This is a genomic window from Rhizobium sp. ZPR4 (assembly GCF_040215725.1).
Taxonomy (GTDB): Bacteria; Pseudomonadota; Alphaproteobacteria; order Rhizobiales; family Rhizobiaceae; genus Rhizobium; species Rhizobium rhizogenes_D.
This window is the reverse complement of record NZ_CP157968.1, coordinates 1,426,596-1,657,281: the sequence shown is the minus strand read 5'-3', so window position 1 is coordinate 1,657,281 and position 230,686 is coordinate 1,426,596. Positions and strand designations below refer to the sequence as shown.

207 protein-coding genes, 1 pseudogene and 1 riboswitch (2 of these 209 only partly in view) are annotated in these 230,686 nt (G+C 59.4%); of the genes and pseudogenes, 107 read left to right on the top strand and 101 right to left on the bottom strand.

Features of this window, described 5'->3' with window-relative positions; all coding sequences use genetic code 11:
* The 10 genes from tssK to tssA all read right to left on the bottom strand — a co-directional run.
* Positions 1-10, bottom strand: the 5' end (the start) of a protein-coding gene (gene tssK / locus ABOK31_RS27195; protein ID WP_174171781.1) for a type VI secretion system baseplate subunit TssK. 1,331 nt of this gene lie to the left of the window's left edge; 10 of the gene's 1,341 nt are visible here — the first part of the coding sequence; its start codon is at positions 8-10; the stop codon falls past the left edge of the window.
* A complete protein-coding gene (locus ABOK31_RS27190) occupies positions 7-1,200 on the bottom strand; it encodes an FHA domain-containing protein (protein WP_349959892.1) in 1,194 nt (397 codons plus the stop codon). Before ABOK31_RS27190 ends, tssK begins: the two co-directional genes overlap by 4 nt.
* On the bottom strand, positions 1,190-2,215 hold the full coding sequence (gene tssG / locus ABOK31_RS27185) for a type VI secretion system baseplate subunit TssG (RefSeq protein WP_349959891.1): 1,026 nt from the start codon (positions 2,213-2,215) through the stop codon (positions 1,190-1,192). Before tssG ends, ABOK31_RS27190 begins: the two co-directional genes overlap by 11 nt.
* A 20-nt stretch (positions 2,216-2,235) precedes the next feature.
* The gene (tssF, locus tag ABOK31_RS27180) at positions 2,236-4,017 is read right to left on the bottom strand and encodes a type VI secretion system baseplate subunit TssF (protein ID WP_174171778.1); all 1,782 of its coding nucleotides are present in this window, start codon (positions 4,015-4,017) and stop codon (positions 2,236-2,238) included.
* A complete protein-coding gene (gene tssE, locus ABOK31_RS27175) occupies positions 4,010-4,519 on the bottom strand; it encodes a type VI secretion system baseplate subunit TssE (protein ID WP_174171777.1) in 510 nt (169 codons plus the stop codon). The genes tssF and tssE overlap by 8 nt, the downstream gene beginning before the upstream one ends.
* Positions 4,512-5,336: a type VI secretion system accessory protein TagJ gene (locus ABOK31_RS27170; RefSeq protein WP_349959888.1), complete on the bottom strand. Its 825-nt coding sequence runs from the start codon at positions 5,334-5,336 to the stop codon at positions 4,512-4,514. Before ABOK31_RS27170 ends, tssE begins: the two co-directional genes overlap by 8 nt.
* The gene (gene tssC / locus ABOK31_RS27165) at positions 5,333-6,721 is read right to left on the bottom strand and encodes a type VI secretion system contractile sheath large subunit (protein WP_349959887.1); all 1,389 of its coding nucleotides are present in this window, start codon (positions 6,719-6,721) and stop codon (positions 5,333-5,335) included. Before tssC (ABOK31_RS27165) ends, ABOK31_RS27170 begins: the two co-directional genes overlap by 4 nt.
* Positions 6,722-6,783: 62 nt before the next feature.
* Complete coding sequence (gene tssC, locus ABOK31_RS27160; protein WP_349959885.1) at positions 6,784-8,262, bottom strand: type VI secretion system contractile sheath large subunit; 1,479 nt, start codon at positions 8,260-8,262, stop codon at positions 6,784-6,786.
* Positions 8,263-8,373: 111 nt separating this feature from the next.
* A complete protein-coding gene (gene tssB, locus ABOK31_RS27155; protein WP_174171773.1) occupies positions 8,374-8,886 on the bottom strand; it encodes a type VI secretion system contractile sheath small subunit in 513 nt (170 codons plus the stop codon).
* 105 nt (positions 8,887-8,991) lie between these two features.
* Positions 8,992-10,038, bottom strand: a complete 1,047-nt coding sequence (tssA, locus tag ABOK31_RS27150) for a type VI secretion system protein TssA (protein WP_349961327.1) — start codon at positions 10,036-10,038, stop codon at positions 8,992-8,994.
* Positions 10,039-10,268: 230 nt separating this feature from the next.
* Between tssA and tssH the strand changes: the two genes are divergently transcribed.
* The 13 genes from tssH to ABOK31_RS27085 all read left to right on the top strand — a co-directional run bounded on the left by tssH (position 10,269) and on the right by ABOK31_RS27085 (position 26,029).
* Positions 10,269-13,016 carry a type VI secretion system ATPase TssH gene (tssH, locus tag ABOK31_RS27145; RefSeq protein WP_349959883.1) on the top strand — a complete coding sequence of 916 codons (2,748 nt, stop codon included), beginning with the start codon at positions 10,269-10,271 and terminating at the stop codon, positions 13,014-13,016.
* 65 nt (positions 13,017-13,081) lie between these two features.
* Positions 13,082-13,558: a type VI secretion system tube protein Hcp gene (locus ABOK31_RS27140; protein WP_069613675.1), complete on the top strand. Its 477-nt coding sequence runs from the start codon at positions 13,082-13,084 to the stop codon at positions 13,556-13,558.
* A 117-nt stretch (positions 13,559-13,675) separates the two neighbouring features.
* Positions 13,676-14,224, top strand: a complete 549-nt coding sequence (locus ABOK31_RS27135) for a hypothetical protein (RefSeq protein ID WP_349959880.1) — start codon at positions 13,676-13,678, stop codon at positions 14,222-14,224.
* 6 nt (positions 14,225-14,230) lie between these two features.
* Positions 14,231-16,495: a type VI secretion system tip protein TssI/VgrG gene (gene tssI / locus ABOK31_RS27130; protein ID WP_349959879.1), complete on the top strand. Its 2,265-nt coding sequence runs from the start codon at positions 14,231-14,233 to the stop codon at positions 16,493-16,495.
* Between the two features lie 14 nt (positions 16,496-16,509).
* Positions 16,510-17,622, top strand: coding sequence for a DUF2169 domain-containing protein (locus ABOK31_RS27125; protein WP_349959876.1), 1,113 nt, complete (start codon positions 16,510-16,512; stop codon positions 17,620-17,622).
* Between the two features lie 80 nt (positions 17,623-17,702).
* The gene (locus ABOK31_RS27120) at positions 17,703-19,178 is read left to right on the top strand and encodes a PAAR-like domain-containing protein (protein ID WP_234910100.1); all 1,476 of its coding nucleotides are present in this window, start codon (positions 17,703-17,705) and stop codon (positions 19,176-19,178) included.
* A 12-nt stretch (positions 19,179-19,190) separates the two neighbouring features.
* A complete protein-coding gene (locus ABOK31_RS27115; RefSeq protein ID WP_174171767.1) occupies positions 19,191-20,189 on the top strand; it encodes a type VI immunity family protein in 999 nt (332 codons plus the stop codon).
* A gap of 46 nt (positions 20,190-20,235) precedes the next feature.
* Complete coding sequence (locus ABOK31_RS27110) at positions 20,236-20,589, top strand: sulfurtransferase TusA family protein (RefSeq protein ID WP_174171766.1); 354 nt, start codon at positions 20,236-20,238, stop codon at positions 20,587-20,589.
* A gap of 167 nt (positions 20,590-20,756) precedes the next feature.
* Positions 20,757-21,254 (top strand): hypothetical protein, encoded by a 498-nt coding sequence (locus ABOK31_RS27105; protein ID WP_349959874.1) that lies wholly within the window; start codon positions 20,757-20,759, stop codon positions 21,252-21,254.
* A 452-nt stretch (positions 21,255-21,706) separates the two neighbouring features.
* On the top strand, positions 21,707-22,771 hold the full coding sequence (locus ABOK31_RS27100) for a hypothetical protein (protein WP_349959872.1): 1,065 nt from the start codon (positions 21,707-21,709) through the stop codon (positions 22,769-22,771).
* Positions 22,772-22,861: 90 nt separating this feature from the next.
* Complete coding sequence (locus ABOK31_RS27095) at positions 22,862-23,605, top strand: GAD-like domain-containing protein (protein WP_349959870.1); 744 nt, start codon at positions 22,862-22,864, stop codon at positions 23,603-23,605.
* 95 nt (positions 23,606-23,700) lie between these two features.
* On the top strand, positions 23,701-24,867 hold the full coding sequence (locus tag ABOK31_RS27090; protein ID WP_349959868.1) for a hypothetical protein: 1,167 nt from the start codon (positions 23,701-23,703) through the stop codon (positions 24,865-24,867).
* 97 nt (positions 24,868-24,964) lie between these two features.
* Positions 24,965-26,029 carry a hypothetical protein gene (locus tag ABOK31_RS27085; protein WP_349959866.1) on the top strand — a complete coding sequence of 355 codons (1,065 nt, stop codon included), beginning with the start codon at positions 24,965-24,967 and terminating at the stop codon, positions 26,027-26,029.
* 114 nt (positions 26,030-26,143) lie between these two features.
* Here ABOK31_RS27085 and dhaL (ABOK31_RS27080) read toward each other — a convergent pair whose 3' ends face one another.
* From dhaL (ABOK31_RS27080) to ABOK31_RS27045, 8 genes are all read right to left on the bottom strand, one after another.
* A complete protein-coding gene (gene dhaL / locus ABOK31_RS27080; protein WP_174171763.1) occupies positions 26,144-26,800 on the bottom strand; it encodes a dihydroxyacetone kinase subunit DhaL in 657 nt (218 codons plus the stop codon).
* A 55-nt stretch (positions 26,801-26,855) separates the two neighbouring features.
* The gene (locus tag ABOK31_RS27075; protein WP_349959865.1) at positions 26,856-28,952 is read right to left on the bottom strand and encodes a bifunctional sugar-binding transcriptional regulator/dihydroxyacetone kinase subunit DhaK; all 2,097 of its coding nucleotides are present in this window, start codon (positions 28,950-28,952) and stop codon (positions 26,856-26,858) included.
* A 135-nt stretch (positions 28,953-29,087) separates the two neighbouring features.
* The gene (gene dhaL / locus ABOK31_RS27070; protein ID WP_349959864.1) at positions 29,088-29,729 is read right to left on the bottom strand and encodes a dihydroxyacetone kinase subunit DhaL; all 642 of its coding nucleotides are present in this window, start codon (positions 29,727-29,729) and stop codon (positions 29,088-29,090) included.
* A 13-nt stretch (positions 29,730-29,742) separates the two neighbouring features.
* Entirely contained in the window at positions 29,743-30,735 is a 993-nt protein-coding gene (locus ABOK31_RS27065; RefSeq protein WP_349959861.1) for a dihydroxyacetone kinase subunit DhaK, read from the bottom strand.
* A 33-nt stretch (positions 30,736-30,768) separates the two neighbouring features.
* Positions 30,769-31,542 (bottom strand): SDR family oxidoreductase, encoded by a 774-nt coding sequence (locus ABOK31_RS27060; RefSeq protein ID WP_349959859.1) that lies wholly within the window; start codon positions 31,540-31,542, stop codon positions 30,769-30,771.
* A gap of 60 nt (positions 31,543-31,602) precedes the next feature.
* Entirely contained in the window at positions 31,603-32,592 is a 990-nt protein-coding gene (locus ABOK31_RS27055; protein ID WP_349959857.1) for a substrate-binding domain-containing protein, read from the bottom strand.
* An 85-nt stretch (positions 32,593-32,677) separates the two neighbouring features.
* Positions 32,678-33,682 carry an ABC transporter permease gene (locus tag ABOK31_RS27050; protein WP_349959855.1) on the bottom strand — a complete coding sequence of 335 codons (1,005 nt, stop codon included), beginning with the start codon at positions 33,680-33,682 and terminating at the stop codon, positions 32,678-32,680.
* A gap of 56 nt (positions 33,683-33,738) precedes the next feature.
* Positions 33,739-35,217, bottom strand: a complete 1,479-nt coding sequence (locus ABOK31_RS27045; protein WP_349959853.1) for a sugar ABC transporter ATP-binding protein — start codon at positions 35,215-35,217, stop codon at positions 33,739-33,741.
* 466 nt (positions 35,218-35,683) lie between these two features.
* On the opposite strand from ABOK31_RS27045, the gene ABOK31_RS27040 reads away from it, so the two are divergent.
* The 3 genes from ABOK31_RS27040 to ABOK31_RS27030 all read left to right on the top strand — a co-directional run bounded on the left by ABOK31_RS27040 (position 35,684) and on the right by ABOK31_RS27030 (position 38,368).
* Positions 35,684-36,205 (top strand): NAD(P)H-dependent oxidoreductase, encoded by a 522-nt coding sequence (locus ABOK31_RS27040; RefSeq protein ID WP_349959852.1) that lies wholly within the window; start codon positions 35,684-35,686, stop codon positions 36,203-36,205.
* Positions 36,206-36,327: 122 nt separating this feature from the next.
* Entirely contained in the window at positions 36,328-37,044 is a 717-nt protein-coding gene (locus ABOK31_RS27035; RefSeq protein WP_349959850.1) for a FadR/GntR family transcriptional regulator, read from the top strand.
* Between the two features lie 205 nt (positions 37,045-37,249).
* Positions 37,250-38,368 (top strand): lactonase family protein, encoded by a 1,119-nt coding sequence (locus ABOK31_RS27030; RefSeq protein WP_349959849.1) that lies wholly within the window; start codon positions 37,250-37,252, stop codon positions 38,366-38,368.
* 46 nt (positions 38,369-38,414) lie between these two features.
* Here the strand turns inward: ABOK31_RS27030 and ABOK31_RS27025 are convergent, their stop codons facing one another.
* Positions 38,415-39,785 carry an EAL domain-containing protein gene (locus tag ABOK31_RS27025; RefSeq protein WP_234910105.1) on the bottom strand — a complete coding sequence of 457 codons (1,371 nt, stop codon included), beginning with the start codon at positions 39,783-39,785 and terminating at the stop codon, positions 38,415-38,417.
* Between the two features lie 306 nt (positions 39,786-40,091).
* Positions 40,092-40,373, bottom strand: a pseudogene (locus ABOK31_RS27020) (PAS domain-containing protein); the annotation flags it as partial.
* Positions 40,374-40,833: 460 nt separating this feature from the next.
* Between ABOK31_RS27020 and ABOK31_RS27015 the strand changes: the two are divergent.
* Positions 40,834-41,748, top strand: a complete 915-nt coding sequence (locus ABOK31_RS27015; protein WP_349959847.1) for a DMT family transporter — start codon at positions 40,834-40,836, stop codon at positions 41,746-41,748.
* Between the two features lie 371 nt (positions 41,749-42,119).
* Here the strand turns inward: ABOK31_RS27015 and ABOK31_RS27010 are convergent, their stop codons facing one another.
* The 6 genes from ABOK31_RS27010 to ABOK31_RS26985 all read right to left on the bottom strand — a co-directional run bounded on the left by ABOK31_RS27010 (position 42,120) and on the right by ABOK31_RS26985 (position 47,541).
* A complete protein-coding gene (locus ABOK31_RS27010) occupies positions 42,120-42,563 on the bottom strand; it encodes a hypothetical protein (RefSeq protein ID WP_349959845.1) in 444 nt (147 codons plus the stop codon).
* Entirely contained in the window at positions 42,535-43,839 is a 1,305-nt protein-coding gene (locus ABOK31_RS27005) for a hemolysin family protein (protein WP_349959843.1), read from the bottom strand. The genes ABOK31_RS27010 and ABOK31_RS27005 overlap by 29 nt, the downstream gene beginning before the upstream one ends.
* A gap of 109 nt (positions 43,840-43,948) precedes the next feature.
* The gene (locus tag ABOK31_RS27000) at positions 43,949-44,857 is read right to left on the bottom strand and encodes a TIGR03571 family LLM class oxidoreductase (protein ID WP_349959841.1); all 909 of its coding nucleotides are present in this window, start codon (positions 44,855-44,857) and stop codon (positions 43,949-43,951) included.
* A 168-nt stretch (positions 44,858-45,025) separates the two neighbouring features.
* The gene (locus tag ABOK31_RS26995) at positions 45,026-45,388 is read right to left on the bottom strand and encodes a PsiF family protein (protein WP_349959839.1); all 363 of its coding nucleotides are present in this window, start codon (positions 45,386-45,388) and stop codon (positions 45,026-45,028) included.
* Positions 45,389-45,529: 141 nt separating this feature from the next.
* Entirely contained in the window at positions 45,530-46,657 is a 1,128-nt protein-coding gene (locus ABOK31_RS26990; protein ID WP_349959838.1) for an S-(hydroxymethyl)glutathione dehydrogenase/class III alcohol dehydrogenase, read from the bottom strand.
* Positions 46,658-46,707: 50 nt separating this feature from the next.
* Positions 46,708-47,541 (bottom strand): TIM barrel protein, encoded by an 834-nt coding sequence (locus ABOK31_RS26985; RefSeq protein WP_349959837.1) that lies wholly within the window; start codon positions 47,539-47,541, stop codon positions 46,708-46,710.
* Positions 47,542-47,771: 230 nt separating this feature from the next.
* Between ABOK31_RS26985 and ABOK31_RS26980 the strand changes: the two genes are divergently transcribed.
* Together ABOK31_RS26980 and ABOK31_RS26975 are read left to right on the top strand one after the other, a co-directional pair.
* Positions 47,772-48,701: a sugar ABC transporter substrate-binding protein gene (locus tag ABOK31_RS26980; protein WP_174172943.1), complete on the top strand. Its 930-nt coding sequence runs from the start codon at positions 47,772-47,774 to the stop codon at positions 48,699-48,701.
* A gap of 196 nt (positions 48,702-48,897) precedes the next feature.
* Complete coding sequence (locus ABOK31_RS26975; protein WP_349959835.1) at positions 48,898-49,932, top strand: sterol desaturase family protein; 1,035 nt, start codon at positions 48,898-48,900, stop codon at positions 49,930-49,932.
* 178 nt (positions 49,933-50,110) lie between these two features.
* Here ABOK31_RS26975 and ABOK31_RS26970 read toward each other — a convergent pair whose 3' ends face one another.
* Entirely contained in the window at positions 50,111-51,151 is a 1,041-nt protein-coding gene (locus ABOK31_RS26970; protein WP_349959833.1) for a LacI family DNA-binding transcriptional regulator, read from the bottom strand.
* Positions 51,152-51,330: 179 nt separating this feature from the next.
* Between ABOK31_RS26970 and ABOK31_RS26965 the strand changes: the two genes are divergently transcribed.
* From ABOK31_RS26965 to ABOK31_RS26950, 4 genes are all read left to right on the top strand, one after another.
* Positions 51,331-51,648, top strand: a complete 318-nt coding sequence (locus ABOK31_RS26965; protein WP_174172946.1) for a MocE family 2Fe-2S type ferredoxin — start codon at positions 51,331-51,333, stop codon at positions 51,646-51,648.
* Positions 51,645-52,886 carry an FAD-dependent oxidoreductase gene (locus tag ABOK31_RS26960; protein WP_174172947.1) on the top strand — a complete coding sequence of 414 codons (1,242 nt, stop codon included), beginning with the start codon at positions 51,645-51,647 and terminating at the stop codon, positions 52,884-52,886. Before ABOK31_RS26965 ends, ABOK31_RS26960 begins: the two co-directional genes overlap by 4 nt.
* A 314-nt stretch (positions 52,887-53,200) precedes the next feature.
* Complete coding sequence (locus ABOK31_RS26955) at positions 53,201-53,665, top strand: cupin domain-containing protein (protein WP_350019289.1); 465 nt, start codon at positions 53,201-53,203, stop codon at positions 53,663-53,665.
* A 137-nt stretch (positions 53,666-53,802) separates the two neighbouring features.
* Positions 53,803-53,991, top strand: coding sequence for a tautomerase family protein (locus ABOK31_RS26950; protein ID WP_350019288.1), 189 nt, complete (start codon positions 53,803-53,805; stop codon positions 53,989-53,991).
* Positions 53,992-53,999: 8 nt separating this feature from the next.
* Here the strand turns inward: ABOK31_RS26950 and ABOK31_RS26945 are convergent, their stop codons facing one another.
* Both ABOK31_RS26945 and ABOK31_RS26940 read right to left on the bottom strand, forming a co-directional pair.
* The gene (locus ABOK31_RS26945; protein ID WP_349959830.1) at positions 54,000-54,662 is read right to left on the bottom strand and encodes an HAD-IA family hydrolase; all 663 of its coding nucleotides are present in this window, start codon (positions 54,660-54,662) and stop codon (positions 54,000-54,002) included.
* The gene (locus ABOK31_RS26940; protein WP_349959829.1) at positions 54,662-55,582 is read right to left on the bottom strand and encodes a sugar-binding domain-containing protein; all 921 of its coding nucleotides are present in this window, start codon (positions 55,580-55,582) and stop codon (positions 54,662-54,664) included. Before ABOK31_RS26940 ends, ABOK31_RS26945 begins: the two co-directional genes overlap by 1 nt.
* 227 nt (positions 55,583-55,809) lie before the next feature.
* Between ABOK31_RS26940 and ABOK31_RS26935 the strand changes: the two genes are divergently transcribed.
* The 8 genes from ABOK31_RS26935 (at position 55,810) to ABOK31_RS26900 (ending at position 65,010) form a co-directional block, all read left to right on the top strand.
* Complete coding sequence (locus ABOK31_RS26935) at positions 55,810-56,751, top strand: tagatose-bisphosphate aldolase (protein WP_349959828.1); 942 nt, start codon at positions 55,810-55,812, stop codon at positions 56,749-56,751.
* Positions 56,744-58,156, top strand: a complete 1,413-nt coding sequence (locus ABOK31_RS26930) for an ROK family protein (protein WP_349959827.1) — start codon at positions 56,744-56,746, stop codon at positions 58,154-58,156. Before ABOK31_RS26935 ends, ABOK31_RS26930 begins: the two co-directional genes overlap by 8 nt.
* Before the next feature lie 228 nt (positions 58,157-58,384).
* Positions 58,385-59,374 carry a substrate-binding domain-containing protein gene (locus tag ABOK31_RS26925; protein WP_174172954.1) on the top strand — a complete coding sequence of 330 codons (990 nt, stop codon included), beginning with the start codon at positions 58,385-58,387 and terminating at the stop codon, positions 59,372-59,374.
* 107 nt (positions 59,375-59,481) lie between these two features.
* Complete coding sequence (locus tag ABOK31_RS26920; protein WP_174172955.1) at positions 59,482-60,546, top strand: ribose ABC transporter; 1,065 nt, start codon at positions 59,482-59,484, stop codon at positions 60,544-60,546.
* A complete protein-coding gene (locus ABOK31_RS26915; protein WP_174172956.1) occupies positions 60,539-61,285 on the top strand; it encodes an ATP-binding cassette domain-containing protein in 747 nt (248 codons plus the stop codon). Before ABOK31_RS26920 ends, ABOK31_RS26915 begins: the two co-directional genes overlap by 8 nt.
* A 276-nt stretch (positions 61,286-61,561) precedes the next feature.
* Complete coding sequence (hutH, locus tag ABOK31_RS26910) at positions 61,562-63,076, top strand: histidine ammonia-lyase (protein ID WP_349959826.1); 1,515 nt, start codon at positions 61,562-61,564, stop codon at positions 63,074-63,076.
* Between the two features lie 113 nt (positions 63,077-63,189).
* Entirely contained in the window at positions 63,190-64,194 is a 1,005-nt protein-coding gene (locus ABOK31_RS26905; RefSeq protein WP_174172958.1) for an ornithine cyclodeaminase family protein, read from the top strand.
* 39 nt (positions 64,195-64,233) lie between these two features.
* Complete coding sequence (locus ABOK31_RS26900) at positions 64,234-65,010, top strand: PhnD/SsuA/transferrin family substrate-binding protein (protein ID WP_349961325.1); 777 nt, start codon at positions 64,234-64,236, stop codon at positions 65,008-65,010.
* Positions 65,011-65,041: 31 nt separating this feature from the next.
* Here ABOK31_RS26900 and ABOK31_RS26895 read toward each other — a convergent pair whose 3' ends face one another.
* Positions 65,042-65,623, bottom strand: a complete 582-nt coding sequence (locus tag ABOK31_RS26895; protein WP_349959825.1) for a nucleoside 2-deoxyribosyltransferase — start codon at positions 65,621-65,623, stop codon at positions 65,042-65,044.
* Between the two features lie 216 nt (positions 65,624-65,839).
* Here ABOK31_RS26895 and ABOK31_RS26890 point away from each other — a divergent pair, with 216 nt between their 5' ends.
* The 4 genes from ABOK31_RS26890 to ABOK31_RS26875 all read left to right on the top strand — a co-directional run bounded on the left by ABOK31_RS26890 (position 65,840) and on the right by ABOK31_RS26875 (position 70,341).
* Entirely contained in the window at positions 65,840-67,087 is a 1,248-nt protein-coding gene (locus tag ABOK31_RS26890) for an adenylate/guanylate cyclase domain-containing protein (protein WP_349959823.1), read from the top strand.
* 251 nt (positions 67,088-67,338) lie between these two features.
* Complete coding sequence (locus tag ABOK31_RS26885; RefSeq protein WP_174172961.1) at positions 67,339-67,863, top strand: DUF992 domain-containing protein; 525 nt, start codon at positions 67,339-67,341, stop codon at positions 67,861-67,863.
* A gap of 187 nt (positions 67,864-68,050) precedes the next feature.
* On the top strand, positions 68,051-69,283 hold the full coding sequence (gene pepT / locus ABOK31_RS26880) for a peptidase T (protein WP_349959822.1): 1,233 nt from the start codon (positions 68,051-68,053) through the stop codon (positions 69,281-69,283).
* A 272-nt stretch (positions 69,284-69,555) separates the two neighbouring features.
* Positions 69,556-70,341: a hypothetical protein gene (locus ABOK31_RS26875; protein WP_349959821.1), complete on the top strand. Its 786-nt coding sequence runs from the start codon at positions 69,556-69,558 to the stop codon at positions 70,339-70,341.
* A gap of 83 nt (positions 70,342-70,424) precedes the next feature.
* On the opposite strand, the gene ABOK31_RS26870 is transcribed toward ABOK31_RS26875, so the two are convergent.
* Both ABOK31_RS26870 and ABOK31_RS26865 read right to left on the bottom strand, forming a co-directional pair.
* A complete protein-coding gene (locus ABOK31_RS26870; RefSeq protein ID WP_349959820.1) occupies positions 70,425-71,045 on the bottom strand; it encodes a hypothetical protein in 621 nt (206 codons plus the stop codon).
* Positions 71,046-71,194: 149 nt separating this feature from the next.
* Positions 71,195-71,818, bottom strand: coding sequence for a glutathione S-transferase (locus ABOK31_RS26865; protein ID WP_174172965.1), 624 nt, complete (start codon positions 71,816-71,818; stop codon positions 71,195-71,197).
* A 741-nt stretch (positions 71,819-72,559) separates the two neighbouring features.
* Between ABOK31_RS26865 and ABOK31_RS26860 the strand changes: the two genes are divergently transcribed.
* From ABOK31_RS26860 to ABOK31_RS26845, 4 genes are read left to right on the top strand one after another with little or no spacing between them, the layout of a single operon-like run.
* Positions 72,560-73,057 (top strand): spore coat U domain-containing protein, encoded by a 498-nt coding sequence (locus tag ABOK31_RS26860; RefSeq protein WP_174172966.1) that lies wholly within the window; start codon positions 72,560-72,562, stop codon positions 73,055-73,057.
* 25 nt (positions 73,058-73,082) lie between these two features.
* Entirely contained in the window at positions 73,083-73,802 is a 720-nt protein-coding gene (locus ABOK31_RS26855) for a molecular chaperone (RefSeq protein ID WP_174172967.1), read from the top strand.
* A 22-nt stretch (positions 73,803-73,824) separates the two neighbouring features.
* Positions 73,825-76,176, top strand: a complete 2,352-nt coding sequence (locus ABOK31_RS26850; protein ID WP_349959819.1) for a fimbria/pilus outer membrane usher protein — start codon at positions 73,825-73,827, stop codon at positions 76,174-76,176.
* Between the two features lie 15 nt (positions 76,177-76,191).
* Positions 76,192-77,154, top strand: a complete 963-nt coding sequence (locus ABOK31_RS26845) for a spore coat U domain-containing protein (RefSeq protein ID WP_349959818.1) — start codon at positions 76,192-76,194, stop codon at positions 77,152-77,154.
* Between the two features lie 51 nt (positions 77,155-77,205).
* Here the strand turns inward: ABOK31_RS26845 and ABOK31_RS26840 are convergent, their stop codons facing one another.
* Positions 77,206-78,996 (bottom strand): GGDEF domain-containing protein, encoded by a 1,791-nt coding sequence (locus ABOK31_RS26840; RefSeq protein WP_349959817.1) that lies wholly within the window; start codon positions 78,994-78,996, stop codon positions 77,206-77,208.
* A 373-nt stretch (positions 78,997-79,369) separates the two neighbouring features.
* Positions 79,370-79,675, bottom strand: a complete 306-nt coding sequence (locus ABOK31_RS26835; protein WP_174172971.1) for a hypothetical protein — start codon at positions 79,673-79,675, stop codon at positions 79,370-79,372.
* A 441-nt stretch (positions 79,676-80,116) separates the two neighbouring features.
* Between ABOK31_RS26835 and ABOK31_RS26830 the strand changes: the two genes are divergently transcribed.
* From ABOK31_RS26830 to ABOK31_RS26820, 3 genes are all read left to right on the top strand, one after another.
* Positions 80,117-80,776, top strand: a complete 660-nt coding sequence (locus ABOK31_RS26830; RefSeq protein ID WP_349959816.1) for a GNAT family N-acetyltransferase — start codon at positions 80,117-80,119, stop codon at positions 80,774-80,776.
* An 83-nt stretch (positions 80,777-80,859) separates the two neighbouring features.
* On the top strand, positions 80,860-81,819 hold the full coding sequence (locus ABOK31_RS26825) for an acetylxylan esterase (RefSeq protein ID WP_349959815.1): 960 nt from the start codon (positions 80,860-80,862) through the stop codon (positions 81,817-81,819).
* On the top strand, positions 81,816-82,544 hold the full coding sequence (locus ABOK31_RS26820) for an alpha/beta hydrolase-fold protein (protein WP_349959814.1): 729 nt from the start codon (positions 81,816-81,818) through the stop codon (positions 82,542-82,544). The genes ABOK31_RS26825 and ABOK31_RS26820 overlap by 4 nt, the downstream gene beginning before the upstream one ends.
* 23 nt (positions 82,545-82,567) lie before the next feature.
* Here ABOK31_RS26820 and ABOK31_RS26815 read toward each other — a convergent pair whose 3' ends face one another.
* Positions 82,568-82,756, bottom strand: coding sequence for a hypothetical protein (locus ABOK31_RS26815; protein ID WP_092705974.1), 189 nt, complete (start codon positions 82,754-82,756; stop codon positions 82,568-82,570).
* Between the two features lie 125 nt (positions 82,757-82,881).
* Between ABOK31_RS26815 and ABOK31_RS26810 the strand changes: the two genes are divergently transcribed.
* The gene (locus tag ABOK31_RS26810; RefSeq protein ID WP_349959813.1) at positions 82,882-83,100 is read left to right on the top strand and encodes a hypothetical protein; all 219 of its coding nucleotides are present in this window, start codon (positions 82,882-82,884) and stop codon (positions 83,098-83,100) included.
* 13 nt (positions 83,101-83,113) lie between these two features.
* A complete protein-coding gene (locus ABOK31_RS26805; RefSeq protein ID WP_349959812.1) occupies positions 83,114-85,450 on the top strand; it encodes a glucose/quinate/shikimate family membrane-bound PQQ-dependent dehydrogenase in 2,337 nt (778 codons plus the stop codon).
* A gap of 51 nt (positions 85,451-85,501) precedes the next feature.
* Here ABOK31_RS26805 and ABOK31_RS26800 read toward each other — a convergent pair whose 3' ends face one another.
* The 6 genes from ABOK31_RS26800 to ABOK31_RS26775 form a co-directional block, all read right to left on the bottom strand.
* The gene (locus ABOK31_RS26800) at positions 85,502-86,788 is read right to left on the bottom strand and encodes a DUF763 domain-containing protein (RefSeq protein WP_349959811.1); all 1,287 of its coding nucleotides are present in this window, start codon (positions 86,786-86,788) and stop codon (positions 85,502-85,504) included.
* 108 nt (positions 86,789-86,896) lie between these two features.
* On the bottom strand, positions 86,897-87,640 hold the full coding sequence (locus ABOK31_RS26795) for an aspartate/glutamate racemase family protein (RefSeq protein WP_174172977.1): 744 nt from the start codon (positions 87,638-87,640) through the stop codon (positions 86,897-86,899).
* Between the two features lie 4 nt (positions 87,641-87,644).
* A complete protein-coding gene (locus ABOK31_RS26790) occupies positions 87,645-88,466 on the bottom strand; it encodes an ABC transporter permease (RefSeq protein ID WP_349959810.1) in 822 nt (273 codons plus the stop codon).
* A gap of 1 nt (position 88,467) precedes the next feature.
* The gene (locus ABOK31_RS26785) at positions 88,468-89,379 is read right to left on the bottom strand and encodes an ABC transporter permease (RefSeq protein ID WP_349959809.1); all 912 of its coding nucleotides are present in this window, start codon (positions 89,377-89,379) and stop codon (positions 88,468-88,470) included.
* Positions 89,380-89,445: 66 nt separating this feature from the next.
* Positions 89,446-90,744, bottom strand: coding sequence for a PotD/PotF family extracellular solute-binding protein (locus ABOK31_RS26780; RefSeq protein WP_174172980.1), 1,299 nt, complete (start codon positions 90,742-90,744; stop codon positions 89,446-89,448).
* Positions 90,745-90,776: 32 nt separating this feature from the next.
* Complete coding sequence (locus ABOK31_RS26775) at positions 90,777-91,865, bottom strand: ABC transporter ATP-binding protein (RefSeq protein WP_349961323.1); 1,089 nt, start codon at positions 91,863-91,865, stop codon at positions 90,777-90,779.
* A 267-nt stretch (positions 91,866-92,132) separates the two neighbouring features.
* Between ABOK31_RS26775 and ABOK31_RS26770 the strand changes: the two genes are divergently transcribed.
* Positions 92,133-92,846 carry a GntR family transcriptional regulator gene (locus ABOK31_RS26770; RefSeq protein WP_349959808.1) on the top strand — a complete coding sequence of 238 codons (714 nt, stop codon included), beginning with the start codon at positions 92,133-92,135 and terminating at the stop codon, positions 92,844-92,846.
* Positions 92,847-92,907: 61 nt separating this feature from the next.
* The gene (locus tag ABOK31_RS26765) at positions 92,908-94,110 is read left to right on the top strand and encodes an amidohydrolase family protein (RefSeq protein ID WP_349959806.1); all 1,203 of its coding nucleotides are present in this window, start codon (positions 92,908-92,910) and stop codon (positions 94,108-94,110) included.
* 33 nt (positions 94,111-94,143) lie between these two features.
* Here ABOK31_RS26765 and ABOK31_RS26760 read toward each other — a convergent pair whose 3' ends face one another.
* Complete coding sequence (locus ABOK31_RS26760; RefSeq protein WP_349959804.1) at positions 94,144-94,278, bottom strand: hypothetical protein; 135 nt, start codon at positions 94,276-94,278, stop codon at positions 94,144-94,146.
* A gap of 372 nt (positions 94,279-94,650) precedes the next feature.
* On the bottom strand, positions 94,651-94,905 hold the full coding sequence (locus tag ABOK31_RS26755) for a hypothetical protein (protein WP_234910495.1): 255 nt from the start codon (positions 94,903-94,905) through the stop codon (positions 94,651-94,653).
* Positions 94,906-95,100: 195 nt separating this feature from the next.
* Here ABOK31_RS26755 and ABOK31_RS26750 point away from each other — a divergent pair, with 195 nt between their 5' ends.
* From ABOK31_RS26750 to ugpC (ABOK31_RS26725), 6 genes are all read left to right on the top strand, one after another.
* Positions 95,101-95,796 carry a FadR/GntR family transcriptional regulator gene (locus ABOK31_RS26750; protein WP_174172984.1) on the top strand — a complete coding sequence of 232 codons (696 nt, stop codon included), beginning with the start codon at positions 95,101-95,103 and terminating at the stop codon, positions 95,794-95,796.
* Entirely contained in the window at positions 95,793-96,959 is a 1,167-nt protein-coding gene (locus ABOK31_RS26745) for a PLP-dependent transferase (RefSeq protein WP_349959802.1), read from the top strand. The genes ABOK31_RS26750 and ABOK31_RS26745 overlap by 4 nt, the downstream gene beginning before the upstream one ends.
* Positions 96,960-96,999: 40 nt before the next feature.
* Entirely contained in the window at positions 97,000-98,259 is a 1,260-nt protein-coding gene (locus tag ABOK31_RS26740; protein WP_349959801.1) for a sugar ABC transporter substrate-binding protein, read from the top strand.
* A gap of 90 nt (positions 98,260-98,349) precedes the next feature.
* Complete coding sequence (locus ABOK31_RS26735) at positions 98,350-99,285, top strand: sugar ABC transporter permease (RefSeq protein ID WP_349959799.1); 936 nt, start codon at positions 98,350-98,352, stop codon at positions 99,283-99,285.
* Between the two features lie 3 nt (positions 99,286-99,288).
* On the top strand, positions 99,289-100,119 hold the full coding sequence (locus ABOK31_RS26730) for a carbohydrate ABC transporter permease (RefSeq protein WP_174172988.1): 831 nt from the start codon (positions 99,289-99,291) through the stop codon (positions 100,117-100,119).
* Positions 100,120-100,123: 4 nt separating this feature from the next.
* Positions 100,124-101,182: a sn-glycerol-3-phosphate ABC transporter ATP-binding protein UgpC gene (ugpC, locus tag ABOK31_RS26725; RefSeq protein ID WP_174172989.1), complete on the top strand. Its 1,059-nt coding sequence runs from the start codon at positions 100,124-100,126 to the stop codon at positions 101,180-101,182.
* A 22-nt stretch (positions 101,183-101,204) separates the two neighbouring features.
* On the opposite strand, the gene ABOK31_RS26720 is transcribed toward ugpC (ABOK31_RS26725), so the two are convergent.
* Positions 101,205-102,350, bottom strand: coding sequence for a Xaa-Pro peptidase family protein (locus ABOK31_RS26720; RefSeq protein ID WP_349959796.1), 1,146 nt, complete (start codon positions 102,348-102,350; stop codon positions 101,205-101,207).
* A 229-nt stretch (positions 102,351-102,579) separates the two neighbouring features.
* Here ABOK31_RS26720 and ABOK31_RS26715 point away from each other — a divergent pair, with 229 nt between their 5' ends.
* The 7 genes from ABOK31_RS26715 (at position 102,580) to ABOK31_RS26685 (ending at position 109,922) form a co-directional block, all read left to right on the top strand.
* Positions 102,580-102,807: a DUF1127 domain-containing protein gene (locus tag ABOK31_RS26715; RefSeq protein ID WP_349959794.1), complete on the top strand. Its 228-nt coding sequence runs from the start codon at positions 102,580-102,582 to the stop codon at positions 102,805-102,807.
* Positions 102,808-102,876: 69 nt separating this feature from the next.
* Positions 102,877-103,728 carry an AraC family transcriptional regulator gene (locus ABOK31_RS26710; protein WP_349959793.1) on the top strand — a complete coding sequence of 284 codons (852 nt, stop codon included), beginning with the start codon at positions 102,877-102,879 and terminating at the stop codon, positions 103,726-103,728.
* Positions 103,729-103,811: 83 nt separating this feature from the next.
* Positions 103,812-103,973, top strand: coding sequence for a hypothetical protein (locus tag ABOK31_RS26705; protein WP_168192587.1), 162 nt, complete (start codon positions 103,812-103,814; stop codon positions 103,971-103,973).
* Between the two features lie 265 nt (positions 103,974-104,238).
* Positions 104,239-104,853, top strand: coding sequence for a hypothetical protein (locus tag ABOK31_RS26700; protein ID WP_349959792.1), 615 nt, complete (start codon positions 104,239-104,241; stop codon positions 104,851-104,853).
* Positions 104,854-105,181: 328 nt separating this feature from the next.
* Positions 105,182-106,639: an efflux transporter outer membrane subunit gene (locus ABOK31_RS26695; protein ID WP_349959791.1), complete on the top strand. Its 1,458-nt coding sequence runs from the start codon at positions 105,182-105,184 to the stop codon at positions 106,637-106,639.
* A 4-nt stretch (positions 106,640-106,643) separates the two neighbouring features.
* Positions 106,644-107,963 carry an efflux RND transporter periplasmic adaptor subunit gene (locus ABOK31_RS26690; RefSeq protein ID WP_349959790.1) on the top strand — a complete coding sequence of 440 codons (1,320 nt, stop codon included), beginning with the start codon at positions 106,644-106,646 and terminating at the stop codon, positions 107,961-107,963.
* Positions 107,964-107,966: 3 nt separating this feature from the next.
* The gene (locus tag ABOK31_RS26685) at positions 107,967-109,922 is read left to right on the top strand and encodes a MacB family efflux pump subunit (RefSeq protein WP_349959789.1); all 1,956 of its coding nucleotides are present in this window, start codon (positions 107,967-107,969) and stop codon (positions 109,920-109,922) included.
* Between the two features lie 396 nt (positions 109,923-110,318).
* Here the strand turns inward: ABOK31_RS26685 and ABOK31_RS26680 are convergent, their stop codons facing one another.
* The 10 genes from ABOK31_RS26680 to ABOK31_RS26635 all read right to left on the bottom strand — a co-directional run bounded on the left by ABOK31_RS26680 (position 110,319) and on the right by ABOK31_RS26635 (position 121,311).
* Complete coding sequence (locus ABOK31_RS26680; RefSeq protein ID WP_174172995.1) at positions 110,319-111,584, bottom strand: ATP-binding protein; 1,266 nt, start codon at positions 111,582-111,584, stop codon at positions 110,319-110,321.
* A complete protein-coding gene (locus tag ABOK31_RS26675; RefSeq protein WP_174173264.1) occupies positions 111,581-112,312 on the bottom strand; it encodes a response regulator transcription factor in 732 nt (243 codons plus the stop codon). Before ABOK31_RS26675 ends, ABOK31_RS26680 begins: the two co-directional genes overlap by 4 nt.
* 237 nt (positions 112,313-112,549) lie before the next feature.
* A complete protein-coding gene (locus tag ABOK31_RS26670; protein ID WP_349959787.1) occupies positions 112,550-113,605 on the bottom strand; it encodes a hypothetical protein in 1,056 nt (351 codons plus the stop codon).
* An 18-nt stretch (positions 113,606-113,623) separates the two neighbouring features.
* Positions 113,624-114,949, bottom strand: a complete 1,326-nt coding sequence (locus tag ABOK31_RS26665) for a glycosyltransferase family 1 protein (RefSeq protein WP_349959785.1) — start codon at positions 114,947-114,949, stop codon at positions 113,624-113,626.
* 40 nt (positions 114,950-114,989) lie between these two features.
* Positions 114,990-115,853: an FkbM family methyltransferase gene (locus tag ABOK31_RS26660; RefSeq protein ID WP_349959783.1), complete on the bottom strand. Its 864-nt coding sequence runs from the start codon at positions 115,851-115,853 to the stop codon at positions 114,990-114,992.
* A gap of 107 nt (positions 115,854-115,960) precedes the next feature.
* Entirely contained in the window at positions 115,961-117,133 is a 1,173-nt protein-coding gene (locus ABOK31_RS26655; protein WP_349959781.1) for a polysaccharide biosynthesis/export family protein, read from the bottom strand.
* 57 nt (positions 117,134-117,190) lie between these two features.
* Positions 117,191-118,204, bottom strand: coding sequence for a helix-turn-helix transcriptional regulator (locus ABOK31_RS26650; protein ID WP_174172999.1), 1,014 nt, complete (start codon positions 118,202-118,204; stop codon positions 117,191-117,193).
* Positions 118,205-118,855: 651 nt separating this feature from the next.
* Positions 118,856-119,590, bottom strand: coding sequence for an ATP-binding cassette domain-containing protein (locus ABOK31_RS26645; protein ID WP_202034525.1), 735 nt, complete (start codon positions 119,588-119,590; stop codon positions 118,856-118,858).
* On the bottom strand, positions 119,587-120,792 hold the full coding sequence (locus ABOK31_RS26640; protein WP_349959779.1) for a capsule biosynthesis protein: 1,206 nt from the start codon (positions 120,790-120,792) through the stop codon (positions 119,587-119,589). The genes ABOK31_RS26645 and ABOK31_RS26640 overlap by 4 nt, the downstream gene beginning before the upstream one ends.
* Before the next feature lie 375 nt (positions 120,793-121,167).
* Positions 121,168-121,311 carry a hypothetical protein gene (locus ABOK31_RS26635; protein ID WP_349959778.1) on the bottom strand — a complete coding sequence of 48 codons (144 nt, stop codon included), beginning with the start codon at positions 121,309-121,311 and terminating at the stop codon, positions 121,168-121,170.
* 119 nt (positions 121,312-121,430) lie between these two features.
* Between ABOK31_RS26635 and ABOK31_RS26630 the strand changes: the two genes are divergently transcribed.
* The 4 genes from ABOK31_RS26630 (at position 121,431) to ABOK31_RS26615 (ending at position 127,218) form a co-directional block, all read left to right on the top strand.
* Positions 121,431-123,548, top strand: coding sequence for a capsular polysaccharide biosynthesis protein (locus tag ABOK31_RS26630; RefSeq protein ID WP_349959776.1), 2,118 nt, complete (start codon positions 121,431-121,433; stop codon positions 123,546-123,548).
* Entirely contained in the window at positions 123,545-124,912 is a 1,368-nt protein-coding gene (locus ABOK31_RS26625) for a glycosyltransferase family 1 protein (protein ID WP_349959775.1), read from the top strand. The genes ABOK31_RS26630 and ABOK31_RS26625 overlap by 4 nt, the downstream gene beginning before the upstream one ends.
* A gap of 71 nt (positions 124,913-124,983) precedes the next feature.
* Positions 124,984-126,036: an FkbM family methyltransferase gene (locus ABOK31_RS26620; protein WP_349959773.1), complete on the top strand. Its 1,053-nt coding sequence runs from the start codon at positions 124,984-124,986 to the stop codon at positions 126,034-126,036.
* Between the two features lie 63 nt (positions 126,037-126,099).
* A complete protein-coding gene (locus ABOK31_RS26615; RefSeq protein ID WP_349959771.1) occupies positions 126,100-127,218 on the top strand; it encodes a hypothetical protein in 1,119 nt (372 codons plus the stop codon).
* 28 nt (positions 127,219-127,246) lie between these two features.
* On the opposite strand, the gene ABOK31_RS26610 is transcribed toward ABOK31_RS26615, so the two are convergent.
* Positions 127,247-128,056 carry an ABC transporter permease gene (locus ABOK31_RS26610; protein WP_174173005.1) on the bottom strand — a complete coding sequence of 270 codons (810 nt, stop codon included), beginning with the start codon at positions 128,054-128,056 and terminating at the stop codon, positions 127,247-127,249.
* Between the two features lie 164 nt (positions 128,057-128,220).
* Between ABOK31_RS26610 and ABOK31_RS26605 the strand changes: the two genes are divergently transcribed.
* The gene (locus tag ABOK31_RS26605) at positions 128,221-129,432 is read left to right on the top strand and encodes a capsule biosynthesis protein (RefSeq protein WP_349959769.1); all 1,212 of its coding nucleotides are present in this window, start codon (positions 128,221-128,223) and stop codon (positions 129,430-129,432) included.
* Between the two features lie 43 nt (positions 129,433-129,475).
* Here the strand turns inward: ABOK31_RS26605 and ABOK31_RS26600 are convergent, their stop codons facing one another.
* The 9 genes from ABOK31_RS26600 to ABOK31_RS26560 form a co-directional block, all read right to left on the bottom strand.
* Entirely contained in the window at positions 129,476-130,246 is a 771-nt protein-coding gene (locus tag ABOK31_RS26600; protein WP_234910501.1) for a tetratricopeptide repeat protein, read from the bottom strand.
* 71 nt (positions 130,247-130,317) lie between these two features.
* Positions 130,318-131,295: a hypothetical protein gene (locus ABOK31_RS26595; protein ID WP_349959767.1), complete on the bottom strand. Its 978-nt coding sequence runs from the start codon at positions 131,293-131,295 to the stop codon at positions 130,318-130,320.
* A complete protein-coding gene (locus ABOK31_RS26590) occupies positions 131,273-133,591 on the bottom strand; it encodes a glycosyltransferase (protein ID WP_349959765.1) in 2,319 nt (772 codons plus the stop codon). The genes ABOK31_RS26595 and ABOK31_RS26590 overlap by 23 nt, the downstream gene beginning before the upstream one ends.
* A 162-nt stretch (positions 133,592-133,753) precedes the next feature.
* Positions 133,754-134,944: a Hint domain-containing protein gene (locus ABOK31_RS26585; protein ID WP_349959764.1), complete on the bottom strand. Its 1,191-nt coding sequence runs from the start codon at positions 134,942-134,944 to the stop codon at positions 133,754-133,756.
* Between the two features lie 54 nt (positions 134,945-134,998).
* Positions 134,999-135,691 (bottom strand): outer membrane protein, encoded by a 693-nt coding sequence (locus ABOK31_RS26580; protein WP_174173011.1) that lies wholly within the window; start codon positions 135,689-135,691, stop codon positions 134,999-135,001.
* Positions 135,692-136,569: 878 nt separating this feature from the next.
* A complete protein-coding gene (locus tag ABOK31_RS26575) occupies positions 136,570-137,124 on the bottom strand; it encodes a DUF982 domain-containing protein (RefSeq protein WP_349959762.1) in 555 nt (184 codons plus the stop codon).
* 533 nt (positions 137,125-137,657) lie between these two features.
* Positions 137,658-137,903: a helix-turn-helix transcriptional regulator gene (locus tag ABOK31_RS26570; RefSeq protein WP_092706051.1), complete on the bottom strand. Its 246-nt coding sequence runs from the start codon at positions 137,901-137,903 to the stop codon at positions 137,658-137,660.
* 304 nt (positions 137,904-138,207) lie between these two features.
* Positions 138,208-138,741 (bottom strand): NUDIX hydrolase, encoded by a 534-nt coding sequence (locus tag ABOK31_RS26565; protein WP_349959759.1) that lies wholly within the window; start codon positions 138,739-138,741, stop codon positions 138,208-138,210.
* 297 nt (positions 138,742-139,038) lie between these two features.
* Positions 139,039-140,367: a dicarboxylate/amino acid:cation symporter gene (locus ABOK31_RS26560; protein ID WP_174173013.1), complete on the bottom strand. Its 1,329-nt coding sequence runs from the start codon at positions 140,365-140,367 to the stop codon at positions 139,039-139,041.
* Between the two features lie 218 nt (positions 140,368-140,585).
* Between ABOK31_RS26560 and ABOK31_RS26555 the strand changes: the two genes are divergently transcribed.
* Together ABOK31_RS26555 and ABOK31_RS26550 are read left to right on the top strand one after the other, a co-directional pair.
* On the top strand, positions 140,586-142,463 hold the full coding sequence (locus tag ABOK31_RS26555; RefSeq protein WP_349959755.1) for a sensor histidine kinase: 1,878 nt from the start codon (positions 140,586-140,588) through the stop codon (positions 142,461-142,463).
* On the top strand, positions 142,460-143,836 hold the full coding sequence (locus tag ABOK31_RS26550; protein WP_349959753.1) for a sigma-54 dependent transcriptional regulator: 1,377 nt from the start codon (positions 142,460-142,462) through the stop codon (positions 143,834-143,836). The genes ABOK31_RS26555 and ABOK31_RS26550 overlap by 4 nt, the downstream gene beginning before the upstream one ends.
* Positions 143,837-143,889: 53 nt before the next feature.
* Here the strand turns inward: ABOK31_RS26550 and ABOK31_RS26545 are convergent, their stop codons facing one another.
* From ABOK31_RS26545 to ABOK31_RS26535, 3 genes are all read right to left on the bottom strand, one after another.
* The gene (locus ABOK31_RS26545; protein WP_174173016.1) at positions 143,890-145,500 is read right to left on the bottom strand and encodes a hypothetical protein; all 1,611 of its coding nucleotides are present in this window, start codon (positions 145,498-145,500) and stop codon (positions 143,890-143,892) included.
* Between the two features lie 213 nt (positions 145,501-145,713).
* A complete protein-coding gene (gene yghU / locus ABOK31_RS26540; RefSeq protein WP_349959750.1) occupies positions 145,714-146,589 on the bottom strand; it encodes a glutathione-dependent disulfide-bond oxidoreductase in 876 nt (291 codons plus the stop codon).
* 572 nt (positions 146,590-147,161) lie between these two features.
* Positions 147,162-147,308, bottom strand: coding sequence for a DUF1127 domain-containing protein (locus tag ABOK31_RS26535; protein ID WP_015342994.1), 147 nt, complete (start codon positions 147,306-147,308; stop codon positions 147,162-147,164).
* 228 nt (positions 147,309-147,536) lie between these two features.
* A riboswitch (TPP riboswitch) is annotated at positions 147,537-147,633 on the top strand.
* A gap of 51 nt (positions 147,634-147,684) precedes the next feature.
* Between ABOK31_RS26535 and thiM the strand changes: the two genes are divergently transcribed.
* From thiM to ABOK31_RS26515, 4 genes are read left to right on the top strand one after another with little or no spacing between them, the layout of a single operon-like run.
* On the top strand, positions 147,685-148,488 hold the full coding sequence (gene thiM, locus ABOK31_RS26530; protein ID WP_349959747.1) for a hydroxyethylthiazole kinase: 804 nt from the start codon (positions 147,685-147,687) through the stop codon (positions 148,486-148,488).
* On the top strand, positions 148,485-149,120 hold the full coding sequence (gene thiE / locus ABOK31_RS26525) for a thiamine phosphate synthase (RefSeq protein WP_349959745.1): 636 nt from the start codon (positions 148,485-148,487) through the stop codon (positions 149,118-149,120). Before thiM ends, thiE begins: the two co-directional genes overlap by 4 nt.
* Positions 149,117-149,923 (top strand): bifunctional hydroxymethylpyrimidine kinase/phosphomethylpyrimidine kinase, encoded by an 807-nt coding sequence (gene thiD / locus ABOK31_RS26520; protein ID WP_349959743.1) that lies wholly within the window; start codon positions 149,117-149,119, stop codon positions 149,921-149,923. Before thiE ends, thiD begins: the two co-directional genes overlap by 4 nt.
* An 11-nt stretch (positions 149,924-149,934) precedes the next feature.
* Positions 149,935-150,699 carry a 3-oxoacyl-ACP reductase gene (locus tag ABOK31_RS26515; protein WP_349959741.1) on the top strand — a complete coding sequence of 255 codons (765 nt, stop codon included), beginning with the start codon at positions 149,935-149,937 and terminating at the stop codon, positions 150,697-150,699.
* Positions 150,700-150,776: 77 nt separating this feature from the next.
* On the opposite strand, the gene ABOK31_RS26510 is transcribed toward ABOK31_RS26515, so the two are convergent.
* Positions 150,777-151,649: an undecaprenyl-diphosphate phosphatase gene (locus ABOK31_RS26510; protein ID WP_349959739.1), complete on the bottom strand. Its 873-nt coding sequence runs from the start codon at positions 151,647-151,649 to the stop codon at positions 150,777-150,779.
* A gap of 60 nt (positions 151,650-151,709) precedes the next feature.
* Here ABOK31_RS26510 and ABOK31_RS26505 point away from each other — a divergent pair, with 60 nt between their 5' ends.
* On the top strand, positions 151,710-152,180 hold the full coding sequence (locus tag ABOK31_RS26505; protein WP_174173023.1) for a hypothetical protein: 471 nt from the start codon (positions 151,710-151,712) through the stop codon (positions 152,178-152,180).
* Here the strand turns inward: ABOK31_RS26505 and ABOK31_RS26500 are convergent.
* Positions 152,168-152,872 carry a transcriptional regulator NanR gene (locus ABOK31_RS26500; RefSeq protein WP_075854214.1) on the bottom strand — a complete coding sequence of 235 codons (705 nt, stop codon included), beginning with the start codon at positions 152,870-152,872 and terminating at the stop codon, positions 152,168-152,170. The genes ABOK31_RS26505 and ABOK31_RS26500 overlap by 13 nt on opposite strands.
* Positions 152,873-153,058: 186 nt before the next feature.
* Between ABOK31_RS26500 and oiaX the strand changes: the two genes are divergently transcribed.
* The 16 genes from oiaX (at position 153,059) to ugpC (ABOK31_RS26420) (ending at position 171,531) form a co-directional block, all read left to right on the top strand.
* Entirely contained in the window at positions 153,059-154,318 is a 1,260-nt protein-coding gene (gene oiaX / locus ABOK31_RS26495) for a 3-oxo-isoapionate-4-phosphate decarboxylase OiaX (RefSeq protein ID WP_349959737.1), read from the top strand.
* A gap of 5 nt (positions 154,319-154,323) precedes the next feature.
* Positions 154,324-155,658, top strand: coding sequence for a four-carbon acid sugar kinase family protein (locus ABOK31_RS26490; protein WP_349959735.1), 1,335 nt, complete (start codon positions 154,324-154,326; stop codon positions 155,656-155,658).
* A gap of 90 nt (positions 155,659-155,748) precedes the next feature.
* Positions 155,749-156,576, top strand: a complete 828-nt coding sequence (locus tag ABOK31_RS26485) for a phosphogluconate dehydrogenase C-terminal domain-containing protein (protein WP_349959734.1) — start codon at positions 155,749-155,751, stop codon at positions 156,574-156,576.
* Between the two features lie 78 nt (positions 156,577-156,654).
* Positions 156,655-157,596, top strand: coding sequence for a D-ribose ABC transporter substrate-binding protein (locus tag ABOK31_RS26480; protein WP_174173027.1), 942 nt, complete (start codon positions 156,655-156,657; stop codon positions 157,594-157,596).
* Positions 157,597-157,786: 190 nt separating this feature from the next.
* Positions 157,787-158,431 (top strand): DUF2291 domain-containing protein, encoded by a 645-nt coding sequence (locus ABOK31_RS26475; RefSeq protein WP_075854209.1) that lies wholly within the window; start codon positions 157,787-157,789, stop codon positions 158,429-158,431.
* On the top strand, positions 158,428-159,981 hold the full coding sequence (locus tag ABOK31_RS26470) for a sugar ABC transporter ATP-binding protein (protein WP_349959731.1): 1,554 nt from the start codon (positions 158,428-158,430) through the stop codon (positions 159,979-159,981). The genes ABOK31_RS26475 and ABOK31_RS26470 overlap by 4 nt, the downstream gene beginning before the upstream one ends.
* Positions 159,978-161,042 carry an ABC transporter permease gene (locus tag ABOK31_RS26465; protein ID WP_075854207.1) on the top strand — a complete coding sequence of 355 codons (1,065 nt, stop codon included), beginning with the start codon at positions 159,978-159,980 and terminating at the stop codon, positions 161,040-161,042. The genes ABOK31_RS26470 and ABOK31_RS26465 overlap by 4 nt, the downstream gene beginning before the upstream one ends.
* 1 nt (position 161,043) lies before the next feature.
* Complete coding sequence (locus ABOK31_RS26460; protein WP_349959729.1) at positions 161,044-162,078, top strand: Gfo/Idh/MocA family oxidoreductase; 1,035 nt, start codon at positions 161,044-161,046, stop codon at positions 162,076-162,078.
* Complete coding sequence (locus ABOK31_RS26455) at positions 162,075-163,955, top strand: hypothetical protein (RefSeq protein ID WP_174173030.1); 1,881 nt, start codon at positions 162,075-162,077, stop codon at positions 163,953-163,955. The genes ABOK31_RS26460 and ABOK31_RS26455 overlap by 4 nt, the downstream gene beginning before the upstream one ends.
* 59 nt (positions 163,956-164,014) lie before the next feature.
* The gene (locus tag ABOK31_RS26450) at positions 164,015-165,034 is read left to right on the top strand and encodes a dihydroxyacetone kinase subunit DhaK (RefSeq protein WP_174173031.1); all 1,020 of its coding nucleotides are present in this window, start codon (positions 164,015-164,017) and stop codon (positions 165,032-165,034) included.
* Entirely contained in the window at positions 165,031-165,669 is a 639-nt protein-coding gene (gene dhaL, locus ABOK31_RS26445) for a dihydroxyacetone kinase subunit DhaL (RefSeq protein ID WP_174173032.1), read from the top strand. Before ABOK31_RS26450 ends, dhaL (ABOK31_RS26445) begins: the two co-directional genes overlap by 4 nt.
* An 87-nt stretch (positions 165,670-165,756) precedes the next feature.
* Positions 165,757-167,010 carry an extracellular solute-binding protein gene (locus ABOK31_RS26440; protein WP_349959727.1) on the top strand — a complete coding sequence of 418 codons (1,254 nt, stop codon included), beginning with the start codon at positions 165,757-165,759 and terminating at the stop codon, positions 167,008-167,010.
* 96 nt (positions 167,011-167,106) lie between these two features.
* Entirely contained in the window at positions 167,107-168,006 is a 900-nt protein-coding gene (locus ABOK31_RS26435) for a sugar ABC transporter permease (protein WP_174173034.1), read from the top strand.
* A gap of 20 nt (positions 168,007-168,026) precedes the next feature.
* Positions 168,027-168,890 carry a carbohydrate ABC transporter permease gene (locus tag ABOK31_RS26430; protein ID WP_349961321.1) on the top strand — a complete coding sequence of 288 codons (864 nt, stop codon included), beginning with the start codon at positions 168,027-168,029 and terminating at the stop codon, positions 168,888-168,890.
* A 38-nt stretch (positions 168,891-168,928) separates the two neighbouring features.
* A complete protein-coding gene (locus tag ABOK31_RS26425) occupies positions 168,929-170,443 on the top strand; it encodes a DUF5060 domain-containing protein (RefSeq protein ID WP_349959725.1) in 1,515 nt (504 codons plus the stop codon).
* 23 nt (positions 170,444-170,466) lie between these two features.
* Positions 170,467-171,531, top strand: a complete 1,065-nt coding sequence (gene ugpC / locus ABOK31_RS26420) for a sn-glycerol-3-phosphate ABC transporter ATP-binding protein UgpC (RefSeq protein WP_349959723.1) — start codon at positions 170,467-170,469, stop codon at positions 171,529-171,531.
* Between the two features lie 28 nt (positions 171,532-171,559).
* Here the strand turns inward: ugpC (ABOK31_RS26420) and ABOK31_RS26415 are convergent, their stop codons facing one another.
* Both ABOK31_RS26415 and ABOK31_RS26410 read right to left on the bottom strand, forming a co-directional pair.
* A complete protein-coding gene (locus tag ABOK31_RS26415) occupies positions 171,560-171,922 on the bottom strand; it encodes a hypothetical protein (RefSeq protein WP_349959721.1) in 363 nt (120 codons plus the stop codon).
* Positions 171,923-172,255: 333 nt separating this feature from the next.
* Positions 172,256-173,164, bottom strand: a complete 909-nt coding sequence (locus tag ABOK31_RS26410) for a DMT family transporter (RefSeq protein ID WP_174173038.1) — start codon at positions 173,162-173,164, stop codon at positions 172,256-172,258.
* Between the two features lie 104 nt (positions 173,165-173,268).
* Here ABOK31_RS26410 and ABOK31_RS26405 point away from each other — a divergent pair, with 104 nt between their 5' ends.
* Positions 173,269-174,144, top strand: coding sequence for a LysR substrate-binding domain-containing protein (locus tag ABOK31_RS26405; RefSeq protein WP_349959719.1), 876 nt, complete (start codon positions 173,269-173,271; stop codon positions 174,142-174,144).
* Here the strand turns inward: ABOK31_RS26405 and ABOK31_RS26400 are convergent.
* Positions 174,119-175,111: a GlxA family transcriptional regulator gene (locus ABOK31_RS26400; protein WP_349959718.1), complete on the bottom strand. Its 993-nt coding sequence runs from the start codon at positions 175,109-175,111 to the stop codon at positions 174,119-174,121. The genes ABOK31_RS26405 and ABOK31_RS26400 overlap by 26 nt on opposite strands.
* Positions 175,112-175,217: 106 nt before the next feature.
* Between ABOK31_RS26400 and ABOK31_RS26395 the strand changes: the two genes are divergently transcribed.
* The 9 genes from ABOK31_RS26395 to ABOK31_RS26355 all read left to right on the top strand — a co-directional run bounded on the left by ABOK31_RS26395 (position 175,218) and on the right by ABOK31_RS26355 (position 187,013).
* The gene (locus ABOK31_RS26395; protein ID WP_349959716.1) at positions 175,218-176,120 is read left to right on the top strand and encodes a 3-keto-5-aminohexanoate cleavage protein; all 903 of its coding nucleotides are present in this window, start codon (positions 175,218-175,220) and stop codon (positions 176,118-176,120) included.
* 7 nt (positions 176,121-176,127) lie between these two features.
* Positions 176,128-177,618 (top strand): carnitine 3-dehydrogenase, encoded by a 1,491-nt coding sequence (locus ABOK31_RS26390; protein ID WP_349959714.1) that lies wholly within the window; start codon positions 176,128-176,130, stop codon positions 177,616-177,618.
* 12 nt (positions 177,619-177,630) lie between these two features.
* Positions 177,631-178,791, top strand: a complete 1,161-nt coding sequence (locus ABOK31_RS26385; RefSeq protein WP_349959712.1) for an acyl-CoA dehydrogenase family protein — start codon at positions 177,631-177,633, stop codon at positions 178,789-178,791.
* A gap of 4 nt (positions 178,792-178,795) precedes the next feature.
* On the top strand, positions 178,796-180,853 hold the full coding sequence (locus ABOK31_RS26380; protein ID WP_349959710.1) for an acetate--CoA ligase family protein: 2,058 nt from the start codon (positions 178,796-178,798) through the stop codon (positions 180,851-180,853).
* 6 nt (positions 180,854-180,859) lie between these two features.
* Entirely contained in the window at positions 180,860-181,642 is a 783-nt protein-coding gene (locus ABOK31_RS26375; protein WP_349959708.1) for a carnitinyl-CoA dehydratase, read from the top strand.
* Between the two features lie 126 nt (positions 181,643-181,768).
* The gene (locus ABOK31_RS26370) at positions 181,769-183,358 is read left to right on the top strand and encodes an ABC transporter substrate-binding protein (protein WP_174173046.1); all 1,590 of its coding nucleotides are present in this window, start codon (positions 181,769-181,771) and stop codon (positions 183,356-183,358) included.
* A 199-nt stretch (positions 183,359-183,557) separates the two neighbouring features.
* On the top strand, positions 183,558-184,565 hold the full coding sequence (locus tag ABOK31_RS26365) for an ABC transporter permease (RefSeq protein ID WP_349959706.1): 1,008 nt from the start codon (positions 183,558-183,560) through the stop codon (positions 184,563-184,565).
* Positions 184,562-185,389, top strand: a complete 828-nt coding sequence (locus ABOK31_RS26360) for an ABC transporter permease (RefSeq protein ID WP_349959705.1) — start codon at positions 184,562-184,564, stop codon at positions 185,387-185,389. The genes ABOK31_RS26365 and ABOK31_RS26360 overlap by 4 nt, the downstream gene beginning before the upstream one ends.
* The gene (locus ABOK31_RS26355; RefSeq protein ID WP_349959703.1) at positions 185,382-187,013 is read left to right on the top strand and encodes an ABC transporter ATP-binding protein; all 1,632 of its coding nucleotides are present in this window, start codon (positions 185,382-185,384) and stop codon (positions 187,011-187,013) included. The genes ABOK31_RS26360 and ABOK31_RS26355 overlap by 8 nt, the downstream gene beginning before the upstream one ends.
* A 60-nt stretch (positions 187,014-187,073) precedes the next feature.
* Here the strand turns inward: ABOK31_RS26355 and ABOK31_RS26350 are convergent, their stop codons facing one another.
* Both ABOK31_RS26350 and ABOK31_RS26345 read right to left on the bottom strand, forming a co-directional pair.
* Complete coding sequence (locus ABOK31_RS26350) at positions 187,074-188,183, bottom strand: thioesterase domain-containing protein (RefSeq protein WP_349959701.1); 1,110 nt, start codon at positions 188,181-188,183, stop codon at positions 187,074-187,076.
* Between the two features lie 227 nt (positions 188,184-188,410).
* On the bottom strand, positions 188,411-189,196 hold the full coding sequence (locus tag ABOK31_RS26345; RefSeq protein WP_349959700.1) for a helix-turn-helix transcriptional regulator: 786 nt from the start codon (positions 189,194-189,196) through the stop codon (positions 188,411-188,413).
* 123 nt (positions 189,197-189,319) lie between these two features.
* Here ABOK31_RS26345 and ABOK31_RS26340 point away from each other — a divergent pair, with 123 nt between their 5' ends.
* Together ABOK31_RS26340 and ABOK31_RS26335 are read left to right on the top strand one after the other, a co-directional pair.
* On the top strand, positions 189,320-190,900 hold the full coding sequence (locus ABOK31_RS26340) for an ABC transporter substrate-binding protein (RefSeq protein ID WP_349959699.1): 1,581 nt from the start codon (positions 189,320-189,322) through the stop codon (positions 190,898-190,900).
* 21 nt (positions 190,901-190,921) lie between these two features.
* On the top strand, positions 190,922-192,925 hold the full coding sequence (locus ABOK31_RS26335; protein ID WP_349959697.1) for a CocE/NonD family hydrolase: 2,004 nt from the start codon (positions 190,922-190,924) through the stop codon (positions 192,923-192,925).
* A 1-nt stretch (position 192,926) separates the two neighbouring features.
* On the opposite strand, the gene ABOK31_RS26330 is transcribed toward ABOK31_RS26335, so the two are convergent.
* The 4 genes from ABOK31_RS26330 to ABOK31_RS26315 all read right to left on the bottom strand — a co-directional run bounded on the left by ABOK31_RS26330 (position 192,927) and on the right by ABOK31_RS26315 (position 195,304).
* Positions 192,927-193,847, bottom strand: coding sequence for an alpha/beta hydrolase (locus ABOK31_RS26330; RefSeq protein WP_349959695.1), 921 nt, complete (start codon positions 193,845-193,847; stop codon positions 192,927-192,929).
* Positions 193,848-193,963: 116 nt separating this feature from the next.
* Positions 193,964-194,086 carry a hypothetical protein gene (locus tag ABOK31_RS26325; protein WP_281024160.1) on the bottom strand — a complete coding sequence of 41 codons (123 nt, stop codon included), beginning with the start codon at positions 194,084-194,086 and terminating at the stop codon, positions 193,964-193,966.
* Between the two features lie 70 nt (positions 194,087-194,156).
* Positions 194,157-194,894 carry an SDR family oxidoreductase gene (locus ABOK31_RS26320; RefSeq protein ID WP_349959693.1) on the bottom strand — a complete coding sequence of 246 codons (738 nt, stop codon included), beginning with the start codon at positions 194,892-194,894 and terminating at the stop codon, positions 194,157-194,159.
* 11 nt (positions 194,895-194,905) lie between these two features.
* A complete protein-coding gene (locus ABOK31_RS26315) occupies positions 194,906-195,304 on the bottom strand; it encodes a cupin domain-containing protein (RefSeq protein ID WP_349959691.1) in 399 nt (132 codons plus the stop codon).
* 259 nt (positions 195,305-195,563) lie between these two features.
* On the opposite strand from ABOK31_RS26315, the gene ABOK31_RS26310 reads away from it, so the two are divergent.
* Complete coding sequence (locus tag ABOK31_RS26310) at positions 195,564-196,457, top strand: LysR family transcriptional regulator (RefSeq protein WP_349959690.1); 894 nt, start codon at positions 195,564-195,566, stop codon at positions 196,455-196,457.
* A gap of 8 nt (positions 196,458-196,465) precedes the next feature.
* Here the strand turns inward: ABOK31_RS26310 and ABOK31_RS26305 are convergent, their stop codons facing one another.
* The 20 genes from ABOK31_RS26305 to cydD form a co-directional block, all read right to left on the bottom strand.
* On the bottom strand, positions 196,466-198,097 hold the full coding sequence (locus ABOK31_RS26305; RefSeq protein WP_349959688.1) for an FGGY-family carbohydrate kinase: 1,632 nt from the start codon (positions 198,095-198,097) through the stop codon (positions 196,466-196,468).
* The gene (locus tag ABOK31_RS26300) at positions 198,097-198,825 is read right to left on the bottom strand and encodes an SDR family oxidoreductase (RefSeq protein ID WP_349959687.1); all 729 of its coding nucleotides are present in this window, start codon (positions 198,823-198,825) and stop codon (positions 198,097-198,099) included. The genes ABOK31_RS26305 and ABOK31_RS26300 overlap by 1 nt, the downstream gene beginning before the upstream one ends.
* Positions 198,826-198,850: 25 nt before the next feature.
* Positions 198,851-200,101, bottom strand: a complete 1,251-nt coding sequence (locus tag ABOK31_RS26295; protein ID WP_349959685.1) for a sugar ABC transporter permease — start codon at positions 200,099-200,101, stop codon at positions 198,851-198,853.
* A complete protein-coding gene (locus ABOK31_RS26290) occupies positions 200,098-200,919 on the bottom strand; it encodes an ATP-binding cassette domain-containing protein (RefSeq protein WP_349959683.1) in 822 nt (273 codons plus the stop codon). Before ABOK31_RS26290 ends, ABOK31_RS26295 begins: the two co-directional genes overlap by 4 nt.
* 75 nt (positions 200,920-200,994) lie before the next feature.
* Positions 200,995-202,080 carry a sugar ABC transporter substrate-binding protein gene (locus ABOK31_RS26285; protein ID WP_174173062.1) on the bottom strand — a complete coding sequence of 362 codons (1,086 nt, stop codon included), beginning with the start codon at positions 202,078-202,080 and terminating at the stop codon, positions 200,995-200,997.
* Between the two features lie 204 nt (positions 202,081-202,284).
* Complete coding sequence (locus ABOK31_RS26280; protein WP_349959681.1) at positions 202,285-203,169, bottom strand: AraC family transcriptional regulator; 885 nt, start codon at positions 203,167-203,169, stop codon at positions 202,285-202,287.
* Between the two features lie 229 nt (positions 203,170-203,398).
* Positions 203,399-204,352, bottom strand: coding sequence for an ABC transporter ATP-binding protein (locus ABOK31_RS26275; protein ID WP_349959680.1), 954 nt, complete (start codon positions 204,350-204,352; stop codon positions 203,399-203,401).
* Positions 204,353-205,369, bottom strand: a complete 1,017-nt coding sequence (locus tag ABOK31_RS26270; RefSeq protein WP_349961320.1) for an ABC transporter ATP-binding protein — start codon at positions 205,367-205,369, stop codon at positions 204,353-204,355.
* Between the two features lie 5 nt (positions 205,370-205,374).
* A complete protein-coding gene (locus tag ABOK31_RS26265) occupies positions 205,375-206,289 on the bottom strand; it encodes a dihydrodipicolinate synthase family protein (RefSeq protein WP_349959678.1) in 915 nt (304 codons plus the stop codon).
* A 20-nt stretch (positions 206,290-206,309) separates the two neighbouring features.
* A complete protein-coding gene (locus ABOK31_RS26260; protein WP_349959676.1) occupies positions 206,310-207,185 on the bottom strand; it encodes an ABC transporter permease in 876 nt (291 codons plus the stop codon).
* A 1-nt stretch (position 207,186) separates the two neighbouring features.
* Positions 207,187-208,146, bottom strand: coding sequence for an ABC transporter permease (locus ABOK31_RS26255; RefSeq protein ID WP_349959674.1), 960 nt, complete (start codon positions 208,144-208,146; stop codon positions 207,187-207,189).
* A 52-nt stretch (positions 208,147-208,198) separates the two neighbouring features.
* Positions 208,199-209,791: an ABC transporter substrate-binding protein gene (locus tag ABOK31_RS26250; protein WP_349959673.1), complete on the bottom strand. Its 1,593-nt coding sequence runs from the start codon at positions 209,789-209,791 to the stop codon at positions 208,199-208,201.
* Between the two features lie 28 nt (positions 209,792-209,819).
* Entirely contained in the window at positions 209,820-210,530 is a 711-nt protein-coding gene (locus tag ABOK31_RS26245; protein WP_349959671.1) for a FadR/GntR family transcriptional regulator, read from the bottom strand.
* 217 nt (positions 210,531-210,747) lie between these two features.
* On the bottom strand, positions 210,748-211,152 hold the full coding sequence (locus ABOK31_RS26240) for a DUF983 domain-containing protein (RefSeq protein ID WP_174173070.1): 405 nt from the start codon (positions 211,150-211,152) through the stop codon (positions 210,748-210,750).
* A gap of 197 nt (positions 211,153-211,349) precedes the next feature.
* Complete coding sequence (locus ABOK31_RS26235) at positions 211,350-212,753, bottom strand: PLP-dependent aminotransferase family protein (protein ID WP_349959669.1); 1,404 nt, start codon at positions 212,751-212,753, stop codon at positions 211,350-211,352.
* Between the two features lie 331 nt (positions 212,754-213,084).
* Entirely contained in the window at positions 213,085-213,210 is a 126-nt protein-coding gene (gene cydX, locus ABOK31_RS26230) for a cytochrome bd-I oxidase subunit CydX (protein ID WP_349959667.1), read from the bottom strand.
* Between the two features lie 18 nt (positions 213,211-213,228).
* Complete coding sequence (cydB, locus tag ABOK31_RS26225; protein ID WP_349959665.1) at positions 213,229-214,383, bottom strand: cytochrome d ubiquinol oxidase subunit II; 1,155 nt, start codon at positions 214,381-214,383, stop codon at positions 213,229-213,231.
* Between the two features lie 6 nt (positions 214,384-214,389).
* Positions 214,390-215,985 (bottom strand): cytochrome ubiquinol oxidase subunit I, encoded by a 1,596-nt coding sequence (locus ABOK31_RS26220; protein WP_349959663.1) that lies wholly within the window; start codon positions 215,983-215,985, stop codon positions 214,390-214,392.
* A gap of 79 nt (positions 215,986-216,064) precedes the next feature.
* Positions 216,065-217,756 (bottom strand): thiol reductant ABC exporter subunit CydC, encoded by a 1,692-nt coding sequence (gene cydC, locus ABOK31_RS26215; RefSeq protein ID WP_349959661.1) that lies wholly within the window; start codon positions 217,754-217,756, stop codon positions 216,065-216,067.
* Positions 217,753-219,477: a thiol reductant ABC exporter subunit CydD gene (gene cydD / locus ABOK31_RS26210; RefSeq protein WP_174173271.1), complete on the bottom strand. Its 1,725-nt coding sequence runs from the start codon at positions 219,475-219,477 to the stop codon at positions 217,753-217,755. The genes cydC and cydD overlap by 4 nt, the downstream gene beginning before the upstream one ends.
* Positions 219,478-220,108: 631 nt before the next feature.
* Between cydD and ABOK31_RS26205 the strand changes: the two genes are divergently transcribed.
* The 5 genes from ABOK31_RS26205 to ABOK31_RS26185 all read left to right on the top strand — a co-directional run bounded on the left by ABOK31_RS26205 (position 220,109) and on the right by ABOK31_RS26185 (position 226,269).
* Positions 220,109-220,690 (top strand): universal stress protein, encoded by a 582-nt coding sequence (locus ABOK31_RS26205; protein ID WP_349959660.1) that lies wholly within the window; start codon positions 220,109-220,111, stop codon positions 220,688-220,690.
* A 118-nt stretch (positions 220,691-220,808) separates the two neighbouring features.
* Positions 220,809-222,065, top strand: coding sequence for an arsenic transporter (locus ABOK31_RS26200; RefSeq protein ID WP_174173075.1), 1,257 nt, complete (start codon positions 220,809-220,811; stop codon positions 222,063-222,065).
* A gap of 56 nt (positions 222,066-222,121) precedes the next feature.
* Positions 222,122-222,724 (top strand): TetR/AcrR family transcriptional regulator, encoded by a 603-nt coding sequence (locus tag ABOK31_RS26195; protein WP_349959658.1) that lies wholly within the window; start codon positions 222,122-222,124, stop codon positions 222,722-222,724.
* Positions 222,725-222,765: 41 nt separating this feature from the next.
* Positions 222,766-223,743, top strand: a complete 978-nt coding sequence (locus ABOK31_RS26190; RefSeq protein ID WP_349959657.1) for a zinc-binding dehydrogenase — start codon at positions 222,766-222,768, stop codon at positions 223,741-223,743.
* Between the two features lie 177 nt (positions 223,744-223,920).
* Positions 223,921-226,269, top strand: a complete 2,349-nt coding sequence (locus tag ABOK31_RS26185; protein ID WP_349959655.1) for a heavy metal translocating P-type ATPase — start codon at positions 223,921-223,923, stop codon at positions 226,267-226,269.
* Between the two features lie 61 nt (positions 226,270-226,330).
* Here the strand turns inward: ABOK31_RS26185 and ABOK31_RS26180 are convergent, their stop codons facing one another.
* Positions 226,331-227,125, bottom strand: coding sequence for a helix-turn-helix transcriptional regulator (locus ABOK31_RS26180; protein ID WP_174173079.1), 795 nt, complete (start codon positions 227,123-227,125; stop codon positions 226,331-226,333).
* 119 nt (positions 227,126-227,244) lie between these two features.
* Here ABOK31_RS26180 and ABOK31_RS26175 point away from each other — a divergent pair, with 119 nt between their 5' ends.
* Together ABOK31_RS26175 and ABOK31_RS26170 are read left to right on the top strand one after the other, a co-directional pair.
* A complete protein-coding gene (locus ABOK31_RS26175) occupies positions 227,245-228,435 on the top strand; it encodes an NAD(P)/FAD-dependent oxidoreductase (protein ID WP_349959654.1) in 1,191 nt (396 codons plus the stop codon).
* Positions 228,436-228,445: 10 nt separating this feature from the next.
* Positions 228,446-228,871 carry a hypothetical protein gene (locus ABOK31_RS26170; protein WP_349959652.1) on the top strand — a complete coding sequence of 142 codons (426 nt, stop codon included), beginning with the start codon at positions 228,446-228,448 and terminating at the stop codon, positions 228,869-228,871.
* Between the two features lie 84 nt (positions 228,872-228,955).
* Here ABOK31_RS26170 and ABOK31_RS26165 read toward each other — a convergent pair whose 3' ends face one another.
* A complete protein-coding gene (locus tag ABOK31_RS26165) occupies positions 228,956-229,996 on the bottom strand; it encodes an LLM class flavin-dependent oxidoreductase (protein ID WP_349959650.1) in 1,041 nt (346 codons plus the stop codon).
* Positions 229,997-230,008: 12 nt separating this feature from the next.
* Positions 230,009-230,686, bottom strand: the 3' portion of a protein-coding gene (locus tag ABOK31_RS26160; protein WP_349961318.1) for an ABC transporter substrate-binding protein. 222 nt of this gene lie beyond the right edge of the window; 678 of the gene's 900 nt are visible here — the last part of the coding sequence; the start codon falls outside the window, past its right edge; it ends in the stop codon at positions 230,009-230,011.

The window sequence follows — 230,686 nt, the reverse complement described above, 5'->3', positions numbered from 1 at the left end:
CGTTCTTCATCGGGTGTTGCCCGTCCTCTCTGCCAAACTGGTGGTATCGTCGTCGTCGCGGCCGTCGGTGGAGGCGCTGAATGCCTCGGCCAGCAGATCGCGGACCGAAATGCTTTTGCCGTCCCTTTCGAACTGCGCGCGGTAGGCCTTCCAGTAGTCGCCGCTGCCGCGCCAAAGCGCCTTGCGTTGGGAAGCATCGACATGCGCCTCGACCATGCGGGGTTCGAACATCCGGTTGGCCTCGCGAACAAGGTTTTCAAGGCCGGCATTAAGCGTGGATTGCCTCGAAATCAGCGATCGAAGACGGTCGGCGAGTTGCTCCGTCCGTTCGCGGCTGAACAGCGAAGCGGATGAGTGAGCCCGGTTGTCTTCAATTCCGAAAACGGACGCTTCGTCGTCGAGTGTCTGCTCCAGCGTCGAGACGAGTGCTTCAAGCTGTCGCAGCGGATCGAATTGCAGCGCAAAACTCATATCGTCCGCGTCTTGATCCGCATCATCGGCAGCACGCATATCATTGGCCGGGATGATCGCTTTGGCAATCTCGGTGGCCTCCGATCCGGAACTGCGGGCAACGGCCACGGAAACATGTGTCGCTGCGCCGTGTTCCAGCTGGCTGCCCAGCTCGAATTCTGAGTTCCAATCGTCCGGAAGTACCGGCTTGATGCCGTTGACATCGGGCGGGCCGTTCCAGCCGATATCGACGTTCCTGCTTGGCGACTTGCGCTTTTTTGACGATTGCGGCAGCGCTCCAATCCAGTCGTCGCCGTTGCGCTGGCCGAGCACGCCAGTTGCGGCGCTGCCGCCGGGCGCGACGTCGGCCAGGATCGACGAGATCGTCATGGTTTCATCGCTGAGACGCAGGTCATCCGCCGGGTCATCGATATCGCGATCGGCCTCCCCGGTGATGACGACGTTGAAGGCGATGGTGCCGAATGCGATCTTGGATTTATCCGCAAGCCTTGCCGTCTCGCCTTCCAGAATGGTTATGCCGTCTACACGGGTCCCATTGGCGCTCTGGTCGCGCAGGAGGAAGCCGGCACGATCGCGTTCGATCACGCAATGAACCTTTGAGATCGACCGCTGTTGATCGGTAACCTGCCAGTCGCAATCCGGCGAGCGCCCAAGCGTGCGCTTGCCACGCTCGAAGAACCATCCCTTGCTGGAGCCTTCTCCGGATGTTTGCCGCAGTTCAAGCCGCATCGAGGCCTCCCTGGTCGGATTGGCCTTGCACCTTGCGTGGCTCGGCGATGATGGCATCGCCGCTGTCGCGATCCGCCGCGGCAACGCGTGCCCAGCTGTTCCATCCAAGCCTTGGCGGATCACCGTTTTCGCCGAGCTGGCAGAAGGGGATATGCTCTTTCTTCAGGACCACTTGGATGTCGAAATCGAGCGACGGATCGACATAAAGTCGCGTTAAGGCAAGCAGCGCATCGATATTGGCGCTGCCGGGGGAAAGAGACCGGTAATCCTCATAGTCGACTGGCCCGACAACGACGCGGAAGCTGCCGCCGAAATCATGGACTGCGGCACCCGCCGTTGAATTGATGCCGAGCTGCACGCCTTGCGGCTGCCCCATGCGGCTGCGCTCGCTCTCGGGAATAGCAAGCCATCTGCCCTTGAACAGTTCGATCGCAACCGGCAGACCGCTGAACTCCTGCAGCATGGCCTGGAGGTTGACCGCATTGCGGGTCCGCGCCGCGAAGAAACCGGAAAATCTGAGGATCAGCTCGTCGTCGGGGCGAACCTTTTCCTTCAGCCGCGCCGTACCGAAGCCGGCCAGCGAGAACAGCGTCTTGATGAAGGTATTGCCGTTCCTGTCCGGGCTCCATCGCAGCCGTCGGGCAATACGATATTTCTCGCTTGCATCGACGAAGAGCTCGGCGAGGCGGCTTGTGAAGAGATCGAAGAAGCTGGAGAGGCCATGAGCCCGATTGCGCTGTTCGCGGATGACCAGCTCGTTGTAGCTCGGGGGCATTGCGCCGAGCGGGCCGAGCAGGCCAGCCATGCTGGCCTTGACCGATCCTGCCGCGCCCTTCCTCTTGAAGTCGCTGACGGCGAGCGGAGCCGGCGAAACGCCGATGGGTGAGGACACCGTCAAATGATCGTCGGCTGCGTGCTGAGCAACGCGAAAGGCGGTCGACGGTTCGAAACGACCGGGGTCGCGTTCGAGCAGCGCAGCAAGCATTTCGCTATCACTTGGCCGGAACTGGTCCATCGCTTCCGATCGCCCCTTCGTCACAACAAGGGCCGCTCGGCGGCACGGGCCGGCCAGACGGCGATTGGTTTCGATTGCCCCTTCATCGAGATGGAAAGGCGGGTGAAGCTATTGATCGAGGTGTAAAGCCCGAAGAACCGGTCGAGAACGCTGCCGAAAAGATAGGCCGAGGGCCTGTCGATGGCAGCCGGGTCGAACTCCAACCGGATATCCGTGCCCGTCACCATTCCGCCACCGCCAAGCCGGGTCATCGAGCTCTTGGTTTCGACCCGGACGAGAGCGTCGGCAAGCAGCCTGGTTTCGCGGCTGTCCCGGAAGGCATAGAGCGCCAGAATATCCTTCAGCGCAGCACCATCATTGTCAAAAATGGAGAGGTGATTGAGCTGAAGGTGCGACATGAGCCGCCAGTTGCGGCCTTGCTGCTCGTTCATCCGCACCGAAGGGGTAGGTGCCATCAAGGCTTCAACCGAGCCGACCGCCTCGCTGCCGGTGGCCAGCTGCAGATAGGGATGGCCACCGCCAAAGGGCAGTTGCTCAGGCAGCTCGCGGTTAAGGCACAGTGCGTCGATACTGGCGATCTTGTCGAGGGGACCGCTTGCCCGGCGAGCGCGGTCCACGAAAGTGATTTCCATATCCGAGGTGTGGTCGTCGGCATCGAAACGGCGCGCGCTCTGCCAGAAGAGCGAGGAGGCTCCGCCCTTCAAGCTGCGGCCGAAAAAGGGTTGGCACTGTTCCTCGTCTCCGGTGCGTGCGGACACCACCACCTTCTCGATCGCATAAATCTCGCGCGTCTTCTGTCGCCGGGCATCCGGCAGTAGGCGATATTCGGTACGGGTACCGTCGAGCGCGATCGGTTCGCAGTTCTGGCGAAACAGGTTGACGATCGGAGTGGCATTCAGGACGAAATCGCGGGCGGAAATCGCTCGTTCCAGCTTGGCACTGGTTTCATCGAGATAGACGAAGATTTCCAGCGTTTCGCCACGCCAGGCCTTCAGGCCGACGATATCGACGAAGAGGAATTTCTGCGGCAGGGCGAAGAATTCCGTCAGCAACCGATAGCCGGTAAAGCTTGAGCTGGGGTAGGGCAGAATTGCTTCGTCTGGCTCCAAACCGACAGCCTGCAGTGCCTTGGCGGGCAGCATTACCGGGGAACGATCGTCGGCATGGTGGGCAAGTGCGATGCCGAGCGTATGGTTGACCAGAAGTTCGTGAATGGCGACCGCCTGCTGCCAGGACGAGCCGATGTGAAGCCGCAACCTGTCCAAGCCGATCTCGCTGAACGGCTTGTTGGTGTCTCGCGCCCGGATCGATAGACGCAGGCAACCGGCGGCGCCGCCGTGAGGAGATGGCGGCGCACTGATTGGATGACCGGTCAGGGAAGCCGAAACGATCTCGATCGGCGCAACCTGCGTATCCTGCGTCGTGCGGAAACGGCAGCTCTCGCCGCCGATCGGCTCTGCGAAGATTTCGGTGTGACGCGGCACAGTCTGGACGGATGCCAGCGTGCTGCTCGGCGCAAAGCGCACGATGCTCATCGAAGGCAGCGGCGCCAGATAGTGCGGATAGAGCGTTTCCAGCAACCCGTCCGTCAGCTCCGGAAATTCGTCGTCGAGCTTCTGGCGCACGCGGGCCGCAGAATAAGCAAAGCTCTGGATGAGGCGCTCGACATGCGGATCATCGGCAACCTCGCCGGTGACGCGCAGACGGCCGGCAATTTTCGGGAAGGCATCGGCAAAACGCGCTGCACGCCGGCGGATGGCGGCCAGTTCGTCATTATACCGCTGCAGGAAGCCATCAGCCATTGTTGGCCTCCACCAGGAAGCGCTGGGTCGAGGGATCGATCGTCGATTCAAAACTGATCGGCGGCATGCCCTCATGCACACGGAAGGTCGCGTGGATGCGCAGCCTCAGTGCGCGTTCGCCGCTCCCGCGGCCCCTGAGGATGCTCACCTGCACGTCAGAAAGCCGTGTTTCGAACAGCGCGATGCGCCGCTCGATCAAACGAGCGAGACGGCTCTTGGCTTCATCGGTGACCAGGTTTGCCGAGACCATGCCATCGACGCCGAAAGATACCAACGCATCGCCCAGTTCATCGTAGATCGAGGGCGGCGCAGTCGGGCGGCGGCGCGTATTGAGCAGCGCCTCAAGGTCGCGGCGAATGCATTCGCGCAGTTCGCGCAGTTGTTCGGCCTGTGTCAGCGGCGGATCCTGCAGGCGATCGGGGTTCTCGTCGATCAGTCGATCGATGATCGACCTTGCGACGATCCTTTCCCTCGGCCTGTAGCGCTCCAGCGGATCAACCATGGGCGGTGCGCCTCGTCTCGCCGGCGCCCGAAGCGGCTGCGAGGGATTGCAAGTCATGGAAGGAAACCAGATCGTCGCCCGCAAGGAAGCACTTCTGGCCGCGGCCGGTCGTAATGCCCGTCGCTTCGTCGACCCATTCGGTCTCGCGGCCAAGCAACAGCTTGGCACCTGTCGAGCCGTGATAGATCGCAGGCAGGAGTACGGGCGCGCTTGCGCCATCCACGAGTTCGAGCTCGGCCCTGCGGAAGGCGAGATCGCGCGGGCGGGCGATCGGCTCAACGCGAAGCGCTGCAATCCTGGAAAAGTCGACCCACAAATAGGAGCCGCCGCTCATGATGACCTCGAGAGCGTGCGGAATGCGATCATCGAGATCGCGAAGATCTGAAACGAGCTTGCCATTCCAGCTCATCGACCGCTCGCCCCTGATCTCGTCCAGAGACTGTAATGCCGCGGCCGTATCCGAGGAATGGTCGCGGTGAGCGATTGCCAGCTTCAGGGCCGCTTGATCGAGGGTTGTCGGTCCGTTCGGGAAATCCGGTGCGGCGGCCTCGTCAAACCAAGCCGAACGCGCTGCCATCGCGCGCAGCTGATTGCGCAGCACGGCGAAGCCCATCATATCTTCAGGCGCAAACGTCGTCGCAAGGTTGCACTGCGCGTCGGCACGAGCGTAGTCGCCGGCAAGGATCAAGAGATCGATCAGGATATGCCTGCCGTCCTTGTCCGTCGGTGCCGCCTTGACATGAGCCTTCGCCTGCTCGATCGCATCATCGAGCGCGTTTTCGCTAAGAGCTTCGGCGATCTTGGCGGAGAGCGTCATGCAGACATCCTTTGCGGTGTGCTGGCGGAGCCGGAGAACGCGTAAGTCGCATTCGCCGTCTCCGCGATGAGATGAAAACTTGTCGAGACGTCGTCGAGTTGAAAATGCGGCTGCAGCCGCACCGTGCAGGCGAACATGCCGGGCTTGCCGGGAATCTCATCGACGCTAATGCCGGCCGAGCGCAGCGGGAAGCGTGTACGCAGCGACAGGTCGGCGTCGTCATTGCCAAGCGTGTAAGTCGACAGCCAATCATTCAATTTGCGTTCGATCGACGTTCGATCGGCCAATTTGCCGATGTCATCGCGCATGATGACCTTGAGGTAGTGCGAGAAGCGCGAGGCGCAGAGCACATACTGCAGCATTGCCGCGATGCGGGCATTCTGTCGTGCGTGCTCGCTCGAATAATGCGGCGGTGCATGCAGCGACTGATTGGAATTGAAGATCGCCGAGGAAGAAAGGTAGGTGGTCGCCACGGGCACGATGCCGAGCTCGCATAGCTGCTGCTCCTGCCCGCTGGTCAGCCGTATTTCGACGGGAGCCTGCTGCGACAACCCGTTGCTTTCAATACCGAGATCATAGGGAGCGAGCTCCTCCGTGCTCAGCATGCCGCCGTCGACGGCGTCCTGCGTCACGCCGCGAATATCGGCGAACCAGCCGGATTCGATGAAATTGCGAATGACGATCATCGCAAAGGCGAATGCACCATTGCCCCAAACCAAGGTGCTACCATCGGCCGCGATGCTTTCGCGGAACGGGAACCGATCGTCGCGCTCACGCGAAAACGCCTCATAGGGCGCGCGCATCAGGATCCGCGGGGCGACCAGGCCCAAAAAACGGGAGTCCTCTCGGGCTCGAAGTCCGTTCCAGCGAATGCGGGTAGGATCATAGGAGAGCCAGGAGAAATCCTGGACGCGATTGAGCTCGTCAAAGTCCTGCAGGCCGATTGCTTGCGGGGCGGCGGCAGCTATGAAGGGGCAGAAGGCGGCGGCCGCCGCCATGCCGATCTGAGTGAGCGCCCCGACCGTATCGCCGCCGGCCGGACCCTGCGGAGAAAGCTCGTAATCGCCGACCAGCAGACCGAAGGGCTCTCCACCGGGCATGCCGAATTCGCGGCTGTAGATCAGCTCGAAGAGATGGCTCTGGTCGAATTCCGTCGTCCGCTCGAGATGCCGTGTTAATTGGGCCCAGCTGACGCTGAGGATCTTGACCTTCACTTCTTCCGATCGGCCGGTGTGACGCATGAGCATGGCAAGCCCGCGCCACCGCGCTTCCATTGCCTGGAACTCAGGGTGATGCAGGATGGCGTTGACCTGCCTGTTGAGCGCATCGTCGATCATGGCGATCACGCGATGCACCTGACGCGGCCAGGCTGCTCTCGGTTCCATCGTTGTCGCGGTCATGGCGCTGACTGAAGGTGCGCGGCGAGACGATCGCCGCGCTACCTCTCCTAGTTCTTGCTCGGAATGCGGGCGACCATGCGGAGCGAAGTGGTCAGCTCTTCCATCTGCAGCCAGGGGCGCATCCAGGCGACGGCATTGTAGGAGCCCGGCTTGCCCGGAACTTCCTGAACCGTCACCTTCGCGTCGCGCAGCGGATATTTGGCGCGGGATTCCTCACCGGCATCGTCATTGGCGTTGACGTAGTTGGCAATCCAGCGGTTGAGCCAGTTTTCGCAATCCTGCGCTTCCATGAAGGAGCCGATCTTGTCCCGGCCCATGACCTTCAGATAATGGGCAAAGCGCGAGGTCGCCATCATGTAGGGCAGGCGCGCGGATACCGCAGCGTTGGCCGTTGCTTCGGGCTTGTCGTAAAGCTTCGGCTTATGCGTCGTCTGGGCGCCGAAGAACACGGCATAGTCGGTGTTCTTGTAGTGGCAGAGCGGCAGGAAGCCGAGTTTGCCGAGCTCGGCGTCGCGACGATCGGTGATGCCGACTTCGGTCGGGCATTTGAGGTCGAGGTCGCCATCGTCGCTCGAGAAGATGTGCATTGGCAGGTTTTCGACCTTGCCGCCGTTTTCTGCGCCGCGGATCGCCGTGCACCAGCCGCTCTGGGCGAAGGCGTCTGTCAGGCGCGTTCCCATCACATAGGATGCATTCATCCAGCAGTAGGAATTGTGATCGAGCTCGCCGGTCTTCGAATGATCGGTTTCATCGAAAGCGAAGTCGTCGATCGGGTTGGTCTTCGGGCCGTAAGGCATGCGTGCCAACACGCGGGGAAGGGCGAGTGTCACGAAGCGCGAATCCTCGCTATCGCGCAGGCTGCGCCATTTCGCGTATTCGACCGTTTCGAAGATCTTTTCGAGGTCGCGCGGACGGGCAAGTTCGCGGTAATCGTCGAAGCCGAACATGCGCGGGCTGGCGGCCGAAATGAACGGTGCGAAGGCTGCGGCTGCAATCGAAGAGATCGCCTGCAGCGTCTGCACGTCGTCGAAGGAATTGTCGAATTCGTAGTCGCCGATCAGGGCGCCCATGGGCTCGCCGCCCGGCGTGCCGAACTCGTCTTCGTAGATCGACTTGAAGAGCCGCGACTGGTCGAACTCCACAGCCTTTGCGAGATCCTTGGAAACGTCGCGCTTGGAGGCGTTCAACACGCGAATCTTCAGATTGACGCTGGTCTCGCTGTTCTTGACGAGATATTGCAGGCCGCGCCAGCTGCCTTCCAGCTTAGCGAATTCAGGCGACTGCATGATCGCGGCGAGCTGATGTGAGATTTTCCGGTCAAGCTCGGCAATCGCCTTGTTGAGCGTGACGGTCAAATTGCGATCATAGGTAACCGTGCCCTTGAGCGCCTGGTCGGTCAGCGTTCGGAGCAGATCCTGGGCACGATCAGGTTCGGTTTGCCGGGTTGCGGCCACGATCTGCGAGAGCAGGTTTTCCTCAGGCGCAAGCTCGGCCTCTTTGGTCTTCAGTTGGCTTTCAGCGCTCATTTTTCGATCCTTGCGGAAAATGCAGGCGATAGTGGTAAAGCTTGAAGCCGGCCGCTATCGATTGCTTGAAACGGGATTGGGCGACCGGCTTGCGCAGATCGCCGACGACGATCAGCTTGCGGCGGGCTTTTCGGCCAATCCGAGCTCGGACATCAGCTTCGACAGATCGGCCTTGTTCTGCAGAACGTCTTCGAGCAGTCGCTCCAGTTCTTCCGAGCGGTCCGCCTTGCTCATAAGGTCGCGAAGCTGGTTGCGCGCATCGAGAAGCGCCTTGAGCGCCGGGACCTGGCTGACCACGGAGCCAGGCTCGAAATCCTGCATGCTTTCGAATTTCAGTGAGACGGGAAGCTGCGAGCCATTGCCCTCGAGCGTGTTTTCGACCGAGATATTCAGGCCCGGCGTCATGCGGCGCATCACGTCATCGAAATTGTCGCGATCGATCTGAACGAACTTGCGTTCGCCGAACGGTTTCAGCGGCTGCGTCGGGTTGCCCGAGAAATCGCCGAGAACGCCAACGACGAAAGGCAATTCCTTGACGACCATGGCGCCTTCCGTTTCCACTTCGTACTTGATGTGGACCCTGGGCTTGCGCACTCGCTCCAGCTTTTCGTGAACACTCGCCATAAAACTTCTCCTTCAATGCCAGCGGCAAATTCGCTCTTCAAATGTGGCGCAACTCGACTTTGGAAAGGGCCGGTTGCAAAAAGTTCAGAAGATCGGTTGTACTTCTCACCCGTTCTTGTTCGATTTCAGCTGAATGCCGGCCGCTGTCAGCACGGCGTTGCGTGCCTGCTGTTCCGGCAGCAATTCGGCCAGTAGTTCTGAAAAATCCATGCGACCGCGCCTCACCATCGTCTCGATCGACATCGAGATCGGGGAGTGCGGCTCAGTGCGACGGAAATAGCGCGCAACGGCAAGCAACAGCTCAAAGGCTTCCTCGCGCGAACCGATCTGCTCAGCGCTCAACGGGCGGGGGCGGCCTTGTGTCTGTTCGCCGGTGCCTTCCTGCTGCTGTGGTTCCGCCACGGTCTCGATTGCCTGTGATTCGATGCCGGCAAGAGCGCGTAGTGCCAAAGCAGCCTCCTGCAGGACATTGTGCGTATTGGAGCTCGGCGGCGCCATCTGCCCGCAGCGCTCGTTCAGAATGGACACGAGCCGGTCGAAGGCGGCAAGGCAGCCATTGACCATGTCGAGATGCGAGCTCATTGCAGCCGTACCGGCTTCAATGGTCGCCTGACTGAGCTCATCACGTCGTTTCACTTCATTGGGGCGTTGCGACAGCTGGAAATCCCAGAGGGAAAACTGACCGAATTTTGCGCCGGGAATGAGCGGCGATAGCCTGATCGCCTGAATGATCGTTCCTTCGCCACCGATGCCATTGAGACCCGAAAGTGGCGCAAGGCGCTCTTCGATATCGTCAGCACCGACAGAATGAAATTTCTCCCAATGCTTGTCTAAAAGCGACGCGATTGCCTGGTAGACGTCCCTTAACCCTTCGAAACCACGCAAACGTAATTCCGCCTCTGCCAACCATGCTAATACTTCGAGATCCTTACTTTTTGAAGAAATAATCTGCAATCCGAGATTGCTAACATCTGTCCAAAGGGAGGAAAGGCTAATATTTTCGCCTGGTGATATACCTCGTTCTGCAGCGCGAGCCTGGTTTCTTGCATCCTTTATTCTATAGTATATTTCGCGCATAGAAGTATTGTTGCGAATATTTTCTCCGCATGGCGCGTTTTCTTCAAATGGATTTTCTATGTCTCGGACGTTCAGCAGGGAATTAACTCCGTATCATGAACTACTTCATTTGAGGGCATGATAGTTAGGTCGATATATTCCTTTGTCAACCATGTCTATTCTGCAACAGATTTGTGACGATTCCATTTTTTGACCACATGAAAAAATTTTTGTAGTCCATCTGGACGTGTGGGAATAACCGCCCTAGTTGTTGCCGCGATTTGGAGGGTGTAGTTGAAATGAAACCACAAGGAGGAAACTTCTAGGTGTCGAACATCGATCTCAATCGTCTGATCAGAACGCTTGAGCCCGCATTGCGCGTCGGTCTCGAGGCTGCAGCGTCACTTGCAGCACGTGATCGCCATGCAAATGTCGATGTCGCACATTGGATACTATCATTGCTGGATATATCTGAAGTTTGCTCTTTGTTTGAAGAACTTAGCGTTCCTTCTGCAACGCTCCGCACTGAGCTTGATAGCGCCATCGCCGACTTGCCGAGGGGCGATGGTGCCGCGTTGGTGCTCTCTCAAAATCTGCTTGCTCTGATGCGCGAGGCGTGGCTTGTCTCGTCGCTTCAATGTGGGCGGAACAGCATCACCCTCGCTGATCTTCTGACCGCGCTGAGCGATGACCAGTCGCTGCGAATCATGGCGCGAGGCATGGCACCTTCGCTGCGCAGCATTGATCGCACCGCGCTCGAAAAAAAGTTGAACGCGGTTTCCACTCCCAGCGGCACATCTTCGCCGTCACAGAATTCCGAGGCTGTTGCCGCTGCCGGCGAAAATGAATTCCTGCGCCTGTACACGCGCGATATGACAGCCGATGCAAGGGGTGGTCGTGTTGATCCGGTCATCGGTCGCGATCGTGAGCTGCGCCAGGTCATCGATATCCTGATGCGCCGCCGTCAGAACAATCCGATGCTGGTCGGCGAGGCAGGTGTCGGCAAGACCGCCGTTGCAGAGGCGCTGGCGCTGGAGATCGCCGCCGGCAACGTGCCGGATATGCTGAAGCCGGTACGGATTCTCCTTCTCGATCTCAGCCTGCTGCAGGCTGGCGCCGGCGTGAAAGGCGAATTCGAGCGCCGCTTGCACGGCGTTGTCGCGGCCGTACGTGCCTCGGTGGAGCCGATCATCCTGTTCATCGACGAGGCGCATGGCTTGATCGGTGCCGGCGGACAGGCCGGGCAGGGCGATGCCGCCAATATTCTGAAGCCGGCGCTGGCACGCGGCGAGCTCAGGACGATCGCAGCGACGACTTGGAGCGAATACAAGCGCTACATCGAGAAGGATGCGGCGCTGACCCGACGCTTCCAGGTCGTTCAGGTGCTTGAGCCCGACGAGGAAACAGCAATCCGCATGTTGCGCGGCGTGGTCGGCAGCTTCAAAGCCCATCACAAGGTGCGCATTCGAGATGAGGCGCTGGCGGCGGCTGTTCGCCTTTCGGCCCGCTATATTCCGGCGCGGCAATTGCCCGACAAGGCGATCAGCCTTATCGATACCGCAGCCGCCGCTGTCTCTCTGGCGCGTCAGACCGTTCCCGAAGCGCTGAAGGGATTGCGCAACGAGCAGGAAATGCTCGAGGTTGAGGCCACCGCACTTTCCGCCGAGCCGCCGACATCGGATATTGTCGAGCGCCTTGCCGTCATCGAGAGCGAAAAGCACGAAGTGGCAAGCGAGATCGAGCGGCTGCAGGCCAAGCTCGATGCTGAAATCAGGCTGTCGGGTGAGGCGGATCGCATCGAAGCCGCGCTTGCCGATCCCAATGCTCAGCAGGCCGAAGATGGTGTTCGTTCGCACGGCGACAATGTCGCCCTCTTCCCGCCCAACGGTTCATCCGTTGACGTTGCTCGCGCAGCCCTTGTACAGGCGGAACGCAGCCTTGCCGACGTTGCCGGCGAAACGCCGCTGGTTCCCCGCGTGGTCGACAAGGAAGTGATCGCCGGGATCGTCGCGCGCTGGACCGGCATTCCCGTCGGCAAACTGCTGTCCGACCAGGTTGAAACCGTCAAGACGCTCGATGCAAGGCTGAAGGAGCGTGTGCTCGGACAGGATAACGCAATTGCGCGGATTTCGGCTGCGATGCGGTCCGCACGTGCCGGCCTTTCCGATCCACGCCGCCCGCCCGCCGTCTTCCTGCTTGTTGGCATGTCAGGAACCGGCAAGACCGAGACAGCGCTTTCGCTGGCCGATCTTCTTTATGGCGGCAGCCAGTATCTGACGACCATCAACATGTCCGAGTTCAAGGAGGAGCATAAGGTTTCGCTGCTGCTCGGATCGCCGCCCGGCTACGTCGGCTACGGTGAAGGTGGCGTGCTGACCGAGGCCGTGCGCCGTCGGCCTTATGGCGTCCTGCTGCTGGATGAGATCGACAAGGCGCATCCGGGCGTCCAGGAAGTGTTCTACCAGGTCTTCGACAAGGGAACGCTGCGCGACGGTGAAGGCCGCGACATCGATTTCAAGAACACCACTATCGTGATGACGGCCAATACCGGCTCGGAACTGCTCGCAGCCTTGGCTGCTGATCCGGAAACCATGCCCGAGGGCGAGGCGCTGGAAGCGCTGCTGCTTCCCGAATTGCAGAAGTACTTCAAGCCGGCCTTTGTCGGCCGTACGACCGTTCTGCCCTTCATGCCGTTGAATGGCGAGACGCTGAGCGGGATCGTCGACATCCAGATCGGCCGCATCCGTGATCGCGTCGCTGCGTCGTATGGCACCAGCGTTTCGCTTGCCCCCGAAGCCCGCAAGGCGCTGGTCGGCCGCGCCAAGGCGAGCGAAATGGGCGCGCGCGCCATCGAAACCATGATTGGCCGCGATCTTTTGCCAGAGCTTTCGACCTTTTTCCTCGATGCTGTTGCGACGGGGCGCAAGGTTGGCGGCATCACCATAGGCTTTCACGACCATCGCTTTCTCATCGAGGAGAATACGGTGGGCGACAATGAATTCGCTGGCCCCGAGGAAGGCGGCACGGCGAATAAAGCAGCCCCGGACGAACACAGCGCCCGGATGCGGCATTAGACGGAAGGGTAACCCCGCCCTGCAGCGACAGGGCGAATTCAAATCTCAACAGGAGAGTTCAGAGCATGCCGATTTATCTGCAGATCGACGGAATTCAGGGCGATGCAACCCACGAGCAGCACAAGAAGTGGATGGACATCGAAGTCATCCACTGGAATGTTTCGCGTAACATGAAGACGTCAGCCGGTTCGGCTGCGAACCGCGAAGCTTCCGAGCCGACCGTTTCGGAAGTTATCCTGACCAAGGTCAGCGATTCCTCGTCGACGAAGCTGTTCCAGGAAGCATGCTCGGGCCGTACCGGCAAGCAGGCCGTGATCCATCTGGTAACGACCGGCAACCCGGGAGATACCTACATCGAGTACACGCTCACCAACACGCTGATCGCCAGCTACTCGGTCGATTCCAACGGCGACCGCCCGGTCGAAACGATCAAGCTCAACTTCACCAAGATGGAAGTGAAGTACACGCCTTACGACGACTCGCAGACGCCGCAGTCGCCGATGATCGCGTCTTACGACCTGGCAACGACCAAGGCTGCCTAACATTAACATCGCATTCCGGCGCGCTGGCATCAGCGCGCCGGAATCATGTCTGATGCCAAATCGCCGCGGTGGCTGCGATTGTCATGTTCCGGCAAACGTTTCTTAGTCGAGGTCGCCATGGTAGATTTTTTCGTTTCGTCACCGGCGCTGCAGATGGAGCCGGTGAAGCAAACCGATCTTCCGCCCGTCCGGCGTGCCGGCCGCGGCCCATCCTACGATTATTTTTCCTATCAGAACGGCCCGCGAGAATTCGCGGCACGGGGCCAGGCTATGGGTGCCGCCGCATCGCTTTTCCGGATGTTCTCCGAAAAAGCCAACGAGATGTCGCTGACGCATTGGCTCCAGAGATGGCTGCGCAACAATGAAGCGCACATCATTCGCGAAATGGATACCAACCACCATTCGGTGTTCGTTGCGCAATTCAATTATTCCGTCAGCGACGGCGAAACACGGGTCTTGATGGCGCGCGGCGCCTATTTGCTTGGCACGGTGCCGAAACGTGCCGATATCGGCAAGATCCTGACACCGCAGGTACTTTACGGTCCCGGCATGCACGAGACGCTGCCGAACGGCACCCTGTTCCAGATGGTCTATCTCGTCGGTGGCCGCAAGCAGCAGATCGGCAGCGCCGGCAATATAGGCTCGGCAAACTCACTGTTAGGATAAGCGCAGATGAACGATCAGCCCTCGGCCAACGATTTCATCCAGGCGACCCGAAATCTTCGGGTCTCATCGCCGCTTGGTACGGACCAGCTCCTGCCCGAGCGGGTGATGATAACGGAAGGTGTATCGTCGCTCTTCGACATTAAGCTCTTCGTGCGCGCCAAGCGCGAGGTCATTCAGCCGGAGGAATTGATCGGTCGCCTGATCGACATCTCGCTGGAGGTTCAGCAGGTCGAAGATGGCGGCGACGGTGTTCGCCGTCCCTTCAACGGTCTCGTGACGGCCCTTCAGGAAGGGCCTCCAATCACACGTGGCTTGCGCTCCTATTCGATGGTGCTGAAGCCGCAGATGTGGCTTTTGTCGCAGCGTTCCGACTGCCGCATATGGATGGACAAGACCAGCATCGATATCGTCGAGACGCTCTTTTCCGAACACGGTATTCCCGCCCCGGATGTTTCCGGCGTCGTGACACCGCCTCCGCCGCAGCATTACTCCGTGCAGTGGAATGAGACGGATCTGGATTATCTGACGCGCCGCTTCGAGGAAGACGGTCTCTTCTACTGGTTTTCGCATGAGGAAGGCAGCCACCGGCTGCATGTTGCCGATGGCGCCAACTCCTGGGCGGGGCCGTCCCCCTCTGCGCAGGGTGAAGCCAGAGTGCGTCTTGCCCAAGGCTCGACGGACCGCAACCACATCAACGATTGGATGAAGCATTACGCTTACGTCCCCGGACAGCGCGCCGGCGCTGACTGGAATTTCGAGACGCCGCAGATGGTGCCAGGCACCACGACACCTTCACTGGTGCAGATGCCGGGCGCAATGAAGAGCGAGCTTTACGAATACCCGGCCCGCATTTCATCGGTCGCTGAGGCCGAGCGGGCACAGAAGCTGCGCATGCAGGCGAGCGAGGCCGATCACAATCGGGTCGTGGGGCGATCGTCATCACGCATATTGGAGGCCGGCCGGCGGTTTACGCCCTATGAGGTGGCGCATCCCGAGCATGTTTATGAAGAACATGTCATCGTGCGCGCGACGCATTTCGCCGTCGATCCGTCCTATGAAACCAACATGGATCAGCCAGAATATACCAACGAATTCGAAGCCGTGCCGTCGCGCGTCGCGGTGACGCCGCATCGCAAGACCGAGCGGCCACGGATCCGCGGCACGCAGGTCGCGATCGTCGCCGGCCCTTCCGGAGAGGAAATCCATCCCGATCAGTATGGCCGCATCAAGCTCTGGTATCCCTGGGATCGCCGCGCCAAGAAGGATGGATCGGATACCTGCTGGGTGCGCGTCGCCCAGAGCTGGGCTGGCGGCACATGGGGCGGCCAGGTCATCCCCCGCATAGGCATGGAAGTCATGGTCGCCTTCATCGACGGCGATCCGGACCGGCCGTTGGTGACCGGCGTGGTGCCGAACCCGAGCAATGGCGTGCCCTACGATCTGCCTGGGAATAAGACCCGCATGGTCATGCGCTCCAATACCCATAAGGGCACCGGCTTCAACGAGATGACTTTCGAGGACGATGCCGGCCGCGAAAACATGTTCTTCCACGCCCAGAAGGACCAGACGACGCGCATCCGCAACGACCGCACCAAACGCGTCGACCGCCACGAAGTCGCCTCCATCGGCGGCAACCGCGCCGTCGAAGTGAGCGGCAACCAGAAGCACGAGATCGGCGGATCGGTGAATACAGTGGTCGGCGGTACGGGGCCGATGGCCATGGCGTTGATGGGGGCGGTGCAGGGATTGTCCGGTCATACGGCCGGATTGCTGGCACAGGCAGGCCAGATTGCCGGTGGCGGCGGCGCAGGTCTCACCGCCTTCGCGGGGACAGTTGCTTCCTCGGCACTGGGTTTCTTAGGGGCTGGTGGTCTTGGCAGCCGGGAAGGCGTTGTTTCAGGGCTTAATCCAAGGGCGGATGCCGGCACGGATCTTGCCGGATCAGGCACGGGAGTGGGGGATGCCGCAGGCGGCCTATTCCCGCTTCCGGGCATCATGAACACCGTTGTCGGCGCCTTTAAGTCCGACACGATCGGTATCGCACGCGCCGAGCAGATCGGTATGAGCAAGGTCACGAATGTCGGTCAGACCTCGCTGGAGAGCGTGGGCAAATTCAAGAAAATCGCAGTTGGTGAGGAGTTCGTTATCGAATGCGGCGACTCCAAGTTCATCATGAAATCCAATGGTGAAGTGATCATTCTCGGTAAGAATTTCAATTTCGTCGCCTCCGAGCATTTTCAGATGCGCGGCAAGCCCATCGATCATAACTGAGGTCAGTTTCGTCCATGGAACTGATTAACCGTACTCCGCTGCGTGCCTTCGCTTTTCGTCAGTTCGATCGGAATGGTGATCTCGATTGTGTCGTTGCCGTTCGAGGCACCTTCCTCCATCGACAGGGGCGGCCAGTCGCGCTGGCCGCAAGTCAGGAGGATTTCCAATGGACCGACAGCTATGCTGGCGATCCTCATGAGGGGATCATGCTTCGCCAGACCGACCTGACGCCGGAAAAGCCGGGCACGGACATTACGTTCTTGGGCAAAGCCTATGCGCCGGGCGGCAGGGACGCACCAAGCTGGACTTGTTCACTACGAGTTGGCGTAAAGGAAAAGGCCCTGCGGGTATATGGCAGGCGCCATTGGCGGCCCGTATTTCGAGATGGATGGGCGGGGTTTTCTGCTGATCGACCGAAACACGTCCTGCAACATTGGAAGCTTGATGAGCCCATCCCGACAACCCAGGTCGCCATCGATTGGCATCACGCCTATGGAGGCATGGTGCCGGGAACGGGCAATGCTGAGCAGGGCATTCCTTCCGATGTCGAGCCGGCCAATCCGCTCGGTTGTGGCATCGTAGATCCTTATTGCAGCGATGAAGCCATGATAGTGGAGGCCCCTTCGGTCACGGCTATCGATGAGGCGAGCCTCGATTGGCGGACACCTTATCGACCCGAGGGTTTCGGTCCCATTCCTCCATGGTGGCGTCCCCGGCAGCAATATACCGGCACTTATGATGATGACTGGTTGGCTAGTCGCCATCCACTATTACCCTCCGACTTCGATCCGCGTTTCTGGCAATGTGCGCATCCCGACCTCATCGCTCAGCCTTGGCTTAAAGGCGATGAAGATTATGCCCTGAATAACCTTCACCCCAATTTGCCAGAAGCGTATGGACGCCTGCCTGCCGTCACACTCGGCGTTCGATGCCAGCAGGAGGGCGAGGATAAATGGTTTCTCTTTAACCTCGACGGCGTGCAGTTCGACTGGCGAGACAGTGAAACAATCTTCTTGACTTGGCGGGCTCGTTTTCCGTTACCAGAAGCGGACGGCGCACGCTTGACGGTCAACCGTGTGGTGTTCTCCCAAGAGCAGAGACAGCAAGCGGAGGCCAGTGACGCATGAGTCTCACCCCGCCCAAGGACAATTATGCCGGCGAACCACAGTATCCATCTCCGTGGACGACAAGCCGACCGCGAGAGGGATTGCGTGACAACGATGCCGCACGCATCGTCTCGCTGTCGCCGGATGTCTGCAAGACACCGATCGGCTCCTCGACGCCACCCATTCCATATCCCGTGGTCGATTTTTGCGGTCACGATGAGAACTATACGGAGTCCGTGCGCTTTACCAGTCAGAAGGTCATGGTGCTGCGTTCCAATACTTGCCACGTTCACGGTGATGAGCCGGGCCAAGCGAAGGGCGTGAAATCAGGAACGGTGGAAGGCATTTGTCAACCCATCGAAGGCGCTGACTTGGTGCGTGCCGAGGGGTCCCCGATCATCACGCATCTGCACCGTTTCGACATGAACAACAGGAACACGGTGGGTGAGGCGTATTTTGTCCGCGACACAGCGACCTATCCGACACTCACGGACAATGATCCTGTGCCGGGATCATTGCGATCGGCTGGTTTTGGCGATCTTAACGAGGCTTTCGGTCCGGCGACGTCCTTGCCTCCCGGCTCTTACCAGATTGCACAAGCTGCGACAGGAACGATGACGGATGCAGGCGGAGGGTTAGGAGCAGGCGGCTCATCGAGAAACACTACGACTGTCCCACAATCCGGTGGTGCGACAACCACCGTGCCAGGGTCATGGACGTCGAGGTTGCTTCGCTGGAGCATCTTCGGGCGAGCTGAATCCACGGCCAACATGCTGAACGAGCTAACTGGTGGAGCCGTTAATCGGCAACGCATCGAGAATCAACTTCATGAATTCGACTACTACGCTACCACGCCGAACCAGGGGCTAACTACCGAACAGATGGCCATTTGGGCAAAAGGCGCGGCCGAAGTGCGTGCGACGGCGCTGCCAGCTGGCGATATGGACGCCTTTGACGCAATTAGGAAGAAGACCGTCGAGGCTGTCGTCTCGTCCGCAGCGCGGGATAAAGCAAAGGCAGCAGCCACAACCGCCACCAACGTTCGAGTGTCCGCCCAGCGGGAGGCCTGCGACGATATCTGTAAAATGGCCTGCGAATGCATGAAGGACAGGCAGGGCGCGCAGACCTACACCGAATGTGTGGCGCAAAAAATACGAGAAAATAATTACGATCCGAAGAACGGCACCTATCCGGACGGGACTCCACGTTATCCGAAAAGCCCGACGGCGGATGGTCCTCGTCCCGAAGTAAGTTATGATCCTAACAACGGTTACGAGGCTGCGGAAAGTCAGGGGCCTGACACCAAGGGCATGCCATCCAGCCAATATCCTAAGCGCGGGATGCCGCGACCGGATATCTCCTGGTGGAAAGACGGCAAGCTGTGGAAGATATTCGAACTCAAATTTCCAAAGGCCGGCGGTGGTGTAGATGGGCAGACTCCTATGCAGGCCGATGGTGCATATGAAGAGATTGCGCGGAAGAATAAGCTGAACCCAAGAAAAGACCTGATCAATCTCGATATCGAAGAGGACTGCGACTGCGAGTCCGGCAAAGCAAAGCCTGAAGCTCCCTGTTAAAAGGAATGGCGCATGGAATATCCGCAAGACCTGAAACTGGACCCAAAAGATATCGAGGAGCGTGGTGTTCTACGGTCAGGGAGTAAGCACAACATTCGTTCTCGCGTCGGTATCTTGCTGTCGATCTATTTTCTCGATGGATGGAAGAAGGAGAAACGACAGGCTTTGCTTGATAGCCTGCAAGACTATTTGGCCGTGTTCACCGATAAGATCACACACTTTCAGCCTTATGGCGACGGTAACAGTAAGCGAATGCAGCGATACAAAGGGGTAGGAATTCCTGAAGATTTTACAAGTATCGGCGATCTGGGCAGCTCCGAAACCGCCTATCTGTTCTTTAAACATGTGGATATGGCGGAAACTGACGATCCCTCGTTCTATTTGTTCATGGCGTTTGGGCATGAGAAAGGGACGAGAAGGCCTCTTTCGGGACTGAAGGTGTACTTCCCCCCCAGCTTCGTTTTCGAAGATCCAGATCGTTATGTCGCATTCGTGACGCGGTGGTGCGATCGGCTTGGTGCAATCCATGGCTCCTCCGGTTTGGGAGCCTTGTCCCGACCCGGTGTCGAGCTGATGGAGGATGCCTACTACTACCCATGGTTGATGCAGTATCCAGGTCTGGAGTATGATGCGATGGGAACATATTGGTCAGAGTGCAGTGAAGGTGGCTATGAGCGGCCTCGCTCTTCAAACTGGTTGACCATCCTCGGATCGGCTAGCGTTGACGCTCTTGGCGGCGAAGACACGATGATCCGTGAAAGGCTGACACCTGATATTGACGTGAAGCGATATTCGGATGGGGTCGTTCTACGAGCTGGAAAGCTTCCCATACTCGGAACAGCCGAGACAGGCGGTATTCCCAAAACCTATCAAACGGTTGCCCGCTTCATCCAGCCGATCCGATTTGAAGATTATCAATACGGCATTTTGAAACTCCCGAGAGCCATGCAGGATTTGGATGACGAGGCATATCTTGCCTACACATTGAACTGGCTCAGGCGTTTCGACTAGTGAGCCGAAATAAATCGCCTGGAAGTTGCTTGAGCGAGGGAATCCGATGTCCGACATTCGTCCTGTCGAATTTGACTGGTCTGATGAATGTATCGATGAAGCCGATCTGCAGGCTATTGTCGATGCCTATCTTCGCTCAGATCGGGAGAGGAAAGACGCTCTCTGTGCTGCGGCTGGCATAGCGTATATAGCGGATACGCGCGGTCTGCGTTGTCCCTTTCCAGTACGAGAGATGCGGAGCGTTCTGATATCGATGTCCTACGGAGATAAAATTGTCCTTCTGACCGATGATCCCGTGGCAAAAATCGACATACCCCATGCGGTGATGGAGGATAGCAACTACTTGAGGGTCAGGATCGGCATAGAGACAGCAGAAGTATTTCTTATCGAGAAATCCTGATCATCGAGAAAAAGCTCCCTCGAAAGCAGGGAAATATCCGTGATGAAGCCCTTCGATCCATATCGCCTCTATGCCGCCGTGATTCCGATGGACGTCCCGTCATCCACGCGCTCAGCGTCGAGGGCGAGGTCTACACCCTACCGGCAGACGACCGGAAGCCTTCGAAGATGAAAATCGGCGGCGCAGGAGTCTATTCCGACGATGCTACCGATCTCGGATATGTCAATGCGATCACGCGGATCTGCGAGGCCTTTTTCGTTACCGGTCATCACTCACAACTCTACCGCATCGCCGATGGCAGCTGGGACTGGTTCCATAAGGGAAAACTACCGCAAGCGCCGGAAACCTACGACTATCTCATCTATGGCGATCTGGTTGGTGGTTCGGAAGATGATATTTACATGGGCGTCATTTTGTCTCCCACGAGTATGAACAGACCGTTGACCGAAGAGGAAGAGGCGGAAATGAGGAGGCATATGCCATCAGAGAGGCGGACGAAGGTCCCAGTCGCGTCAACGAAGGCCGACTTTATCATTGGAACGGTCAAGAATGGCGGGTTGTTGCCACGCCACGATCCGGAAAGTTCTATCCCGAACCGGCGACGCTCGCCGATATCTTCATCGAGACGAAAGGCAAGGTCTGGGCCGTCGGCGGCAATGGCGTGATCCTGGTAGGGAACGCCGAAAGCGGGTTTCAGGACGTTTCTTTCAAAGGAGATAGCGAAAAACTGATTTCCATCACCACGTTCAATGACCGGATGGTCGTCGCCTCAGACTATGCCTTGCACTGGTTCGACGGGCATCTTTTGTCTCCTCTCAAGCCCGTTCTTGATCCGATAATCAACCGAAATATCCCCACGCCGATCAAAGTTCAGGCCGTCGACGACATCCTTTATACTTCGATGCAAAACACGGCGTGCATAGCTTTGACGGCGAAGACTGGGCCGAGATCGCAATCCCTTCGGAATTGCTGCAGCGTGATTTCAAGGGCTTGCCGCCGAAGTGGTGAGAAAGCTTTAGGCTGCTCCATACATAGCGCAGCGCGGATTATTCAGCTTATACCAACCGACACTTGATGCGCTGTCTTCTGGTGCCATTTCAGGAGCGAATTTAAAATAATGAGCGAGAAGCTAAAGATCGAATTTACCCGCGCCTGCGCTTTCTCCGAGAATGTCTTGATCATCAATGCCGTGTTGGAAACATCGGACACGTATGATCCTGACTGCCGGATCTATCGTTTTGAGCATGACGGTAAAGTTGGCGAACAATGGTACTATGACAACTTTAATTTCCACATGCAGGACATAACGTTGTTCCGCAATTCGGATATCGATGCTGCGATTGATTATCTGACCTACATGTCTTCGGAGGGCGACGTATACCACGCGTGGCGAGAGGGTAATTTTCGCGAGAAAATAAAAGGGGCTGGGACTTGGGTCGATGACGCTAAGGGCTACGGTCGCATGTTTGCTATCTCACAGATAGGAAATAGGCTTTATGCTGCGGGTGATGGCGGGCAATTCTACATGCGCCATGGACGAGATGACTGGCGTTTTGTGACAGACAGCTTGCTCTTTGATCCGGTGAAGTATCGAGAGCAACGCAAAAATCGTCCCAAGACAGATGATCCGGATTATTTATCCTGGTTGATGGAATCTAAGAAAAGCAAGCCGCGCAACGTTTTATTTAATGGTGTCAAAGGTATCGATGAAGACGCGATCTATTTATGTGGAGAAGAGGGTAGCAAACCAATCCTCTGCTTCTGGGATGGCGATACGCTTCATGAACTGAATACGCACCTTCCGGAGGCGGCTCTCACCGGAATATACATAGAGAACTCCGACAGTATCTGGGTGTGCGGCCGAGAAGGCGTGTTGTTGCACGGCAGCTATGCACGCGGCTTTACGCCGGTTTCGTTGCGACCGCAGCATAATCTTTTTCATATGATTACACCCTATCGGGGCAAATTGGTCTTGCCATCGAGCACGCGTCCAGGTGGCCTCTTCGAGTTCGATCCGAAAACCTCCGATCTGAAGAGATTTTCACCCGCACTGCCGAAACTGCGCGGTGACTACATTTTTTATGCAGGCTGTATTGGTGATATTCTCTGGGTTGTCGGCCAGAAGGATATATTTCGCTTCGATGGAAGCGAATGGGAGCGGATCGAGCATCCGGATATCTAATTATCGCCTTGGTAAGCCTGTAAGTCGCAAAGACGAGAATGGGCTAACCAACCCGAATAGACATTGGCGAGAGCAATTTAGCGAGCTCATATGTCAGCCGACGAATTTCTTGCAGCGCGAGGTAAGCCGCGACAGGCAATGCAGGTTTCAGAGGCGGAAGCCGAGAGAGCCCGTGGTAGGGTTCCTGCGGATTTGATAGCCTTCTGGATGGAACACGGTGTCGGATATTACGCAGATCGTAACTATCATCTATGCATGCCATTCATCTTCGATGAGTATCTCGCAAACATACTGGACAATGCGCCGAACCTGCGAAGCGAGGATTTTGCTGCCATTGGATATTCAAGCTTGGGAGCAATCGATCTGTGGCACAGAAAGGGACGTCATTTCACCCTTTCGTTAGACGTTGCTCTTTTGATGGATTTGACAAGCCGCAAGGAAACTGATCCTCCGCCGCATGATTTACATGAGCTATACAGTCTTGCAGGGATTGATATGCCAGAGAATGCGATAGAATTATTCCTGGAGGCTCGGAAGGCGCCAGAGGATATATGGAATATTATGATGAGCGCAACTTCACTCGACGCTTATAAATTTGTCGAGGACGAAAATGGTCGCCAGCTCTTACCGCAGCTGCGCAAGGTTCATGGTCCCTTGTCGGAAAGGGAAGTGTATCTTCGCGAAAATCCCGAGCTAGCGAATGTGACGACGTCCTATCGGCGAATGAAGCTGGCGGAACTGCTTGGCCGACGTCCTGGCTCGGTGCATTATTCATTTGCAGTTGAGATTGATGGACACCAGGATATCGTCGACGAGATCATCCCGGTTGTCTAACCGAGCCGATAGGCACTCATGTAGACGCGGATGCGATGAAATGGAGTTCTACGAACATCCGGCCGGCATTTCCTTAGGCAAGGGAAATCTGAACCATGACCGATATATTGGATGATGAGGAGAACTTCGAAGAGCTTTATGGTGAATGGAATCCGAAGCTCTATGGTGCGGCCATGGCCGATAATGGTCGCTATTTCGCGGCTCTGGTTGGCGGTCCGCGTTGGGACGATCCCTATACGATTATCCTCATGCGTGACGTTATCGGACAAACCTTCTCTCGCTCAGACGTTCGGCGGGAGCTCCGTGATATCCAAGTGCTGCCTGCGAAGGATAAGGATGCCGCGCCGTCCTATGTGGCGATCAGCCTCAACGGCGACATATATGTTGTGGGTCCTCGGGGGTCAGAACATTCGGTCATTCCAGGTACCCGGGCCGAATCTGAGGCTGCGCCGGACATTGAATTTAACTCGATCCTTCCATTTGATGACCGCTGGCTAGTCGCGGGAAGCGATGGCTTCCTGAAACTCGGCAAGGGTGAAATCTGGGAAGAGGCGGCTCCGCCCTTGAAATCAGAATATCCCTACCGCGAGCCAAAATGGTCGATTCTTGGCGCCAACGGCGAAGGCAATATCTTTGTGGTTGCAACTCAGGCCGTGGATACACGGCACTTTAATCTCTATCCGGGCCATCCCCTGTATCGCAAGGACATGAGCGGAGACGAAGTGCTCACGCTTCAGAGAAAGCTGTCGGCGGAACGAAATGCCTTTCCTCAGCTGACGACGCTTTTCACTGGCAGGCCTGACGCTTGGAAAAAGCACGAATTGCCACCGCGCATAGCCAGCGCAATATCCGACTACCCCTATGTCGCGAGTTTTGTAAGCGGAGTGAACGGTAGCGACTACGTCATAGGTTCGGACGGACTTGTAATGGAGGGTGTCCCTCCAAGAGGTCTTTCGGAGATTTCGTCAGTTCCCGATCGAGAAAAAAACTTCTTTGGCGGGGCGTTGTGGCAACGCAACCTAGTTCTTATCGCTGATTCAGAATTGTTCCGTTTTGATGGTCATCTCGCGAAGACCTTTACACCGAAGGTAAAGATTAAGCTCGGGTCTCGGAGAGTTCAGCCGTCTGCTATTTTTGCCCGCAACGAAAAGCTCTATGTCTTCGACTACGGCCTTCGCTATTTCATTTTTGACGGCCAAGAATGGGTTCAGCGAGATATACCGGCGGGCCTCTCAGAACGGCCATTTAAAGGGAGTAGATAGAGGCCTTGGTGTTGGCGCGCGGACAGACATTTCTTCAGATTCTGGTCTTTGATACAGCCATTTATGCTGGGGCCATTTCGGGAGCGAACTCAAAATAGTGATCGAGAAACTTAAGTTAGAATTTACACGTGCCTGCGCTCGATCCGACAATGTCGTGATTATTAATGCGGTGCAGGAGATATCAGACACTTATGATCCTGATTGCCGAATTTACCGCTTTGAGCATGACGGGGAGCCCGGCAAGCAATGGTACTATGACAACTTCAATTTCCACATGCAGGACATCACGTTGTTCCGCAATCCGGATGTTGATCCGACGACCGATTATCTAACTTACATGTCCTCTGAAGGCGACGTCTATCATGCATGGTGGAAGGGCAATTTTCGCGAGAAAATTCATGGCGCCGGAAGTTGGGCCGATGACGCTAAGAGCTATGGCCGACTACTGTCGATCGCGTCTATAGAAGACGTATTATATGCTACCGGAGCGGGCGGCCAAATTTACATACGCGACGGGCGCGATGATTGGCGTCTTTTGACGGATAAGCTTCTATATGATCCCGAAGCTCATCGTAAAGTCACTGCAGAAGCTCCCGATACAACTGATCCCAAATTTCTCGATTGGTTGATGAATTCTGAAAAGGATGAGCCGCGAAATGTCTATTTCAATTGCATAAGAGGTGTAAGTGCTGACGCAATATACATTTGCGGAGAGGAAGGCACGAAGCCAATTCTATGCTTTTGGGACGGCGCCGAACTGCATGAGCTGAATACCCACCTTCCGGAGGCAGCTCTCACTGGAATATACATAGAAAACTCCGACAGTATCTGGATCTGTGGTCGAGAAGGCGTGTTGCTGCACGGTAGCTATGCTCGCGGCTTTACGCCGGTTTCGTTGCGACCGCAGCATAATCTTTTTCATATGATTACACCCTATCGAGGCAAATTGGTCTTGCCATCGAGCACGCGTCCGGGTGGGCTCTTCGAGCTTGATCCGAAAACCTCCGATCTGAAGAGATTTTCACCCGCATTGCCGAAATTGCGCGGCGACTACATTTTTTATGCGGGCTGCATTGGCGATATTCTCTGGGTTGTCGGTCAGAAGGATATTTTCCGTTTCGATGGAGCCGAGTGGGAGCGGATTGAGCATCCTGATCTTTAGTTATTGTCTCCATAAACCTTGAAAGTCAGAAGGACGGGAGCTGGTTAACCAATATCGGGCAGGCATTGACGAGCGCATTTTAGCCAGGTCATCTGTCAGTAGGCTGCTAGTCGCTCAACCATCCACATTACCCCCCACAAACGTATCCCGCATCGCTCGCAGAATAATCACCGCCGAAGCCGCTCCCGGATCGATATGCCCAAGCGACCGTTCTCCCAGCCGCGCCGCGCGGCCGCGGGCGGCAATCATGGAGCTCGTGGAGTTTGCTCCGGTTTCGGCCGCTTCGAGGATGGCGTTCCACATGGCGGTGACATCGTTTGAATGCGCCCTTGCGTTGATTGCTGCCTCGGCGGCGGGAACCCATGCGTCGAGCATGGTCTTGTCGCCGCGCTGACCCTTGCCGCGTTGCTGGATGCCAGCCCTCATTTCGTCGACGATCATCGCCTGGCAGGCCGGAGAGAGAGATTGATCCGTTGTCAGCGCCTGCGAAGCGCGGCGAAAGGCCGTGGCATAAAGCGGACCGGTCGAGGCGCCGACCGCATCGAGGAAGGCTGACGCTGCGACGGAGAAGATTTCCGAGGGCAATGCCTGGGCAAGATCGAGCTTTGCCAGCTCGGCATTCACCGCCATGAAGCCGAGCGCCATGGTGATGCCGTGATCGGCGTCGCCGATTGCACCATCCAGCTCGGAGAGCCGGTCCTTTTCGGCATTGATGGCGATCGATATGCGCTGGAACATCGTGCCCAGGCATCGCGCGGCTTTTTCCGACATCGTCTTCCTCCCGGTCCCAGCCATTTTGATTGTCGCTGGGCACATTCTTGTAGGTTCATCCGATCTTCAAAGCGAAGGTGTCGCATGGATGGCGCAGCATATCAGTCAGCTCCTGATCGAGATGCAGGATGGATATGGATGCGCCGGTCATGTCGAGCGACGTGCAATAATGCCCAACCCAGTTCGCCTCGATCTTGATGTCTTTTGCGCTCAAGCGCTGCTCGACGCGGCGGAACAGGATGTAGAGTTCCATCAACGGCGTCGCGCCGAAGGAGTTTATGAGGACGGCGACGCGATCGCCCGCTGCGGGCTTCATTTCGGAGAATATCCGGTCCATCACGCGGTCGGTGATCTCGTCGGCCGTCATCATCCTTTCGCGGGTGACGCCGCGTTCGCCGTGAATGCCCATGCCGAATTCGATATCGTCGGGGCCGATCTCGAAATTGTGGCGGCGTGTCTGCGGCAGCGAGCAGGGCTCCAGCGCGACACCCATGGTAAAGGTGCGGTCATTCGCCTTGCGCGTCACTGCCTCACAAGCATCGAGCGACAGGCCCTTGTCGCAGGCAGCACCCGCAATCTTGAAGATGAAGAAGTTGCCGGCAACACCGCGCCGCCCCTCGCGATCTTCGATCGGCGAGGAGGAGATATCGTCCGTCGTCAAGACGGTGCGCACATCGATCTGCTGCTCCTGCGCCATTTCGGCGGCCATCTCGAAGTTCATGACGTCGCCGGCATAATTGCCATAGACGAAGAGCACGCCTTGCCCGCCGGAAGAGGCCTTGGCGCATTCGAGGATAGGTGTCGGCGGTGGCGAGGAAAAGATGTTGCCGATGGCGACGGCATCGGCAAGGCCCTTGCCGACATAGCCGAGGAAGCAGGGCTCATGCCCCGTGCCGCCGCCGATCACCAGGCCAACCTTACCAGCTCTTGGACCATTGCGTGCCACCAGCGCGCGGTTCGATCCCTTGATCGGCGCGATATGCGACGCGTGTGCCTTGACGATACCCTCGAGCATTTCGTCGACGACATCGTCAGGGTTGTTGAGGAACTTCTTGATGTGCGTTCGGTAGCTGCAGGGCAGGGCAACGCTGTTGTCCGTTCGCGGGCGCTGCTGGGCTTTCTGGTCGAATTCGGTGACACCGTCTGCATTGAGGATGCCTCGACCCGTGGCAGCATCGGTAATCAGGACGTTGATGTATCCGCCGCGCAAGGCGGCAAGGATTGCCGGCACCTTGTCGAAGCCGCCGGCAACGGCGATCCGCAGGCCGATGGATTTCAGCATGTCGAGGGATATGCCGATGGTGCGATCGTCAAGCGGCCCGGCAACCGGCTGGCCTTTCGCATCGATGAAGCGCCCGGCGAGAACGCCGACGGCATTCTTCGCGAGATAGTCCTGCAGCGAGACAGACTCGAAGAAGCCGCTGCTATGAATCGTGGAATTCGGCCGCAGAGACGCTACGCCGAAAATTGCCTTGTTGGCTTTGGAGAGCGTGGCAAACTGATCCTCGACCAGCGGCTCGCGCAGCAGGATCTCGCGAACCTCCGGGGTCGAGACGATGGCGGGCGCCGTGATGTTGATGAGCTTGCCATCGGTTGCGTTAGCGAAGGCGGCCGCGCAAAGTTCCGGCGTATAGGCGAAGCGCGCACGCGTGCCGCCGGTCGCCTGGACGATGGTGACGTCCTGCAGGTTCGGCACGTTGGCCTGCTCAGCGACGGCCAAAACAGTCCGACCCCAGGCGACGGCAAGCGTGTCGCCGGATTTCAGGAGCCTGGCAATCGCCTGTGCACCGGCGGTTCCGAGGCGGTCGATCAGCGGCCGGGAGCCGTCATCGCTCGGCACGACGAGACAGTCATGCAGGCCGAAATGCCGCTTGAGTTCCTGGGCGATGGAGAGCGAGCTCAGCCGCGACGGCTCGAGCGAGATATTGACGATGCCCCGGCTGCGGGCATCGGCGAGATAGCTGTTCACGGTCGCTCGCGAAATGCCCATGATCTCGGCGATATCGCCCTGGGTCTTGCCATCTTCATAATAGAGCCAGCAGGCCCAGACGTAAGGGTCGTCGCCATAGCGCAGCGGCATGCTGTCGGACGCATCAGGCACGCCCGCTTTGCTTGCACTATGTTTGCCGACCGAAGATGCCTTGCCCGTCATGACGATTCACTGTCCCCATTTTCCGCCAGAGGATGGAAGCATTGGCGCAGGTTTGCAAATGCTTCTTCTTCGAAGGGAGCGGCGCGCGCGACCCCGTGGTGGAGCACGAGATCGCGCAGCCTTGGGAGAGCCTTGTTACTGAAGGCGCGCGCGTGCGCCCTCGGAAAGCTCCTTCAGGATGATTGCGCAAGAGGTCGCGCCCGCGTCCAGCACGCCAAGCGAGCGCTCGCCCAGCCGGCTGGCGCGGCCAATCTTGGCAACGAGATTGAGCGTCGAGTCACGACCGGCCTCGGCTGCTGCGACCAATGCGTCGAGTGCATCGGCGAAAGATTTGCCGGCTGCATTGGCGGCGTCGAACGCTTCGATCGCCGGAACCAGCGTATCGAGCAGCGTCTTGTCGCCGACCTTGGCCGATCCGATCGACTGAATGCCTTCAAGCCCGGCATGCAATGCCTTGCTGTAGGCTGCGCTATCGATGGCCTCTATGCCTTCGAGCTTTTCGGCAATCTCGGTGAACATGACGCCGTAGAGCGGACCCATGGAGCCGCCGATTTCGGTCATCAGCACCGTGCCCAGCGTGTCGAGCGACGCTGACAGCGATTGGTTCTTGCCCTTCAGGCGCTCGGCGGCCATGCCGAAGCCCTTGGCCATGTTGACGCCGTGGTCGCCATCGCCGATCTTGCCGTCGATCTCGCTGAGATAGGCACGATTCTCGACGATGCGCTCGGCCATCGTCAAGACGATATCGCCAGCCGTCGCGTTGTTGAATGTCTGCATGCGTACGTCCCCCTCAGAGCAGCGTCGTGCACTTGACCTCGACGTTGAGAAGCTCTTTCAGCTCGTCGTCGAGCGCCATCACGGTCAGCGTCGCGCCGACCATTTCGAGCGATGTGAAGTAGTTGCCGATATAGGTCTTGTAGATCTTCAGGCCCCGTTCCGAGATCTTTGCCTCGATCGTATCGTTCAAGATGTAGAGCTCGTTGACCGGTGTCGCACCGAGACCCGATACGAGGACCGCCACCTCCGTTCCGGCGGCCAGATTATGATCGTCGAGCACGATCTGGCACATGTCCTCGGCAATCTCTGCAGCCGTCTTCAGCGGCTCGACGCGAACGCCGGGTTCGCCATGATGGCCGATACCGACTTCCATCGTGCCAGGCTCGATCTGGAAATTCGGATGACCGACGGCGGGCAGGGTACAGGGACCGAGACCGATGCCGACGGAACGGCAACTGTCGATGGCCTTCTGCGCGGCCACACGGACTTCCTCAAGGCTTGCTCCCTTGGAGGCTTTGGCGCCGCCAACCTTCCACATGAAGATTTCGCCGGCGACACCGCGGCGCTTCTCGCGCTCCTCAGGCGGTGCCGAGCAGACATCGTCGTTGGCGACCACGGTTGCGACTTCGATGCCGTCTTTTGCTGCGAGTTTCGTCGCCATCTTCACGTTCATGTTGTCGCCGGCATAGTTGCCATAAAGGCAGATAACGCCGCGGCCGCCATTGGCTTCACGAATGGCATCGTGGAAGCTCTTGGCCGTCGGAGACGAAAAAAGCTCGCCGACTGCGACCGCATCCAGCAAGTTTTTGCCGGTATAGCCGATGAAAGCCGGCTCATGGCCCGAACCGCCGCCGGTGATCACGCCGACCTTACCGGCATGTGGGGCAGCCTTGGCAACGACGACGCGCGGATTTTCGGCGACACGAACGATATCCGAGTGTGCCTTGATGAAGCCTTTTACAGTATCTTCAACGACTTCATCGGGATTGTTGATGAACCGCTGCATGGTCTCTCCTGTCGAATTGTCGAGCGTTTGCGCTCAAAGAATGGTGTAGCCGCCGTCGATCAGCAGATCGGCGCCGTTGATCATCTCCGCGCCGGACGACGAGAGGAAAACAGCCGCGGCTGCGATCTCCTCCGGAAAAGCGAAGCGGCCAGTGGGGATGCGCTTCTTGGCGGCCTCGCCCTTTTCACCGGCCCAGGCCTTCTTGCCGAGCTCGGTCAGCACGATGGTCGGCGAAATGGTGTTGACGTTGATGCCATGCTTGCCCCATTCGGCGGCAAAGGTCTTGGACATGCCGATCACGCCGAACTTGGAGGCGCAGTAGGCAACATGCTCTTCGATAGCGACCGTGCCGGCCTGCGACGCGAGATTGACGATCTTACCGCCCTTGCCGGCGGCGATCATGGCGCGGCCCACGGCCTGCGTGACGAGGAACGTACCCTTGAGATTGATGTTGATCGTCTTGTCCCAATAGTCGAGCGGCAGATCCTCGGCAGGGGCAAGGAAGACGACACCGGCGCTGTTTACGGCGATATCGATGCCGCCGAATTGTGCGACGACGTCGCTGACAGCCTTGTTGACCGAAGCCGGATCGGACACGTCACAGACGAATGCCTCAGCGCCACCGCCGATTTCGGATGCCTTGGCTTTCGCCATGTCGACATTGATATCGAGGACGGCGACCTTTGCACCCTTGGAAGCGAATGCTGCCGCGATTGCAGCGCCGATGCCGGAGCCGCCGCCCGTAATAAGCGCTGTCTTGCCTGAGAGCGGGAAGTTCAAATCAATGTCTGGGGATGTCTCGGTCATCTTCTTCAAGCCTCTGTCTTGGGGGTGAGACGGGGCGAAGTTCGCCCCGTCGCATTGATCTTACTTGCGGGTTTCAAGCAGCTTGTCGACGTTTTCTGCCGTTACCGGGGTCCACGGAACATTATAGTTCTTCTCCTTGCCGTCGTTAAACGGCATGGCCGGATACTGTTCCCAGATCTTGGATTCCGGCTTGTAGTTACCCTTCTTGGCGGCAAAGATCGCGAGGTCGAGGGCGCCCTGGGCTTGCGCGCTGGCGTCCTGCAGGATGGAGGTCATCGTGCCGTCCTTGACGGCGTGGAGCGCATCGGTGATGCCGTCGATGCCAGCGATCGCGAAGTCCTTGACGTTGAGCTTGGCAGCCTTGATCGCCTCGATCGCGCCGAGGGCCATCTCGTCGTTCTGGCCGATAACACCATTGATCTGGCCGGGGTGCGAGGTCAGCCAGTTTTCCATCAGCGTCTGGGCTTCAGCACGCGACCAGTTTGCGGTCTGGTCTTCCAGCACCTTGACATTCGGGCACTCGGCAAGCGCCTTCTTGTTGCCTTCGAGGCGCGAGATCTGCGCCGACTGGCCGATCGGGCCTTCGAGGATGACCACGTTGCCCTTGCAGCCGATCTTGTCGAGAACTGTCTTGGCTTCCATGTAGCCGGAGATGGTGTCATCGGAGCCGACATAGGAGGTCAGGAGATCGGAGTTGACGCGCGTGTTCGAGCCGACGACGGGGATGCCGGCGTCGTGAGCGGCCTGTACGGCTGTCGCTGCAGCTTCGATATCGATCGGCACGAAGATGATCGCGTCGAACTTCTGCGTGATCATCGTGTTGACCTGTTCCTGCTGCACGAGCGCATCGTAGCGGCCGTCGAAGATGGTCAGGTCGACATCCCCGTTCTTGACGGCGGGATGTTCCTTCAGCGCTGCCGACCAGATCTGCATGAACTCGGCATTGAGGCCATAGGGCGCCGCGCCGATCTTTAGTTTCTTATCCTGGGCGAGGGCGGGTGACGCCAGAAGTGCGGTTGCAGCAGCAAGTGCAATCAATAATTTTTTCATTATAAGTCTCCTCCGTTGAAAGTCCGGCCGTCGCCTTGACGCGCCGTTTGGTTTTCCGAGTGCGGACACTGGAATTTCATTGGGCTCAGCCGCCCAAATTTCTCTTCTGGTCGAGCATGACGGCGCCGACGATGAGCGCGCCCTTGAGAACCTGCTGGTAGTAGGACTGGATCCCCATGAGATCGAGGCCGTTGTTCATGACCCCGATGATCAATGCGCCGATCAGCGTGCCGGTGATGCGGCCGACACCGCCGGACAGGCTGGTGCCGCCGATGACGACAGCTGCGATCGCGTCGAGTTCATAGGCAATGCCGGCCTGCGGCAGGGCGGAGCCGGTGCGGGCAGCAAGGATCATGCCTGCAAGCCCGGAGAGGCCACCCGAAATCACATAGACGAGGAAGCGCAGCTTGCTGACATTGATGCCTGAGGTGATGGCCGCATGCGGATTGCCGCCGACGGCATAGATGTACCGGCCAAAGCGAGTGCGGTTCAAAACCCACCATGCGACGATGAAGACGATGGCAAGCAGGATGACCGGCATCGGGATCGACAATACGCTGCCTGTGCCGATCCAGCGGAAATCAGGTGTCAGCGCCGGAACCGGCTTGCCGCCGCCATAGATCAGCGTCAGGCCGCGGGCGGCGGAAAGCATGCCGAGCGTTGCGACGAAGGCGGGAACGGCAAAGCGCGAGACGATGAGGCCAACCACAGCGCCGCAGGCGACACCGACGAGCAGGCCGACGGCGAGCGCGACATAAGGCGGATAGGGTGCGCCGAGGATGCCGGCTGTCGCCGAGGTCGTTGCGAAGCTTGCGCTGACGATGCCGGTAAGGGCGACCACGGAGCCGACGGAAAGATCGATGCCGCGCGTCAGGATGACGAATGTCATGCCGATCGCCAGCACGCCGTTGATCGAGGTCTGCAGCAAGACGTTGGAAATGTTGCCGGCCGTCAGGAAATACTCATTCGAGAATGACAGGACGATAGCGAGCAACAGGAAGGCGAGAAAAATCCCGTATTCCTGAATAATCAACCTGCGCCGGTCCGAGCCGAACCACGAGTTGGATTGATTGTTGTCAGTGGCGGACATTGCAAATACCTCTTGTTGCCGGGCGCTTCATCTTTGGCTTCTTGCTTTTGTCGCCTTCAGGTCGACAGATGCACGAGCGACTGCGCGTCGGCCTCCTCCCTCTTGAGAATTCCGGCGGACCGTCCCTGCCGCATCACCAGGATGCGGTCGGACATGCCGAGAACCTCGTCTATTTCGGACGAGATCATGATGACGGTGCCGCCTTCGGCGGCGAAGTCGCAGATGATGCGATAGATCTCGCGCTTGGCGCCGACATCGACGCCGCGCGTCGGCTCATCCAGCAGCAGGACTTTCGGCTTGCGCAGGAACCATTTGCCGAGCACGACTTTCTGCTGATTGCCACCAGAAAGACCGGAGACCGGCATGCTGTCGCGCGCCGCCTTGATGCCAAAGTGCTTGATCATGTCCTGGCTGGCATCGGCTTCCGCTCGCCGATCCATCGAGAAGCGCGGGCTCATCTCGGGCAGGCTCGCCAGGCAGATGTTGTTGCGCACACTGTCGATCAGGTTGAGGCCGGTCAGTTTGCGATCTTCCGTGACGAAGGCGATGCCATGCTGCATGGCTTCGGCCGGCTTGCGCACGGTGATGGGCGCTCCTGCAAGCTTGATCTGGCCGCTGCTGACGGTATCGACACCGAAGATGCAGTTGAAGATTTCGGTGCGGCCGGAGCCCATCAGGCCGTAAATGCCGAAAATCTCGCCCTTGTGTGCGGTAAACGAGATGTCGTTGACTTTGCCTTCTGCGCTGAGGCCGCTGACTTCAAGCCCAGGCGTTGCCGTTGGCACATTGGTCTTGATGTATTCCTCGCCAAGCTCGCGGCCAACGATCATGCGGATGAGGCCGGGCCGATCGATATCGGCAAGCGCGCCGCTGCCGACATAGGACCCGTCGCGAAAGGCGGTGTAGGAATCGGCGATCTGGAAGATTTCCGACAGGCGATGCGAGACGTAGACGACGCCTTTGCCTTCCGCTTTCAACCTCTCGATAGTCGCAAAGAGCTGCTGCGCTTCTTTTTCACCGATCGCTGAGGTGGGCTCGTCCATGAAGATCACTTCGGCATCGTGGCTGAGCGCCTTGGCGATCTCGACCAGTTGAACCTGGGCGACCGAGAGGTTCATCATGAATTGCGTGGCGCGGATATTGAACTGCAGTCGGTCGAGGAGCGCCTGGGCATTGCGGTTCATCGTCTTGAAATCGATGCCGCCGAAGCGAGCAGACGGCTCGCGGCCGAGATAGATGTTCTCGGCGACGGTCATATGCGGGATCGGGCTGAGTTCCTGCTCGATGATGGCGATGCCGGCGGCAAGCGCTTCGGCCGGGCTTGCATAATCGACGTCCCTGCCGCGACGACGAATGGAGCCGGCATCGCGCTTGTGAATGCCCATCAGGATCTTGAGGAAAGTCGACTTGCCGGCGCCGTTGCCGCCACAGAGAGCATGGACGGAGCCGGGCCGCAGCTGAAAGCGGCCATCGCGCAATGCAGCGACGCCGCCAAAGGACTTCTTCAGCCCCTCTACTTCAAGCAGGAATTCCACTTTCCCCTCCGCACTCCGGATGCTGGAACAGGTCCCGACGACATCGTCGATCATCGTTCAGCGCCGATGTTGACAATATTCGAAGTGCTTTCGACAAATGTCAATATGATTGTGCGGAAATCATGTGGTCGCGGTATGGCGCGTTGCCGCCATTGAGAAAATTCTGCTTGAAGATATACAGGTAAGTATCTGTAATTATTACTGATTTTAAAGAATGCAATCTGTGCGGCGGCAGCAAATGAGCTGGCTTGGGAAATGCCGTTTTGACAGTGTGCGATGTAGGTGACATCGATGGAATGCAGCGATTACGCGGAAAAAGTCAGTTGTTGACGTGAAGAATCCGCTTAATCCTAAGGTGTAGTGCGGTTTCACGTAGTGCCACTCGCGACGGAGCAAGGCAGAGATGCAGCAACCGAAGATCACGATTCTGTCCTGCAGCATGGACCCGGAAAGCCGGAGTCGCCGGATGGCTCGTGAGGCAGAAAACCTATTGCGGGAAAAGGGGGCCGAGGTTGAGTTTATCGATCTTCAGGATCTCGAGTTGCCTGTATTCGACAACTTGAACTGCTATGAGCATCCTTCATACGACAGGCTGTATCGTGCAATTCGCGATGTGGATGGCGTGCTGCTCGCCGTGCCCATTTACAATTGGTCGGTGGGCAGTGTTGCCAAGAGCCTGATCGAGCTTACCGGTGCGACAGGTGCCGGCGGACGAAAATCGGCCTGGTTCGACCAGATCGTCACTTTCGTCTGTTCCGGTGGGCTCCCGCATAGCTATATGGCATATGGAAGCCTCGCCATGTCGCTGATGCTCGATTTCAAATGCGTGATCAATCCCTATGTCGTCTATGCCACGGAGAGGGATTGGATCGACGGCGCCATCCTTTCCGACGCTCTTGCGGCAAGGCTGCGGAAAACGATCGAGGTCAAGCTGGAGCTATCATCGGGCTTGAGATCCAGAACATATACCTCCGACTGGGAAATCTAATCGCCCTGTCCGCACCAATTGCATTCGATGCGCCCCATGTTAAGACTATTCGTATTATGACTTAACGTTGACTATAAGAAGTGGCTGCGGTTGAACAGCAGGAATAGAATCGGGGATCGGGAATGACGACAAATGTCCGGGCGAGGCAAAGGCTGGCACAAAGGGTCATCGATGAACTGCGCATGCAGATCGAGACTGGCAAGCTTCAGGCCGGCGACCAGCTTCCGACGGAACCGCAGCTCGAAGCGGCCTTCGATGTCAGCCGGACTGTGGTGCGCGAGGCGATTGCGGACCTTCGTGCTGCCGGCCTTGTCCAGCCCGTTCAAGGCAAGGGGGTATTTGTTTCCCAAACGTCGGCACGATCCGGTCTGCTATTGACGCCCATCGAGGTCAAAAGCATCCCCGAGACGCTGGAATTGCTCGAATTCCGCATGGCTGCGGAAGGCGAAGCGGCGGCAATCGCCGCCTATCGCCGAACGGCCGAACAGGAGGCGGCAATTGCAGCTGCCAACCGCAAGATGGCGCTGCTGATCGAGCAGGGACTATCGACCGTCGAAGCGGATTATGAATTCCACATGGCGATCGCGGCGGCCACGAACAACCGCTTCTATGTCGATGTACTCCGGCATTTCGGCGCCCGAACCATCCCGCGCGGACAGTTTCCGACATTGCCTGAAGCGAATGATCGCGCCTATCTGGAGAAGGTGCATGCCGAGCATGCGGAAATTCTGGCTGCGATCGCGGACCAGGACCCGGAGCGAGCGCGCCAGGCGATGCGGGCACATATGCTGGCGAGCCAGCGCCGTTATCGCCTCCTGGCCGAGCTGCAGGCGCAATAATACTCGACACGCTGTTATGGTCATATTATGTCATATGATATTAAACGCGCTCTCGGAAGAGGCGCTCCGAGTATTTGGCGACGTAAATCGAGGCGCGATGACGACTATCGGGTTTTCGCGCATTCGGTGGCAGCCGCATGATATTTGCTAGAGGATCCGAAGCACTGCCGGTTAAATCGGCGGGGACGTTCGGACGGGGTGATCCGTGGCTCAGACTTCTTCCAGTGTATCTCGCACATTCGTCTATGTCTCGACGGCAGTCGCCGGAACGATCGATGCATACAGGATGGACGGGGCGACAGGCACGCTCACGCCAATATCCAGCGTGGATGTTGGTCAGATGGTCATGCCGATGGCTGTCAGTCCGGACCGGCGGCATCTCTATGCCGTCATCCGCGCGCAGCCTTACCGGGTATTGACGCTGGTGATCGACCCCGAGAGTGGCAGGCTAAGGCAGGAGGCCGTCGCCGCTCTACCCGACAGCATGGCTTACGTCTCCCTCGATCCGACGGGCGGGCTTCTATTTGCTGCTTCCTATGGCGGCAGCAAGATCGCCGTGCTGCTCATCGGCAAGAACGGGCTGGTCACCGCGCAGGCTCAGCAAGTGATCGCAACCGGACGCAATGCCCATTCGATCGTCAGTGACCGGACAGGCAAATATGTCTTTGCCACCAATCTCGGTTCTGATGCTGTGCAGCAATTCACTCTCGACCCCGAGACCGGGATACTGAAGCCGAACGATCCGACACAGGTTACAACCGGTGCTGGTTTTGGTCCGCGGCACATTGCCGTCTCGCCCGACAATAAGGCCGTATATGTCCTGACGGAACTGACCGGCCATGTCATCCACTATGCGCTCGATACCGATAAGGGCACGTTGAGCGAGATCGAAAGTGTTGCTTCCATTCCCGAGGGCGCAGGACTGTCACCAGGCATCGCGCCGGCCGGTCCGGCGATATCCGGTTCGTCTGCGCCGGCCGGGGCGCTAGCAGACGACGGCAAACCGAAGGTCTGGGCCGCGGATATCGGCGTCACGCCGAACGGCAAATTTCTTTATACGACGGAGAGAACCACCAGCCGGATTGCACTTTTCCACGTCGACGCAAGCAGCGGCAGACTGACCCACGTCAAAAGCTATCCAACCGAACAGCAGCCGCGCGGCATTCGCATCGATCCGTCGGGCCAGTTTCTTGTCGCATCCGGCGAGAAATCCGACAGGCTGTCGGTCTATGCTATCGACCAAGCCGATGGTGGTCTCGGCCTGGTCGGCCGATACCCGGTCAACGCCGGCGCGAACTGGATAGAGATCGTGACATTTCCTTGACACGCGTCCGCGTACGGCAAGCGCCAAGCCGCTCTCGGGCAAATATCTACCCAGCTTTCGCAGCCGTTCCAGCAATCAGGCTTTCGATCTCTGACGAGGGAAGGGGGCGGGCGAACAGATAACCTTGAAGCAGTTCGCATCCAGCGCCTTCGAGAAAACGGGCCTGCTCCTCGGTCTCGACGCCTTCCGCTACGACCTCCAGATCGAGTGTTCTGCCAAGCGATACGATGGCGGAGGTAATAGCCATATCGCCGGGCTTTTCCGGAATATCGGCAATGAACGATCTATCGATCTTCAAGCGGGAAAGCGGAAAGCGTCTGAGGGTACTCAGGCTTGAATATCCGGTGCCGAAATCATCAATCGCAAGGCTGACACCCAGCTTCTTCAGCTCATGCATCCGCTCTATGGCGCCCTCGACATCACGCATGATCAAGCTTTCCGTCAATTCGAGTTCAAGCCATTGCGGATCGAGATCCGCAGATTGCAGCGCGGACGCGACCTGGCTTGTCAGCGAACTCTCCAGGAATTGCCGGGCCGATACGTTGACGCCCATACGCAGCGCGGGCAGATCGCGATCTTGCCATAACCGGGCTTGCTGGCAGGCTTTGCGCAAAACGATTTCGCCGAGCGGGACGATGAGCCCCGTTTCCTCGGCGAGCGGAATGAAGGCGCCAGGCAGCAACAAGCCCTGGGTAGGATGCTGCCACCGTACAAGGGCCTCGACACCAATGACCTTACCGCTGCGAACTTCCTTTTGTGGCTGATAATGGAGCACGAATTCGTCCCGCTCCACAGCACGCCGCAATTCCTCGATACGGATCAGCTTGTTGCGGGCGTCCTCCGCCATGGCCGGCGTGAACAGGCGAATGGCGTTGCGCCCGGCTTCCTTGGCACGATAGAGTGCCATGTCGGCATTCGCGAACAGTTCCGAAGCCGTCTTGCCATGCTCCATGGCGCAGGCCACACCAATGCTGCAGCCCACGCGGAATTCGACCCCTTGTACGACCATTGGCTTGGATATGTCTGCCAGAACGGCCGCGAGTCTTTCATATATCGGCTCAGGGGACTCTTCTAGAACGATGATGAATTCATCGCCACCGATCCGCGAGACGATGCCGCGAGCGCCGATATGGGTCGATATGCGCTGTGCAACCACCGTCAGCAATTCGTCGCCAGCCGCATGGCCTAGGGTGTCGTTCACCAGCTTGAAATTGTCCAGGTCGACAAAGGCAACGGCCAGAGACCTTCGCTTCCGTGCTGCTTTTTCGAGCAGGGCGCTGAGCTTGCGGTCGAGCAACATGCGGTTGGGCAGGCCGGTGAGCGCATCATGTTCGGCCAGATAGGCAATATGGGCGATGTCCCGATGGCGATCGATGGCTATTCCAACTGTCTGCGCTATGCCAGCGAAGAATTCCATAAGTCCGGCTTCATCGCCATCGGTTTGCACCGTTACCAAGGCCCCATGCTGGCCACCGTCCCGCGAGAAAATGGGAAATTCCAGGATGTCGCCGGCAAGGGGCTCGGCTTGCTCGCCGTCGAGAGCGAAACTGACCCGTCTGCCATTGAGCAAGCCCTCAAGAAGCATCCGGGCCTCCTTGAGAAACACATCGAGATCGACGCCTCGGGCCACATCCTGCAGAAGTTTCGTTTGAGCGCTCATCAATTTTTCCGCCCGTTTTCGAGCGGAAATATCGCGGGATGCTCCGACGACGCCGATGATATTGCCGTTTCTATCGCGCAGCGGCACTCGCGACATCATGAGCCAGCCTTCACCCTTGAGGCGCCGCTCTTCGACGCCGAGATCGGCTTTGCCGCTTTCCATCACCTGTCGTTCGACTTCCTCGATCTTGTGGGCGTCGGCCATCGGGTGAATTTCGGCGTCGGTAAGGCCGATCAGTTCGTCGACATGCGTGAAACCATTGTTGAGGACGATCGCCATGTTGGCAAAAAGGAACCGGCCGCTCCTGTCCTTGGCATAGATATAGTCCGGCACGTAGTTGATCATCGCCTCGAGCCATTCGTAACGCTCGGCGAGAGACAGATACCGAGCCTGAAGCGATTCAAACGGCTCGCGGACCTGCTCGTCCTCACCGTCTTGATCTCGGTGCTTAGGCTCTGGCGATCCATCCGGCGGCTGCATCATTTATGTTCTCTCACCCGGCAAGCGGACAATATCGGCAGGCAATTCTGCAACAATGAAAGCGTATAGGCATGTCGACCTTCGTCGCAGGCGAGGGTTGGTTTCTCTGTTCACATAAATGTTATCATATAACCGAATTTATAAACATCCGCTCAAGTTTTACAGGAAGATCGTGTTTGCCCACAATGAGTGCGCGGATGCTTGCGTTGTGGAAGTCAATGCATTTTCGGGATGAAACGTTGGCGATGAATGCCATTGCGGGTAGGGGGCAAAACCGGCTAAAGCGCAGGTGGTGGAAACGCTGGATTCGCAAGGACAAAATAGTATGCGCGTGGGCAAAGCCGTAACAAGCGGCAATCTTGTGCTTGCCGGCATGCTGATGATGCTTTTCGGCGACTTCCTGTTTTCTCTGAACGACGCCATGGGCAAGTGGCTCGTTGCGAGTTTCTCCGTCGGCCAAATTCTGGTGATCCGCTCTTTCGGTTCGTTCATTATTCTGGTGCCGATGATCGCGCGGCAGGGCAGCGACGCGCTTTTTCGCCTCGAACGGCCGCCGTTGCAGCTTTTGCGTGTCGTCGTGACGACGCTCGACGTCGCTCTCTTTTACGCCGCTGTCGCCTATCTGCCGCTTGCCGATGTCATGACCTTCTATATGGCTGGTCCCATCTATGTGGCGGCGATCTCACATTTCTTCCTGAATGAGAGGATCGGCTGGCGGCGCTGGCTGGCGGTTTTCGTCGGCTTTATCGGCGTATTGATTGCTCTCAGACCTTCGGCGGCAATGTTTTCCTGGCCATCGCTTTTCGGCCTTGGCGGCAGCCTTGCATTCGCATTGACCCTGGTGCTCGGGCGGCGGTTGCGGCAGACACCCGATGCGACGCTCGTCGCGTGGCAGACGGTCGGTGCGCTCATCGCCGGATTGGTGATCAGCATCGGCGACTGGCGTTCGGCATCGGCGCTCGATCTTGGCGCCATGCTCGCTCTTGGCATCGTTGCCGGCAGCGCCCACATGCTGATAACCCGATCCCTGAAGCTTGCTCCGGCGTCGCTCCTGGCTCCGCTTCAATACAGCCTGCTTGTCTGGGCAATCGTGCTGGGCTTCGTTTTCTTCGGCGATATTCCCGATACCCAGATCATCATCGGCTCCGTCATCATCGTCCTTGCCGGGCTTTTCATCTTCCATCGGAAGAATCTGGTCGACACGGTCCCGAAAGACGCTGTTGCTCGGGATGGGCATTGAGCCCGTCGCTAAATCGCGCGACGATCTGCCGAGACTTACCGACTGACGGACTGATCTCGTTGAATGAAACCTTGCACTCGAAGAGATGCTGAAGGGGCAGCCGATCGGCGAGAGGCAGTTACCAATATCATCCGGCCATGCCAGAATCTCCAAAGCGAAACCATTGTAATCACTGGCATCTCGCACTTGGAAATAGAATGTACCTCCGCTACAGCTGAAATCAGATAATCTATGTTATGGAACTTTCGTACCATCTGGAGAGCACGGTCTTCCGACGCAAAACGTATTTCATCAAACTGCGGCTGTTCGGGATAAAACGCGGCATTGCCCATTGTGTTTGCTTCCAAATATGGGCGCCTTGCATTCCACTATCAGCGAATGGCGTGTTCCATGAGCGGAGTGATTCGGAAATGACAATGCGACTTGATCCGTTTCTGGAAGCCGCTGATGCCCAACGGGTCATTTCTGTGCTCCACAAGCTGAATGCCTGCGGTCTGGATTACGCCGTTACCGGAGGAATAGCATTGGAGCCAGGCCTTGGTTCTGATCTCGGCCGTCAGCGCGCTTTCAACGATATCGATATGGTGCTTGCGCCATTCTCGCCGGAGTATTTTTGCGAGAAGCCCCGCTGGCGGGCTTTTATTCGGATAGCGCGGGCGCGAGGATTCGTTGATCGAGTCGACCATGTTGGAGCGAGCGCACGAGCGCGGGCCAAGCAGGAAAGATAAGGGCGGGTGACTACCGCAAAGCCCGCAGCAAAACGACGAGCCGTCTTTCGGATGAATTTCAGTGATCGGCTTCGCGATCGGCGTCATCCGCACTCACCAGTAGCTTGTCGATCCTACGGCCATCGAGATCTACGACCTCGAAGCGCCAGCCGTTCTTCGAGAAACTTTCGCCCACATCCGGAAGATGGCGCAGCTCCTGCAGTATGAAGCCTGCGACCGTCTGATAGTCGCGATCGTCTTCGATCTGCAGGTTCATGAAATCGGCGAACTCATCGATGGGCATCCAGCCGGACACGAGATAGCTGCCGTCGTGACGGCGGACGAGAGCCTGCTCGCCGCCGGCATCGGTTTCCTCCTGAACGGCTCCCAGAATAGCTTCAAGGATATCGCCTGATGTGATGACGCCTTCGAAGTGGCCGTATTCATCATAGACCAGCACCATATGCGAAGAAGAGCGACGCAGCGCTTTTACCACGTCAAGGGCGCTAGAAAGGTCCGAAACGATCGGCACCTGTTTGGCAAGCTTCAGGATGTCGGCCTGACCGCCAGAAGCCAGCGCATCAAAGAAATCCTTGGTGGTCAGCACGCCGACGATTTCGTCGGAGCTATCCTTACGCAGCGGCAGCCGCGCCTTTTCGGTGCGGCGTAACTGTTCGCGGATCTCCTCGAAACCGTCCTCGATATCGATGACCTCCACGTCGCGGCGCGGTGTCATCAATGCTCTTGCGGTTCGATCAGCCAATCGCATGACGCCCGAGATCATCGCCTGCTCTTCCGTCGCGATGACGCCGGCGCTTTGCGCTTCCGCGAGAACCGTCTTGATTTCCTCGTCGCTGACGCCGTCCGCGGCCTTGCCGGATTGGCCGAGCGCACTCAGAACCAGCCGTCCCGAGATGTCGAGCAACCAGACGAGCGGCGCTGCGGCCCGGGAAAGAAACACCATGGCCGGCGCGACCTTGCTGGCGACTGCTTCCGGCGCCCGCAGAGCGACCTGCTTCGGAACGAGCTCGCCGATGATCAACGATAGATAGGTAATGGCGACCACGACGGAACCGACGCCGATGGCGTCGGCGGCTGCGACCGAAAGACCTTGCGTGGCAAGCCAGCCCGACAGCCGAGCGCCGAGCGTGGCGCCCGAGAACGCGCCGGACAGGACGCCGACGAGCGTGATGCCGATCTGCACCGTTGAAAGGAAGCGGCCCGGTTCCTCGGCCAACTTCATCGCCATGGTCGCACCTCTGCTGCCTTGGTCGGAAAGCACCTTCAGGCGGGCTGGACGGGATGAGACGATCGCCAATTCCGACATGGCAAGCACGCCGTTAAGGAGGGTAAGAATGATGACGATGGAAATTTCGAGAAGCAAAGTCGGCCCTTTTTGGTTTCAGCGGAAAGATAGGTGGCAAGGGCTGCAAAAGCCAGCGTCCCATGGACATGATTTCCATGACGCCACCATCGAGGGCAATTCGCTGAAGCTATCGCATGGCCGGCAGAATATCCGTGGCTATCTCCTCCATGGTTTCCCCGGGCGGGCGCCCCTGCGCGACAAGATTGAAGGCGACGTGATGAATGCCTGCTGCACGCATCGCCGACAAGGCGTCGACCAGCCCTCGCCTGCCGGTTCTGCCGCCGAGATTGATCTCCTCATAGGAGGCCTGAGGCTTATCGAGCAGTTCCAGGACCATGGACTGGCCGAAGCCGCGAAAATCCTTGGTTACCTTAGCCTGAGCATTGTGCCAAAGCGCCAACCGGTCTTTCTGTACGGGTAGCGGGCGGTAGTAGGTCATCCAGGCTGTCGCCTGACGGGCGATCCATTCGAGGGATTGCGACGATGAACCCACCGCCACCATGGGAATGGGTGGTTGTTGCAGCGCGGGCCTAATGGCGAACTCGTTTCGCACGCGATCGCTTGCATCGACGACCTTCTGATCCGGACTGAGCGCAGCGGCGAGGCGTTCCCAATGCGATTGAAAGAGCGCCTTGCGGTTCTCGATATCCTCTCCGAAAACGTCATATTCGCTCGGCCGGTCTCCCGAACCGAGACCGAGGACGAACCGACCTTTCGACACGGAGGCGACGGATAGCGCGGCCTTGGCGATATGGAGCGGATGCCGCAAAGGCAACACGATCGCGCCCGTCGCCAGCGCTATCTTGGATGTGGACGCGGCCAAGGCTCCGAGGAAGACCCACGGATCGGCATGCCCGATCGGATCGGGATAGCTTTCGCTGTTAAGCGGAACATCCCTCACCCACAGCGCATCGAAACCCAATTTGTCGGCTTGGGCTGCGATACCGAGCTGAGTATCGAACTGTATGTCGGCTGCAGTTCTCGTTTGCGCCGGCAGGACAATGCCGAATGAAAGTCTGTCTGGATGGAAAAGCACGTCGCGTCCTGAAATCTATATCCTTGCGAGGGAGATAAGGAGGCTTGCCTTGAAGGAAAAGGGGGACGTGACGGATACAGTGATTGTGCGAGGCAAGTAGTCCGCCCCGTAGAGCGGACTGTCATTGTATAACAGGTCCAGTGAGGATCCGTGAGCGCTGTACGCTGTTCAGCTCGCGGTGATGCACTGCTTGACGTAATCGCGCAGTGCTTTCTTTTCCAGACCCTTGGCGGTGCCTTCGTCATGGCATGTCTTGCGTTTTGCCAGGACCGGATACTTCTGCTGCAGGCAGCTTTTGACAGCGTCTTTGCGTGCCTGGCCCTTGAGGCCCTGCCCCGTTGCATCCTGTCGGCAGGCTTGCCGCGCCGTCTTGATCTCATCCTTCGACGGCATGGTCGACGATGGCGCCGATGTGGAAGGGGTCGTGGCGGGAGCTGGCGTTGCGGGTGTCGTCGTTTGCGCGAAGACCACGGTTGCGGAAGACAGGGCGAAGAGAGCGGCGGCGGTCGCACCTAGCAGCTTGCTGGTCATGGGCATATCCTTTTGCCTGAAGGCCATTCATGTTCAAGCCGCCGACCCCATCACGAGGCCGGCGTACGTCTTGAACGATGATCCTTGGCTTATCCGTCGCTCGGACCGCCAAAAAACTTCCGGCGGGGGTCGTTTACGCCGTCAGTATATCACGACGCCGCGGACGCTTTTTCCGGAGTGCATGAGCTCGAAGCCCTTGTTGATGTCTTCGAGCGGCATGGTGTGGGTTATCATCGGATCGATCTGGATCTTGCCCTCCATGTACCAGTCGACGATCTTCGGAACGTCGGTACGGCCGCGCGCGCCGCCGAAGGCCGTGCCCATCCATGAGCGGCCCGTCACCAGCTGGAACGGACGCGTCGAGATCTCCTGGCCGGCGCCGGCAACGCCGATGACGACGGACTTGCCCCAGCCGCGATGGCTTGCTTCCAGCGCCTGGCGCATGACCTTGGTGTTGCCCGTGCAGTCGAAGGTATAGTCGGCGCCACCGATCTGGTCGGCGCCGCGCTTCGTCATGTTGACGAGATAGGGCACGATATCGTCGCCGACCTCCTTCGGATTGACGAAATGCGTCATGCCGAAGCGTTCGCCCCAGGCCTTCTTGTCATTGTTGAGATCGACGCCGATGATCATGTCGGCGCCGGCAAGCTTCAGCCCCTGGATGACGTTGAGGCCGATGCCGCCGAGACCGAAGACGATCGCGGTTGCGCCCATCTCCACCTTGGCGGTGTTGATGACCGCACCGATGCCTGTGGTCACGCCGCAGCCGATGTAGCAGATCTTGTCGAAGGGGGCGTCGGGGTTGACCTTGGCAACGGCAATCTCCGGCAGCACCGTGTAATTGGCGAAGGTCGAGCAGCCCATATAGTGATGGATCTTGTCCTTGCCGATCGAGAAGCGCGAGGTGCCATCCGGCATCAGCCCCTGGCCCTGCGTCGAGCGGATCGCCGTGCACAGATTGGTCTTGCGGCTGAGGCACGACGGGCATTCGCGGCATTCGGGGGTATAAAGCGGAATGACGTGATCACCCTTCCTGACCGAGGTGACGCCCGGACCGACATCGACGACGATGCCGGCGCCTTCATGGCCGAGAATGGCCGGGAACAGGCCTTCCGGATCGGCGCCCGAGAGTGTGAAGTCATCGGTGTGGCAGAGGCCGGTCGCCTTGACCTCGATCAGCACTTCACCGGCCTTCGGCCCCTCAAGCTGAACCGTCATCACCTCGAGCGGCTTGCCAGCCGCAACCGCTACCGCTGCTCTTACGTCCATGGAAAATCCTCCAAAATCAATAGTCTATTGTTGATGCTTTTCTTAACTTATTAGCTGGCGGTTCTCGCCCACAAATCACGTATTTCCTGCTTCATCAGCAGTGATTCTTCCCAGCGGTCGGTGGTGTCTTCACCGTCCCTTCCGGTGATTGCATAAGGCTTCGGCCCCAGTTCGCAAGTAAAGGCTAGCGTCGCGTCTTTGTCGGCGCGCTTCCGCCAGCTTTTGAAACCATATTCCCACCAGCCGAGGAAAAGATCGACCCAGGGTCTGTGATGTGGGAAGGAAATTTCGATCTGAACCTGTTCGCGGGAGGCAACGCGGCCATGGAAGGCCCAGGAGCTGTCCAATATCCGATGGATAAGTGCATGGTTTTCGTCTGACACCGGCCAGGCGAACTCCCGCCCGACAAGGAAATGGGAGATATCGCCCAGCAACCGCAGGTCCGGCAGCCGGTCGAGCAGGTCGAGCGTGAAGAACAGATCTGTCGTCATGCGGTCGCGATGGGTTTCGATCCAGACATCGATGCCGGCCTCTTCCGCCAGCCGCTGCCAGCCCTCCAGCAGCGGAATGCAATCTTCAAGTCGTCGAAGGCGCACGTCTGGCTGCAGACAGATGTGATGGACGTTGTATTCGGCCGCGATCTCCAGCGCAGGCTTCAGATCGTCGATGGTCTTCGGGAAGCATTGCCCCTCCACCTGCAAGCCATGCTGCTTGAGCAGACCCGCGATGCGGGAGACGACGTTGCGATCGTACCAGTGGGCGCTGATGCCATCGAAGCCGGCCGCTGCGATCTTATCGATGGTTTCCTCCAGGGAAAGCTCCGGATAGTTCGCGCTACGTCGCTCCATGGACCAGAGTGACTGGAATATGAGCAAATTCTGCATAGGTCCTCCCGTACCAGTGGCTTGCTCAGATCATGAATCCTGGGGCTTGGCCAGTCGGCTCGATGATGGGTTTTGATCATGGGCGCGTTTCACTGCAAAGCGGATGTATTCGCTTGGTCGAGAGCCCTCGGCCTGATGGTTTTTCATCAAAATACTCCCGGACGCGGATCGGCTCCATCGGTAACTTTTTCCAGGCGGTCATTTGGGCCGCTGTTTCCTGGGAGGAGAACATGCTGAAGTTTTTGAGTGCAAGCGCGCTCGCGCTCGTGCTGTCGTCGCAAGCCTACGCCGCCGATAGGATCGGCGTTTCGATGGGCTACCTGACGACCAATTTCCAGACCCTGATTGCCAATGGCATGCAGGATTACGCCAAGACCAAGGGCCTCGACCTGCAGGTGGTGGACGCTGCCAACGACGTCAACAAGCAACTCGATCAGGTGCGCAACTTCGCAGCCGGTGGCGTTTCCGCCATCATCGTCGATCCCGTGGATTCGGACGGCACGCCGGCGATCAGCAAGATTGCCGAAGATGCCGGCATTCCCCTGATCTACGTCAATATCCAGCCGACCGATCTCTCCACGCTCGGCAAGAAGCAGGCATTCGTCGGATCGAATGAAACCGAATCCGGCACGCTTCAGACGAAGGAAGTCTGTCGCATGCTCGGCGGCAAGGGCAATGTCGTCGTCATGGTTGGCGACCTTAGCAGCCAGGCAGCCCGCCAGCGGACGCAGGATGTTCACGATGTGCTCAAGGCCGGCGATTGCAGCGGCATCAAGGTGGTCCGCGAGCAGGTCGGCAACTGGAGCCGTGTCGATGGCGCTGATCTGGTATCGAACTGGCTGACGTCAGGCCTTTCGTTCGATGCCGTCATTGCCAACAACGACGAAATGGCGCTCGGCGCGATCTCAGCGATCAAGAATGCCGGCGGTTCGACCGATAAGACTATTGTTGCGGGCATCGATGCAACGCCGGATGCACTGCAGGCGATGAAGTCTGGCGACCTCAAGGTCACCGTGTTCCAGGACGCCAAGGCGCAAGGCCGCGGCGCCGTCGATACGGCGATCAAGGCCATCAAGGGCGAGAAGATCGACCGCGAAGTGTGGATCCCCTTCAAGCTGGTGACGAAGGATAACATGGTTCAATTCGAGAGCCTCAACTAAGCGGACAAGCGCCGGCAACGAGGAGCACGACTGCCGGTGCACGGGAAGGAGGGGCGACCGGCCTCCCCTTCCCGTCCTTAGTTGCGGAACAGCGTCGTTCTCGCCGCCATGAGCAAATTTCATCAAATCAATGCTGTCGTTTCCAGCCGCCGCCGCTGACACTGACCGCATCGTTTCATTCACCGGGAGGCACATCATGGACGACACGCTCTACGGCACGCGCGACAAGCGCGGCGACTGGAAGCCCAACAAGCTCTTGCAATATCCGCCTGTTTTCATCTGGCCGGCAAAACCGGTTGCGTTCCTGAAATGGTTCTTCGGATATCCGGGCTACCTGATGCCCTGGAATGTCGTCTATGCCGTCGTCGCAACGTTGCTCTGGCTCTGCGCGACGCCCTCGATGGAGACCATGAAGACGCTCGCGCCGGGCTGGATCGCTTATCTTCTCGTGCGCAATGCCGTCCTGGTCTTCCTGTTCTTCGGCGCCTTTCACCTGCGTCTCTATATGCAGAAGAAGCAGGGCACGAGCTTCAAATACAACAGCAAATGGCCGTCGAAGGATAATTCCGCCTTCCTCTTCAGCAATCAGACCGTCGACAATGTGATCTGGACTTTTGCAAGCGCCGTGCCTCTATGGACAGCCTTCGAGGTGTTGACGCTGTGGGCCTTTGCGAACGGCATCATTCCCTATGTCGACTTTGCCGAGCACCCGATCTATTGCGCCATCATCATGCTGTTGATCCCGGCGTTCCGCGATCTGCATTTCTATCTCGTGCATCGCCTGATCCACTGGCCGCCGCTCTATCATGCGGTCCACAAGCTGCATCACAACAACGTCAATCCCGGTCCGTGGTCCGGCCTTGCCATGCATCCGGTCGAACATCTCCTGTATTTCTCCGGCGTTCTCATCCATTGGATCGTACCGTCCAATCCGATCCACGCGCTGTTCCATCTGACGCATGCCGCACTTGCGCCGGCTCCGGGCCATGCCGGTTTCGACAAGATCGTGATCGGTGAGGAAGCCGGGATCGATACCCACGCCTATGACCACTACCTCCATCACAAATTCTTCGAGTGCAATTATGCCGATGGCGTGATCCCGCTCGACCAGTGGTTCGGTACCTTCCATGACGGCACGAAAGAGGCCGAGGACCGCATGAACAAGCGCTTCATGGAGCGCGCCAAGAAATACGCCGAAAAGCAGGCTCGCCGCTCCGGCACGCCAAGCTAGCAAAGAGCCGAAGCCTGGCCGGGTTTCTCCGGCCGGGACAATGATCTCAAGGACTTGCCAAAGGTGCTATGTGCTCCATATGCGCGAATTGAGCTCTCCCCCCGCCACCGGTTCAATCGGCCGTTGATGGCGGGAAATGCCGGAGCCTGCGGCCCTCCTTCCGCAGGCTCCGGCCTTGTCACTTATCGGTGAGTGGATGTGGGCCAATATTCTCCGCCGTATAGGTCAGGAACGGTACGGAATCTTGGCTGACTGGCACGTCGATGATCCCCATGCGCGATAATATCGTATCCAGTGCGCGCCTCGCCTGGGTTTCGGGTGCCTGATCGAGAACGAGCGTCATCAGCCCCGAGGCGATGAAGCGGCGCGTTTCGTCGTTGAGTTCGTGCCCTATCCAGACGCAATCCCTTCCCTGTCGTTCCTGAAAGCGCTGAAGCACCGAGCCGACCCCGAGATTGGCACCGCCGGCATTGTAGATACCGACAATATCCGGACAGCGCCGCAGCGCCTGCGTCATTACTTCCGCGGATTTCACGTCGTCATCCCAGCCGAATACGACTTCCGAAAACTGTCGTGCGGAACCACGCTGAGAGCCGAGATAATCGGAGAAGCCGCGAATGCGCTCCCTATGGATTTGATAGGCCCAGCTATGGCAGATAGCGACGATGCTTCCCGTGGCGTGCCGGAGCATGCGCGACATATAGAAGCCAGCGGTTCGGCCCGCGGCATAGTTGTCGATCCCCACGAACACGTCGTCCCTTCCCGTGAGATACGAAACGATCTGGACGACTTCGATGCCGGCGGCACGCGCCTTTCGCAAGCTCTCCCGGATTGCAGGATGGTCAACCGCCGCAACGATCAGGCCATGCCGGCGAATGCTGCTATTGGCCACATGCGCGGCAAACTTCTCCGGCTCGCTCTCTTCGACAAAGGTCCGGTGGACCGTGATCGAGCTATCCAGTGAGGCAGCGATCCGCTCGAAGGCACGGTTGAGCCTGCTGAAGAACGGCGACTCCGGCCTGACCAGGATGACTTCGATGCGGATCGTGCCACGATAGAGACTTGGAATGATCCCCTTGTAGCCTAATCGCTTTGCGGCCAGCACCACCTTCTCCGCCGTTTGCGGCCTGACGCTGCCGCGTTCGTTGAGAACGCGTTCAACGGTCGCAAGGCCGACACCAGCGGCGGCCGCGATGTCCACGAGACGTGCCTTCTTCATTTCGCTCCTCCTTGATGAAAAATGATCATAATCGGCGTGGAATGTGAAGGGTCATTTCGCGCATGCTTGAAACCAGCCGGGAGGAAAAAACGATGCGCGATCAAAGCGCAACGGCAACCTGCTCCCAAGATTGGACGACGCCCTTCGCGCCTTGCGGCGATTGCAATGAGGAGGAAGAAATGACGAACTGGGTTGATGCCTGCGCTGCTGATGAAATCGATCAGGAGGATGTTGTCCGCTTCGATCACGCCGGGCGAACCTTTGCGATCTATCGCAGCCCTAACGATGAGTATTTCGCTACGGATGGGCTTTGCACCCATGAGAAAATCCATCTGGCCGATGGCCTCGTCATGGACGACACGATCGAGTGTCCGAAGCACAATGGCCGCTTCAGCTACAAGACGGGGGAAGCGCGCGGCGCTCCGGTCTGCATCAATCTGAAGACCTATCCGGTTAAAGTGGAAGGCGATCGCGTCATGATCGGGCTCAGCGCATGAGCGGCGATGCGGGCATCATCATCGTCGGTGCCGGCGAATGCGGCGCGCGCGCCGCCTTGAGCCTCAGGGAGAATGGTTATCGGCACGCGATCACCCTTATCGGCGACGAGGTCCATCTCCCCTATGAGCGGCCTCCTCTTTCCAAACAGATTTTGCTTGATGCGACAGAGCCAAAGCTGCCCGCTGTCCTCAGCGATATCGCACTGGCCGAGCATGCAATCCGGCATATCGGCGGCGCCTCGGCCGATGCCATCGACACGTCGGGAAAGCATCTGCTCCTCTCCGATGGCCGGGCGCTGCCTTACGACAAACTGCTGCTGGCGACCGGGGCGGCACCAAGGCGGTTGCCGAACGCGCCCGTCAGTGGCCGGGTAGTCTATCTGCGGACAATCGACGATGCGCTTGCACTTCGTTCCCTTGTCCGAGCCGACATGCATATGGCAGTGCTTGGGGGCGGTTTCATTGGCCTGGAGGTAGCCGCGTCGGCGCGCGGCCGCGGAGCGAAGGTTACGGTCATCGAGTCCCAGGAGCGTATCCTCAAGCGTGGTGTCCCCGAACCGATCGCCGAAACGATCACGGCCCTGCATCGAGACAACGGCGTCGTCGTGAAATGTGGCGTGGCGGTTCTCGGGCTCGAAGCCGATGAGCAACGTGTCGATCTTTCTCTTTCCGATGGAGATACGATTTCGGCTGATGTGCTCGTCGTCGGGATCGGCGCGCAGCCACGTACCGAGCTTGCTGCTCGGGCCGGCATCGCGATCGATAACGGCATTGCGGTCAATGCGCATCTGGAAACATCGGAGCGCGATATCTACGCCGCCGGCGACTGCTGCTCGTTTCCGCATCCCCTGTATGGTGGGCGCCGCCTGCGTCTCGAAGCCTGGCGCAATGCGCAGGATCAAGGCATTCTCGCCGCCGCAAATTTGATGGGGGCGGCTCGCAGCTATCTGGCTGTTCCCTATTTCTGGTCCGACCAGTTCGATTACACATTGCAGATTGCCGGCCTTGTCGATGAGGGGCGCACGGTCGTTAGGCGCGATCTTGGCGACGGTGCGTTCATCCTGTTTCATCTCGACGACGGCCAGCGGCTGGTTGCCGCAAGTGGCATCGGTCCTGGCAATAAGGTCGCGAAAGACTTGAAGCTGAGTGAGATGCTGATCGCCCAGCGCGTTATTCCGCCGATCGAGGTGCTGGCTGGCAACGCAAACCTGAAGTCGCTGCTGCCACGAGCGGCGTGACAGGCTTTAACAAGGTACTCTTTCTTCCAGGTCTCCAAATCATGGTAGACGGCCGGCATCTTCGGCAGGCCGTAGCGGCACATTCATGAGCAGATGCCATAAGTGCTTGCGGCATTCGAGCGCTAATCCAGAATCCCGATCTTCCTACATTCTTTTCGCAGTTTCCGAAGGTTTCGCAGTGGCGGCAACATCATTCGTGTCGCTGCCACAGAGGCCGATCTGGATGTCTGCCTTGCTCCGCAAAGACGTCGAGCCGGAGCCGAAAGCCTCATGAGTGACGTCGCAGGCTAGGTCAGACCGAAGAGAGGATAGCCATGAAACGCACCCTTCCCACAGCATGCTTTATCCTTGCAGCGCTTCTTCCATGCGGACAAGCGCAGAGCATGGAGCTTAGTCCGGCGGGCAGTCGCCCGGCGGTCAAAGGGCCGACGGAGACTTTTTCCGGCTCGGTAACCGTCAGCCCTTTGTTCGTTGCCAATGACAGCCTCCCGGCCGTGGGAGGCGAGGTAACATTCGAGCCCGGAGCCCGTTCGGCCTGGCATACGCATCCGGGCGGCCAGACATTGATCGTTACGTCTGGAGCCGGATGGATACAGGAAGAAGGCGGCGAGAAACGCGTCATAAAACCCGGCGACGTGATCTGGACGCCTCCCGGCGTCAAGCATTGGCACGGTGCCACGGCGACGACCGAGATGCGCCATATCGCCATTACCGGCTTGCGTGATGGCAGGAATGTCGAATGGCTGGAGAAGGTCCCAGACGAGGACTATCTTAACTAATCTCCACAACGACGAGCGTATTTCATCAAACTGGCCGATCCGGTTGTTCTTGCATCCGGGCCGGCATCTCCCACGAGCACAGGAATGAAATGATGCCCCATATAATTTTGAAAATGGCAGCAGGAAGGACCGAAGCGATGAAGCATGCCGTGGCTGAAAATCTGGCCAAGGCTGTCATCGAAACGCTCGGCGTTGACGAGAGTTCGGTTTCCGTCGCGATCGAGGATGTGGCGATGTCCGATTGGGCCGGGAAGGTTTATGCTCCCGACATCCAGGGAAAATCCAACACGATCTATAAGAAGCCGGGCTACGATCCGTTTCAGTAAGGGGCTGGTCAAGCGGGTCTTGCAGAGAGACGTAGACTCCCATCTGCATTGATACTCGCATGTACGCCATCATAGTCCACAATAGTCGGATGCCGAGTGAACAACGGTGTCCGATGGGTCGCGCTGATCACGAGCACGGAAGCACCTGAGGCTTCCGCTGCCTCTATCCCAGCGGGCGCGTCCTCAAAAACAAGGCATTGTTCAATGGGTTGCGCTAACATCCTTGCAGCCAACATGAAGCAGTCCGGCGCCGGCTTGCCATTCTGCACATCCTCGCCGGCGATCAGAACCTCAGGCCAGGGAATACCGGCTGCCGCAATGCGGACCCTGGCGAGTTCGCGCGGGGCAGAGGTGACGATCGCCCAGCGATCCCGCGGCAGGTTTTTCAGAAAGCCGATGGCGCCCGCGATCGGTTCTACGCCGGCAACATCATCGATTTCAGCTTGTGTGAGTACCCTGACCTCTTCGGCAGGGTCGATGCCTGACAGGCCGAGCCGAGTAATTGTCTCGATCGCCTTGCTGCCATGAACGGTCGCCAGCAGGGCTATAGCGTCGACGCCACGTTTTTCCGCCCACGCGGTCCAGACCCGCTCCGCGACGGCAATCGAATTCAGGACGGTTCCATCCATGTCGAACAGGAAAGCGCCGAAGGAGCGGTCGTCAAAAGGCATCAGGATCGATCCTCGGCTTTCTGGTTGGATGAGAGACGATCGAGAATGGCCTGCGCGGTATTGGCATCGGTGACCAATGCGTTGATCATTCCCGATCGTGCCGCGCCGATAATGCCGCTTGCCTTGCTTGGAGTCGCGGCGACAGCGATGCAGAGCGGCACCTTGCGCAATTGCGCGGGAGAGGCTGCAATCATCCCCTCCTCTCCATCCCAGTGCAGGACTTCGCCGGCCTCGGTGACGTAGTGGCGCAGCACATCTCCAGCCGCATGGCTCAACGCCTTTTCGCCCGGCAGCGCCGTTTCCGAGGGGTTTGCGGCATGAGTTAATCCGACGCCGACGATCGCCGCATCCAGCCTGTCCCAGAGGGACGTCACCTGCTGCACGGTGGGGTCCCCGAGAAACGCATCCCGGAGTTCGGTCGAAGAAATATAGGGCGCATGCAGGAAATGCGGCACGCCACCCATCTGGACCGCCGCCTGGCGCACGAATTCATTGATCTGGAAGTGAGGCGCCGCGTGCTGCATGCCGCCGTTCAGTGCGACCGTGACGATTCCGGGCAATTGCGGCAGACCAGCCAATGTCACTTCGCGCACCGCCCGCCCCCAACCGATACCGAGCGTCGAACCGGAGCGCAGGCCCGCCTGCTGCAGAAGCGAGCCGACAGGTGCGGCAAGCGCACTCAGCACATTTGATGACGGCGTATCGATCACTGCAGCGGTGCCCAACTTCAGGCCGTCGATCAGTGCGGCGCTCAGGTCCTCGGCGGGTGAAAGATCGATCACTTCGATCCGGACGATCCCGATCGCCCGGGCTCGCTGCAGCAACCGCGAAACCGTCGCCGTCGACAGACCGAGCTTCCTGGCAATATCCACCTGCGCCATATCGGATTGGTAGTGCAGTTTGGCGACCGTGTGCAGCAACGCGCGATTTGCCGCAGCCTCCTGCGATTGAGACGAATTCAGGTTGAAATTCCTTTCTGCAATGTGTTACACATACAGCACTTGAGGAGTTATCGCTTAAAAAGCCCGGTTTCGCAACGCTTATACCGCGCATGAGAGTCCTCAATTTCAGGAGCAATGCCTTCTTCGGGGAGTGGAGAAGGCGTGCCCGTATGGGTGCCGTTCGCAACGGCTGGAGGAAGGATCAAATGACGAAATTGACGACAGCGGAGATGCGCGGCTACCAGCAGATTTGCGGCAGCGATGGTGCCATGATGGTGATTGCCTGCGACCAGCGCGGTGGCATGCGCAGCCTTCTGGCCAAGGACCCGGCCGAGCAGGCGGCGATCTCCGACAAGGTGCTGGGGGACACGAAGGCCGATATTGCCCGCTTTCTGGCAAGCAAGGCGTCCTGTGTTCTCGTCGATCCGATCTGTGCCGTGCCGGCGCTGGTCGATGATCGGGTTCTTCAGCGCGATACTGCGCTGCTGATCGGTCTCGATGCTTCCGGCTGGGATACATCCGCGGAAGGCTATCGTCTGTCGAAGCTGGTTCCCGGCGTTACCGCGCGCCGCGTGCGCCAGTTGGGAGCGACTGGCGGTAAGATCATGGTCTATCTGCGCTCGGATCGGGATGCGGCGAATGTCCATAATATCCAGATTCTGAAGCAGTGCATCGAAGACTTTGCACATGAAGATCTTCTGCTGGTCGTAGAATTCTTGACCTACAAGTTCGAAGATGAGGACGAGGCCGACTACAAGGCGAAGCTGCCGTCTTTGATCGTCGGCGGCAGCAAGATCTGCCTCGATCTCGGCGCAAAAGTCTTGAAGATTCCTTATCCGGGGTCGTCGGAAGCCTGCGCCGAAGTCACACGCCTTTCGGGCGAGGTGCCATGGGCAGTGCTATCGGCCGGCGTCGACCACGCAACTTTCCTCACCCAGGTCGAGGATGCCATGCGCAACGGCGCTTCAGGCGTCATTGCTGGCCGTTCGCTGTGGAAGGACTGCATCTCGCTCGATCGTTCGGTAACGAAGGATCGGCTGGAAACGGTCGCGGTGCCAAGACTTCGAGAAATCCAGGCCGTCATCGCAACGCACTTCAAGGGCACTGGATCGCACAGCTCCGAACAAAGGCAACGCGCCCATGGCTGACATCGCCATCGGCGTCGATATTGGCGGCACGAATATTCGCGCTGCCCTCGTCTCCGCCCAGGGCGAGCTGCTTGCCAAGCTGTCGGAACGAACGCCGACCGATCCCCTGGTGGCATTGGAGCGCGTCATTGCGATGGCGCGTACGCTCGATACTCCCGAAGTTTTGGGGATTGGTGTCGGCATACCCGGGCGGGTCGATGTCGATAGTCGCGAGATTCTGTCCGGCGGCATCCTCAATCTCTCCGGCCTCGACTTCGTAAAGCGGCTCGAGACGGCCCTCCAAAAGCCTGTTGTCATCGAGAATGATTGCAGCATGGCGCTGATCGCAGAAATGCGGATCGGCGGCGCCAAGGGCTATCAAAACGTTGCGATGTTGACGATCGGGACGGGCATTGGCGGTGCCGTCGCCCATGCCGGGCGCATTTATCACGGGCATAAGGCGGCCGGGCAGCTCGGCCATATTTGTGTATCGCAGGATGGTCCGCCCTGCCCTTGCGGCAGACGCGGCTGCGTCGAAACCTTCAGCTCCGGAACCGCTTTGCGCCGACATATCGCCGAATCCGGATTGGCGGTGACGACAATCCGCGAAATCTTCGACATGGCGGCGGAAGGAAACGACACGGCAGTCCGCGTGCTGCGCCAATGGGCAACACCCTTGCGTGCCGCACTCGACAATATCGCGGCGACCATGGATCCGGAGATCATTCTGCTCGGCGGCGGACTTGGCTGTGATGCCGCGCGGGCTCTTGCCGACTTGCCGGCAGCCGCGCCCTGGTTTTGCCCCGCCATATTGCCGGCGAAGCTGGCAGACGATGCCGGCGTGATCGGCGCAGGGCTTTCGATTTTTGGCGCGGACGCCCTGGCGCAAGGAAAGCGGGTTGTTCTCGTTAACGGCGTGCCGGCTTCCGGCAAAAGCCGTCTGGCCAAGGCTTTATCACGACGAACCGGTTGGCCGATCCTGTCTCTCGACGGCATCAAGAACCCGTTCCTGCAGCATATCGGTTCGGTCGACCGCGACTTCAATCGGACGTTGGGAAAGGCGAGCTACCAGGCAATCTGGTCATTTATCGCGGAGGCGCCTGCCGGTTCGACCTTCATCATCGATGCATGGTTCGGCTTTCAGCCGAGGACCCAACTTGAGAACTATATCAATGCTGCGCAGATAGACCATGTCGCCGAGCTCTGGTGCAAGGTGCCTGGAGCGGTTGCCGGCGAGCGTTACGCCAGCCGGTTGAAGGACCGATTGCCGGGACATCCGGGTGCCGAATATGTGCCGGAACTGATAGCGCTTGCCGATCGAGCCGAGCCAATGGGTTGTAGTGCCGTGATGACGGTCGACCAGACGCAGGAACCGGATATGGGGGCTATCATGGCTTGGCTTTCAAAGGTCTTCGAGCGCGAATGATAGGCGCCGCCGTCCAGGCAGACGGCATAAATGCGAAATAATCCTGAACCGTCGTGCGACGCTATGTCCCCGGCGGATGTCGGCATCGTGTGCGTGGCGGAATTGTATAGCCATATCAACAGGATGAAGGAAATTCATTACAGAAAAAAATTACTTGACGTGCCGGGGTAACCCACTGATTATCGCTTTGCCGGACAGGGGAGGTTCGGCTTCAAGAGGAGGAAAATTATGGAGCGCCGCTCATTTCTCAAGGCTACGGCCGTGGCATCGCTCGCTACCGGTGTTGCGGCAGTTGCCGGCAGCACCAAAGCCGCAGACAAGAAGTTTACGATTGCCCTCATTCCGGGTCTGACGACCGATGCCTTCTACATCACCATGCGCAAGGGTGCCGAAGCGGCAGCCAAGGCTGTCGGTGCCGAGCTCGTTTTTCAGGGCGGCCCCGATTTCAACCCGGTGACCCAGGTTCCGGTTCTTGATGCGGTGATCGCCAAGAAGCCCGATTTCATTCTGATCGCGCCGACCGACAAGGATCAGCTGATTCAGCCTCTGAAAAAGGCCAATGATGCCGGCATCCCGATCATCACTGTCGATACCTTCATCGGCACCGGCGTCTACCAGACTGGTAAAGGCGATGCGGACTTTCCGCTGGCCTACATCGCTTCCGACAACCTGCTCGGCGGCGCGATTGCCGCGCGTGCGCTGGCAAAGGCCGTTGGCGAAAAGGGCAAGGTCTACGTTTCCAACGTCAAGCCCGGCGTTTCCACCACCGACCAGCGCGAGCAGGGTTTCAAGGAGGAGATGAAGAAGTATCCGAACATCACCGTTCTGGAGACGCAGTATAACGACGACGACGCCAACAAGGCAGCATCGCAGCTTCAGGCCGTCTTCGCACGCAACTCCGATCTCGACGGCGTTTTCGGGGCCAATCTGTTCTCCGCTCTCGGTGCCGCCAACGGCGTGCAGCAGGCCGGCCAGACGGGCAAGATCCGCGTGGTCGCTTTCGATGCGCCGACGTCTATCGTCGACAACATCAACTCCGGCCTCGTCGATCTGGCGATTGCGCAACATCCGGCCGAGATCGGCTATTTCGGTGTGATGGCCGCTTATGCGCATCTCACCGGCAATTCGATCCCGACGGCGATCGGCACCGGCTTCACGGTCATCGACAAGTCGAACGTAGCCGACAAGAAGGTCGCGAAGTTCATCTACTCCGACTGATGCGGAGATAGTCTGTGCCTCGCCCATCGGCGAGGCACATTATCCAACGATGATAGAGCGACGGCGCCTAACCTTCGCGCCTCCAACGCTCCAGTTTGGACCGATCCATGACAATCGACAATGCAGAGGTCCGCAAGGCGGATCAGCACGTGGCGCCGCAGGCAGACCACGGCGACCAGGCAAAAACACTTCTTAATCGCATCGCGCAATTGCGTGCATGGCTCTTTCTTGCCGCGCTTATCGTGACTTTCGAGATCTGGGCGCGGATCGACTTCGGCGGCACGTTCGTCGGCTCAAGCTTCAACTGGCAGTCCGTTGCGATCTTCGCGGTGGCGCCGCTGCTGCTGGCGATCGGGCAGACTTTCGTGATCATCTCGGGCGGTATCGATCTGTCGACCGGCTTCATCATGGGGCTTGCGGCCGTCGTCGCCGCGCATATCGCCAATATCGCCGGCCTTTACATGCCTCTGCCCGTGGCAATGGTCTTCGGCATTCTCGTTGCCATGCTGGCGGCCGCAGTCCCTGGCCTCATCAATGGTCTCCTGATCTCTCGTCTCAAGGTTCCGCCTTTCATCGGCACGCTCGGCATGTTCGGCGTTGCGCGCGGCACGGCCTTCCTGCTCGCCGGCGGCACGACTGTGCCGGTCAAGAATTCCTATTTTGCCGAACTCGGCAATGGACGGTTCTATGGCGTGCCCTATCTCGTCATCGTCACGCTCGTCTTCGTGCTGATCATGCATTATTTGCTGAGCCAGACCCGCTTCGGCCAGCATAATTATGCCATCGGAGCCAATGCGCAGGCGGCGCGGCGGGCCGGCATCGATATCAAGTCCCATCTGCTGCGGCTCTATATTCTTTCGGCTGTCTGCGCGGGCCTGGGAGGCGCGCTCTATGCGGCCCGTTTCACCGCGGGTGCGGCCCAGGCCGGCGAACCGCTGCTGCTCGACAGCGTGGCGGCCGTCGTGATCGGTGGCGCCAGCCTCTTTGGCGGTTCCGGTACGATCATCGGCACCGTCGCCGGCGCTCTCGTCATCGCCGTCATCCAATATGGCCTCGTCTTCATGAATGTGGAGCCGTTCTGGCAGTTCATCGCCGTCGGTGTCGTCATCATCATTTCGGTGCTCATCGACCAGGCACAGCGTCGGTTCAGCGGAGCAAAACAGGATGAATAGTGCAACTCCCCTCCTCGAGGTCCGCAATCTCTCGCGTTATTTCGGTGCGGTGCGTGCCCTCGACAATTGCTCCATGGTCGTCCGGCCCGGTGAAGTCGTAGCACTTGCGGGCGATAACGGCGCCGGCAAGACCACGATGATCAAGGCGATCTCCGGTGTCTATCCACCAACGGCGGGCGAAATCCTGATCGAAGGCAAGCCCGTTACCTTCTCCTCGCCGCAGGATGCGCGTGAAAAGGGCATAGAAACGATCTACCAGGATCTGGCGCTCGCCGATAATCTGCCGATTGGCGCCAATATCTTCCTCGGCCGTGAGCCGATGAAGAAGCTCTTCGGCTTTCTGCCGGTGCTTGACCGAAAGGCGATGGCGGAAGCCGCACGCAAGACGATGGCCGAGCTGGACTTTCACGTGAAGAGGCTCGATGCGCCAGTCAGCAACTTCTCCGGCGGCCAGCGCCAAGCGGTTGCGATCGGACGCGCGGTCTACTGGAACGCCCGTATTCTCGTCATGGACGAGCCGACCGCAGCACTCGGCGTGCCGGAACAGCGCAAGGTCGTGGCCCTCATCAAGTCGCTGAAGGCGCAGGGACGCGGTGTTATCTTCATCTCGCACAATCTGCAGGATATTTTCGCGGTTTCCGACCGCATCGTCGTCCTGCGTCGTGGGATTGTCGCCGGCGAACGCAACATCGCCGACACCAATCACGAGGAAGTCGTGAGGCTCATGATCGGCGGCTGACCTACGACCAACCCAACGCGCATTCAGAACGAGGCGGTAGCGATAGAGTGTCATCGCTACCGCCTTGTTTGTTTGCGCCCGGGTCTTTGATGGTCGCCAATTGAACCAGATATTGCCCTGTGATGAGATAACGGTGTTCTTCAATCGATATGGCTGCTGCTGGCCATATGCCATGCTATGAGTGATATCCACCTATTCCAACGACCAATATCGACTGGACGAGCGTTCCGGCGAAGATCGCGGGAAACCGGGCGCACGTCTTGGAGGCAAGCAGGAATGAGCACGACAGACAATATCGTATCCTTCACCGGATCGCCCCCAACGGCGAGCGATATTGCCGCAATCGCGCGACGCAATGCCAGGGTCGAGATCTTACCTGATGTCGAAGACAAGATCACTGCTGCGCGCGCCGTCGTGGAACGCTACCTTGCGGCCGACCAGCCAGTTTATGGTTTGACGACGGCACTGGGTGCCGGTGTCGATACGCGGCTCGCCACGGACGATCTCATCGCTTTCCAATTGCGCGTGCCACAGGCTCGTGCCGTCGGGGTCGGGCCGGCGCTGCCGCGCGAAGCCGTCAGGGCGATGATGGCCGCTCGCATCGCTGGCATGGCGGCTGGCAGCTCCGGCGTATCGCTCCCGGTTTTCGCCGGTCTCGTCGCCGCACTGAATGCGGGCTTCCATCCGGTGGTGCCTTCGCTCGGCTCGATCGGTGCTGCCGACCTTGCACCCTTGGCACATATGGGACGCGCTTTGCTGGGGGATGGCGAGGCGGAACTCGATGGCGCGGTTATGCCAGCGCTGGATGCCCTCTCGAAAGCCGGTCTGAAACCTTTGCCGATCGCTCCGAAGGATGGGCATGTGCTCGTGGTAGCCAACAGCCTGTCGGTCGGCAAGGCCTGCCTCTGCATCGAGGATATCGAGCGGCTGTTCGACTGGTCGCTTGCAGCTATCGCGCTGAACTTCGAGGCATTCCGCGCCAATGTATCGGCTTTTGACGGCCGGGCGCTGGCAGCAAGGCCAGCCTTCGGCCAGCGCGAGGCGGCAGCGAGGCTTCGCGAAATGCTTTCTGGAAGTTCTCTTCTGGCGGATGGTGCGGCGCGGCGTCTCCAGGATCCGTTGAGCTATCGCTGTGCCCCGCAGGTTTGGGGTGCTCTGCTCCACGCGATCGGCGAAGCGCGTGCCGCAACCGAGATCGAGCTTGCTAGCTCCGGCGACAATCCCGTCGTGCTGGCCGAGGAAGGGCTCATCCTGTCGCATGGCAATTTCGACATGACGGCCTTCGTTTTGGCCTGGGAGCGGCTCGGTCAGGCAATCGCCCATTGCGCGGCGGCGACCGCTTATAGAACAATGAAAATCATGTCGCCGGGCATGTCGGAGCTGCCGCGATTCCTGACCCCGCTCGGGCAGAGCAGAACGGGTTTTGCCACCGTGCAGAAAACGGTCTCTGCGCTTGAAGCCGAGATACGCCATCTGGCCATTCCCGTGTCGCTCACGCCGATCCCGGTCGCGGACGGCGTCGAGGATCAGGCCTCGATGGCGCCCAGCGTTCTATCGAAGATCGAAGCGATGATCGAGCGGCTACGTTATCTCGTGGCTATTGAGCTCGTCGCGTCGGCCCAGGCAGTCGAGTTGCGCGGCGTAACGGGCGAGCTTGGCCGCCGGACGCTGGACGCCTATCGACAGGTGCGCCAACTGGTGGCATCACTCGACGAAGATCGCGCCCAAGGTCCTGATTTTCAGCGAGTGTCGGAATTTATCGCAGAGACCGCGGCGAAGGCTGCTCTCTGATCGAAAATGGCGGCAAGTATTTCACATCTGTCGCATCGCTTTCTTGCAGGCCGTCTGGCGGCCTGCATCATCCGATAGACCGGCATAGCCGGTGACATGCCTGGAGAACGGTAATGCAGGAAATCTGGATCGACTATCTCAATGCCATAGACGCCAAGGCCCTGGCGCTTTCCAATGACGAAATCCTCGACGCCGTGACCAAGGCGCTCGATGCGCAGGGGCGCGGCGAGACTGTTATCGAGCCTCGCGTTCATCTCGTACCTGAGAGTTCCGATAAGGGGCATTTCAATGTGCTGCGCGGCTATGTGAAGCCGCTTGACTATGCCGGCGTCAAGGTCGTCGGCGATTTCGTCGACAACTACAAACAGGGCCTGCCTTCGGAATTGGCGGTCCTCAATCTGTTCGATCCGCGAACCGGCGTACCGAAGGCCATCATCGACGCGACGGCGATCACCGACATGCGCACCGGCGCCGTCACGGCTATCGGAGCGCGTCATCTAGCTCGTAAGGACAGCAAGATCCTCGGCCATATCGGCGCGCGCGGCACCTCCTACTGGAACGTGCGCCTGCTCGACCACATTTTCGATTTCGATGAAATCCGCGTGCATTCGCGCCGTCCGGAAAGCCGGGACGCTTTCGCCGCGCGGCTGGAAAAGGATCTCGGCAAGAAAATCATCGTGACGGACAATTGGGAGGATTGCCTGAAGGGCGCCGATATCATGATCGAGGCGAGCCGCCTGCCGGAGCCGACACCGCTTTTCAAGACTGCCTGGGTCAAGAAAGGCGCCTTCGTCGTGCCTTACGGAACGATGAGTGCGCTTGAATTCGACCTGACCGACATCATGGACAAGGTCGTCGTCGATGACTGGGGACAATGCGGACCGGGGCGTCCCTTCGGGGCCCTTCGCCGCCATGTCGACGAAGGCAAGGTGACGGCTGAGACGCTGCATGCCGAAATCGGCCAGATCGTCTGCGGCGCCAGGCCAGGCCGTGAAAGCGATGACGAGACCATCCTCTTCTGGCATCGCGGCCTCAGCACGACCGATGTCGCGCTCGGCGCGGCAATGGTGGAGAAGGCTAGACGTATGAATATCGGCCAGCGGCTCCGGTTTGCGTGACGCGCCATGAGGACTCTCCCTGCCATTGCCTGCTCGCGAATGTACAATCTGAGCCCCAAGATATCGGGGCTTTGGGACAGGTTTTTCCATTGGCTTGCGGATCGATCAGGCGTTGAGCTTGAAGTCATAGCCCATGCCGCGCCAGCGCCTCTGTCCGAATTATGGGCGCGTCCGGACATGGGCGTCGTTTTCATGTGCGGCTTTCCGTTCTCCCGGCTATCGCCGGCGGAGCGCCCGCAGCCAGTGGCAGCGCCCATCTCGCTGGCGGACTGGGCAAACAGGCAGCCAGTCTATGCGAGCCATATCGTCGCCGCTCGGGATAAGCCGCTTATGGAAGCTGATCTTGCAACCGCACGCTGGGGCTGGACGGTGCGAGACTCTCAGTCCGGCTATAATGCGCCGCGAGAATTCTTTGCCACGCTTGCGGATAGGCCTACAGCGGCGCAAATCGTCGGCCCGCTCCTCAATCCACGCGGCGTGGTCGACGCCATTCGTTCAGGTGCCATAGATGTCGGCGCCATCGACGCCTATGCCTTTCAGCTCATGGCAATGCACGAGCCGGACATGATCGCGCCGTTGCGCATCGTGGCCACCACGAAGCCTGCGCCCTTCCCCCTGCTGGTGGCCTCTCGACAGCAATCGCCGGAACTTGTCGACGCGCTACGTGCCGCTCTTCTCCGTGCGCACCGCGATCCGCAAGGAAGTGACATTCTCAAATCACTCGGCCTGGCTGCCTTTGCCGAGGCGGATGTTGCCGCTTATGACCAGCTTCCCGCAAGAGCGCGGGCCATCGATGCTGCTCTCGGGACATGGTGAAGTTCCAGCGAGCTAGTCAATAGCCGGCACATTATGCGCTGGCGACCTGCTTCAATAATTTCTTTGCTGCAAGGCCCAGGCATTCCTCGAAGGCCGTCAGGTCCAGAAAGAGCTGATTCGGCGCGACTTGGCGTGTGACGATGACGCCGTCACGTACCGCTATGCCGCCGTCGAGCATCAGATTGTCGGTCATATCGAAGTTTTCCAGCGACATGCCGTCGGGACCGCGGTGGCGTCCGTCCTCGCCAAGTTGAACATCGCCGCCATAGAGCTTGCTCACACGCTCGAAATGATTGTCGGTGCAGTTGGAAAAGGCAAATGCCGGGCAGCCGCGGGCACACATGAAGCCAAGTTCGAAGGCCGTGCCGATATCGGCCGCGACGCCACGAAACGGCGTCAGATTGGCGATGATGAGATCGGCGCTCGTCATCAGTTTCTCGTTGATGGCGCTGATGGCAAGGCCACGCTGCCGACGCGTCTCCGTCTCAGGCACGGCAAGATCGCCGGGTGAAACCGGCGTAAAGCCATAGCGACGCGCCAGCGCGATCTTGCGATCGAGGATTTCCCTAGCGTTCGGGAGGAAGACTTCCGGGCCTGCCAGATATGCTCTCAATGCATTGCCTCTTTGACAGAATATTGCACCGCGGGAGTTGCGGGACCATATGAAGCCTATGGCCGATTCAAGGCTCTTCTGCCATAGCCGGACACATAATTTATTAAATCGCGAAATAACGGCGATTGCCGTTCCCGGTCACTGGCGACACGCGTATAGTTCTATTCGGATCGAATAGCGCTCACGATCCATGACAGAATTTGTGGGGTATAGAAAATGCAATCTTCTCTTGAGGCAGTTGCCGCCACGACCCAGGACGACCAAGGCAGCTGGCCGACAAAACAAAGCAAGATCCTCGATTGGCTTATGAATGATGTCCGCGAGCAGCGATTCATCGACAATATCCTCGTCGAACTCTGCGAGAAAATGCGGGCAGTCGGTGTTCCGATCGGAAGAGCGACGATGCACTTCAGAACGCTGCATCCGCAATGGCTTGGCGCGAGGATTCTGTGGCGCACCGGTATGAAAGAGGCGGATATCGCCACCTTCAGTTACGGGGTCGAGAAAACGCCTCAGTTTCTGGCAAGCCCTATCAACGAAATCTTCAACGGTGCGACGGAAGTCCGGAAAAATCTCGAAATCTGCGAAAAGGTAGAGCTGAACTATCCGCTTTATAAGGAAATGCATGCGGAAGGGCTGACTGATTATATTGCCTGGCCGATTTATCATACGCTTGGCAAGCGCCATATCGTGACCTTTGCCTCGGATGCTCCCGGCGGCTTTACCGAACAGCACGTTACCTTCTTGAAGGACCTGCTACCGGCCCTGACGATGGTGACCGAGATCCGTTTGAAAAACATCATGGCGCGCACGCTCCTGCGCACCTATGTCGGGCCGCATGCCAGCGAAAAGATCCTGGCTGGCGCCACGACGCGTGGCAGCGGTACGACCGTCGGTGCGGCGATCCTCATTTGCGACTTGCGCGACTTCACCACGATCTCGGACATGTGGCCGCGCGACGATGTCATCGAGCTGCTCAATGGCTATTTCGACGCGATGGTCGATCCGATCGAAAAGCATGGCGGCGAGATCCTCAAATTCATGGGTGACGGCCTGTTGGCCATTTTCCCGCTGAGCGATCCGAATGCCTGTCACAATCTTCTTCTTGCCATCAGCGAGGCGCAGGCGAGTGTTGCTGTACTCAACGAGGAAAATCGCAAGCATGGCCGTGAAGTGCTGCGCTACGGTGTCGGCGTGCATGTCGGCGATGTGATGTACGGCAATATCGGCTCGCGCACGCGTCTTGATTTCACGGTCATCGGTCCGGCCGTCAATATCGCCTCACGGCTCGAATCTCTGACGAAGGAGGTCAAGCGGCCGGTGCTCCTGTCCAAGGCCTTCGTCGATATGGCCGGCTGCCAGCGGGATATGGAAAGCCTCGGCTCCTTCCCTCTCAAGGGCCTTGGAGAACCGGTCGATGTGTTCGCCTTTGCTGCCAAGGAAATCTTGCTTCAACATGGTTGATGGGTAAGCAGGGCGAGCTTTGCCCTGCAAATCCTCGATTTTGTACGGCGCGATTCAGTCGGTAGCAAAACGTGAAATGGCCAAAGGGTGCCGTGGCGGATGGACTTCCCTATATTGTGAATTGGATCATGACGATAGCCGCCTTATTTTTGGGATCGTTCTGCGCGTACGAACGTTAAGTAAGGGTTGATTCTATCGGCTCGACCACGAGGGTGCCTGCCACCCATAATACTCTGACAAGGAGAAAACAGATGAGAAAAATCCTGACCCTGGCGTTTTCAGCAGCATCGTTGATCGTTGCGGGCGCGGCGGTGGCACGGGCGGCAGATATGCCGACGACCTATCGCGAAGAAGAGCCAGACCAGCGCAACGGCGTGAAGATCGGCTACCTCGAATGCGAAATCGGCGGCGGTGTCGGCTATGTACTCGGCTCGGCGAAAGAGGTGGATTGCACCTTCCATTCGACGGTCGGTCGCGAGCGCGTCGATCATTATACCGGTGCGATCCGAAAGATGGGCGTCGATCTCGGCTTCACGACCCGCAGCCGGCTCGTCTGGCTGGTCTTCGCACCGACAGCCGGCTATCATCACGGTTCTCTGAGTGGCCTCTATCAGGGTGCCACCGTTGAGGCGACCGTTGGCGCCGGTGTCGGCACGAACATTCTCGTCGGCGGCACCTCCGGTTCCATCCATCTTCAGACCGTGAGCGTGACCGGTCAACTCGGCCTGAACGTCGCTGCAACTGGCACGTCGGTGACCCTGACCTCGGCCGATTGAGGCTTTCGGCCACGATCTTAAACCATGGTATGGCCGCTTCTGCCTGGCGCTGGAGCGGCCATATTTTTATGGGCGGTGGCGTCGGTCCGTTTCGGATATTGCGTTTTCCAGTGCGAAATCGATTTCTCGCCGCATTCGCCCAGCGCTATAGCTGTTCAAAACCCAGAGATTCTTTGGAGCCAGAGTCATGACCGATACCGTCACCGATCGCTTTCTTCGTTACGTTGTCGTCGATACGCAATCGGACCCGACTTCAGCCACGCAACCCTCCACCGCAAAGCAAAAGAATCTTGGACGCGTTCTCGTCGAGGAATTGCTGGCGATCGGGCTTGGCGATGCGCATCTGGACGAACATGGCTATGTCTACGCCACCATTCCTTCGAATGTCGACAAGCCGGTTCCTGTGATCTGCTTCTGTTCGCACATGGACACAGCGCCAGATTTCACCGGTACGAACGTCAAGCCGCAGATCGTGCGCAACTATTCCGGCGGTGATATCCGCCTCAGCGGCGATCCGCAGCAGGTCATTCGCGTTGACGAGCACCCTGCCCTGCGCGATCAGATCGGCAATGATATCATTACGTCGGACGGCACGACGCTGCTCGGGGCCGATGACAAGGCAGGTCTCGCCGAAATCATCGCGGCGGCGAAATATCTTGTCGACAATCCCGACATCCCCCACGGCATGATCAAGCTCCTGCTCACGACCGATGAGGAGATCGGACGAGGTGTCGACAAGGTCGATCTGAAGAAGCTGGGAGCACAATTCGCCTATACGGTCGATGGCGAAACGGCTGGGCACATAGAAGACGAGACTTTTTCCGCCGACAGTGTCGAGGTCGTCATCCACGGCGTTGCCATCCATCCAGGCTTTGCCAAAGGAAAGATGGAAAATGCCATCAGAATTGCTGGCGCGATCATTGACAGGCTGCCGAAGGATATGGCCCCGGAAACCACGGACGGCCGGGACGGCTTCATCCATCCCACTGGCGTCAGCGGCTCTATGGAAAAGGTTTCACTCGGCTTCATCATCCGCGATTTCGACGAGCCGGGCCTTGTCGACAAGGAGACTATGCTGGAGGCGGTCGTCAAGAATGTCATGAAGGCCTACCCCGGCTCCTCGCACACGTTCACCGTTCGGCATCAATATCGCAACATGAAGACGATCCTCGATCGCCATCCGGAAATCGTTGAAAACGCCGTCGAGGCAATCCGTCGTGCCGGCATGACCCCGGTGCGCGGCAGCATTCGCGGCGGCACGGATGGCTCCAGGCTTTCCTTCATGGGCTTGCCATGCGCCAATATCTTTGCCGGCGGACATGCCTTTCATTCGCCGCTGGAATGGGTGAGCCGGCAGGATATGGAAAGAGCCGTCAAGACGCTCGTTGAGTTGGCGAAGGTGTGGGCGGAGCGATCCTGAGCGCCCCGAGAATAGGCCTCATTCATTCTTTGGAAGCCTAGTAACCCTGTCGCGGAACAGGTCATTTTCGTCTACCTGGAACTAAACTGCTTGTCATTATGCAAGCCATCCGTGAATTTTTATATTGAAGCATTACTAAATTAGATTATTCTGTAGTGTAGTCTTGGGAGGAGAGGAGAATAGGCAAGCCCCTTCATTCCAACTCTACGGTGCGCGCGCTCCGGCAATCAGAAACAGGCTGACAAAAGCCTAAGCTGAAACGGAGTTTAGTCATGAGAGTACAATATTCACGGATGGCAATCGCTGCATCCGCACTTCTTCTATTGGCCTCGGCAAGTTATGCGGAGCCCGGCGGCGGGACGGATCATGGCGGTAGCCGGTCCGGAAACGGCGGACTAGGCGCGGGTGTTGGCGTGTCGGTCGGCGGTATCAACGCTGGTTTGGGCGCCGGGCTCGGCTCCAATGGGCTTAATGCCGGCGTCGGAGCTTCCGTTGGCGGCACGAACGGCGTCAATGCCGGAGCGGGTGCTTCCGTATCCGGAACGAGTGGCGTCAATGCGGGCGTCGGTGCATCTGTTGGCGGCTCCAGCGGAGTGAATGCCGGTGTGGGTGCATCCGCCAATAGCAATGGCGTCAACGCTGGTCTCGGCGCTTCGGTTGGAGGCTCAAGCGGTGTCAATGCCGGCGCCGGCGTCTCTGTCGGTGGATCCGGAGTAGGCGTCGGTGTGGGTGTCGGCGTCGGCGGGAGCGGTTCAGGCAGCGGAAGCGGCGGTGGAACCGGCAGCGGGACTGGTGGCACCGGCTCCACGGGTGGAACCGGCTCCAGCGGAACCGGTATGGCAACCGGAGGGACAGGCGGCGCGAGCGGCTTTGGGCTGGGTTCGGGCAATTCCGGCACGGGATCGAGCACGCTTGCCGCTTTCCGCACCATGTCGAGCGCTGAGCAGAAACGTATGCTGATTGCCTGTCGTCAGGTGACGGCATCCGGCAATTTCGACGCTGGTCTTGTCAGCCTTTGCCGGCTGCTGCGCAGTACGGCAAGCGCCGGTGGCCTATAGGCCGCTTGCCGCCCCTTCGCTTTAGAGCAAAAGTCAGCGCCCGTTGCCTTGATATCGGCAGTGGGCGCGGACATGTGTCTCAATTACCAGTCTGCGCGGGCCACATTGTCGATCATCTGCCGGCTGCGGCGCAACATCATGCCTGGGGCATCCACGGCTCTGTTCAAAAGGTTGCGAGCGCCGGTGAGCGGATGAAATCCCACCCTTTCCTCCTCCAACACGGGAGGCGGATCGTCGTTTGCAACAGGCGGAGTTGCCTCTGCATATTCCGGGCGACCTGTTATCAGTGGGTCTTGTGTTTCGCATTGCGGCAGGCAACGGTCGAAGTGCTCCACGTCACCGGATGACGCGACCTTGGTCTTTGCGACATCGGAATGCGATGCAACGCGCTTTATCGGCGGATTGGTTTTGGCCATGGCAGCAAGCGGTGACGGCTGCGGAATTGGCACTGACATCTGCGGCTTTGCTGGGCTCGCATCAACTGCCGACTGCAACTGGTTCATGGCAAGCTGCGGTGCGGGTGCTGCGCGATTGATCGCGACGCGGCCGCTGTCGTCGATGAATTGCATGGTTCGGTCGACGGGACCGGTTTGAACAATCACATAGAGAGCGCCGACAACGGTACCGCAAACAGCAAGCCCCGAACCCAGCCTTCGGGTCGTCTCGCTTTGACCATTCCACCATCTCATAGGCTGCGCATCCATTGAACGCTCCTTTAGACAAAATCTCGGATAGCAATCTTCATGCGAAGTGTGGCGCGGCTTTTACCGAAACGTGGCCAATTGCAGACCTTTTGCAAAGAAATGTTGACGGATGCGCTGTGTGCATCGGCGCGGCGCGTATGAGCTGCCGCTCAAGGGCCGCCATTCAGCCCGTGCATCTGAAAGCCGCTTCTGGAGCACAGCCGTTCGTAATACGCCTCGATAACAGGCAGATGCGGCTTTTCGGCCGGCAACGCGTGCCAGCGATGGAGCGACAGGCCGATCGGAATATCGGCAAGAGTGAAGCTCTCGCCGCAGACATAGCCGCCCTGTCGATCGATTTCGATGCCGATGCGGGCCACCAAGTCCGAAAATGCCGCTACCGAGCGCGCAATGGCCTCCTTGTTTTGATAGTCTGGATTTCGGCGCACGAGTCCCTGAAAGGCAATCCGCCAACTGTTGTTGAAATCGGAAACCTGCCAGTCCATCCATTTTTCGATTGAAGCGCGCAGCCTTGCATCATCCGGCAGCAGATCTTTGCGCCCGCGACTGGCGGTAAGATAACGCAGGATCGTGTTTGATTCCCACAGAACGAAACCGGCGTCATCGATCACCGGCACCATGCCGACCGGATTGAGGCGCAGAAATTCCGGCTCCGATGTCGATCGCGTTCCGCCGCCCCAGTTCTCCATGCGATAGGCAAGGTTCAACTCCTCGCACAGCCAGAGAACCTTACGGACGTTAATGGAGGCGCGGTAGCCGAAGATCGTCAGCATCAGACGGATGCCCTCCCCTTGATGAACAGCATGCCGTTGCCCGCCAGCTCCACATGTTTACCCAGCGGGCGACAAGGATCGGCTATACACGGATCGACTTGGAAGAAAGATACGCTCGTCATGTACTGTCCTCGTTTCCAGTCAGATAATCGAGGCAATACCGGCAGATGCAATTTCTATCTTGTCATTGGGACAATTCGGCCTGCTGTAAATCCGATGCCTTTTGCCGAAGCGGGTATGCACCAATGGCGACGTGCTTCCTTCGATAGGGTGGAGATCACGCTAACATTCCGCTTCATAATACTATCGGGAGAACTGTGATGGAAAACTCGGCGCCGGTTCGATGGTCGGCCTGAGTTCGCGGATAGCGAGTATAAGCGAGATGCCTGTGAACATGCGGTAAGAATTGATGTTTCCGCCGCAGCCATATGACCAAAACAGCGAATCATTCGGGGCGGATGGCACCTTCAAAATCGCTGATTCGCTTAAATTGGGTCTCATATCCGCGATGCACTTATCCTGGCAGTAAGTGAGTTGCATTAAGCACTATTAACCATGTTTTTTAAAAATATTAATTATCTACGGGTATTTGCTAAATAAATCCAAACTCTACTTTGGAGGTATTCTTTCGATACTGTCGCATCTGCCCTGGCGGTTTCCCGCCTGATTGCCAGCGAAGAATATATGTGCTTATTTTATTATATTCTGATATTTCTGAGGCATACGCGAGGGGGAATGTGAATGCTGAGAATGCTCTGCGGCGCCGTCCTGACTGGTATCGCAATGACCATGGCAGCATCGTCCGCGATGGCTGCCACTGCAACTGCCAATATGACGGTTACCATTACCATCCAGGCACAGTGCCTCGTCCAGAGTGCCAATAATCTCAACTTTGGCACCAACGGCGTCATCACCAGCAATATCGATCAGGCAACCACCATCGGTGTGCAATGCACATCTGGGCAGACCTACAATGTCGGCCTGAGTGCCGGCGCTGGAGCAGGAGCGACAACAGCTGTCCGTGTCATGACAGGTCCGGCAAGTGCGACGATCAATTATGCGATCTATAGCGATGCCAACCGAACGCAGACCTGGGGTACGACCATAGGCACCGATACCGTCTCGGGCACAGGCAATGGCGCAGTCCAGAACATAAATGTCTATGGTCGGGTACCTCCGCAGACGACCCCGGCTGCGGGCGTCTACACCGATACCGTGGCGGTTACCGTCACCTACTGAAAACTCACAGATCCAGGAGGCCGTCATGCAACGCATGTTGCCATGCATTGCCGCGACTATGCTTTTGCTGCTCAGTGCTTACGACATGAACGCAGCATCCCTGCGAGTGGCACCCACAAGTCTCGAACTCACAGCGCCGTCGGCGGCCACGGTCCTGAACCTGGCCAATGACGGAGATCATCCGATCAACGTCCAGATACGCGTCTTCAAGTGGAGCCAGGCGGGTGGCATAGAAACCCTGGAACCGACCAGGGATGTCGTTGCCAGCCCGCCCGCGACGAGGATGAACCCCAATGCTCAGTATGTGGTCAGAGTGGTTCGGACGAGCAAGGCTCCTGTCAAGACGGAAGAGACCTATCGTGTCATCGTCGACGAACTGCCGGATCCTGCCCGCGCACGCGCCGGCACCGTCACTCTCATCATGCGCCAGTCCATTCCAGTCTTCTTCAGGCGGCCGGATGTAAAGCCCGCTGATATCGCCTGGAGCCTCAAACGACAGGGTAACAGCCTCTCCCTGACCGGCAAGAACAATGGCGGCAGCCGCTTCCGTCTGTCGAACGTAACTCTGGCGCAAGGGGCAACGAAGGTCGGCAGCCGTAACGGGCTGGTCGGATACGTACTTGCTGGCGCGACGATGCAGTGGCCGATGGGGACAGCAAAATCCCTCTCCGGCGGCGTCGTAACACTCCATGGCCAGAGCGATCTTGGGCCGTTCGATGCTAAAGTCGCCGTTAATCAACGGTAGTGCCGGCGCCGTTTTCATATGCATGCTTTTCTCAGGCTCGGCGCTGCGTGCTCAGGAAGTGCCCGATCTGCCGGCGAATGCCGCCACGGCAGCCACGCTGGACGTCTACCTCGAAGTATTCATCAACAATGCGCCGATGAAGATGATAGGCAATTTCAAGCAGCGTCCGAACGGCTCGCTTGCGGCAACCGCGGAAGAGCTGCGGGAAGTCGGCATTAAGCCGCCAGCTGGTGCCGCCGACGACAAGCTGGTCGAACTCAGCACCTTGCCCGGCCTGTCATATCAGGTCGATGATGAGACGCAGCGTCTCTATGTCCAGACGACGGACAAGGGGCGCGCACCTCGCGTCATCAATGTCAGGCAACAGCAGGAAAATGCGATCCCGGCTCCCCAGGCCGGCTACGGCGCCGTCCTGAACTATTCCCTCTATGCAAGTTCCAACGGTCTCTTCCAAGGCAACTCCAATCTGTTTCAGGGAATATCCGGATCTTTCGATGCCCGCCTCTTCAGCCCCTATGGCACGCTCAGCCAGTCCTTCCTCGCCGGATATTCCGAAGGCAGCCTTGATGGCATAACCCGCCTCAACACGACCTGGAGCTACTCCGACCCAAAGAATCTCGTCACCTATCGCGTAGGCGACCTGACGACCGGTGGCCTGTCATGGACACGACCAGTCTATTTCGGCGGCATTCAGTTTCAGCGCAATTTTGCGCTGCGCTCGGATCTGGTGACCGAACCACTGCCTTCATTTACCGGGACGGCGGCTGTCCCTTCGACACTCGACATTTATACGCAGAACGTTCGCACCTATTCCAGCGACGTCCCCGCCGGACCGTTCGAAGTGACCAACCTCCCGGTCTTTTCCGGAGGCGGGCAAGCGACCGTCGTGCTGCGCGACAGCCTCGGACGGGAAACCACGCAGACCCTCCCCTTCTATTCCTCCAATTGGCTTCTGCGCCGCGGCCTGTTGGACTTTTCCGCAGAACTCGGCACTCCGCGTCTGAATTTCGGAACGGATTCCAGTGACTATGATGGTCGTATCATGGGGGCCGCCACCGCAAGGTACGGCCTGACCGATTGGCTGACGCTGGAGGGTCACTTCGAGGGCGGCGCCGATCTTCTGAATGGCGGCGCGGGAGCTGCCTTTCCGGTCAGTTCATTCGGGGTAGCATCGATCGCGGGCGCGGCAAGCAAAAGCGGGTCGCGTTCCGGTGCGCTGATGAATGCCGCATTCGAACTCAGTTACGACAGATGGGCTCTTTATGCCCGCGTGCAGCGAACCTTTGGCGATTATGACGATATAGCCTCGGTCTCCGCTCGGCCGACAACCAGTGTCGCCGGAGATGTGAGCATTCTCAGCGCCGGTGTGCCGCGAGCCATCGATCAGGTCACGCTAAGCGTGCCAACGCCGCTCGATCTTTCCAGCCTCAATCTCTCTTACACCAATCTCGAAAGTGCCGATGGCACCAGGAGCAAGATCGCCGGTCTTTCCTACAGTCAGACCTTCAAGCGTGCGACAGTCTATGCGAGCGCCTTCACCGATCTCGACGACCGAAGCAATTTCGGATTCTTTGCCGGCCTCTCCATTCCCTTCGGCGGCAACATCACGGCCAATACGGGCGTGCAAGGAGGTCCCAACGGCCTCGGTGTCGTTGCCGATGTTTCCAAGTCAATGCAGCAGGAGGAGGGCAGCTTCGGCTGGCGTCTGCGCACTTCCGAGGGCGAAGACACCTATCGCGAGGCGGCAATCAGCTATCGGGCTCCCTTCGCGCAGGTCGAGGCGGGCCTTCAGCAGCAGGATCATCAGACCAATGCGACGGCTCGCGTCGATGGTGCCATTGCTGTTGCTGGTGGCGGTGTCTTTGCCACAAACCGGATCGACGATGCGTTCGCCGTCGTCGACGTCGGCGCTCCCGGTGTCGAGGTTCAGCAACAGAACAGACCTGCCGGCAAGACCAATTCGAGCGGCCGCATCCTCGTGCCCAATCTCAATTCCTATGAACCGAATACCGTATCCATCGATCCCAAGAACCTACCCGTCGATGCCGATGTGCCGGCGACGAAGGAAATCGTCGTGCCGGCAGACCGCAGCGGCGTCGTCGTAAAGTTCGGTGTGTCCGAGGCACCGCAAGCTGCCCTCATTACGATCAGGGACAAGAGCGGGGTGCCACTGCGCGCCGGGCTCAGCGGCTCGGTGCAAGGATCGAACGAGGACTTCGTCGTCGGCTATGACGGTCAGGCCTACATTCGCGGACTGCGTGCAAGGAACGCGATCGACGTGTCATTTGAAGACGGAACGAAGTGCCACGCCGAATTCGCCTACAAGCCGCAGCGGGGCGAGCAGGTTGTCATCGACGACGTCAGGTGCCTTTGAAAGGGAGTTGAAAAGATGCTGCGTTCACTCACTCTTTTGCTCGCACTGCTGTTGCCTTCGCTGTGCGCGGCGCAAAGCTGCAGCTTCTCCGCGACCAATATGAACTTTAGCGCGGTCGATACGTTGTCGAGCACCCCGGTCAATTCGACATCCACGATAAGTGTAAGTTGTTCCGGGGGGCTTCTGGACCTCGGCAAGCGGCTCCTGATTTGCCCCGATATCGGCGCCGGCAGTGGCGGAGCGTCGTCGGCTGCGGCCCGCCAGATGTTGAACGGAACCAGTCCTTTGAACTATCAGCTCTATTCCGACAACGGCCGGAGCGTGGTGTGGGGTTCGAGCAGCTGGTCCTATCCGTCACGCGCACCGGTCTACGCGCTGACAATGGCCTTGTTGAATGGTTCGCTGATCGGCGCAACCGGTAGCATGACGGTCTATGGGGCCGCGCTCGGAACTCCATCGACAGCAGTGCCGGGGTCATATACGTCAAGCTTCACATCGACCTATACCTCTTTCTATTACAGCTACAGTAGCGCAACTACCTGCTCTGCCCCCTCTGGAACGATTGGAACCGCGTCGTTCAGCGTCAATGCGAGCGTCGCCGCCAATTGCCTCGTCAGCGTCCAGAACATCGATTTCGGGACACAGGGCGTTTTGAGTACGAATGTCGACGCTACCGGTTCCGTCACGGCAACTTGCACGCCGGGCACGACCTACACCATCTCCTTGAACGGTGGCACGACGAATGCCGCACCGACGGCGCGAAAGATGACGAAAGGGACAGAGACGGTGACCTACGGTCTATACAAGGATATGAGCCGGTCGCAGCCCTGGGGTGATGCCAATACGCCGGGCAGCACCGTCGCCGGAAGCGGAACGGGGACTGCACAACTTCTTACGGTCTACGGTCGGGTGCCGCCGCAGACCACGCCGTCCCCCGGCAATTACATGGATACGGTCGTGGTGACGCTCACCTACTGACCGTGAGTTTCCGACAGGCAGGTTCGAATGTCTCGGCCATAGCGAAGTGTGTCAGGCCGCGCTTGCGCCGCCCTGGCCACGTCTCGAGGCGGAGATTGCCGTCCGTCCAGTCGCATTGTCGGACGAGCAGACCAAATTGCGCCCGTTGCGCTTGGCCTGATAAAGCCGGCTGTCTGCGACGACGGCCAGCTTTTCCCAATTTTCGAACACGCATTGCGCCTGCCAGCCGACGCCGAAGCTCGCCGTCACCTTCAGGCCATGCTCATCGTTGACCACGGCTTGTGCCAAGGTTTGCCGCAATCGCTCCGCCATGGAACGTGCCGACGCCTCGGTAACGTCGCCCATTACGACGATGAATTCCTCACCGCCATAGCGGGCAAATAGGTCGGCGGCACGCAGACACGGGCCTAGAATCTGGGCCGTTCTTTGCAGCGCCATGTCGCCGACAGCGTGACCGTACCGATCATTGATCGATTTGAAATGGTCGATATCGAGCATGATGATTGCGAAGCCGCGGGAACCCGTTGTCGGAGCTGCAAGCAGCTCCTCCACCGCATCCTCCAGCGCGCGCCGATTGAGAAGGCCGGTGAGCGCATCGGTCTGTGAGAGACGTCTGAGCTCCTCCGTCATTGATTTGCGCTCTATTTCCAGGCGCCGCTTGAAGCGCTGCTGCTCGCGCAGAAGGTCAAGACGCAGGAACAGCTCTCGCATTTCACGTCCGGCGTGCGGTATCGGCGCTGGCGTCGCGAGATTGCCGACGGCAATCTCATCGATCTGCCGCATGACGGCAAACATCGGCCGGAAAAGCGAGCGCCTGAGAACGTAGGCCAATCCAATCATGACCGATATCGCCATGCCGGCAAGCAGCGCCGAGGTCAGCATGGCTCTCAGGGATTTCTGCTGCACTTCGTCAAGGGAGTTCAATGCCGCGGTTTCGATGAGTTCTCGCAGGTTCTCGGTCGATTTCATTCCAGGCACGTATTTCGCCGTGAACTCGCCAGGTGTGAGCGCATCGCTCGCATTCAGATCAAAGGCGACGCGCTGAGCGTAAGGCAGCGCTCCGGCAAAGTAGCTTACCGTCACCTGGTCCAACAGCCTTGCCAGGGCCTGGGATTGCAATGTAACGGGCGCATAGGTCTTCAGCAGCGCATTCACTTCGAAAAGCCGATTCAATTCGTTGTCGAACGCAGCCCTATAGTGGGAACGGGCCTGCCCCTGGGAGGCCAGCATCATGACGACATAGGACCCCAGCCGTCCGGCGCGCTCCCTAAGTGTTCCGGCCATCGAAGTCAGCATGACTTCGGCGCCTGTCTCGGGCGCCAATGCGATGATCGATCGGCCGGCGACATCCCGATAGTCCTGGGCGCGATCCGCTGCACGGAACATCGCCTGTATGGCGTCTGCGATCTTTGCGCCGCTGCGCTCGCTGCGTGGCAAGGCGGCCACCGCATCGACCACCTGACGGCCGCTCTCCAATTGAGCCTTAAGCGCCATGAATGCGCTGCGCATTTCCGCGGACTGGTCTATTTCCGTTTTAAAGAGCGCTTCGAGGTTGGCGATATCCTTGTCGGTTGCTTCGCGGCTTGCTTTCAGAGCGGCGGCGAATTGTGCTTGCTCGCCCTGCGCGGCGCCCATGAGACTATTTGCAGGGCCACGTTCTCTCGATATCGTCGCTGCCGCATGCAGTGCCGTATGAAAGCGGCCGAATTCCATTACACCGCGCTTGTAGTTGACATAATCCGACAGGCTGAAGGCGATCGTCGAGCCAGCCATCATCAAACAAACCATGATAACAGCCACCGCGCCGATCCATTGCAGCTGTTGAATTTTAAGCCGCGACAACAAATGCTCTCCAAAGTCACCGTCTATTGGGGATTACACCAGATTTGATGGAATCTTCACTTAACGAACAGGCTTAAATCTTTCTCATATTCTTTAAGTCCGCATATCGGAAACAGTCGGCCTGACATGGCGGTCTTCCACACGGGAGCCTGCCGCGCGTGGGGTGACAGTTTTGTCCATCTTGAGCTGTGGAATTATAGTGAGGCTGGTTGCCCACATCATGCTCCGCGCATGCGATAGGAAAGAATAGTGCCGAAAATGATTTCGCAGCGGGTATCGTAATCGTTCGATAGCGGATTTGTTCTTGAAAACTCAAGTTACGCCGGCGAATCAAGTCGAGCCTGCTTCACCAGGCAGTCTCTGCCGAGCGAGTTTAGTTTTGCAGGAAAATGGAAGGCATCAGGTTGGCACGTGCCGAATAATGCGGCTGGCCGACGACATGGGATATCACCAGTGCATAGACTAGGATGGAGCCGACTACGATCACGATACCGCTAATCGGAAGCCCAATTTTCGATTTGGCCGCAGCCGACGTATCCGGCTGGTTCGCGCGGACGGTCTTTCGGATGGGGTGATCCGCCGTTGCAAAGGGAAGCTGCAGCTCCCCTTCCATGCGCGCCTGCGCATCAGGGTGCTTGCCGTATCTCGTTGCGGGCCGAAACTGGATGACTTCGCCCATTTCTCACGCGGTCCCTTTCACCGCTTGCGGCTATTGGCCATTTTCCTGGCTGTTGTCAGTATTGCTATAGTCGACACGAACCACGACCTTTTCCGGCCGTTGCTCGCCATGTGGAACGATCACGGTCACGATACAACGATTCTCGCGTGGCCTGACGGATAGGAGGCGTCCTTTCGTCGTTGACAGAACCTGATCCACCGCACTCGAACAATCCTGCACCTTGTAGGTGCTTTGAGCGATTTGACTTTGCCCTGCCATTGCGGAACCTGCAACCGAAATTCCCGCAAATATCGTTAGGACCCTGATCATATCTTCACTATACCTCAACGAAGGCAAGGAAGCGACAGCAGTTCGCAACAAATCCAGTCTATTTGCGTCATCTTTTTGTGCTGTGCGGCAGAAATCACAGAGACCGATATCAGCCGGCAATGATGGACTTTCATGACGAATTCATGGATGGAGATGTGGCGCAGCCTGCTGACCTCGCGAGAGATTGCGCGCCCTTGCGCCATCAAGATCAGTCCGTTCATCCCAAGGAGCGCGATGCTTATTCTGGAAACCTCCCGGCTCGTTCTCAGGCCCTGGCGGGATAGTGACCGAGCTCCTTTTGCCGCCGTAAATGCGGATGCGCAGGTTCGGCAATATTACTATCCGAGCCTGCTCACGGCGGCTGAGACGGATGAACTGATCGATGAAGCCAACGAGCAGTTCGCCAAGGAAGGCTTCGGCTTCCTGGCCGTCGAGCGGAAAGCCGATGGCGCGCTGATTGGCGGCGCGGGCCTTTCACGACCAGGGCCGGAAGTTCCGGGCGACTTTCCATTGGAGATCGGTTGGATTCTGGGGCGTACCTATTGGCGAAAGGGCTATGCGTCGGAAATCAGCCGACGCTGCCTGGACTTCGCGTGGCAAGAGCTGCGGGCTGACTGCGTGATCGGTTATACCTCAGCAATCAACATTCCCTCCCGCCGCGCGATGGAGGCGATCGGCATGATCCAGGTCGACGGTGGCGATTTCGATGATATCACCGTGTCGCCAGGCAATATTCTGCGGCCACACGTACTCTACCGCATCGATCGCCCCAAACAAGAAATCCATGCATGAACAGGGAGTAAGCCGCGACGAAAGCCTGCGGATCGGCAATCTTGCTTCTTGCTTTAGCCGTGCTTTCACGCGAAGAACTTGCCATGAGCATACCGACATCCCACCCCTTCGACTTCGATCCGACCTATGGCATGCAGCTTGCGCAATTGCAGGCGATAGAGACACCGGAGGCCCCGGCGGGCTTCGATGACTTCTGGCAGCAGCGCTACAGGGCCGCCCTTGCCATTGACCCGCAACCCAAGCTTCGCCACAGCAAGCTTCGCCATGACAAATGGCACGTTTTCGATATCAGCTACGTGTCGACGGGGTCGTTTCAGATCAATGGCTGGCTGCTCATTCCTCGCGGCGGACAGGTGCGGCGCGGCCTGGTCGTCGGACACGGATATGGCGGGAGAGATCAGCCGGAATTCGAGTGGCCGGTAGAAGAGACAGCAATCCTTTTTCCCTGTTGCCGCGGGCTCTCCCTCAGCGCCAGCCCGAAAATCCCGCCGGATGCATCGGGCCACGTTCTTTGCGGCATTGAGAGCCGCGAGACCTATGTCATCGGTGGCTGCGTCGAAGATATTTGGCTCGCCGTCTCGACTTTGGAAACCCTCTATCCCTGGCTTGCCGGCCATATCGGCTATAGCGGCATCAGTTTCGGCGGCGGCATCGGCGCGCTGGCCATTCCTTTCGATGCGCGCATCAGGCGTGGCCACCTCATCGTCCCGACTTTCGGTCACCGGCAGCTATGGCTGACGCTGCCGACCGTCGGCAGCGCTCAATCGGTTCAGGCCTATCAGGAAAAGCGCGGTAGCGTTCTGGAGACGCTACGGTTCTTCGATGCTGCGATCGCAGCGCAGCGCATCACTGTGCCCATGCTCGTCGCACCCGCGCTATTCGATCCCGCCGTCGCACCACCTTGTCAGTTCTCTGTCGCAAATGCGCTACAGAAATTTAACGAAACCTTCATCCTGGATGCCGGCCACTTCGACTATGCTGGTAGCGAACAGCAGAACGCAATTCTGCGAGAGAAAGTCGGGCAATTCTTCAAGGTGCTATGAACCGCGAATACCTGTGCTGGTACAGCCCTCGGCTGCATCGCGACATGGAATTGCTGGTGTTCGGCCATGCCGGCGCCAAGGTATTGGTATTTCCCACGCGTGACGGTCGCTTCTGGGAATATGAGCAGGTCGGCATCGTCGCCAGCCTCGCGGACAAGCTGAATGCCGGACAGCTTCAGCTCTACTGCATCGAGGGACTGGCAACGGAAACCTTCTATGGCTCCCATCGCCATCCGGCCGAGCGCATTCGCAGGCACAATGCTTTCGAGGAATATATTCTCAACGAAGTCCTGCCGCTGATGGAGCAGAAGAACGGGCATGAGTGCACCATCGTTCACGGCTGCAGCCTCGGCGCCTTCCAGGCCGCAAGCCTGGTTTTCCGCCACCCTCACCTCTTCCGCAAGCTGGTCGCTTTTTCCGGCCGTTACGACCTGACGATGAAGGTCGAATCCTTCACGGATCTATTCGACGGCTATTACGACGATGATATCTACTTTCACACCCCGACTCATTTTCTGCCGGGACTTGCCTGCGAGTGGCGCTTGGACAGGTTGCGCCAGATCGATATCGTCATGACGATCGGAGACGCCGATCCCTTCTTCGACAATAATCGCCACCTTAGCCGGCTGCTCGCCGACAAGCGGATCGATCATCGGCTGCATGTGTGGGACGGACGCGCTCACCGCGCAGGCGCGTGGCGCCGAATGGCGCCGCTCTATATCTGACGAAAAAGTAAGTTTTCGACCCTTCAAGCCAGCCCGGCCGGTATCGGCCGAAGCGCCTTGTGCGCGCCGTAATCACGCTCGTGAGATTTGCGATGTTGCCGCTCGGAGCTTGCGGAAAATTCGACCAGAATACGCTCCATCATGCCATCCGGATAGGTTCCGGTGTCGTCCGTTTCGACTTCCGACTGGGCAGTAACGATCTTCATGTTCATTGCTAGTCCTCCGGCTCTGCACGGAAACCCTTGATTCCAATATCTGTTCCATTAGTATTCCGAAAAATTGTTAAAAAATTAACTACGTCCGTTAATCAAATCGGGCGCCACGGCATCGAACTTGAATGGCTGACCGGATTGGAACATTCTTGCAATCCTGGCGTTCAATCTCTGATTTGATTGGGGGGCTTGATGTGTCGATCCAAATCGCCCTGGGCAAGGCTGTTCTCGTTGCCGGCGCAGCAACTGATATCGATTTAGACTTAAAGCTCGACGTTGAGGTCCGAAAGGATCTCGGCCGGGTTCGCATGCCTTCGATCAATCACTGTCCAATCGGCGGATAGACTGGAGCAGATCATGGCCATCGTCATCACATCGATCATCCTCGCACTCATCGGTCTGGCGCTCGGCGGCGGCGGCCTTTGGCTTGTACAGCTTGGTGGAAGTCCCTTTTATCTTCTGGCCGGTATCGCCTTCCTCGTGACGGCGATCCTGCTCTCTATGCGCAAAGCGGCCGCACTCTGGCTCTATGCGATTTTCGTGCTGGCAGCACTTGGATGGGCCGTATGGGAGGTCGGTTTCGATTGGTGGCAGCTCGGTCCGCGCGGTGGCATGATCATTCTGATCGGTCTCTGGCTATTGACCCCATGGGTCCGGCGCCCGCTGGGCTTTCGCAGTCTGGACGGCGTTCACTACGGAGCCAATCCCTGGCCGCTCGCGATTCCCTTGATCGTCGCCATCCTCGTTGCCGTCTATTCGATGACAACAGATCCACACGATCTCTCCGGCGATCTGCCGACGACGATGGCTGCGAATGCCCCGATGGGTGGCGAGGTGCCCGATGGTGAATGGCATCAGTATGGCCGAACCTCGTTTGGTCAGCGCTATTCGCCTCTAGATCAGATCAACACGCAGAATGTCGCGACCCTTAAGGAGGCTTGGCGCTATCAGACTGGCGACGTGAAACGCCCCGACGACATCGGCGAGACGACCTATCAGGTCACGCCGCTCAAAATCGGCGACACGCTGTTTATCTGCACGCCCCATAGTCTGGCGATCGCCATCGGTGCGACGGACGGCAAGGAAAAATGGCGCTACGACGCCAATGCCGGGATGAATCCCAACCGTCAGCATCAGACTTGCCGCGGCGTCTCCTATTACCATGACAAAGCAGTTGCCGCCGGAGCGCCTTGCGCTGACCGCGTCTATTTGCCGACCTCGGATGCCAGACTGATCGCGCTTGATGCTGCCAATGGCAAGGTTTGCCCGAGCTTTGCTGATCAAGGCATCCTGCATCTTGAAACCGGCATGAAATACAATCCGGCCGGCTATTATTATTCGACGTCGCCGCCCGTTATCGTCGCCGACAAGATCATCATCGGCGGCGCGGTCAACGATAACTACTCCACCCAGGAACAGTCCGGCGTCATCCGTGCCTTCGATGCGCGGACCGGCGCTCTGCTCTGGAACTGGGATTCTGGCAATCCGGATCAGACGACGCCGCTGCCCGCCGGCCAGACCTATACGACCAACTCACCGAACAGCTGGTCGGTTTCCAGCGCCGACGAGGCGCTGGGCATGGTCTATGTTCCGCTTGGCAACCAGACGCCTGATCAGCTCGGCATGGGCCGCAGCGCCAATGTCGAACGCTTCTCCTCCTCGGTGGTCGCACTCGACATCAATACCGGGCAGCTCAAATGGGTGCAGCAATTCGTCCATCACGATCTCTGGGATATGGACGTCCCGGCCCAACCCGTGCTCGTCGATCTGACGAAGGCCGACGGCAGCACGGTCCCCGCGCTGGTCGCCTCGACCAAGCAGGGCGACATCTATGTGCTCGATCGCCGCACCGGCGCGCCGATCATTCCCTTCAAGGAAATACCGGCGCCTGGCGGCACCATTCCCGAGGATCATGCTTCGCCGACGCAGCCGATCTCCGATCTGACATTCTCGCCGCCGCCGTTGCAGGAGAAGGATATGTGGGGCGTCTCGCTGTTCGATCAGCTCGCCTGCCGCATCGCCTTCCATCGGCATCAGTATGAAGGTCGCTACACACCGCCTTCGTTGCAGGGCTCAATCATCTTTCCCGGCAATTTCGGCACCTTCAACTGGGGCAGCGTCGCCGTCGATCCCGAACGGCAGATTATGTTCGGAATGCCGACCTATCTCGCCTTCACCTCTCGACTGGTGCCCCGCGCCGAGATCCCACCGAAGGGAGCCGGCGACAAGGGCAGCGAACAGGGTCTGAACCGAAATGAGGGCTCACCTTACGGCGTCTATATGGGTCCGTTCGTCAGTCCGCTCGGCATTCCCTGCCAGGCACCGCCTTGGGGCTATGTCGCCGGTGTGGACCTGAAGACCGGCAAGATCGCCTACAAGCACAAGAACGGCACTGTTCATGACATGACGCCGCTGCCCCTTCCCTTCAAGGTCGGCGTTCCCGGTATTGGCGGGCCGATCGTCACCAAGGGCGGCGTTGCTTTCCTGGGTGCGGCCGTGGACGATTATCTCAGGGCCTATGACGTGACGTCCGGCAAACAGCTCTGGCAGGCGCGTCTGCCGGCGGGTGGTCAGGCAACGCCGATGACCTATACCGCCGGAGACAACAAGCAATATGTCGTCATGGTGGCCGGAGGGCATGGCTCGGTCGGAACGAAGCCGGGCGACTATGTGATCGGTTATACCCTGCCATGAATTGGTGATGGAGCGGCCGGGCAAGCCGCTCCCTTCCGCCGCGGCCTCGGCTTAACTCTTCGAGGGGCAGAGATCGCCCTCGGCGGTGTCATTCCCGGAATCTGGTGGAGGTTCCCAGCCAAAGACGCTGCGTCCGCCATAGGAAAAGGATCTGTCGAATTCGCCGGCAACGATCTCTTTGAGGTCAGGACCTGTGACGTATCGCTCCAGCATTCTCGATTGGTCATCCAGCCGCTTCAGCGCTGATAATTCCTCATCCCGGCCGAGGCGCCCCTTCCTGACGGCCGATTTCATCACGTTGATCGTCTCGTCATAGACCTTCAGCGGCACGGGAAAGGGATGCCGGTCCTTGCCGCCGTGGGCGAGCGAGAAGCGCGCCGGGTCGGAGAAGCGGCAGGGTGCGCCGTGGACGACTTCGGCGACCATCGCCAAAGCCTTTACCGTTCTAGCGCCGACGCCGGGCGTCAGAAGCAGATCCTCGAAATCTACCGGACCGCGATCGGCAGCCGCAGCGAGATTTCCATGCAGGCGCCGCATGTTCACGTCTTCCTGGCGCACATCGTGATGTGCCGGCATGACGAGATATGGCAGCATCGGCTGCGCTTCTTGTTTGCCGATCACTGGAGCTTTCCCTTCCAGTATATTGAATTCACGAATGATTTTATCTGGCCCTAAGGAGGCAAGCAAATCCAGTTGACCGTTGCGGGAACGGCCGGCGCGTCGATCGGCAAGATTGATAATTTCGCCTTGGTCACGCCCCTCGATGGCTGTGTGGGGCGAATCCAGGAAGTTCGTCAAGCCCTCCGATAGCCAGTGATATCGCCGCGCCTGTCGCCGTTCATCGTTCATACCCTGCTGGATGACGACCCACTTGCCGTCATCGGCGACGATGAAGCCATGCAGATAGAGGTCGAAACCATCCTGGACCGCGGCGCTGTCTACCTTCGCGATCAGTCGGCTTTTTGTGGCAAGCGATGCGCCATCAATGCCGATGCGATCGCCGATGCTAAGCAGTTCCGCGGGCGTCTTGCGCGATTGCGCGCCGCGTCCGCCGCAGACATGGATGCCGAGTTCGCCGGAAAGCGGTGTCAGACCGCGCTTCAGGGCACCAAGCACGCTTGTCGTGATCCCCGAGGAATGCCAATCCATACCCATGACGGTACCGAAGGACTGGAACCAGAAAGGATTTGCGAGACGACGAAACAGCTCGTCACGCCCATAATGCTGCACGATCGCCTCGGTGATGACGGCACCCAGGCGCGTCATTCGATCTCCGAGCCAGCGCGGTACGCGGCCGCCATGCAGGGGAAGGTCAGCTTTGCCAGCTCTCTGTGCCAAATCGACGACTCTCGTTCTTTGCGGGCTATTGTAGTCCCCACCGTCGAGATGCGCCATCCGGGAGGCAGAGCGATCCGCCGAGGCTGCAAATATTGGAGCGTGATGAAGTTAAACCGGCACCGCGATCGGCGCAAAATCCTGCATTGCCCCCGAAAAAGGCTTTGGCAATGGGGAGGCATAGGAGCTGCGCTTGCTGGTGGATAAGCCCAAGGACACCAAAGCTTCGGCCTGCTTGACCGCTGCGGCGACACCATCCACGACCGGAACGCCGTAGATCGATTGCAGCTTTCTTGCGAGATCCGTCATGCCAGCACAGCCAAGCACGATAGCTTCCGCCCCGTCTTCGGCAAGCGCGCGCTCGATTTCCGCCCGCAGTTTTCCGATCGCACCGGACGACGAATCCTCGAGCTCGAGAACGGGAATATCCGACGCGCGCACCTTGGCGCGGCTACCCATGCCATAGCGCCGGACGAGGTTGTCAATCAGGATGCGCGAGCGTTCGAGCGTCGTCACCACGCTGAAGCGCTGCGCCAGGAAGCCGGCCGTTGCGACGGCCGCTTCACATAGACCGACAACGGGCACATCGCAAAACATGCGCGCTGCTTCCAGACCGGTATCGTCGAAGCAGCAGATGATCGCCGCGTCATAGCCACCAGCCTGCCTCTCCTTAAGTTCGCGCAGCATGCCGGGCACAGCTATCGCTCCATCGTAATAGCCCTCGATCGAAGCCGGCCCCATCTGCGAGGTGGCGGCGATGATCTCGGTGCCCGGGCTTGCCACCGCACGTGCGGCGACCGCCGCCTTCTCCGTCATGGAAGCGGTCGTATTGGGATTGATGAGCAGTAGGCGCATGATCTCAACTTTTCTTGGCTTGGCGGCGGCCGAGCATGGTCATGACTGCAAGCGCCAGGAGGATGATGGTGAAGGAGAAGAGTGTCGTCACGGTTCCGAGTGCGTAAAGCACCGGCGTCGTGACATTCGTCGTCATGCCGTAGATTTCGAGCGGCAGGGTGTTGTAGGTGCCCGACGTCATCAGGGTGCGGGCGAACTCGTCATAGGACAGCGTGAAGCCGAAGAGGCCGACGCCGATCAGGCTCGGCGCGATCATCGGCAGCAAGACATGGCGGAAGGTTTGCCAGGAGCTGGCGCCGAGATCACGGGCGGCTTCCTCATAGGCCGGCGAAAACCGGTTGAAGACGGCAAACATGATCAACACGCCGAAGGGCAAGGTCCAGGTCAGATGCGCGCCGAACGCAGACGAATACCAGGCCGGCGCAATGCCGCCCTGCTGGAAGACGACGCCGATCCCGAGCGAAATGATGATGGATGGGACGACGAGACTGGCGACGGTCGCGTAGAATAGAAATGTCGAACCGCGAAAGCGACGGCGAAAGGCAAGGCCAGCCAGCAGCGAGACGACGACGGTCACGATCATGACCATCACGCCGAGGATCAAGGATCGCTGGAACGAGGCGCCAAAATCGCCGACGGCCTGCTTCTCGAACAGATTGGCGAACCAATGCAGCGAGACGCCATTCAACGGGAAGGTCAGGCCGCCGTCCGGCCCCTGGAAAGACAGGATGATGACTGCCGAGAGCGGGCCATAGAGGAACAGCACGAAAATCGTGAAGAAGATCGCCAGAATATAGAATTCCAGGCTGCGCTTTTCGCGGTTCATCCTAAAGCTCCTTGCGGATATCGACGATGCGCAGGATCGCGGCGACCATCAGCAGCACCACGACGAGCAGCACGACCGCATTGGCAGCGGCGGCCGGATATTGCAGCAGCGACATCTGGTTCTTCATCATCAGCGCGATCGACGCGCTCTGGCCGCCGGACATGACCTGCACGGTGGAAAAATCGGCCATGACGAGCGTGATGACGAAGATGCTGCCGATCGCCATTCCCGGCTTGGCAAGCGGGATCACCACATTCCATAGCACCTGCCAGCCGCTGGCGCCGGCATCGCGCGCCGCTTCGAACAGAGAGCGGTCGATGCGCATCAGCGTGTTGAAGATCGGCGTCACCATGAAGAGCGTGTAGAGATGCACCATGGCGAGCACGACGGCGAAATCGGAATAGAGCAGCCACTCGATCGGCTGCGGGATGAGCCCCATATCGATCAAGGCGGAATTGACCAACCCGTTGCGTCCGAGCACCGGAATCCACGAGATCATGCGGATGATGTTGGACGTCATGAACGGCACGGTGCAGACGAGGAAAAGGATCATCTGCGTCGACGTGCGCCTGATGTGAAAGGCGAGGAAATAAGCGACCCAGAAACCGATGAATAGTGTCAGCGCCCAGACGATGGCGGTGAATTTCAGTGTGTTGAGGTAGGTCTTCCACGTCACCCATGAACCGAGCGTGTCGGTATAGTTGGTGGTGAGAAAGGCAGGATAGATGTTGGCGAAATCATAATCCCAGAAGCTGACGATACCGATCATGGCAATCGGCAGCAGGAAGAAGAAGCCGAGGATGAGGAACAGCGGCGTGGCCTGCAGATAGGCGACTGCCCAGGCAGGAATGCCAAATCCGCGTCCGGTTTTCGGTGTTGCCTCTACTGTCTGCGAGGAAGCGATCGTCGCCATGGTTCGGCTCTCCGTTTGGGGATGCCTCCCCCGCATTGGCGGGAGAGGCGATATGAACATATCGGCTTAGGCCGCGATGAATTCGTTCCAGCGGCGAACCATGTAGCGGTCTTCGTCCATTACCGAGTTCCAGCAGGCGACGGCACCCATGCGGGCTTCGAAGGAGCCGCCATCGCGAACGGCGCCGGCCTTCTCCATGACCTTGCCTTCGGGAGAGAGGATGTCGCCCTGTGCCGGCTTGCCTTCGATCCAGTAGCCCCATTCGTCGGCCGACATGAACTGCTTGGCCGTTTCCATGCAGGCGGAATAATAGCCCTGGCGGTTGAGGTAGCCGCCGACCCAGCCCGAGGTGTACCAGTTGATGTACTCGTAGGCGGCGTCGAGTTCGGCACCCTTGAGGTGCGAGGCGAGACCAAGGCCGCCGCCCCAGGCGCGATAGCCTTCCTTGAGCGGCTGGAAGGTGCAGGCAATCCCCTTGGAGCGGACGGCGGCAACCGCCGGCGACCACATGGACTGGATGACCACCTCGCCCGACGCCATCAGGTTGACGCTTTCGTCGAAGGATTTCCAGAAGGCACGGAACTGGCCATCGCCCTTGGTCTTGATCAGGAACTCGATCGTCTTGTCGATTTCCGCCTTGGTCATGTTGCCCTTGTCGGCATATTTGATCTTGCCGGCGGCTTCCATGATCATCGCGGCATCCATGATGCCGATCGACGGGATGTTGAGGATCGCCGTCTTGCCCTTGAAGGCCGGATCGAGAATGTCAGCCCAGCTGGTGATCGGACGGCCGGTGAGATCGGGGCGGATGCCGAGGGTGTCGGCATTATAGATGGTCGGAACCATCGTCATCCACTGTGTCGGTTCCTTGGCGAACTTGCGGGACTCCTGCCCCTCGACGAAGCCGACCGTATGCGGCGCGGTGCCCTGCGCAATGACGCTGTCGGGCTTCAGCTTGCCGGTGATGAAGAGCGGCACGATCTTGTCGTAATATTTCAGCTTCTTGACGTCCATCGGCTGCAAGACGCCGGTCGGGAAGACCTTCTTGGCGATCCAGTATTCGACGTCGGCGATGTCGTAGCTGTTCGGCTGCGTGACCGCGCGCTGCGCGGCGGCATCGGAATCCATCGCCGTCATCTCGAGCGTGATGCCGAGATCGGCTTTGCATTTCTCCGCGATCGCATTGATGTTCGAAACGCCGGTACCAAACTGGCGCAGCGTGATGTTGGATTTGGCCCAGATGGTCGGAAAGCCGGTGATGACACCGGAGCCCGCCATGGCGCCGAGAGCGGCGGCACCGGTCTTCAGCAGCGAGCGGCGGGAAATGCCTTTTGTCGTCTTGGTAGTCTTCGTTTCAGTGGTCATGTCAGTTCCCCTTTTTTGATGCTTGAGATTTTTCATGCGGACATACGGCCAAGAAGGATTGCATCCTCCTGAGCCCAACTCAGCGAGACAGTGTCGCCGACAGCCATGGCTCTGGCGGCGTCATCGTCGTTGCTTGCGATCACGGTGAAATCATCGCTGCCGGCACCAATGACGGTGATCTTCAGCGTCGCGCCGCGATATTCGATGTTGGAGACCACACCGTTGAAGCCGAGGCCCTTGTCGTCTGACTGCGACAGCCGGACACGATCGGTCCGCACGGCGATATCGGCGAGCTCTCCGACTTGGCGGCTTGTCCCCTTGACTGAAAAATCCTGCCCTTCCAGCACGGACATGGTGATCACGCCGCCCTCGCTCGACGTCACCCGGCCCGACAAGACGTTATGGTCACCCATGAAGCGGGCGACGAAGGCTGTCGCGGGGCGTTCAAAAACCTCCCGCGGCGAACCTGCCTGCTCGATCCGGCCGTCATTCATGATGACCATGATGTCGGCGAGCGCCATTGCCTCTTCCTGGCTGTGCGTGACATGGACGAAAGTAATGCCGAGGGACTTCTGCAGCTTCTTCAATTCGGCGCGCATGCGGATCTTCAGGAAAGGATCGAGCGCCGACAGCGGCTCGTCGAGCAGCAGTGCTTCCGGATCGGTGATAAGGGCGCGCGCAAGCGCAACACGCTGCTGCTGGCCGCCTGAAAGCTGGGCAGGGCGTCGGGTGGCATAGGGTTCCATCTGCATCAGCTTCAGCATGTCGAGCGCCTTGGCGCGGCGCTCGTCCTTGTCGATACCCTTCATCTTCAAGCTGAAGGCGACGTTGTCGATAAGGTCGAGATGGGGAAACAGCGCATAGGATTGGAACATCATCGCCGTGCCGCGCCTAGCGGGCGGGAAATCCGTGACGACGGTATTTCCGAGCCTGATGTCGCCGGAGGAGATACCCTCGTGACCGGCGATCATGCGCAAAGTCGAGGTCTTGCCGCAACCGGAGGGGCCAAGGAAACAGCAGTAGGAGCCTGCTGGTATCTTGAGGCTGATCGCATGGACAGCCGTGGTCGTGCCGTAGACCTTCGAAACGGACACTATATCGATCTCTGCCGCTTTCGACATCATCTTCCCCTTTGGTTTGGGAAAGACACTGCATCAATCGTGCCAGTTTTGCTGTGGCGCACTAACCGGCTGGAATTTCTATATTTTCCAGCGGCGGAGAAATTTTGCCTCCTGAACGGCAATTATGAATTTGCACAGGAAATAGGCTATTGTGCTCGATTTATGCAAATTATTGTATACACTTTAGCGTAATCTTTGCATCAGATTTCGTTTAACTTCGGCGCGAAACCGGGCTATCATCGTAGCCGATTACTCAGGCAAACGATCATGAATCCTTCAGCAGATGGGCTTTTGACGCCCAGCGATTCTACCGACGGCGGCGCGCAGCAGATTCGTGATGCTATTCGCGACGCGATCGTCGAGCGCCGGCTTGCGCCGGGCACGAAACTGTCCGAGAGCGATGTCGGCGGTCTGTTCAATGTCAGCCGAACTCTGGCGCGCGCCGCCCTGCAGGCTCTTTCTTATGAGGGACTCGTCAGCGTCGAGAAAAACCGGGGCGCTTTCGTCGCCTACCCATCGCCAGAGGAAGCCCGACAGATATTCGCTGCACGCCGCCTGGTCGAGCCGGGCATATTGAAATCGGCGGCTGAACATATCACCGCGGCTCAGCTCAAGCATCTCCGACAGCTTCTCATTGAAGAGGGCCGCTTGATGGGAGAGCGCGGTCAATCCGCGCGCCGGGCTGAAATCAAGGCTTCGGGCGACTTCCATCTGATGCTGGCGTCGATATCAGGCAATCTTATCATGCAGCGCTTCATGGAAGAGCTCGTTGCCCGCTCGTCACTGGTGATCGCGCTCTACGGACAATCAAGCGCCTCCAGTTGCGGCCATTCCGAGCACGGTGACATCGTCACCGCGCTGGAGCGCAAGGATGTCGACACTGCCTGTGATCTGATGCTCCATCATATCGCGCATATCGAGGCCGATCTCGACCTGCGGGAGCGCAAGAGCTTCGGCCTGAAAGAAGCATTCGAGCAGTGAGACATCCGCCATCTAGGCGGTTCCCGCGCGGATCAATGGCCATTGATTCAAGGAGAAAAAATTGAGCACGATCGAAACCCTCTTTACCCGGGCCAAGCTCGCCGATGGCTCGATCAAGGACATTGGCGTCACGAGCGGCCGCATCGTGTCGATCGAAGAAACCAAAGCGCCGGCCACAGCCGCTGAGGTAATAGACCTCGAAGGTGTTCTTGTGGTGCCGGGTTTCGTCGAGGGACACATTCATCTCGACACAAGCTTCTACGGAGACGCATGGATCCCGCACAAGCCATGTACCAGCGGCTTCAATGTCCATGAACGCGTTGCCTTTCAGGCGCAGAACATGGCGCAGGCTGCGCCGATGGACGAAAGAGCCAGAAACCAGCTTGAACTCTGCATCGCCAATGGCAGCACGCATATGCGCAGCCATGTCATGGTGGATGGCTCCGTCGGGCTGAGATCGCTCGAAACCATCCTTGCGGTACGCGAGGAATATCGCGGCTTGATCGACATTCAGCTCGTCGCTTTCCCGCAAAGTGGCATCCTGAAGAGCCCTGGTACGCCCGAGCTTCTGAACGAGGCGATCGCTATGGGCGCAAATCTCGTCGGAGGGCTCGATCCGGCGAGCTTCGACCGGGATATTGAAAAGCACCTCGACGTGGTTTTCGGAGTCGCCGAGAAGCATGGCGTCGATGTCGACATCCATCTTCACGAAGGCGGAACGCTCGGCCTTTTCACCATCGAGCAGATCTGCGCCCGCACGCGTGACCTTTCCATGGGCGGGCACGTCACGATCAGCCACGCCTACGGACTTGGCGATCTTTCGATCGAAGCGGTAACGCGTGCTGCGGCGCTCATCGCTGAGAGCGGCGTCTCCATCATGACGAACGCACCGGGTGCCCACCCCTTCCCGCCGGTTGCCCTGCTTCGAGCTGCCGGCGTCAATGTCTTCAGCGGCAGCGACAATATTCGGGATTCCTGGTGGCCCTATGGCGATGGCGATATGCTCAGCCGCGCGATGATGATCGGCTATCGGTCCGGCTTCTATACGGACGAGGAATTGAAGGTCGCCTTCGATGTCGTGACCGAGAGCGGCGCCAAAGCTTTGCGCCTCGAGGGCTACGGCTTGCAGATCGGTACAAAGGCCGACTTCGTCACCCTGAAGGCAGAGCACGTTCCCGAAGCGGTGGTTGCTGTGCCGAAAGGACGTGCGGTCTACAAGGCGGGCAAGCTCGTTGCCGCAGATGGCGTCGTCCTGCGGCGCTGACCAAGCGCGCAGAACTAAGGGCCTGCAAGTCTGTTATCGCTTCAACTCTCGCTCGAATTTTTCGATCTGCTGCAGAACCCACGGGTCATCGGCGGAGAGTTGGATCGTTTCCTGTTCCGGCCGCCGTTTGCGGCGAATCCAATCGATGAAGGCGCGAAGCAGCCGCATGTGGGTATCCGAGTTTTTCAATGTCTGCGAGGCCCGGCAGCCAGGCTCGAAAACCAATGGAAGCCGGGCCTCAACGACCGCAAGGCGTTGCGGTGATTGCCTTTTTGCCCGCGCGAAAATGAACGCTAGCTGAACACGCTGCACGGCACGATAGTTTCTTCCGATCTTTGCAGCTAGTGAGAGAGAGCCCGCAAACCAATCTCATTTCACGAATGAAGAGCTTTTTTACTTGAGCGTACCGCTATCGGCAAAACTGACCTAGTCGGGAGAGAAGACGACCGCTAGACAATGCCGCGTCGCTTCCGATTTCCCCGGAGTGGCACAAGCTTAGCCTCGCCCGTGCGGGGCTTTTTTCTTTTCAGCCTATGTTTTTCAGCGCCGCGGCTCGCCGCCCGGCGCATAAACGGTGTCCTGCTCAAAAGGAAACACCGAGCCGCACCGGCAGCGGATCATGTGCTTGCGCGGATCGGTCGATGGCCTCTCGGTGGAAAAGCCGCGCGGCATCTCGTCTATCTTGAAATCGCGGCTTACTGCACGGCGATCGTCAGTTTCGGAAACCTCGGCAAAGCCGGTGTAGTCGCATTTCGCGCATTCCAGCTTCCGTGAATATCGATCTCTTGCGGCCATTCTCTTCCAGCTCGGGACTCACAACACGCCCCTTCTATCAGTGCCGTCGGCGCTCTTGAAGGCCGCAAACGATCTTCGCCGCAGCTCGCTTCAATCCCCTTAAAAATTTAAGGGCCGAAAAAACGCAGTCGGCAATAAAAAGAGATTGACCTGATAGCAGATGTCAGACCAATTTATCGACCCATGACAAAACCCATGCTTACCCCTCTTCCTTCCATCGATCGGACGCAGCAAGTCATCGAAGCGCTGTCGACCTTCATCGAGTCGTCGAAACTCCAGGCCGGCGAGCGACTACCGACCGAGCGCGAACTGATGGCGGCGCTTTCCGTGGGACGCTCCACCATTCGCGAGGTGATCACCTACTTCCAGGCGCTCGGCGTCATGGAGACGCGCAAAGGCAGCGGCACCTATCTGCTAAAGCCGGTTTCGAAGGCAACGATCCATATGCCGCTTTCCTTCAATCCGTCCCATCTGCGCGATGCGCTGTTGCAGACGCTGGAGGTCCGTCGCGGCATCGAGTGCGAGGCCGGCATGGTGGCTGCAAGGAAGCGAACCGCGGAAGACATCGTCATCATCGAAGAGAAGCTCAACGAGATGGAGCGTGTGCATATGGCCAAGGGCACATCCGGGCCCGAGGATCTTGCCTTCCATCTTGCCGTCTATGACGCCACGCATAATCCGCTGTTCCGGCAGCTTCTCGAACAGATGCGCGAAACCTTCGAGCGCTTCTGGGATCATCCCTTCGATCGGCAGGATTTTGCCCGCCGGTCCTTCCCCTATCACCGCACGCTCTTCAACGCGATCGTTGATCAGGATCCAGAGGCAGCGCGCGCCGAAACAATGAAAATTCTCGACGTGGTCGAGGAAGACATCAAGGAAATGTCCAAATGACTGACGGGTTAGAGCCGTTCGAACTTGCATCCCTCATAACAGCCCATGACGACGGCAATTTCGCCGATGCCGTGGTGCCGCCGATCTTTCAGACATCGCTCTTCACCTTCTCCAGCTATGACGAGATGATCGCCTCCTACCGCGGCGAAAAGGTGCGGCCGACCTATACGCGCGGCCTCAACCCGACGGTGCGCCTGTTCGAAGAAATGCTGGCGAAGCTCGAAGGCGCCGAGGACGCGCTCGGCTTTGCCAGCGGCATGGCGGCGATCTCGTCAGCCGTGCTGAGTTTCGTCGAGCCGGGCGACCGGATCGTTGCGGTCAAGCATGTCTATCCCGACGCCTTCCGCCTCTTCGGCACGGTCCTGAAGCGTATGAAGGTGGACGTGACGTATGTCGATGGCCGCGATGAAGAAGCGGTCGCCAAGGCACTTCCCGGCGCAAAAGTCTTCTACATGGAGAGCCCGACGAGTTGGGTCATGGAGGCGCACGATGTCGGCGCGCTGGCGGCACTCGCCAAGCAGCACGGCGTCGTCTCGATGATCGACAACAGTTGGGCCACACCCTATTTCCAGCAGCCGCTGAAGCTCGGCGTCGATCTCGTCATTCATTCCGCTTCCAAATATCTCGGTGGTCACAGCGACGTTGTCGCCGGCGTCGTCGCGGGCTCGAAAGAGATGATCGCGCGGCTGAAGGCGGAAGCCTATCCCTATCTCGGCGGCAAGCTTTCGCCCTTCGACGCATGGCTCCTGATCCGTGGCCTTCGCACCTTGCCGATCCGCATGAAGGCGCACGAGGCGGCGGCGATGACGATCGCCAAGCGCCTACAGGAACTCGATGTCGTCGAGCAGGTCTGCCATCCGGGTCTTGCCAATCGGCTGCCTGCCGGACTGAACGGCACCTCGGGTCTGTTTTCGTTCATCTTCCGCGAAGGCGTCGACGTGCGTGCATTCGCGGATCGCCTCAAGCTCTTCAAGCTGGGTGTGAGCTGGGGCGGGCATGAGAGCTTGATCGTACCGGGCGAAGTCGTGCTGCAGCAAAAGGCGCAGCCGAATTCAGCGCATACCTTCGGCATCAATCCACGCTCCGTACGTCTCCATGTCGGCCTCGAAGGAACCGAGGCCCTGTGGAAGGAACTCGAGGAGGCGATTGCCGCCGCCTCGTGACATCATCAATCTGAGAGGAAAACCTAAAAGGGGAACCAACATGAAAAGACTGATAACAGCAGCACTCTTTACCGCCTTGATGGGCGGGACCGCCTTTGCCGATACGACGCTGAAGCTCGTGGAAGTCATCACGAGCCCGGAGCGCACCGAGACGCTCAAGTCGATCGTCGCCAAGTTCGAGGCCGAAAACCCCGGCACCAAGGTCGACATCATCTCCCTGCCCTGGAATGAGGCCTTCCAGAAGTTTGCTACCATGGTCTCGGCAGGCGACACGCCCGATGTGATGGAAATGCCTGATACCTGGCTGTCGCTCTATGGCAATAACGGCATGCTCGAAAGCCTCGAGCCTTACCTCGCCAAATGGGAACACACGAAAGAGCTGACCCCACGCGCGCTTCAGCTCGGCCGTGACGTGAAGAACACCGCCTATATGCTGCCCTACGGCTTCTATCTGCGTGCCATGTTCTACAACAAGAAGATCCTGAAGGATGCCGGCATTGCTGAGCCGCCGAAGACGATGGACGAGTTCGTCAAGGCATCGGAAGCCATCTCCAAGCTGCCCGGCAAATACGGTTACTGCATGCGCGGTGGTCCGGGTGGGCTCAATGGCTGGATGATCTTTGCCGCCTCGATGGCCGGCGACAACAAATACTTCAAGGATGACGGCACCTCGACGATGAACAGCCCGGGCTGGGCCAAGGGCATCGAGTGGATGGTCGACCTCTACAAGAAGGGCTATGCGCCGAAGGATAGCGTCAACTGGGGCTTCAACGAGGTCGTCGCAGGCTTTTATTCCGGCACCTGCGCCTTCCTTGACCAGGACCCGGATGCCCTGATCGCTGTCGCCGAACGCATGAACAAGGACGATTTCGGCGTCGCACCGCTGCCGAAAGGCCCGGATGGCAAATCCTTCCCGACCATCGGCTACGGCGGCTGGTCGATGTTTGCCAGCAGCCAGAACAAGGACCTTTCCTGGAAGTTGATCGCGACCCTGGAAGGTCCGGAAGGCAATCTCACCTGGAACAAGAAGATCGGCGCCCTCCCGGCCTACACGGCGGCGGAGAAGGATCCCTTCTACGCTGGCGATCAGTTCAAGGGCTGGTTCCAGGAACTGGCCGACAAGGACACGGTGCCGACAGTCATGCCGACCTATCTTGAAGAGTTCGCCTTCTTCAAGGATTCGCTCGCCATCAAGACCTCGCAGCAGGCATTGCTCGGCGATATCTCGGCGAAGGATCTGGCCGACCAGTGGGCCGACTATCTCACCAAGGCCCAGCAGAAGTTCCTGGCCAAGAAGTAAGCCACATATGCGGCGGCGGAATATTCCGCCGCCGTCCTTACCCATTTGAAACAGACGGCGTCCGAACGCCGCGAACGGGAACTCTTGCAGATGACTTCGATGACCGACACGCTCGACAGGCGTCACGACCGCAGGCCGTGGCTGAGGCGCCTGGCCGACGCCTCGGAGCCCTATCTCTACAGCGCCCCTGCCCTGATCCTCATCATCGCCGTGATGCTGGTGCCGCTGGCGATCGGCATATCCTACGCCTTCCGCGATATTCAGCTGCTCAATCCGTTTTCCGGCGGCTTCATCGGCCTTGAGCATTTTCGCGAGCTCTCGCAGGACAAGGCTTTCTACTGGGCACTGAAGAATACGCTTTGGTGGACGGGCGCTTCCGTGGCGCTGCAGTTCATCTTCGGCCTGATCCTGGCGCTGCTGCTCGACAAGCCGTTCTTCGGCAGGTCGATCGTGCAGGCGCTGGTATTCCTGCCCTGGGCCGTTCCTTCTTTCCTCGCCGGCCTCAACTGGTCGTGGCTCTTCAATCCAGTCATCGGCCCGATACCGCACTGGCTCTACGCGCTCGGCCTGATGAGCGAACCGAACAACATTCTGTCGGACCCGACCTATGCGATGTGGGGGCCAATCGTCGCCAATGTCTGGTGGGGCATTCCGTTCTTCGCGATCACGCTTCTGGCAGCGCTTCAGGCCATTCCGCGCGATCTCTATGAGGCAGCCTCGATCGACGGCGCCGGCTGGTTCGAGCGCTTCCGCTCGATTACCCTTCCCTTCCTGGCGCCAACCATCGCCATCACCGTCCTCCTGCGCACGGTCTGGGTCTCCAATTTTGCCGATCTGATCGTCGTCATGACGGGCGGCGGGCCTGCCGACCGCACGCAGATCGTCGCCAGCTACATCTTCACGCAGGCCTTCAAGCGGCTGGATTTCGGCTATGCCTCCGCCATCGCCCTGGTGCTGCTGGTGCTGCTGCTTGCCTATTCCATGCTGATCATCCTGCTGCGGCAGACCCTGCTGAACAAGGATTGAGCCATGAGACGATCCATCCTACCCATCATCGCGCATCGTCTGGCAATTCTTTGCTATGTCGTCTTCGCGCTTTTCCCGCTGTTCTGGCTGCTCAAGGTTTCGGTGACTCCGAATGACCTGCTTTATACCGAAGGCGTGCGCATGTGGCCGTCGCGGACGACATGGGAACATTACGCCTTCGTGCTGCAGCACAGCGACTTCCCGACATTCTTCAAGAACAGCCTGATCGTCGCCGGCTCGACGGCGATTGCCGTGACCATTTGCGCCTCTCTTTCCGGCTACGCGCTCTCGCGCTTCAACTTCCGTGCCAAATACTGGATCGTGGCGCTGATGCTGCTGACGCAGATGTTCCCGCTGGTCATGCTTGTCGCGCCGATCTTCAAGATCCTGACGCCGCTGCACCTGACCAACAGCCTGACCGGCCTCGTCATCGTCTACACGGCCTTCAACGTGCCCTTCGCCACCTTCCTGATGCAGTCCTTCTTCGACGGCATTCCAAAGGATCTGGAAGAAGCTGCGATGATCGATGGCGCGACGCAGTTCACGGCTTTCCGGCAGATCATCCTGCCGCTGACGCTGCCCGGCATCGCAGCCACCCTCGGCTTCGTCTTCACGGCGGCATGGAGCGAACTTCTCTTTGCGCTGATGCTCATCAACGGCAATCAGGCCGCGACCTTCCCGGTCGGGCTTCTCACCTTCGTCTCGAAATTCTCGGTGGATTTCGGGCAGATGATGGCGGCTGGCGTCATGGCGCTCATTCCGGCCGCGCTCTTCTTCCTGCTCATCCAACGCTATCTCGTGCAGGGCCTGACGGCCGGCGCGGTCAAGGGTTAGTCAAATGGCATCGATCGATATTCAAAACGTCAAGAAAGCCTATGGCCACGTGCAGGTGCTGCACGACATCGACCTGCGGATCAAGGACGGCGAATTCGTCGTTCTTGTCGGTCCCTCCGGCTGCGGCAAATCCACCCTGCTCCGCATGATCGCCGGTCTCGAGGATATTAGCGGGGGCGAAATTCGTATCGCCAACAATCGCGTCAATGAGCTCCATCCGAAAGATCGCGACATCGCCATGGTGTTCCAATCTTATGCGCTCTATCCGCATATGAATGTCGCCGGCAACATGAGCTACAGTCTGCGGCTGCGGAAGGTGGCCAAGGATGGGATTGCCAAGGCGGTCGCCGGTGCGGCATCCAAGCTCGGCCTCGACCCGCTGCTGGAACGTCGGCCGAAGGCGCTCTCCGGCGGTCAGCGCCAACGCGTCGCCATGGGCCGCGCCATCGTGCGGCAACCGAAAGCCTTCCTTTTCGACGAGCCGCTGTCGAACCTCGATGCGCGTCTGCGTGAGCAGATGCGCGCTGAAATCAAGAAGCTGCACGGCGATCTTAAAGCGACGTCGATCTATGTGACCCATGACCAGATCGAGGCGATGACGTTGGCGGACCGTATCGTTGCCATGCACGGCGGTGTGGTCCAGCAGGTCGGCAGCCCGCTCGAACTCTATGATCGTCCCGCCAACCTCTTCGTCGCCGGCTTTATCGGGTCACCGGGCATGAACTTCCTCGATGCGACTTATGAGGGTGGTGCCGTCAAGCTCAAGGATGGTACGCTCATTTCGCTTCCGGAACCGCTAAAATTGGCAACCGCTGCGAAGGTGACGCTCGGTATTCGACCGGAGCACGTCGTGCTGTCGTCCAATCCGTCCGACATGGCCGCCAATGTCGAACTCATCGAACCCACCGGCTTCGGCATCATCCTGCATCTTTCGCTGCATGGCCTGCCGTTCAAGGTGTTCACCTTGGATCGCACCGCTCTGAGCGCGGGGACGCAGGTCAACGTCTCCTTCCCGGCACAGCATCTGCATGTCTTCGACGAAGATGGAAAAAGGGCGGCTTGACGGCCGCCCTGATTAAAAATCCTCAGTTCGCAAACGGCTGGGTCGGCCCGCTGGATGGTTGCGTAAACCAACGCGGGCCGTCCGTCGTCATATAGATGTGATCCTCGAGCCGAATGCCGAATTTCTGCGGGAAGACGATCATCGGCTCGTTTGAGAAACACATGCCGGGCGCGAGTTCCGTCGTGTTGCCGCGCACGATATAAGGCTCCTCGTGAATTTCGAGGCCAAGGCCGTGGCCGGCGCGATGCGGCAATCCCGGCAGCTTATAGTCCGGCCCGAGCGAATGTCTCGCCAGCACGGCACGAGCCGCATCATCCAGGCTGGAACAGGCGGCGCCTAGCTTTGCAGCGTCGAAAACGGCCTGCTGCGCCTCGCGCTCGATCGCCCAGGCATCCTCGAAGACGCTGTCGCCGCTTTTCAGCTTATATGTCCGCGTCAGGTCGGAATGATAGCCATCGATGCGGGCACCCGTATCCACCAGAATGACATCGTCTTCGCCGAGCGTCTGATCGCCGTCTGCTCCGTGTGGCAGGGACGTGGCTTCACCGAAGGACACGATGCAGAAGGTCGAGCCGCCATGGGCACCGGCCTCGCGATGACGCCGGTCGATGAATTCCACGACTTCCGACGCGCGAATTCCCGGCTTGAGGAGGGCATGAGCCTGCTTGTGCACGTCCAGCGTCAGGTTCATGGCATATTGAATGAGCGCGATTTCGGCTGGGGATTTAATCCGGCGCAGGCCATTGATGATCGGCCCCCCATTTGCAAGCCTTTCTGCCCCAAGCTCGGCAGCCAGCGCGTTGTAGAAGTAAAGCGGCATATTGTCGTCGAGCGCCAGGGTGCCCGCGTTTCCGAGCACGCGGGCGATCAGAGCCGCGCTGCTCTCCTCTTCCTGCCATTCGAGGATTTCGGCCGGCAGATGCGGCAGGGTTTCGACCCTGCTGCGTTCGAAGCCCGGCACGATGTAGTAAAGCCCGCTCGGCGTCACCAGCGCGCCGAGAAAACGCTCGCTCGCATGCCAGACGAGCCCGGTGAAATACCGCAGGCTCTCTGTCGGCCCGAGCAACATGCCGGCCACCCCCTGCGCGTCGAGCAGCTTTCGAAGCCTCGAAAGGCGCTGTTGCCTTTCTTCCTCAGTGATCCGGGGTACTGGATGTTGCCAGGACATTCCTACTCTCCTCAATATTCTTCGTCTTACAGCCGCCTATCCTCGCACCGGACGGAACTGCGCCGACACTATCGTCCTCACGGGCATTATGTCGACAAAGAAAATACAAATGCGCCGCAATCACTCTCCCGAATGGTTGCCGCTGTGTTCGATCGCTAAATTATCTGACAGCGCGGACGCTGTCCCGATGGTTCACTGCCCTCATCGAAACAAATGGTGGAGTATCATCATGCAAGCCGCAAACATCCTACTGTCTTCCGAACGCGTCCGCAGCCACTACAAGGCCCGACGCGCGCCTCTTTCGGCGTTGCTAAGCCTTGTACATCTGCTTGCGTGCAAGATAGCCGAGCGCAGGAACCGCAATGCGCTTCTGGAACTGTCGGACGATCAGTTGAAGGACATTGGCCTTTCCCGCGGCCAGAATGGAAGCGATGTCCATGTTTACAGCCGCTACTAAAAACACGGCGCAGGACGTGCTAAGCTTCGCAAGTGCGGCGAGCATCGGCGCTGGGGTGGGGATTTCGGCATGTCACAAATTTCGACAGCCTTGCTGCTGAAGACGAAAACCGTCCTCATCCGCGATGTCGTCTGCAATGGTGAATGCCGGCACAAGAGCGGCGAGGAATGCGCCCACAGGACAAGCCTCGTTTATCCTTATCGCGGCGTCTTCAAGCGCCATGTCGGTCAGAGCGATGCCGTTGCGGAAGCAAACCAGGTGCTTTTCTTCAATCGAGGCCAGGGATACCGAATCAGCCATCCTGTCGACGGCGGCGATTCCTGTCTCGACCTCATGATCGACGAGAGCGTTCTTCACGAGTTTGCACCCAAGGAACAGGTTCAATCCGGGGAAAGCGTCATCTTTCGTCGCCAGCGCCGACGCATCGATCCACGCGCACAGGCGCTCGTGGCGATGCTTCGCCATGGGCTCAGCCGCAAGATAGCCGAGAGCCTGGAAGGCGAAACACTGGCATTGACCCTTGTGCGCCGTTCTCTCGGCGAACGGACGTCGCATGCGGCCGGCGCAAGTTATGGCCGGCAGAAGCTCGTTGATCGGGCAAAGCTGGTCCTCTCCTCCGATCTCGCCCGGCGCTGGACGCTTGCGGAGATCGCCAAGGACGTCGGCGTCTCGCCGGTTTATCTGACGCAGGTCTTCCAGCAGGTAGAAGCCATCCCTCTCTACCGCTATCAACTGCGGCTTCGGCTGGCGCGTGCGCTCGATCTCCTCGCTTCCTATGACGACCTGACCATGCTTGGGCTCGATCTTGGTTTTTCCAGCCACAGCCATTTCAGCGCCGCCTTCAAACAGACCTATGGCCTGACGCCAGCGGAGTTTCAGCGCTCCGCTCAGTTGAAGCCCAAGCGCTACACGACTCGCTAAAGATTCTGACAGCACCGCTATAATGATCGATGCTCTCATGATCCTACCCCGGCAAGGGGGATCGATCAGGAAAGGATCATGAGATGAAGAGAACTACATGTGCCGCTTGCGATTGCGAACTCGGTGCAGAGACCATCAAGGTCAATCTCGGCGGCAAATCGGTCGAAGTATGCTGCGAAGAATGTGCAGCCGCCTTGAAGGAGGCGGATCAATCGACATCGGCTGCGTCCGGAAGCAAGGAATAGCAAACATCGTGGAGAGAGCTTTAGCCAAGCGACAACTCTCTCCACATACAACCTGCAATCGGCCACACCCTACCTGTTGCTGCATCGAAGGACAAACTTTAAGGCGACAATAGAACAAATTGTAATGAAGCATTGCTGTCGGGCCATCAGCAAACTTCGTTCGCAATATTCCCCTTGCGGGAAAAGTTCAGAAACATATCGACGTATTGTATACATAAGGCCCTATTAGCTTTTGCTGCAGTTATTCGTAGCGAAGGCAATGATTATGAAGAAACGACTTATCGTCGCTGCTTTATTGGTAACGGCAATTGGCGGCGCAACCGCTTCGGCTTACGCAGCCGGTGTAGAAATCGCATCAGACCAGCCAAAGCCCGCGGGCGCCGAGACCGCACAGCCAGGTCCGGTCGGCCCGCCATCGGACGGTTGGTATTTCCAGGACCGTCATCCGGAAGGGCCGATGATGGCCTTTGGCGGCGGGATGCCCATGCCGCCGGGACCACCGCACAGGCCAAACCCGGCCCTGATGATCGCAGAAAAACTGTCGGCGCTCGAAACATTGATCGGCGTCCGGAGTAATCAGCTCGACGCCTGGCGGGATTATACCAGCGCTCTGATCGATCTCCTGACCCCTGCGAAGAATGAGCTGCCGGAGCCGCCGGCCGCCGATGATGCTGCCGCTTCCCCGGCGACCCATCAGGGCGACGCGCAGGCTCAGCTTTTCGGCGAGCGCCTGGCCGATCGCGTGCTCGATCGTGCCGCCAAGGCCAAGATTCTCAAGGACAAGGCCGTTGCTCTGCGTAACGTGTTGAACTCCGATCAGCTCGCCAAACTGGAGGACGCGGAGCGGTCGCTCGTTCCCGGCCCGCATCCGTTCCATTGATCGCTGACGGAGGGTCTTTCTGAGTGAAACCCCTCCGCCTCGTCACGACAGACCATTTCCTCTCCGCCTCCAACCAATTGAGATCCCCCCGGACGCCCCTGTTGGTTGGAAGGAGCGGCCCATCGTCGGGCCGAATGGTCCGGGAACGCCCCGCCCGGCGCTCCCGGACCAATGGCGCGTGAGCCCCGCCACCCTTCTCCGCAGAGGAAAAGTGATGGTCTCCCTAATGCTCCATCGTCTTCCTGGCCTCAATCAGAGCCAGCGCACAGGATCAACAAAGCCAGGGATAGAAATCTTGCCGATATGTTTGCGCTCAAACACGGGACCGTTGAATATTGCCATTGCCACCATATTCGTCGGAACATTGACAGGCTGCGTCGTAGGACCGGATTATAGGACACCCGATCTTTCCGTGCCGACGCACTGGAGCAGCAAGGCTGCAAGCAAGCCTTCGCAGGCCCCGCAATTGTCGCAGTGGTGGAAACAGCTCAAGGATCCGACCCTTGATGCGCTCATCGCAGAGGCGATCGCCAGCAATCTTGATGTTGCGACAGCCAAGGCAAAGATTCGAGAGGCACGCGCCACCTATCGGGAACAGAAGGGTGCATTGCTGCCAACGGCGTCGGAAACAGCTTCAGCGGCGCGCACACGCACGTCGGCTGCGGAAGGCGGTACGACCGATGCGACCTTTTCCACATTATATGACGGGGGATTCGACGCCAGCTGGGAGCTCGATCTCTTCGGCGGCAACAAACGCGCCGCGGAAGCAGCGAAATACGGCGTCGATGCTGCGGATGAGCAGCTACGCGACACCATGTTGACCCTGATCGGCGATGTCGCATCCTATTATGTTCAGGCACGCGAATATCAGGCGCTGCGTGATCTGGCCAAGCGCACTGCCGCATCGCAGCGCCAAAGCGCAGCTCTTACCCATGAGGAATATAAGGCGGGCAGCGCCACCGGCGTCGATACCGCCAAAGCCGACGCGCTCGCCAATAGCACGGAGGCGGATATCCCGACCTACGAAATCTCTTATTCGGAAGCCGTCCATCGCCTGGGCGTGCTGCTCGGCAAGCCTCCGGCCACGCTTGAGGACAGGCTGAAGGGCGGCGGTCCAATCCCGAGCCCCAAGACGAATGTCTCCGTCGGCATTCCCGCCAATATTCTGACTTCTCGGCCGGATGTTCGCCTCGCAGAACGGCAGCTTGCGCAATATACCGCGAAGATCGGTCAGGCCGAAGCCAATCGTTATCCGTCAATCTCCCTGACCGGCGACATTTCATCATCGGCAGCCAGTATCGGTGATCTCGCAAAGAAGTCCTCCATCGGATGGACATTCGGCCCGACGTTGACGGTGCCGATCTTCCAGGGCGGACAGCTCAAGGCCGCCGTGGACGTTGCCAAGGCCGAGCGGGATCAATACTTCATCGCCTACCAGTCGGCCGTTCTCTCCGCCATGGAAGATGTCGAAAATGCCATCGTATCGCTGACCCAGGAACGGCTGAGATACGGCAAGCTGGTCTCTTCAAGCAGTTCCTATCGCCGCGCCTCGAACCTCTCACACACGATGAACAAAGCTGGCGTTGTCGACTTTCTCGATGTGCTGGATGCCGAGCGCTCGCTCTATAGCGCTGAGGAGAACGCAATCGAGAGCAGAGCATCGATCGCTACCGACTATATCGCACTCAACAAGGCGCTAGGTGGAGGCTGGGACGGACAGGTCGATGTCTCCACATCTGTCGTCGTTGACGCCGACACCGGTCCACATCTGGCCAAGGCCAAATAATCTCATGCTGAACACCCTGGAACACAAGGCACCGGCGACCGTCAGCCCGAAACGGGCCAAGGACACAAGCCCTCCTCCCGCCAGAACGCCGCCAAAGCGCAGCATCAGACCGCGGCACATGCTCTATGCCGGTCTCATTGCCCTTGCCGCAATCGCCATTCTCTCTTTCCGATATGGCTATTTCGATCAGCAGACGACGTCGGCCATCACGGCGCCGGTGACGCGGGGCAATGTCGAGGAGGCGGTGCTTGCATCCGGTACCTTCAGGCCGATCAAGCTGGTCGCGGTCGGCGCACAGGTCTCCGGGCGGATCACGGCACTTCATGTCAAGCTTGGCGATACCGTCAAGAAGGACAGCCTTGTTGCCGAAATCGACTCGACCACACAGAGCAACGACCTGAAGACCGCTCAGGCTTCCCTGGCGAACGTGAGGGCACAACGCCAGGAAAGCGAGGCCGATCTTGAAAACGCACAGACGACGCTCATCCGCCAGCAGACGATATTCCGCAACCAGGCGGGCTCCAAGGCGGACCTCGACAGCGCGGAAGCGAGCGTCAAGAAGATTACTGCCCAAATTGCCGCTCTCGACGCGCAAATTACATCGGCCGAAGTCGCGGTCGAAACCGCGCGCGCCAACCTCTCCTACACGCATATCACAGCGCCGATGGACGGTACGGTGCTCGCCATCGTCAACCAGCAGGGCCAGACGGTGAACGCAGCGCAATCAGCGCCGACGATCGTCGTCCTTGGACAACTCGACACGATGATCATTCGCACCGAGATCTCCGAAGCCGATGTCGTCAAGGTCAAGGTGGGGCAGCCGATCTATTTCACCATCCTTGGTGATCCGAGTACCCGGTATGACGCCACATTGCAGTCGATCGAGCCAGCACCTGAATCGATCACCAGCGACAGCAGCGTCACCTCGTCATCCACCACGACGTCGTCGAGCAGCAGTACGACATCGTCATCATCGACCTCGGCGATCTACTACAACGGTGTGTTTGCGGTGCCGAACCCCGATAATTATTTTCGCACCTATATGTCGGCAGAGGTTCACATCATTCTCGGCCAGGCCAAAGGTGTGCTCACCATCCCCTCCTCCGCATTGGGCGCCAAATCAGCGGAAGGATCCCACACAGTTCAGGTTGTGAGCGACAACGGCAAGCGGATCCGTCGCAACGTCGTGGTCGGCCTCAACAACAATGTCTCGGCCGAGATCCTGTCTGGTCTCTCCGAGGGAGAGAATGTGGTCGTCGGCGAGGCGAGCACCGCGACCACCAAGAGCAGCAGTGGTGGTCCTCCCCCTCCAATGGGATTCTGATGCATGCCCTCACCCATTATCGAATTGAAGCGTGTGCGCCGCGAATATCAATCCGGCGACCGTACGATCGCAGTCTTGCAGGATGTCGATCTATCCATTGCCGAGGGCGAAATGGTCGCGATCGTCGGACCTTCCGGTTCGGGAAAATCCACGCTCATGAACATCATCGGTCTATTGGACCGTCCCACCGCCGGCACGTATGCGATCGCCGGCGAGGAGACGCATCGCCTCGAGAGCGATGCGCTATCCAAACTGCGCAGAGAACATTTCGGCTTCATCTTTCAGCGATATCATCTGCTTTCCGAGCTGACGGCGATCGGCAATGTCGAGGTACCGGCCATCTATGCCGGACAGCAAGGCGAGACAAGACGGGCGCGCGCGGCAGCACTTCTTGAGCGGCTCGGCATGAGCGAACGAAACGGCCACCGCCCGGGCCAGCTTTCGGGCGGTCAGCAACAGCGAGTTTCGATCGCTCGCGCCCTGATGAACAACGGCAACGTCATTCTTGCAGACGAGCCCACAGGCGCCCTCGACCGGCAGAGCGGCGAGGAAGTGCTGCGTATTCTTGGCGAGCTCCATGCCGAAGGCCACACGGTCGTCATCGTCACTCACGACATGAACGTCGCAGCGCGCGCCGATCGCATCATCGAGATCTCCGACGGACGGATCGTTGCCGATCGACGCACGCGCAGCGAAGGTCCAGCATTGCGGCCCTCCGCTACCGCAACCGGGTTCGGCAAGTCCGGCTGGCGGGAGATGGCCGGCCGGCTGACGGAGGCTTTCCGGATGGCGATCCTTGCGCTCAAGGCCCATCGGTTGCGCACGTTCCTGACCATGCTCGGCATCATCATCGGCATTGCCTCGGTCGTCAGCGTCATCGCGCTCGGCGAGGGATCGCAGCGCAAGGTTCTGGAAAATATCAATAGCCTCGGCACCAACACGCTCGAAATCTTTCCCGGCAAGAGCTTCGGCGACACACGCTCGGGTCGCATCAAGACGCTGGTCGTCGCAGACGCCGATGCATTGGCGAAATTGACCTATGTCGCCGCCGTCACACCGACCGTATCGACGAGTAGCACGGTGCGATTCGGCTCGACGGAGGCGAATGCCCTCATCAATGGCGTAGGCGATGCATATTTTTCCGTGAAGGGATCGAAACTTATCACGGGCAGATTCTTCGACGCGGATAGCGTGAGGCGCTTGTCGCAGGATGCGGTGATCGATCAAAACACGGCGACGACCTTGTTTTCCGACAAGGGGCTCGATCCGCTCGGGCAAACCATTCTCGTAGGCAAGGTTCCTGTGCGCATCATCGGCGTCATCGCCTCCCAGCAAGGCGGCTTCGGTTCAAGTGACAATCTTTCCGTCTATCTGCCCTATACAGGCGTCCAGGCCCGCCTGCTGGGCGACATGTCGCTGCGTAGCATTACGGTGCGGGTCGCCGACAATACCGAGAGTTCTGCGGCGGAGGTAGCTGTCACGCAGTTTCTGGAGCGCCGCCATGGCACCAAGGATTTCTTTATCCTCAACACCGACGACATTCGCCAGACCATCACCAGCACGACACGGACCATGACACTGCTCGTCTCGGCAATCGCTGTCATATCGCTGCTGGTCGGGGGTATCGGTGTCATGAATATCATGCTCGTCTCGGTATCGGAACGTATCGCCGAGATCGGCGTGCGCATGGCTGTCGGCGCGAGACGTAATGACATTCTCCAGCAGTTCCTGATCGAAGCCGTCCTCGTATGTCTGCTGGGCGGTGCTTTCGGCATCACGACGGCGCTCGGCTTCGGCTTTGCCTTCAATTATTTCGGATCGAACTTCACGCTCATCTATTCCGCAAGCTCGATCATTCTGGCCTTCGCATGCTCCTGCGCGATCGGCCTGACCTTCGGCTATCTGCCGGCCCGCAACGCATCGTTGCTGGACCCTGTCGCGGCATTATCAAGAGACTGATATTTTTGGGAAAAAATAATGGCGGGGCCGGAAAGCAATCCGGCTTCGCCATTCGTGTTGGGGGCGTCATGGCGAAGCCGGGTATGCGGGGCGATCAAAGCCTGCTCGAGCCAAGCTACTGATCGACCACGATTTTACATCAGTTGCCGGCGCTGACATTTCTGAATGTTGCTGAAACAAGGCATTTTGGCGAAATTTAATGTCTCGGCTTTTCCGCCTGCGCGAACTATTTGGTAAGTTCAGTAACCTTACTTTGAATATTGGTTTATGTAGAATTTTCGGGAGTTCTACGCAAGTAAAGCCTGTTTGATCGTACAGATATGCCGTCGGCTGATCCCGCTTTGCAAGGGAGCGCCAAGCTGCGATGCAACGATGATTTGGTTCGCGTCGCTTGTGCTAGCTTGCGACCTTGGCCTCGGCGTTCTTGAACGACACGACCTGCTCCAGCCCGCGCGGCTGACGGTTGCGCACCGTGATCTCGCCCCCGAATCGGGTGATGATCTCACGCGCAATGGCCATGCCAAGGCCGGCGCCTGGGAAAGACCTTTGCCTTGCGATGTCGATTCGGAAGAAGGGTTCGAACACCTGATTGAGCCGATCCTCCGGAATGCCAGGCCCGGTATCGACAATTCGCACAACGGCTCTATTGCCAAGATGCGTGACCGTCACCGTTGCCGACTGGCCGTGCGTCGCCGCATTGATGAGCAAATTCCGCAAGGCTCGGGTGACCGCGAGAGGGCCTGCGCAGATCGTCGCCTGCTCCAGTTCACCGCTCGCGACGTTCATATCGATCGCCTTCAACTCCGTGACGATATCGTCGACAATCCTGTCGAGCCTGACCTGCTCCAGACTGTCCTTGGAAATCTCTTCCCGGACCAGCCCTATCGCGCTGTCGGCGATCCTGTCGAGTTCCTCGAGATCGGCAAACCATTTGCGCCGCTCTTCGTCATCCCGGATGAACTCCGCGCGCAGACGCATCCGGGTCATCGGCGTTCGCAGATCGTGCCCGGCGGCGGCAACGAGCCGCATGCGGCTTTCCGTGGCGGCCTTCACTCGGGCTGACAGGCCATTGAGCGCCTGTGCAGTCGCACGAATTTCTCCCGGTCCGCTTTCCGCTATATGCGGCAATGTGCCGTCGGGATTGATCGCGGCCACCGCTTCCTCAAGCAGACGCAGCGGCTTCATGATCTTCGAGGCGGCAAAGATGGAGACGAGCACGCTGCCGATGATGATGAGACCGAGCCATCCCACAAGGATTTTCCACCCGCCCGGCGGCGGCCCATGATCCGGCATCGGCATGATCAGCCAATTGCCGTCGGAAAGCCTCAGCGACGCGATCATTTCGCCCGTCGATTGGCGTACTATGACGGCCTCGCGCATGCCGGATATTCGAAGCAGAGCTTCCATCAGAAAGCGGGACAATTCTTCGTCGCGTTGGCCTTCAGCAGGCCCGGGGGCGACGACCAATCCGGCCGATGCCGCCGTGGTTCTGTCCTTCTCTGCGAAAGTGGCAAGAATGGAAAGCTGATGGGCCATCCGTTCGACGGTCATGTCCGGGCGTGGTCCACGCATGACGAGGCTTGCCACGAAGGACGAGGAAATGACGACCAGAACGATGGCGGTCATCAAAAGTAGCGCTAAGCGCGCGCCAAGCGACCTCATGAATCGCCTTTGATGGCCGTTACCGGAACGACGAGCTGATAGCCTCCATTGCGGATTGTCCTGAAGATGGGCTCCTCCACCGTTTCTCCTAGCTTGCGGCGCAGCCGGCTCATCAGGACGTCGATCGAGCGATCAGCCGGATCGCGATCGCGCCCCTGCGTCAGGTCGAGCAACTGATCACGCGACAAGAGCCGGCCTGCACGCTCCAGGAAAGCCTTCAGAAGGTCGAACTCAGCGCCTGTCAGCGAGATCACCTCGCCGTTTTCTCTGGTGACCCGGCGAAGCTGCGGATCGAGCAGCATGCTCGCGAACTGATAGCGCCTCTGCTCGGGCTCCAATGAGGAATCCTCGTTCGTACGGCGCAGGACCGCACGGATGCGTGCGGCCAGTTCACGCGGATTGAACGGCTTGCCCAGGTAGTCGTCGGCGCCGATCTCAAGACCGAGAATGCGATCTATGTCCTCTTTCAGGGCGGTCAGCAGAATGACCGGTACCCGGGGGCGGCGGTTTCGCAGATCGCGGCATAGATCGAGGCCCGACCCGTCAGGAAGCATGACATCCAGGACGAGGAGATCCGGATGACGTCGATTGAGCGCATCGTTGCATCCGCGCAAGTCGCTTGCCGTCGATACGCGGAAACCCTGCTCCTCGAGATATCTGCTCAGGAGCGAGCGTATTTCGTGGTCGTCATCGACTATCAGAATATCGGGAGCGGCGGTTGCGTTCATAGGCTTCATTCCGTTTTCTCAATTCTTATACAAACTATAGTTTGTCTGAAAAGAAGGGTTTTGCGGCGCCAATACGGAAAAATCTGGCGGAGAAACATTCGTTTACAAAATTCCTGGGGCTGGAAATGTTGGGTAACAAAATAATGCGCGGAAAACAAAATCCGCTGCCGGTGATGCGTCAACGCGATGAAAGCCCCTGCGCATCGGCAATCGTCAAAGCCGGTCGCCGCCCGGCAATCAAGCCGCTCGCAGCCATTCGACGCTCCAGGCGGAAAGTCGCCCTTCGATGGCACCGCTGTCCATCATCAGTCGAATTTCGATCGGCGTACGCGGATCGACAATGTTGACCGGTACTGCCACCTCGAAGGACCCGGTGCCTTCCGGGCAGACACGCAGCCTCCCTAGCAATTCGGCAGCATGTACCTCGACGGTGAAGATCTGCCCCTGACAGTCTTCGTCGACATCGAAAACAAACTTCGCACTCCAGCGACCTGGCGGCAAGTGAAGATAGGGGCCATAGATGAGGCACCGGGCTCCCCCGGTGAGGTCGACAAGATCATCCAGGGTTTGCCCCAGGCTGTCGCCTGACAGAAACGTCTCCTGCGGCCAGAAAATGGTCGCGCTCGAGCTTTCCCGAGGGTCGAATTCCAGGGGGCGAAGAACCTTCCTTGCCGTCTCGCGCAATGCCTCGCTGACCTCCGGTACAGTCTCCTGAGGCATCAGATATCCGGCGATCACCGCCGCCGCAGCCTCCTCCAGTTTCGGCACCTCGGCGTGCGACGGCTGTCCGACCGGCGCCATACCGATGTGCAGCAGCGCATTTGCGATTTGCTCAAGTTTGAGATCAGTACTGAAATGCCGGTCTATCGTCTTCAGGAGCAGATCTATGCTGCCCTTTTGATCGATGTCGTTGCGGCGCAAGACCAGCGCTCCGGAAGCGCTTGCCAGCGGCTCGAGGCAGGCAAGGCTGGCGGAGACGGCCCTGACCAGTCCGATATCCCGCTGCTCGGTCGCTCGAGCCAGATATGAAACCGCGTCGAGGGGATCCTCGAGAAACAACAGAAACGGCACATTGACCCTGAGGATCAGTTCCGAAAGCTTGGCTTCCGGAAATTGCGAGACAAGAACGGCATGCATGCCCGATCGTGCTACGACATGCTGCTTGAGGTCCTCCACCGTATCGGTTGCGATGATCGCATAGTCGCCGAAAGCTTCGCGGGCCAGGGCATGAACCGCGGCAACGCCCCAGGAGGACATGACGCCCGGCATCCCGAATGCAAAGAGGATGGTCATGCACCACCCTTCCCGCGGCTATCCGTTGAAGAGGCTGTCATAAAGCGCGCTCACCTTCTGTTGATATCGATCCGTCGAAAAACGGGCCGCCTGCTTGGGGCCGGACTTGGCAAACGAGGCGCACAGCCCGTCGTCCTGATCCAGACTGACGATCGCCTTGCGCATCTCCTCCGTGTCATAAGGATCGACCAGCAGCGCGGCATTTCCGGCTATTTCGGGAATCGATCCTTCCGTGGAGCTCAGGACCGGCGTTCCAAGCTGCATGGATTCCAGCACCGGCAGGCCGAAACCTTCGTAAAGCGAGGGAAACAGCACCGCCCGCGCTCCCCTGATCAGGCTGATCAGCAGAGGATAGGATACGAAATCGAAGCGCTGGATCTGTCGTTGCGGCAGGATGCGGTCTTCCGCGCGAAGATAGAAGCGAAACCGGTCATCATCGATGAGCTGCTGTGTTTCCGCACCCTTCCATCCCGGAGCACCGACGATGATAAGCGGCTTGGATGTCTTCGCGGCGAGATATGCTTCGATCAGCCGCGAGATGTTCTTTTTCGGCTCGAAAGCGCCGAAGAAAAGGAAATAGCCCTTCCAATCGAGATGGAAAATGCCGGCGACCTCGTCGGCAACCACATCCGCTGGCTTCTCACGAAGCTGCTCCGGCACGTGAACTGCCTGATAGGTATTGCTGACGCGCGCCTCATCGGCACCAAGAACCTTGATGATATCGGCCCGCGACGTTTCGGACACCGTCACGATATGATCCGCTCGCCGGACCAGAGAGCGCAGCATCTTATAGTGATAACGCTTGTCGTCCTCGGTCAGATAGGGCAGCCGCAAGGGAACCAGATCATGGATCGTATAGATATTCAGCGCCTTCTTCACCGCGATCGGCATCGGATAAGTGCAATGGAGAAGATCCGGCTGTGCTTCGAACTTCATTGTTAGATTATTGCCGTAGCGCTTGAAATGATGGCGTGCGAGATGGAACAAGTCGCTGGAAGCATAGGCCAGGGCCGCATCGCCGAGCTGCGCCTGAAGAGATTTAAGAATAACCGTCCCGCTCAGTGGGATCGGAACCGGTTTCACACCGAAGGGCGCAGCAATGCGACGACGCAGCCAATGCCGAACTTCGGAAAATGCTCCGGGCGGGCGGGCGCCGGACGCATCGAAGAGAACAACCTCTCGCAATACCGGGTCCTTTGGAACTCTCCCCGGAATTCCGTAGACAACTCCGGTCTGATAACCAAGCGAACGGGACGCAGACATCAGACCGCGGGTGTAAGTCGCAACACCTGTGCCCTTTTTCAGAGAAAGATTGAGGCCGTCGTAAAGGATCGTCTGGCTCACTCCTATCTCTCCTTCAGCATCTGGAACCCCTTCTTCGCCCTCAAGCCGGCTTGTCACGCGACAAGACGAGCAGCGAATCGTCGGAGTTATATTTCGAAAGCAAGTCCTCGCTGGTGACAGGAACGGCCTCGCCACTGAAATCGAGGCGCCGCAGCGACCCATAGATGCCGGCAAGCCGCTCAAGGAAGCCTTGCGCGTCGGCATAGCGGCCAGGATTGAACTCGACGACAAGCATCGGCTTGTGACGGGCAATGGTCTCGCCCATTCCTTCGAGGATGACTTGCTCCGCCCCCTCTGCGTCGATCTTTATGAAATCGACGCGTGAGCAGGAACCACCCAAACGATCGAGGGTAGTCACGGGAACCTTGATGACTGCACCATCCTGGGCGTGAGGCTGGAAGGTTTCTGAGACGATCAGCGCGTTCTTCGGCTCGCTATGGGGAATGTAGAAGGAGGCCTCGCCAGATATTGTGGCGCCGAGCGCCAGTCTTTCGATCCGCGTCCGATCCAGCAGCCCATTGAGCTCGATGCTGCGACGCAGGAAATCAGCCGCATGCGGATTGGGTTCGACGGCGATCAACTCGCCTTTGGCTCCCACCAGCTCGGCAAGCAAAAGAGAATAGTAGCCGAAATTCGCGCCGACATCGATCGCGGTCATGCCGCGCTTGACGTTACGTGCGCAAAACAACGTCAGCCAGATTTCCCAAAAACCGTCCAGAAGAACGTGAGAGCCGAAGCCCCTGTCGCGGGTATCGATGTAGAGCTTGTAGCGACCGAGCACGCGGACCAGAGCCGTATGGCTTCCAAGATAGGCGCTGCTGACCCGCTGCAGGATTGCAGCCTCTGCCTGATGCCTGTCGAAGGCCATCAATTCATGAAGATGTAGCAGTGCCGAAGAACTCATTTTATCTCTCTCGGTCCGGCATGCCTGCTGCGCATTTCGCAGGCCGGCCAACATCATGAAATTCCATCGACTTCATTCTTCCGCCCCTCTCGCGCCCCGCACGGTCCTTAGTTTGCCGTAGATGCAGCTATGCCGACCGATGCCGCTGACAGTGCTGTTCCCGTGACGCCCTGGAAGAGGCCCATGAATTTCTGAATATCGATCGAGGATGCGTTGGAGACGTAGATGATATCCCGCGGCTGGACTTCGAAGTTCTGCATTGCAAGTAGCGTGGAGCCATTTTTCAGATCGAACCGATAGACGATCGGAACGGCCCCGCCTCTGCGCAACAACGGATTGTTCGGCGCGACGATGCGACGGGCGACGTCAAGCGGCTCGTAACGGAAGAGGAACACGCCCGAGGCGTCGGCGCGTGTATCCTGCAGCCCTCCCGCACGCGCTACGGCGTTCGCCATAGTCAAATGCTGTGCACTGAATGGCACCTCGCCATTCTGGCCCGACGCACCGAGAATCGTGTAGGTAACCGGCTCCCGGACGACAGTGACCACGTCTTCAGGTCGCAATCTTACATTTTCGCGCGGGTTTTGAACGATCGCGGTGAAGGGCAGATGCATCGTGCGGCGTCCTCGCGTCAGATAGACGACGCTATCATTGACGCCGGCGCGCAATCCTCCCGCTGCCGCGATGGCATCAAGCACACGATCGCCGGCAGGCGAGAGCGCAACACGTGCGCCACCGGCGACCTCGCCGGTGACCGTGACGGTATTCGAGGCGCTTTGCTGCACCGTTACCAGCGCCTGTGGCTGCACCGCCTTGCCGGTAAGGCCAGAGATCACGGCTCGTTCGACAGCTGCGGGCGTTCGGCCGACCGCATTGATGCGCCCCACATAGGGAATGCTGATCGTCCCGTCGCTATTGATGGTTTGAGGCGGGATCGTAACCGAACTCCCGGTCGCCTGCTGCTGACCTGAAGCACTGGACGCCATCCCGAACAGACTTCCAGGCGGCGCCTCCCAAAGACTGACGGAGACGACATCGCCGACGGCGATTCTCAAGCCGGGATCACGCGCACCCTCGCCGAAATAGGCCGCGAAGCTGGCCTCGGGTCGAGCAACGCTCTTGACCAGCGCAGTCGATGTCACGTCGACCAGCGCAAATGGCGGCATGGTGCGCGCGGCCGCCTCTTCCAATATGCGGGAGGCCTTGGGTCCGGCCTCCGGTAAAGCACAGCCCGTAAGAACGCAGGCGAGAACGCACAGTAATCCGAACTTCAACGGCATCGACGATCCTGAATGGCATGGAGACAGTTTTGACGAGGCACTTTCGTGCGAGGCAGGCTAGGCCGTTCCGGCATTGTCGCTGCGCTCCCGGGTAAAACGAAGGGTCGACGAAGGACTGGAACCATAGGCGTGTTTGTAGAGAACGGAGAAACGCCCGGGATTGGAAAATTGCAGGCTCATGGCAAGATCGGTGATGCTTTCGGCCTGACCGCCCTTGATGGCGCCATGTGCCGCGGCCAGCCGGTAGTTGCAAAGTATTCCCATGGGCGTATCGCCCCGATAGGTCTTGAACATGCGCTGCAACGCTCGCGGGCTGCAGCTGGCGGCGTTCGCGAGATCCTCCAGCATGATGGCATTATGCAGATTGTCACGCATGAACGCCTCCGCCCTCAGGAGTTGGCGTGGCGCATTTTCAAGCGTGCCGCGATTGAACGCATCGGACAGATTGTGCGGCAGCTTGGCAAACAGCTTGACCAGCAGGAGCTCGCCATAAGCCTTGGCGAGCATCATCCGTTCAGTCTGGCGAGCAGTCGTCAAATCCTTCTCGGCCTGGCGCAGCGTTTGATAGAGCCCTTGCGCGCCACCTTGACGGAAGCTCACCGGTGCCAACGCAAATTCCTGTACATAAGGCTTGCCTGTCAGTTCTTCGAAATGCTGCCGGATTACGGCTTCCGGGATCTGAAACAGCAGCCAGGAACTGCGTGGCTTGATCTCCAGCCGCTTGCCTGCACGGTCGCTGATGCTGGCGACATAGTTGGCAGGAATGCGCAGGGATTTGCGCATTCGCCGATGATTGATCTCTATTTCACCCGCGAGAACAAATACGATGCTGACGCGCGGCAGATCCTGCTTCGCGATCCCCTCGAGGCCGGCCGAATGCTCGGCGCTTATGATCGAGGCCGATTGAAGCGGTTGCTTGCTGAATTTGAAGGAGTAATCGCCTGAGGTTTCCGAGGGAACCGTCCATTTCCAGTTTGGCTCAAGCATGTCGAGGTTGCGAATGATTGCATCCCGGGAATACACCTCGAAAGTGCCAACGCACTGCTCGACAACTCTTTCCAACATCGCCATCCGCTAATCCTACTCAAAATCTCAGGTTGCATATTAGCCATCGCTAACACTTGATTTCTATCTAGGCCACATTTTTCTAGCGTTCGTTATGACGACTCCATCACGTTGCTCCCGCGCCCACTTCGAGATGCAAGACCGTTCATCGTAAGTTGCATTACTAATTATTAAATTAGCACGATGAATTTTAGCGCGACAGTACAGATAGTGACGATGTTATACAGAATCCTACCTCTTCGTAGCGCGGCCACAGGTTGAATATCCCGAGCGACGATATCGGACAAAATAATCGCTATCGGCAAATATATCCTACGCGTCTACTGGCACAGGTTGCAGAAGTAGTTACTAATTTATCTCGATCGACTTGGCGGAAGCTCGTTGCGTGCACAGGGGCCGCGGGTAAAATGAAGTCGCTTTGAGACCACGCTGGCTTGCGGTTAAAAACAATCTACAGGTTACGTTCATTTCAATTATTCTAATACATCATGAGGTTTAGCCAGGATCCTGTGTCATGATCCGCAGTGCCGCTGCCCGCATAGCAACCGGATACAGGCAAGCACGGAGGCACCGTGCAGCTACCGCTCGATATTGTCTCAATTTGCAAATATGGCGTGCACTACTGTTATCGATCCACACAACCGTTCGTCAGCCGGGCTACAATGTGGAGTAGATGCGAAATGCCGCTTCAATGTCGTCGAAGACGCGGCCGCGGCCATTCTTCAACACGAGCGCCGACTTGCACAGATCGCCGATCACATTGAGATTATGTCCCACAATGATCATCGAGCGATCCTTGCGCTTGACGAAAAGCTCTTCAAAACAACGTGATTGAAAGCGTTTGTCACCAACAGCCAATACCTCGTCGATGAGATAGCAATCGAAATCGATAGCAAGCGACATGCCGAAGGCCAGCCGCGCCCGCATGCCTGAGGAATAGGTCCTAAGAGGCATGCGCAGATAGCGGCCAAGCTCACTGAAATCCTCTACCAGATTGCGAATTTCGTTGAATGGCTTGTCATAGATGCGCGACAGGAAGCGCATACAGTCGAAGCCGGTCATCGAACCGCCGAAGCCACCACTCAGGGCAATGGGCCACGACATCGACATGTTGCGTACGACCTTGCCCGACGTCGGCTCCTCTATCCCTGCGATCATGCGCACGAGCGTTGATTTGCCGGCCCCATTGTGGCCGAGAACGGCGATCTTTTCACCGCGGCCGATCTTGAATGTCACGCCGTCGACCACGCGGCGCATCCGGCCATGCACTTCGTATTCCTTGACAAGGTCGAACACGCCGACAATGCCATCTTCATGCCAGGGGATTTCGCTCTTCGGCGCCGGCGTCCCCGAAGAAGCAATCTGCGTGAGACTGGAAGGGAGACCGGTCATTGCTGAGCCGCATGCTCGTATACCTGGATCGCGAAGAAGCGCACGATCCAGAACGTTGCGAAGCAAACCGCAAGCAACATCAGAAACGAACCGAGGCGCTTCGGGTACAGCGCATGATCCGGCAAATTCGGATCGGCGATTCGCTCCAGATACAATTGTTGCCGCTGTGCATCGATCCTTGCATTTTCCAGGGAAACAGTAGCCGATGTCAGCATCTTCGCGGCCATTTCCCTCTCCAGCAGCAGTTGCTCATATTGCGCGATGCGAGGCGCCATCGAGCCGTCACTACCGACGATACGTGCCCGTTCATCACTGATCTGCCGCTCCATCGCCGCCACGCGCGCCCTAAGCGATTCGCCTTGCGGACTTTGCGGTGCCTGTTCTTCCAGTGCGGAAAGACGCGCCTTGCTGTCGGCCAGGTCGTCCGAAAGCCGGGCAATCATGTCCAAAGCGGCGGATGATTGCTTGCTTGGATCGACAAGCGCTTCACGATTGCGGAAATCCGTCAGGCTCTTTTGCATGTTGGACAGCCTTGCCTGGCTGTCGTTCACCTCGATCTGTGCGTAATGGATGGCATCCTCGCGTGCCCGATCATTGAGGCGGTTGATGAGTTCTTCCGCATGCTGAACCAGGGCGTTGGCCAAGCGATAGGCGTCTTCGGCACGAAATGCGCGAGCATCCAGCGTAGTTACGCCGCTGCCGCTGTCGGTACGCACATTGATGAAACGAAGATAATGCTGATACAGCTCCTCATTGTTGGCTTCGGCCCAAGGTAGCGGGTAGCGGCTGAGGAGATCTCCTTCGGGGCGGGAGAGGATCTCGGTCAGATCATCGTTCTTTACCAGGGCGTCCATGGCGGCGCGCGACTTGATGAACTCGGTGACGATGTAGCTGTCGTCCTGCGCACGAACGAAGCCGGTGCTCTGGAGAAAACCGCTGAGCAGCCCCGCGGCATTCCTGTTCGGACTGCGCACGACGAACTGCGTTTCGGAAACATACTGATCGGCGCAGATGAAACCGTAGTAAACCGCCCCGAGCAGGCCTGGAACGACGACGATGAGCAATAGCAGCAGTTGCGACCGGGCCCATCGCGCAACGGAACGCGGCCAGGAAACCGGTTGACCTATGACGACGCCGGATGCGCGTGCGTTCACCAGCCTAACGAAATCAGTGAATTCCTTGTTATTCTCGATACGGCTCATTTGGGACCATCAAATCTCTCTTGGAATGGTCGAGACCACTCCACAGCTGCCCTTTCGGAGCTCCGATCAAGCAATAGCAATCAGCCGGTTTCCATCGTTTCGGTTCGTCATTCCGAGCAACGCGCGCGACGATTTCGACGGCAATTTACTTTGCAAGAGATTCCCATATATCCTTTGAAAGTCAAATATATTTCCGCGCTTCCGAAATTTTTACATACAGAAACAAGAATAATTTGCCTTCTGTCGCAATTAATACTTTGGCGACGCGATCCGTATGGCGAGGTGGAATTGTGGCGGCAATAACTGCCATTCGATTAGCCGTTTCACCCTCTTTGCTGGTTCAAGGAATTCGGAATGGGAAAGCTCGGAGGCCTCTTAAAACATGGCGGCAGCAACTTTGCCTCGGCTGGTCGTGGAGAGTTGTTCATCGGCCAGTTTTGCCGAAGCTTCCTGAAGTTTCTCGTGGCTAGGCGGCGCAAACTCGCACTCGCGATACCGGAAGCTGTCGAACAGCTGCACTTGCGTTTCATGCCCCCGAACGCGGTTCAGCTCATTCAACCCGCCGTGAGCGCACATCGCAGGCTGTTTCGCCTAAGCGCGAGCAATCGCTCTTAGCGGACATCTTTGGGGGGACTTATATGCACATAGATTCGACGATCTTTCCCCAGGAGACACGGTCTTCGGCAAAGACAAATGAGCAGCCGTCCTGGCTGCCCCCGACCAACGCGCGACTGCTCGCCTTTCTTCCGACACGTCAGCGGTTTCCTCTCATCGGTCCTGCCTTCTCCGCGTCGCTCAAGCCGATCGAATTAACGATGGGTGCCGCCGATGGTGTCGTCGGTTGGGGTGACGGGCCGCTTGCCCGTCTGGCACGCCTCTATGCGCAGGTGTTACGTCTGCCCTTCTGGACAGTGGCAGGCGGTTTTCTCCAATCGACTGGTCCGGACACCACGTCGCCGATCTCCATCGTCGCCGATGATCTCGGAATTCATTCCTCCGCCCGCCAGCCTTCGCGATTGGAGGCGCTGCTTCAAGATACACCATCCGATACGGATATTCAGCGTGCGGGCAACCTGCGGCGATGGATCATCCGCGAGCGACTGTCTCAAGACAATCAGCTAAGGGACGAGGCCATTTCGTTTCGCCGAAGCCGTCGCAGGCGCATCCTGCTTGTCGACGAGGTGGTGGGAAATCGCACTGTGGAAAGCGCGGGCGCCGATGCAGCGACCTTCGCCAGAATGTGGACTGCGGCTCTTGCCGAGGAAAATGCCGATATCATCGTCAAATGCCATCCCGAAGTCGTCGCAGGCCAGGCCCGGGGCTTTCTTCAACCTCTCGCCCAAACCGCAGGGGTGCAGCTCGTGGACCGCCCTGTCTCGACACATTCCCTCCTGGATGTGGTGGATGAAGTTTGGACGGTATCAAGCCAACTCGGGCTGGAAGCGCTTCTGCGGGAAATACCCGTCGTCACCTTCGGCATGCCCGCCTACGCCGGCTGGGGACTGACCGCGGACCGCGCCGAAGGCACGGTCGCAACGACGGCACGCTCGCGTCGTGGGCGCCGTGTCAGCATAGACGAGTTTGCTGCTGCTGCGCTCTTTCAATATTCCCGCTACGTCGATCCGGTCTCCCGCAACCCGATCACGGCCGAGCAGGCAGTCGAACGGCTGCTCGAATGGCGTACTCGTGCCCGATCGCTGGCCGGCCGTTACCTTTGCGTCAATTTCTCGCTTCACAAACGCGCGGTCATGCGCCGCTATCTGAACAGTCCCCGCTCGCAGGTTCAATTCGCCACCAATCCGAGCGCCTCGGAGATTCAGAGCGCCGACACCATCGTCCTTTGGGGCAACGCCGCGCCTCCTGATGAATGCGTTTTGTGGAAGCAGGGCAAGAGATTGCCGATCATTCGAGTTGAAGACGGCTTCATTCGTTCCTCCGGTCTTGGCAGCTCGCTGGTGCCCCCTTCTTCGCTCTGCTTCGATGACCAGGGCATCTATTTCGATGCCTCCACTCCAAGCCAGCTGGAAACGATCCTGAACAGGACGAATTTCGACGATGCACTTCTTGCGCGGGCAAAGCGTCTGCGGCAGGCCATCGTCTCGATGGGCATCACGAAATATAATCTGCCGCCGCAGCCGGCGCCGGACTACCGTGCTCTCGCTGAAGGCCGCGACATCGTTCTGGTGGCCGGGCAGGTGCCGAACGACGCTTCGCTGCGGTTTGGCATGGCAAGTCATCCGTCAGACATCGAGTTCCTCCAAGCCGTCCGGCGCGCAAGACCGAAGGCATTCATCATCTACAAGCAACACCCTGATCTTCTGGCGAAGGCGGCTGGCCGCCATCCGCCTCCATCCCCACCGGCGGAGGTTGCCAATCTCGTTATCGGCAATGTCAATCTGGATGATCTCCTCAGCGCCGTCGACGAGGTTCATGTCGCAACGTCGCAGATCGGGTTTGAGGCGCTGCTGCGTGAAAAGCCGGTATGGTGTCATGGTCTCCCTTTCTATGCCGGCTGGGGGCTTACTCACGATGCAGTTGTTTCGTTACGGCGAAAGCGCGCTTTAACGCTCGACGCGCTCGTCGCCGGCACGCTCATCCTCTATCCGCGATACTGGTCGAACATCACCAATCTTCCGTGCGAAGCAGAAGACGTCGTTGCCGAACTCTATCGCTCCCGTTTGGGCACGGCTCCCAATCCGTCGCGGCGGCGCTGGCTGGCGCAGGCCATCCATATGCTTGAGGCGAGAAAAACATGACGAAGCCGGTCGTTATGGATATCTCGCGATTGATGGAACGAGCGCATTGCCCGACGCCAACAGGCATAGATCGCTATGAGCTTCATTATGCAAATTGGTTGAACGAGCGCCGCAAACAAGCCGATCTGACCAATCTTCAAGCGTTTCCGCAGCCTTCCTGGTTTATCGAAACGAGCAATAGTGGCGCCATCAGCGTTCCCTCTGAGCGAGCAGACAGGCTGGTTTCCATCCTCAACAGCCGCTGGGCAGCGACGGAAATATCGCCCTCGCAGGCCACCCTTCTCGAGCGGATTTTCGCGGCTATCGATGGCAAGATCAGATGGCAGGCGGCGTCGGAAGTGAAAGCGGGCGACGCCCACACGCAAAAGCTGCGCAAGATCATGCATGCCGTCGCCAACCATTTCGCTCATGGCCTGACGCTGCCGGACAGGGCGTCTTTCGTCCACGTATCGCACAGCCGGCTGGAACGGACATCGGCTTTCTCCTGGCTTAGAGAAACCGGCCGGAACGGCGTCTTCTACGTCCATGATCTCATTCCGCTATCGCATCCTGAATTCGTCAGACCGGAGGAGCCGGAGCGACATCGCCGCAGAATGGAGACGGTGCTGAAACATGCGTCGCTCGTGCTTTGCAACTCCCAGGTAACGGCCCGCGCCTTGCGCACCTTTGCCCAGGAAAGCAATAGAAAGCCGCCCTCAATCGCCGTGCTGCCGCCCGGTGTCGAACAATGCTTCCTGTCGCCATCATCAGACATGGCGCGCCCCCGAATGCCATATTTCGTGACGCTCGGAACGATCGAGCCGCGCAAGAATCACATTCTGCTGCTGCACCTGTGGCAATATCTGGCCGAGCGTGACGGGTCGATGGCCCCACGGCTGGTCATCGTCGGCAAGAGGGGATGGGAAAACAGCCATATCCTGGCGATGCTGGAGCGCTGCCCTGCCCTGCCCGGACTCGTCATCGAAGTACCGGGGCTGGAGGATGCCGCCTTGGCTCGGCTGGTCGCCGGCGCGGCCGCCCTTCTTGCCCCTTCCTTCACGGAGGGTTACGGCATGCCCGTCGCCGAGGCCATCGCACTTGGCACACCTGTCGTCGCCTCCAACATCAGCGCCCATCGCGAAGCCGCGGCAGGCCAGGCCGCCATCTTCCTCGATCCCCTGGACGGGCTGAGCTGGCGAGCCGCCCTCGACATGATCGCCGCTTCGCCGCAACGCCGGACCAAGCCGAGCCAGCCAAGCGGATGGGACACGCATTTCGATGATTTGGAGACACTGATCGAGGCCGATTTTTCGGCGCGGCGCCACGCCGCCCAGCGCGCCTCACGACGCATCGAGAGAATATCGCCTTCGGTTGCTTTGCAGTGAGAGGCAGCAATGCAAGCAAAATGCAGCAACAAGACAAATCCGGTTGGTCAGCAAGACGTGGGAGCAGCGAAGTGACAAGCTTTTACGACATCGAAAACTGCTACAAATTCATCCTCGGCCGCGCAATGAACGAGGACGAGCGTAACGTCATCGGGCAGAACCTGCTGCAGCTGACGGACATTTCTCTGGACGAGCATCGTCGGCGTTTTCTCAGTTCCTACGAATTCCACCAACGCCATAGCGAACTGCTCTTCAATAATTTCGTGCCGAAATCGCTTTTCGTTCTGTTCGAGACAAAATACAATTTCAAGCTGTATCTCGATCTGCGCCAGTATCACATATCCTTCGGCATCATGAGCGGCGAATACGAGAAATTCGATGTCGATCTCGTCAAGGCCATTCTGCCCGAGACCGGGCAGTTCATCGATGTCGGTGGCAATGTCGGATACTACTCGCTCTCCATCGCGGCCCATCCGACGTTCAAAGGAACGGTCCTTGCCTTCGAGCCGCTGCCGAAGCTCTGGGATCTGTTCAATCGCTCGATCCTGGAGAACGGCTTTGAGGACCGCGTCAGCGTTCGCCAACTTGCCCTTGCCGATGCGCCAGGCGAATTGCAGCTCAACAATGCCGAGGACACGGTCAACGCCGGCGCAACGCGACTGGTGACGAATTCGGCCGACACCAGGGTCGGGCGCATGACCAAGGTCGAGACACTCGACCGCGTCGTCGGCAGCCTGCGCCCCGATGTCATGAAGGTCGATATCGAGGGTGCGGAAGGCTTGTTCCTGAAAGGAGCGCAAAAAACGCTCTCGGCACATAAGCCCTCGCTCCTGATGGAGATCAACCGCGACATGCTCTCCGTTCTGTCAAAAACGACGCCGGGTGCGATCCATCAGCAACTCACCGAACGCGGTTACCGCATCTGGAACAGCGCGCAAAATAAGCTGATCCGCATGACCTCGCCCGAGGAACTCGACTTGAATTTTCAGGTCGGCACGGTGGCGAACATTCTGGCCGTCCACGACGATCGCGCCGACGGCGCCAGCGAAAGCCTTCAGCGGCTTGGGCTGACGCTGGGGTCGACGAAGGCAAAGAAACAGCGTCAGCGGGAGCCGGCGCTTTAGCCCCATCAGTGCCCGACTGTGCGGCTCCGGTGCGAGATGCCGGCATCTTATACGGAGACATGATTGAGCAAACGGATCGATGACATAGCTGAGGTCGCCTACTACGGCTCGTGCCCGAGCGAGGAGTTCGTTCGTTACGCCTTTCCGGATAGCAGAATCTCGTTCTTCTGCTACGGCATCAACGTCGCCAGTTTCATGGACGAGCGGAAAGCAAGCCTCAAGGCGATCGAGGCATGGCCGGAGCCCATCAAGAAAAAGCTGCATTTCGAAGCGCGCAAGGGCTTCCGTGAGCGGCTGAAGCAGGCCGCCCCGAAAACGCTTGTTGTCGATTTCAGCCGCATCACACGCGCCTCGCTCATGCGCTACAGGAATACCTTGCTGACAGTGCCCTACGAGCTACTGGAGGCGGGACCGGATTTGCAGCGGGAAGCTTTCGGCATCTTCAAGATCATCCCCTTCGGCTGCCGCGAATTCTGGACGTACGTGATCGAGGCAATGCAGGCATTTTGCGATTTCGTGAACAGAGAACTTCCCGATACAGGACTGATACTGCTCGACGTTCCGCCCACCGCCGATTATCGCGGTACGCTCATCGACAGCAATACCTACATGATCGATTTCTGCCGCTGGCAGATGCGCTATCCGATGTCGCGGATGCTCGTCGACTTCTGCCTGGAGCATATCGAAAACAGTCGAGTGCTGACCCCGCCCATCGATCTCTATTCCGACGACACCGCCCTCTATGGGCCTGCACCGATGCATTATTCTGGCGAAGTCTGGAAAGAGATGGCGGGGCGCTTCCATGCGGATGGCGGTTTTGAAGGCTTGCCGCGCTCCAACGACCTGGTCTCGATCCTCACCAATTATTCCGGCCTTATGGATGCCTTCACCAGGACCGCGTTGTCGAACCCAAACCTTCACCGGTTCAGCCTCGACATTCTGCATGGGGCGCTACCCTATCTTTTCGCAAAAATCAGCAGTCCCGCTCACAGTCATTTCGGCGATCCAATCGATTCCCACGACGTCGTTGCCGCTTTCCGTTGGATTCTGGGGCGCGAGCCGGAATCCGCGGAAACCTTTCTCAATCACTATGCGCTGCACAACCGCGGCGAGCTGCGTGAAACGCTGCTGCGTTCCTTCGAATTCCAGAGCCAGGTGCCTCACTATGCCAAGCAGCAGTAGCGTGGTGGGGAGCCGGACGATCGTCGTATCATTCGAACTTGATGTGGTTGCGCGCCATGTTGACGAGAAAGAGGCCGGCGGCGGTGGTGAACAGGCAGCATTTCAAAAGATAGCCGACGTCGTAGAAGGTCTGCACCGTGTCACCGAAAACGCCGGCGCGGAAAAGCTCGAAGCAATGGACGGTGGGAACGTAGAGCGCCAGTTTCTGCGGGCCGCTCGGCAGCCAGGCCACCATGAAGAACATGCCGCAGATCGGCAGCGTCAGATATTGGAACGGCGGAATGAACTTCTCGATGAACTCGAACCGCTCCGACCCCGCTGCAAAGATAAGCCCGACTGCGAAGGAGAACCAGGCCATGAAAAGCCACCCGGTCAAAAGCAGGCCGAGATCCTGGTAGGGCGGTATGATGCCGGCCAGACGCGCAACTGTGTAGACCACGATAAGGGCCGCAGTCGTGCCGGCAATCTCCAGAAGTGCGCGGGCTATCAGTGCGTCTGCGAGGCGGATCTGACGATGATACATCAAAGGCAAGTTCTGGCGCAGGCAAGAGACGGCATGACCGCTTATGTGGCGCCAGAGCGTCAGCGGCATGTAGCCACTCAGAACGAAGGCTGCGACCGTCAGTCCGTGGGCCTCGTGATGAAGCAGGGTCCACATGATCATGACGCCCGTCGTCAGGATCATCGGCTCAAGTGCAAGCCAGAGAAAGCCGATATTTTCGCGTCCGTAGCGGATGAGCATTTCGCGCATGATCAGCGCGCCGAGAACACGTCCCTGGATCTTCAGTCCGGTTGTGAATTGCGAACGACCGCGGGAATTCATCGATACGTCTTGCATGCGGAAGCCTCCTGTTCATCGTCCCACCTGCGTCGGACGATGGTGCAACGATACCGGCGAAGGCTTCGCGCTCAATTTTCATTGCGTCGGGCTTGGACAATTACCGCCCACGGCACGGCGACATCGATCTGCAATGGCCGACATTCATCAGGAGAGGCGCAGTCATGGCTCTGATAGACTCCGAGACCCAAGGCAAGACGGCCGATGCGGATCATGGACGACAGCCTTTCCGCCAGAGGATTGCGCGATCGATCGCCAAGCCTGCGAAGGCCGGCAAGCGCCGCAGGCGTCCGAAGCGATTGGGCGTTTTTGGTTTGGCCGTCATTGTCCCGACCCTTGTCGTCAGCGCCTATTACGCCTTCGTCGCTGCCCCGATCTATGTGTCGGAAGCATCCTTCGTCGTCCGCATGGCCGCTCCACCGTCGTCCAACGTCTTCGGTTCGCTGTTGCAGAACAGCGGAATAACCCGATCGCAGGACGATACGTTTTCCGTGCAGGAATATATCCGCTCCCGCCAGGCATTGAAGGAACTCGCCACCAAGCTCCCTGTACGCGCCATCTTCGGCAGTCCGCAGGCGGATTGGCTGACGCGCTTTCCGCGGCTCTGGGAAAACAACAGCGAAGAGGAACTCTACAATTACTATTCCGATCGCGTCTCGGTCATTCACAACGACACGACCGGCATCACCGTATTGCGCACGACCGCCTTTCACGCGCAGGATGCCGCCGATCTGAATACCACGCTGCTGGCACTTGGCGGCGATCTGCTCGAGCGCCTGAACAACCGCGCACGCGGGGATGCAGTTCGCTTCGCCGATAATGAGGTCCAGGAAGCGCAGCAGCGGGTCATAGATGCGCAACGAAACATAACGGACTTCAGAAACAAGGAGCTGATGATTGATCCGAATGCCAGCTCCATGTCGATGATCGATCTCATCAGCAATCTGACCGCCGAGCTAGCGAGCACGCGCGCGCGCCTTGCAGAAACGCGCAAGACCGCGCCTGATAGCAATTCCATTCCCTTTCTGACGAGTCAGATCGCGGCGCTGGAGCAGCAGATCGAAAATGAACGGACCAAGATGGTCGGATCGGACAAATCCGTCGCGCCGAGGATCGCGGATTATGAAAGTCTCGTCCTGATGCGGGAGTTTGCCAACAAGGCGCTCGTTGCCGCCCTCGACGCGCTCGAAGCCGCAAGAGCCGATGCCCGCCGCCAGCAACTCTATCTCGAGGTGGTCGTTCCGCCGCAGATGCCGGATGAAGCAGAAATGCCTTATGCGCTCAAGAACATTGTGATCGTCTTCCTGTCCTTGAGCCTTGCCTACCTCCTCGGCTGGCTCATGCTCACCGCCATCAAGGATCATGAAAGCGGTTGATCTCGCTGCGGCAACCGCCGAGGCCAAGTTGTTGGTGCGGCAGTCAGTCGGGATGCCAGAAGCAGGTATAGATTTCCGCCATGCAGGCACGGATCTCACGGCTGGCAATCGAATCCGGAGTGACATGGCCATAGAGGCTGAACTCCGCATCGCGCGCACGAATGTAATATCGCAGAGCCGCTTCGATATCCCGCATCGCCTTGTAGAGATGCGCCGTCTGAATTTCGACATCAATCACTGATGCCGCATCGAGATTTTGTGCATATTCGCGATAGACATCATAGAGCCGCAGCGCCTCGTCGAAATCGCCGGCTTCTTTTGTCACATTCGCATAGACCGCAATCAGATCGATCTCGCCATCCGTATCCACCAGATCGCGCAGTTGTGCCCGTGCCTGAAGCCAGCGCCGCGAATGCACCAATTCCATAGCGCTCTGCCGCTTGCGTTCTATATCGACGCGCGAAAATCGAAGGCGTGCCGACTCCAGATGGCCGGCTATGTCGGTATCGTCTGGTGCAAGCGCGTGGGCGCGTTCGTACCATTGAAGCGCGATCTCCGGTTCATTCATCCGATTGTAGAGGTGGCCAAGCTGCAGATGAATATCGACATCATCGGGCTCCTCCTCAAGAAAGTGTCGATAAGCCTCCAGTGCCGCTTCGAAATCACCATTCTCCTTGCAAGCATGGCCAAGCTGTACGAACAGCGATACTCGCGCGGGATATTGCTCCAGTGCCTGCTGATAATAGAAGGCAGCCGTCGCCCAATCGCGCCGATCGCGTGCGGCATCCGCCTCGGCCAGAACGTTGACTGGCATGTGGGCCTCAGCTGCCCCGCTTCCCGCTTGGCCGACGCGCAGAAGCGTTGATGCGAATCTCAGCTCCCGCCTCATGATGCGTGCCGCATCGAAATGTTTCGGGGACGCAGCCAGCGATCCTCCGGCGCGCGCTCATGAATGCGAACGCGCAATTCGACGAAACGATGCTCCCGCTTGACGGTCACGCATACGGTTCCCGAGAACGAACCGACCAGGGTCATGGTCTGCAGAAAATCGAGGCCGGAATTGGCGACGATCTCGATATCGAGCTTGGCCGTTTGTGGCTGAATGAGATCGAGATCCAGCAGCCAGTCGCCTTCCGCGAAGCTGCGCTTGGGACCTGTGAGCAGCCAGCCCGAATGCACACTCCAGTTGCCGTCGTGAAGCTGCAGCGGCTGGCACAGGAGATCGGGGGCGATCATCCAACCGATGTTCTCGACCTCGCGCACGAAAACGAGCATCGCCTGTCCATCCGGATTAACCAGCAATCCGGATGGCGTGACACTTGCGCTGGACGAATCCGCAACGTCCCGTGCGCTACCATCGTCTTCTGGTAGCAGTGTATCCCAATAGGCCGTCTGTCCATCCCGGCGTGCGATGGCGACGATCCGTTTCACGACAGCGGTTCGCGTGAGGATGCCACGCCTGAGATCGAATTCCAGCCCCAATCGCTCGGCCGATGTCGGATCGCGTCCGCAGATCCGCGCGAAAGCATAGCGCAGGAAAGCCGCATCATCTTCTATCGCAAAGCGAACGAAATTCTCTACCATGGCGAATTGGTCCGGCTCCCGACGCAGCGCCTGAATCTCGGAAAGGCCGCTCAGCGACGACGGAACGGGACGACGAGCCTTCAGCGCATCAACGACGCGCAGTCGGTTGGTGCCGCCGCGAATGGCATTCGCAAGCGAGAGACGATCATCCGCAGTCAGATCGATCTCTGTCAAATCCAACGCCCTTGCCCAGGCATCGACGAAGGATTCCGCAGGCAGGGAGAACACGTCTTTCGGCGGCGCGCTCAAGGGCTGCCTATGCAACTCGGCGATGGTCAATATTGCCCCCCAACATCTTTTCGATGGCTGTGACATGCCGCGCGGCGGTGCGCGGATAAGAATACCAATGGGCTGCCTGGCTGCGGTCTCGATCCAGCATCGACAGCAGCGACGGATTTTGAGCAAGACTGAGGAGTGCCTCCGCAATGCACTCTATCTCGGTACTTTTGACGACATGGCTGAACAGCCACAAATCACGCAGGACCGGCGAGCGGGAGCAAAGCAGCGGGCGATCGACACTCATCGCAATGCGCGCCGCGCCGGTCGCCGTTTCGGTGGAATGGCCATAGAGGAATGAGAGCACATTGCAGGTCATCAGTTCGCGACGCAGCTCTCCTTCAGGAATGAAATCGAAACGCGCCGTGACTTTGTCGGATAATCCGAGATAGGCGATCAGATTTTCGATTGTGGCACGTGTCGCGCGCGATTCGTCGTTTGGAACGACGCAGTTGAACAGCTTGAGACGCAATCTCGGCTCGTAGTTCAATGCCTCCGCAAAGGCCAATACGAGACGATCGATATTCTTGTGGGGCATCAAGAACCCGAAGGAGCCGATGGTAAAGTGTGCGGGGTCGGGTACCGGGGCGTCTTCCGGCACGAGGAGAACGCCATGAGGCATGACGATCGGGTTCGGATGGCCGGCAGCCGAAAGCGCTGCCGCATCCTCCGCGGAATGCACGAAGACCATGTCGAAGGCGCGCGTCCAATCCAGTGTCCCGCCGCGTAACGCCTCTTTCACGCTGTGCATGGTCAGTACGCGCAGTCGGTGACCCGTCGCCGCTATCTGCTGGATCAAGAGCTCCATATCCGGCGTTGAAAAATGCCCTGGATGATGCTGCATCCAAAGGATGTCGCCTCGCCCCTGCTCCAAACGCCCCGCCAGACGTTTGAGCGAAGCAAGATCATAGCCCCACAGCCGCGACATGCTGCGCGGTACGGCATCGATGGCATCGTAGGAGGCTTCCGGCAGCGCGTCGTCCATGATCCGCCGCGCGAAGACATGATCAATCCTGCCTTCGAATGCGGGCGTGCCATAGAGATGCTGCGAATAAGTGGCGATGCCGCATTGCTGCTGCCAGGAGGAAATGAGATCGATCGTCCAATCCCGCCGCGTTTCGGTAGTTGATGGAGCGGATTTGGCAAGGGCGGCCAGCGTGCGGATGGCGACAGACCTCCAGCTGAAATGCGCTTTCAGCAACGATTTGGCTCTTTCCGTCCGGCTGCGGGCCTCATCCGGTCGATCGAGCACAGCGCGCATCTGCATCCCCAGATGCTCGACGGATGGCTCCGCCCAAAGACTATGGGACCCCGCGACATGGGCTTGCGACGCCGACATGTGGCAATCGACCAGCCAGGCCGTGCCGGGGCGGCAGAAATCGAGCTGGCCGCTATAGTTCGTGGTCACCACCGGAACGTCGAGCAGCATGGCCTCCGCCAAAGGCAGGCCGAAACCTTCACCTCTGCTTGGCGCCACCAGCATTGCTGCCGAACGATAGAGCGCGCGCAGCTGGCCTGGGTCATAGTGCTGATCGATGATGGTAATGGGCGCCGCATCGGCGAGCCTGCCCCGTCTGTCAGCCAGGACGGAGGCCGAGATGTTGTTCGGATTCGGAAACGTCTTGACTATCAATTCGACCGGATCATCCGCGCGGAAGCTGCGCAGGAACGCATCGATCAGAACGTCGACACCCTTGCGCGGGAAGCAGGAAGACACATGCAGGATGCGTCGGCGTCCACTTTCGGGCAGCGGGCACGGCACATCGTCGGCGACAGCGGAGAGATGGTCACAGCCATTTCCGGTGACTTCCACCGGTATTGTAATCCCGGAACGCTCGAAACTGTCCCGGACGAAATTCGAAATCACTGTCACGAGGTCGAGATCGCGATTGAATCGGTCCACCAGATATTGCGGAAATTCGAGCTCCTCCCAGGCAAATGCCACATAGGCATTCTGCTGGCCGACCATATCGTGGGTCGCTGGCGGCCAGGTGTTCCGCAGGTGGATGTCGAATGTCTCTTTGAATGGATAGTCATCGCGCATTCGGCGCATGATATCCGTGGCAGCCGAGAGGTTTGGGTCGCTCTGCCAGTCGTCCTCGGCCGTGTGGCAGATGAGATTGATGCCCAGATCTATGAGCGCTTGTGCAAGGTGGCGGTTGACGATCGCCAGGCTGTAATCGCCTTTGAATACACCGTCGAAGAAGACTGTCTTGCCGGCGAACTTTTCGATCAAGGCTCGCTCGTCGATGCGACCTGCATCGAGCGGATAAGGCGAAGCAGCATCGTCATGGCGCATTCATGGCTCCCAGGCACCAGAAACAGACGGATGGGCGATAGCGAAGCGCGCAAATTCGCAGACGTACAAGTAAACGGATGACGAAAACGCTGTCTCTCACCTATGCCCGGCTTCAGCTCCGGGCGGCGGCCGCCGCCCGGAGCCCGATGCTCGGCATGTATGTCAGGATGCCTCAGCTTCTCGGACGAGATAGCCCATTTCCTCCGCACGCTTTTCGAGCGATGCGCGGACTTGTTCGAGCACCTTGCCCGCATAGACCGGCGGATAGCACCAATCGTTCCAGGTGCGGGTCGCCCCGTTTCCGAACGAACCGAACCGCAGGACACCCGGCTCTAGGAAGGACAGGCGCCCACCAAGATCAAGATAGGTCTCCGTCTGCGCGCCCTCGGCAAGGATGATGGAATGTTGCTCCAGCTCGATATGGAAGTATTCGAACGGGACCAACGTCGCCTCTTGGGTGATCGTCGTGCCATTGACAAGGAATTTGGCCGGAATCAGCGATTCTCCGAAGAACATGCAATGATCGGGAGAAACGTATAGATCGCGAGCCGGGACGTTTGCCGCAAAGGCGCCCGCCTGTATGCGGATCGGCAACGTGTCGCGCGGCTTGTCGATCGCCTTCGGATCGATCCGGCGGCGACCAACCCATTTGATTTCCGCAACGCCCTTGTGGGTGACGACGAGATCGCCGACGCGAAAATCCTCGACTGGAATATCGCCTTCCGGTGTCCGGATCAGCGTGCCCCGAAGGAAGCAGCTCGTGAAGGTCAGCGTGTCAGTGTTCGCATCATAAGTATAGGTGACACCCGCCGGTATCGTATAGGAGCCGAGCGCTACGGCATTCAGCAGGCCGCCATAGAAGGTGACCGTGTTGCCGGACTGTTGTACGACGTTCGAGCCGACAACCTCGATCTTGTCTCCCGACTGAACGTTGATGACGTTCGGCGGCGTCGACAGGTTGAGATTGATGCCACCGGGATTATACGCGAACAGGCCGCTGCCATTCGCATTGGCGAAGTCCACCGTGACGCCGTTCAGCAAACCGACGTTGAGTAGGCCGGCATCGACGGTGATGCTGGACCCCGCGCCAATTCCGTAGGTATAGGTCGAGCCGGCTGCGATATTCGCGAGGGTGGCATTGATCGTTACGTTTGCCCCGTTGATCGCGTCGATCGTCGTGCTCGATATCGCACCGGTGCCGGCGAGATTGCTGATATTGACGTCCACGCCATCGACGATGACGGTGCCGTTGGAAACCAGATTGAGCTGGATCGTATCTCCTGATGTCCCAGCATTGCTGCTATCGATCGTAGTCGTGCCGTTATTGACTAGGTTGATGCCAATCAAAGCCATGTTATTATCCTCTCCATTAGATTAACACGTTGTTTTTCAAGGCAAAAATTGTCGTCAGAACTTGTAGTTCAGACCTACCCGAACAGCATGGAAATCGAGGCTGGCTTTGGAATTAAGCTCGTTCCCGCCCATGTTGCTGCTGCCGAAATCGACATACTGATATTCGAGTTTCGCTGTCACATGATCGGTGAAGGCGTGTTCGATGCCGGCACCCACCGTCCAACCGGCTTTGGTCTTGTCGTCATCGAAACCTAGGCCGCCGATTGCGCCTTTGTAATTGACATGGCCATAGGCGAGACCGCCGGTACCGTAGAACAAGGTATTGTCATAGGCGTAACCGATGCGGGGACGGACGGTGCCATACCAGTCGATCTTGGAAGACGCACTCGCGGTGCCATTTCTGAACGAGTCGCTGATGTCAGCGCCCTGGAAATCCGCTTCGAGGCCGATTACCCAGTTGGGGTCGAACTGATAGTTGTAGCCGATCTGGCCGCCTCCGAGGAAGCCGGATCCTTCGAGCTTGCCAAATCTGCCAAGGTAACTTCCGAAGGAATGGAAACCGACATCATCGTTACCACCGAAACCACCGCCGGCATTCACACCGACATAGAAGCCGGTCCACGAAAATACCGGCGCCGTCTCGATAGGAGCCTGAGGCGGCGTGGAAGTCGCGAGATCTGCCGCATAGACGGAACTCCCGGCAACCGTCGCCAACAAGAAAACTGTAGTCCCCAAAAACTTGCGCATTCGAAAATTCTCCTCGAAGGAATTCACGAGATTCAACATGTAACTTGCGAAAGTTCACGTTGAGGCCATAATATAGACGCGATTATAGCTGTAAATACGTACTTTCTAATAAATATTTTCGAGATGTAAGCTTTATTTGTATAGTTTTGTCGCAATATGTATTGAGAGCATATTGATTCTATACTTTGCGGCTTCGCGAAATGCCGGACTCATCGCGGCAGAAACATCATAACTAGAATGAGATGGATAGCTTCGCGCCTGCCGCGACGGCGTCCGAGTGACGCAATCGGGTGCGCTGTGTCGCTTTCGATATAGACAGGCAAGGCGCCGTTCTGCGAGCTTCAATCGCCACCGCAGATATTCATCTGCTGCGCTGGGAGGCCTGACGGGGCGGACCCTTGAAGGAACGTCAGGCCTCCCAACTGCGCACAAAATCCTCTTCCTATGGACGGACATGTGGTGAAGAGCAGGCTGGCAGATCACGGCCTGCATACATCTGGTGTCGTCGATCTCCGCAACAATGTCCAAGAGACAAGTAGAGTGGTCATGTTGTCGCGTAGCGTTCCGAAACAAGCGGCCTGACGGCATTAGGCATTGGCTTACCTTGAAGTCGGGTTTCCAACGCCAGGCGCAATCAGACCTCCGGCGCCGCTTTCCGTATGGACGACATGGCAGTGGCAAGCCACATCTTTGGAACTATCGCAACCGCCAATTTGCGATGGTCGGGAGGCTCGGTCGCTTGCTCTAAGTAACGGTCGGGCCTCCTCGCTTGCGACAAGCGCAACTCGCCGTCTCGCGTTACCTCTACCGCGGCGCGCGTCAAGGCGCCTGCCTGTTCATGGCGGCAAGTTCAGGCGAACCGGCAGGTCTTAATCGCCTCAGGGAATTACACGAATACCGGCCGCGCCCGCTGCCTTGAGGAAAGCAGAGCGAACCTGTTCAGGTGAAACCCTGCCTTTGACACCGTCGATGCAGGCCTGCAGCGCCTCTTCAAACGCATCTCCGTAGCGTATCGGCCATTTCGTCGTCAGATACTCGACAGCCTGTGCGATCGAATTGATGGATTGAACCTCGTCCCCATCCTGCATTGCAATTCCGAGCGGCGCGAATGCCGACCCTACGGGCTCGTCCAACGCCTCGAAGGACGGCGTTGGATCTTCATCGTCGGTATTTTCGGACTTTGTGTGCCGCCGCCTCGTCACCAGCGTAGCCAGCAACGTCATATCCCGTGCAATCTTATCCAGGGCTGCAAGCTTGTCGCCTTCGTCCGCCGCCTGGCCCAGATCGCCCTCTCCCGCCTGCGGCGGCTCCGGCGGCAACGCCAGACGACTATCTAGGTTCGTTTGAGCAGTGAAAACATCAACAGAGATCGAATTAACAAGCCGCGCACCGTTATCGAGGTCGGCGCCAAAACTCTTATCATTCCGCCCCATGCCGGTATGTCCCAATAAGCGCCGTCAAACCCGTCCCACTGCACGTCTGCATAACCGCAATATGCTGTATCGGCAAAAGTACTACTAATAAACGCAAATGGCCCGTGTAGATTAAAACTTTGAAACGAATTTGACCAGTATCGCGACAGCAGAAAGCGCAAATACTCATAAAACCAAGCTGATATTGGCTTATTTTCAATGTATAATTATGGAAATTTTTGCTTAAAAAGCCAGCGGATGGTCCTGTGATCGAAGCTAGATCTCTTCGACGGGGCCGCCATACCTACATCTATAGTTGCGCGTACCCCCTCCAGGGGCTGCCCAATCCACCTGCGATTGCCATCCCCGGCAGTTTTCGGCGCCGGAAGCTATAGCAAGCCTGCTACAAGACGTTGCCTAGGCAGCTGCGGACGCGTGAACGTGCAAAAGCGAGGTAGTACGTTCTTCGATCGCGATAATTCGCGCGTAAGGCCAATGCGAAATGCAGGCCGCCGGTGCAGAATTGAAGGGGCGCACCGAAGTGCGCCGCCTGTTCAAACGATGAAGAAAGTCGACGGCGGAACCTGTAATGCGGTGGCAATACGGCGAAGTTTCGCCGGATCGGCCTCAGCACCAGCCTCGATTTCAGTGATTTCCTCACTGGTGAGGCCACAGGTCTCGGAGAGGTCGTCAATCGTGTAACCGATGGCTTCACGCGCCTGCCGCACGGCAGCAGCAATCTCACCATCAGGTACGGTAGAAACCTTTGAACTATCGATATTATTCGGAGTAATGGACATGAAATTTCTCCTTCCAAAGTCCGCCGGCCAATTCGTTGCCGGGTGAAGGCAGCTATTGCAGCCATGAGGCATATCGACCTAAACAGACACGGCCGAACGCTGCGTCAATATAGGCATCAATGCGGCGAGGGCAAGCACGGAAGCGCATAGCTGCCAATCGCCTGGCTCTCGGCTAATTTCGCGATTTAATATTCTGTGATAGCGACAACACGTCACGGTTACAGAGGAATGAACGCCGCAGCGCACCATCTCGCAACGACGGCCTCTGGCCGGCAGGCTGCGAGCAGCACGTATAGCGTGAAGATCACTTCTTGCCTTTTGTCTTGCGCACTTTCCGCTCAGCCGCAAGCAGAAGCCCCTTGAGCTCCGGCTCACGCACACGATTGGCTGCTTCGATGAAAGAAACCCACTCGATGCGGCGCTGGCCTCGCTCCGGAAAGTCCTGGAGCGTCTGGTCGACCTCCAGCAGATGCAGTTCGACGATACAGGGAACGCGGCTGCCGTCGGCGAGCTGTTTCAGATAGGTAAAATAGCCGAAAGGCTTTTTCTTCACCTTGCCGCGCACACCGGCTTCTTCATAAGCCTCAATAGCGGCAACCTCATGCGGCTTCTTGCCCTTGATGGGCCAACCCTTGGGGACGACCCATCGGCCGCTTTCCCGGCTGGTGACGACGAGCATCTCGGCATGGTCGCAGTCGGGCACCCTCCTGTAGCAGATGGCCGCATATTGTTCGTGGACCCGGCCGTGCAGCAACTCGTCCGTGTGAGACGCAAGCTCGGACAGAAAACTCTCCGATCGTCGTAAGGCCTTTTGCTGTGCTGAGAGTGAAGAAGCCATGCGCGCTACTCGCGACATGGTTGATCGACATGAAGACCCCTCGAAACTGGCTGGCTTGCGCTCACAAAAATCGTCTGTGACACGCTGCCCTCCTATCTGCTTGGGGTTTCGTCGAAATTCACAACTGTCAGTATGATGCTGTGAGCCGTTGCGGTGACAGTTTTATGAAGGCGGCTGTTGATGATGCCGGAGGGATCAGCCGCCCGTCTGCGCTACACGAAACTGTGATCGCCCGGCATGGAAAAGAAAAACGGCCCCCGAAGGGGCCGTTTCATCCTTGGGAGGATAGTGCGAAGCCTACTCGGCGGCCTGCAGCGCAGGCGCTTCGATTTCTTCGCCCAATTGCCCCGCCATGGCGGCGGCAAACTTGGTCTGGTCGAGCTCGTTTTCCCAGCGGGCGACGACGACCGTGGCAACCGCATTGCCGACGAAGTTGGTTAGCGCACGGCACTCCGACATGAAACGGTCGATGCCGAGGATCAGCGCCATGCCGGCGATCGGAACCGAAGGCACGACTGCGAGCGTGGCGGCAAGCGTGATGAAGCCCGCACCGGTGATGCCGGCAGCGCCCTTGGAGCTCAGCATCGCGACGAGCAGCAGCAGGATCTGGTCACCAAGCGCCAACGGCGTGTCGGTCGCCTGCGCAATGAAGAGTGCTGCCAGCGTCATGTAGATGTTCGTGCCGTCAAGGTTGAAGGAGTAGCCGGTCGGGATGACGAGGCCAACGACGGAGCGCTTGCAGCCCGCGCGTTCCATCTTGTTCATCAGGCCGGGAAGAGCGGCTTCCGAAGACGAGGTGCCGAGAACCAGCAGCAGCTCTTCCTTGATGTAGCGGATCAGCGCCAGGATCGAGAAGCCGTTGTAGCGAGCAACAGCGCCAAGCACCACGAGAACAAACAACAGCGACGTGGCGTAGAAAGTGCCGATCAGGAAGGCCAGGTTGGCAATCGTGCCGATGCCATACTTGCCGATGGTAAATGCCATGGCGCCGAAGGCGCCGATCGGCGCAAATTTCATCAGAAGCGCTACCATCCGGAAGATCGGGGTGGTCAGTGCCTGCAGGAAGTCAACGACCGGACGGCCGCGTTCTCCGGCTGCGCCGAGCGCGATGCCGAAGACGACCGAGAAGAACAGCACCTGGAGAATGTCGCCCTTGGCGAAGGCACCGACGATCGTATCCGGGATGATGTTCATCAAGAAGCCGACGACAGAGGCATCATGCGCCTGAGCCGCATAATTGGTGACAGCCTTCGTATCCAGAGTGGCCGGATTGATATGCATGCCGGCGCCTGGCTGCACGACGTTGGCAACGATGAGGCCGACGATAAGCGCCAACGTTGAGAAGGTCAGGAAGTAGATGAATGCCTTGCCGACGACGCGGCCGAATTTCTTTAGATCGGACATGCCGGCAATGCCGGTCGTAACCGTCAGGAAGATAACGGGCGCAATGACCATGCGCACCAGCTTGATGAAGGCATCGCCGAGCGGCTGCAACGACGTGCCGAGCTGCGGATAGTAATGGCCGAGCAGTATGCCCGCAGCGATGGCGGTGAGAACCTGCACATAGAGATGCCGGTAAAAGGGAACTTTGGCGCGCGTTTCCGCGGCGGCGATGGGAGCAATCATGATGTCCTCCGTTAAGCCCAACCGATCTCTCGGCCCTCCGGGCGACGACTAGAATTCAACAGCCTCCGACTGTTACAACTTCCTCTGCAATGACCGTGCCAGATGAGCGCCTTGATTTTAACACATTGCTTTTGCTTAATTTTAATTTACCGTCCCGAACCAAGATCATTGATCTGTGCGACAATCCGCACAGATCGAATTGCAGCGCGCGCGAAATCATGCACAATACGGGAATGCTGCAGCGCCCGGTCCACGAACGATTTTTGACGCCCGAGCAACTGGGTCGGCGCGCTCGTCGGGTCTGGTTCGTTTTCGCGTTTCTAAGTGCGGCCGTCATTGCGGCCGGTCTTTATGGCGCGAATTTTTATGGCCGCCTCTCGGCAATAGAAATGCTGCAAAGGCAGGGTCACACGGATGCAAACCTCAAAGTCGCTCTCTTGCGAGCCGTCCTCGAACGTCCCCGGGCCTTGCCGCTGCTGCTCGCCGATGATCAGCAGGTACGGGATGCCCTCGCCGACCAGCGCACCGACGACATCGTCTCGCTGGATCGCAAGCTCGAAAGCCTGGTTTCCGGCACCAGTGCATCCGTCCTCTACGTTACCGGCAAGGACGGCGTTGCCATGGCCTCCAGCAACTGGCGGGAGCCTTTGAGCTTCGTCGGCAACGACTATTCCTTCCGTGATTACTTCCGCAAAGCCATGGAAACGGGGACCGCCGAACATTATGCGCTCGGCACGGTTAGCAATCGCCCAGGCCTCTATATTTCCCGCCGCGTCGGCGATGTCGGCTCTGCTCTCGGTGTCGTCGTGGTGAAGATGGAGTTCGATCAGCTGGAGGCCGACTGGAGTGAGACCGGTCGCCCCGCTTACGTGACCGACGAACGCGGCGTCGTGCTCATCACCAGCCTGCCCTCTTGGCGCTTCATGACGACCGCTCCCCTTGCGCGCGAGGAAGCCGCCGCTATTCGCAAAAGCCTGCAGTTCGGCGCGGCGCCGCTTTCGCCCCTTCCGGTCAGCCATCCCGAGAAAGTCGGCCCGGATGCAACCATCGTGCGCGCCATTCTGCCCGGAAGCAGTGCCGCGGAATACTTGCGGCTGACGGTTGCGATTCCATCGACGCCCTGGCAGCTCGGCTATCTGATCCCGACCGATCAGGCGATCGCCTCCTCCGTGCGCGAGACGCGCTTCCTTACCTTGACCGTCCTGCTGCCGATCCTCGCCTTTGCGGCTTTCCTGCTGCGCCGCCGCGATGTCTCCGCCATGCAGATCGCCGTCAGCAGGATCGCGCGTGAAGAGCTGGAACGCCGGGTTCTTGAGCGCACGGAAGACCTGAGCCAGGCCCGCGACCGGCTGGAGGCGGAAATTGCCGACCACCGTGCGACGGAAGCCAAGCTGCAGGGCGTGCAGCAGGATCTCGTACAGGCCAATCGCCTTGCCATTCTTGGCCAGGTCGCCGCCGGCGTCGCCCATGAGATCAATCAACCGGTTGCGACGATTCGCGCCTATGCGGAAAATGCGCATGTTTTTCTCGACCGGCATCAGACGGAGCCGGTGAAGGAAAACCTATCGGCGATCGCAGCATTGACGGAACGTATCGGTACGATCACCGAAGAACTGAAGGCCTTCGCCCGCAAGGGAAGGACCGCCCCGGAGCCGGTCGACCTTAGGAGCGTGATCGAAGGAGCCGTCGTCCTGCTCAGGAGCCGCTTTGCCGGCCGCCTGGATGCGCTCAAGATCGAGTTGCCGCCAACGGGGCTTGGTGTTGTCGGCACGCGCATCCGGCTGGAGCAGGTGTTGATCAACCTCTTTCAGAATGCTCTGGAGGCCCTGGAAGGCCGCAACCAGCCCAAGGTTGAGGTGTCGGTACATGAAACTTCGGGTGAGGTCGAGATCGTGGTTTCGGACAACGGGCCTGGCATTCCAGCGGCGATCCTCGATTCACTGTTTACACCCTTCAATACGTCCAAGGAAAAGGGCCTCGGTCTTGGTCTCGTCATTTCAAAGGATATCGTCGTCGATTATGGCGGTCGGATCGATGTCGAGAGCAATGACAGCGGCACCCGCTTCACCGTCCATTTGCGCAAGGCCACACCATGAGTGAGAGTTCTCCCGTTTTCCTCATCGACGACGACAAGGATCTGTTGAGGGCGACGAAACAGACGCTGGAACTGGCCGGTTTTGCCGTATCCGCCTTCTCTGCCGCAAGTGAAGCACTTCATGGTCTCAATGCCGATTTTGCCGGTGTCGTCGTCTCCGATATCCGCATGCCGCAGATGGATGGGCAGCAGCTCTTCGCCCGCATCAAGGCGCTCGACGCCGATCTGCCGGTCATTCTGGTCACAGGTCATGGCGATATTCCGATGGCGGTGCAGGCGATCCAGGATGGCGCCTATGATTTCATCGCCAAACCCTTCGCCACGGACCGGCTGGTACAGAGCGTGCGCCGCGCGGCCGAGAAACGACGGCTTGTGCTGGAAAACCGGGCATTGCGACAGGCTGCGGAACAGGCGCAGGGCGATCTGCCGCTGATTGGACAGACCCCCGCCATCGAGCGCCTGCGCCATACGCTGCGGCAGATCGCCGATACGGATGTCGACGTGCTGGTGACGGGTGAAACAGGCAGCGGCAAGGAAGTGGTCGCAAGCCTGCTGCATCGCTGGAGCCGCCGCGCCAAGGGCAATTTCGTCGCGCTGAATTGTGGCGCCCTGCCCGAAACCGTGATCGAGAGCGAATTGTTCGGCCATGAGCCGGGTGCTTTCACCGGCGCCCAGAAGAAGCGCGTTGGACGCATCGAACATTCAAGCGCCGGCACCCTGTTTCTCGACGAGATCGAAAGCATGCCGCCGGCGATCCAGGTACAGATGCTGCGCGTGCTGGAAATGCGCGAGGTGACGCCGCTTGGCACCAATGAGGTCCGCCCCGTCGATCTTCGCGTCGTCGCGGCGGCGAAGGTCGATCTCGGCGATCCTCGGCAGCGCGGCGATTTTCGCGAAGATCTCTATTATCGCCTCAACGTGGTCACGCTTTCCATTCCGCCATTGCGTGAGCGGCGCGATGATATTCCCCTGCTCTTCGGCCATTTCGCCGACCGCGCCGCCGGCCGCTTCAAGCGTGAGGTGCCGGCCATATCCACGACGGTGCGCCGCCATCTGCAACAGCACGACTGGCCAGGCAACGTTCGCGAACTCTCGCATTTTGCCGAGCGCTTCGTGCTCGGTCTCGAATCGGCAGCAGCGGCAAAATCCGACGAAGTAGCGACGGCGGACGAAGGCTTGACGCTACCCATCCGGGTCGAGCGTTACGAGGCCGAACTCATCCGCGAAACCCTGTCGCAGAACAATGGCGACGTGCGCCGCACGATCGAAGCACTCGGCATTCCCAGGAAGACCTTCTACGACAAGCTCCAGCGGCACGGCATCGTCAGAGGCGATTTCGCCGGCTTTGACGGGGATGAACGCCGAGGCTCATGATCCGCTGCCGATGAGCGGACCATGCCAGCCGAGGCGGGTTTGCGCGTCGCGCTTCAGGCGCTGCGGCGTATCTCCTTGGCATTGGAGCCGTCTCTTTGCCGCGCCGCCACCTCGGCGGTGCGATCCAGAACCAGCATCGCTTGCGCGATCACCGCCGCCAGCGCTTCACCGCTCTTGGAAGCCGCCACGACCAGCGGTGCGCTCAGGCAAATTCTAAGGGCGCTGGCGGGCACCTCGCCAAAATCGGCGCAGCGAACGGGCTGCCCGAGACGCACCGACGCAACCCCATCGCCCTCGACAGCCAGATCTTTATAGATCGCTGCCATTTCCGCCGCCGTCAGCATCGCGCCATCCGTACAATTTCGCAGGTAGAACGAAAATACGGAGGGGATTTCATCCCAGCGAAGGGCCGATGATGCGCCCCATAGTTCACGCCGGTCCAACGTCCGGCTCTGCAAGGGTTCGAAGGCCGGATCGTTCGCAAGACGATCAGAGACTGCCTCCGCAAAAGCCGACAAGACCTCGATCACGCGATCTTCGGCTATGCCGACGAAGCGTTCGAGCTCGAAGATGGCTGCTTTCCAACGCAGCAGCAGGCCAAGATTGGCGCGTTCCGGCAAAATATCGCAAGCGACCCAGCCTTCGGGCCATTCTGCCTTCCCGCAATAATCCGCCAAGGCGGCAGGCAGAATGCGCGACTTGAAGCGTTCCGACATTTGCGGCGGGCAGAGAAGCGCACCGCTGAAAATCGGCCCGGCAAGGAATTTCGAACCCGTGAGCGCCACCATGAAACCGTGTGCGAGATAGGCACGGATCGTTGCCGCCGACAGACGAAACTGGCAGGCATCGATCATGATATCCAGCATCGTGCCGAATCGCTCCCTGAGACGCATGACAGTCTCAAGGCTGGGCGCCAGAAGGCTGGTCTTCGATACATCCGTTACCACGAGCAGGCATCTGAGGCCGGCTGCGCGGGCGAGCTCGATAAGGCCGCGCAACTCTTCTTCCACGTCGCTGTCGGCGCGAAGAGAGCCATCCTTGTTGCGCACGGCAACGGTGGCGTTACGCGTGGCATCTCCTGGCCGCAATTCCTCGCCCTTGGCGACGGTCTGTGCGCTGCTAACACGGCTCATGAAATGCCGCCCGGCCGACGCAGTCATCACGCCGCTGCCCGTCTCGTTCCCCATCAGCGTGATGGTCATCAGGGCACGCTCGTCCTCGCCCGCCAGCAGCGCGGCCGAAAAAAGATGGATGTCCGTGCCTGATGTGGCCAGGATCGCGTCGATCCGGGGCTCTGACGTCCGGCTCAGGCCAAGCAGACGCAACAGATCCTCGCGCACGCGCCCGATTTCGCGATTGTAGATAGCAGCCGGCGAGCCTGCTTCCATCTCTGGCGCCAGATCCACGTAATAGGATTCGACGGCGGCGAAAGCGGCGGCGGAGATGGTGGATGCCGTCGACGAGCCAAAAGCGAGATCTTCGGGCCGCGGCGCAGGGCCATAGCCATACATGTTGAGCCCGCTGACCGGATCGCAATCCAGCCGTTCATCGCCGCCCGATACCAGATGTTTCAGGAGCGCTTCCCTGACCTCGCCTCGTTGCTGCGACAACGCACCCGCGGTCACATTCTCATCCAGAGTACGGTCGTCAGCAATTTGCTGCATGGAGAAGCATTCCTCTTTCGCCAAAATCGAAACGCTTCGCAGGATCGCGCCGCGTTCTATGCCGAGCGGGGGACCCTCGGCAGTCGAACATTACGCTTCGCAAGGTGGAGCGAAGCTGACTTGCCAAGACCAGCAATGCCCGGTGGCAGGCACAATAAAAAACTCGCGGTCCTGAGGGCCGCGAGCTCATCACTGCAAAAGGGAATTGTTGGATTAGCCGGCAGCTTCCAGTTTATCCTGTGTCTTCGTATCGAAATCGCTCGCGTCATGGCGCTCACGCAGTTGCTCGGACGGATTGCCCGACATGCGGTTGACCATACGACCGCGCTTAACTGCTGGACGTGCGTAAACCTGCTCGGCCCAGCGCTGCACATTCTTGTAATCCTGCACCTGCAGGAATTCAGCCGCGCCGTACTGCCAGCCCTTGGCCAAACCGCCGTACCACGGCCAGATGGCGATATCGGCGATCGTGTAGTCGCTACCGGCGATATATTCGCTTTCAGCCAGACGGCGGTCGAGCACGTCGAGTTGGCGCTTCACCTCCATGGCGAAACGGTCGATCGCATATTCGATCTTCGTCGGCGCATAGGCGTAGAAATGACCGAAACCGCCGCCGAGATAGGGTGCGCTGCCCATCTGCCAGAACAGCCAGGAGATGCATTCGGCACGAGCCGGCTGCTCGGTCGGCAGAAAGGCGCCGAACTTTTCGGCGAGATACATCAAAATTGAGGCCGATTCGAAGACGCGGACCGGCTTCGGGCCGCTGCGATCGAGCAAGGCCGGGATCTTCGAATTCGGGTTGACGTCAACGAAACCACTGCCGAACTGATCGCCTTCGCCGATCTTGATCAGCCAGGCATCATATTCAGCGCCGCTATGGCCGAGCGCCAGCAGCTCTTCGAGCATGATGGTCACTTTCACGCCATTCGGCGTTCCCAGCGAATAAAGCTGGAGGGGATGACGACCGACGGGCAACTCCTTGTCGTGGGTCGGCCCGGCAATCGGACGGTTGATATTGGCGAACTGGCCGCCATTGGCCTTGTTCCAGGTCCAGATTTTCGGCGGCGTGTATTCGGCAGAACCGGTCATGGGCATCCTCCTTTTTCGGGAATCAAATTGGGGGCGATCTTCGATGTAGCGCGCTACATAGGTCGCACATAGTGGCGAGCATTCATTTTTGCGAGAGGAGATTGCGCACTCTTTAATGTGCCGGCGCCCGTTTTGTGCCCATGCAGTTTGCCCCGGGCTGCCGTCACTACGCCAAATTAGGCATCCGGAATCGCGTGAAGGTTCGATGAAACGAAAAAGCCTGCCGCGGGAGGAGGTGCGGCAGGCTTTCTACAAGAACCGAACAGCGGATGGGAGGAGGAGTTCCGCTGTTCCTGCAGCCGTCCCTGGGAGGAGGATAAGGACGTCTGCCAAGCGAAGGGATGCGGGAGGAGATGCATCGCTTCGGTGAGTGGGAAGATACCAGTCTTTTGCTCAGTTCATAGGCATTTCTTTGCAAGGCAGTTATGCGCCATGCGAAAAGCAGAGAGCTGAACTGATGCAATCTTCAGCGAGCGCGGCAAAAATGAACGGCAATATCCACAAAGCAAAAGCGCCTGCTCGGAGGAACAGGCGCTGGCATAATGCAGCTTTATAAGGAGCCGTTGCGGCCGTTAGCGAGCGATCGCTGCGCGGGCAACGTTGCGGATTTCGCCGCGATCGATACCCAGGTCGTGCAGTTCGCGCGTGGACATACGGCCCAGTTCGGCGACCGTCTGACGATACTTGCGCCAGTTGTTGAAAGAGCGTGCTACGTTCATGATGATCCCCTTTCCTTGGGCTTTCGAAGCTGAGCGGCCGTGCTTGGCGCTCCCGTCGCTTCGATGAGAGACATATAGTCGAAGCCCGCAGCTTTTTGCAGAGCTAAGGGATCACTCCACCCATGCACTCATTGCATAGGTCGCCGAAAGAGCGGGCGATCTCCGGTGTCAGAATGGCTTTTATGATTTGATGATGACAGCGCCGCCTTTGTCTGCGAAAAGAAGAGAGATGAGAGACAGGGGCGTCCGCCATCCGGCGGGCTGAGAAGCACCCTTCGAACCTGAACCAGATCATGCTGGCGGAGGGAGTCGCTCGGGACCTCGTAAAGCGCCAGCACGTCGTCCCTACGCGTCTCGCCCGCCCGAAAGGGGCGATATGCAAGACCAAACAACTGCAGGCAATCTGCTTTACACCATGCGGGCCAAACCTCCGCTGGTACAATGCATCACCAATTTCGTCGCCATGAATATCGCGGCCAATGTGATGCTTGCCGCCGGGGCATCGCCGGCAATGGTGCATGCCGAAGAGGAAGCCGGCGAGTTTGCCGCTATCTCCGGCGCGCTGACAATCAATATCGGCACGCTCTCGTCCGGCTGGCTTGCGGGCATGCTGGCGGCTGCGAGGTCGGCAAACAATGCCGGCAAGCCCTGGGTCCTCGATCCCGTCGCCCATTATGCGACTGCGTTTCGTCGCGATGCCATCGCGCGCTTGCTGGAGCTAAAGCCGACTATCATTCGCGGCAACGCATCCGAGATCATCGCGCTCGCCGGCGGCACGAGCCGCGGCCAGGGCGTCGATAGCAGGGATACCGTCGAGCAAGCCGAAGATTCCGCCCGACAGCTTGCTGAAAGGCACGGCTGCATAGTCGCGGTCACCGGCGTTACGGATTTTGTGACGGATGGGCAGAAGGCGAAGCGCATCGCCGGCGGCTCGCCATTGATGCCGCAAGTGACCGCACTCGGATGCTCGCTGACCTGCCTCGTCGGTGCGTTTGCGGCAGCAACTCCAGATGATCCGCTCGATGCGACCATAGCGGCGCTTACCGTCTTTGCCGTCGCTGGCACACAGGCGGGAGCGACGGCGAATGGCCCCGGCTCCTTCTCCTGGCACTTCCTCGATGCCCTCGCCGGCCTTACCCCGGAAGTGCTGGATCGCGACGCAAGGATATCGGCAGCATGAAAGACGTCGATCTCTCGCTCTATCTCGTCCTCGATCCCGTGCTGTGCCGCGACCTCGGCATGGTGGAGACGACGCGGGCGGCGGTGGCCGGTGGCGCCACCATCATCCAGCTTCGCGACAAGGAGGCTTCGACCGCAGCCATGATCGAGACGGGCCGCGCCCTCAAGCAAATCCTGCACGGAACGAATGTCCGGCTGATCGTCAACGACAATGTCGAGGCCGCTATCGCCATCAACGCCGATGGCCTCCATATCGGTCAGGAGGATATGAATGCTGCCAATGCGCGCCGAATGATCGGGCCGGACATGATCCTCGGCCTCTCGGTGGAAACGGAAGCCCTCGCCTCCTCCATAGATGCCGGTATCGTCGATTACGCCGGCATCGGTCCGGTCTTTGCTACGCCCACCAAGCCCGACCACAAGCAGCCGATCGGCTTCGACGGGCTTGCCCGCATCGTCAGGCTTTGCCCGATTCCATCAGTCGCGATCGGCGGCCTCAAGGCAGAACATGCCGCGAGCGTTTACTCGGCCGGCGCCGATGGTCTCGCGGTCGTCTCGGCCATTTGCGGCCAACCGGACCCGCAAGCCGCGACAGCCCTCATCGCGAAAGCCATCAAGGAGGCTCGCCTATGATCCGTAATGTCTTATCCATCGCTGGCTCAGATCCCTCCGGCGGTGCTGGCATCCAGGCCGACCTGAAGGCTTTCTCCGCCCGCGGCGTCTATGGAATGGCAGCTCTGACCGCATTGACCGCGCAAAACACGCAGGGCGTCTCCGGCGTCCATCCCGTGCCTACACATTTCGTGGCGGACCAGATCAATGCGATCTTTGCCGACGTCCGGGTGGATGCCGTCAAGATCGGCATGATCGCCAATGCCGCCATCGCCAATGCCGTCGCAGACATTCTGGTGCGACATCGTGATGTGCCCATCATCCTCGACCCGGTGATGATCGCCAAGGGTGGCGCCGCCCTGCTGGCTGCCGATGCCGTTGACGTGCTGACCACGCGGCTGCTGCCGCTGGCGACGGTCATTACACCGAACCTGCCCGAAGCGGCTGCGCTGTTGCATGACGTGGAGGCGAAAAGCCGCGGAGACATGGCACGTCAAGCACTTGCGCTGGCTGCGCTCGGGCCTTCGGCTGTCCTCGTCAAGGGCGGCCATCTCGATGGTGACGAAAGCCCGGATGTGCTGGCAGGCGCCGGCCGCGTGACCTGGTTCGAAGCCGAGCGGCTGCCGACCAAGAATACGCATGGGACAGGTTGCACGCTCTCCAGCGCCATCGCTGCGGAGATCGCCAAGGGCCTGCCGCTTCCCGAAGCTATCGCGGTCGGCAAAAACTATCTTGCTGCCGCGGTTGCTGCCGCAGGCCAGCTTTCCGTTGGGAGCGGCCACGGACCAGTGCAGCATTTCCATGCACTCTGGCCAAACAAATAAGGAGTAGAGAAATGAGTCTTTCACTCAAGGACCAAGTCGTCATCGTTTCCGGCGCCGGGCGTGGTCTCGGCGCCGCCATAGCGAAGGCCTTTGCCCGGGAAGGCGCGAGAGTGGCGATCAATTATCGCGCAAGCCGCGAGAGCGCAGAAGCGCTTGCAGCGGAGCTCGGCGATCATGCAAAAGCTTTTCAAGCCGATATTCGCGACGTGGAAGCCACCAAGCGGCTTGTTTCCGACGTTGCCAAGCATTTCGGAACGCCGACGACCATCGTGCACAATGCGCTGGCCGATTTCAGCTTCAACGGTGATGCGCGCTCGAAACTGGATGCCTTGGGCTGGGCAGAGATGGCTAAGCAGCTGGAAACCGCCCTGCAGGGCGGCTTGAACCTGATACAGGCGGCGCGACCGGCAATGGCTGAGGCAGGCTTCGGCCGGATCGTCACCATCGGCACCAACCTCTTCCAGAATCCGGTGGTGCCCTATCATGATTATACCGCGGCCAAGGCGGCATTGCTGTCGCTGACCCGCACGGCTGCCGCGGAACTCGGCCCGCTAGGAATCACCGTCAACATGGTCTCTGGCGGCCTCTTGCGTACGACGGATGCGAGCAGCGCCACGCCGGAAGCCGTCTTCGATATCATCGCCGCGAATACACCACTGCGCCGTGTCACGTCGCCGGAAGAGGCGGCCGACGCAGTGCTCTTCTTCGCAAGCCCCTGGGCACGCGCCGTGACCGGGCAAAATCTGATCGTCGACGGCGGTCTCGTCTTCGGATAACGGCTCGAGAACGAAAAAAGGCGCTGCCTTGAAAGGCAGCGCCAATTAAGCCTTTGCAGCCGGTTAGAACCGTCCGCTCACGCCCATCCCATGGTCAGCACGCCGAATATGATGACCGCGCCGAGCACGATGCGGTAGATGACGAAAGGCCAGGTCGAAAAGCGCTCCAGGAAGCGCATCAGTCCCCAGATGGTGATGAAGGACGATATGCTGCCAACAATCAGGCCGATGAGCAGGACCGACCAGGCCTCCATCGGGATGTGAGCTTTGTAGAGTGTGAACAGCTCCTTCAAGCCGGCAAGCGCAATGGCCGGCAAGCCCAACAGGAACGAGAACCGTGCCGCCTCCTCGCGCTTCAGGCCAAGGAACAGCGCACCAGTCAGTGTCGAACCGGAACGCGAGACACCGGGAACAAGCGCACCGACTTGTGTGATGCCGACGAAAAGAGCATCGATCAGCGTCATCTGCTCGATATCTTTCCGATGGCGGCTGTAGAGTTCCGCGATCGCCAGCAACAAGCCCATGACCAGGCAGGCGATACCGATCACCCAGAGGCTGCGGAACGACGTGCCGCAGGCATTCAAGGAGGATGACAGGAGCAGGCCGGCGATCACGATCGGTACCGTCGCAATCACGATGGCGATCGCAAGGCGGACGGCGGGCGAACGCCAATCCCTTTGCCTGATCGCATCAAGAGATCCAAAGGTAACATAGCGAACGTCGCTCCAGAAATAGGAGACAATCGCGGCTAGGGCGGCAAGCTGCATCGTAGCCGAGAAGGCAGAACCGGGGTCCTGCCAGCCGAGCAAGGCCGGCACCAGGCGCATATGGGCGGTGGACGAAACCGGCAGCAGCTCGGTCAATCCCTGCACGACGCCTAGAATTGCGATCTTGGCATAGCCCAGGGCGACAAAGCCCGTGTCCACGCCTTGCGTACAAACATCAGCCACGTTTTGATATCCTCAGTTGTTCATGGGGGCTTTGCACCGGAGTGGTGCGACGAACTAGCTGTGAAACTGGTTCCCAATTTGAAATTGGCAACACCTGGCGAAGGCGTCACCGATTTCGCGTCTGGACAAGGCGAGGATATAGCCGCGGAGCCTGAACTCTATCTGAAATTGCCGGCGCGAATTTCGCAGTTTGGCGTATTTCTAGCCTTCATCATCCGGCAGCGCCTGCATGTAGCGGATCATGGTGTAGAAGCCGGCCAGGAGGACCAGGGCGCCTGCCGCATGATGCAGATTGTGCAGCATCGTGTGATGATGCCTGAGCAGAAGGCAGCTCAGATTGTAAACGGTTATGGCGACGGCTGTCATGATGGCGGCCAGGAAAAACGCCGTGTTTCGCTGAAAGAAATGGATCATCACGCACACCTCATTTGTGTGCCAATAGATTCCATAAGGATTGGGGAGGAATTACGACAAAGGCACTGCGCCGCGGCGCCATCTCAGGGCGAGCCCCGACAGGTTCATTTCGTATAGAGCGCACGCGATCTTTCCAGATGCTTGAGCATCGCCTGCTCGGCGCCATCGGCATCGTTTTCAGCCAGGCGCGCAAGAATTTCCTCATGTTCGACCAGCGTGAATTTTTCCTTGCCGGTCCAGATCAGCATATCGGTGTGATAGGCTTTCAGCCATGCGAGCATCGCTTCGCTGACGGCGCCGAAGATCGGATTGCCGGAAATCTGAGCAATGCGCGTGTGGAACTGCATATCGGCAGAAATGAAATCCTCCGCATGGCCAAGGGATGCGCGCTGCCGCTCGATGATCTCGTGAAGATCGGCAACATCCTTCTTGCTCGCGCGCTGAGCCGCCTCTCGCGCCATGCCGCGCTCGAAGAAGATGCGCGCGCTCTTCAGCTGCTCAAGCGAGTCGGAGGATTGCGACAACATGATCTTCGCAGTCAGGTCGACCTGCCGGAAGATCGACTTTGCCGTCAACTGAAGCACCTTGGCACGTTCACCGTGGGAAATGTTGACCAGCCCCATATTGGCAAGCGCCTGCATGGCTTCGCGGATCGCCGGACGCCCGACACCGAAACGCTCCATAAGAACGCGCTCGGACGGCATCTCATCCCCGGGCTTGAGCTCTCCCGACGTAATCAACCGTTCCAGTCGGTCGAATACTTCATCGGATAGCTTTCGACGTACAATTTGTTCGACTGGCTGGCTCATGGAATCCCGCTTTCCCAAAGCTTTTCCTCCCTTATGCATTTTTGACCGCGATGGCGGAAGCCCATACGAAACGCCTTATCGGCAACCGGGCAAAAAAATCGTTGCAGAAGTTGGAATACTCATTATACCAGATCACCAGTTTGCGCCACGCGAAAAATCGTCGGCGAGAGGAGCATTCATCCACTCATGACCATCACCATCACCTACCGTATCGAAACGCCCGGCAGCATCGAGGCGATGGCTCGCAAGATCGCCAGCGATCAGTCGACCGGCACCTTCGTCGCCGTGCCGGGCGAGACGGAAGAGCTCAAGGCGCGTGTGGCGGCGCGGGTCACCGCGATCCGCCCCCTTGCCGACACCGAACGCCCGACCTGGCCGGAAGCGGCGGAGGGCCATGGTCCGATCTATCGCGCCGATGTCGACATTGCCTTTCCACTGGATGCGATCGGTACCGATCTTGCGGCGCTGATGACGATCGCGATCGGCGGCGTCTTCTCGATCAAGGGCATGACCGGCATTCGCATCGTCGACATGAAGCTGCCAACCGCCTTTCGCGACGCGCATCCCGGCCCACAATTCGGCGTTTCCGGCAGCATGCGCCTGACCGGCGTCAGCGGCCGTCCGATCATCGGCACCATCGTCAAGCCCGCGCTCGGCCTTCGACCGAAGGAAACGGCGGCACTCGTCGGTGAATTGATCAGCTCTGGCGTCGATTTCATCAAGGATGACGAGAAGCTGATGAGCCCCGCCTATTCGCCGCTCAAAGAGCGCGTCGAAGCCATCATGCCGCTGATCCTCGATCACGAGCAGAAGACCGGCAAGAAGGTGATGTACGCCTTCGGCATTTCGCATGCCGATCCCGACGAGATGATGCGCAACCACGATCTGGTGCTGAAGGCCGGCGGCAATTGCGCCGTCGTCAACATCAATTCCATCGGCTTCGGCGGCATGAGCTTCCTGCGCAAGCGTTCAGGACTCGTCCTGCATGCGCATCGCAATGGCTGGGATATCCTGACCCGTCATCCCGGCGCCGGCATGGATTTCAAAGTCTACCAACAGTTCTGGCGCCTGCTAGGGGTTGACCAGTTCCAGATCAACGGCATCAGGGTCAAATATTGGGAGCCTGACGACAGCTTCGTCGAATCCTTCAAGGCTATCAGCACGCCGCTCTTCGACCCATCCGACTGTCCGCTTCCCGTTGCCGGTTCCGGCCAATGGGGCGGCCAGGCGCCGGAAACCTATCAGCGCACCGGCCGGACGACGGACCTCCTCTATCTCTGCGGCGGCGGCATCGTCAGCCATCCCTTCGGACCGGCGGCGGGCGTTCGCGCCATCCAGCAGGCCTGGCAGGCGGCGGTTTCGGACATTCCGCTTGAACAATATGCCAAGGACCATCCCGAGCTTGCTGCCTCGATCGCAAAATTCAGTGACGGCAAGGACGCCTGACAGCGATGTCCAATCTTCTTCTCAGCTATTACGGCGATGATTTTACCGGCTCCACCGATGTCATGGAGGCGCTTGCCTCGAACGGCGTGCCGACGGCTCTCTTCCTCGGCATTCCGAGCGAGGTCATGCTCGAACGGTTCAAGCATTGCCGCGCCATCGGCATTGCCGGCACCAGCCGCAGCGAAACGCCGCAATGGATGGACGAGCATCTGACGCCCGTCTTCGAATGGCTGAAGAGCCTCGACGCCACGATGTGCCATTACAAGGTCTGCTCGACCTTCGATTCCAGCGCCAAGATCGGCAACATCGGCAAGGCGATCGAGATCGGCAAGGCTCTCTTTGAGCAATCCGTCGTGCCGGTCGTGGTCGGGGCGCCGCAGCTCAAGCGTTACACTGCCTTTGGCCATCTCTTCGCCGCGTATCAAGGCGAAGTCTTTCGCATCGACAGACACCCAGTCATGAGCCGCCACCCCGTCACACCAATGGATGAGGCCGATCTGGCCGCGCATCTGAGCAGGCAGACGTCCCTCCCCGTCCGCCTCGCCGACCTCGTCATCGTCCGGGCAGCCGATGCCGACGCTCGGATCGATGCGCTGACGGGGGGCAAGGACGGTATCCTGCTGCTTGACGTCGACAGCCCGGAAACTCAGACCGCCGCCGGCCACCAGCTATGGCGTCTTGCAAGCAAGGGCAACGCTTTTGTCGCAGGCTCATCCGGTGTCGAGTATGCCCTTCTCAAGGCGTGGCGCAATGAGAGCCTGATCGGAGAAAGGCCGGAGTTCGCTCTTCCGGGCAAGGTGGATCGCCTGGCGGTCGTTTCCGGCAGCGTGTCGCCGACGACGGAGCGACAAATCCGCCGCGCCACGGCTGAAGGTTTTGACGGCATCGATCTCAATCCCTTGGCGCTTGTCGGAGAAAATGCCGAGCAGGCGCTGGACACAGCGGTCGCTGCGGGTGTGGCCAGCCTCCAGGCCGGACGCAGCGTCATCTTTCACACAGCACTCGGCCCTTCCGCCGACCGCGGCGGCGATATCGACCGCATTCCCGGCGCACGCCATCGCCTCGGCCAAGCCCTCGGTACAATCCTGCGGCGGCTGATCGAACATGAAAAGCTTAGTCGCGCCGTCATTGCCGGCGGCGACACGTCGAGCCACGCTCTGAAGGAACTGCGGGTCGAGGCACTAACGACCCTGTTGCCATTGCCACAGACGCCAGGTTCGCCGCTTTGCACGGCCCACGGCAGCTACGCGCCCACCAATGGCCTGCAGATTGCACTGAAGGGCGGACAGGTCGGCACCGACGGCTACTTCGCCCAGATCCGCGACGGAAGAGGATCATAGCTGCGCCATTCTTCGGCAATCCGTTGGCATACTCATTGACTCATTATACCACTTGCGATACCACACTCTGAAAGTGAACGAGGTACTACCATGACAGCAATTGCTCTTTTCGGCGCCGGCGGCAAAATGGGCTACCGGCTCGCCAAGAACCTGAAAGGCTCGCGCTTCGATGTGCGCCATGTCGAGGTCAGCGACGCCGGCAAGGCTCGCCTGAAGAATGATCTTTCCGTCGATTGCGTACCTGCCGATGCCGCGCTCGATGGCGCAGACGTGGTTATCCTTGCCGTGCCGGACACCGCGATCGGCAAGGTTGCCGCCGGCATCGTCGACAAGCTGAAGCCGGGCACGATGGTCGTCGCTCTCGACGCCGCCGCACCCTTTGCAGGCCATCTGCCGCAGCGCGAAGACCTCACCTATTTCGTCACCCATCCCTGCCATCCGCCAATCTTCAACGACGAGACCGACATGCAGGCCAAGAAGGACCATTTCGGTGGCCTCTTTGCCAAGCAGCATATCGTTTCGGCGCTGATGCAGGGTCCGGAAAGTGCCTATGCTCTCGGCGAGGAAATCGCCAAGGTCATCTGGGCCCCCGTCATGCGCTCGCACCGCGTCACCGTCGAGCAGATGGCGATGCTGGAGCCGGGTCTTTCCGAAACCGTTTGCGCCTCGCTGCTCGTCATCATGCGCCAGGCCATGGATGAATGCGTTACCCGCGGCGTTCCGGCAGAAGCCGCCCGCGACTTCCTGCTCGGCCACATGAACGTGCTCGGCGCCGTCATCTTCAAGGAAGTCGACGGTGTGTTCTCCGATGCCTGCAACAAGGCAATCGAATTCGGCATCCCTGCCCTGATGCGCGACGACTGGAAGAAGGTCTTCGAGCCGCAGGAGATCGCAGAAAGCATCCGTCGCATCACCTGATCGACGTCCCGGGGAGGGCGTCGCCCTCCCCTTGCTGCCCTGCCGGGAACAGGGCTGTTTCATAACTGGGAGGAGACCATGAAACTGACACGCAGACTGACACTTGCAGCCTTCACCGGCGCACTGGCGCTGGGCACGGCAATGCCGGCCTTCGCGGCCGATCTGATCGCCATCATCACACCGGCCTTCGATAATCCATTCTTCAAGGCAGAGGCCGTCGGCGCCGAAGCCAAGGCAAAAGAGCTGGGTTACGAGACGCTTGTCATGACGCATGACGACGATGCCAACAAGCAATCGGAAGTCATCGACACGGCGATTGGACGCGGCGCCAAGGCCATCATCCTCGACAATGCCGGCGCAGATGCGACGGTCGCTGCCTTGAAGAAGGCCAAGGATGCAGGCATCCCCTCCTTCCTCATCGACCGTGAAATCAACGTCACCGGCATCGCCGTCGCCCAGATCGTTTCCAATAATTATCAGGGCGCGCAGCTCGGTGCGCAGGAATTCGTCAAGCTGATGGGCGAGAAAGGCAATTATGCCGAACTCGTCGGCCGGGAAGCCGACACCAATGCCGGCATCCGCTCGCAGGGCTATCACGACGTCATCGACGACTATCCGGACCTGAAGCTGGTCGCCAAGCAGTCGGCAAACTGGAGCCAGACCGAAGCCTACGCCAAGATGGAAACCATCCTTCAGGCAAATCCTGACATCAAGGGCGTAATTTCGGGCAACGACACCATGGCGATGGGCGCGATCGCCGCCCTGCAGGCCGCCGGCCGCAAGGATGTGATCGTCGTCGGCTTCGACGGTTCCAACGATGTGCGCGACTCCATCAAGGCCGGCGGCATCAAGGCGACGGTCATGCAGCCAGCCTATGCCCAGGCGCAGAAGGCGGTCGAACAGGCCGATGCTTACATCAAGAACAAGACGGCGCCGAAGGATGAGAAGCAATTGATGGATTGCGTCCTCATCAATGCCGACAACGCCGACAAACTTGAGACCTTCGCACTGAAGAACTGATGGCGGACCACTAGAGCCGGATGATTTAAGGTCTGTTCGACCTAAAATCTGAATCCGCTCTAGCATCAAAGAAGTAGAGCGTGATGTCGTCCGAAAACCGCCTACACTTTTCGGCATCACGCTCCGAGCTGGAGGGCGCGGAAGAACCGCGCTCTCCCGATGTCTTTCCTGCGAGATCGAGGTGCATTGCATGTTGAGGACCAGAGGCGCGCTCGTGGCCCTTGTTTTGGCCGCGGCATTGCCCGGCTGCAAGATTATCAAGACACCGACGCCCGAGGAAAAGGCGGCGGAGGCGGCAAAGAGCGCCTTCGACCCTGCAACCAAGGTCGACGCGATCTGGCAGTCCCAGGTACTGCCCGCCATTGATAAACGCGCGGGCGATATCAAGACGGTGTTGCAGGCCATAGCCGCAAATCCGGACGAAGCCGGCGCCAAATATGGAAATCCGCGAAAACAGGCCTCATCGCCCTGGACTTATGCCGTCAAGCTGAACGGCAAGATCGTCGCAGCCGACACCGCCTCGCGCGCCGGAACCCTCGATGTCGATGTGGATGGCGACGGCAAGGCGGACGCGAAGGTGCAGATTGGCCCGGCAATCCGTGGCACGGCGCTGCGCGACGCGCTGGACTTCCTGGATTTCAACGAATTCAGGAACCAGATCGAATGGGCTCAGTTCGGCAAGGCCTTCAATGAGAAGGCAAACTCATCCTTTCTGGCCGCCCTGCCCCGGGATGGGCTGACCGGAAAGACGATCACGGTGACCGGCGCGTTTCCGCTGCCCGCATCCGGCCAGCTTCCCCTGATCACCCCTTCGGCCTTGACCCTGGGGCAATGACCATGAGCGAAACGCCAAGCAACGACATCATCCTGCGCCTGGAGGACGTTTCCAAGGTCTATTCCGGCATCGTCGCCGTCAAGCACGCCAACCTGGAGCTGCATCGCGGCGCGGTCAATGTGCTCGTCGGCGAAAACGGCGCCGGCAAGTCTACCCTGATGAAGATCATCGCCGGCGTCGAACGGCCGACCTCGGGCCGCATCCTGCTCGAGGGTGAGGAAGTCTCCTTCAGCAGCCCGGCCGACGCGCAGGCTCGCGGGATCGGCATGATCTTCCAGGAGCTCAATCTCTTCGCCAACATGACGGTGGCCGAGAACATCTTTGCCACGCGCGAAATCACCCGCGGCATCTTCGGTATCGATCACAAGGCGCAAATCGCAAGGGCCAACGAGTTTCTCGACCGGCTCGATGCCGGCATAGGCGCCGAGACCATGGTGGAGGACCTGCCGATCGGGCAGCAGCAGCTTGTCGAGATCGCCAAGGCCATCTCGCTTAATGCCCGTATCCTGATCATGGACGAGCCGACATCGGCGCTATCTGCGGCGGAAGTCGACATTCTGTTCAAGGTCATCGCAGAACTGAAGGCTCAGGGCGTTGCGATCGTCTATATTTCGCACCGGCTGGAAGAGCTGATGCGGATCGGCGATTACATCACCGTGCTGCGCGACGGGCAGATCACCGGCCAGGCCATGGTTCGCGATATCGACACGAAATGGATCGTCCGCTCGATGATCGGATCCGACGCGAAGGACTTCGCCAAGGACGGCGGCCATGCGATCGGCAAGGAAGCTTTCCGTGCCGAGGAGATTAGCCTGCCGCGACGCACGGGCGGCCTTGCCGTCGACCATGTCTCGCTGTCGGTGCGTGCCGGCGAAATCCTCGGCATCTACGGCCTGATGGGTGCCGGACGCAGCGAATTCTTCGAATGCGTGATGGGCCGGCACATGCATTCGACCGGACGGATCTACATCGATGGCGTGGAAGTGCGCGCACGCGATACCACCAGACGGATCCGGCAGGGTCTTGCACTGATCCCGGAGGACCGTCAGCGCGAGGGATTGGTGCAGGTCCTGTCCATCGCCAGCAATTTGACGCTTGCGAGCCTCGGCCGTTTCGCCCGGCTGTTTTTCCATATCGATCCTGGTGCCGAAAAGAACGCCATTCGCGACATGATCCGCGATCTTTCGATCAAGGCGCCCAATCCTGATTTCGAGGTCACCTCCATGTCAGGCGGCAACCAGCAGAAAGTCGTTATCGGCAAGGCTCTGATGACCGACCCGAAGGTGCTTTTGATGGACGAGCCGAGCCGCGGTATCGATGTCGGCGCCAAGGCGGATGTCTTCCGCACCATGCGCAAGCTCGCCGGCAAGGGCCTGGCAATCTTGTTTTCAACCTCCGACCTTGAAGAGGTCATGGCACTTTCAGACCGCATCGCTGTGCTCAGCAACGGCAAACTCGTGGCCGTTCTCGACAGAAGCGAAGCGACGGAAGAAGCCATCATCGCGGCATCCGCCAAGGGACACGGACATACAGGGAAACTCGCGTCATGACCGCAGATACGTCCTCTACCTTTGCGACCAATCGCTCGAACGGTTCCGTTCTCCTGACGCTGATGAAGCTCAGGACCTTCATCGCGCTGTTTGCCGTCGTCATCTTCTTTGCGATCTTCGCACCGAACTTTACTTCGACCGCCAACATCATCCTGATGTCGAAGCATGTCGCGCTTAACGCCTTCCTCGCCATGGGCATGACCTTCGTGATCGTAACCGGCGGCATTGACCTTTCGGTCGGCTCGATCGTCGGCCTGTGCGGCATGGTGGCGGGCGCCCTCATCCTGAACGGCGTTGAACTGCCGATCGGATATACCGTCTACTTCAACATCTACGAGATCATTCTCATCACGCTCGCCGTCGGGCTATCGATCGGGCTCATCAACGGGCTACTCATTACCAAGCTCAACGTTGCGCCCTTCATCGCCACGCTCGGAACGCTCTATATCGCCCGCGGCCTCGCGCTCCTGTCTTCCGACGGCCAGACCTTCCCGAACCTCGTGGGACGGCCGGAATACGATACGACCGGCTTCGACGTCTTCGGTGCCGGCCGCATGCTTGGTCTGCCCGTTTCCATCTGGATCCTGATCGTGCTGGCGCTGCTCGCCGCCTATGTCGCCCGTTCGACGCCGATCGGCCGGCACATCTTCGCCGTCGGCGGCAATGAGCGCGCCGCGCGCATGTCCGGCATCCGTGTCGATGTGGTCAAGATCTTCGTCTACATGTTCTCAGGGCTCTGCGCTGCCATCGTCGGCATCGTCATATCGTCGGAGCTGATGGCGGCGCATCCGGCAACCGGCGAAAGCTTCGAGCTGAACGCTATCGCGGCAGCCGTGCTCGGCGGCACCTCCATGTCGGGCGGCCGCGGCACTATAGGCGGCACGATCATCGGCGCCTTCGTCATCGGCATCCTTTCGGACGGCCTTGTGATGATGGGCGTCTCATCCTTCTGGCAGATGGTGATCAAGGGATGTGTCATCATCATCGCTGTCGTTGTGGATCAGGCGCAACGGCGCCTCCAGCAGCGCGTAACTCTCATGCAAATGGCAAAGGCAGGCTGAAATGGCAGAACTCAAGGGCGCATTGATCGGTTGCGGCTTCTTCGCAATCAATCAGATGCACGCGTGGCAGGACGTCGAAGGCGCTCGTATCGTTGCGATCTGCGACCGCGATCCGGAGCGGCTGAAGCTCGTCGGCGATCAGTTCGGCATTGAGCGTCGCTATGCAGATGCCGCCGCGATGTTTGCAGACGGCGGCTTTGACTTCGTCGATATCGCAACGACGGTCGCAAGCCATCGCGCCCTGGTGGAGATGGCTGCATCCCACAGGATCCCGGCGATCTGCCAGAAGCCGTTCGCGAAAACATTGAGCGACGCCAAGGCAATGGTTGCAGCCTGTGCTACGGCCGGCGTGCCGCTGATGGTGCATGAGAACTTCCGCTGGCAGACACCCATTCAGGCCGTCAAGACTGTTCTGCAGTCGGGCGCGATCGGTGAGCCCTTCTGGGGACGTTTCTCCTTCCGCTCCGGCTACGATGTGTTTTCCGGCCAGCCTTACCTGGCCGAAGGCGAACGGTTCATCATCGAGGATCTCGGCATTCATACGCTCGACATCGCCCGCTTCATCCTCGGTGATGTCGCTTCGCTGACGGCCCGCACCAAGCGGGTCAATCCGAAGATCAAGGGCGAGGATGTCGCCACCATCCTGCTCGACCATGAGAGCGGCGCGACGTCGATTGTCGACGTCAGCTACGCCTCCAAGCTTGCGACGGAGCCTTTCCCCGAGACTCTGATAGAACTCGACGGCACGAAGGGTAGTATTCGGCTGTCGCAGGGATATCGCCTTGAGGTCAGCGGTTCCGATGGCGTGACCGTATCCGATGCTTCACCTCGGCTTCTATCCTGGGCCTCGCGTCCCTGGCACAATATTCAGGAGAGCGTCCTGGCGATCCAGCAGCATTGGGCCGACCGCCTTGCCAATGGCGGCGAAACCTCCACGTCAGGCGCTGACAATCTCAAGACGCTGGCGCTTGTCGAGGCGGCCTATGAGAGTGCGGCAAGCTGGCGCCCGGTTGACATCGGAGCCATGTTGCGATGACGACCGAGAGCGACCCATTCGAGCTCTATGGCACACATGAGAGAGAAATGCCGCCTGTGCGGTTGACCGCTGGCAGGCTTACCGCCGACTTCAAGGACGGCAATCTGCGTTCGATTTGCTATGACGGCACCGAAGTCTTACGGGCAGTTTCCTATCTGGTTCGCGATCGCGATTGGGGCACCTATGCGCCCGTCATCGAGGATTTGCAGATCGATCAACGCGACAATGCCTTCTTCGTCAGCTACCTCGCACGCTGTTCAGGTCCTGAAAATACGGAACTTGCAATCGATGTACAGATCAGTGCGAAAGCGGGCGAAACACTGACTTTCGAAGCTGAAGCGCTTTCGGCTGCCGGCTTCGAAACCAACCGCTGCGGCTTCTGCATCCTGCATCCGATCGTCGGTGTTGCCGGCATGCCGGTATCCGTCGAGCATGTCGATGGCAGCTACGAGAGCACGCATTTTCCCGACTTGATCGAACCATGGCAGCCCTTCAAGGACATGCGGGCGATTACGCATAGCGTAACGTCGAACGTCACGGCCGAGTGCCGGATGGAAGGCGACACGTTCGAAATGGAAGACCAGCGCAACTGGTCGGATGCCTCCTATAAGACCTATGTTCGCCCGCTTGCCCTGCCCTGGCCCTATCGTATTCCCGCCGGGGAGCCCATGCCCCAGCGGATCGTTCTTTCAATAGGCGATATGCGGCGTGCCGCAGCCGTGCCGGCAATGGTCGCGGATCGGCGCCCGATTAAGTTGAACCTGGGAGAAGCTTCCGGCACCATGCCTGCGATCGGGCTCGTCATTACGCCCGAAGAAGCCGAAGCAACGCTCGCTGCTTGCAGTCGACTGCGCGAAATCGCGCCGCAGGAATTGCTCTTCCACTTCGACCCTGATGCCGGTCACGGGGCTGATGCCTTCAAATCCTTTGCGCCCATCGCAGCACTTCATGCCGGGCGATCGACTCTGGAAATCGCATTGCCCTGCCGCCTTGCTCCGCTTGCCGAAGCGCAGCAGATCGCGACCCTGATGCGAGATGCCGGTTTCAAGCCCGACGCCATCGTCATATCGCCTTCCGTCGATCGACAATCGACGCCGCCAGGCAGTAAATGGCCCGAATGCCCGCCTCTCGAAGAGGTTTATGCCGCAGCTCACGCCGCCTTCCCCGGCATCCGTCTTGGCGGCGGGATGCTCAGCTATTTTACTGAACTCAATCGCAAACGGGTGCCAGCCGAAACGCTCGGCTTCATCACCCATTGCACCAATCCGATCGTACATGCGGCGGACGATCTCAGCGTCATGCAGACGCTGGAAGCACTGCCCTTCATCACGCGCTCGGTGCGCGCCATCTACGGTGACAAGCCTTATCGTATCGGCCCCTCGACCATACCGATGCGACAGAACCCCTATGGCAGCCGGACCATGGACAATCCCCATAGCGCACGCATCGCCATGGCCAACACCGATCCGCGGCACAATGCCCGCTTCGGCGAGGCCTTTGCGCTCGGCTATGCCGCCCGCATCCTCGATGCCGGATTGGAGTGTCTGACGCTTTCGGCGCTGACCGGGCCTTTCGGCCTGATCGCCGGAGAAGAGGAGCCATCGGCCACGGGAACCACACGACCGCTTTTTAATGTCGTCTCCACCTTGTCTCGCCTCGCTGGCAGCCCGTGGCAGGAGTGTCTGTCGTCCGATCAGACCGCCGTGCTCGCCTTTATCACGGCGCAGCCTGGAACGGCTCGACAGCTCCATTTGGTCAACATCACACCCGCCTCGCAACAGATCCAGCTGGGAAGGTTCCGCCTGCTGGAGCAGCCCGGAAATACGAGGCTCACGCTTGATGCCTATAGCACTGCTTCCGCGGCTTTGATGGATTGACCTTCATTCGCAGACGCGCAAGTTAGTCCCAACAATCGCAATGATTTGGGAGTATCGGCGTGAAGACGAAAAAATTGATCAACGAAGGTGCCGCCGCCGTCGATGAGATGCTGGCCGGCATTTTGGCGGCTCATCCGCGCCACCTGCGCGCTGTCGAAGGATCGCCGCGTTCGATCGTCGCAAACGATGGTCCACGGACCGGCAAGGTCGGCCTGGTCATCGGCGGTGGGTCCGGGCATGAGCCGACATTTCTCGGCTTTGTCGGCAAGGGGCTGGCCGATGCTGCCGCTATCGGCAATGTCTTCGCCTCGCCGCCACCCGACCCGATCATCGAATGCGCCAAGGCCGTCGATGGCGGCGCCGGCGTGCTGTTCATGTACGGCAACTATGCCGGCGACGTCATGAATTTCGACATGGCGGCGGAAATGCTCGCCATGGACGAGATCGAGGTGCGTACCGTGCTGACGACGGATGACATCGCTTCTGCGCCGGTCGATCAGAAGGAGCGCCGTCGCGGGGTTGCCGGCAATGTCTTCATCTTCAAGGCCGCAGGTGCCGCCTGCGATCTCATGTACGGTTTCGACGATGTCGAACGGGTGGCGCGCTTCGCCAATGAACGCACCTATACGATGGGCGTCGCGCTCTCGCCCTGCTCGCTGCCGCAGACCCGCAAGCCGAATTTCGAGATCGGCACCGACGAGATGGAAATCGGCATGGGCATCCATGGCGAGCCCGGCGTCGCGCGCGGGCCGATGCGGTCGGCTGACGAAGTGACGAACGAACTCGTCGGCAAGATCCTCGACGAAATGAAGCCGGCGCGCGGCGACCGGGTTGCCGTGCTCGTCAATTCGCTGGGCTCGACGCCGCTCATGGAACTCTACATCATGATGCGCAAGCTCAAGACCATGCTCGACGATGCCGGCCTCGTCATTCACCTGTCGCTGGTCGGCAATTACTGCACGTCGTTGGAAATGGCCGGTGCATCGATCACGCTCATGCATCTTAACGACGAGCTGCAGCAGCTGATCGACCACCCCTGCGATTGTGCCATGTTCCGATCCGGCGAGGCGCTGTCATGACCATGATCGGAACGGAAGAGCTGAAGTCGCTTTTCGTGCGAATTGCTGAGGCTATGGCACGCGAAAAGGATCGTCTCTGCGAGCTGGATGGCGTGATCGGCGATGCCGATCATGGCATCGCCATGGAACTCGGCTTTGCCGCCGTCGCCAAGGCGGTTTCGGAGCTGGATTCGTCGACATGCGACCCGACACTGGTCTTCAACACGGCCGCGAAATCCTTCCTCAATGCCGTAGGCGCCTCATCCGGACCGCTTTATGCGACGGCGCTTATGCGCGCGGGCGCCGTCGCCAAGGGGAAGGTTTCGTTGAGCGAGGACGATGTGGTCGAGGTATTTTCGGCCTTTGCCAAAGGCATTCAGGATCGAGGCAAGGCAGAGGTCGGCGAAAAGACCATGGTCGATGCCTGGGCGCCCGCCGCTGCAGCCTGCCGTACCGCCCGAGATCAAGGCTTGTCGCTTGCTGAATGTCTAGCCGCTAGTCTTAAGGCCGGCGAGGCAGGAGCAGAAGCAACGAAAGATATGATTGCAGCAAAAGGCCGGTCATCGCGCCTCGGCGATCGAGCCTTGGGACACATGGACCCCGGCGCGGCGTCGGCCGTCATCATCATGGCCTGCTTTCACGATCACTTCATGTGATACTGCTGATAAGCTCATCATACCAGTTGACATGTTGACAACGATTTGTCAAAACCGCCCTCAGCTTTGCTCAGAGGAGGACGGGAGATGGCTGGCAACTTCAAATATGCGCGTTGGTTCGGCGCTGCTGCAATGGCGGCGGCTGCTTTTTCGGCGACCAGCGTCGCCGCAGAAGACCTGACGCTGTGGACGCTGAACTTCGACAATGGCGCAGCAAACGGCGCGCTGAAGAAGGTGGCGAAAGACTTCGAGGCCGCTAATCCCGGCACCCATGTCGAAATCGTCCAGCGCGGCGTTGACGAACACAAGACCGCCCTTCGCGTGGCGGCAGGCTCCAGCAAGGGACCGGATATCTATTTCAGCTGGGCCGGCCTTGGCCTCGGCGGCGAATATGTGAAGGCAGGCTTGTCGCTGCCCCTCGACAAATACTATACCCAGTATAAGTGGAACGACGAACTGCTTCCCTCTGCTGCCGCTTTTGCCGATCTCTATCCGGGCGGCAAGCACGGTGTTCCCTTCACCTTCAAGGGCGAAGCGATCTACTACAACAAGAAGCTCTTCCAGAAGGCCGGCATCACCGGTGAGCCGAAGACCTACGAGGAGCTGCTGACGGCAGCCGACAAACTCAAGGCAGCCGGAATTCCCGCCTTCACCTTTGGCGGCTCGGTCAACTGGCACGTCATGCGCCTGATGGACGTGCTGCTCGAAACCAAATGTGGCGCCGACAAGCATGACGCGCTGATGGCGATGAAGGCCGACTGGACGAAGGAGCCCTGCGCCACCGATGCCTTCACAGAATTTGCCAAGTGGACGAAGGACTACACGCTGAAGCCCTTCATGGGCATCAGCAACCAGCAGTCCTATACGCTGTTCGTCGCCGGCCGCGCCGCGATGATGCTCGAAGGCGACTGGCTGGTCAGCCAGCTGAGCGGTAGCAAGGTCAACCTCGACGATTACGGCGTCGTGCCGTTCCCGACGAACACGAACCGCCTCTACGGTTTCGCCGAGTACAATTACGTCAGCACCAAGAGCAAGAATCCCGATCTCGCCGCAAAATTCCTCGACTATTTCCTGTCGACCAAGGTGCAGCAGGATCTCGTCGGGCAGATCAGCTCGATCTCGGTCAACAAGAATGTTCAGTACACCGACCAGAAGCCGCTCGAGGCGAAATGGCTTGAGATCTTCAAGACCTATAGCAAGGTCTACATGAATGGCGACCAGGCATTTCCGCTTGACGTCACAACCGAATACTTCCGCGTAATCAACGATGTCGCCTCCGGCAACATCCAGCCGGCAGATGCTGCCAAGCAGCTGCAGACCTTCATCGCCGGTCGCACCTGATCGATCGAGGGAGGTCGCCGCTCCGATTGTCAATCGCGGCGGACGGCCTCCCTCACCCTTATGCCCACGCGTCAGCTGCCGCCGGGAGCAATCAGAATGTCATTCCGCAATCGAACACATGATCCCCGCGTACAGGCAGCGATCCTGCTTGCGCCGGCCATGCTGATCTACGCGATTTTCGCGCTTTATCCGATGCTGAACGTGGTGGTGCTGAGCTTCCAGAAATGGAACGGCCTCGATCCGCAGCGCCCGTTCGTCGGACTGGCAAACTATCAATATATCTTCACGCAGGACCCGGTCTTCTGGGTTGCTTTCCGCAACACCGTGATCTGGACGATCATGTGCGTGATCTTTCCGCCCATGGTCGGCCTGTTGCTGGCATTGAGCCTCAATCAGAAGCTCTTTGCCCGCAATACCTTCCGTGCCATCTTCTATCTGCCTGTTATCATCGCCCCGATCGCGGTCGCGACGATGTGGAAGTGGATGTACGATCCCTTCTTCGGTCTCTTCACCGAAATCCTGACCTCGATGGGTCTGCAGGGCTGGATTCAGGACTGGCTCGGCGACAAGGATATCGCGCTTTATTCCGTCTTCGTTGCCTATCTCTGGCAATCCGTCGGCTTTTCCATGGTCCTGTTTCTCGCGGGCCTGCAGAATGTCTCGCAGACGCTGGTGGAAGCAGCCCGCATCGACGGCGCCGGACGCTGGAACATCTTCCGCTACGTCACTTTGCCGGCGCTGCGCACGACACTGACCATCGTGCTGGTCCTCTCGGTCATCTCGTCGCTCAAGGCCTTCGATATCGTCTACGGCCTGACAGGCGGCGGGCCGGCGCAATCCACGCAGATGCTGGCGCTCTGGGCCTTCACGCAGGCCATGCAGATCTTCGATTTCGGCCGCGGCGCTGCGATCTCGGTCGTCCTGCTGCTCATCACCATCGTCGTCGTCATTCCCTACCTGCGCTGGACGCAGAAGCATGAGGAGGCCGAGCAATGACGGCAGCATCGGCAACATCCATGTCTGATGGCTTCGAGACCATCACGCCTGCAAAGCGCAAGCGCGACCCTGTCCTGATCGGCTTGTGGATCGCGCTCCTCGTCGTCGCGGCGATCTGGCTCGCACCTTTCGTCTTCATCGTCTTCACCTCGCTGAAGACGCAAGCCGATGTGACCTCGACGGGCGCCTTCATGCCCCCGCTCGATCCGGCCTTCGAGAACTATTCAAGCGCCTGGGGCCGCGGCAATTTCGCCAACGCCTTCCTGAACAGCGCCATTATTACCGTGATCAAGGTGCCGCTCGGGCTCATCCTCTCGGCAATGGCGGCCTATGCGCTTGCCAAGATCCGCATGCGGTTCAGCAAGCTGCTGCTGCTTGCCATCGTCTTTGGCACCATGATCCCCTTCCAGGTCATGCTGGCGCCGCTGTTCACTCTGGTCAATTCGCTCGGGCTCATCGACACCTATCCAGGCGTGATCCTGCCCTATATCGCCTTCGGCGTGCCCTATCAGGTCTTCATCCTGCATGGCTTCTTCAAAGGCATCCCGAAGGAACTGTCGGAAGCCGCGTTGATTGACGGCGCGAGCCACTTCACTATCTTCCGCCGGATATTCCTGCCCGTCTGCCTGCCGGTGCTCGCCGCGCTGCTGATCCTGGATTTCGTCTCGACGTGGAATGAATTCGCGATGGCGCTCGTGCTGCTGCAGGATCAGCACATGTGGACGCTGCCGCTTGGCCTCATGTCCTTCCAGGGTCAGTTTTCCAATGATTACGGGCAGTTAAACGCCGCAATCGTCATGACCGTGCTGCCGGCCACCATCGTTTATCTGATCTTCCAGCGCTACTTCGTCTCCGGCCTCACCTCCGGCGCGGTCAAGGGCTGAGCGGTCGCACCATCCATACATCTTCCGAGGAGAACATCATGTCCAACGCGTCCGTCGAAAAATGGGGAGTTTTCGAAGCGGCCTTCAATGGCCCTTCCGGTGGCAATCCCTATCTCGATGTGGCATTCGATGCCGTTTTCAGCCAGAACAGCCGCGAAGTCCGCGTGCCCGGCTTTTACGATGGCGACGGCATCTATCGCGTTCGCTTCATGCCGGACAATGAAGGGGAATGGTCGTTCCGTACGCGCTCAAAGACATCGGAACTGGATGGCAAGACCGGCTCTTTCGTCGCAACCAAGCCGTCCGAAGGCAACCATGGCCCCGTGCACGTCCACAACAAGTTCCATTTCGCCTATGCCGACGGCAAGCCTTTCCTGTCGTTCGGCACGACCTGCTATGCCTGGACGCACCAGCCACTCGACATGCAAGCGCAGACGCTCGAAACGCTGAAGAAGTCGCGCTTCAATAAGATCCGCATGGGCGTGTTCCCCAAGGACTATCCCTATAACGTCAATGAACCTCTTTATGCCTGCTTCGAGAAGGGCGCCGATGGGAAGGAAGACTTCGATCGGCCGAACCCGGTCCTATTCCAGCACTTTGAAAAGCAGGTCGCTGCCCTCTGCGCGCTCGGCATCGAAGCCGACATCATCATGTTCCACCCCTATGATCGCTGGGGCTATGCCGATATGTCGGCCGAACAGGATTTCCGTTACGTCGCCTATCTCGCGGCGCGGCTTGCCGCCTATCGCAACGTCTGGTGGGCGCTTGCCAACGAGTATGACTTCCTTCTCGACACCAAGCCGTTGCAACAGTGGGATCGCTATTTCCACATTCTCGAAGAGAACGATCCCTACGGCCACCTGAAATCCATCCACAACGGCGAGCCGACGATGAACTTCGATCATCGAAAGCCCTGGGTCACCCATACCTGCATCCAGAACTGGGACGTGAAGCGCACGCAGGAATGGCGTGAAGCCTATGGCAAGCCTGTCGTCAACGACGAGCCGGAATATGAAGGCAACATCATCCAGTCCTGGGGCAACCTGACGGCTGAGGAGCTTGTCCATCGCTTCTGGATCACGGTGACGCGTGGCGGCTATGCCGGCCACGGCGAAACCTATTCGCATCCGGAAGATCTGATCTGGTGGGCGAAGGGCGGCGAACTGCGCGGCGAAGCCTGGAAGCGCATCGGCTTCCTGCGCGATCTCCTGGAGCAGGATGTCGTCAACGGCCTGGAACCGATGTCCTCCTACGGCGAGTGGCCATGGACGCGCGTTTCCGGCGCGCGTGACGGTGAGGTCAGCTATATCTATCTCGGCGAACACCAGCCTGTCATCTGGTCCACCGGCCTGCCGAAGGACGGGACGGACTATGACGTCGACATCATCGACACATGGGAGATGACGATCACGCCCGCAAAGAAGGTGGAAGCACCGATCCCGCATCCGACGCGCCACGGCGCGATCGTGCGCGGCGGCAAGGCGGATGCCGCTTTCGGCGTGGAACTGCCGGGCAAGCCATACCAGGCGCTCCGCATCCGCAAGAAGCACTGATCGATCCAGAAGGGAAGAATGTCATGTCCGGATTGACTATCAAGAACGTCAGGAAGTCCTACGGCGCGGTAAACATTATCCATGGCGTCGATGTCGAAATCTCGGACGGCGAATTCGTCATTCTCGTCGGCCCATCGGGCTGCGGCAAGTCTACACTGCTGCGCATGATTGCCGGGCTCGAGGACATCACCGGCGGTGAGATCTCGATCGGCGGCCGGGTCGTCAACGACCTGCCGCCGAAGGATCGCGATATCGCGATGGTCTTCCAGAACTATGCGCTCTATCCGCAGATGACCGTGGCGCAGAACATGGGCTTTGCGCTGCAGCTTGCCGGCGCAAAGCGGGCTGAGATAGACCAGAAGGTCGGTGAAGCCGCCAAGATACTGGGTCTGCAGCCGTTGCTGGAGCGCAAACCCGCCCAGCTTTCCGGTGGCCAGCGCCAGCGCGTCGCCATGGGCCGCGCCATCGTGCGCGACCCCAAGGTCTTCCTCTTCGACGAGCCGCTTTCCAATCTCGATGCCAAGCTGCGCGTGAAGATGCGCGCCGAAATCAAGGCGCTGCATCAGCGCCTGAAGACGACGATCGTCTACGTGACCCACGATCAGATCGAGGCGATGACCATGGCCGACAAGATCGTCGTGCTGCAGGGCGGAAAGGTCGAGCAGGTGGGCTCGCCGCTTGAGCTTTACGATCGTCCGAAAAATGTCTTCGTCGCCGGCTTCCTCGGCTCACCGGCCATGAACTTTCTCGAAGGCAAGATCACGGGCGGGGCTTCTTCAGCACTGGTACTGCCGACCGGTACCCGCATCGAACTGTCGAACGCCCCGGCCCAATCGGATGGCCGGGAGGTCGTTCTGGGCGTGCGTCCGGAGGATATTTCCTTCGCCTCCGAAGGCGGTGTGGCCGCAACCGTCACGGTCGTCGAACCCACTGGCTCGGAAACGCATGTCGCGCTCGATCTGGAAGGCAAGGAATTGACCTGGGTGATGAGAGAGCGGGCAGAACTGACGCCTGGCCAGAAGGTTCAGCTCTCGCTGAAGACCCCGAACCTGCATTTCTTCGACAAGGCCAGTCAGCAGCGGCTGTAGAGGACACCGAAGAGCCGGTTGGCTCGGATCAGCCAGCCGCGCGCTTTTGAGTACCGCTCATGACGGAGAATACCCGCTTGATGAATGCCTCGCCATCGAACTGACGCGCAGCACCCTCGGCCACATGATCCGGGCGATCGAAGATGAACGCTTCAAGATTGACGATCGGCAAGTTCAGCCGCGTGCGCACATCGCCGATCATCGCCGTATGTGTGACGACAAGTTTGCAGCCGTTCGGTTCAAACCATTCCCGAATACCCGTCGCCGGTATGGCAGCCACCGACAATCCCTGCTCCGCCAGAACCGAGCCGATGCGAGACGCAACCTGCTGATTATCGAGACAGATCAGCACATCGGCCTGCGAGGGGGACGGTACATGGTTAGCCTGCATCAAGGGACCTCTCGTTTATACACGAGCGGAATATACCGATTCGGACGTAACGCGGTGTTATGAGTTGTTACATTTTGTTTCAGAACGATGACGGTTCGGCGAGCACGCCAAAGAACGACTTCATAAACAACATTAGATTTTTATCATAAGATATTTATAATATTGATCTTATTATAAAATCTAATAGCTTAACTACATGGAATTGTCTTAGAAAATCTCGGCCCATATGGCGGCGCAGATACGAGCGATGCATAGCGCAACACGGATTTCGGCGCGGATGCTGCCAAAGCCGGGTCCAATCCGCCGAGGCGGGAGCATGATCCCCGCCGTCCACTAGACCGGTGCACGACGGCGGCGGCTATGTCTGAGGTCGATGGCCGTGTGCCAGACGATCGTCGCGAAAATGATCGCGCCACCGATAAAGGTGGCAACCGGCGGCATCTCTGAGAAGAACAGCCAGACCCAGAACGGCGTCAGGACGATCTCCATCGAACTGATGAGGGCCGCATCGGCGGCAGGCATCTTTCTCGACCCGAAAAGGAAAAGAACGAAGGCCAATGCGAAATTCGTAGCGCCGAAAGCCGCCAGCAACAGCCAGTTGTGAATGTCCACCGAGCTCGTCGACGCGAAGGGAACGAAGACGACGAATGTCAAAAGCCCGCTGACGACGCTCGACGGCAGGATCGGGATGCTCGGATCCATGCGGGGTATGACGATGATGAGGGCGAAGGTAACCGTCATGCCGAGCGCCAGCAGATCGCCGACACCCGTACCTCCGCCGATCGAGGAGGCGACGATGACCGCGACGCCGATGAGGCAGATGCCACCGGCGATCAGCGTCCGCTTTGCCACCCGCTCCTTCAGCATGGTCCAGCTGAGGAACGCGGCAATGAATGGCGCGGTCGCATAGATCATGGTCACGTTTGCGACCGTGGTCGTATAAAGCGCGCCGATGAAGCACGCCTGGCTGATGGTCTGGCAGGCCAGCATCGCCAGCCCGGCAGGATGAAAGATCGACGCCCATTGCCGCCGCGAAAACCCGCCTTCGAGGAAAAAGCTGGGGATCAGCAGGAACAGGCCACCGAACAACGATCGCCAGGCGATCGCCGTCCATATGTCCGTGGTCAGCAGGCGTGCGTAGATGCCGCTGCAGCTCCACGCAAGCATTGCTGTCGCCACAAGTATAACGCCCCTCTCATATTCGCTGGCAAAAGCGGAGCGGGCCGGAAACTGGAATGTCATGTATGGACTCGAGGAACGAAGGAACGCCCCTGTGTGCGCCGATATTTGACATCAGGCAAACGAATAGTAGAGATAGTAGCTATCAGAAATATTTGTGGCCTGCCATGCGCGAACCAATCGAAAGCGACCTGCTGCGGACCTTTCTCGTCATCACCGAGACATCCAATTTTTCCACGGCCGCTCAAAGGATCGGCCGCACTCAATCGGCCGTCAGCGCCCAGATCAAGCGGCTCGAGGAGACGATCGGCGAAACGCTGTTCGAAAGAAGCGCTCGCGGGGCCGTTCTTACCCGCGCCGGCACTCAATTGCTTCCCTACGCACAGCGCGTGATCGAGCTTCTGAACGAGGCGGCTGCGAATATCCGCACGAAGCCGCTGGACGGACCAGTCCGGATCGGCATTCCCGAGGAATACAGCCAGACCATTCTTCCCGCCGCCTTGGCCGCCTTCGCAGTCAGGCATCCGGCCGTCGAAGTCACTGTCTCCTGCGATTACACGGCACATAATCTGGCGGCGCTGGAAAAAGATGAGCTGGACCTGGCCGTTGTCTTCGACTGGAATAACCAGAGCAACGGCGAAGTTCTCTGTATCGATCCGACAGTCTGGGTGACATCAGTGGTACATCGCGTGCATGAGGCGACACCTCTCCCCATCGCCGTTTATCGGGATTCGACGTGGTGTCGCGATTTTGCTCTGAAATCATTGGAGCAAGTCGGGCGGCGTTATCGCATCGCCTTCATCGCCGACACGAGCTCGGGTTTGAAGAATGCTGTCTCCGCCGGGCTTGCGGTGACGACGCTGTCGCGCAGCAACATTCCGCATAGCTGTCGGGAGCTCACGAGCGACGACGGTTTTCCGCCGGTCGATTCGTCGCGCGTCGTGCTTCGCCGCAACCCTTATCATTCGAGCGAGGCGATCCGCGAACTGGCGGAAATGGTGCGCGAGGCCTTCCAGCCTATGTCGGCTCTGCTGCAGCCATAGAGCGTCGACGCAGCCTGCGGCGCGTGCCGGATGGGCTTTCCGAAAAGCTGGCGCGATAGCTGCGGGAAAAGGCCGACGCTGAGTTGAAGCCTGTCGCAGCCGCGATCTCAGCGAACGAGGCCTTCGTCTCGATGACCTTGCGCCGCGCCGCATTGAGCCTCAGCGCCAGATAGTGCACATGCGGCGGCGCACCGATGCTCTCCTGGAAAAGCGCCTGCAAATGACGCGCGCTGACGCCGATGCGGCGGGCAAGGCGCGTAAGCACCAGCGGCTGCTCGATATGATCCTCCATCAGACGGATCGCCTGGGCCACGCGCGGATCGCGCATACGCAGACCGGCCGTCGATGGTGAAAGCTCCGCCGCGCTCTGCGTGCTCGCCGGCTCGTAGATGAACAGGCGGCTGACCTCGAGCGCAAGCGAATAGCCTTGCCGCCGCCGGATAAGCTCCAGCATCAGATCGACCGTCGGCAACGAACCCGCCGTGGTAATCCGCTTGCCGTCGATCACGTAACGGTCCCTGACCGCCTGTACCTGCGGATAGGCAAGCGCGAAATCGTCGTAGTCCTCCCAATGGACGGCAGCAGAGACATTGTCGAGCAGGCTCGCCTCGGCAAGCAGCCAGGTACCGGACTCGATGCCGGCGACCATCGAGCGGTGGCGTGCGGTTTGCGACAGCTGCATCTTCAGCGCCTGCGTCGCGCTGCGCCGCCAATTGTAGCTGGCGAGCACGAAAAGCGGCGCGGTATCCGAGGTCGGCCGGAAGCTGGAGCACGCCGGCACCGGGATAAGGCTGGTCGTTTCCGCGGGCAATCCATCCGGCGTGAAGAGACGCCAGCGATAAAGCTCGGCTCCGGAAATACGGTTGGCACCGCGCAGCGGCTCGATCACCGACGCGATCAGGATCAGGTTCGTCTCCGGAAGGATCAAAAGGTCGATGTCGAGTGTCTCGTTGGCCGATGTCTGCATTCAGCAATCCTTCGATCATTCCGAAACTGTATAGAATGTTTCCGATAATGCAAAGCATGAAGGCGTCTCATGGCTCGTAATGTCCTTAATACGAGGGAGAACAAAAATGCCTCTTGCGATGAACCGCGATGTCTTCATCACCTGTGCCGTGACCGGCGCCGGCGACACGGTTTCCAAATCCAGCCATGTTCCGATCACTCCCAAGCAGATCGCCGACTCCGCGATCGACGCCGCCAAGGCTGGGGCGGCAGTGGTTCACTGCCATGTCCGCGATCCGGAAACGGGCGCTGCCAGCCGCCGCAACGAACTCTATAGGGAAGTCACGGACCGGATCCGTTCGGCCGATATCGATGTCGTCTTGAACCTGACCGCCGGCATGGGCGGCGACCTGATTTTCGGCGATGTCGAGAGCCCGCTGCCGCTGAATGTCAAGGGCACCGACATGGCAGGCGCCTCCGAGCGCGTCAGCCACGTGGCCGAATGCCTGCCGGAAATCTGCACGCTCGATTGCGGCACGATGAACTTCAATCTTGGCGACTATGTCATGACCAACACGCCCTCGATGCTAAGGGCCATGGCAAAGAAGATGACCGATCTCGGCGTGCGCCCTGAGATCGAGGCCTTCGATACCGGACATCTCTGGTTTGCCAAACAGCTTGCCGAGGAGGGCTTGATCGAGGATCCGGTCCTCATCCAGCTCTGCATGGGCATCCCTTGGGGGGCGCCCGATGACCTCAACACCTTTATGGCGATGGTCAATAACGTTCCCAAAAGCTGGACCTTCTCGGCCTTTTCCATCGGTCGCAACGCTCTCGCCTACCCGGCGGCGGCGATCCTTGCCGGCGGCAATGTCCGCGTCGGGCTGGAAGACAATCTCTATGCCGGAAAAGGCATGCTGGCGACCAATGCGCAGCTCGTCGAAAAGGCAGTGCAGGTGGTCGAGGGCATGGGCGCGCGCATCATCGGCCCCGAAGATGTCCGCAAGAAGCTGAAACTGACGAAGCGCTGAGGCCCCGATGACCAAGATCAACAAGGCGGCCTGCATCGGCGGCGGCGTCATCGGCGGCGGATGGATCGCCCGCTTCCTGCTCGCGGGCATCGATGTCGATGTCTACGATCCGCACCCGGAGGCAACCCGCATCGTCGGCGAGGTTTTGGCGAATGCCGAAAAAGCCTATGCGATGCTCACCGGCGCACCGCTTCCGCCACGCGGCAAACTGACATTCAGGGATACGCTGGAAGCGGCCGTCGCCGGCGCCGACTGGATCCAGGAAAGCGTGCCCGAGCGGCTCGATCTCAAGCGCAATGTGCTGACGCAGATCGATGCGGCGGCAAAGCCGGATGCGCTGATCGGCTCATCCACGTCGGGGCTGCTGCCGACCGACCTGCAACGCGACATGCGTCATCCCGAGCGCCTGTTCGTCGCCCATCCCTATAATCCCGTCTATCTCCTACCGCTCGTCGAGATCGTCGGCGGCGAAAAGACCAGCGCCGCGACCATCCAGGCGGCGATGGAGCGCCTGCCGCCCATCGGCATGAAGGGCGTGCATATCGCCAAGGAGATCGAGGCTTTCGTCGGCGACCGCCTGCTGGAAGCCCTCTGGCGCGAGGCGCTGTGGCTGATCAAGGACGATATCTGCACCGTCGAGACGCTTGATGATGTCATCCGCTACTCCTTCGGCCTGCGCTGGGCGCAGATGGGCCTGTTCCAGACCTATCGCATCGCAGGCGGCGAAGCGGGCATGCGTCACTTCCTGGCGCAGTTCGGCCCTGCCCTGCAATGGAACTGGACCAAGCTGATGGATGTCGTCGATCTCGACGATGCCCTTGTCGAAAAGATCGGCCAGCAGTCGGACGAACAAGCGGATGGCCTGTCGATCCGCGAACTCGAGCGCATCCGCGACGAAAATCTCGTCGGCATCTTCCAGAGCCTCAAGGCAAGCCATGGCGGCAAGGGCTGGGGCGCCGGCAAGCTGCTGAAGGATTTCGAGCAACATCTTTGGGCAGCCGGCGGGGGCAAGAAAGAGACGCTGGACGTTACAAGACCGCTGCGCCTGATCGACACCAAGGTCAGCCCGGCATGGGTCGACTATAACGGCCACATGACCGAGCATCGCTATCTGCAGGTCTTCGGCGACACGTCGGATGCGCTGCTGCGCCTGATCGGCGTCGATCTCAATTATGTCGAGCGCGGCCATAGCTACTACACGGTGGAGACCCATATTCGCCATCTTGGCGAAGCCAAGCTCGGACAGGCCATCCATTCGACCGCGCAGATCCTCGCATCGGACGAAAAGCGGCTGCATGTCTTCCACGCGCTGTACGACACCGCGAGCGGCGACGTAATCGCCACGGCGGAACAGATGCTGTTGCATGTTGATGCGAAGGCAGGCAGAGCCGTTGCCGCACCGGAGGAGGTGCTGGCGAAGCTGAGGCCGATTGCCGCCGCGCACGCAGCCTTGAACACGCCGGAGGGAGCCGGCCGTCATGTGGGACAAAAACGCTAGGAGGAAGCGATCGTGAATTTCGGACTCAGCGAAGAACAAGAGATGATCGTCAAGACGGTCAGAGACTTCGTCGAGACGGAGATCTATCCGCACGAGAACGAGGTTGAACGCACCGGCATCGTGCCGTCTGAAATCGGAAACGAGATCCGGCGCAAATGTATCGAGCTCGGCTTCTATGCCTGCAATTTCCCCGAAGAGATCGGTGGTGCCGGGCTTGATCACCTAACCTTTACGCTCGTCGAACGCGAGCTTGGTCGCGGTTCCCTTGGGCTCACCGTCTTCTTCGGGCGCCCATCCGGTATCCTGATGGCCTGTGAGGGCGAGCAGCGCGAGCGCTATCTTATGCCGGCGGTGCGCGGCGAGAAAATCGATGCGCTCGCCATCACCGAACCGGATGCCGGCTCCGACATGCGTGGCATGAAGTGCGCGGCACGGCAGGATGGCGATGATTTCGTGCTCAACGGCACGAAGCATTTCATCTCGCACGCCGATGTCGCCGATTTCGTCATCGTCTTTGCCGCGACTGGTGAGGAGGATACGCATCGGGGCGTCAAGAAGAAGATCACCGCCTTCCTGGTCGACCGCGGCACACCGGGCTTCGATATTCTGAAAGGCTATGACTCGGTTTCACACCGTGGCTACCACAACTGCATTTTGAACTTCACCGATTGCCGTCTGCCGAAATCGCAGGTGCTGGGCGAAGTGCATCGCGGCTTCGATCTTGCCAATCAATGGCTCTATGGAACACGCCTGACAGTGGCCGCCACCTGCGTCGGCCGGGCTCGCCGTGTCTTCGATCTGGCCCTGCCCTATGCGGCTGAGCGCAAGCAATTCGGCAAACCGATCGGCGCCAATCAGGGCGTGTCGTTCAAGCTTGCCGACATGATCACCGAGATCGACGCTGCCGATCTGCTGACGCTGTCGGCCGCCTGGAAGCTCGATGCCGGCCTGCCCGCCAATCGCGAGATCGCGTCTGCCAAGCTCTACGCTTCGGAAATGCTTGCTCGTGTCACCGACGAGGCGATCCAGATCTTTGGCGGCATGGGATTGATGGACGACCTGCCGCTCGCCCGCTTCTGGCGCGATGCCCGTGTCGAGCGCATCTGGGACGGCACGTCCGAGATACAACGGCACATCATCAGCCGTGACCTGCTTCGGCCGTTCGGAGCATGAGCCCATGACACCGCGCTCGCTCGACCGCCTGATCCGACCCAGAACCATCGCCGTTTTCGGCGGCAGAGAGGCACGACGCGTCATCGAGCAATGCGACCTCATGGGATTTGCCGGTGAAATCTGGCCGGTGCATCCGACGCAGGAAAGTGTGCTCGGTCGCCGTTGCTATCGATCGGTGGCGGATCTGCCTGGCGCGCCCGACGCCGCCTTTGTCGGCGTCAACCGGGCGCTGACCATCGATATCATCCGCAACCTTGCAGCAAGGCGCGCCGGCGGCGCCGTCTGCTATGCCTCAGGCTTCAGCGAGGCGGTCGCGGAACTGGCTGACGGCGCGGATTTGCAGCGCGCGCTGGTCGAAGCGGCTGGTAACATGCCGATCGTTGGGCCAAATTGCTACGGCATGATCAACGGCCTCGACGGTGCCCTGCTCTGGCCCGATCAGCACGGCATTGTTAGGACCGAGCGCGGCGTTGCGATCCTTACGCAATCCTCCAATATAGCCATCAATCTCAGCATGCAGAGGCGCGGCCTGCCCATCAGCTATCTGATGACCGCAGGCAATCAGGCCCAGACCAGCCTTTCGAACCTTGCCCAAGCGGTCCTTGAAGACCCCCGCGTCACCGCGGTCGGCCTGCATATCGAAGGCTTTGGCGATATCCGGGCGCTGGAAGCCCTTGCCATGCGCGCCCGAGAGCTGAAGAAGCCGGTCGTAGCACTGAAGATTGGCAAATCCGAACAGGCGCAGCGCGCCACCGTTTCGCATACGGCCTCGCTTGCCGGCAGCGATGCGGTGGCCGGTGCCGTTCTCGACCGTCTCGGCATCGGCCGCGTCGCGACACTGCCGGAACTCATCGAAACGCTGAAACTGCTGCATGTCGCGGGTCCGCTTGAGAGCAATGCGATCTCCTCGATGAGCTGTTCGGGCGGCGAGGCCTCCCTGATGGCCGATGCTGCCGTCGGCAGGAATGTCGAATTTCGTGCCCTGAAGCCCGAACAGCTTCCGGCCCTGCGCGCAAGCCTCGGCCAGATGGTGACGCTCTCCAATCCCCTCGATTATCACACCTTCGTCTGGGGCGATCTGGCACGACAGACGGCGGCTTTCAGCGCCATGTTCGCCGGCGGCTATGCCCTCAATCTGCTTGTCCTCGATTTCCCGCGTGAAGATCGCTGCGACGGCGCGGACTGGATGATCACGGTTTCCGCCGTTACTGCTGCCGCCAAGCAGACCGGCGCTCGCGCCGGCATTCTGGCGACGCTGCCGGAAAACATGCCCGAGGCGATCGCCACCCAACTGATCGAAGCCGGCATGGTGCCGCTCTGCGGCATCAGCGAGGCGCTGGCGGCGGCAGATATTGCGAGCGGCATCGCCGATGCCTGGAAGAAGCCGCAGCCATTTCCGCTTGTCAGCGCACGCCCCGGGGCGGGTGAAGTCGAGACCTTGACCGAGGCCGAAGCCAAGGCCGAGCTCGCAGCCTCAGGCCTTGTGGTCCCCCTCGGCAAGACCGCTCAAACCGCAAGCGAGGCAGCCGACCGCGCGGAGCAACTCGGTTTCCCTGTTGCGCTCAAGGCGCTCGGCGTCGAGCACAAGTCCGAAGTCGGCGCCGTCAAGCTCAACCTATGGGATAGGAATGCCGTCATAGATGCGGCCGAAAGCATGGCAGGTGTCGCTCGTGGCTTCCTCGTCGAACGGATGGTCGATCGTCCTATTGCGGAGCTCATCGTCGGTGCCGTCCGCGATCCGGTCGTCGGCCTGACGCTGACGGTCGGCGCAGGCGGAATTCTCGTGGAATTGCTTGAAGATTCCGTTGTTTTGCCGCTTCCAGCCACGAAAGCCGAGGTCCTGGAGCGGATTTCGCGGCTGAAGATCCGCAAATTGATCGAGGGTTATCGCGGCAATAAAGGCAGCAGCCTCGAAATCGTTGCCGACGCCGTCCTATCAGCGGCAGAATATGTCGTAAAGAATGCTGCAAAGCTTGAAGAACTGGACATTAATCCATTGATGGTCCTAGCAGAATCCCGCGGCGTCGTTGCCGCGGATGCCCTCATCCGGCGAAGGAGGTAGCGGAAGTTGCAAGACCCCATTCGAACGCGAAGCGTGGACGGCATCCTTGAGGTCATTATCGACCGGCCGAAAGCCAACTCCATCGATCTGGCGACCAGCCGCAAGATGGGGCTGATCTTTCGCGACTTTCGCGACAATCCGGATCTGCGCGTTGCCATCGTCACCGGTGCCGGCGAGAAATTCTTTTCGGCCGGCTGGGATCTGAAGGCGGCGGCAGCCGGCGACGCGGTCGATGGCGACTACGGTGTCGGCGGCTTCGGCGGCCTGCAGGAGCTGCGCGACCTCAACAAGCCAATCATTTGCGCCGTCAACGGCATCTGTTGCGGCGGCGGGCTGGAGATCGCGCTGTCGACCGATCTTATCATCGCCGCCCCGCACGCCACTTTCGCCTTGCCCGAGATCCGCTCGGGCACCGTCGCCGACGCGGCATCGATCAAGCTGCCGAAGCGCATCCCCCATCACATTGCCATGGACATGCTGCTGACCGGTCGCTGGCTCAATGTCGAGGAGGCCCATCGCTGGGGCTTCGTCAACGAGATCGTCATGGCCGACAAGCTGATGGACAGGACTTGGGAACTGGCCCGCCTGCTCACAAGCGGGCCGCCGCTCGTCTATGCGGCGATCAAGGAAATCGTTCGTGAAGCGGAGGGTTCGACGTTCCAGACTGCCATGAACAAGATCACCAAACGGCAGTTTGCGACCGTCGACGTCCTCTATTCGAGTGAAGATCAATTGGAAGGCGCACGGGCTTTTGCGGAGAAGCGAGCCCCAATCTGGAAAGGAAGATAAAGGCGGCGGCAACCGCTGAATTTCCCGCATGCTCGCGGGCAACAGGCTTCAGGCGGAAGAGGAACCGAGACCTGAAGTGGCTTGTTCGGGAGCTTTGTCAACACGGCAAGAAGAAGGAACAGGGGAATGAACGACTATACGAAGTATCTGGCAAGCCGCGTCACCGCGGGCGGGCTTAACCGCCGCGAATTCATGGGACGCGCCATGGCTGCGGGCGTAACTTTGGCGCTCGCCGACAAACTCTTTACCGAAAGTGCAATGGCGGCCGAGCCGAAACGCGGCGGTCATCTCAAGCTTGGCCTTGAAGGCGGTGCTGCAACCGATTCCAAGGACCCGGCGAAATTCCTGTCGCAAGTGATGTTCTGCATCGGCCGCTGCTGGGGCGACATGCTGGTGGAATCCCACCCGCTGACGGGTGCCGCCGTTCCCTCGCTCGCAGAATCCTGGGAGCCGTCGAAGGATGCGGCGACCTGGACCTTCAAGATCCGCAAGGGCGTCAAATTCCATAATGGCAAGGACCTGACGATCGACGACGTCGTCGCCACGCTCAAGCGTCATACGGATGCGAAATCGGAATCGGGCGCTCTCGGCGTCATGAAGTCGATCAAGGAGATCAAGGCTGACGGCGACAATCTCGTCCTGACGCTGACCGAGGGCAACGCCGACATGCCGTTGCTCCTGACCGACTATCACCTCGTCATCCAACCGAATGGTGGCTATGACGATCCCTTAGCCTCGATCGGCACCGGTCCCTACAAGCAGGTCAGCTTCGAGCCCGGCGTGCGCGCCACCTTCGAGCGCAACAAGGACGACTGGCGCACCGACCGCGGCTTCGTCGACAGCGTCGAAATCATCTGCATGAACGACGCGACGGCGCGTATCGCGGCGCTTTCGTCCGGACAGGTTCATTACATCAACCGCGTCGATCCGAAGACCGTGGATCTTCTGAAGCGCGCGCCGACCGTCGAAATCCTGTCCACCGCCGGTCGCGGCCACTACGTCTTCATCATGCATTGCGACAAGGCGCCCTTCGACAACAACGACCTGCGCCTGGCACTGAAATACGCCATGGATCGTGAGACCATGGTCAAGAAGATTCTCGGCGGCTACGGCAAGGTCGGTAACGACTTCCCGATCAACAGCACCTACGCCCTTTTCCCCGAAGGCATCGAGCAACGCGCCTACGATCCCGACAAGGCCGCCTTCCACTACAAGAAGTCCGGTCATAGCGGTTCCGTGCTGCTGCGAACCTCGGAAGTCGCCTTCCCCGGTGCCGTCGACGCAGCCGTCCTCTATCAGGAAAGCTGCAAGAAGGCCGGCATCAACATCGAGGTCAAGCGCGAACCGGGCGATGGCTACTGGACGAACGTCTGGAACGTCCAGCCCTTCTCCACCTCCTACTGGGGCGGACGACCGACGCAGGACCAGATGTATTCCACCGCCTATCTGTCGACGGCGGACTGGAACGACACGCGCTTCAAGCGCCCCGACTTCGACAAGCTTCTGCTACAGGCCCGCTCCGAACTGGACGAGGCCAAGCGCAAGGAGCTCTACCGCGCCATGGCGATGATGGTACGCGACGAAGGCGGCGTCATCCTGCCGATGTTCAACGATTTCGTGAACGCCTCCACCAAGCAGGTGAAGGGCTATGTCCACGATATCGGCAACGACATGTCGAACGGCTACGTCGCGACCCGCGTCTGGCTGGACGCCTGATGCCCGAAGCCGGGCGAAAACGCCCTCATCTCTGACACAGCCGGGACCGCGAAAACCTTTCGCGGTCCTCCCAACGTTTCAAGCAACTCCCGGAAAAAAGCGCAGCTGCTTTCCGTCCGGAATTGCGTAAAACAACAAGATAGAGCGGCTCAGCGATTCCCATAAAACATGGAACCGCTCTAAGTGCGAGGCATCGGCCATGTCCAATCTGCCCCCCGGAACCGTTTTGCCCGGGCTGAGGTTCAAGCAGCGTTTTCCGCTGCTGTCCCTGATTATCGAGCGGTGCGTGCTCAGCATCATCCTGCTCTTTGCGGTCTCCGTCCTGATTTTCGGCGGGCTCGAAGCCTTGCCCGGCGATTTCGCCACGACCTATCTTGGCCAGTCGGCAACGCCGCAGGCCGTCGCCAATATCCGCGAGGAACTCGGCCTCAATCGGCCCGTCGTCACCCGCTATGTGGAATGGCTCGGCAATGCCGTGCAGGGCGATTTCGGCACCTCCTGGGCGAGCAAGAATTCCGTCAGCGAGCAGATCGGCAAACGGCTCGGCAATTCACTCTTTCTGGCCGGCTTTGCTGCGTTGATCTCGGTGCCGCTCGCCGTCTGCCTCGGGATGCTCGCCGTCCACTATCGAAACCGCGTGCCGGACAAGATCATCAACGTCATTTCTCTGGCGGCGATCTCGCTACCGGAATTCTTCATTGGCTATCTCCTCATCATGTTCTTCTCGGTGAAATTCGGCGTCGCGACCTTTCCGGCAACGGTGTTCGACGGCATGGGCCTGGCCGACAGGCTGAAGGCGATCGCGCTTCCGACCGCGACCCTGGTTCTGGTCGTGCTTGCGCATATGATGCGCATGACCCGCGCGGCCATTCTGTCCGTCATGTCCTCGGCCTATATGGAGACGGCGGAGCTGAAGGGGCTCTCGGCCTTCCGCGCCATCGTCAAGCACGCCGCGCCCAATGCACTGGCGCCGATCATCAACGTCATCGCGCTGAACCTTGCCTATCTCATCGTCGGAGTCGTCGTCGTCGAAGTCGTCTTCGTCTATCCCGGCATGGGCCAATACATGGTCGACGCGGTGACGGTGCGCGACATGCCTGTCGTCCAGGCCTGCGGCTTGATCTTCGCCGCCGTCTACATCTTCCTCAACATGACGGCCGATATTCTGGCGATCGTCGCCAACCCGCGTCTGAGGCATCCGCGATGAGATTGAGAGATATCCCCATCACCGCCTGGATCGGCATCATCGGTATCCTGATCGCCTTCGTCTGCGCGATCTTCGCCCCCTGGATCGCCCCTTACGGCGAGACGGAAGTCGTCGGCAACGTCTGGCAGCCCGCCGATGCGCAATATTTCTTTGGCCTCGACAATCTCGGCCGCGATATCCTGTCGCGTCTCATCTACGGCACCCGCACGACGCTCTTCGTCGCTCTGGCGGCGACGATCATCTCCTTCTCGCTCGGCATCATCCTGAGTTTCACCGCCGCCGTCTCGCGCGGATGGATCGACACGATCTTTTCGCGCTTCAACGACCTGATGATGTCGATCCCGACACTGATCTTCGCGCTCGTCGTGCTCGCCGTGCTACCGCAAAACCTGATCGTGCTGATCCTCGTCATGGCCATCCTCGATTCCACCCGCGTCTACCGCCTCGGTCGCGCTGTGGCACTTGATGTTGCGGTCATGGAGTTCGTGGAAGCGGCCAAGCTGCGCGGCGAAGGCAAGATCTGGATCATCTTCCGCGAGATCTTGCCGAATACGCTATCGCCGCTGCTGGCGGAATTCGGGTTGCGCTTTGCCTTCTCGATCCTGTTCCTCTCCACCCTGTCCTTCCTCGGCCTCGGCATCCAGCCGCCGGCGGCCGACTGGGGCGGCATGGTGAAGGACAACAAGGACGGCATCATCTTCGGCATTTCCGCCGCCCTCGTGCCGGGTTCCGCCATCGCGGCGCTGGCAATCTGTGTCAATCTGGTGGTCGACTGGCTGTTAAGGCGCACCTCCAGCCTCAAGGGAGGGCGTGGCGATGCCTGAGCTTCTTTCCGTTCGCGATCTGAAGATCGAGGCGACCAGCTATCCACCCGGCGAGCCACCGAAACGCGTCACCATCGTCGATGGCGTTTCCTTCGATCTGCAAAAGGGCAAGGTGCTTGGCCTGATCGGCGAGTCCGGCGCCGGCAAATCGACCATCGGCCTCTCGGCCCTCGCCTACGGCCGCGGTGGCGCGGAAATTACCGGCGGCCAGGTGCAGCTTGACGGCACAGACATCTTGCCGCTCGGAAAATCCGGCATCCGCAAGATCCGGGGCGCGCGGGTCTGCTATGTCGCCCAATCGGCCGCCGCCGCCTTCAACCCTGCGCATAGGCTCGGCGATCAGGTGATCGAAGCGACCGTGAAGCATGGTCTGATGACGAAGGCGGAGGCGAGAAAGCGGGCGCTCTATCTCTTCCGGGTGCTTGGCCTGCCCAATCCCGAAACATTCGGCGAGCGCTACCCGCATCAGGTCTCCGGCGGCCAGCTGCAGCGCGCCATGACCGCCATGGCGCTCTGCTCCAATCCGGAGCTGATTGTCTTCGACGAGCCGACGACCGCACTGGATGTCACCACGCAGATCGACGTGCTGGCGGCGATCAAGCACGCCATCGAGGAGACCCATACGGCCGCCCTCTACATCACCCATGACCTTGCCGTCGTCGCCCAGATTTCCGATGACATCATGGTGCTGAGGCACGGCAAGACGGTGGAACATGGCAGCGTTCAGCAGATCATCGAAGAGCCTCGGCAAGACTATACCCGCGCGCTGGTCAATGTCCGCCAGGAAGCGCGAGCGGAAGCTGCCGATCAATCGAGCGCGCTTCTGAAAGTCGAGAATATCAGCGCGCAATATTCCAATGGTTTCATGGTATTGCACGATGTTTCTCTACATGTTCCGAAAGGCCAGACGCTGGCCGTTGTCGGTGAGTCCGGCTCCGGAAAGTCGACGCTCGCCCGTGTCATCACCGGCCTGTTGCCGCCGAGCGACGGGCGGATCTCCTTCGACGGCAAGCCGCTGACACCGGCCTTGAAAAACCGCTCGCGGGAGGAATTGCGCCGCATCCAGCTGATCTACCAGATGGCCGATACCGCGATGAACCCGCGCCAGACCGTGCGCGATATCATTGGTCGCCCGCTGACCTTCTATGACGGCCTGCATGGTGCGGCGAAGACCGCGCGCGTTAAGGAGCTGCTCGACCAGATCGAGATGGGCAACGGCTTCATCGATCGCTATCCGGCCGAGCTTTCCGGCGGCCAGAAGCAGCGCGTCGCCATCGCGCGAGCACTTGCGGCCAAGCCGGAACTCATCCTCTGCGACGAGCCGACCTCGGCGCTCGATCCGCTGGTGGCCGAAGGCATTTTGAAACTGCTGCTGAAGCTGCAGGAAGAGGCGCACCTCTCCTACGTTTTCATCACCCACGATATCGCCATCGTGCGCGCGATCGCCGACAGCGTTGCGGTGATGCATCGTGGCAAACTCGTCCGTTTCGGCCCGAAATCGCAAGCGCTTTCGCCGCCCTTCGACGATTACACCGACCTGCTACTGAAATCCGTGCCCGAGATGGAGATCGGCTGGCTGGAGCGTGTACTGACGACGCGGAAGATGGAGAGTGCCGGAAATTGAAGCTTCGGCGTTTCTAATCTGGCGGCTTAGCCTTCGCTCGCTTTCATGCCTATAGTGAGCTCAGCGCGTAAGACGCGTGCTGAGTTCGCGAGCAAGCGTGCCGGCGTTGCGCCCGACAATCATGCTCTGGTGGTTGCCGGCAACATCGACCCAGTCCGCGTGAACAAGAAAGCGCCCCCATATGGTCTTTGGGTCGCAATCGACCGGGGAGCCTTGCAGGCTGCGATAGAATGTCAGCTCGCCGTCATAATGGCTCGGCTTATAAAGACCCTTCATGCGCAGGAGCTGTCTGGCAGCCGCATCGTAAAGCGGCGGATAGCCCCCCATCCACTGCGGCGCGAGTTCCGGATAATAGGGCGTATGCGGATCGGCGTAGCGGAAAGAAAGCGGCTTCAGCTTTTTTGCGAGGAGTTCTCGTCGCTCGATGGCTGGTCTGCTGGCCGGAGCCGATGCTTGACGGCGTGGTTGAGGATCGGTTTTTCTTAGATTCTTCTTTCTGGTTCGCGCCCGTCTCCAGCGTTGCCACATGAACCTGCCCCAGGTCATCAATGGCCACTCCTGTTCGCCAAAGGGGGTATCGAGCATTCCGAGGAATGCAACCTTTCGCCCCTGCGCCCGCAAGACGCGAGCAAGCTCCAAGGCAAAAACACCGCCAAAGGAATAGCCGAGCAATCGATAAGGTTCTCCGATCCCGGCTGCTTGCAGCGCCCCCAGCGTGCTTTGCACCTCGTCCTCTACCGTTGCCGGATGTTGACGATCACGATTGAAGGCCGTCAACGCAACGCCGAGGATGGGTCCGGGAAAGCGGATTTCCTTGATGAGTTGCTGCATCTCCAAAAAGCAGCTTGCTCCGCCGGCAAATAGCAGCAACGGCGCTGCACCTTCGCCGCCTCGAAGCTCTACGATTTTCGGCGAGATTGAGAGGTCTTCATGATTGGAAATTGCAAGGCCGAGGGCATCAAGGGTGCGATGACGGTAGAAAACATTGACATCCAACTCCTCCCCGGTTTCGCTCCACAAACGCTTGATGAAATTCAGGACCCGGTTGACCGAAACGGCATCAGGAATATCTGCGTCGCGGCCCAGATCGATCTTTGCTTCTTGGCGAAGCAGATCGCTGACGTAGGCACACAGGCTGGAATCTGCATCCGTTCTCGCAGAGAAAAGCATTTAAGTGCCCCCAATGGCAAAGCATGCGTCACCAACACTATGATAGACTGTATTCTTATAAAGCGACCCTTAATATATTCTGTAAAGACACAACTTTTTCTTGTATTTCAGAACCCTCTCCATTGGGCAGCCTTAGAGCCAGCCAATATTGGTCTGGGCATCGAGCATCGGTTGACCAACCGCATCATCTAACGGCCATGAACAGATGAACCGGACAATTGGAGTCCTCAATACTCAGCTGGTACCGCATATACTTCAGCTGAGGGGTCGGTGAGGAATGAGCGTACCGTCGGCGGCAGCTGACGCGACGACAGCGGCAGCGGTCCGCAGCGCGAAAGAAGTTCACGCAAGTCCGGCTCGGCGCCGACATGCCGCCAGATCATCCGTGAGGCATAGGGCAGATTTTCTCGTCGCCAGGAGACCCCCATCGTCGTCCCGCGCAGATAGACGCGCTGGTGCTCGTCGAACGGCAGAAGGATCGTCTGCGACAGCATGGAGTTCGGCCCGACGACACGCTCCGTGATGAAAATCCGGTTCCGATAGAAGGCCGCCAGGCCCACATATTTCGAGAATTGCTGGATGCCGTTTCCAGGGTCTCGCAAACGCTCCATCGACTTGACGTGCACCAGCCCACCCTGCTCGACAAGGCGACTGCACGAACAGACGACCATTCCTGGCCAGGACGGCGAGCGATGATAGGTCTGGAAATAACCGATATGGCGCCTGAGCGCAGTCAGATTTCCAGGAAATGCCTTCAGCAGTTCGGAACTTTCATTAAGGCCGAGAGCCGGTTTGCGAAGTCGCTCGCGAAACAGTTTTGGAGCGAGGAGAAAGTCGGCCGGGTCGAGATCGAAATACTTGGCGATGCGCGCCAGATTATGGGCGGACGGCCTCGTCTGGCCGTTGATGTATCGGTTGAATTGTTGCCGGTTGATATCGATTGCACGGCACAGATGTGAAATGGAGCGCTGCGTTGCGCAGGCAATTTTGAGGTTCTCGATCAGGTGAGGCATCGGCAGCTCCGTCTTGGAAAGACCAGCGTAAACTCGCTTAAAGGTGCGTCAAGTCGCGAAATTGCGTGAGCCGGCCCGGCCTCTACGTTCCCACCTACAAAATTGCAAAACGAGGGAACTGTCATGACGCATGAAAAGGATCAATCTTCGCCGCTGAAAATCGGCCGCCGCCACTTCCTCGGCGGGGCCGTCGCGCTTGGCGCCTTGCCGACGCTCGCCTCCGGCCTCCTGATGCCGCGCGATGCTCGCGCGCAGGAAGCAAAGCGCGGTGGTCATCTGAAGCTCGGCCTCAAGGGCGGCGCTACCAGCGATGCACTTGATCCGGCGACATACAGCGCCTCAGTGCTGTTCGTCATCGGCCGCCTCTGGGGCGATACACTCGTCGAATCCGATCCCAAGACCGGTGCTCCCCTGCCGTCGCTGGCGTCCTCTTGGACACCGTCGGCCGACGCCTCCATCTGGACCTTCAAGATCCGCAGCGACGTGCAGTTTCACGACGGCAGCAAGATGACCGTCGCCGATATCGTTGCGACATTGAAGCGGCACGCGGACAAGAATTCACAGTCGGGCGCTCTTGGGCTCATGGCCTCAATCACCGGTATCGAGGAAAAGGCGGGCGACCTTGTTCTCACACTTTCGGAAGGCAATGCGGACCTGCCTCTGCTTTTGACCGACTACCACCTGATCATCCAGCCGAAGGGCGGCGCCGACAAGCCGGCAGCCGCCATTGGCACGGGCCCTTACATTCTGAAGAGCTTTGAACCCGGCGTTCGCGCAAGCTTCGAGAAGAACCCGAAGGATTGGCGCTCCGACCGTGGCTTTGTCGACAGCGTCGAAATCCTCGTCATCAACGACAACACCGCCCGCATTGCAGCGCTCGCCTCCGGCCAGGTGCATTTCGTCAACAATGTCGATCCGAAGACCGTCCCGATGCTGCAGCGGGCGCCGACCGTCGATATCGTCCGGAATGCCGGCAAGGGCTTCTACTGCTTCCTGATGCATTGCGACACCGCGCCCTTCGACAACGCCGACCTTCGGCTCGCGCTGAAATATGCCATCGATCGCCAGTCGATCCTCGACAAGGTTCTGGGCGGCTACGGAACGATCGGCAACGACTATCCGGTCAATTCCAACTATGCCCTTGCCCCGACCGATATCGAGCAACGGCCATATGATCCGGACAAGGCTGCCTTCCACTTCAAGAAATCGGGCCTCGACCGTCCAGTTCAGTTGCTCACATCCGATGCAGCCTTTCCGGGCGCCGTGGATGCGGCGATCCTGTTCCAACAAAGCGCGCAAAAGGCTGGCATCAAGATTGACGTCAAGCGCGAGCCGGAAGACGGCTACTGGACCAATGTCTGGAACAAGCAGCCCTTCTGCGCCTCCTTCTGGGGCGGTCGTCCGACCCAGGATTCGCGCTATTCCACCTCATACCTCTCGACCGCTGAGTGGAACGACACGCGTTTCAAGCGTCCCGATTTCGACAAGTTGGTGCTGCAGGCGAGATCCGAGCTCGATGACGCCAAGCGCAAGGTGCTTTACCGGCAATTGGCGCTGATGGTGCGCGACGATGGAGGCCTGATCCTGCCCGTCTTCAACGACTACATCATGGCCTCGTCGAAGACGTTGAAGGGATATGTCGACGATATCGGCAACGATTTGTCCAACGGCTACATCGGCAGCCGTGTATGGTTTAATGCCTAAACCTCTTCGGGATATATGATCATGGCTGAACGCAGTTTCACCACCATCGAAAATCAGTGGATCACCCTGAAGGACGGAACGCGGCTTGCCGCGCGCATCTGGATGCCCGATGGCGCGGAGAGCGATCCGGTGCCAGCGGTCTTCGAGTTCCTGCCCTACCGCAAACGCGACGGCACCAGCCCCCGCGATGAATCCACCTACCCGGTCTTTGCCGCGGCTGGGATTGCCGGTGTCCGCGTCGATATCCGTGGCTCCGGTGAGTCCAACGGCATCATCGATGGGGAATATACCGAACTGGAGCTCGCCAACGCCTGCGAGCTGATCGCCTGGATCGCAGAACAGCCTTGGTCGAACGGTTCTGTCGGCATGATGGGTATTTCCTGGGGCGGTTTCAATTGCTTGCAGGTCGCGGCCCTGAAGCCCCCGGCACTGAAGGCGGTGATTTCAATCGCCTCTACGGTCGACCGCTATAATGACGACATCCACTACAAGAATGGCTGCCACCTCTCCGCCCAGCTTTCCTGGGCGGCGACCATGCTCGGCTATCAGTCTCGCTCACCCGATCCGGCCATCGTCGGCGACGATTGGCGCGATATGTGGCTGCAGCGCCTCGAGCGGGAACCCTTCTTCATGGAGGAATGGCTGGAGCATCAGCGCCGAGACGATTTCTGGCAACATGGGTCCATCTGTGAGGATTTTGCCGGCTTCGATATCCCAGCCATCGTCATTGCCGGCTGGGCTGACGGTTATCGCAACACGCCGCTGCTGGCGGTCGAAGGACTTGGGGATAAGGCGAAGGCGCTGATCGGCCCATGGGTGCACAAATATCCGCATTTCGCCTGGCCGAAGCCGCGGGTCGATTTCCACGGAGAAGCCATCGCCTGGTGGAACCACTGGCTGCGCGGAGAGCGCAACAATGTGGAGAACACGCCTTCCGTGCGCGCCTATATTCTAGACGCACCCAGACCGGCAAAACGCCGCGATTTCGATCCCGGTTTCTGGATTGCCAAGCATGAATGGCAGCAGCCGGACATGCGGTGCTTCTATGTCGAGCAGTTCGGCACGCTGATGGAAGGCATGCCGATCCCGCACGCGCCGGAGCATCCCGTCTATCTGCGCTCACCGCTCGACACGGGCACGGCCTCCGGCGAATGGTTCACCCTAAAGCCGGATGCGGAGATGGCAATCGATCAGCGCGTCGACGATGCCGGGTCGCTGACTTTCCAGACCGCGCCGCTGGTCGAGGATCACGATTATCTTGGCCGCCCGGTCGTCACGTTGACGCTGCGGTGCGACGCCGAAACCGCCAATCTCTGTGCAAGGCTCGTCGATATCCACCCGGACGGCACCGCGACGCGCGTTTCCTTCGGCGTGCTCAATCTCGCTCATCGCGACGGCAATGCCGCGCCGGAGCCGCTAATCAAGGGTCAGCTGGTCCGAGTGACCGTAACACTGGATGCCTGCGGTTACCGTTTCCGCAAGGGTCATCGCATCCGCCTATCGCTTTCGACGGCCTATTGGCCGATGGTTCTGCCGCCGCCGGAAGATCCCGGTTTGACGATCGATATCGCCTCCATCGGTCTTGGCCTGCCACAACTCGGCGCGCATGAACGCATCGACATCAAGCAGCCCGATAATCCCGATCCTCTGCCGAAATACATCGAACATGCGCCTGGCGCGACGAAACGACAGGTGGTGCGCGATCTCTCGGCCGGCGTCACCCGCTATGAAATCCATGAGGATACCGGCCTTTCCGAACATCCCGGCACCGGTCTTTCGACGCGGCAATTGCGCGAGGAATCATGGTCGATCGCGCCGAACGATCCACTTTCCATGACGGGCATATCGACATGGACCTGCGACATGCAGCGTCCCGACTGGTTCGTTCGCACGGTGGCAACATCATCCATATCCTGCACGGCAAAGGAGTGGGTGACCAGCGCCTCGGTCGTTGCCTATGAGGGCGAAACTGAGATCTTCAGGAAGATATTCGAGGAAAAGCGTATCGCCCGCGACCTGATGTAGGTCAGCGGGAGCCAGCAAACCGGCTTGCCGCCGCGCATATGGCGGCAAAACCGGCGCGCGCGCCCTCGCTCATATGCCGTGCCCGCAGCCAAGCATGTATCATCTGAGGCTCCTCGCTGAACCAGACTTCGATGCCAGCTTGGGCCAGACGGGCCGCATAGTTGCGGCCGTCATCGCGCAGCGGATCATAATGGGCCACGGTGATGAAGGCGGGCGGAAGGCCAGTCACGGATGACAAGGCAAGCGGCCCGGAAACAGGATCGCCTTCCGGCGCCTGCAGAATAGTCCGGTAATAAGCGACATCGGCCGTCGTCAGGCCCGGCGCCTCGGCCATTTCCTGATAGGAGCCGGAGACAAGATCGCCGCCAAGCGCGGGATAGATCAAGATCTGGGCGACAATTCCCGAAAGCCTCTCGGCTTTCGCCCGCACCGCCAGCCCTGCCGCGAGATTGCCGCCGGCACTATCGCCGATCAGCACGACCGGCTTCTTCTCGGCGAGTAGCTGTTTGAGAACGCTGAAACAATCATCCGTCTGTGCCGGCCAGCGGTGTTCCGGCGCCAGCCGATAATCGACCGAGATCAGTTCAGCGCCGGCATGATCGGCAATCTCGGCACAAATGGCATGATGGCTCTCTAGCGAACCGACGACGAAACCGCCGCCGTGGAGATAGAGCAGGTTCGTTGCCGTACGGATAGTGGCGGGCTTGTACCGCCTAACGGGAATCGTTCCGGATACCAAGCCATCCGTGGTCTGCATACCCTCCGGCAAAGGACGATCGAAACGGGCGCATAAGGCGTCATACCATTCACGCTGCTGCGTGATGGAGGCCGTTACCGCATCCGGCGGATAGAAGGAATCGCAGATCTCCATGAACTGCAATATGCCGGCTTCGCTCGGCATGGGACGCTCAGGAGAGGTCATGGGATATCCTCGATTCGTGCCGGTTGATCGAGGATAGCGCCGCCATACAACCGAATGCTTATCTGCCTACGGCCAGCACCGCCGCGATGGCGACATCCGCCAAATAGCGGTCGGGTTTAATCGGCCGCAAATACGCTGCTTGACGGCAAGGAAAAGCCCGTCGGCATCTGCATGCACTGCGCATTGGACCAGGTAAGCGCTGCAAGCGCGAGTGCCGCGCCAATCACAAGCCGAATCATGAGTTCTTCTTCCGTCCCCGTTTGACGCGGCCTGCGAGGTCACAAATGCCTCGCGGGCCGGTTGTTTCATTTAGTAGACCTGTGCCGTCGGGCGAAACAGGATTTCGTTGATATCGACATCTTGCGGCTGACTTATGGCGAAAGCTACGGTGCTGGCAAATGCCTCCGGCGATATGGCGCCCTTGTAGACTTCGGTGATGCGGGCAGCGACATCCGGATCGGTGATCGTGTCCGGCAGCTCGGTTGCGACCGCACCGGGTGAAATGATCGTCGTGCGGATATTATAGGGCTTCACCTCCTGGCGCAGACCCTCGGAAAGCGCCCGCACGGCATGCTTCGTCGCCGAATAAACGGCGCCGCCCGGCCCGATCTTATGCCCGGCAACCGAGGCGACGTTGATGATATGCCCGCTCTTCTGCTCCTTCATGTAAGGAAGAACAGCGGCAATGCCGTAAAGCACGCCCTTGATGTTGACGTCGATCATCCGGTCCCATTCCTCGATGTGAAGGCGCTCCAGCATCGAACTCGGCATAAGACCGGCATTGTTGATCAGCACATCGACGCGACCATTCTGCCTGACAGCATGGTCCACGAGCGCCTTCACCTGCGCGCAATCCGCGACATCCGTCTGGACGACCGCGTCCTCGCCCAGCGAAAGCTCTTTTGCCAGTGCCTGCAGGCGATCGATACGCCGCGCGCCGAGAACGAGCTTGGCGCCATCCTTGGCAAGGCGGCGAGCGGCGGCTTCGCCGAGGCCGCTGCTTGCGCCCGTGATGACAACAACTTTATCCTTGATACCTTCCGTCATGGTCTTCGACCTCATTTTCCCTGATATTGCTCGTCCGTCACATGCTCCATCCAATCCACTACCTTGCCGTCGAGATGTTCCTGGATGGCGATGTGGGTCATGGCTGTCGTCGGCGAAGCGCCATGCCAGTGCTTCTCGTCCGGCTCGAACCAGACGACATCTCCGGGGCGGATCTCCTCGATCGGCCCGCCCTCGCGCTGAACGAGACCGAAGCCAGCGGTGACGATCAAGGTCTGGCCGCGCGGATGGGTATGCCACGCAGTCCTAGCGCCGGGTTCGAACGTGACGCTGCCGGCCGCGGCTCGTCGCGCGTCATTGGCGGCAAAGACCGGGTCGATGCGTACGGTGCCGGTGAACCAGTCCGAAGGACCTTTGCCCGAAGGCTGCGTCCCGTTTCTCTTGATATCCATGATGACATCCTTTCTTGCGATGAGCCGCAATGGCTCGATTGTATGAGGCTAATCTAGCCCGCGATTTTCAGAGCAGTAGTAGGTCACGCCCGCATAGACTTATGAACCGGAGCAATAAATATCGCTTCTCACTGTGGCTCACCGAAACACCTGAACGCCCGCCGACGCGCCATATCAGCTCTTGACTCCGTTGCTAGCGCTATATTGCGCGTTCATTCCATGCTAAGAGCATCGCCCGACATATGAGGGACACTCATAGATGCTCCGCGAAAACGTCACCGACCTGCTATTCTTTCTCGCCGTCGCCAGAGAGCGAAGCTTTACCCGGGCAGCCGCACAGCTCGGCGTTTCGCAATCGGCGCTTAGCCACACGGTGCGGCAGCTTGAAGAGCGCATGGGCGTCAGGCTTTTGACGCGCACGACGCGAAGCGTCAGCCCGACACCGGCCGGAGAGCGTCTGCTGCAATCCCTGACGCCACGCTTCCAGGAAATCGAAGCCGAGCTCTTCGCCGTCACCGAACTGCGAGAAAAGCCGGCCGGCACCATCCGGATCACGGCGGTCGACTATGCCGTCGATACCTATATCTGGCCGAAGCTTGCCGGCGCGCTCAAGGATTATCCCGACATCCACGTCGAGATCATCAACGACTACGGCCTGACCGATATCGTGGCAGAACGTTTCGACGCTGGCGTTCGTCTGGGCCAGACGGTCGCCAACGGCATGATCGCAGTCCGCATCGCTCCCGATCAAGCTTTTGCAGTGGTCGGCTCTCCGTCCTATTTCGAAGGACGCCATAGACCGGTCGTCCCCCAGGACCTAACCAATCACAAATGCATCAACCTGCGCCTTCCGACCCATGGCGGCAATTATGTCTGGGAGTTCGAAAAGGGTAGCGATGAACTACGCGTACGCGTCGACGGCCAGATGACGTTCAACGGCATTCGCCAGGTTCTGGCCGCCGCAGTCGATGGCTATGGTTTGGCCTACGCGCCCCACGATCTGGTACAGCCAGATATCGAAAGCGGCCGGCTTATTCGCGTATTGGAGGACTGGTGCCCGCCCTGGACGGGCTACCATCTCTATTATCCGAGCCGCCGCCAGCCGTCCTCCGCCTTTGCAGTGGTACTGGAGGCGCTGCGCTATCGCGGCTGAGGCAGGACCTACGACGCCATCAGCGCACGGATGCTGCGATCTGCCGACTGCAGCAGCTCGAAAGCTTCGTAGCGCCGTTCGTGCAAGGCCTTGATGGCACCATCCGCCGGCTCGAACCTCTTCGCCAGTCGCGACATGGTGGCCATGGCTTCCAAGAGCGAACCAGAATGCCCGCCAGCCGTGGCGCCGAGCATGGCCGCACCGAGAAGAACGGGCTCCTCCGTATCGGCGACGGCGACCGGTCTGCCGGTCGTATCTGCCAGAAGCTGGCGCACAAGGCCACTCTGGGCAGCGCCGCCGCTGGCAATGATGAGATCGCAGGCAATGCCATCCTGCTCCAGTTTTTCAAGCAGCTGTTTGAGGCCATAGCCGATACCGCAGAGGCCGGCGACGTAAAGAGCGATCAGAGCGTCGATACCGGTTTCCAGCCCGAGGCCGGAAATGACGGCGCGCGCATCGGAATCTGCATAGGGCGACCGATTGCCAAGGAATTCGGGAACGACCTGGATGGATTGCGCGAGATTCACAGCATCAGATGCATTGTTGCCTGCCTTCATAGCCTGCCGATCAAGCCAAGCGACCAGAGACAAACCCTCTGCCTCCGCCCTCTGGCGAGCCTCACCGGCTGCGGGGTGCATGGTAACGAGATGATCGATCGCAGCGCCGGCGGCTGATTGGCCGCCTTCGGTCAGCCAGAGACCGGGCACCATGGCCGAGTAATACGGACCCCAAACACCATCGACGAACACTGCCCCTTCGCTCGATGCCATCGAGCAAGCCGACGTGCCGAAGATGTACGCGAGCCGGTTCCTGACATCAGCCCCGCCGTCAGACCCCTGCCCACCCAGCGTGCCAACCCCGCCGGCATGGGCATCGATCAGCGACGCGCCGACCGGCGTGCCAACGGCAAGACCGAGATCGCGGGCAGCGGCTTCGCTCAGGCCTTCACCCAAGGCAGTCCCCGGCTCGACGATCTCGGTGCCGATCCGCACGAAACCTTCGTCCGCCAGCTCACCGAGCCCGATATCCTTGAAATATTGCCCATCCCAACGCGTCTCATGGGCGAGATAGGTCCACTTGCACGTCACCGTGCATACGGATCTCTGCAGAGACCCGGTTGCGCGCCATGTCAGATAATCGGAGAGATCGAAGAAATGGTCGGCTGCGGCGAAGGATTGTGGCAGGTTTTTCTTCAGCCACAAAAGCTTCGGCGTTTCCATCTCAGGTGAGATGCGTCCGCCGACATAACGCAGTACCGCATGGTTGCCGGCATTGATCTCCGCCGCCTCGCCGGCAGCACGATGATCCATCCAGACGATGATGTTGCGATCGGCGTCCCCAGACGGGCCAACGGCCACAGGCCTGCCATCCGCCTTGACCGCGACCAGGGAGCAGGTCGCGTCGAAGCCAATACCGGCGACGTCACCGGCCGCTACCTTCGCCGTTGTGACAGCCTCTTTGACGCTGTCGCAGACGGCCTTCCATATCTGCTCGCTCGACTGCTCGACGACACTGCCGGCCTCGTGCCAGATGGTGATCGGCCGCTTGGCGGCGGCCAGCAGATGGCCATGCGCGTCGAACACACCAGCCCGGGCGCTGCCCGTGCCGACATCGATGCCGATGAAATATGGTGCCGTCATCAGAGATCCGTACTCAAAGGCAGGATCACCAGATCCCGGATTACGATGTTCCGCGGTCTCGATAGCATGAAGAGCACCGCGTCCGCCACTTCCGTCGCCTCCATGAGGCCACCTGCGGCAATCGCTTCATCGAGCTTTGCCTGCGGCCAATCACTGATCAGCGCCGTCACCACTGGGCCCGGCGCCACGGCGCCGACGCGGATGCCATGCTTGGCAACCTGACGCCGCACCGTGTGCGTGAAGGCCTGGATGGCATGCTTGGAAGCCGTGTAGATCGGCTCCCAGACCACCGGCACCAGGCCGGCGATCGAGCTGGTCATGATGATATCGCCGGTTTTGCGCTCGATCATGTGCGGCAGCACCATGCGGACCGAACGGAAGGCCGCATTGATATTCAGATCCAGCATCCGGTCCCAGGCATCGGGATCGCCTTCCGCAACCTCCCCGCCGATATAGGCGCCGGCATTGGCATGGAAGATGTCGAGCTTGCCGAACCTGTCGATAATCTGCGGCAACATGGTCGCCACGCTCTCCGGCTTCAGAAGATCGACAACAACGGGATGAGCGTTCGGCCCCAGTTCGGCGCAAAGGCTTTTCAGGCTGTCTTCGGCTCTGTCGACGAGGGCGACGCTGGCGCCCTCTTTCAATAGCGATTTGGCGCATTCGAGGCCAATTCCAGAGGCAGCCCCGGTGATAGCGGCGACCTTGCCGGTGAAATCCTGTCTCATAACAATCCTTACCTTCTTGAAGAAATCAGCCGCGCCCATGCGAGGCGCGGGAACGACGGGCAAGCGAGTCGACGATGACGGCAATGGCAAGAACTGCGCCTGTAATCATGTAGCGAAGCGCCGACGACAGATCGAGCATGGTGAGGCCGCTGGCGATCGACTGGATGACGATGATGCCGAGCAGGGCGGAATAGGCGCTGCCGCGACCGCCGAAAAGGCTGGTGCCGCCGATGACGGCTGCTGCAATGGCATTCAGATTGACGTCGCCGGTGCCGGCCTGCTGACTGGCAGATGCCAGCCGCGCCGCCGCGAGCACGCCGCCCAAGGCTGCGAACATGGCGCAGAGCACGAAGGCACTGGTATAAATCCGCCGCACATTGATGCCGGCACGACGCGCTGCTTCGCGATTGCCGCCAACGGCAGACATCGACCGGCCCCATTGCGTGCGCGTCAGCGCATAATCCATGACGATGACCAGCACCACGAACAGGGCGAACATCCATGGAATGCCGCGATCCTGATTGAGATAGAAGGCAACGAATTCCAGAGCCACGGTGATGACTGCTGCCTTTATCAGCAGGCCGCCAACAGACGGTGTCGATAGATTTGCCAGCTTGCGCCGCCGCACCGCGCCAAGACCCGCAACCAGCATGACGGCACCCGGAATGAGCGCGAAGACATAGGCGAGCGGGCGGGGAATGACCAGAAGCTGGCCGAAATTCACGATGGCCGAACCATAGGGTAGATTGATCGAGCCTGTCGCGCCAAGCAGATAGAGCTGCATGCCAAGCACGGCGAGAAGGCCCGCCAATGTGGCGACGAAGCTCGGCATACCCAGCCGGTTGAACAGCACGGCGTAGATGGCACCGATCACGCCGCCGACGACGAGTGCGGCCAGGATCGCCAAAGCCACCGGCCAGCCTTCGTTCACCCAGAGCATACCGACCATGGCCGAAGCAAAGCCGCTGATCGATCCGACCGAAAGATCGATCTCGCCAACCATCAGTACGCAGACGATGCCAAGCGAAATGATGCCGACCGTCGAGGCGTCGAATAACAGGTTGGCGAGGTTGTTGCTGGACAGAAAGGTCGGGTTGAGCGTGCCGAACACCGTCCAGATGATGACGAGGCCGACGACGACGGGCAGCGAGCCCAGATCGCCGGAGCGGATCTTGTCGATGGAGGAGCGGATGGTGGCCGCAAGCCCGGTGTCGTGGTTGACGCGGACGTCGCTGCGGTCGAGCAGCACAGCCGATTGCTTGCCGTTCTCGCTCATGGCTGGCCCCCTTCTCTTGCTTCCTGCTGGGCCTGACGCCGCCCTGCGCGTCGCGACACGGCGTTTTCCGTCGCGCCGGTGATGGCGCTGACGAGTTCCTGATTTGACGTATCGGGATAGAAAATTCCGTTATTGCGGCCGAGGCGCAGCACGACGATACGGTCGGCGACGGCGCGCACGTCCTCCATGTTGTGGCTGATCATGATGACGCCGAGCCCCTTGTCGCGGACACGCTCGATGAGGTTCAGCACTTCGGCGGTCTGTGCCACGCCAAGGGCTGCGGTCGGCTCGTCTAGCATGATGAGTTTCGGCTCGAGCAGCAGCGAGCGGGCGATCGCCACCGTCTGTCGCTGGCCGCCCGAAAGTGAGGCGATCGGGATACGAACGCTCGGGATGCGCGCCGCAAGCTCGTTGAGCAATGTCCAGGCGCGAACCTCCATCGCGGTTTCGTCGAGCTTCAACGGGCTCATTTCCCTGCCGAGGAAGATGTTCGCGACGACATCGAGGTTTTCGCAAAGCGCCAGATCCTGAAAGACCGTGGCAATGCCGAGATCAAGCGCTGTTGCGGGATCGCTGAGCGTCACCGGCTTGCCGCGGAAGGTAATGGTGCCTGAACTCGGCTGGTGGACGCCGGCCAGAACCTTGACGAGCGTCGATTTGCCCGCACCGTTATCGCCGACAAGCGCCACGACTTCGCCGGCATGCACATCGAGGTTGATATCCGTCAGTGCCGAGACGGCGCCGAAGTGTTTGGAGATCCCTTTGAGGCTGAGCACAAGCTCGCCGTCCGGGGCTCTGTGATCGGAAGCGTCACTCATGACTCGCCACCTTCTCGGGTTGAAATGCTATGGGTCTCCGGCCGCCGAAGCGGCCGGATGGGGATAGGACAAGGCTCAGCTGCCGATGCCAAGCTTCTTGCAGCCATCGGCATAACGGTCATTGCAGAGCTGCGCTGGCGTCTGGATCGGCTTACCGTTGACGCTCTTGTCGATGATCTCAGCCTTCAGGTTTTCGGAGGTGACCAGCGCCGGCGTGAAGAGCTTGGTCGGCGTGTCGAAGAGCTTCGTGTCAGCCTTCGGCGTTTCGCCGGACAGCAGTTCGATCGCGACATTGGCAGCAGCCGCGGCCACGATCTCGCTCGGCTTGGAGATGGTGTTGTACTGATCGCCGGAAATGATGAGCTGCAGGCCGGCGATGGTCGCGTCGTTACCCGTCACAGGCGGGACCGGATCGAAGCCGGCAGCCTTGAAGGCGGCCACAGCCGCACCGCCTGTGCCATCATTGGCGGCAACGACGCCGAGGATCTTCTTGCCGAAGCGAGTGATCTGGCCGCTGGCCCATTGCTGCGCCTTCGGTGGTGCCCATTCCGGCGTATCGAATTCTGCTAGAACGGGATAACCGCCATCGGCGAGACCGGCGTGGATACCCTTCTTGATCAGGCCTGCGGCAGCATCGGTCGGCGAACCGTTGATTTCGAGGAGACCGCCGTCACCCGCTTTCACGCCCTTTGCCTTGAGGTGATCGACCAGCGACTTGGCGATCATCTTGCCGATCTCTTCATTGTTGAAGGAGACATAGTAATCGGCGGCAGCCGACGGGATCGGACGGTCATAGGCGATGACCTTCACACCCTGGCTCTGCGCCAGCTTGACCAGCGAGGCGGCGGCCGTCGAGTCCACCGGGTCCAGCACGATCGCCTTGGCGCCTTGCGAGATCGCCGAATTGAACTGCTGCTGCTGACGCGAGGCGTCGCCATTGGCGTTCTGGTAGATGACCTTGCAGCCAGCGCAGAGTTTCTTCATCTCGGCCTGGAAACCAGGGAAATCGTGCTCTTCATAGCGTGTGGAGCTCTGGTCGGGCATGAGGAAGGCGACGGTCGCGTCCGTCACCTTGGCGGACTGCGCAAAGGCGGAGGTGCCGGCCATCAGGCCGATGGCGAGCGCGGCTGCGCCGGCGATTTTCAGTGTGAAATGGTACATTGGAATTTCTCCGTTCCAAATAGTAATGGTTTCCCTCGATCATCACGGCTGTCCGCACGCGATGCTCTTGTTTGATGCTCTCCGCCGGCGGTCATCCGACCGACGCGGCGGTAAATTTCGGACAAGCCTTCTCCTTCGGGCGGCAAAGGTGCCTGCCCGTTCGCTTGTCCTGAATTCTGTCTCTCCTCCCTGTCCTCCCTTGTGTTAGGCGGCCTCCACCGCGCGTGCGTGCTGTGCCAGGAGCGATCTGAATCGGGAAGGCGCCATGCCCTTCTGGTCCAGAAAACGCCGATTGAAGTTCGAAATGTTGTTGAAGCCTGCCGCAAAGCAGATATCGGTGATCGTCATCTCAGCCTTGCTCATCAGTAGATGGCAGGCGAAGTTGATGCGCAGCCGGTTGACATATTGCACCAGCGCCATGCCCGTGTGACGGCGGAAGCTGCGCGAAAAGGCGCTCGGGCTCTGGCCGGTCAATTCGGCCAGATCGCATTCGTTGAACGGTTCGGTCAGATGCGCATTGATGAAAGCAAGAGCCTGGTTGACGCCGGCCGACATGAAGCCGGATGGATCCGGCTGATAGCCGGCGCTTGCAAGCGTGCGTGTACCTTGAGCGCTGCTCATGGCGTCGAGGATATTCATGAAGAGCTCGATGCGGCGGATGCCTGATGCCTCGACCAATTCGCCGAGGATCGGGCCGACGACCGCCGCCGTCTCGGGCGTAAAGAGCGCACCGCGGCGGCTCGTCTCAAGAATGCCGGTGCAGGCCGACAGTTCCGGAAAGACCTTGCTGGCATCGGCGAAGAAGGATTCGGAAAACTGCAAAACGCGGCAGCGCAGCGGCAGGGTGACGCCGGCGGGCACATCGCTTACCCAATTATGCGGCAGGTTCGGTCCCGTCAGCACCAGATTGCCCGGCTCGAACTCGCCGATGAAGTCGCCGATGAAATATTGGCCCGTCGTCGCGACCACATGGTGGATTTCATACTCGGGATGAAAATGCCAGCGAACGGTGCGGTAGGGATAGCCGTGCTCCCAGGCCTTGAAGGATTCTCCGCTGCCGATCGCGACCACTTCCAAATCGGGATTCATCGGCAAGCCTCCTTTCATCCGTCCGCGTTGCTACGGTTACGGCGCCTCCTCCCAGAGGCCATCGCGTCTTCTATGTGGTAAATCTACCTCTCATAACCACCCGCCGCTACTACGCCTTGTACGCTCGACCGATACTTTTTTGACATGAAGGGTGGTTCGTTTGGTCAAATGTGCAGTGCGGCATAGCCAACCGCGCCGCCAGAAGCCCCGCATCGGCCCGAAAGCGGGATCAATCGAGATCGTCGCGAATGCAGGCCTTGAACTGTCCGGATGCGACCTCGCGCAATTGCGGGACTGTCGTCGCGCAGGCGTCGAGCGCGAAGGGACAGCGCGTGCGGAAAACGCAGCCGCTCGGCGGGTTTGCCGGGCTCGGAATATCGCCTTTGAGGATTTGCCTGTTACGCCTGCGATCCGGGCCCGGCGATGGGATGGCCGACAGCAAGGCGCGTGTATAGGGGTGTCGCGGTCTGGCGTAGAGATCGGCGCTCGCGGCAATCTCCATGATCCGCCCGAGATAAAGCACGATCACGCGGTCGCAGAGATACTCGACCACGGCAAGATCATGCGAGATGAAGAGCATGGTGAGCGCGAGACGCTGCTGAAGACCGCGCAGCAGATTGATGACCTGCGCCTGAATGGAGACATCCAGTGCCGAGACCGGCTCGTCGGCGACGAGAAATTCCGGTCCGAGCGCAAGCGCGCGGGCAATCCCGATCCGCTGGCGCTGACCGCCGGAAAATTCATGGGCGTAACGATTGATGGCATCCGCCGGCAGATCCACCTGTTCAAGCGCTGCACGTGCCCGATCCAGCCGATCAAGGCGACTGCCGATATGCTGGATCTTCAAGCCCTCGGTCAATATCTCGCCGATGGTCATGCGCGGTGAGAGACTGGCGAAGGGATCTTGAAAAATATACTGCATGCGCGGCCGCATCCGCCTGAGATCGCCAGCGCCGAGCCTGGTCATTTCCGTGCCGTCGAAGCGCACGCTGCCTGCAGACGGTTCGACCAGCCGCAGGATGGACCTGCCGATCGTCGTCTTGCCGCTGCCGGATTCGCCGACGAGACCCACCACTTCGCCTCTCGCGATGTCGAAGGAGATATCACGAAGTATGGAGAGTCTTGCGCCGCGGGAAACATAGTCCTTGGCGAGATCGCGAACGGAGACGAGAGCTTCGGTCATCTATATCTCCCACCAGCGGATGCAGCGGCTGGCATGGCTCGCTTCTACTGTTTCGAGAGACGGTACTGCTTCACTGCAGGCCTGGATCGCATGAGCGCAACGCGGCGCGAAAGCGCAGCCGGAAGGCATTCGCGTCAGCCCCGGCACGACGCCGGGAATAGCATATAGCGGCTCGCCGGCCTGCCGCATTCTCGTCGCCTCGCCCAGCCGCGGCATGGAGGCCAAAAGGCCGCGTGTATAGGGATGCCTCGGATTGCGGAACACTGTTTCCGTCGGCCCCTCCTCGACGATCCGGCCGGCATACATGACGGCGACGCGATCGGCGATCTCTGCCACCACGCCGAGATTATGCGTGACGAACAGGATCGCCATGCCGCGCTCACGCTGCAACCGCTGCATGAGATCGAGGATCTGCGCCTGTATCGTGACGTCGAGCGCCGTCGTCGGCTCGTCTGCGATCAAAAGCACCGGATCGCAGGCAAGCGCCATGGCGATGGTCGCACGCTGGCGCATGCCGCCGGACAATTCATGCGGATATTGCCTGACGCGGCGCTTGGCGTCGGGAATTCCGACGCTCTCCAACAGCGCGGTCGCCTCGCGCGTCGCGGTCGCACGATCAGCCCTGCGGTGGATGCGGATCGGCTCGGCGATCTGATCGCCGATGGTCAGCACTGGATTGAGGCTCGACATCGGCTCCTGAAACACCATGCCGATATCGCCGCCGCGAATCTCGCGCATGTGCCGGTCATCCAGCGTAGCGAGATCGCTGACAATGCCTTTCCTATCCCGCAACCTGATGCTGCCGGCTGCGATCGCCCCGACATTGCGCGTCAGAAGCCGCATCACCGAAAGGCTCGTCACCGACTTGCCCGAACCGGACTCGCCGACCAGCGCCAGCGTCTCGCCGGCATCGATGGTCAGGTCGATATCGCGCACTGCGGTCAACTCGCCGCCGCGGGTGCGGAAGACGGTTCTTAGCCCCCTGATATCGAGAACGGGTTGGGCGGTCGGCGTCATCATACCTAGAGTAACCCCGTATTTTTCAGGATCGCATCGATTCGGGCTATTTCTTCGGTGTTCAGCGCCGCGCGCGGGCGAGGCATGACCGCAGTATCGATGATACCGAGGCTCTTCATCGCAGCCTTGAAAGCGCCGATGCCGGCCGCACCACCGCTAACGCGCCCCTGCGCGACCCAGACGATCTCGAACAGGCGGCAAAGCCTCTCCTGCTCGCGCCGGGCAGCAGCCCAGTCGCCGCGTTGTGCTGCATCCCAGAGCCGCACATAGCCATGCGGATCAACATTGGCGATGCCCGGAACCACGCCATGTGCGCCCATCAGAAGCGCATTGTCGACGACGATTTCGGACCCCGTCATCAGGAAGACATCCTTATGATCGGCAAGATCGAGCAGCGTATAACGGAAATTGCTATCGTCGCCGCTCGAATCCTTCAGCCCGATGATGGTTCCCTCCTTGGCAAGCGTTACTACAGTCTGGCGGTGCAGCTTTACATTCACGCAGACCGGGATGTCATAGGCGACGAGCGGCACATCGACCGCATCTCTTATGTAGCGGAAATGGTCCAATATCTCGGACTGGCTGGTCACCGTGTAGAAGGGAGCGGTGACGACGACGGCATCGGCTCCGGCCACCTTGGCGATTTTCGAATGGGCGATCACGCGATCGGTCGTGGGATCGATGACGCCAACCAGCAGCGGCACTCGTCCATTCACGATCTTGGCGGAATGCTCGATGATCTCCCGGCGTGTCTTTTCGTCGTGGAAGACGACTTCGCTGGTGGAGCCCAGCACGAAGACGCCGTGGCAGCCGCCATCGATCAGATGCTCCAGCACCCTTGTATAGGATGCGTAATCCACGGTGAAATCGTCGTTCAGCGGCGTTACGACGGGGGGCACCACGCCCTTGAATTTGCTCATTGTCTCTTTCTTTCCTGGGTTCAATGAAGTTCGGCGCGCGGATCGAAGGCATCCCTCAGCCCGTCGCCGATGAAATTGATGGCAAGGACGGCTAGAACCAGCGTGGCGCCGGGAAACAGCCATTGCCAGGGATATTGTTCGAGAACGGCAGTGGAGCGGGCAGCGTTCAGCATATTGCCCCAGCTCGCCGCGGGTGGTGCGATGCCGAGCCCGAGGAAGGAAAGTCCGGCTTCCAAAAGGATCGCATTCGCCACCTGCGTCGTGGCGTAGACCACCAGAATATCGATGCAGTTCGGCATGCCGTGGCGCAACAGCAGGTGCGGCAGCCCCGCCCCCATGCCGCGCGCCGCCGTCACGAAATCGCGCTCGCGCAGTTCGAGCAGCCTGGAGCGCACCATACGGGCAAGCAGCGGCCAGGACAAAAGCGATATAACGAGAATTGTCGGCAGGATGCCGGTGCCGGTGATGGAGGCCAGGACCAGCAGGAAGATTACTGGCGGCAGGGTCATGACCAGATCGACGAAGCGCATGCTGAGCGCATCCGCCCAGCGCCCGGCAAAGGCAGACACGAAGCCGAACAGGAAGCCGATAATGGCTGAAATAACGGTGGAGCCTGCCGCAACCATCAGCGATATGCGGCCGCCTTCGAGCACTCTGGCAAAGACGTCACGCCCGACTCCATCCGTTCCGAACCAATGGGTCGCATTAGGCGGCGCGTTCATGGCCAGGAGATCGATGTCGTTGGGCTGGAACCGCCACCACAGCGGATACGTGGCGATCAGCAGTAGTAGCGGCACGGCAATACAGACACCGAAGAGAGCAGCCCCATTCAGCCGGAAACGGTCGAAGGCTCGGGCAAGCGGGCCGTGGCTTGGTCGTTCGGTTCGCGCCAGCATCTCAGCCCACCTTGATGCGCGGATCGATCACCGCATAGGTGAGATCGGTCAGCAGGTTGACGACGATGACGCAGGCGCCGACGACAAGCGTCGCCCCCATGATGACGGGATAATCGCGGGACGTAACCGCATCGACGAGCAACAGGCCCATGCCCGGCCAGTTGAAGACACTTTCGACGAAGATCGCGCCGCCGATTGCAAGCCCGATGGTCGAGCCGATAACTGTCACCACAGGCAGTAGCGCATTGCGCAGGGCATGCTTGACGATCACCCAGAATTCGAACACCCCCTTGGCGCGCGCGGTGCGCACATAATCCTGGTTCAGCACTTCCAGCAGCGATGCGCGCATATAGCGCATGATGAGCGCGGCCTGAGCGATCGCGAGAAGCGACGCCGGCAGGATGAGATGCCAGAGTAGGTCGCCAATGGAAAAATCCTCGCCCGGCGTCAGCATGCCACCCGAAGGCAGCCAGCCAAGGCGCACGGCAAAGATATAAAGCCCAAGAAGCGCGCTCAGAAAGGCTGGGCTCGATATGCCGGCAAGCGCCAGGACGGAGAGCGACACGTCCGTCACCGAATTGCGCCTGACGGCGCCGATGACGCCTGCGGCAATGCCGGCAATGACCGCCATGACCAGGGCAGATCCCATCAGCAATACGGTCGGACCGATACGCGACAGCACAAGCGTCAACACCGGCTGATCCGCTCGCTTGACGGAATAGCCGAGATTGCCTTGCAGCGCCTGATAAAGCCAACCGACATATTGCAGCGGCAACGGCCGATCCAGCCCGAGGCGCTCACGCAGATCGGCCATGGCGGCAGGCGACAAGGGCGTACTCGGATCAATATAGGCATCGATCGGATCGCCCGGCGTCAGCCGCAGCAGGATGAAGATCAGCATGCTCAAGGCTATGAGCATGCCGATGCCGATCGCAAGACGCCTGAGACCATAGTGAAGCATGTCGAACCTATGTTTCGAGGAAGGCGTCGGCCGCATTGGGCCGGTCGAAAACCTAGTTTGAGAGCTTCCACGCTTCCGGATGTGCGATGTAGGGGCCGCCGCCGGGCGCCGGCGTCCAGACGAAATCCTTCACCTTGGATGAGACAACGCCATAGCGGTTCGCCACCCACATGGTCGCCCAGGGCAGCTCCTTGTTCATGACCTTGCAGACATCCTGGTAGCGTTGATCGCGCTTGCCGGCGTCCGTCTCGGCAATCGCGGCATCGAGTGCCTCGGTCAGATCGGGCATGCGCGCCCGCACCACATTCGCACCAGCCGGAGGGATCTGCTTTTCATTAAGCCCTGTATTGATGTTGCTTGGATCGGGGCCGTTCTGCAGGCCGGCATAGACGAGCTGGAACTGCGATACGTCGGCCTTCGGGTTGAGCACGATGCCATTATAGGTCGGCGCATCGACGGCGCGCGGCACGACATTGATACCGACCTGCGCCAGCATTGCCTGGACGGCTGCCAGCACATTCGTCGCGAGCGGCGTGTTGTAATAGGTCAGCAAGGTGATCGGCTTATCGCCGTTGATCTTGTCCCAACCTGCCTCATCCAGCAATTGCTTGGCCTTGGCCGGGTCGTAAGGATAAGCCTCAATGCCATCCGGGACGAGTTGACTGGCCACATAGGCGCAATTGGCCGGCTTTGCCGCGCCGCCATAGAGGCTCTTGATGATCGCATCGCGATTGATGGCGTGCATGACGGCCTGACGGATGCGAAGATCCTTCCATAGTGGCGAATCCTGGTTGAAGCCCAGATAATTGACGACGAAGGAATCTCCCTCGATGACCTCAAAGGACTTATCGTCCTTGAAGGTCGGCACGTCGTTGGAATCGACATAGGTGAACTGGATCTCGCCTGCCCGCAGTGCCGAGATCGCCGCGGCCGGATTGGCAAAATAGCGATTGATCAGCCGATCGAGAACGGGCTTGCCGCCGCGATAATCTGGATTGGCTGTCAGCTCGACATATTGATCCTGCACATATTTGACGAATTTGAACGGCCCCGTCCCGATCGGGGAGGTCGACCACCAGGTGCTCTTCGCAAGCTGATCGTCCGGTACGGCGGCGAGCGCATGCTCAGGCAGAACCATGATCTTGGCGAGCGTATCGAGCAGGCTCGCCGAGGGCGCAGAAAGCTTGATGACAAGCGTATGATCGTCCGGCGTCTCGACGGATGACAGAAGTTTAAACCGGGCAGCAAAGACGGAGCCAGTCTTGGAATTGGCCGCAAGATCGATGGTGAACTTGGCGTCCTTGGCCGTGAAGGCCTTGCCGTCGTGCCACTTGGCATCGGCAAGCTTGAATGTGTAGGTCAGTTGATCGGGGCTCACCTCATAGGAGGAAGCAAGCACGCCGACGATCTTCTGCAGCTTTTCGTCGTAGCTGACCAGCGGCTCGAAATAGGTGTTGAGCCAGGTAAGGCCGGCGGTTGCCGCCAGCGGATTGAAGTTGCCTTGGAAGCCGCCCGGACCGACATCGAAGCCCCCAGACATCGTTGCAGCGACGGCAGGTGCGGCCACGCCGCTCAAGACAGGCATTGCGGTGGCCGACGCTAGTGCTCCCAACACGATTGCCGGCAGATGAAAAGCTTTCCTCATGATGATCCTCCTCCCGTGTTTGCGATCGCTATTTCTTCTTGTTGTTGGCGATCACCTGCGAAATTCCCTCGTAGTGGCGGTCGAGGCGCATGCGCACCTCCTTGAGATTTTTGGATTCCAGCGCATCGACGATCGCCTCATGATCACGCCAGGTGGCCATGGGGTCGACATCATCCAGATCGAAGAAACGGGATGCCTTGTAGAAGGCGAGCCAGAAGACATCGATCAGACGAACGAAGGTCTCGTTGCCCTGACAGCGAAACAGCAGGCGATGAAAGAGCTGATCGTCTTCGGCAAAGGGTTCGCCACGCTCGGCGTGAGCGCGCATGCGATCGGTAGTGGCTCGCAGTTCCGCCAGATCCTCCGGCCCGATCATCTCGAGCGTCTTGCCGATCAGGCCGACTTCGAGGGTACGGCGGATTTCCAGCACCTCCTCCATGTGCCGTAGCGCATCACCGAGCCCGTAGGCGAGATTGTCGAGCAGCGGCGCAAAGGAAAATGCCTTGACGAAGATGCCGATACCGCGACGTGTCTCCAGCACACCGAGGGATTCCAGCGCCTTGATGCCTTCGCGCAGAGAACTGCGGCTGACACCCAATTGGGTCGCAAGCTCTCCTTCTGCCGGCAGCATCGTGCCCGCCTCAAGACCGTTGTCGGCGATATAGCTGCGCAAACTCTCCTGCACAGAGACATGCAGCAATGGCGCGCGCATCAAAGGCTGAATGATTTTTCCGACCATGAAACCCAAGCTCCTCGGGACATGGCGCGCAACCTATTGACTTGTAGGATATCCGTCAAGTGGATAAGCAAGTGAAGCTACGAGGTGCAAGGATCGCAAGTGGGAGCAATGAAGGAGTCATCATGCCGGAGCGCATAGAGATCGCTTGGCAGGTGCCGCATGATCATCTCATAGCCACCGATCGGCTGGACCTTGCTTCAACCCTCGGGAGCAGGCCTCAATTTGAGGCGCGAGGCGCATCCGTCGCCGGTAGGCGCGCAAGCTTGCCTTCCTCGGCCTTGTAGAAATACTGGCTCGCAACCAGCCATCCCTTCAGCGGTCGCAATGGTGGAATGCAGGTTGCCAGCATGAAAGGGCCAGTCACCAGAAACTGCACCCAGACCGGCGCCGAGAACGCCACCTCCAGCCAGACGCCGAGAAGCACACTCGGGATACAGGCAAAGCAAATGACGAAGAAAGCCGGTCCATCGGCCGGATCCGCAAAGGAATAGTCGAGACCACATGCTTCGCATTGCTTGCGAAGCGTCAAGAAGCCATCGAACAGACGCCCCTGCCCGCAACGCGGGCAACGACAACGAAGGCCGGTTTGCAGTGGGCTCAGCGGGGGATATTCGGCATCCATGATAATGTCACTCCCGAATCAATCTTCCAAGAGCAAGCAATCAATATCGCGATTGCTTGCATTCAATATGAATATAATGAATGCATCCTATGCGTCCATTTGGCAGAATGACGCAGCGGTAATCCCAGAAAATTAAGGGAATAGGTGCGGCAAGGAGCCAGCGCTCCTCCGATCAATGGCAATATTGCGCCCGGAGATTAGAAGAAGGAAGCGGTCAATTCCGGCGGCCCCTGCAGCGCATGCGCCATGAAACTCAACGCACCTTTCAAGGCTTCGCGACCTATCGGGCCACCAAGACAAACGCGCACGGCCTCGGGAGCCATGCCGTTTACCGTGAAGGCGTCGCTTGCGACAACGCCAATGCCCACATTGCGCATGTGGCTGCCAAAGGTGGCGCGCGTCCATCCGCCGCCGAGCGGCAGCCATATATTGAAGCTGATGGGATCGGCCCGGTAGCTGCCTGATGGCAATATGTCCGCAACCATCTCCTGGCGGGCGGCGGCCTCCGTGCGAATGAAGCGCAGGATGCCATCCGCGGTACCATCTTCGATCCAGCGCGTCGCGAGCGCCATATTGAGCGGCGACGCCATGACATTGTTGCTCCGCATCGTACTGACGAAGGGCCATATCGACCGGTTGTCCGGTGCCACGACGAAGGCGAGGCGCAACCCCGCACCAATGCACTTCGCCAATCCACCGATATGCCAAGTCAGACCCGGTGCGATTGCAGCCATTGGCGCTGGCGCGTCCAGCGGAATGAAGCCATAAGCATCATCCTCGATGATCGGCACGCGATATTTGCAGGCAATCGCGGCAATGGCTTCGCGTCGCTTCTGCGGAATAGTCAGCGTTGTCGGGTTCTGCAGCGTCGGGTTGAGGTAAAGCGCCTTCGGCCGCAGGCGCTCGCAGCTTTCTTCAAAGGCTTCCGGCAAGATACCTTCGTCATCCATCGCCAGGCCCGCGAGATTGAGCCGAAGCTGCGCCGCAATCGAACGCATGCCGGGATAGGTGATGTTTTCCGAAAGCACGGTTTCGCCAGGCTTGGCCAAGAGGCCAAAGATCGCCAGCAAGGCCGGGTGCGCGCCAGGTGTTACGAAGATGCGTTCCTGTGCCGGAGTAAGCCCGCGGCGGCTGAGCCACCTTGCGGCAGCCTCCTTGTCCATAGCCAGACCACCGAACCCTTGATAACGCAGCAAGGGAATGAGATCGACCGCCACGGCCGACATGCCCTCCTGCATCCGAGCAAGAAGATCCGGATCACTCGGCTCCGGCGGCAGATTCATCGAAAAATCGATCGCGGAGGCACGACGCGGATCGGAAGCGGCGTCGAGGACGAAACTTCGGCGCTCCCTCTCCTGCCTGCCGGTCACGAACGTCCCGCGCCCGACATGGGAATCCACCAGCCCGCGCTTCTGCGCCTCGACGTAGCCGCGCGCAACGGTCGTAAAATCGATATTGAGACGCCTGGCAAGCGCGCGTTGCGGCGGCAGCCTGTCGCCGGCGACAAGAACGCCGCTGCGCAAATCCATCTCGATCAGGTCAGCTATGGCGATGTAGCGGGGGCTGGAGGAGCGGCTGAGATCGGGATGCCAGTCTTTCATTTCATGCTCCGCACGAGACCGGACCTGAGCTTAAACTCCGGTCGGCATTGATTGCATATCATTGCATACAATTCCCGTTATGTGGAGCTATCGGCCCCACTTTCGTCCCTGAAAAGACAAATGCAGCAATATTTTCGATCCATGAATGTTTTGAACCGGCCGATGTTCCTGTAATTGATGGCATGACAAAGCTGTTTGAGCGCCCCAGCAGTCATAAACTCGAAGGCCTATATCCCGGTTATCGCGATTCGTCCCTGCAAGCTCGGCACGCCGGTTTTTGGCCGGCGCGCCGAACATATGGCAAAGTTCCATCAAGAATGGGACGTCTCACTCATTTCTCGTGAGCGCCCGCGGCTTTAGCTTTCGCTTGATCATCCACCAGCTCGTACCACATGGCGTTGAGGACGGCGAATGCTGCCGCGAGAGGGAAGCCGAGAAGCCAGGCAAAGTACCACATGCGAAATCTCCTTGAGGATTAGTAGGCGTGGCCGCCCTTGTCATTCACCGTCGCTTCATCGACCTTGCCCCACAGCACGCGGTAGACCCATGCGGTATAGGCAAGCACGATCGGCAGGAAGATGATGGCAACGACGAGCATGATGAACAGCGTCAGGTGACTGGACGAAGCGTCCCACACCGTCAGACTGGAGCGCGGGTCAAGCGATGACGGCAGAATAAAGGGGAACATCGACACGCCGACCGTCGAGATGATGCCGAAGATGGCAAGCTTGCTGAATAGCAGCACGGTCACCTCACGCCGGCCGAGCATGGCAAGCAAGGCCGCTGCTGCGCCGACGAAGCCAAAAGTCGGGGCGATCAGCATCCATGGATGGACATTGTAATTGCCAAGCCATGCGCCCGCGCTGTGTTCAACCGTCTTCAGAAGCGGATTGGACGGGCCTGCGACATCGATTGCACTGGCGATGCGATAGCCGTCTATGTCAAGCCAAAGGAACAGGCCGCCGAGCGCAAAGAGCACGATCACGGCAAGAGCCGCCACAATGCCGAACCGACGCGCGCGCTCGGCAACAACCCCATCTGTCTTGACGAGGAGCCAGGCAGCGCCGTGCATCACGAGCATGGCGACAGACAGCAGGCCACAGAGGAGAGCATATGGGTTCAGAAGCGCGAAGAAGGAGCCTTCGTAGAAGATGCGCATATCGTCGTCGAAACGGAACGGCACGCCTTGGAGCACGTTACCGACCGCCACGCCGAAGATCAGCGATGGAACGAACCCGCCAACGAACAAAGCCCAGTCCCAGCCTGCTTTCCAGCCGGCGCTATCGCGCTTGGAACGATATTTGAACGCGACCGGCCGCAGGATCAGGGCAAACAGGATGGCGAACATCGCAAGATAGAAGCCGGAAAAGGATACGGCGTAGAGTGGAGGCCAGGCAGCGAAAATCCCGCCGCCGCCAAGGATCAGCCAAACCTGGTTGCCTTCCCAGGTCGGGCCGATCGAGTTGATGGCAATGCGCCGCTCCGTATCCGTCCTGGCGACGAAGGGAAGCAGCGTGCCGACGCCGAGGTCGAAGCCATCGGTGACGGCAAAGCCGATCAAAAGCACGCCGAGAAGCAGCCACCAGATGATGCGCAGGGTCTCGTAGTCGATCAATTCATGCAGGATCATGGCAGGTCACTCCGCAGCGGGAACGAGGTTTTCGGAAATCAGCTTGGCCTCCGGTTCATCATCCGGTTCGGGGCCTTTGCGGATCGACTTGATCATCAGCGTCATCTCGATGACGATGAGGACGGTGTAGAGCGCGGCAAAGCCGAGGATGGTGAGCAGCACGGTGCCGGCGCCGAGATTGGAGACGGCCGCGGCCGTCGGCAGCACGCCTTCGATAATCCAGGGCTGACGGCCGAATTCCGCGACGACCCAGCCAAGCTCGATGGCGACCCAGGGCAGCGGAATGGCGAAAACCGCGATCCTCAGCAGCAACGGATACCGATCCAGTTTACGCCGTGCCGAGAGCCAGAAAAACACCGTCATCAACAGAATGAAGAACATGCCGAGCCCGACCATGATGCGGAAGGACCAGAAAAGCGTCGGCACATTCGGAATGGTGTCGCGGGCAGCCTTGGCGATTTGTTCCTCGGTCGCCTGGCGCGGATCGTCGACATAGCGTTTCAAAAGCAGGGCATAACCGAGCTCGTGGCCGATATCCTCGAAAGAGGTGCGTGCTGTGGCCACATCCTGCGAGGCCTCGCCGGGCGTCGCCGGCTTTGCAGCGCGGATCTTCGTCGGTGCATCATAGGCCTTGATGCCCTCGCGAATGCGATCCTTGGCCTGTTCCTCGAGCTTGTCGATGCCAGGGATTTCCGTCGTCAGCGACCGCGTGCCGATCAGGCCCATGGCCCAGGGGATATGAATGGCATAATGGGTCTCGCGGGCCTCCTGGTCTGGAAAGCCGAAGGCAGTAAAAGCGGCCGGCGCCGGCTCTGTCTTCCACATAGCCTCGATTGCCGCAAGTTTCATCTTCTGATGTTCGGTCGTCAGATAGCCGCTCTCGTCACCCAGCACGACGACCGACAGTGCCGAAGCCAGGCCGAAGGATGCGGCAACCGTCATCGATCGCTTGGCAAGCTCTACGCTGCGGCCCTTCAGGAGATACCAGGCCGAGACGCCGAGCACGAAGACCGAAGCACAGACGTAACCGGCGGAAACGGTGTGAACGAACTTCGCCTGTGCTACCGGATTGAAGACGACGTCGAAGAAGCTGACGATCTCCATGCGCATAGTCTGCGGGTTGAGCGCGGAGCCTGCCGGGTTCTGCATCCAGCCATTGGCGATCAAAATCCACAAGGCCGAGAAATTCGAGCCCAGCGCCACAGCCCAGGTCGCGACCAGATGGCCAACTTTCGACAGCTTGTCCCAGCCGAAGAAGAACAGGCCGACGAAAGTCGCCTCCAGGAAGAAAGCCATCAGACCTTCGATTGCCAGCGGCGCGCCGAAAATATCGCCGACATAATAGCTGTAATAGCTCCAGTTCATACCGAATTGGAATTCCATCACGATGCCGGTGGCGACGCCGAGCACGAAGTTGATGCCGAAGAGCGTTCCCCAGAACTTCGTCATCTGCCGCCAGATCTGGCGGCCGGTCATGACGTAGGTCGTCTCCATGATGGCAAGCAGCACGGAAAGGCCGAGCGTCAGCGGCACGAATAAGAAATGATACAGTGCCGTCATGGCGAACTGCAGGCGCGACAGCGCCACGATATCGAGTTCCATAGTCTTTCTCCCACCCCCTACGGTGTGTCTGACAGGAATGCGGCGCTATTCGACACGCCGCGGGCATGTTGATTGCCCCTCAATCCGGCCGCAGCCGATCGAGAAGCATTTCGAATTCCGGTGTGCCGCGCGCAGCCATGGCGACGATGCGGCCGCCGTCCAGAGCGACGATCCGATCTGCCAGGGCAGCCTCGCGACGAATGTGTGTTGCAATGACGAGACTGCGCCCATCGGCCGCCGAGGCCAGCCGAGCAAGCACGGCACGGGCCGTAACAGCATCGAGACCCTCCGTCGGCTCATCGAAAAGCCAGAGCGGCGTATCGCGCAACAGGAGCCTCGCGAGCGCCAGCCGGCGAAGCTGGCCGCCGGAAAGGCCGTTGCCGCCTTCGCCGAGGCGCGTTGAAAGGCCATGGGGAAGCGCGTCGATGTCGTGGAGCAGACCGGCCGTTGCGAGCGCATCGCATAGGTAGTTGTCGTCCGCATGAGGAGCTGCCAGCTTCAGATTGCCTCGCACCGTGTCTCGAAACAGCTCGCTACGCTGCGTCAGCGTCGCAGCCGGCTGACGAGCCACCGAGCCACTCGTCGCGACAATCTCGCCCGCAAGCACGGCCAGCAACGTCGATTTGCCGACACCGCTTTCCCCCACGACCGCCAGCCGCTCGCCGACCGGCAGCGACAGGGACAGATCGTTCAGGACCGGGCGGGAAGCTCCCTCGTGTCCGGCGACGACAGCGCTGAGCTGGAAGGCATAGCCGGCGACCGGTTCAACCCGTGGCATGGGAGCGGCGGCCGGGCTCAATCGAGGCGCAATGCGCCTTGCAGCAAGCAGGGTTCGTCCGAGTTCGAGCGCCCCTCGTCTAAGAGCCGCAAAAGGCTCCGTGGCGGCGAAGGCAATCAGCAGCGCGAAGGCAGAGGCAGGCGCGCCAATCGTTCCCTGCCTGGCAAGCATGGCAACCACAAGCAGCGTCGCCGTCAACAGGAATGTCGACCCAAGTGAAAAGCCGGCTGCGACGCCACTATCGATCCGGTTCAAGGCATTGTCCGCTTCGGCCAACCGCTGATCCGCCTCGGCAATCGCCGTGCGTTGTGCCTGCAGCTGTCCGGCCATCGCCAGATCGGTCTGACCGGCAACAAGGTCGACAATCCGGGCCCGCAACGCTTCTATCGCGTGGGCGCGGCGGCGCCCCGGCTTCAGCGCCAGATGCGCCGCGACGAGGGAAAGGCCAAGACAGAGCGCGACAAGCCACAGCCCTGCCGTGACGCCGAACGATGGATCGATAAAACAGAGCGCGATCGTCACCGCAATAGCGGCAAGACCGGCGACAGCGGCCGGCACCAGCACACGCAGATAGAGGGAATCGAGCGCATCGACATCATTCGTCAGGCGAAACAGCAGCTTCGCCGGCCGGCGGGCCATGGCCGCAGCCGCAGAAGGCTCCGCCCAGCCACGAAACAACCTCTCGCGCAAAGCGGCAAGAACCCTGAGGGTCGCATCATGCGTAACAAGCCGCTCGCCGTATCGAGCAGCCGTCCGGCCGATTGCGAGCAGGCGGATGCCGGCCGATGGCATGAAGACGTCGAAAACCGCAGCGCTCGCAGCCGTCAGACCGGCAAGGGCCGAGGCGGTGATGAACCAGCCGGACAGTCCCAGCAGTCCGCCGCCGGCAAGCATTGCCAACACCGACAAGCCTACGCCGAGAGCAAGGCTCGCGCCGCGCTCGACCCAGAATAGCCTGACCAGCGGTAAAAGGGTCTTGAGGGAGGTCTTCATGCCGCCACTCTCCGCGCCCGCTCATCGAGCCGGACGATGCGATTCATCCGCGCGGCAAGCACGGGATCATGTGTGGCGACGATCAGGACACGGCCCTTGGCGAGCGCGAGCAGCGCATCTGTGACGGCGGCAGCAGTCTGCGCATCAAGATGGGCGGTCGGCTCGTCCGCAAGGATGATATCGGCCCGCTCCTCGACCATCATCCGCGCCAGCATCAGTCTCAGCGCCTCGCCGCCGGAAAGACCGAGCCCTCCCTCACCGACCGCAGCTATCCGTTCCGGGGTAAAGACCCGATCGAGAGCAACGCCTTCGAGAACCGAAACCACGGCGGAAGCGTCGATGTCGCCGCGCCCCAGGTTAATATTGCGCATGACGCTGCCGGCAAAGATATGCGGCGATTGACCAATCCACGTCATGCGGCGGCGCAATGCATCGGCTGTGTCGTCACGCAGCGGGATGCCGCCGATCCTGATGACACCGGCCTCGTGCCGCGCGAGGCCGGCGATCAGCGACAGCAGCGTGGTCTTGCCCGAGCCGCTGGCACCCCAGAGCGCCACATGTTCCCCGGCCCCGATAGAAAGATCGAAATGATCGATTGCGGCGTCTCGCTCCGGCATATGGCGGAAGACCAGAGCTTCGATCTCGACAGAGGCTTCGCTTATCGACGTGGACGATTGCAAGTCGGCGCCGCCGAGGATGGTTTGGCGTGATGATGTCAGCTCTCTCAATGCCGAAAGTGCCGCCTCGCCATTGGCGCGGTCATGCCAAACGGCGGACAGCTCTCGCAACGGCTCGAAGAAGGCAGGCGCGAGCAGCAGAATGAAGAGGCCCTGCGTCAATGTAAGACTGCCGTACCAGGTGCCGATCTCGATCGAGCCTAAAAGGCTGAAGCCGACATAGACGGCCGTCGCGGCAACGCCGAGTGCGGCGAAGAATTCGAGCACCGCCGAAGACAGGAACGCGATCCTGAGCACAGCCATGGTACGCAGCCGCAGCGAGTCCGCATCCGCGCGCAGACGCCGGGCCGTGAGATCAACGGCGTCGAGCGCACGAATGGTCGCGAGGCCGCGAAGACGATCGAGCAGAAAGGCATTGATACCGCCGGTTTCGGCAAGCTGCTTCTCGCTGGCGGCTTTCGCACGCCAGCCGATCAGTGCCATGAAAATCGGGATGAGCGGCGCGCAGAGCGCGAGGATCAGCGCAGCCAGCCACGAAATCGGCAGGATACAGATGAGCATGACGAGCGGCACCAGACTTGCCCTCATGCGGGTCGGACGGAAGCGCGCGAGATAGGGAACGACCGCTTCCGCCTGCTCACCCAGCACGCTTGCCGCCAAACCGGATGCGGGTCTGCCGCTGTCGAGAGGCGAGCGTGTGGCCAGTGCCGCGGCTGCTGCTGCACGCTGCGTACTCAGCTCCCGGCGCGCGGCGAGAAATGCGAGCCGCCCGCCCGTCGCATCCAGGAAGGCCCGCAGGACGCCGATCCCCGCAACTACGGCGGCCGGAACCGCGACCTCGCCAACACCGCCACCTTGGCTGATCGCCCCCACGCCTATAGCAAGCATTGCCGCCTGACCGATCCATCCGAGAGAAGACAGGCAGAGTAGCGCTGATGCAAGGCGGAGGCCGCGACATTTTGCGGCCATCGGCTCTTTTGCCGCCTTGTCGATAGTCGAACTCTCTGACGAAGGCGGATTCGCAACCTTGCGTCTTTCCAACATTCCATCGGTGGCGGAGGAGGCTGTCACGTGAGCCCGTCCTTTCCAAGTCAGTGTCATCAAGGAGGGTCCGCCGACCAATAAAGATCGAATGAACTGCATTGCAGATCATCAATCCTTCGTCGAACCCAGAACGCACTTGCCGCAATCGACGATATCGGAGCCCCAATATGACTGGCTTTCTGCCTCTTGTCAGCGACAAGAATAGCAGCGCCCGTCTCGCCGATGGGTTGATCCCATGGCAAGTTGTTCGCGACATGGTTCTAAGGCAGTTTGTGCACTGCGCAAAAGCGCGCAGGATGTCGCAGGGCATTGCCACAGCCATGTCAGATTGCCGCAGAAGCCCATGATATTTCTATGTTGTTGCGATAGTGGCGTCACATCGTCCGGCAGCTAAACCGTTTGCACTGCAGCAATTTTCCCCGATTCTGACGCTTACTCGGGAAGCGCAGATCCCTCGCCGCTCACCATCCGGTCGGACATGAAAACCGCGACCATTTGACCTCTCTTGCGGTAAACTTCACGCCAGGCCGGCGAATCACCCGATCGAATGAATCGATGCCGACTGCGAAACGGACAGTCATCGGCCGAGGCGCGCAGATATGTATGGTTTGCATCATACCGGCGACGAGACTTGACGGATGCCACCATTATCGATGTGTTGGATACTCGTTTGCTTGTCCGGACAAGTTTAACCGGACAGATTGCAAGTGATGCCGAAGAACTGCTTCGGACCGAGGCGTTTTGGGAGAATGCAATGTATGACAGGATCATTTGCGCAATTGGGTTGGGCTCACGCGAGCGCGCCGAACGCCTGTTGCGAACGTCTCAGGCACTTTTATCCCCGGGCGGTGAATTGACGGTCGCGCATGTTATCGAGCGTTTCCCCTCTGGGCGCGAAAGCCCGGACGATTGGGCTGTTTCAGTAATTACGGAAGCTGAAGAAAAGCTCGATGCCTTGTGCAGGCGTCTTGGCATTACCGCCTCCGTCGATGTGCGCATGGGCACGGCGTCGAAAACGCTTCTGACCGTCGCCCAGGAGAAGAAGGCCGACCTGATCATTCTTGCGACGCATACGTCCGATATCATCGATCGCATATTCGGTTCGACGGTAGAATATGTCATACGCCACGCAGAATGTTCCGTCCTCGTCGAGCGAGCCGACAAAACGCACGATGATACGACAAAGAGAGCGGCCACAGCGAAGAAGGTATAGCGCGCTGTCGGATCGGCATATCGTACAGGATTCTGTCGAGACATAACGTCAGCCCGGTTTGCTCCGTCCCGCGGTGATGCTACATAGCCGCTCCAACCTCAAATCCAAGACGAGCCGAATGACCGAATCCGCCATCACCTGGAGCATCGCCGGCCTGACCGCCCTCGGTGTCGTCACACGCCCGTTCCGGTGGCCGGAAGCGATCTGGGCGGTTCTCGGCGCTGCACTACTCGTCGCTCTGCGGCTCATCGGCCCAGCCGACATCTGGGCGGGCATATCCAAAGGATTCGATGTCTATCTCTTCCTGATCGGCATGATGCTGCTGTCGGAGCTTGCGCGACGCGAAGGGCTCTTCGACTGGGTGGCGGCGATCGCCACCTCGCATGCCAAGGGCTCCCCTCGCCGGTTGTTCGCGCTCGTCTACGTCGTCGGCGTGGTCGTGACGGTATTTCTGTCCAACGACGCAACCGCCGTCGTGCTCACGCCGGCCGTCTACGCAGCCTGCCGCGCGGCGCGGGTAAAAGACCCCATGCCATACCTGCTGGTCTGCGCCTTCATCGCCAATGCCGCGAGCTTCGTGCTGCCGATTTCCAATCCGGCCAATCTGGTCATCTTCGCCGGCGGCGAGATGCCACCCCTGTCGCGCTGGATGCAGACTTTCCTGCTGCCGTCCATCGTATCGATCATCGTCACCTTTGCCTGCCTCTATTGGACGCAACGACGTGCACTGGCCGAAGACACGATCGCCCGCGATGTCGCACAACCTCTCCTCTCCCACAGTGCCCGGCTGGCGGGCTGGGGGCTCGTGGTCACCGCTCTCATCCTGATCGCGGCATCGGCCATGAATTTCGACCTCGGCATCCCGACATTTGTCGCAGGCCTCGCCACAACCATCATCGTTCTTGCCCTTACCCGGCAAAATCCGCTGGAGACCCTTCGTGGCATAAGCTGGAGCGTTATACCTCTGGTTGCAGGTCTTTTCGTGATCGTCGAGGCGGTCAACCATACCGGCCTTACCGCTCTCCTATCCGATAAGCTCTCATTGCTCGCCGCACAGTCGCAGACACAGGCAGTCGGCGTTGCCGGGCTTTCCGTTGCGATCGTCTCCAATCTCGTCAACAATCTGCCGGCCGGCCTCTTCGCCGGCAGCGCAGTGCAGGCGGCTCATGTTCCTGATTCTATTGCCGGCGCGGTGCTGATCGGCGTCGATCTCGGCCCCAACCTGTCGGTAACCGGCTCGCTCGCCACCATCCTCTGGCTTGCCGCTCTTCGCCGCGAAGGGCTCCACATGGGAGCCCTGGCTTTCCTGAGGATCGGCGCTCTTGTGATGTTTCCGGCTTTGATCCTCTCGCTTGCAGCGCTCGCACTGATCTGACGGCGAACAACATCGGGTTTATAGACGACCGGTCGATTATTTGTTACGGACCGCTCATGATGACGAAGAAGAAATCGGAGCTGACTCGGAGCCATATTCTCGCAATCGGGCGGGAACTGGTGCTGCGCAAGGGTTTCGGAGGCGTGGGCCTGAAGGAACTGCTCGAACAGAGCGCCGTGCCGAAAGGCTCGTTCTACTACTATTTCGCGTCCAAAGAAGCCTTCGGCTGTGCCCTGCTGAAGCAATATTGCTCTGACTATGCCGAGCGGCTCGACGCGCTCTTCGGCTGGAAGGGCAATGGCCGCCAACGCCTGATGCACTATTGGGATGCCTGGCTTTCCGATGGCAACACGGCCAGCCTCGCCGACCGGTGCCTGGTCGTAAAGCTTGCCGCCGAAATCTCCGATCTTTCGGACAATATGCGCGTCATCCTGCTCGGCGGCGTCGAGGATCTCATTCGCCGCCTCACCAAAACAATTACCGAGGGACGCGAGGATGGCTCGATTTCACCATCTTGCATCCCGGAAAAGACGGCTCGTTCGCTCTATAGCCTCTGGCTCGGGGCAGCGATCCTGGCCAAGCTTGGAAAAGACAAGACACCGCTCGACCAGGCCTTGCTTGCCACCGAACAAGCCCTTTCGGCACCCGGCAGCCTTTGATCCAAAGCAGGACCAGCATGTCAACACGCAAGGAAAATACAATGCGCAGTGCCATCCACGATGTCTTCGGCGATCCGGCTGCGGTCCTTTATCTGGCCGACATGCCGCTGCCGGAGCCCGCCGCCGGAGATGTGCGCATTCGCACCATTCTCTCCCCTATCCATAATCACGATCTTTGGACCGTGCGCGGCGCCTATGGCTACAAGCCGATTTTGCCGGCCATCGGCGGCAGTGAGGCGGTCGGTTTCGTCGATGCCGTCGGACCGGGTGTCGACAAGACGCTGATTGGCAAGCGTGTTGTCGCGGCCGGCGTCCATGGCACCTGGGCCGAACAATTCACCGCGCCGGCGGCAAGTCTCGTTCCGGTGCCCGACGTGATTTCCGACGAGGCCGCAGCACAGCTGATCGCCATGCCGTTCAGCGCCATTTCGCTGCTGGAATCCCTCAATGTCGAGCCCGGCGACTGGATCATCCAGAACGCTGCGAACGGAGCAGTCGGCAAAACGCTTGCCATGCTGGCGCGCAGCCGCGGCATACACATGATCAATCTCGTTCGGCGCGATGGCGGCATCGACGAGCTGTCCGCATTCGGCATCGGCAACGCCGTCTCGACTGCCGCGACAGATTGGAAGGCAAAGGTGCGTGCCATGATCGGCGACGCGCCGATCCGCGCCGCGGTGGACTCCGTCGGTGGTGTCGCGAGCAATGACCTGGCCGATCTTCTGGGCGAAAATGGCCTGCTGGTTTCCTTCGGCACTGCGGCCGGCAAGCCGATGCAGATCGCCTCAAGGGCCGTCATCTTCAAGCAGCTTACGATCAAGGGCTTCTGGGGCACAAAGGTCAGCGCAGCAATGCCGCCGGAAGAGCGCCGCCGGCTGATCAGCGAATTGATCACCCGCGTCGCCTCCGGTGAAGTCAAGCTGCCGGTGGAAGCGGCCTATGACATCACGGAGATCGCGGAAGCCGTGAAATCCTCGCTGGCGCCCGGCAAGGCTGGAAAGGTTTTGCTGAAGCTATAGGCTTCCCCCGCACCATGGCGTGACAAATGACACATGGAGCTGGGTGGCATCACGGGTGCGGCAAGGTCGATTGCCGCTACCTGCGAACAATCACACGAAAATACGCAAAATTGCTCTTGTCCCTCTAGTTACTAGAGGATGTAGCAGTGGTTCCAAGAGAAAATTTGGAACCGAAACATGACATCGACCACACAACAGAGCCGCTATCGCGTAGAGGGCATGGACTGCGCTTCCTGCGCTGCGAAAATCGACACAGCCGTTCGCCGGCTGCAGGGTGTCGAGGATGTTTCCGTCTCGGTCACAGCAGGCACGATGACGGTCAGACATCAGGGCGATCCCGATCTGCTGCCCAACATCGCCAAGCGGGTCACGGGCCTCGGCTACAAGGTTTTCCCGCTGCCGCAAAGCAGCGCCCCCGCACCAAAGGTAGAGAAGGACGATCATGCCTGCGGATGTGGACATGATCATTACGATCACAAATCGGATGCCCATAGTCACGATCATGACCATGCTGGGCACGATCATGATCACGGCGACCACGATCATGGCGCCGCCGGCCATCGGCATGATCATTCCAGTCATAGCCACGCCTCCGAAGAGCGCGATGCCACGGTGGCTGGTCTTCATGGTCACGATCACGGGCCAACCATCGGGCCATGGTGGAAATCCGCCAAGGGTCGTCTGACCATTGCCAGCGGCTTGGCGCTTGCCGCTGCCTGGGGGATCGGCAAGCTGGTTCCTGCACTGGATGTCTGGATCTTTACCGCCGCCATGCTTGTGGGCTTGTTGCCGATCGCCAGGCGGGCCTTCATGGCCGCAAGGATGGGAACACCGTTCTCGATCGAGATGCTGATGACGATTGCGGCCATCGGCGCCGTTATCATTGGCGCCAGCGAAGAAGCCGCAGCCGTCGTCTTCCTCTTCCTGATTGGTGAATTGCTGGAGGGCGTCGCCGCCGGCAAGGCGCGCGCCAGCATCCAGTCTCTGACGGATCTGGTGCCCAAGACGGCCCTCCTTGAGGAGAATGGCAAGACCCGCGATGTGCAGGCCGAAAGCCTTGCCGTCGGTGCCACCATCCTGGTTCGCCCGGGCGACCGTATTCCGGCCGACGGCGTGATCCTTTCCGGCGAGAGCGCCATCGACGAGGCGCCGGTGACAGGCGAAAGCACGCCGGTGCGCAAGGGCGTGGATGCAGCCGTCTTTGCCGGCACGGTCAACGGCGACGCAGCGCTGCGGGTTCGCGTCACGGCGGCGGCGTCCGACAATACCATCGCCCGCGTCGTCAAGCTCGTCGAGGAAGCGCAGGAATCGAAGGCTCCGACCGAGCGTTTCATCGATCGCTTCTCCCGCTATTACACGCCAGGTGTCGTCGTTGTCGGCGCACTCATCGCTGTCATCCCGCCTCTGTTCCTGGGCGGCGGCTGGAGTGAGTGGGTCTATAAGGGCCTGGCGATCCTGCTGATAGGTTGCCCCTGCGCCCTCGTCATCTCGACGCCGGCGGCAATCGCGGCGTCACTCTCTGCCGGCGCCCGCCGCGGCCTGTTGCTGAAGGGCGGCGCCGTGCTCGAGAATATCGGCAAGGTCACCGCCGTCGCTTTCGACAAGACAGGCACCCTGACCGAAGGCAAGCCCAAGGTCACCGATATCGTTAGTCTCGGCATGAGCGATACAGACGTACTGCGGCTGGCAGCCGCGCTCGAAACCGGCTCCAGCCATCCGCTCGCTCGCGCAATCCTCGACCGCGCGGCCGCAGCCGGAACGGATATCCCGCAGATCATGGATGCGAAGGCAATCGGTGGCAAGGGCGTGAGCGGCACGGTCGATGGTATCGACGTATTCCTCGGATCGCCGCTGGCAGCGGCTGATAGGATCTCACTGACTGCCGAACAGTCTGTCCGTATCGCCGCGCTCAACGACGACGGAAAGACCGTCTCCATTCTCGTTGCCAAGGGTTCCGCCGCCGGCCTGCTCGCCATGCGCGACGAGCCGCGTGCCGATACGGCCGCAGGCCTCAAGGCTCTTGCCGATGCGGGCATCAAGACGATCATGCTGACGGGTGACAATCAGCGCACGGCACAGGCAATCGGCAAGACACTCGGCATAGAAGTTCGCGCGCAATTGCTGCCCGAAGACAAGCAGCGGATTGTCGGCGACCTGAAACGGCAGGGTTTTCGCGTTGCCAAGGTCGGCGATGGCATCAACGACGCGCCCGCACTCGCAGCCGCCGATGTCGGGATCGCCATGGGCGGAGGGACCGATGTCGCGCTCGAGACGGCGGATGCCGCCGTGCTGCATGGCCGCGTCGGAGATGTCATCGAGATGATCGATCTTTCCAAGCGGACGATGAGCAACATCGGCCAGAACATCACCATCGCGCTCGGCCTGAAGGGTGTGTTCCTGGTGACCACGATCATCGGCATCACCGGGCTCTGGCCGGCAATCCTCGCCGATACCGGCGCAACCGTGCTCGTCACCATGAATGCGCTTCGCTTGCTCGGCCTTCGGCCTCGCCGGGTAGCCGCCTAAACCACACAAAGGCGCCGACCCACACGTCGGCGCCCTTTTTCTGTTGTCGTCCAGGCTCGTATCAAGCTTTCCGAACGGAGAGATAGCGACGCGGTGACAGGCCGAAGGCCTTCCGGAACATGGCGATGAAGCTGCTGGCGCTCGCATATCCCAGGCCGTCTGCTACTTCAGCGATCGGTTTGCCCGCACTCAGATATTCAAGCGCAAGCAGCAAGCGTGCCTGCTGCCGCCAGTTGGCAAAGGACATGCCCGTTTCGGCATTGAAGAGCCGTCTGGCCGATCGTTCGGAGACCCCCGCTCGCAACGCCAACGCATGAAGCGTCTCCTCGCTGGCCGGGTTCTGCAGGACGGCGTCTGCGATGCGCAAAGCGCGTCGATCCGCCGGCATAGGCAAATGCAGGCTTTCGCGCGGTGCGGCCCGAACTTCGTCGAGCAAGACAGCTGCCAGACGACGCTGCTGCGGTGAGAGCTTTTCTTCCCAATGCCATGTCGTCGCGCGGCGCACCAATGCCCGCATGACCTCGCTCACGCTCAGAACGCAGGGTGTCGCCGGCAATCCGGTGCTGGCGTCCGGTGTCAGCAGGATGCCCCAGCCGCTCAGCACGCCGTTGATCCCTGCTTTGTGCATGATCCCAGGCGGAATCCAGCCCGCACGCTGCGGCGGCAAGAGCCAGGAGCCATCTGGCGTATCGACACGGACGAGCCCGCTTTCGATGCAGAACAGCTGCCCACGCGCATGCGCGTGCCAATCATATTCCTGAGTCCCGAGGCGGAAGGCACTGCCCGGTTCATCCGATCCCCAGAAGGCGATGAGCGGCGGCCCGTCGAGACGGTCGCCAATATCTTCGATATCCATGTTTCGTTTGGCCGCTTTGCAACATTTAAAGACCGAATGTCGTTATCACGCTCCTGCCGTCTTAGGCTACCCTTCTCCCGTAAGATCAAAAATCGACCAGTGAATGGAATAGAAGACCCATGCAGGACTTTCATGTCGTCATCATCGGCGCGGGCCTCGGTGGCTTGTGCCTTGCACAGGGGTTGCAGCGCGCCGGCATCCGCTTTGACGTGTATGAGCGCGATCCGACCGCTGATAGCCGCTTGCAAGGCTATCGCATCCGTGTCGACGCAAACGGACAAAAAGCGTTGGCATCATGCCTGCCGACAGCTCTGCTTGATCTCTTTCGAGCGACCGCTTCGGCGAGCCCTCGATCCGCGTGCTTCCTGACCCCTCAGCTTCTGCCCATCACGGGGCGCACGCCGGTGAGCTGGGATGCCGGCGAGGATGAAGACGGCGGCGATCTGAGCGTCAATCGCCTCACTCTTCGCGAAATCCTGCTGTCGGGGATCGAGGATCACGTTCATTTCGGACATGCCTTCACACGATACCGTTGCGTGGATGACGGCCACGTCGAGGTGCATTTCGAAGGCGCAACCTCGGTTTCCTGCAACCTGCTCGTTGGTGCCGACGGAGTGAATTCGCAAGTGCGCCAGCAGCTGGTACCCTATGCCGAGCCTGCGGATACGGGTTCTATTTGTGTCTATGGCAAGAGCGGAATGCCGTTGAACGATGCCGCCGATCTGCTTGGGGACGGAACGACGGTGATCTTTGCCGATGGGTGCACGGCAATCTTCGATCTCATGCGTTTCCGTGACCACCTCCCGAACCTTGCCGGCAGGCTCGCGCCCGATTGCAAGCTCACGCCGGTCCCTGATTATCTCTATTGGGCACTGATCGGCCCCCGCGAAAGGCTGGGGCTGGAAACATATGACCATACTCAAGATCTGCCCGTCTTGCTCAGAACCGCCATGCGCGGCTGGCATCCGGAGCTGAAGCAGATCATCAGCCGGAGCAAATCAACGGCCGTTGCCGCACTCTCGGTCAGAACCGGGCGCCCCGACGCCCTTTGGCCGTTCGGTCCGGTGACCCTCCTGGGGGATGCCATTCATGCGATGAGCCCCGCGGGCGGACTCGGCGCCAATACCGCTCTCGAGGATGCTCGCATGCTGACGCAGATCCTGGCCGAAGCCGGCAAGAAGCCGAAGACGGCCTGCACGGCCCTGCTGGATTACGAGGCCGACATGCGCGAACGCGCGACGCACGCCATCGACACGTCGGAACGTGGTGCGGCGATGCTGTTTGCTGCCGTAACCGATAAGATTGCCTGAGGAAACTAGCATGACAATCGATCCAACCGTCTTCGCCTTTCACGATGTGTCCCTGTGGCCGATTGTGCGCCAATCCGCTGCCTCTGTGCAGCCGGGCTATTCAAAACAATGGGAGCGGGAAATGGACGCCCTGCTCGACCTCTCAATGCCTTTCGTCGTCATCATGGAAGGCGACGAGCATGAGGATCGCAAGGCGCGCGGCATCTGGCTCAAGAAGAACAAGACGGCACTTGCGACGGTTTGCAGGGCAGTGATCGGCATCGAGGCAAGCATCATCAAGCGCACCGCTATGCAGTTGCAGATGAGCCTTGCGACGAAGGCTTTCGGGATGAGAATGGAAATCGTCGCTTCCCGAGAAGAAGCGCTGCAGCTTGCCGAGCGGATCCTCAAGGGAGAGGACGCCGCGACCTCTTCCGGCTGCCAACCGATGCTATAGCCTGGGCTACTTCAGTGCAAAACCGGACCGGACGGGCGTAGAACCCGTCGATCCGGCATTGCGGATGCGGGACGGCCGCAGCCCTCAGGATGCCGATCGGCGCAGAAGCGTGGTCTCTTTCCAACCAAGCTCCGGGGCGATCGATGTCACGAAGTCATGGATGATCTGGCGATATTCCTCATCATGAAACTCGTAGGGCAGCTCCAGCCGGAATTCGCTGACATGCGGCAGGATCGGATCTTTGCGCAGGCGCTCCAATATCTCATCCGACGAACCGACGATATCGCGGGCGAAGAGAGTTCGCCGTTCGCCTTGGGGTGAAAGCGTCCGCTCATAGCGGCCGGCGGCATAGTCGGTATAACGCTTACGAGTGATCGCATCCGCGCTGTCGAAGGGCACAATGACCCGGCCAAGCGCCACCCGCCTCGTGTCGCCGCCGGAAGCGCGATAGGTTTCAAGCTGCCGCTGCTGCGCAACGAAGAAATCGTCTGTCTGCTCGCCCGTGGTGACATTGCCGATCAGCAGATTGAAGCCGTTGTGGCCGGCCCATTCGGCAGACCGCAGCGAACCGCCCCCATACCAAATGCGATCGATCAAGCCTTTCGCATAAGGCTGAAGCCGCGGACGCTGCGGACCGAAGGGCGTCTTGATGACCGTATCCTGATTGCCGAGATAGGCGCCCCTCAGATTGTCGGCGAAGCGCAGCACCCTCTGATGGGAAAAGTCGTGGCTCTCCCAATCGCCATCGAAAGCAAGCGGCCCGATCAGATCCGCATGCAGCGGCCGGCCGGCGCTCAGACCGATATTCAAACGTCCGCGCGACAGTACATCCACCGTCGCCAAATCCTCGGCGAGCCGATACGGGCTTTCGTAGCCGATGGGTATGACGGCGGTGCCTAGCTCGATTTTGCGCGTCCGCTGTGTCGCGGCGGCGAGAAAAGCACTCGCCGAGGAAATGCCGGGTTCCAAATGCCGTTGGCGAACCCAGGCGCTGTTGAACCCTCTCCCTTCCCCGTATTCGAGCAATTGCAGGGTCTGCTCCAGGCCGGCTAGCGGATCCTCATCCGGATAGTTTCCGGGGGTGAGAAAGCCGATATGGCTGATCGATGCGTCGTTACGGCTCATGCGGCTATCTCCTCAAAACTTCGGCAGGCCCGGCGGATTGGTTTCCGATTTCGGCAAGGCTTCTTCTGCAAGATGCCAATGGTCGAGGATCTTGGCGTAGGTGCCATCCTTGATCAGTCCGTTCGTTGCGAGGGTCAGTGCAGTTGCCAAGCCACTGCCCTTGCGCGTGGTGATAGCGACATCCGAGCGATCTGGCCAACCGGCGCTCAACGTACCCACGCGCTTGATGTTCTTGTCGCGAGCGGCGATGTAGACGAGCTGGGCGTGCGGCTGCACGATGACATCGGCGCGATTGGACTGGAGAGCCAGGAGACTTGCCGCATCGTCGTCATAATATTGTAGTTCGATGGGCTTCAGGCCGGCTTCGACATCCTCGTCGCTCCATTTCAGCAGGATGCGCTCCTGATTGGTGCCGGCGCCGACGATGATGCGCAGACCGGCCGCATCCTTCGGCTCCTTGATACCGGTGATCTTGCTGCCGCTTTTGACGAAGAAGCCGTGCAGGCCCTGACGATAGGTGGAGAAATCGAACTTTTCCTTGCGCTGTTCGGTGACACCGACATTGGAGATGACGGCATCATATTTGCCCGAAGTCAGTCCTAGCGGCCAATCGATCCACGCGACCGGGACAAGCTCGAGCTTCAAACCGAGCGCATCGGCGACGGCATAGGCATAATCCGGATCGGCGCC

Excerpts from the sequence above, each read along its gene's own strand:
- ABOK31_RS27190 (WP_349959892.1), bottom strand. The coding sequence starts at position 1,200 with ATGCGGCTTGAACTGCGGCAAACATCCGGAGAAGGCTCCAGCAAGGGA.
- tssG (WP_349959891.1), bottom strand. The coding sequence starts at position 2,215 with ATGGACCAGTTCCGGCCAAGTGATAGCGAAATGCTTGCTGCGCTGCTC.
- tssF (WP_174171778.1), bottom strand. The coding sequence starts at position 4,017 with ATGGCTGATGGCTTCCTGCAGCGGTATAATGACGAACTGGCCGCCATC.
- tssE (WP_174171777.1), bottom strand. The coding sequence starts at position 4,519 with ATGGTTGATCCGCTGGAGCGCTACAGGCCGAGGGAAAGGATCGTCGCA.
- ABOK31_RS27170 (WP_349959888.1), bottom strand. The coding sequence starts at position 5,336 with ATGACGCTCTCCGCCAAGATCGCCGAAGCTCTTAGCGAAAACGCGCTC.
- tssC (WP_349959887.1), bottom strand. The coding sequence starts at position 6,721 with ATGGAACCGAGAGCAGCCTGGCCGCGTCAGGTGCATCGCGTGATCGCC.
- tssC (WP_349959885.1), bottom strand. The coding sequence starts at position 8,262 with ATGAGCGCTGAAAGCCAACTGAAGACCAAAGAGGCCGAGCTTGCGCCT.
- tssB (WP_174171773.1), bottom strand. The coding sequence starts at position 8,886 with ATGGCGAGTGTTCACGAAAAGCTGGAGCGAGTGCGCAAGCCCAGGGTC.
- ABOK31_RS27140 (WP_069613675.1), top strand. The coding sequence starts at position 13,082 with ATGCCGATTTATCTGCAGATCGACGGAATTCAGGGCGATGCAACCCAC.
- ABOK31_RS27135 (WP_349959880.1), top strand. The coding sequence starts at position 13,676 with ATGGTAGATTTTTTCGTTTCGTCACCGGCGCTGCAGATGGAGCCGGTG.
- tssI (WP_349959879.1), top strand. The coding sequence starts at position 14,231 with ATGAACGATCAGCCCTCGGCCAACGATTTCATCCAGGCGACCCGAAAT.
- ABOK31_RS27125 (WP_349959876.1), top strand. The coding sequence starts at position 16,510 with ATGGAACTGATTAACCGTACTCCGCTGCGTGCCTTCGCTTTTCGTCAG.
- ABOK31_RS27115 (WP_174171767.1), top strand. The coding sequence starts at position 19,191 with ATGGAATATCCGCAAGACCTGAAACTGGACCCAAAAGATATCGAGGAG.
- ABOK31_RS27110 (WP_174171766.1), top strand. The coding sequence starts at position 20,236 with ATGTCCGACATTCGTCCTGTCGAATTTGACTGGTCTGATGAATGTATC.
- ABOK31_RS27105 (WP_349959874.1), top strand. The coding sequence starts at position 20,757 with ATGAAAATCGGCGGCGCAGGAGTCTATTCCGACGATGCTACCGATCTC.
- ABOK31_RS27100 (WP_349959872.1), top strand. The coding sequence starts at position 21,707 with ATGAGCGAGAAGCTAAAGATCGAATTTACCCGCGCCTGCGCTTTCTCC.
- ABOK31_RS27095 (WP_349959870.1), top strand. The coding sequence starts at position 22,862 with ATGTCAGCCGACGAATTTCTTGCAGCGCGAGGTAAGCCGCGACAGGCA.
- ABOK31_RS27090 (WP_349959868.1), top strand. The coding sequence starts at position 23,701 with ATGACCGATATATTGGATGATGAGGAGAACTTCGAAGAGCTTTATGGT.
- dhaL (WP_174171763.1), bottom strand. The coding sequence starts at position 26,800 with ATGTCGGAAAAAGCCGCGCGATGCCTGGGCACGATGTTCCAGCGCATA.
- ABOK31_RS27075 (WP_349959865.1), bottom strand. The coding sequence starts at position 28,952 with ATGACGGGCAAGGCATCTTCGGTCGGCAAACATAGTGCAAGCAAAGCG.
- dhaL (WP_349959864.1), bottom strand. The coding sequence starts at position 29,729 with ATGCAGACATTCAACAACGCGACGGCTGGCGATATCGTCTTGACGATG.
- ABOK31_RS27065 (WP_349959861.1), bottom strand. The coding sequence starts at position 30,735 with ATGCAGCGGTTCATCAACAATCCCGATGAAGTCGTTGAAGATACTGTA.
- ABOK31_RS27060 (WP_349959859.1), bottom strand. The coding sequence starts at position 31,542 with ATGACCGAGACATCCCCAGACATTGATTTGAACTTCCCGCTCTCAGGC.
- ABOK31_RS27055 (WP_349959857.1), bottom strand. The coding sequence starts at position 32,592 with ATGAAAAAATTATTGATTGCACTTGCTGCTGCAACCGCACTTCTGGCG.
- ABOK31_RS27050 (WP_349959855.1), bottom strand. The coding sequence starts at position 33,682 with ATGTCCGCCACTGACAACAATCAATCCAACTCGTGGTTCGGCTCGGAC.
- ABOK31_RS27040 (WP_349959852.1), top strand. The coding sequence starts at position 35,684 with ATGGCTCGTGAGGCAGAAAACCTATTGCGGGAAAAGGGGGCCGAGGTT.
- ABOK31_RS27035 (WP_349959850.1), top strand. The coding sequence starts at position 36,328 with ATGACGACAAATGTCCGGGCGAGGCAAAGGCTGGCACAAAGGGTCATC.
- ABOK31_RS27025 (WP_234910105.1), bottom strand. The coding sequence starts at position 39,785 with ATGGAATTCTTCGCTGGCATAGCGCAGACAGTTGGAATAGCCATCGAT.
- ABOK31_RS27015 (WP_349959847.1), top strand. The coding sequence starts at position 40,834 with ATGCGCGTGGGCAAAGCCGTAACAAGCGGCAATCTTGTGCTTGCCGGC.
- ABOK31_RS27010 (WP_349959845.1), bottom strand. The coding sequence starts at position 42,563 with ATGACGCCGATCGCGAAGCCGATCACTGAAATTCATCCGAAAGACGGC.
- ABOK31_RS26995 (WP_349959839.1), bottom strand. The coding sequence starts at position 45,388 with ATGACCAGCAAGCTGCTAGGTGCGACCGCCGCCGCTCTCTTCGCCCTG.
- ABOK31_RS26990 (WP_349959838.1), bottom strand. The coding sequence starts at position 46,657 with ATGGACGTAAGAGCAGCGGTAGCGGTTGCGGCTGGCAAGCCGCTCGAG.
- ABOK31_RS26985 (WP_349959837.1), bottom strand. The coding sequence starts at position 47,541 with ATGCAGAATTTGCTCATATTCCAGTCACTCTGGTCCATGGAGCGACGT.
- ABOK31_RS26980 (WP_174172943.1), top strand. The coding sequence starts at position 47,772 with ATGCTGAAGTTTTTGAGTGCAAGCGCGCTCGCGCTCGTGCTGTCGTCG.
- ABOK31_RS26975 (WP_349959835.1), top strand. The coding sequence starts at position 48,898 with ATGGACGACACGCTCTACGGCACGCGCGACAAGCGCGGCGACTGGAAG.
- ABOK31_RS26970 (WP_349959833.1), bottom strand. The coding sequence starts at position 51,151 with ATGAAGAAGGCACGTCTCGTGGACATCGCGGCCGCCGCTGGTGTCGGC.
- ABOK31_RS26965 (WP_174172946.1), top strand. The coding sequence starts at position 51,331 with ATGACGAACTGGGTTGATGCCTGCGCTGCTGATGAAATCGATCAGGAG.
- ABOK31_RS26960 (WP_174172947.1), top strand. The coding sequence starts at position 51,645 with ATGAGCGGCGATGCGGGCATCATCATCGTCGGTGCCGGCGAATGCGGC.
- ABOK31_RS26955 (WP_350019289.1), top strand. The coding sequence starts at position 53,201 with ATGAAACGCACCCTTCCCACAGCATGCTTTATCCTTGCAGCGCTTCTT.
- ABOK31_RS26950 (WP_350019288.1), top strand. The coding sequence starts at position 53,803 with ATGAAGCATGCCGTGGCTGAAAATCTGGCCAAGGCTGTCATCGAAACG.
- ABOK31_RS26945 (WP_349959830.1), bottom strand. The coding sequence starts at position 54,662 with ATGCCTTTTGACGACCGCTCCTTCGGCGCTTTCCTGTTCGACATGGAT.
- ABOK31_RS26935 (WP_349959828.1), top strand. The coding sequence starts at position 55,810 with ATGACGAAATTGACGACAGCGGAGATGCGCGGCTACCAGCAGATTTGC.
- ABOK31_RS26930 (WP_349959827.1), top strand. The coding sequence starts at position 56,744 with ATGGCTGACATCGCCATCGGCGTCGATATTGGCGGCACGAATATTCGC.
- ABOK31_RS26925 (WP_174172954.1), top strand. The coding sequence starts at position 58,385 with ATGGAGCGCCGCTCATTTCTCAAGGCTACGGCCGTGGCATCGCTCGCT.
- ABOK31_RS26920 (WP_174172955.1), top strand. The coding sequence starts at position 59,482 with ATGACAATCGACAATGCAGAGGTCCGCAAGGCGGATCAGCACGTGGCG.
- ABOK31_RS26915 (WP_174172956.1), top strand. The coding sequence starts at position 60,539 with ATGAATAGTGCAACTCCCCTCCTCGAGGTCCGCAATCTCTCGCGTTAT.
- hutH (WP_349959826.1), top strand. The coding sequence starts at position 61,562 with ATGAGCACGACAGACAATATCGTATCCTTCACCGGATCGCCCCCAACG.
- ABOK31_RS26905 (WP_174172958.1), top strand. The coding sequence starts at position 63,190 with ATGCAGGAAATCTGGATCGACTATCTCAATGCCATAGACGCCAAGGCC.
- ABOK31_RS26900 (WP_349961325.1), top strand. The coding sequence starts at position 64,234 with ATGTACAATCTGAGCCCCAAGATATCGGGGCTTTGGGACAGGTTTTTC.
- ABOK31_RS26890 (WP_349959823.1), top strand. The coding sequence starts at position 65,840 with ATGCAATCTTCTCTTGAGGCAGTTGCCGCCACGACCCAGGACGACCAA.
- ABOK31_RS26885 (WP_174172961.1), top strand. The coding sequence starts at position 67,339 with ATGAGAAAAATCCTGACCCTGGCGTTTTCAGCAGCATCGTTGATCGTT.
- pepT (WP_349959822.1), top strand. The coding sequence starts at position 68,051 with ATGACCGATACCGTCACCGATCGCTTTCTTCGTTACGTTGTCGTCGAT.
- ABOK31_RS26875 (WP_349959821.1), top strand. The coding sequence starts at position 69,556 with ATGAGAGTACAATATTCACGGATGGCAATCGCTGCATCCGCACTTCTT.
- ABOK31_RS26870 (WP_349959820.1), bottom strand. The coding sequence starts at position 71,045 with ATGGATGCGCAGCCTATGAGATGGTGGAATGGTCAAAGCGAGACGACC.
- ABOK31_RS26865 (WP_174172965.1), bottom strand. The coding sequence starts at position 71,818 with ATGCTGACGATCTTCGGCTACCGCGCCTCCATTAACGTCCGTAAGGTT.
- ABOK31_RS26860 (WP_174172966.1), top strand. The coding sequence starts at position 72,560 with ATGCTGAGAATGCTCTGCGGCGCCGTCCTGACTGGTATCGCAATGACC.
- ABOK31_RS26855 (WP_174172967.1), top strand. The coding sequence starts at position 73,083 with ATGCAACGCATGTTGCCATGCATTGCCGCGACTATGCTTTTGCTGCTC.
- ABOK31_RS26850 (WP_349959819.1), top strand. The coding sequence starts at position 73,825 with ATGCTTTTCTCAGGCTCGGCGCTGCGTGCTCAGGAAGTGCCCGATCTG.
- ABOK31_RS26845 (WP_349959818.1), top strand. The coding sequence starts at position 76,192 with ATGCTGCGTTCACTCACTCTTTTGCTCGCACTGCTGTTGCCTTCGCTG.
- ABOK31_RS26835 (WP_174172971.1), bottom strand. The coding sequence starts at position 79,675 with ATGGGCGAAGTCATCCAGTTTCGGCCCGCAACGAGATACGGCAAGCAC.
- ABOK31_RS26830 (WP_349959816.1), top strand. The coding sequence starts at position 80,117 with ATGACGAATTCATGGATGGAGATGTGGCGCAGCCTGCTGACCTCGCGA.
- ABOK31_RS26825 (WP_349959815.1), top strand. The coding sequence starts at position 80,860 with ATGAGCATACCGACATCCCACCCCTTCGACTTCGATCCGACCTATGGC.
- ABOK31_RS26820 (WP_349959814.1), top strand. The coding sequence starts at position 81,816 with ATGAACCGCGAATACCTGTGCTGGTACAGCCCTCGGCTGCATCGCGAC.
- ABOK31_RS26815 (WP_092705974.1), bottom strand. The coding sequence starts at position 82,756 with ATGAACATGAAGATCGTTACTGCCCAGTCGGAAGTCGAAACGGACGAC.
- ABOK31_RS26810 (WP_349959813.1), top strand. The coding sequence starts at position 82,882 with ATGGCTGACCGGATTGGAACATTCTTGCAATCCTGGCGTTCAATCTCT.
- ABOK31_RS26805 (WP_349959812.1), top strand. The coding sequence starts at position 83,114 with ATGGCCATCGTCATCACATCGATCATCCTCGCACTCATCGGTCTGGCG.
- ABOK31_RS26795 (WP_174172977.1), bottom strand. The coding sequence starts at position 87,640 with ATGCGCCTACTGCTCATCAATCCCAATACGACCGCTTCCATGACGGAG.
- ABOK31_RS26790 (WP_349959810.1), bottom strand. The coding sequence starts at position 88,466 with ATGAACCGCGAAAAGCGCAGCCTGGAATTCTATATTCTGGCGATCTTC.
- ABOK31_RS26785 (WP_349959809.1), bottom strand. The coding sequence starts at position 89,379 with ATGGCGACGATCGCTTCCTCGCAGACAGTAGAGGCAACACCGAAAACC.
- ABOK31_RS26780 (WP_174172980.1), bottom strand. The coding sequence starts at position 90,744 with ATGACCACTGAAACGAAGACTACCAAGACGACAAAAGGCATTTCCCGC.
- ABOK31_RS26775 (WP_349961323.1), bottom strand. The coding sequence starts at position 91,865 with ATGTCGAAAGCGGCAGAGATCGATATAGTGTCCGTTTCGAAGGTCTAC.
- ABOK31_RS26770 (WP_349959808.1), top strand. The coding sequence starts at position 92,133 with ATGAATCCTTCAGCAGATGGGCTTTTGACGCCCAGCGATTCTACCGAC.
- ABOK31_RS26760 (WP_349959804.1), bottom strand. The coding sequence starts at position 94,278 with ATGCGGCTGCTTCGCGCCTTCATCGATTGGATTCGCCGCAAACGGCGG.
- ABOK31_RS26755 (WP_234910495.1), bottom strand. The coding sequence starts at position 94,905 with ATGGCCGCAAGAGATCGATATTCACGGAAGCTGGAATGCGCGAAATGC.
- ABOK31_RS26750 (WP_174172984.1), top strand. The coding sequence starts at position 95,101 with ATGCTTACCCCTCTTCCTTCCATCGATCGGACGCAGCAAGTCATCGAA.
- ABOK31_RS26745 (WP_349959802.1), top strand. The coding sequence starts at position 95,793 with ATGACTGACGGGTTAGAGCCGTTCGAACTTGCATCCCTCATAACAGCC.
- ABOK31_RS26740 (WP_349959801.1), top strand. The coding sequence starts at position 97,000 with ATGAAAAGACTGATAACAGCAGCACTCTTTACCGCCTTGATGGGCGGG.
- ABOK31_RS26735 (WP_349959799.1), top strand. The coding sequence starts at position 98,350 with ATGACTTCGATGACCGACACGCTCGACAGGCGTCACGACCGCAGGCCG.
- ABOK31_RS26730 (WP_174172988.1), top strand. The coding sequence starts at position 99,289 with ATGAGACGATCCATCCTACCCATCATCGCGCATCGTCTGGCAATTCTT.
- ugpC (WP_174172989.1), top strand. The coding sequence starts at position 100,124 with ATGGCATCGATCGATATTCAAAACGTCAAGAAAGCCTATGGCCACGTG.
- ABOK31_RS26720 (WP_349959796.1), bottom strand. The coding sequence starts at position 102,350 with ATGTCCTGGCAACATCCAGTACCCCGGATCACTGAGGAAGAAAGGCAA.
- ABOK31_RS26715 (WP_349959794.1), top strand. The coding sequence starts at position 102,580 with ATGCAAGCCGCAAACATCCTACTGTCTTCCGAACGCGTCCGCAGCCAC.
- ABOK31_RS26710 (WP_349959793.1), top strand. The coding sequence starts at position 102,877 with ATGTCACAAATTTCGACAGCCTTGCTGCTGAAGACGAAAACCGTCCTC.
- ABOK31_RS26705 (WP_168192587.1), top strand. The coding sequence starts at position 103,812 with ATGAAGAGAACTACATGTGCCGCTTGCGATTGCGAACTCGGTGCAGAG.
- ABOK31_RS26700 (WP_349959792.1), top strand. The coding sequence starts at position 104,239 with ATGAAGAAACGACTTATCGTCGCTGCTTTATTGGTAACGGCAATTGGC.
- ABOK31_RS26690 (WP_349959790.1), top strand. The coding sequence starts at position 106,644 with ATGCTGAACACCCTGGAACACAAGGCACCGGCGACCGTCAGCCCGAAA.
- ABOK31_RS26685 (WP_349959789.1), top strand. The coding sequence starts at position 107,967 with ATGCCCTCACCCATTATCGAATTGAAGCGTGTGCGCCGCGAATATCAA.
- ABOK31_RS26680 (WP_174172995.1), bottom strand. The coding sequence starts at position 111,584 with ATGAGGTCGCTTGGCGCGCGCTTAGCGCTACTTTTGATGACCGCCATC.
- ABOK31_RS26675 (WP_174173264.1), bottom strand. The coding sequence starts at position 112,312 with ATGAACGCAACCGCCGCTCCCGATATTCTGATAGTCGATGACGACCAC.
- ABOK31_RS26670 (WP_349959787.1), bottom strand. The coding sequence starts at position 113,605 with ATGACCATCCTCTTTGCATTCGGGATGCCGGGCGTCATGTCCTCCTGG.
- ABOK31_RS26660 (WP_349959783.1), bottom strand. The coding sequence starts at position 115,853 with ATGAGTTCTTCGGCACTGCTACATCTTCATGAATTGATGGCCTTCGAC.
- ABOK31_RS26655 (WP_349959781.1), bottom strand. The coding sequence starts at position 117,133 with ATGCCGTTGAAGTTCGGATTACTGTGCGTTCTCGCCTGCGTTCTTACG.
- ABOK31_RS26650 (WP_174172999.1), bottom strand. The coding sequence starts at position 118,204 with ATGGCGATGTTGGAAAGAGTTGTCGAGCAGTGCGTTGGCACTTTCGAG.
- ABOK31_RS26645 (WP_202034525.1), bottom strand. The coding sequence starts at position 119,590 with ATGACCGGTCTCCCTTCCAGTCTCACGCAGATTGCTTCTTCGGGGACG.
- ABOK31_RS26640 (WP_349959779.1), bottom strand. The coding sequence starts at position 120,792 with ATGAGCCGTATCGAGAATAACAAGGAATTCACTGATTTCGTTAGGCTG.
- ABOK31_RS26630 (WP_349959776.1), top strand. The coding sequence starts at position 121,431 with ATGCACATAGATTCGACGATCTTTCCCCAGGAGACACGGTCTTCGGCA.
- ABOK31_RS26625 (WP_349959775.1), top strand. The coding sequence starts at position 123,545 with ATGACGAAGCCGGTCGTTATGGATATCTCGCGATTGATGGAACGAGCG.
- ABOK31_RS26610 (WP_174173005.1), bottom strand. The coding sequence starts at position 128,056 with ATGCAAGACGTATCGATGAATTCCCGCGGTCGTTCGCAATTCACAACC.
- ABOK31_RS26605 (WP_349959769.1), top strand. The coding sequence starts at position 128,221 with ATGGCTCTGATAGACTCCGAGACCCAAGGCAAGACGGCCGATGCGGAT.
- ABOK31_RS26600 (WP_234910501.1), bottom strand. The coding sequence starts at position 130,246 with ATGCCAGTCAACGTTCTGGCCGAGGCGGATGCCGCACGCGATCGGCGC.
- ABOK31_RS26590 (WP_349959765.1), bottom strand. The coding sequence starts at position 133,591 with ATGCGCCATGACGATGCTGCTTCGCCTTATCCGCTCGATGCAGGTCGC.
- ABOK31_RS26585 (WP_349959764.1), bottom strand. The coding sequence starts at position 134,944 with ATGGCTTTGATTGGCATCAACCTAGTCAATAACGGCACGACTACGATC.
- ABOK31_RS26580 (WP_174173011.1), bottom strand. The coding sequence starts at position 135,691 with ATGCGCAAGTTTTTGGGGACTACAGTTTTCTTGTTGGCGACGGTTGCC.
- ABOK31_RS26575 (WP_349959762.1), bottom strand. The coding sequence starts at position 137,124 with ATGGGGCGGAATGATAAGAGTTTTGGCGCCGACCTCGATAACGGTGCG.
- ABOK31_RS26570 (WP_092706051.1), bottom strand. The coding sequence starts at position 137,903 with ATGTCCATTACTCCGAATAATATCGATAGTTCAAAGGTTTCTACCGTA.
- ABOK31_RS26565 (WP_349959759.1), bottom strand. The coding sequence starts at position 138,741 with ATGGCTTCTTCACTCTCAGCACAGCAAAAGGCCTTACGACGATCGGAG.
- ABOK31_RS26560 (WP_174173013.1), bottom strand. The coding sequence starts at position 140,367 with ATGATTGCTCCCATCGCCGCCGCGGAAACGCGCGCCAAAGTTCCCTTT.
- ABOK31_RS26555 (WP_349959755.1), top strand. The coding sequence starts at position 140,586 with ATGCACAATACGGGAATGCTGCAGCGCCCGGTCCACGAACGATTTTTG.
- ABOK31_RS26550 (WP_349959753.1), top strand. The coding sequence starts at position 142,460 with ATGAGTGAGAGTTCTCCCGTTTTCCTCATCGACGACGACAAGGATCTG.
- ABOK31_RS26545 (WP_174173016.1), bottom strand. The coding sequence starts at position 145,500 with ATGCAGCAAATTGCTGACGACCGTACTCTGGATGAGAATGTGACCGCG.
- yghU (WP_349959750.1), bottom strand. The coding sequence starts at position 146,589 with ATGACCGGTTCTGCCGAATACACGCCGCCGAAAATCTGGACCTGGAAC.
- ABOK31_RS26535 (WP_015342994.1), bottom strand. The coding sequence starts at position 147,308 with ATGAACGTAGCACGCTCTTTCAACAACTGGCGCAAGTATCGTCAGACG.
- thiM (WP_349959747.1), top strand. The coding sequence starts at position 147,685 with ATGCAAGACCAAACAACTGCAGGCAATCTGCTTTACACCATGCGGGCC.
- thiE (WP_349959745.1), top strand. The coding sequence starts at position 148,485 with ATGAAAGACGTCGATCTCTCGCTCTATCTCGTCCTCGATCCCGTGCTG.
- thiD (WP_349959743.1), top strand. The coding sequence starts at position 149,117 with ATGATCCGTAATGTCTTATCCATCGCTGGCTCAGATCCCTCCGGCGGT.
- ABOK31_RS26515 (WP_349959741.1), top strand. The coding sequence starts at position 149,935 with ATGAGTCTTTCACTCAAGGACCAAGTCGTCATCGTTTCCGGCGCCGGG.
- ABOK31_RS26500 (WP_075854214.1), bottom strand. The coding sequence starts at position 152,872 with ATGAGCCAGCCAGTCGAACAAATTGTACGTCGAAAGCTATCCGATGAA.
- oiaX (WP_349959737.1), top strand. The coding sequence starts at position 153,059 with ATGACCATCACCATCACCTACCGTATCGAAACGCCCGGCAGCATCGAG.
- ABOK31_RS26490 (WP_349959735.1), top strand. The coding sequence starts at position 154,324 with ATGTCCAATCTTCTTCTCAGCTATTACGGCGATGATTTTACCGGCTCC.
- ABOK31_RS26485 (WP_349959734.1), top strand. The coding sequence starts at position 155,749 with ATGACAGCAATTGCTCTTTTCGGCGCCGGCGGCAAAATGGGCTACCGG.
- ABOK31_RS26480 (WP_174173027.1), top strand. The coding sequence starts at position 156,655 with ATGAAACTGACACGCAGACTGACACTTGCAGCCTTCACCGGCGCACTG.
- ABOK31_RS26475 (WP_075854209.1), top strand. The coding sequence starts at position 157,787 with ATGTTGAGGACCAGAGGCGCGCTCGTGGCCCTTGTTTTGGCCGCGGCA.
- ABOK31_RS26470 (WP_349959731.1), top strand. The coding sequence starts at position 158,428 with ATGACCATGAGCGAAACGCCAAGCAACGACATCATCCTGCGCCTGGAG.
- ABOK31_RS26465 (WP_075854207.1), top strand. The coding sequence starts at position 159,978 with ATGACCGCAGATACGTCCTCTACCTTTGCGACCAATCGCTCGAACGGT.
- ABOK31_RS26460 (WP_349959729.1), top strand. The coding sequence starts at position 161,044 with ATGGCAGAACTCAAGGGCGCATTGATCGGTTGCGGCTTCTTCGCAATC.
- ABOK31_RS26455 (WP_174173030.1), top strand. The coding sequence starts at position 162,075 with ATGACGACCGAGAGCGACCCATTCGAGCTCTATGGCACACATGAGAGA.
- dhaL (WP_174173032.1), top strand. The coding sequence starts at position 165,031 with ATGACCATGATCGGAACGGAAGAGCTGAAGTCGCTTTTCGTGCGAATT.
- ABOK31_RS26440 (WP_349959727.1), top strand. The coding sequence starts at position 165,757 with ATGGCTGGCAACTTCAAATATGCGCGTTGGTTCGGCGCTGCTGCAATG.
- ABOK31_RS26435 (WP_174173034.1), top strand. The coding sequence starts at position 167,107 with ATGTCATTCCGCAATCGAACACATGATCCCCGCGTACAGGCAGCGATC.
- ABOK31_RS26430 (WP_349961321.1), top strand. The coding sequence starts at position 168,027 with ATGTCTGATGGCTTCGAGACCATCACGCCTGCAAAGCGCAAGCGCGAC.
- ABOK31_RS26425 (WP_349959725.1), top strand. The coding sequence starts at position 168,929 with ATGTCCAACGCGTCCGTCGAAAAATGGGGAGTTTTCGAAGCGGCCTTC.
- ugpC (WP_349959723.1), top strand. The coding sequence starts at position 170,467 with ATGTCCGGATTGACTATCAAGAACGTCAGGAAGTCCTACGGCGCGGTA.
- ABOK31_RS26415 (WP_349959721.1), bottom strand. The coding sequence starts at position 171,922 with ATGCAGGCTAACCATGTACCGTCCCCCTCGCAGGCCGATGTGCTGATC.
- ABOK31_RS26410 (WP_174173038.1), bottom strand. The coding sequence starts at position 173,164 with ATGACATTCCAGTTTCCGGCCCGCTCCGCTTTTGCCAGCGAATATGAG.
- ABOK31_RS26405 (WP_349959719.1), top strand. The coding sequence starts at position 173,269 with ATGCGCGAACCAATCGAAAGCGACCTGCTGCGGACCTTTCTCGTCATC.
- ABOK31_RS26400 (WP_349959718.1), bottom strand. The coding sequence starts at position 175,111 with ATGCAGACATCGGCCAACGAGACACTCGACATCGACCTTTTGATCCTT.
- ABOK31_RS26395 (WP_349959716.1), top strand. The coding sequence starts at position 175,218 with ATGCCTCTTGCGATGAACCGCGATGTCTTCATCACCTGTGCCGTGACC.
- ABOK31_RS26390 (WP_349959714.1), top strand. The coding sequence starts at position 176,128 with ATGACCAAGATCAACAAGGCGGCCTGCATCGGCGGCGGCGTCATCGGC.
- ABOK31_RS26380 (WP_349959710.1), top strand. The coding sequence starts at position 178,796 with ATGACACCGCGCTCGCTCGACCGCCTGATCCGACCCAGAACCATCGCC.
- ABOK31_RS26370 (WP_174173046.1), top strand. The coding sequence starts at position 181,769 with ATGAACGACTATACGAAGTATCTGGCAAGCCGCGTCACCGCGGGCGGG.
- ABOK31_RS26365 (WP_349959706.1), top strand. The coding sequence starts at position 183,558 with ATGTCCAATCTGCCCCCCGGAACCGTTTTGCCCGGGCTGAGGTTCAAG.
- ABOK31_RS26360 (WP_349959705.1), top strand. The coding sequence starts at position 184,562 with ATGAGATTGAGAGATATCCCCATCACCGCCTGGATCGGCATCATCGGT.
- ABOK31_RS26355 (WP_349959703.1), top strand. The coding sequence starts at position 185,382 with ATGCCTGAGCTTCTTTCCGTTCGCGATCTGAAGATCGAGGCGACCAGC.
- ABOK31_RS26350 (WP_349959701.1), bottom strand. The coding sequence starts at position 188,183 with ATGCTTTTCTCTGCGAGAACGGATGCAGATTCCAGCCTGTGTGCCTAC.
- ABOK31_RS26345 (WP_349959700.1), bottom strand. The coding sequence starts at position 189,196 with ATGCCTCACCTGATCGAGAACCTCAAAATTGCCTGCGCAACGCAGCGC.
- ABOK31_RS26340 (WP_349959699.1), top strand. The coding sequence starts at position 189,320 with ATGACGCATGAAAAGGATCAATCTTCGCCGCTGAAAATCGGCCGCCGC.
- ABOK31_RS26335 (WP_349959697.1), top strand. The coding sequence starts at position 190,922 with ATGGCTGAACGCAGTTTCACCACCATCGAAAATCAGTGGATCACCCTG.
- ABOK31_RS26330 (WP_349959695.1), bottom strand. The coding sequence starts at position 193,847 with ATGACCTCTCCTGAGCGTCCCATGCCGAGCGAAGCCGGCATATTGCAG.
- ABOK31_RS26325 (WP_281024160.1), bottom strand. The coding sequence starts at position 194,086 with ATGATTCGGCTTGTGATTGGCGCGGCACTCGCGCTTGCAGCGCTTACC.
- ABOK31_RS26320 (WP_349959693.1), bottom strand. The coding sequence starts at position 194,894 with ATGACGGAAGGTATCAAGGATAAAGTTGTTGTCATCACGGGCGCAAGC.
- ABOK31_RS26315 (WP_349959691.1), bottom strand. The coding sequence starts at position 195,304 with ATGGATATCAAGAGAAACGGGACGCAGCCTTCGGGCAAAGGTCCTTCG.
- ABOK31_RS26310 (WP_349959690.1), top strand. The coding sequence starts at position 195,564 with ATGCTCCGCGAAAACGTCACCGACCTGCTATTCTTTCTCGCCGTCGCC.
- ABOK31_RS26305 (WP_349959688.1), bottom strand. The coding sequence starts at position 198,097 with ATGACGGCACCATATTTCATCGGCATCGATGTCGGCACGGGCAGCGCC.
- ABOK31_RS26300 (WP_349959687.1), bottom strand. The coding sequence starts at position 198,825 with ATGAGACAGGATTTCACCGGCAAGGTCGCCGCTATCACCGGGGCTGCC.
- ABOK31_RS26295 (WP_349959685.1), bottom strand. The coding sequence starts at position 200,101 with ATGAGCGAGAACGGCAAGCAATCGGCTGTGCTGCTCGACCGCAGCGAC.
- ABOK31_RS26290 (WP_349959683.1), bottom strand. The coding sequence starts at position 200,919 with ATGAGTGACGCTTCCGATCACAGAGCCCCGGACGGCGAGCTTGTGCTC.
- ABOK31_RS26285 (WP_174173062.1), bottom strand. The coding sequence starts at position 202,080 with ATGTACCATTTCACACTGAAAATCGCCGGCGCAGCCGCGCTCGCCATC.
- ABOK31_RS26280 (WP_349959681.1), bottom strand. The coding sequence starts at position 203,169 with ATGAATCCCGATTTGGAAGTGGTCGCGATCGGCAGCGGAGAATCCTTC.
- ABOK31_RS26275 (WP_349959680.1), bottom strand. The coding sequence starts at position 204,352 with ATGACCGAAGCTCTCGTCTCCGTTCGCGATCTCGCCAAGGACTATGTT.
- ABOK31_RS26270 (WP_349961320.1), bottom strand. The coding sequence starts at position 205,369 with ATGACGCCGACCGCCCAACCCGTTCTCGATATCAGGGGGCTAAGAACC.
- ABOK31_RS26265 (WP_349959678.1), bottom strand. The coding sequence starts at position 206,289 with ATGAGCAAATTCAAGGGCGTGGTGCCCCCCGTCGTAACGCCGCTGAAC.
- ABOK31_RS26260 (WP_349959676.1), bottom strand. The coding sequence starts at position 207,185 with ATGCTGGCGCGAACCGAACGACCAAGCCACGGCCCGCTTGCCCGAGCC.
- ABOK31_RS26255 (WP_349959674.1), bottom strand. The coding sequence starts at position 208,146 with ATGCTTCACTATGGTCTCAGGCGTCTTGCGATCGGCATCGGCATGCTC.
- ABOK31_RS26250 (WP_349959673.1), bottom strand. The coding sequence starts at position 209,791 with ATGAGGAAAGCTTTTCATCTGCCGGCAATCGTGTTGGGAGCACTAGCG.
- ABOK31_RS26245 (WP_349959671.1), bottom strand. The coding sequence starts at position 210,530 with ATGGTCGGAAAAATCATTCAGCCTTTGATGCGCGCGCCATTGCTGCAT.
- ABOK31_RS26240 (WP_174173070.1), bottom strand. The coding sequence starts at position 211,152 with ATGGATGCCGAATATCCCCCGCTGAGCCCACTGCAAACCGGCCTTCGT.
- ABOK31_RS26235 (WP_349959669.1), bottom strand. The coding sequence starts at position 212,753 with ATGAAAGACTGGCATCCCGATCTCAGCCGCTCCTCCAGCCCCCGCTAC.
- cydX (WP_349959667.1), bottom strand. The coding sequence starts at position 213,210 with ATGTGGTACTTTGCCTGGCTTCTCGGCTTCCCTCTCGCGGCAGCATTC.
- cydB (WP_349959665.1), bottom strand. The coding sequence starts at position 214,383 with ATGATCCTGCATGAATTGATCGACTACGAGACCCTGCGCATCATCTGG.
- ABOK31_RS26220 (WP_349959663.1), bottom strand. The coding sequence starts at position 215,985 with ATGGAACTCGATATCGTGGCGCTGTCGCGCCTGCAGTTCGCCATGACG.
- cydC (WP_349959661.1), bottom strand. The coding sequence starts at position 217,756 with ATGAAGACCTCCCTCAAGACCCTTTTACCGCTGGTCAGGCTATTCTGG.
- cydD (WP_174173271.1), bottom strand. The coding sequence starts at position 219,477 with ATGTTGGAAAGACGCAAGGTTGCGAATCCGCCTTCGTCAGAGAGTTCG.
- ABOK31_RS26200 (WP_174173075.1), top strand. The coding sequence starts at position 220,809 with ATGACCGAATCCGCCATCACCTGGAGCATCGCCGGCCTGACCGCCCTC.
- ABOK31_RS26195 (WP_349959658.1), top strand. The coding sequence starts at position 222,122 with ATGATGACGAAGAAGAAATCGGAGCTGACTCGGAGCCATATTCTCGCA.
- ABOK31_RS26190 (WP_349959657.1), top strand. The coding sequence starts at position 222,766 with ATGCGCAGTGCCATCCACGATGTCTTCGGCGATCCGGCTGCGGTCCTT.
- ABOK31_RS26185 (WP_349959655.1), top strand. The coding sequence starts at position 223,921 with ATGACATCGACCACACAACAGAGCCGCTATCGCGTAGAGGGCATGGAC.
- ABOK31_RS26180 (WP_174173079.1), bottom strand. The coding sequence starts at position 227,125 with ATGGATATCGAAGATATTGGCGACCGTCTCGACGGGCCGCCGCTCATC.
- ABOK31_RS26175 (WP_349959654.1), top strand. The coding sequence starts at position 227,245 with ATGCAGGACTTTCATGTCGTCATCATCGGCGCGGGCCTCGGTGGCTTG.
- ABOK31_RS26170 (WP_349959652.1), top strand. The coding sequence starts at position 228,446 with ATGACAATCGATCCAACCGTCTTCGCCTTTCACGATGTGTCCCTGTGG.
- ABOK31_RS26165 (WP_349959650.1), bottom strand. The coding sequence starts at position 229,996 with ATGAGCCGTAACGACGCATCGATCAGCCATATCGGCTTTCTCACCCCC.